The organism is Pseudonocardia sp. DxW (assembly GCF_058448985.1).
Genome location: NZ_JBZFLK010000009.1, coordinates 1 through 228,352 on the forward strand (window position 1 = coordinate 1; position 228,352 = coordinate 228,352).

The following is a 228,352-nucleotide window of genomic DNA, read 5'->3' on the forward strand; positions in this document are numbered from 1 at the left end:
GGGCGGGGAGCTGACGAAGCTGTCCAAGGACCAGGCCGAGTACATCGGCGTCGACGTCGAGGGCCCGTACAAGCCCGAGCACTACCGCTACTGAGCAGGTCCGCTCTCCCGACCGGCGGCGCGGTGGCCTCGACGGCCATCGCGCCGCCGGCGCGTGTACAGGATCGGTGACGATGATCGAGATCGGTTCCGGGGACGGCTGGGTGCACTGCGCCGCGGGCCACCGGCACTGGGGCCTGTTCGGCGCGGCGGGCCTGCTCGTCCGGCACCGCGACGACACCGACCCGCCCGGCGTGGACCGGGTGCTGCTGCAGCACCGCGCGTCCTGGAGCCACCACGGCGACACCTGGGGGATCCCCGGCGGCGCCCGGGACCGCGGCGAGCCCGCCCGGGCGGCCGCGCTGCGCGAGGCCGCCGAGGAGAGCTCGCTGGACACCGCGGCGGTGCGGCTGCTCGACGAGTTCGTCGACGACCACGGCGGCTGGAGCTACACGACCGTCGTGGTCCGGGCGCCGTCCGCGCCGCCGGTGGCGGTGCGCGGGCGGGAGAGCACCGAGCTGCGCTGGGTGCGCACCGACCGGTTCGACGAGCTGGCCCTGCACCCCGGCTTCGCGACGAGCTGGCCGCGGGTCCGGCTGCTCGGCACCGGTTAGGCTCTGCGCCCGTGGGACGGCTGGTGGTCATCGAGGGACTCGACGGTGCCGGCAAGCGCACCCTCGCCGCGCGGCTGACCGCCGAGCTGGTCGCGGCCGGTGCGTCCGTGCACACCACCGCCTTCCCCCGCTACGACGACGACGTGCACGCCGAGCTGGCCCGCGACGCGCTCTACGGCCGGATGGGCGACCTGGCGTCGTCGGTGCACGCGATGGCGGTGCTCTTCGCGCTCGACCGGCGCGCCGCCGCCCCCGGGCTGCGCGCCGACCTCGACGCGCACGACGTGCTGCTGGTCGACCGGTACGTCGCCTCGAACGCCGCCTACAACGCCGCCCGGCTGGGGCAGGACGCCGCCGGCGAGATCGTCGGCTGGGTGCGCGAGCTGGAGGTGCAGCGGTTCGGCATCCCGGTGCCCGACCACCAGCTGCTGCTCGCCCCGCCGCGCGAGGTGGCCGCCGGGCGGGCCCGCGCCCGGGAGCTCGCCGAGCCGGGCCGGGCGCGGGACGCCTACGAGAGCGACGACGGGCTGCAGGCCCGCACCGACGTGGTCTACCGGCAGCTCGCCGCCGCGAGCTGGCTGAGCCCGTGGACGGTCGTGGGAGCCGACGGCGCTGCCGGAGCCGACAACGCTGCCGGAGCCGACAACGCTGCCGGAGCCGACGGCGCTGCCGGGGTCGCCGCGCTGGCCCGGCAGGTGCTCGCCGGCCGCGGGTAGGGCCCTCCCCGGTCGCCCTCCGGAGCCGGGGTGGGATATTGGGACGCATGAAGTCGCGCGTGCTGGTGGTCGACGACGACCCGGCCCTGGCCGAGATGCTCACCATCGTGCTGCGGGGCGAGGGGTTCGAGACCGCGGTCGTCTCCGACGGCACCCGGGCGCTGCCCGCCGTCCGGGACTCGCAACCGGACGTGATCCTGCTCGACCTGATGCTGCCGGGCATGAACGGCATCGACGTCTGCCGGGCCATCCGGGCGGAGTTCGGCATCCCGATCGTGATGCTCACCGCCAAGAGTGACACGGTCGACGTCGTGCTGGGGCTGGAGTCGGGTGCCGACGACTACGTCATCAAGCCGTTCAAGCCCAAGGAGCTCGTCGCCCGGATCCGGGCCCGGGTGCGGCGCAACGAGTCCGAGCCCGCCGAGCAGCTGTCCATCGGCGAGATCGACATCGACGTGCCCGCGCACCAGGTGACCCGGGCCGGCCGGCCGATCGCGCTCACCCCGCTGGAGTTCGACCTGCTGGTCGCGCTCGCCCGCAAGCCGCGCCAGGTGTTCACCCGCGAGGTCCTGCTCGAGCAGGTCTGGGGCTACCGGCACGCCGCCGACACCCGGCTGGTGAACGTGCACGTGCAGCGGCTGCGGTCCAAGGTGGAGCGCGACCCGGAGCGCCCCGAGGTGGTCCTGACCGTCCGTGGGGTGGGGTACAAGGCCGGGCCGCCGTGATGGCGGAGCCGGTGCGCCCGCGATGAGCCGGCTCGGGATCCGGCGCCGGCTCGGCCGGCTGCCGGGCGTCGGGCGCCTGGTCCGGGGGCTCGCCCCGCTGCGGGCCCAGGCGCACGAGCTCGGCGCGCTGGTCGCCGCGTCCTGGCGGCGGTCGCTGCAGCTGCGGGTCGTGGTGTCGACGCTCGCGCTGTCCTCGGCGGTGGTGCTGGTGCTGGGCCTGGTGCTGCAGAGCGAGATCGCCGAGCGGCTGCTGCAGAGCAAGGTCAACGGTGCGCTCATCCAGGCCGAGACCGGCCGGGTGGTGCTCGAGGGCGAGCTCTCCGGTGTCGACCCGGACCGGGAGGGCGCGCAGGAGATCCTCAACGCGGCGCTGCAGCGGCTGACCAACACCGAGGACGCCTCGCCCGGCACGTCCACCGCCGGTGAGTTCCGGGCGGCCCTGACCAGCGGGATCGGCAACGGTCCCGAGGTCTCCTCCGGCCCGGTGGACGAGGTCACCCCGGAGCAGCGGGCCACCGTCGCCGAGGGCGGCGTGAGCCGCCAGTACACGACCGTCGACGGCGTGCCGACCCTGGTGATCGGGCAGCCGGTCTCCACCGCGGGCCGTGACCTCCAGTTCTATCTGCTCTTCCCGCTGGAGGGGGAGCGGCTGACGCTCAACCTGGTGCAGAGCACGCTGATCGTGGGCGGGCTGGTGCTGCTGGTGCTGCTCGCGGCGATCGCCAGCCTCGTGACGAGGCAGGTGGTGCGGCCGATCCGGGAGGCCGCCGACGTGGCGGAGCGGTTCGCGGGCGGCCATCTCGACGAGCGGATGGCCGCGCGGGGCGAGGACGAGGTGGCGCGGCTCGCCGAGTCCTACAACGAGATGGCGGGCAGCCTCGCCGCCCAGATCGCGCAGCTGGAGGAGTTCGGTGCGCTGCAGCGCCGGTTCACCTCGGACGTGAGCCACGAGCTGCGCACCCCGCTGACCACGGTCCGGATGGCCGCCGACGTGCTCTACGCCTCCCGCGACGAGCTGCTCCCGGCCCTGCGCCGCAGCTCCGAGCTGCTGGTGACCGAGCTGGACCGGTTCGAGGAGCTGCTCGCCGACCTGCTGGAGATCTCCCGGCTGGACGCCGGCGTCGCCGAGCTGGGCGCCGAGCAGATCGACCTGTCCGCGGTGGTGCGGCGCGCCGTCGGCGCCGTCCGTGGCCTGGCCGCCGACGCCGGCACCGAGCTGGTGCTCGACCTGCCGTCCGGCGAGTACGTCGAGGCCGATCCGCGGCGGGTCGAGCGCATCGTGCGGAACCTGGTGGCGAACGCGATCGACCACGGCGAGGGCATGCCGGTGGAGGTGACGATGGCGGGCGACCCCGCGTCGGTGGCGGTGCTGGTGCGCGACCACGGCGTCGGCCTGCGGCCCGGCGAGGCGGACCTGGTGTTCAACCGGTTCTGGCGGGCCGAGGAGTCCCGGGCGCGGCGCAGCGGCGGCACCGGCCTGGGCCTGTCGATCAGCATCGAGGACGCCCGGCTGCACGGCGGCTGGCTGCAGGCGTGGGGCGAGCCCGGCAACGGATCGGCCTTCCGGCTGACCCTGCCCCGCCTCGTGGGCGGTCACATCTCCGCCTCTCCGCTGCCGCTCGGCCCGCCGTCGGGTGACGACGACACCCAGCACCGCCGGGACGGCCGCCCCGGCACCTCGGTGCCGACCCCGCCCCGCGGCGTCGTCAGCCGCCGCGAGGAGACCCGGCCGGCGCGCGAGGACGAGGTCCGCGCGCTGCGCGCCGACGAGCCCGCCCCGGTGCTGCCCGCGGAACGGGCGATCACCGACCCGGGGGTGCAGCGGTGAGCGGGGTGCTGCACCGGTTCGCCGGCGGGCTGGGGATGCTCATCTGCCTGGTCGTGCTCGCGGGATGTGCGAGCGTGCCCGACCACTCCTCGGTGCAGGTGCTGCGGCAGACCGGGGACAACGGGGCGGCCGTGCCGGACGGCCCGATCGAGGACGCCGACCCGCTCGGCCTGGTCCGCGAGTTCGTCTACGCCTCCGGGCGGCCGGACGACCGGCACGCCTCCGCCCGCCGCTACCTCGCCGCCTCGGCCGCCGACTGGGACGACGGCGCCTCGCTGACCGTGCTCACCGAGCGCTTCGACACCGTGTTCGCACCGGACAGCGCCGAGCACGGCGGGGACCGGGCGGTGGTGCGGCTGCGCGGTACCCGGCTCGGCACGGTCAGCCCCTCGGGTGCGTTCGAGACGGCCACCGGACCCGTCGAGATCGACATCGGGGTCGTCCGGCAGGAGGACCACTGGCGGATCGACCGGCCCCCGCCGGGGGTCATGGTCCGGCTGTCGGACTTCCGGACGAACTACCGCTCGCTGCGCGCGTGGTTCGCCGATCCGCAGCGCGGCACGCTGATGTCCGATACCCATTACATCCCCAGTACCCGGCCGATCCAGCTGGCCTCCCGCGCGACAGAGGTGCTGCTCGGCGGGCCCTCGGCGGGGCTGGCCGGTGCGGCCGTGACGATGTTCCCGGCGACCGCCCGGCTGCGCTCGGCCGTCGCCGAGTCGCCGGACGGGGTGAGCGTCGTCGATCTGACCGGTGTGTCCGGGCTGTCGGTGGCCGACCGCCGGCTGCTCGCCGCCCAGGTCGCCCTCACCCTGGCCGAGGTCAGCGTGCCGCGGGTGCGGGTGCTCTCCGACGGCGAGCCGCTGCTGCCCGAGCAGCCCGAGATCACCCGGGACGACGTCGCCGGCCTGGTGGCCGCGCCCGACCGGCTCCCGGCGTTCCCGCTGGTGGTCGACGGCGGGCGGGTCCGGCAGCTGGCCGACGGCGGCCAGGACACCCCGGTACCGGGACAGGCGGGCAACGGCTCGTTCGACGTGGTCGAGGCGGCCGCCTCGGCGCGCGGTGACGGGATCGCCGTCGTCTCCCGGGAGGAGACCGGGACGCACCGGCTGCTGACCGGCCCGATGGCGGGTGAGCTGACCGCGACCCCGGTCTCCGGTGCCGAGGTGACCTCGCTCAGCTGGAACGGCGCCGGCGACGAGATCTGGGCGGTCGCCGACGGCCGGCTGCACCGGGTCCTGGTCCCGGCGACCGGGCCGCCCGCCGAGGCGCCGCTGGACACCCGGCGGCTGGACGGGCTCGGCGAGATCGCCGACGTGGCGCACTCCCGGGAGGGCGGCCGGATCGCGGTCGTCGCGGGCGGCACGGCCCTGGTCGGCCCGGTGGTGCCCGGCGAGGGCGGCGAGGCCGCGATCGGGCCGCTGCGCGAGCTGCGCCCGAACGAGCTGCAGGACGTCGTCGCCGTGGACTGGCGGTCGAGCGAGCAGCTCGCCGTGGCAGCCGATTCCGACCGCCCGGTCGCACTCGTGACGATCGACGGCCTGACGCTGGACCCAGTACCGGGCACCAACCTCACCTCCCCGTTGCGTGCGGTGGCCGCCGCTCCCGGGCGGCCGATCTACGTCACCGACCGGACCGGCCTGTGGAGCTACACCGGCGGTGACCTCGACGCGTGGCGGCAGACGGTGGGTGCCTCCACCGCTGCCCGGCCCTTCTACCCGGGCTGAACCGGCGCCGGGGACAAGCCTGCACCGGGGGGTGGCCGGTGACCGGGCCGGTTCGCCGCCTGTGGACAGATCCGGCACTTGTGGACAACTCCGGGCTCCGGGGCCCGGTCCGGGGCTCCCGGCGGCCGGCGTCGGGCAGCATCCCCGGCATGACCGCTCCGGCCCTCTCACCCCTGGCGTCGCTGCTCGACCTGCTGTTCCCGCGGACCTGCGGTGGCTGCGGTGCCGGGCCGCCCGGCAGCGGCGGCTGGTGCCCGTGGTGCGCGGAGAGCACCGCGGGCCCGTGGTCGGTCGGCGTGCCCGGCGCCGGCCGGGTCGCCGTGGCCGGGCGCTACCACGGGCCGCTGCGCCGCGCGGTGCTGGCCTACAAGGAGCGCGGCCGCCGCGATCTCGCGGCGGACCTGGCCGGGTTGCTGGTGGCCCCGCTCGCGGTCGTGCTGCCGGTGGCGGCAGGGCGGGCGCCACCCCGCATCCGGCTGGTGCCCGTCCCGTCCCGCCCGGCGGCGGCCCGGGCCCGCGGCGGCGACCACGTGCTGCGGCTGTGCCGGGCGCTGGAGCCACGGCTCACGGCCGCCGGCCTGCCGGCGAGCACCGTCCCGCTGCTCGCGCTCGACCGCCGGGCCCGGGACTCGGTCGGCCTGGACGGGGCGGCCCGGGCGGCGAACCTGGCCGCCGCGCTGTACCCGGCCGGCCGCGGGCGGCGGCCGCCGCCGGACCCCGGTGCACCGGTGGTGCTGGTCGACGACGTGGTGACAACCGGGGCGACCCTGCGGGCGTGCCGGCGGGCCCTGCGCGGGCTGGGCTGCGAACCGGTCGGCTCGGTGCTGCTGGCCGACGCCACGACGCCCGGCCGAAGTTAGTGACCGCCGTCACATCCGTCCGGCGGGTCGGGGGCGCGTCCGGACGGCCGCCTCCGATGGCCGGGGAGTGCCGCATCCGACGACCCGCCGGTGAGTGCAGGAAGTGACGGTCGGGTATCACCCGGTTGCCGCGTGCCGGTCGCAGAACGGGATCGGCAGCGGGCCGAACGTCCCGCTTCCGGGTCGACGAGCGGCCTGTCCCGTCGGCGGATTTCCCGATAACGTCCGATGAACTCCGACCCGATAGCACACCAGGAGGAACGACCGATAGCCCACCCCCCGGGGCCGTCGTCGAGTCCCGGGTTCAGCACGAGGCGAAGCGAGGGATGTCCGAGTGGAAATCGTCGTCACCGGCCGGAACGTGCAGGTACCGGACCACTTCCGCGGTCTGGTCGAGGAGAAGCTGACCCGCCTGGAGCGGCACGATCACAAGATCGTCGGAATGGAGGTGGAGCTCTTCCACGAGCCGAACCGCCGACAGCAGAAGTCCTGCCAGCGTGTCGAGATCACCGGCCGCGGCGGCTGCGGTGCCGTGGCCCGCGCCGAGGCGTCGGCGCCCGACTTCTACGCAGCCCTCGACATGGCCGTCGGCAAGCTCGCCGAGCGACTCCGCCGTTCGCACGACCGTCGCAAGCCCAGCCGGCGCGACCGCGTGCACGCCTCGCGGGTCGCCGCGAACGCCTCCGCCGTCGCGCTGATGGAGGCGGCACCGCCCGCCACCGACACCATCCCCGCGCCCCGCTCGCACGACGAGTCCCTTCCCGGTGCCGAGCTCGAGCAGCTCGAGGAGCAGTGGGCGGCGGAGTACATGCCCGGCCGCATCGTGCGCGAGAAGACCCACCAGGCCGACCCGATGACGGTCGACGAGGCACTGTCCCGGATGGAGCTCGTCGGACACGACTTCTACCTGTTCGCCGACACCGACTCCGGGCACGCCTCGGTGGTCTACCGGCGTCGCGGCTACGACTACGGAGTGATCAGGCTCGGCGGCTGACCGCTCGGCGCGGGTGCCCGGCCGTCCGCGGCGGCACCCGCGCCCGGCGGTGCCGTCCCGTGCCCCGTTCGCCGCCGCCGGTCGCGGCGCGCGGGGCCTCGCCGAAGCGGCGCGGGACCCGCGACGGCGGGCCCGTACCATGGGTTTCGGGGCGGTGTGACCTCGTCCGGTGAGTGACACCCGTCCCGTGTCCTGACCGCGAACGTGAATGAGGTCGGCAGTGCCCTTCCTGAGTCGACTCCTGCGGGCCGGCGAGACCAAGCTGGTGAAGCGGCTCGGCAAGATCGCCGCGCACATCGACGGCCTGGAGCCCGAGTTCGAGGGCCTCACCGACGCGCAGCTGCGCGCGAAGACCGACGAGTTCCGGCAGCGGCTCGCCGGCGACGAGACCCTCGACGACCTGCTGCCCGAGGCGTTCGCGACGGTCCGCGAGGCGGCGCAGCGGACCCTGGGCCAGCGGCCGTTCACGGTGCAGCTGATGGGTGCCGGCGCACTGCACCTGGGCAACGTGGCCGAGATGGGCACCGGTGAGGGCAAGACCCTGACCTCGACCCTGGCCGTCTACCTCAATGCCCTCGAGGGCAAGGGCGTGCACGTCGTCACCACGAACGACTACCTCGCCAAGCGCGACTCCGAGACCATGGGCCGGATCCACCGCTGGCTCGGCCTGACCGTCGGCGTGATCCTCTCCGAGATGACCCCGGTCCAGCGCCGCGAGCAGTACGCGCAGGACATCACCTACGGCACGAACAACGAGTTCGGCTTCGACTACCTGCGCGACAACATGGCGTGGAACGTCGCCGACATGGTGCAGCGCGGCCACAACTTCGCGATCGTCGACGAGGCGGACTCGATCCTGATCGACGAGGCGCGGACCCCGCTGATCATCTCCGGCCCGGCCGAGCAGAGCGCCCGCTGGTACCAGGAGTTCGCCCGGCTGGCGCCGATGCTGTCCAAGGACATCCACTACGAGGTCGACGAGCGCAAGCGCACCGTCGGCATCACCGAGGAGGGTGTCGCGCTGATCGAGGACCAGCTCGGCATCGACAACCTCTACGAGTCCGCGAACACCCCGCTGGTCGGCTACCTGAACAACGCCGTCAAGGTGAAGGAGCTGTTCAAGAAGGACAAGGACTACATCGTCGCGAACGGTGAGGTCCTGATCGTCGACGAGTTCACCGGCCGGGTGCTCGCCGGGCGCCGCTACAACGAGGGCATGCACCAGGCGATCGAGGCCAAGGAAGGCGTCGAGATCAAGCCGGAGAACCAGACCCTGGCGACGATCACGCTGCAGAACTTCTTCCGGCTCTACGACAAGATCTCCGGCATGACCGGTACGGCCCAGACCGAGGCCGCCGAGCTGCACGAGATCTACAAGATGTCGGTGGTGTCCATCCCGCCGAACAAGCCGCGGGTGCGCGCCGACCAGCCGGACCTGATCTACAAGACGGAGGCCGCGAAGTTCGAGGCCGTCGCCGACGACATCGCGGAGAAGCACGCGAACGGCCAGCCGGTCCTGATCGGTACCACCAGCGTCGAGAAGTCCGAGTACCTCGCCAAGCTGCTCCTGCGGCGCTCCGTGCCGCACGAGGTGCTGAACGCGAAGAACCACGCGCGGGAGGCGGCGATCATCGCCCAGGCCGGGCACGCCGGCGCCGTCACCGTCGCGACGAACATGGCCGGTCGAGGCACCGACATCATGCTCGGCGGCAACCCGGAGTTCCTGGCGGACCTGGAGCTGCGCGGGCAGGGGCTCGACCCGGTCGAGACCCGCGAGGAGTACGAGGCCGCCTGGGACGCCGTCCTGGACCGGATGCGCAAGCAGGTCCGGGCGGAGGCCGACGAGGTCCGCGCGGCGGGCGGGCTCTACGTGCTGGGCACCGAGCGGCACGAGTCGCGCCGGATCGACAACCAGCTGCGCGGCCGCTCCGGCCGGCAGGGCGACCCGGGCGAGTCGCGGTTCTACCTCTCGCTCGGCGACGAGCTGATGCGCCGGTTCAACGGGCACGTGGTCGAGTCGATCATGAACCGGTTCAACCTGCCGGACGACGTGCCGATCGAGGCCAAGATGGTCACCCGCGCCATCCGGAGCGCGCAGACGCAGGTCGAGCAGCAGAACTTCGAGATCCGGAAGAACGTCCTCAAGTACGACGAGGTCCTCAACAAGCAGCGCAAGGTCATCTACGACGAGCGCCGGCGGGTGCTCGACGGCGAGGACGTGCAGCGCCAGACCCGGAACATGCTCGAGGACGTGATCCACGGCTACGTCGCCGGGGCGACCGCCGAGGGCTACGCCGAGGACTGGGACCTGGAGAAGCTCTGGACCGCGCTGCGCGGCCTCTACCCGGTGTCGATCGACCCGAGCTCGCTCGCCGACGACCTCGACGATCTCACCGCGGAGGACCTGGAGAAGCAGATCCTCGCCGACGCAGAGCAGGCCTACGCCCGGCGCGAGGCCGAGATCGACGCACTGATCGGCGCGCAGGGCGGGATGCGCGAGCTCGAGCGCCAGGTGCTGATGCAGGTCATCGACCGCAAGTGGCGCGAGCACCTCTACGAGATGGACTACCTCAAGGAGGGCATCGGGCTGCGCGCGATGGCCCAGCGCGACCCGGTGATCGAGTACCAGCGCGAGGGCTACGACATGTTCACCGCGATGCTCGAGGGCATCAAGGAGGAGACGATCGGGCACCTGTTCAACGTCGTCGTCCAGGTGCAGCAGCCTGCGGCGCCGGTCCAGGAGGCCGAGCCCGAGACGACCGAGATCCCGGTGATCCGCCGCGCCCCCGCGGAGGACCCGAGCGAGAGCACCGTCGTCCTGCCAAACCTGTTCCGCACCACCCCGCCGCAGAACCTGCAGTACAGCGGTCCCGGCGAGGACGGCGGGGTCGCCCGGCGGGGAGAGGGCGCGGCGCCCGCGCCCGGTGGCCGGACCGGCCGCTACCGCGCGGCCGCACCCCGGAACCCGGTGCCCCGCAACGCTCCCGCGCAGAACGCCGCGCCGCAGAACGCGCCGACCGGCAACGGTGCGGGCGACGGCGGCGTCAACCGTGCCGAACGCCGTCGCGCGGAGAAGGCGAACCGCAGGCGCCGCTGACCGCGGTCACAGCAGCCGGGCGGCGGTGACGACCCACGGGTCGTCGCCGCCCGCCCGGTCGATCCGCAGGATCAGCGCCCGGTTCCGGCCGGCGAGCGGGAGGGTCGTGCAGATCTCCGCGGCGTCCGGGTGCGGCTGGTCCACGTGCACCGGGTGGACGCGGCGCTGCGCGCCCGGGGCCGCGCCGCAGCCCGGCGCCCGCGCCCACCCGCCCGGGCGGCCGCGGTGCGGTGCCGGACGGGCCGCCCGGATGTAGCGCAGCACCGGCGGCGCGGTGAGACCGGCGAGCTGGCCGGCCGGCCGGCGTCCGGTGAGCACCTCGCGGACCAGCCGCACCAGCTCGGCCGCCCGGGCCCGGGTCCGATCGGCGTCCGGGACGGTGATCTCGGGCGGCCGGACCTCCGCGCGCGGCGGTTCGGCGCGGTCCGGGGGCGGCGTCGCCCCCGAGTACATCCGGATTCCGCCCGGGAGGACGACGACCAGGCCGGGTGGGAGCTCCGGCGGCACCTCCTCCGGCGTCCGGGCGACCAGCACGCGGTACCGGTCCCCGGGCTGCCGGCCCGCCGGGGTGGCGGGCAGCGGGCCGGCCGCGGGGCTGGACGTGGTCACCGGACGAGCGTGCGCCGTGCACGGCGCGGCCCGGTCCGATCGGCCCGGATTCGTCCCGACACCGTCCGGTGGCGACACCGTCGGGGTCCGTACCGTCCGGGTCCGCACGGCGTACGGTCCGCGCCCGCCGGCGGATCGTTCGCAGGCGCAGGCAGGCGATCGCGATCGGGCCCGCGGCCGCCGGCCGCGGCCTACCCTGCCGCGATGCCCGAGCAGCCGCGTCCCCGCCCGTCCCGGCCCGCCGAGCCGAGCGACCCGGCCACCGGCCCGCGCCCGGGTCCCGGCGGGCCGGACACGGTCGCCGATCTGCTGGTCCGCGCCGGCGCCGGGGTGTCGGAGCACCGGCGCCGCCGGGCCGCGGAGCACGGCCTGTCGCGGACCGGGCTCGCGGTGCTGCAGGTGCTCGACGGGACGGACGGGCTCGTCCAGCGCGAGCTGGCGGCCCGCGTCCGGGTCGGCCCGACCACGCTCACCCCGGTGCTCGACGCGCTGGAGGAGGACGGTCTCGCGGCCCGCGCGGCGGTCGGCGGGGACCGGCGGGTCCGCCGCGTCGTCATCACCGACGCCGGTCGCGGCCGGCTGGTCGCCGCCCGGTCCGCGGACCGCCGGCGGCGCGTCCCGGATCCCCCGCGCGCACACGCCGGGGCCATCCGCGAGTATCTGCTCGCGGTGATCGTGGCGCTGGAGCAGGATCACCGCGGGCAGACGCGCTGAGGGAGACGTGATGGGACGGGCCGCGGTCGAGGTCGTCGACCTGGTGAAACGCTATCCGAAGTCGGACCGCAACGCGGTCGACGGCCTGTCCTTCGAGGTCGCCGAGGGTGAGATCTTCGGGCTGCTCGGCCCGAACGGGGCCGGCAAGACCACCACCGTGGGCGTCCTCACGACCCGGGTGGTGCCGACGTCGGGGACCGCACGGGTGGCCGGGCTGGACGTGCTGCGCGACTCGGTCGCCGTCTGCGCGAAGCTCGCGGTGGTGCCGCAGCGGCAGAACCTGGACCGCTCGCTCGGCGTCCGCGACAACCTGGTCTTCCACGCCGCGTACCACGGCGTCGGCCGCGCCGAGCGCAACCGGCGGGCCGACGAGCTGCTGGAACGGATGGGGCTGGCCGACCGGGCGAAGGCGGTCGCCGACGATCTCTCCGGCGGCCAGGCGCAGCGGATCATGATCGCCAGGGCGCTCATGCACAAGCCCGAGGTGCTCTTCCTCGACGAGCCCTCGACCGGCCTGGACCCGCAGGCCCGGCTGTTCGTGCACGACTATGTGCTCGGCCTGCGGGACGAGGGCATCACCGTGGTGCTGACCACCCACGACATGGACGAGGCGCAGAAGCTCTCGCACCGGATCGGGATCGTCGACCACGGCAGGCTGCTGGCCCTCGACACCCCGGACGCGCTGGTCCGCTCGCTGCCCGGCAGCGGGAGCATCGAGATCGTCGCGGAGCCGGGCCCGGCGGGGACCGAGCAGCTGCGGGCCGCGCTGTCCGGGCTGGCCGACGTGGCCCGGGTGGAGAGCCCGCCCGGGCGGGCCGACGACGTCGAGGGCACCGTCGCGCTGCGCCTGTCGGTGGTCGGCGACCCGGCGACGCTGCTCGCGCCGGTCGTCGACCTGCTCGGCAGGCACGGCGCGGCGGCGCGGGACGTGCGGCTGGGCTCCGCCACCCTGGAGGACGTCTTCATCGACCTGACCGGACGGGACCTGCGGTGAGCCGGCGCGCCTTCCTCGCGGTGCTGCGCCGCGACATCTTCGTCACCGGGAAGGAACTGCCCTCCTTCCTCGCCCAGGTGCTGGTGCAGCCGTTCTTCTTCCTGCTGGTCTTCGTGGTCGTGCTGGGCCGCGGCGGGTTCGTCGCCGAGGGCTACGGCGAGATCATGCTGCCCGGGCTGATCGCGCTGAACGCGCTGTTCGGGGCGCTGCAGAGCGTCACGCTGCCACTGGTGTTCGAGCTGTCGTGGACCCGGGAGATCGACGACCGGCTGCTGGCGCCGATGCCGGTGTGGGCGGTGGCCGTCGAGAAGATCGTCTTCGCCGGCCTGCGCGGGTTGCTGGCCAGCCTGCTGATGGTGCCGATCGGGCTGCTGATGGTGGACGTGTCCTGGCCGGCCGCCGGGCTCCCGATGGCGCTGCTGATGGTGGTGCTGGGATCGCTGCTCGGCGCCGCCATGGGCCTCACCATCGGGACCGCGGTGCCGCCGCGGCGGATCAACATCCTGTTCGCGGTGATCTTCACGCCGCTGCTGTTCACCGGCTCCGTGCAGTACCCGTGGCTGACCCTGGCCGACCTGCGCTGGTTCCAGGTGCTCTCGGCGCTGAACCCGCTGACCTACGTCAGCGAGGGGCTCCGGGCGGCGCTGGTGCCGCACGTCCCGCACATCCCGATGTGGATCTGCGTGCTGGTGCCGGTGCTCGCGATCGTGCTGTTCACGCTGCTCGGGATCCGCGGGTTCCTCCGCCGCGCCCTCGACTGACGGGTACCGTCGGCGGCGTGCCGGAACCACGCACGCTGCGCGGCCTGATCGTCGACTACGGCGGTGTCCTCGACGATCCGGAGGGCGGCCCGCGGCTGCTCGCCTACGCCCGCCGGGCCGCCGACGGCGGGATCCGGACGGCCCTGTTCTCCGGGGCGCACGCGGTGCCCGACGGCTGCGCCGACGCCTTCGGCACGGTGCTGCTCGGGGCGGTCCGCGGGGCCCGCAAGCCCAGCCCGGACGCCTTCGCCGCGGCGGCCGCCGCGATCGGCCTGGACCCGGCGGACTGCGTGGTCGTCGATGACATGGGCGTCTGCGTGCGCGGCGCGGCGGCGGCCGGGGCGGTCGGGGTGCAGCACGTGAGCGCCGACGCGACGCTCGCCGAGCTGGAGATCCTGCTGGGCGTCGACGCCGGGTCGTGACGTGCGGAGGCGCCGCCCGCTGCTCGCGGACGGCGCCTCGATGGTCGGCCCGGCTGCTGCCGGGCCGGTCCCGCTACGGGCCGATGTGACCGGCCCGGATCACTGCTGCGGGGGCGGCGGCTGCTGGCCGCCCTGCGGCGGCGGCGCCTGGCCGGGCTGCTGCTGGCCCTGCGGCGGCGGGGCCTGGCCCGGCTGCTGCTGACCCTGCTGCGCGGTCGTGTCGCCGCTACCGGTCCGCTCGCGGGCGAACTTCGTCGCGGTGTCGATGTGCTGCTCGTTGCCGGCGAACTTCTTCTTGGCCGCGTCCCCGGCCTTGTTCAGCGCCTGGTCGACCTTGTCGTCGTGCTTGCCGAGCAGGTCCTTGGCCTTGTCCAGGAAACCCATGCCGGCCATGGTCGCGCGCTCAGGCTCCCGGCGCACCCTCGGCACGTACCCCGTTCGGGTGAGCAGCGTCCACGATCGACGAACGGAGCCGCGCGTGCTCCGGCCGGAGGTCCGCCACCCGGGTCACCCCGAGCAGCTGCATCGTGCGCTCGACCTCGCCGCGCAGGATCTCCACCGCCCGGGCCACCCCGGCCTCGCCGCCGGCCATCAGCCCGTACAGGTAGGCCCGGCCGACCAGCGCCGCCCGCGCCCCGAGCGCGACGGCGGCGACCGCGTCACCGCCGTGCATGATCCCGGTGTCGACCAGCACCTCGGCGTCGTCCCCGAGCTCCTGGACGACCGGCTCGATCAGCTCGGCCGGGACCGGCGCCCGGTCCAGCTGCCGGCCGCCGTGGTTGGACAGCAGCACGCCGTCCGCGCCCGCGTCGGCCACCCGGCGCGCGTCGGCCACCGACTGGACGCCCTTGACCACCAGCTTGCCCGGCCAGGTCTCGCGCAGCCAGGCCACGTCGTCCATCGTCAGGGCCGGGTCGAACACCCGGTTGATCACCTCGAACGGGGATCCGCCGCCCGAGGCGAGGCTCTCGAAGGCCAGCGGCTCGGTGGTGAGCAGGTCGAACCACCACCGCGGGTGCCGGGCGCCGTCGAGGAAGGTCCGCAGCGACAGGGCGGGCGGGATGGACAGGCCGTTGCGGACGTCGCGGCGCCGGTTGCCTCCGACCGGGGTGTCGACGGTCAGCATCAGCGTGTCGTAGCCGGCCGCCGCCGCCCGGGCGACCAGGTCGTGCGCGAACGACCGGTCCCGCCACAGGTAGAGCTGGAACCAGTTGCGGCCGCCGGCGCCGGCCCGGGCGACGTCCTCGATCGTCGTCGAACCCATGGTGGACAGCGTGTACGGGATCCCGGACCGGGCCGCGACGGCGGCGACCGCCCGCTCGCCCGCGGTGTGCATCATCCGGGTGAAGCCGGTCGGGGCCAGCGCGAACGGCAGCGCCGAGCGGCCGCCTAGGACGTCGGTCCCGGTGTCGACCCGCGACACGTCGCGCAGCACGCTCGGCCTGAACTCGACCGAAGCCCACGCGTCGCGGGCGCGGCGCAGGCCGATCTCGTCCTCGGCGGCGCCGTCGGTGTAGTCGAACACCGCCCGCGGCGCCCGTCTGCGGGCGAGCAGCCGCAGGTCACCGATGCTCGCCGCGCGGGCCAGCCGGGCCGCGGTGCGGTCCAGGGTGACGGGCGCGGGGCGCAGCAGCGGCGCGAGCTCGGACGGGCGCGGGATGCGACGGCGGACCATGGACGCCAGGGTAGGTACCCGGGCCGGGAACCGGGCGGGACGCCCTGGCCCGGGCGCTGCCGGGCTGCGGCCTGATCGCCTGGTCGACGACCGGTCCCGGTCAGCGGCGGCGCAGCAGCTCGTAGGCCGCGACCGCCCCGGCCGAGGCCACGTTCAGCGACTCCACACCGCCGAACATGGGCAGCGACAGGATGCCGTCGCAGCGCTCCCGGACGGCGTCGGTGAGGCCGTCGGTCTCGTTGCCGAGCACGAGCGCCACCCGGGGCGGCAGGTCGGCGTCGAGCAGCGACCCGCCGCCCGCGTCCAGCCCGAACACCGAGAACCCGGCGCCGTGCATCAGGTCGACGCCCTCGGCGGCGGTGGCGCAGCGCAGCACCGGCGCGGAGAACGCCACCCCGGCCGACGCCTTGATCACCAGCGGGTCGATCGCGGGCACCCCGCGCCGGGGGAGCAGCACGCCGTCCAGCCCGGCGGCGGTCGCGCTGCGCAGCAGCATGCCGACGTTCGACGGGTTCGTGACGGCGTCGAGCACCAGCACCGACGCCGGCCGCCTGGTGCCGAGATCGGACAGGAACACGCCGAGCGGTGCCATCCGCGGGGCGACGACGTCGGCGAGCACGCCCTGGTCGTGCCGGCCGTTGCCGGCGAGCACCTTCACCCGCTGTGCCGACGCCCGCTGCACCGGCACCCCGCGCCGGCGCGCGGCGGCGGTGATCTCGCGCTCCCCGCCGCCGCGGACCGAGTCGGCGAGGATCACCTTGTCCACCGCCAGACCGTCGTCGGCGAGCGCCTCGAGGACCGGTTTGCGGCCGTAGACGGTGATGAACCGGTCCTTCGGCGACACGGCCGGCGCGGCGGACTCGGACGGGGTGGACGGGACGGGGTCGGTCACGACGGCCAGAGTCCCACGCGCACGTAGGATCTCGACCATGCCGTCCCGGCTCTCCGCACTCGACGCCTCCTTCCTCTACATCGAGGAGGCGACCACGCCGATGCACGTCGGCGGCGTCTCGGTGTTCGACCGCCCGCGTGACGGCCTGGACTACGACCGGCTGGTCGAGCTGATCGAGCAGCGGCTGGCGCTGGTGCCCCGGTTCCGGCAGAAGGTCCGGCACGTGCCCGGCAACCTCGCCCGGCCGGTCTGGGTGGACGATCCCGAGTTCGACATCGCCTACCACGTGCGGCGCTCCGCGCTGCCCCGGCCGGGCAGCGAGGACCAGCTCACCGACCTGGTCGGGCGGCTGATGTCCCGGCCGCTGGACCACTCGCGGCCACTGTGGGAGATGTACCTGATCGAGGGCCTCGCGCCGGCCTCGACCGGCCGCGGCAGCGGGAAGGACGGCCGGGTCGCGATCCTCACCAAGACCCACCAGGCGATGGTCGACGGGATCTCCGCGATCGACATCGGACAGGTGATCCTGGACGTCTCCGCCGAGCCCCGCGAGACGCCGGACGAGCTGTGGATGCCGCGGCCGGAGCCGAGCGACGGCCAGCTGGTGCTGGACGCGATCGGCGAGGCCGTCACCCGGCCGACCGAGATCGTGGACAACGTCCGGGCGGCCACCGGGGACGCGCTGGCCACCGTCGGCAAGCTCGGCCGGGCCGCCGGCAAGGTGCTGACGATGGCGCGCACGGCGGGCCGCCGCGCGCCGGGGCTCCCGCTGAACGCCGAGATCTCCACCCAGCGGCGGTTCGCGCTGGCCCGCACCGACCTGGAGGACTACCGCAAGGTGCGGGCCGCCTACGGCTGCGACGTGAACGACGTCGTGCTGGCCGTGATCTCGGGCGCGCTGCGCACCTGGCTGATGTCGCGCGGCGAGCCGGTCGGCGGGTCGTCGTCGGTGCGGGCGCTGGTCCCGCTGTCGGTGCGCGGGGAGGGCGACGTGCCCAGCTCGGCGACCGGCGGCTCGCTGGGCAACCGGGTGGCGTCGTTCCTGGTGGACCTCCCGGTGGGCGAGCCGAGCCCGCTGGTGCGGCTGCACCAGGTGACCCACCAGATGCGCGAGCACACCGACACCGGCGACGCCGTCGGCGCGGACACGCTCGTCCGGATCGGCGGGTTCGCCCCGCCGACCCTGCACGCGGTCGGGGCGCGCGCCGCCAGCGGCATGTCCCGGCACTTCTTCAACCTGGTCGTCACGAACGTCCCCGGCCCGCAGTTCCCGCTGTACGCGGCCGGTGCCCGGATGCTGGAGATGTTCCCGGTGGTGCCGCTGGCCAAGGGCCAGGCCGTCTCCATCGGGCTCACCAGCTACGACGGCGGCGTCTACTACGGACTCAACGGCGACCGGGACGCGATGGGGGACATCGACGTGCTCGCCGGGATGGTGAACGAGTCGCTCGAGGAGCTCCTCGACACCCTGCGGCAGTAGCGAGAAAGGACCCACCCGTGCGGATCTACCTCCCCGCGACCTGGCCGATGCTGGCCCGGACCGTGTCCACCGGCACCTTCGAGCCGCTCGGCGGGACCGGGTTCGCGCTGACCCCGAAGCTGCGCGAGTCCTACGTGACCGGCGACGACGAGGAGCTGGAGTACGCCGCGCTCAGCGAGGCCGCGCGGGCGTCGCTGCGGCTGCTCGCCGTCGAGTTCGGGCTCGGCGAGGACGGCACCCCGCCGCGCCGGGTGGTCGTCGCCGCCGACACCGACGACGTCACCTTGCGGCCCGATCTCGACGACGGCGCGGTCCGGGTGACCGGCCCGGTCCCGGTGGCGAAGATCGCCGCCGTGCACGTCGACCTTCCGGAGGCCGAGCACGCCGTCCGCGAGGCCGCGGGTGCGGTCGACAAGGCCGATCTCGGCGACCTGGACGCCGAGTTCCTGGTCGGTGAGGCGGAGGACTTCGAGCTCGCCTGGTACGACGGGTCCGAGCTGCCGTTCCTGGTCGAGCTGGGCTGATCCGCGCCGGCGACCGGCGCTCAGCCCCGCACCGGTGGCTCGATCGTGATCGGGCTGCCCCAGTCGCGGTAGCGCAGCAGCAGGTCCAGGGTGCCGGCGTCGGGCAGCTGCTGGCGCAGCCGCGCCCGCAGCGGGCGCCGGTCGGCGTCCAGCCAGATCTCGGTGCTGATCCGGGTCACCCCGGCCTGCTGCTGCGCGGTGAGCGCCGCGAGGAGGTCCGGCTCGGTCTCCACCGCGATCGCCCGGACCAGGTCGACGACCAGGGTGTAGTGCACGACGGGGACACCGTCGACGTCGGTGTCCCGGGCGTCGGCGACCAGCACCGCCTCCGGGTAGCGGGCGATCGCGGCCAGCGGATCGGCGCCGGCGGCGACGTTCGCGGCGAGGGTGGCGTCCGCGACCTGCTCCGGCGCGATCGGCCCGATCCCGGGCTCCACCCAGTCCGCGGCGCCCTGCGGGTGCAGCCAGGTGCGCTCGCCGATCCGGACGACGCCGGTGGTGCCGGGCGGGGCGCCCTCCGGCCCGGACCGCAGGTCCAGGCGCACCGCGGGCGCACCGCCCTCCGGGGCGAAGCGGACCGCGCCCTCGCCGGTGACCGGGACCGGCCCGGCCCGGTCGGTCAGGGTCCCGGCGACGGCCAGCGCGGCGCCGCCGTCGGACCGGGTGCGGGCACCGACGTCGGCGATCAGCGGCGCCGGGTCGTAGTACTTCGGCAGTGTGCTGCCGGTGGCCGGCGGCGGGGTGGAGCCCGTCGAGCCGGGCCAGGCGCACCCGGTCAGCCCTCCGGTGAGCAGCGCGACGCCGAGCATGACGGCGCCGAGCAACAGTGCCGCTCGCCGTTCCGGCACGTCGCCTCCGCCCCCTGATCATCAGCCCTGGTCGAGCAGCGCCACGAGGATGCGGCGCAACGCGTCGAGTCTGCCTCCGCCGAGCGATCCGGCGGCGACCAGGTCGTCCAGTGCGCACTCCGGATCGGCGGGCGGCCCGAGGTGCCCGCAGCCGCGCGGGCAGTCGTCGATCGCCGCGGCGAGGTCGCCGAACGCGGCGACCACGTCGTCCGGCCCGACGTGCGCCAGCCCGAACGAGCGGATCCCCGGCGTGTCGACGACCCAGCCGTCGGCGTGCGGGAAGGCCAGCGCCGCGGTGGTGGTGTGCCGCCCCTTGCCGACCCCGGACACCCGGCCGATGGCCTGGTCGGCGGCCGGGACCATCGCGTTCACCAGGGTGGACTTGCCGACGCCGGAGTGCCCGACCAGCGCGCACAACCGACCGGTCAGCGCGGACCGCAGGTCCTCCAGGCCGGCCGGCGGGCCGTCCGCGGACCGTCCGGTGACGACCAGCGGCACCCCGAGCTCGCGGTACTGCGCGGCGAACGGCTCCGGATCGGTCAGATCGGACTTGGTCAGGCACAGCACCGGCTCCAGCCCGCCGGCGTAGGCGGCGACCAGGCAGCGGTCGACGAACCCGGTGCGCGGCGGCGGATCGGCCACCGCGGTGACGACGATCAACCGCTGCGCGTTCGCGACGACGACCCGCTCGTAGGGGTCGTTGTCGTCGGCGGTGCGGCGCAGCACCGTGTCCCGGTCGGCGACCCGCACGATCCGGGCGAGCGTGTCCGGCTCCCCGGACAGGTCCCCGACCAGGTCCACCCGGTCCCCGACGACGACCGGCGTGCGGCCCAGCTCGCGGGCCCGCATCGCGACCACCGGCGGCCGCTCCGGATCGGAGTCCGGGGCACACGTCCAGCGGCCGCGGTCGACCGCGGTGACCATCGCCCGGGACGCGTCGGCGTGCGCGGGGCGCCGCTTGCTGCGCGGGCGGGACCCGCGCCGGCCCGGGCGGACCCGGACGTCGGACTCGTCGAGCCGGTCGTGGCTGGGCACCCTCAGCGCCCCTCGGCGATCCCGAGCAGCGCCGACCAGCGGCCGGGGAAGTCCGGGATCGTCTTGTCGGTGCAGCCGATGTCGTCCACCGCGACGCCCGGCACCACCAGCCCGATGATCGCGCCCGCGGTCGCCATCCGGTGGTCGGCGTAGGCGCCCCACGGCCGGTCCGGCCGCCCGGCCAGCGGCTTCGGGTCGATCACCAGGCCGTCGTCGGTCTCGGTGACCGAGCCGCCGAGCGCGGTGATCTCGGTGGCGAGCGCGGCGAGCCGGTCGGTCTCGTGGCCGCGCAGGTGCCCGATGCCGCGCAGCCGGGACACCCCGCCGGCCAGCGCGGCGACCGCGGCGACGGTGGGGGCCAGCTCGCCGGCGTCGCGCAGGTCGACGTCGATCCCGGACAGCCGGTCCGGGCCGGTGACGGTGAGCCCGTCCGGTCCGGTCGCGATCCGGGCGCCGAACCGTTCCAGCACCGGCAGTACGTGCGCGCCGGGCTGGGTGCTCCCGGCCGGCCAGCCGCGCACCGTCACCCGGCCGCCGGTCACGGCGGCCGCCGCCAGGAACACCGCGGCGTTCGACAGGTCCGGCTCGATCGCCCAGTCCCGCACCGCGATCGGGCCGGGTTCCACCCGCCAGCTGTCCGGCTCGTCGTCGTGCACGGTGACGCCGGCCGTCCGCAGCATGTCGACGGTCATCGCGATGTGCGGCAGCGACGGCACCGGCGGGCCGGCGTGCCGGACCGTCACCCCGCGCTCGAACAGGGCGCCGGAGAGCAGCAGCCCGGACACGAACTGGGACGACGCCGACGCGTCGATCGTGACCTCGCCGCCGTGGGCCGGCCGGTCGCCGTCGAGCCGGAACGGCAGCGCGTCCCCCTCGATCCGGGCGCCGAGGGTGCGCAGCGCGTCGAGCACGGTGCCCATCGGGCGTTCCCGGGCGCGCGGGTCGCCGTCGAACCGCACCGCGCCGCGCGCGGTCGCGGCGGCCGGCGGGACGAACCGCATGACCGTCCCGGCCAGCCCGCAGTCGACCTCCGCCGGGAACTCGGGCGTGCCGCCGCGCAGCCCGCCGTGCGCGCCGGTCCGCACCGTGTCGCCCTCGGTGGTGACGGGCACGCCGAGCGCGGTCAGCGCGCCGGTCATCAGGGTGGTGTCGCGGGTCGGCGGGGCGCCGTCGACCCGGCAGACGCCGCCGGAGAGCCCGGCGAGCAGCAGCGCCCGGTTGGTGACCGACTTCGAACCGGGCACCGAGACGGTGCCGGTCACCGGGGCGGCGGGCGTGGGTGCGGACCAAGAGCTCACGGTCCCATCTTTCCCCACGTGGAAGGATGGGACGCATGTGCGGCCGTTACGCCTCCACGAAGGCCCCCGCCGACCTGGCCGACGAGTTCCACGCCGTGGACGCCACGGCGGAGTCGTCGCAGCGGCCGGACTACAACATCGCGCCGACCAAGGACATCATCGTCGTCGTGCAGCGGCACCCGCGCGACGACGACGGCGAGCCCGATCCGGCCGTCACCGAGCGGTCGCTGCGCACCGTCCGGTGGGGCCTGGTGCCGTTCTGGGCGAAGGACCCCTCGGCGGGCGCCCGGATGGTGAACGCCCGCTCCGAGACGGTCGCCGAGAAGCCTGCGTTCCGCCGCGCCGTCGCCTCCCGGCGCTGCCTGTTCCCGGCCGACGGCTGGTACGAGTGGCAGCGCCGGGACGCCGTGCCGAAGGCGGAGGGCGGTTCGGGCAAGCCGACCAAGCAGCCCTACTTCACCGGCTACGCCGACGGCGCGACCCTGGCGATGGCCGGGATCTGGGAGTTCTGGCGCCCGAAGCCGGACGCCGGCGGCGAGCTCCTCGAGAAGTACCCGGACGGCCTGGTGACCGCCTGCGTGCTCACCACCGAGGCAGTCGGCCCGCTCGCCCAGGTGCACGACCGGATGCCGCTGGTGCTCGCCCCCGGCGACTGGGACGCCTGGCTGGACCCGGACGCCGCGGCGGCCGACGGGCGGGTCGCCGCGCTGCTCACCCCGCCCACCCCGGAGCTGGTCGCGACGCTGGCGATCCGGCCGGTGTCGTCGCAGGTCAACAGCGTCCGCAACAACGGCCCCGAGCTGCTGGCGGAGCTGCCCGCCGACCAGGTGCGGGAGCCGATCCAGCTCGACCTGCTCTCGTGAGCGGGACCATCGAGGAGATCGACACCCCGCGCGGCGCGGCCCGGGTGACCCGGCATCCGGCGGCGTCCGGCGCGCCGCGCGGGCTGCTGCTGCTCGGGCACGGTGCCGGCGGCGGCGTCGACGCACCCGACCTGGTGGCCGCGACCGGCGCGGCCACCGGCGCCGGGTTCGACGTCGGGCTGGTCGAGCAGCCCTACCGGGTGGCGGGCCGGCGCGCCCCGGCCCCGGCCGGGCACCTCGACGAGGCGTGGCTGGCGGTCGCCGCCGCGGTCCGCGGCGACCTGCCGCTGGTCCAGGGCGGGCGCAGCTCCGGCGCCCGGGTGGCCTGCCGCACCGCCGCGGCCACCGGCGCGGCCGCCGTGCTGTGCCTGGCTTTCCCGCTGCACCCGCCGGGCAGGCCCGAGCGGACCCGGCTGCCCGAGCTGGCCGGTGCCGGGGTGCCGGTGCTCGTCGTGCAGGGCCGCAGCGACCGGTTCGGGATCCCGGACAAGGGGCCCGGCCGCCGGGTGGTGCTGCTCGACGGAGACCACCGCCTGAACAAGGACCCGGCCGGGTTGGCCGCGGCGGTCCGCGACTGGCTGGTCGGCACCCTCGGCTGACCGGTCTCCCGGCTCAGGACACGAGCAGCCACAATCCGCTCACCATCAGCATCCCGGTCCAGCTGAGGGCGGTCATCATCACCGTCCAGGTGCGCAGGCCGTCGGCGACCGACAGGCCGAGCAGGCGGGTGACGATCCAGAACCCGGAGTCGTTGACGTGGGACAACGACGACGCGCCACAGCCGATCGCCAGCACGATGAGCACGACCTGCAGGCTCGTGAAGTCCCCGGCGGCCACGGTCGACTGCACCAGGCCGGCGGCGGCCAGCGTGGCGACGGTCGCCGAGCCCTGGGCCACCCGGAAGATCGTGGCGAGCAGGAACGCGAGCAGCAGGACCGGCACGCCGGACTCGACGAGCACGCCGGAGACGCTGTCGCCGATCTCGCTCTCGGAGAGCACCTCGGCGAACACCCCACCGGCGCCCGTGACGAAGACGACGATGGCGGCGGGGGCCAGTGCGGCGTTCATCAGCGAGCCGAGCCGGTCCATCGACCAGCCGTGCCGCACGCCCAGCACGAGACTGCTGAGGACGACGGCGAGCAGCAGCGCGAATGCCGGGGAACCGACCAGTGAGGTGACACCGTGCAGCGTCGATCCGTCCTCCAGCGCCAGCTCGCTGATCGTGCCGATCGCGATCAGGACGACCGGGACCAGGATCATCGCGGCGACCGTGAACGGTGCCGGTCCGCCGTCGGACCCGGGTGCGGTGTCCGCGTCGTCGGTGTCGCCACCCGGGTCGCCGTCCGACCGGGCGGATCCGGCCCCGGCCGACTCGTCGAACCGTCGCTGGACATCGGCGTCCACCCGGAACTCGCGGCCGGCGAACATCAGCCGTCCGACGTAGTAGGCCTGCACACCGAGTGGCACGGCGATCAGGAGACCGACGAGCACGACCAGGCCGATGTCGGCGCCGACCAGGGTCGCGCCCCCGGTGATCCCGGGATGCGGCGGGACGAGGCCGTGGATCAGGGCCATGATCCCGCCGACCGGGACGCCGACGACGACCGGAGTAACGTGTCCGGCCGCCTTGGCGAAGCTGAACAGGATGGGCAGCAGGATGATGTAGGCGACGTCGAAGAAGATCGGGATGACGACGATCGAGGAGACGACGATCAGCGCCGGCCCCACCCGCTCCGGACCGAGCCGCCGGGTGAAGCGCTCGGCGAGGACCCGGGCGCCCCCGGTCTTCTCCACGACGGCGCCGAGCATCGCTCCCAACCCGACCAGGAGCGCGACGTTGCCGAGCGTGCTGCCCATGCCCTCGATGACGGTGGGCATGATGTCGGCCGGGGACATCCCGCCGGCGAGCGCGGTCGCGACGGCGACGATCAGCAGCGCCAGGAAGGCCGGGACCTTCAGCCAGATGATCAGTGCGAGGAGCAGCGCGACCGCCGCGATCGCGATACCGATGAGGGCGACGACGCTCATGATGGTGGCGTGTCCTTCCGTTCGTCGTCGAGCGGAGTGGTCGCCGTGCAGCGAACCGGTCGGACGCTGACCGATGGTGACGGCATGCGCCACCATCGTGCGTCCCCGTCACCGAGGCTCGTCGATATCAACGACCCTGTCAATCAATCGGATGATCCCGCTGGTCCGTTCGGCGTCTCGAAGGCTGGCCGTGGATGACGGGGCTGCGCCGGTCCAGTGCCGGGGGGACGTCCGCCGGGTGCAGCGGCGCCGACAGGTACCAGCCCTGGCCGGTGTCACAGCCCAGCGACCGCAGCCGGGCCGCCTGCTCGGCGGTCTCCACCGACTCGGCGACCACCTCCAGCCCGAGGCCGTGCGCGAGCTCGATCATCGCCGACAGCACGACCGGGCTGTCCAGGTCGCGGCCGGGATGCCGGTCCGCCCGGGCCGGCATCGGGCCCTTCGCCGAGACGAACGACCCGGCGAGCTTCAGCACGTCGACCGGAAGCCGGTGCAGGTAGGCCAGGTTCGAGTAGCCGGTGCCGAAGTCGTCGATCGCGATCCGCACGCCGAGCCGGGACAGCTCCTCCAGGGCCGCGATCGGCCGCCCGCCCGCGGACATCAGGTCGCTCTCGGTCAGCTCCAGCTGCAGCGCCCTGGCCGGCCACCCGGTCTCGCCGAGGATCTCCACGATCCGCCGCACGGCGTCGTCCTGGCGGAGCTGGCGGCCTGCCACGTTGACGCTGAGCACGAACCGGCGCGCCGGATCGGCGTCGGCCCAGGCGCGGGCCTCGGAGCAGGCCCGGCGCAGTAGGTACAGGCCGAGCGGGACGATCAGGCCGGTCTGCTCGGCCAGCGGGATGAACAGGTCCGGCCCCAGCTTCTCGCCGTCGGCCGCCCGCCACCGGGCCAGCGCCTCGACCCCGGTCACCCGGCCGTCGGCGAACGACACCAGCGGCTGGTACTCCAGGTCGAACTCGCCGCGCTCCAGCGCGCCGGGCATCCGGCCGGCCAGCTCGAACAGGTGCACGTCGTGCCGGTGCCGCTGCGGGTCGAAGGCGGCGATCCGGTCCCGCCCGTCGCGCTTGGCCCAGTACATGGTGGTGTCCGCGGCCTGCATCAGCGCGGCGGCGCCGTCGTCGCGCGGGGCGGGATCGCCGTCGCAGGCCGGCACCGGCCAGGACACGACGCCGATGCTGGCGGACACCACGATCTCGCGGCCGCGCAGCGACACCGGCCGCCGGACGGTCTCCAGCGCCTGCTGGGCGACCGCGGTCAGCTGCTCCGGGCCGGTGCACTGCTCGATGAGCACGACGAACTCGTCGCCGCCCATCCGGGCGACGGTGTGCCCGAGGCTCCCGAGCTCGGCCTGCATGCGGTGCGCGACGGCGGTGAGCAGCTGGTCGCCCGCGTCGTGCCCGAGGGTGTCGTTGACCGCCTTGAAGCCGTCCAGGTCCAGGTAGCAGACGCCGACGGTGGCGCCGCCGGGGTCCAGCGCCTCCAGCGCGGTGGTGAGCCTGCTGAAGAACAGCGCCCGGTTCGGCAGCCCGGTAGCGGATCGTGCTCGGCCTGGTGTAGCAGCCGGGACTGCAGCAGGTGCCGCTCGGTGACGTCGGCGACCATCGCGACCAGGTAGCGCGGGGCGCCGTCCCGGTCCCGGATCAGCGAGACGACCAGCTCGGTCCAGACCTGCCGCCCGTCCTTGCCGAAGTACGCCTTCTCCATCCGGACGTGGCCGACCCGGCCGGCCAGCATGGCCTGGATCTTCGGCCACATCTCGGGGGTGTCCTCGGGATGGATGAACTCGAAGACCGAGCGCCCGACGATCTCGTCCGGCGGGTACCCGAGCATCTCGGCGAGCGCCCGGTTCGCCTCCAGGATCTGCCCGCCCGCGTCGGACACGCTGATCCCGAGCACCGCGTGCTCGAACACCGCGCCGTAGCGGGCCTCCGAGCGCCACCGGGCGTCCTCCGCGGCGCCGCGGGCGGCGAACGCGGCTGCGCTGATCCGCTCCTGCTCGGTGCGGGTCCGCTGCTGCAGGGTGCGCGCGTAGCCCGCGGACAGCGCGCCGACCGCGGCGGTGAAGCGGCGCAGTCGGACCGGATCGGCGATCCGGTCGGCGAAGTGGGTGGCCAGCACGTCCAGCGAGCAGCGCAGCGCCGCCGTGTCGGTCAGGTGCGCGGCGATCAGCTCGGCGCCGATCTCCCGGGCGGTCTCGATCTCGGCCCGCCCGTCGACGACGGCGGCGATCCAGTAGGCGGCACCGGCCAGCACGGAGCGCAGCTCGGCCCGCCCGGCCGAGACGAACCCACGGGCGTGGATCGCGGCGACCCAGGCGTCGGTCAGCCGCTCCACGCCCGGGTCGGGCCGGACCTCGCCCGTGCCCGCCGGTGCGGCATCGCCCACGTCCGCCTCCTGTCCTGCATGTCGTGTCGCCGGTCGGGCGACCTCAGCGGCGTGCCACGCCGGCCAGCCCCGGATAGCGCTGGACCTCCGGCCCGACCGGGGACTCCGGCCGCCACAACGGGATCCGGACGACGCCGGGGTCCAGCAGCTCCAGGTCGCCGAACAGCGCGGTGAGCTCCTCGGTGGAGCGCATCCGCATCGCATTGGGCGAGCGGTCCCGGTTGTAGATGCTCTGCGCCTCGTCCGCGCCCGCGTGCCCGCCCTCCGCGGTCGCGTGGCTGATCACCAGGTAGCTGCCCGGGGGTGCCGCGCCCAGGTAGGTGCGCACGAGCTCGGCCGGGCGGGCCTCGTCGGGCACGAAGTGCAGCACCGACACCAGCAGCACCGCGATCGGCCGGGAGAAGTCGAGGTGCGAGCGGGTCAGCGGGTTGTCCAGCACCTTGGCCGGGTCGGTCAGGTCGGCGGCGAGCACCTCGGTGCGGTCGTCGTCGCCGAGCAGGGCCCGGCTGTGCACCACCGCGATCGGGTCGTTGTCGACGTAGAGCACCCGGGCGTCCGGGATCTCGGCGGCCGCGATCTCGTGCACGTTGCCCGCGGTCGGGATGCCCGAGCCGAGATCGAGGAACTGGGTCACCCCCTGCGCGCACAGGTGGCGCACGGCCCGGCGCAGGAACGCCCGGTTCGCCTGGGCGACCGACGCCATCTCCGGCAGCACGCCGAGGATCTGCTCGGCGAACCGCCGGTCGGCCTCGAAGTTGTGCGAGCCACCGAGGTAGTAGTCGTAGACCCGGGCGACGCTGGGACGGTTCATGTCCACCTCGTCGGGTGCCCACGCCGGCCGGTCCATTCTGTGCTCCCCGCAACGGATTCGACGTCTTTCGACCAAGGGGAACCCTACTGGCCGGACGGCGCCCTGAGGGGGTACGCGCCGCTCAGTACAGCGCGATCGTGGCGACAGTGGCCCCGGTGAGTGACACCAGGTCGTCCGGGGCGAGCTCGATCTCCAGCCCGCGCCGGCCGCCGGAGCAGTAGATCGTGCCGAACCCGGCCGCCGACGCGTCGAGCACGGTGGGCAGGCGCCTGCGCTGGCCGAGCGGCGAGATCCCGCCCGCCACGTAGCCGGTGGTCCGCTCGGCGTCGGCGATCTCTGCCATCGCCGCCCGCTTGCCGCCCACCGCCGCGGCCAGCGCCTTCAGGTCGAGCTGCGCCGACACCGGCACGATCCCGACCGTCATGGCGCCGTCGACGACCGCGACGAGCGTCTTGAACACCCGGTCCGGGTCCTGGCCCATCGCCCGGGCCGCCCCCGGGCCGTACCCGGTCTCCCGGTCGTCGTGGGTGTAGCTGTGCACCCGGTGCGTGATCCCGCGTCGCACCAGCAACGCCGTCGCCGGGGTGCCCCTGCCCGCCATGTCCGCCCGACCTCCCGCACTCGCCGACGGCCCCGCCCGCCGCGGCCGTCGCGGGCAACCTACGGGAATGCCGTTCCGGCGCGTGACGTTCCCGGTGGTGTGACGACAGCAGTGATGGAGGCCCCCCGGGCGTCCGAGGCCGGACGGAACCGGTGGGGACGCGTACCCTCCGACACGACCGCCGCGCCGGTGACCCGCACCGGCGCGCGGTCCGTGTCACTGGAGAGGGGACCCTTGTCAGAACAGCCGGATCGGTCCGGGAACGAGCCGGTCGAGGAGGTCGGCACCGCCGATGCCGAGGGCAACCGGGCGCCGGAGGACGAGACGGTCGAGGAGCGCACCGCCCGCTTCGAGCGGGACGCGATGCCGCTGCTGGACCAGCTCTACGGTGCCGCGCTGCGGATGACCCGGAACCCGGCCGACGCCGAGGACCTGGTGCAGGAGACGTTCCTGAAGGCGTACTCGGCCTTCGGCTCGTTCCGCCGCGGGACGAACCTGAAGGCCTGGCTGTACCGGATCCTGACCAACACCTACATCAACGGGTACCGCAAGCGTCAGCGCCAGCCGCTGCAGGCGCCGACCGACGAGATCACGGACTACCAGCTGGCCCAGGCGGGCGAGCACACGTCCACCGGCCTGCGCTCGGCCGAGGTCGAGGCGATGGACGCGCTGCCCGATGACGACGTGAAGGAGGCCCTCTCGGCGCTGCCGGAGGACTTCCGGATGGCCGTGTACCTCGCCGACGTCGAGGGGTTCGCCTACAAGGAGATCGCCGAGATCATGGGCACCCCGATCGGCACCGTGATGTCCCGGCTGCACCGGGGCAGGCGCCAGCTGCGGGACATGCTGACCGATGTCGCCCGCGACCGCGGTTTCGTGCGCGGGGCGGGCAGCCAGGAGGTGACGGCGTCGTGAGCGCCGAGGAGGTTCCCGCCGAGCGCAACCCGCTGGCCGGTGACACCGCAGGCTGCAGCGAGGTGCTCGCGGAGGTGTGGCTGTTCCTGGACCGCGAGTGCGACCAGGAGCGCAGGCGGCTGCTGCAGCACCATCTCGACGAGTGCGCGCCCTGCCTGGCCGAGTACGGCATCGACGAGAAGCTGAAGGCCCTGCTGGCCCGCAAGTGCGGCGGGGAGTCGGCGCCGGAGGCCCTGAAGGACCGGCTCCGCACCCAGATCCGCTCGGCGGTGCTGGAGCAGGCGCAGGTGCGGGTCGAGTCCGGCCAGGAGGGCACCAGCGTCTCGGTGTCCCGGCGGCGCACGGAGTACCGGCGCGAGGGCTGAGCGCGGCGTGAGCACAGCACGCACGACAGCACGCACGAAGGGCGGGTACCGGGACCGGTACCCGCCCTTCGCACGTTCGGACGGCGACTCAGGTGTTCGGCTTCTTGCCGTGGTTCGCCTTCTTCTTGCCGCGGTCGCGGCGCTTGCGGGCACGCTTCGACATGATCGGCCCTCCTCTCCTCAGGGGTCACGGTTCCGCGGCGGTGCCGCGGGAGCTCGTGGCCGTGATTCTCGCATGTGGTGGGATGGGCGACCGTGACCACGCTCAGCCAGCTGCTCGCCGAGCACACGACGATGGACGGCGAGACCGCCGACCACCTCCAGCGGGTGGTGGGGGAGTGGCAGCTGCTCGCCGACATGTCGTTCGCCGACTTCCTGCTGTGGGTGCCGCTGGACGACCTGCACGCGGCCACCGACTTCACCGCCGAGGGATCGTCGCGGACGTCCACCGCCCAGTTCCTGTGCGTGGCCCAGGCCCGGCCGACCACCGCGCCCACCGCGCACCCGGACGACGTCGTCGGCCGCCGGGCCGCCCCGGTGGAGGTCGGCCAGCTGCGCCGGGCGGTGCTGGAGGGCCGCATCTGCCGGGACGACGACCCGCGCTGGCACCTGGAGGTGCCGGTGCGCCGGGAGACCATCCCGGTCCGCTACCACGGCCGCACCGTCGCGGTGTTGTCCCGGGACACGAACCTGTCGACCCCCCGGGTGCCCTCCCCGCTGGAGATCGCCTACCTGGGCAGCGCGTCGGACCTGTGCCAGATGATCGTGGACGGCACCTTCCCGCCGCAGTCCGGGCCGCCCGGCAGCGCGGAGGGCAGCCCGCGCGCCGGTGACGGCCTGGTCCGGCTGGACGCGCACGGCAACGTCGCCTACGCCAGCCCCAACGCGCTGTCGGCGTACCACCGGATGGGCCACGCCAGCGACGTCGCCGGGGCCGACCTGACCGCGGTGACCAGGGCGCTGGTGCTCGACCCGTTCGACGCCAAGGACGTCGCCGCCCGGATCGCCGACGCGCTGGCCGGCATCCCGTCGAGCCGGATGGAGATCAAGGGCAGGCGGGCGACGATGCTGGTCCGCGCGCTGCCGCTGCGCCCGCGCGGTGACGCCGCCGGTGCGCTGGTGCTGGTCCGCGACGTCACCGACCTGCGTCGCCGGGACGCGGCGCTGATGTCCAAGGACGCCACCATCCGGGAGATCCACCACCGGGTGAAGAACAACCTGCAGACCGTCGCGGCGCTGCTCCGGCTGCAGGCCCGGCGCAGCGAGCACCCGGAGGCCAGCCGGGCGCTCGAGGAGTCGGTCCGCCGGGTCACCTCGATCGCGCTGGTGCACGAGGCGCTGGCCTACTCGGTGGCCGAGGTCGTCGAGCTCGACGAACTGCTGCCGAAGGTGCTGCCCGCCATCCGGGACGGCGCGACCACCGAGTCGCGAGCCCGGGTCCGGGTGGACGCCGGGTTCGGCGCGCTGCCCGCGGGCAAGGCCACCCCGCTGGTGCTGGTGCTGGCCGAGCTGGTGCACAACGCGCTGGCGCACGCCTACGACCCGGGCGTCGCCGGTGAGGTGGTGGTCAGTCCGCGACGGTCGGCGAGCCGGCTCGAGGTGTCGGTGGCCGACGACGGGCACGGGATGCCCGCCGACTTCGACTTCGAGCAGTCGAAGGGCCTGGGCCTGCAGATCGTGCGCACGCTGCTGAGTTCGGAGCTGGAGGCGACGATCACCGTCTCCGCGCGGAACGGCGGCGGGACGGTGGCGCTGATCCGGCTGCCGCTGGGTGGCGGCTGAGCGGCGGCACGTCCGGGCCCGGTGGTCGCAACGGTCGCGGGCCGGATCGTCCCCGGGCGGTCGGTCCGGTGCGCCGGGTGACCGCATCGGTCACTGCGGGTGACCCGGGGCGTGAGCGGGCCCGCTGGCGGCACCGGATACCCTCGACCCGTGGCCGTTGATCCCGGTGCCGTGGTCGCGCCGGCACCGTGGTGGACAGGTCACGCGGGGTGGCAGATCACCCCGAACGCACCTCGGGCCCGTGGCCGGTGGCGTCCGGCTACGGGCCCGAGGTCGGGGAGCTACTTCTCTACTTCTTCGACCCGTGCGATCAGGCGGTGCGGGCGCGCGGGCGGGTGCTGCGCCGCTTCAGGGCGCGCCGCTCGTCCTCGCTCATGCCGCCCCAGACACCCGCGTCCTGCCCGGACTCGAGAGCCCACTGCAGGCACGACTCGGTGACCGGGCAACGCCGGCACACGCTCTTCGCTTCGGCGATCTGCATCAGGGCGGGGCCGCTGGTGCCGACGGGGAAGAAGAGCTCCGGGTCCTCGTCGCGGCAGATCGCGTCGTGACGCCAGTCCATGATTGCTTTCTCCTCTGGTGCGCGATCGGGGTCGCGCCGATCGTCATCTGTTACGTCCGTGTTCGGAGCTTGTGAATACTTTCACGAGCTCCGGCGGTCCTCAACGGGAAACTGCTCATCGGATACGTGAGTGGCCTCATAGCCGCTCGCGCACGACAGACCTGTGCCCCGAACTTTTCAGCCGCGGGCCGGTTCCTGAGAACCAGTGTCCCTGTCCGACACGGAAACGGCCACCCGAATCCCGTGTAGTACCCGACACCCCCCTGGCGGCGTTGCCCGGGGCCTCCCGCTTGCGTAGGGACCACCTTGGATCACCGGTTTGGGCTGGTGTAAGCCCCAACGGGACCGACGGTCCGCTCACATCGGTGAATGGCGGGGTTGCTCACTCCGGCGTGTGAGAGCGCCCGCACGGGGCGCGACGAACTGCCCGTCTCACACGACGACGCGTAACGCTCCCGGCACGCTCAGGAATTCCACGTCGGTCCGCTCGCCCAGGTGGTCGCCGTCCAGCTGCAGCGCCAGCGGCCGATCGGAGGTGATCCTGACCTGGGGGACGGCGTCGTGGCGCACGACGTGCCTGCCGTGCGGGTCACCGTCGGCAGCCAGCATCTGACGCAGCGTCGTCGCGATCGTCCTGGGCCCCAGGCCGGTCAGCGCGAACAGCCCGAGCCCGCTGCCGAACGACGAGCGGGGGTTCGTCCGGACCGCGCGGCCCGACAGGTAGGTCCACGGGTCGGTGTTCGAGACGAACGCCAGCCGCACCCCGCCCAGCGGCGCGGCCCCCGGGATCTGCACCGTCATCGACGGCGGCCGGTGCAGCTGGGCCAGGTACTGCCCGATCGCGGTGATCGCGTACCGGCCGGGGCTGGCCTCGTACCCCTGCGCCCTGGCCCGCTCGACGGCGGCGACCACCTCGGCGTCCCAGCCCATGCCCGCGTTGAAGGTGAACCACCGGTCGTCGGCGTGGCCGAGGCCGACCAGCCTGCGCCGCCGGGCGGCGAGCGCGGTCAGCACGTGGCCGGTCGCCTCGACCGGGTCGCGCGGCATCTCCAGGGCGCGGGCGAACACGTTCGCCGAGCCGCCGGGCACCACGGCCAGCATCGCGGTGGCGTCCGGGTCCGGCCGGGGCGGGCCGCTCCCGGTGCCGGTCTGCGCGGCGAGCAGCCCGTTGACGACCTCGTTGACCGTGCCGTCGCCGCCGAGCGCCACCACCAGCTCGACCCCGTCGGCGACGGCCGCCGCGGTGGCCTCCGCGGCGTGCCCCCGGTAGCGGGTCTGCAGCACGTCCAGCTTGAGTTCGCTGGCCAGCGCCTTGGTCAGCACGTCCCGGCCGGCCGCCGTCGTCGACGTGGCCTGCGGGTTGACCACGAGCAGCGCGCGCACGGGCCGACTGTAACGACCACCGCCGCCCGGCGGGTCCGGGCGGGTGCGTGCTGCCTATCCTCGGAGCCGTGGCCGAGGAGCAGCGCAACGACGTCCCCGCCGCGCCGCGCGTGCCGGAGAACGTGAAGGTGTCCGGCCTGCTGGTGGCCGTGCAGGGCGTGGTCGGCGTGGTGGTGGCCGTCGTGCTGGGCCTGCGGGCGTTCGAGGCGGGTGGCCCCCGGCTGTACTATGGCCTCGCCGAGTCCGGGATCTTCCTGCTGATGGGCGGCGCCGTCGTCGGCATCGGCTACGGCCTGGTCCGCGGCCTGCACGGCTGCCGCACCCCGGCGATCGTGGTGCAGCTGCTGCTGCTGCCGGTCGTCTACAGCCTGCTCGGGCCGTCCCGGCAGCTGTTATGGGGCATCGTCTGCGGGCTGTACGTGGTGCTCACCTTCATGCTGCTGATCAGCGAGCAGTCCAAGCGCTGGGCGCTCGGCGAGGACGAGCCCGGTTCCTAGCCGGCCCGGCCGGCGAGCGCCGCGAGCGGGCCGCCGGTGAGCCGGTAGGTCGTCCAGCCGTCGTTCGGCCCGGCGCCGATCGCGTGGTAGAAGCCGATCGCCGGTTCGTTCCAGTCCAGGACGTTCCACTCCAGCCTGGCCCAGCCGCGCCGGGTGCACTCCGCAGCCAGCGCGGCGAGCAGCCGCAGGCCGTGCCCCTCGCCGCGGTGCGCCGGGCGGACGTAGAGGTCCTCCAGGTGCATCCCGGCGACCCCCTCCCAGGTGGAGAAGGTGCGGAACCAGATCGCGGTGCCGACCACCGCGCCGTCGGCGGTGGTGGCGACCAGCGCGGCGGCCGACGGGTCCGGGCCGAACAGCGCGGCGTGCAGCCGGTCGTCGGTGAGCCGGCACTCGTCGGCGGCCTTCTCGTACTCGGCGAGCTCGTGCACCAGCGCCACGACGGCCGCGACGTCGCCGGGCCCGGCCGCCCGGACCCCGCTCACCGCGGACCCCGGGTCGGGCGCTGGTTGACGTGGTCCAGCCGCGGGACGCCGCGCTCGAAGCCGAGGACCGTCACCCCGGCCGGGTCCATCGCCACGTGCACCCCGCCGGTGGCGGGGAGGCCGATCCAGCGCGCGGTCAGCACCCGCGAGAAGTGGCCGTGCCCGACCAGGACGACGTCGCCACCGTCGAGCAGGGTGCGCGCCTCGGCCAGCACGGCGTCGGCCCGCCGGCACACGTCGTCCGGCGTCTCGCCGCCCGGCCACGGGCCGTCCCAGATGGTCCAGCCGGGCAGCGTCTCGCGGATCTGCGGGGTGGTGCGGCCCTCGGCGTCGCCGTAGTCCCACTCGGCGAGCCGGTCGTCGATCGCGTCCACGGTGAGCCCGGCGAGCGCGGCCGTGTCCCGCGCGCGCGTGCGCGGGGAACAGAGGACCCGGGCCGGCGGCGCGGCGTGCCGGACCAGGGCCAGCGCGTCGCGCACCGCGCAGGCGGCGTCCCGGCCGTCGTCGGTGAGCCCGATGTCGGTCCGCCCGGTGTGCCGCCCGGTCCGGGACCACTCGGTCTCGCCGTGCCGGAGCAGCAGGATCCGGCCGCGGGGGTCGTCGTCGCTCACGATCGCCGACGCTACCCGGACGGCGGGTGCCCGCGGTCCTCCGCGAGTGGCCCCGGGTGGCGCCGGGTCACCCGGACGGGTCGGTGTCCCACCCGACCGGGTCGTCGGTCGTGGCGCCGGCCCGGCGCGGCCGGTCGGTCCGGTGAGATGGGGCCGGTCCCGTCCGTTCCCGAGGAGTGACATGTCGCAGCACCCCCGCCGGGCCGCCCGGCGGATCGCCGGGCTCGGCACCGCCGCCGGCCTGGTCCTCGCCGCCGCGTTCGGCGCGGCCGCCGCCGATCCGGGCGGCGCCGGTGCGGCTGCCGCGGTGCCGGCCGCTGCCGGTGTGGCTGCCGCGGTCCCGCTCGCCGCGGGCCCGGCGGTCGTTCTCCCGGCCGCGCAGTCCGCGCCGGCGGTTCCGGCGGTTCCGGCGGCGCAGCCGGCCGGCGCCGGGATCGGCCCGGGCGTGCAGATCGCCACCCCGGTGGCCGGCGGGGCTGAGCTGTGCACCGCCAACTTCCTCTACACCGCGGCCGGGGCGGCCGACGGGCAGCGCGACGACGACGGGCCGGTGCACCGACGCGTCCCGGCCGGGGCGCTCTACCTCGGCACGGCCGCGCACTGCATGGTGGCGGAGAGCGCGCGGTCCTCGGTCGACGGCTGCGTGGAGCCGGTGCAGCCGCACGGCACCGAGGTCGGGATCGTCGGCCGGGACGGCACCGTGCACAGCGGCCGGGTCGCCTACAACTCCTGGGCGGTGATGCAGGAGCGCGGGGAGCGCGACCCGCAGCTCTGCCTCTACAACGACTTCGCGCTGATCGAGCTCGGCCCGTCCGCCGCGGCGGTCGCCGACCCGACGGTGCCCGGCTTCGGCGGCCCGTCCGGGCTGAACGCGGCGGGCACCGCGGGCGGTGACCGGGTCTACAGCTACCAGCCGAACCAGGCCGCGCCGACGCCGTTCAAGCAGGGCGTGTCGTTCGGCAGGCCGGAGGGCCCGCGCACGCACGTCGTCGCCACGCTCCCGCCGGGCGTGCCGGGGGACTCCGGCGCCGGCTACCTCGACGCGCAGGGACGCGCGTTCGGGGTGCTGTCCAGCCTGATGCTGCCGACCGCGACGAACGGGGTCACCGACATCGCCCAGGCGCTCGGCTACGCCGCCGCGTTCGGCACGCTGGGGCCGGTCGAGCTGGTCCCGGGCACCGCCGGGTTCACCCCGCGCGGGATGCCGCTGACCGAGCTGCCCGCCGTCCCGGAGCGGCCGCTGCCCGAGGTGCGGCCGGTGCCGCTGCGCTGAACCGCCGGCGCCGTACGCGCGTCCTGTGCCCATGCCCACTCCGGCGGCGCGGGACGCGCGGAACCCGCCGGTGTCCCGGTTAGACTCCGGCCCAGACCCGACAGCCGTGTCCCGGCGCGGGGCCGCATCCGGCCCCGGCCGCCGGGATGGCCGTCCGGCACCGAGAGCAGGTCGACGACCCCGCGACCCCCGGTGCAACGGCAGGCGCCGCCCGCTCCGGCGCCGCTCACGTACCTCACGTATGGAGTCTTCGATGACGCTCGCCCAGGACCGGCCCGGAACCACCGCCCCCGCGCGGGACGAGGTGTTCGGCGCGCACGAGGGCGGCAAGCTGGCGACCGGTCTGACCGCACCGCTGGCCGACGCCCGCGATCTGTCCATCGCCTACACGCCCGGGGTCGCGGACGTGTGCCGGGCGATCGCCGACGACGCGGCCCTGGCCGCCCGCTACACCTGGGCGCACCGGCTGGTCGCCGTGGTCAGCGACGGCACCGCGGTGCTCGGGCTCGGCGACATCGGCCCGCGCGCGTCGCTGCCGGTGATGGAGGGCAAGTCGGCGCTGTTCAAGTCGTTCGCCGGGCTGGACTCGATCCCGCTGGTGCTCGACACCACCGACGTCGACGAGATCGTCGAGACGCTGGTCCGGCTGCGGCCCACCTTCGGCGCGGTCAACCTGGAGGACGTCGCGGCGCCGCGCTGCTTCGAGCTGGAGCGCCGGCTGATCGAGGCGCTGGACTGCCCGGTGATGCACGACGACCAGCACGGCACCGCCGTGGTCCTGCTGGCGGCGCTGAACGGTGCCTGCCGGGTGCAGGACCGTGCGCTGCGCGACCTGCGGATCGTCATCTCCGGTGCGGGGGCCGCCGGGATCGCCTGCGCCCGGATCCTGCTCGCCGCCGGCGCGTCGGACGTGGTGCTGCTCGACTCCCGCGGGATCGTCGACGCCGCCCGCGGCGGGGTGAAGGCGGAGCTGGCCGCGGTGACGAACCCGCGCGCGGTGACCGGCGGGATCGCCGAGGCGCTCGCCGGTGCGGACGTCTTCGTCGGCCTGTCCAGCGCCACCCTGCCGGAGGAGCTGCTGGCCACGATGGCTCCGGAGGCGATGGTGTTCGCGCTGTCCAACCCCGATCCCGAGGTGCACCCGGACGTCGCCGCGCGGCACGCGGCGATCGTCGCGACCGGGCGCAGCGACTTCCCGAACCAGATCAACAACGTGCTGGCGTTCCCGGGGATCTTCCGCGGGGCGCTGGACGCGAACGCCCGGCGGATCACCGACCGCATGAAGGTGGCCGCGGCGACGGCGATCGCCGACGTGGTCGCCGACGAGCTGTCGCCGACCAGCATCGTCCCCGGGCCGTTCGATCCGCGGGTGGCGCCCGCGGTGGCGGCGGCCGTCGCCCGGGCCGCCGTCACCGGCGACGGGGCCCGCTGAACCGGCCGTCGGCACCGGGCAATCGGGTCACGCAGCGTGCACGTACGGTCGCTGCGCCGAACGGCACGCCCCGCTGTGAGCGGTTGTTCACTGTAGGTCAAGTTCATTGCCACCGCTCGCCGAACGGACGGATCCCTTCGGCGTGACCAAACACCCGGTCACCAACGCTGCGCCGGTGACGGGCCGGTCGGATTGGTCCGATTGGCGGCATTACCCGCTGTGCAGGGTCGCTCGATCGGGCTACCGGGGCGGATCGCCCGGCCCGGCATCTCGTTGAGCGGGTGGAGCTGCCGAACGGAACGGAGGCCGGCGTGGCCGAGGTGGAACCGCGGGCGGGACATCGTCCGGGTGGTGCGTCCCAGGATGTCGCCGGCGAACCGGGTGTCGACCCGGTCGAGCCGACATCCCGGACGACCCGCGACGCGGACCGGCCCGCCGGGCTGGCCGGTGACCTCGCACGGGCCTTCGCCGGCCCGGGCGGCGGCCGGGCCGGCCGGGTGCGCCCCGCGCCGGACCGCGGCCCGTACGCCGATCCCGCCGACGTGCCGGTCGCCGACGTGCCGGCCGCCGATCCCGGCCCGGGCCCGGATCCGGCCGCCCCGTTCGACGGGCCGGCCGGCACGGACGCCCCGGACGTCGCCGGCGCCGGGTTCGGTGAGCCGCCGTTCGGCAGGCCCCGCCCGACCCCGCGGCCCTCGCCCACCGCCCGCCGCCCGCAGCCGCCCGCCGCGGCCCCGGACGGCAGGCCCGACCCGGCCGACCACTCGGCGGTGCAGCTCCCGCCGTCGCCCGCGCTGCTCTGCGACGCCGCCGGGATCGTGCTGCACACCAACGCCGCGCTGCGCCGCCTCGCCGGGTCGGCCGACCCGACCGGGATGAAGCTGCCGCAGCTGCTGGTCGGCCCCGACTCCGACGCCCGCCTGGTCCGTGCCGACCGCAGGCTGGCCCGGGTGAAGGTGGTCCGCTGGCCGCAGCCGGGCAACCGGACCGTCGTGCTGCTCACCGCGTTCCCGGACGCGACGGCGGCCCCGTCCGACGAGGCGCCCGCGCTGGACCTGGAGCGCGCCACCCGGTCCGGCACCTGGACCTTCGACCTGCAGGCCGGCACGCTCACCCGCAGCGAGGGCCTGGTCGAGCTGTACCGCTCGCTGGGCGTGCGCCCCGACGGCGCCGACGGGCCGATCGAGGGCGAGCAGGTCGAGCGGGTCTGCCGGCTGCTGCGCCGCGGCCCGGAGGAGCTGTCGACCGCGAGCCGTCCCGCTCACTCGTCGGAGATCCGGCCCGAGGGCGGCGCGGTGCTGTCCTGCCGGACCCGGATCGACCGGACCCCCGGTGGCGCGCCGCTGCGGCTGATCGGCACCGTGCAGGACGTCACCGACCGGCGGCGCGCCGAGTCCCGCGCCCAGCGCTCCGGCCAGCGGTTCGCCGAGCTGGTCGCCACCATCACCACCGGCGTCGCGATGCTCGACGGCCGCGGCCGGATCGTCGACGCCAATCCGGCGCTGTGCCGGCTGCTCGACGCCGACCTGGAGACGCTGCGCGGCGTCCCGGCCCGCAGCCTGTCCGCGGAGCCGCAGTCCGGCGACCGCAACGGCCTGCCGGACTGGCTGCGCGCGCCGTCCGACCCGGAGTCGACCTACCGGATCGACTCGCTGCCGCTGCTGCGCGCCGACGGCACCCGGGTGGACTGCGAGGTCGTCGTCAACGCGGCCCCGTCCGACGACGGCAGGCCGTTCTGGCTGCTCGTGGTCACCGACGTGGGCGAGCGCCGGCGCGCCGCCGACGTGCTGCGCGAGGCGAACACCGTCGACCCGCTGACCCGGCTGCCGAACCGGGCGGGCCTGCTCGAGGTGGCCGACCGGGCGCTGGCCGGGCCGGACGCCGGACGGGTCGCGGTGGTCGTCGGCGACGTCGACGACTTCGCCCGGGTCAACACCGGCCTCGGGCACTCCGACGGCGACGCCCTGCTGGTCGAGCTCGCCGGCCGGCTGCAGCGCGATCTCCCGCCGCTGTGCACGGCGGGCCGGCTGTCCGCCGACGAGTTCGCCGTCGTCTGCTCCGACGTCGACGCCGCGGGTGGCCCGCAGGCGCTCGGCGCGACCGTCGCGGAGCTGCTGCGCGGCACCGTCACCGTCGGCGGGCGGCCGGTCACGCTGACCGCCTCGGTCGGGGTCGCCACCCCGGACGCGGTGCCCGCCGGGCCGCACCCGCCGCGCGGCGACGACCTGCTGCGCTCCGCCGAGGTCACCGTGCAGCAGGCCAAGCAGCGCGGCCGCGGCACCGTCGCGATCGCCGATCGCGGCACCGTCGGCCCGGCCTGCCGGCAGCTGGAGCTGGAGGCGGAGCTGCGCGCCGCCATCGAGTCCGACGCGCTGCGCCTGGAGTACCAGCCGGTCGTCGCGCCGGACGGCACCGTGCTGTCCGCCGAGGCGCTGCTGCGCTGGTCGCACCCGGTGCACGGGGAGGTCTCGCCGGGCGAGTTCCTGCCGGTCGCGCAGCGCAGCGGCCTGCAGCGCGATCTCGACCTGTGGGTGCTGCGCACCGCCGCCGCCGAGGCCGCCACCTGGCCGCGGCACGGCCAGCGGATCGCCGTCGCGGTGAACCTGGCCGGCCTGCTGCCCGCCGATCCGGCCTTCCTCGACGAGGTGACCGCCGTCGTCGAGTCCTCCGGGCTGGGCTGGGACCAGCTGGTCCTGGAGCTGGTCGAGACCAGCCTGGTCGCGCTGCCGCGCCCGGCGCTGGACGCGATGAGCGAGTTGGTGCGCCGCGGCGTCCGCTTCGCCGTCGACGACTTCGGCACCGGCTACTCCTCGCTGGCCCGGCTCAAGGAGCTGCCGGCGCAGACTGTCAAGGTGGACCGCGCCTTCGTCACCGGCGTCGGCACCGACCCGGCCGACTTCGCGCTGGCCCGCGCCGTCGTCGAGGTGGCCAGGGCGATGGGCCGCGCCACCGTCGCCGAGGGCGTCGAGACCGCCGAGCAGTTCCACGTGCTGCGCGGGCTCGGGGTGAACGCGTTCCAGGGCTGGCTGTTCGCCCGCTCGCTGCGCCCGGAGGACCTGCACCGGGTGCTGCGCGGTGGCGGGCTCCCGACCCCCGCCACCACCGGAACCCCGCCCGGCGGCACCCCGGGCGCCTGGTAGGCCGCCGGGAGCGGTCGCCGCTGTCGGTGGTCCGGGTTACCGTGCCCGCAACAGGCGGCTGCCGGCCGGGCGGCCGCCGGGGGCAGGGGGAGCCCGCGATGATCGAGTTCCGGGGCGTCACGAAGCGCTTTCCGGACGGGACGGTCGCCGTCGACGAGCTGGACCTGGTGGCCGAGCAGGGGCGGATCACGGTGTTCGTCGGGCCGTCCGGCTGCGGCAAGACCACCTCGCTACGGATGATCAACCGGATGGTCGAGCCGACCTCCGGCGAGCTCCGGGTCGACGGGCAGGACGTTCTGGCCGCCGATCCGGCCGAGCTGCGCCGCGGCATCGGCTACGTCATCCAGCAGGCCGGGCTGTTCCCGCACCGGACCGTGGTGGACAACATCGCGACCGTGCCGATGCTGCTGGGCACCGGCCGGCGGGCCGCCCGGGACCGGGCGATGGAGCTGATGGAGACGGTCGGCCTGGATACCGCGATGGCCGGCCGCTACCCGAGCCAGCTCTCCGGCGGCCAGCAGCAGCGGGTCGGTGTGGCCCGCGCGCTCGCCGCCGATCCGCCGGTGCTGCTGATGGACGAGCCGTTCTCCGCGGTCGACCCGGTGGTCCGGGAGAGTCTGCAGGAGGAGCTGCTGCGGTTGCAGTCCGAACTCGGAAAGACGATCGTGTTCGTCACCCACGACATCGACGAGGCGATCAAGCTGGGCGACCGGGTGGCGGTGTTCCGGGTCGGCGGCCGGCTCGCCCAGTACGACGAGCCGGGCGTGCTGCTGTCCCGCCCGGTCGACGACTTCGTCGACACCTTCGTCGGCCGCGACCGCGGCTACCGGGGCCTGGGCTTCCTCACCTCCGAGGCGATCCCGCTCGGCAGCCTCGACATGGTCTCGGTCGGCGACCCGCGGCCCGGCTCGGGCTGGGCGGTCGTGCTGGACGACACCGGCCGGCCGCTGGGCTGGGTCGAGGCGGGCGACGGCGTCGTCACCGAGGACGGGATCGTCCCCGGCGGCTCGCTGTACGCGGTCGGCTCCGGCTCGCTGCGCGGCGCGCTGGACGCGGCGCTGTCCTCGCCGTCCGGGCAGGGCGTCGCGGTCGACGCCGACGGCCGGGTCGCCGGGTCGGTGACCGCCGACGCGGTGCTGGCCGCGCTGCCCGCCGCCCGCGACGACTCCGCCGCGTAGGGACCGGGCATGGACTGGGTCTTCCGCAACTCCGCGCTGGTCCTGGAGCTGACCCGCGAGCACCTGGTGCTGTCGCTGGTCCCGGTGCTGATCGGGCTGCTGCTGGCGATCCCGCTCGGCTGGCTCGCCAATCGGCGGCCGTGGAGCCGGACGCTCACGCTGAACGCGGCGGGCTTCCTCTACACGCTGCCGTCGCTGGCGCTGTTCGTGTTCCTCCCGCCGATCATCGGCACCCGCATCCTCGACCCGGTCAACGTGATCGTCGCGCTGACCGTCTACGTGCTGGCGCTGCTGGTCCGCACGGTCGCCGACGGGCTCTCCGCGGTGCCGCACCGGATCGTCGACTCCGCGACGGCGATGGGCTACCGCCCGGTCCGCCGGTTCCTGGCCGTCGAGCTGCCGATGGCGGTCCCGGTGATCACGGCCGGCCTGCGGGTCGCCGCGGTCAGCGCGATCAGCCTGGTCACCGTCGGCTCGGTGATCGGCTTCGGTGGGCTGGGCAAGATGTTCACCGAGGGCTTCCAGCGGGAGATCCCGCAGCAGACGATCGCCGGGATCGTGCTGGTCCTGCTGCTGGCGCTGTTGGTCGACGGGCTGCTTGTGCTGCTCGGGCGGCTGCTCACCCCGTGGGAGCGAGCTCAGCAGCGGGTCCGGCAGGGGGCGGGACGATGAACTACCTCGGCTGGCTGTTCACCGGCGAGAACTGGACCGGGCCGGACGGCATCCTGGTCCGGCTCGCCGAGCACCTCGGCTACACCGCACTCACGATGCTGATCGCGATGGCGATCGCGCTGCCGTTGGGCGCCTGGATCGGGCACACCGGGCGGGGCGGCGTGATCGTCGTCGGGCTGGCGAACGCGCTGCGCGCGCTGCCCACCCTCGGCCTGCTTGTGCTGCTGTTCCTGCTGGTCGGACTGGGCCTGCTCGGCCCGCTGATCGCCCTGGTGATCATCGCGGTGCCACCGCTGCTCGCCGGGACCTACGCCGGCGTGCGCAACGTCGATCCGGCCGTGGTCGACGCCGCCCGCGGGATGGGCATGCGCGGCCCGGAGGTGCTGTGGAAGGTCGAGCTGCCGAACGCGCTGCCGCTGATCGTCGGCGGCGTCCGCAGCGCGACCCTGCAGGTGATCTCGACGGCCACCGTCGCCGCCTACGTGGGCATCGGCGGCCTCGGCCGGTTCATCATCGACGGCCTCGGCCAGCGCGACTTCGGCGCCATGATCGGCGGCTCGATTCTGGTGGCGGCGCTCGCGGTCGTCGCCGACCTGGTGCTCGGCGGGCTGCAGCGGCTGATCGTGTCGCCGGGCCTGCAGCAGCGGGCGGGGCCGAAGCGCGCACCACTGCGTCTGGTCCGGGGCGGGGAGGCGAGCGCGGCATGAGGAAGCAGCTACTGGCCGGCCTGCTGGTGGTGGCGTTCGCGCTGGCCGGCTGCGGCGGCGACCCGCTCGCCGGGGGCGCCGACACCGATCCGGACGTGATCGCCATCGGCTCCGGCAACTTCACCGAGTCCCAGCTGCTCGCCGAGGTCTACGCGCTCGCGCTGCGCGACGCCGGGGTGCAGGTCGAGAACCCGGTCGCGATCGGCTCCCGGGAGGCGTACTTCCCGGCCCTGCAGGACGGCTCGGTCGACCTGATCCCGGACTACTCCGGGGCGCTGCTGACCTACCTCGACCAGGAGGCGACCGCCGTCGAACCGGACGACGTGTACACCGCGCTGCAGGGGGCGCTGCCGGCCGGGCTGGTGCTCGGCGAGCGGTCCGAGGCGGAGAACAAGGACGCCGTCGTCGTCACCCGGGAGACCGCCGATCGGCTCGGCCTGCGCACCATCGCCGATCTCGCCCCGCACTGCCCGGAGCTGACCTTCGGCGGCGGCCCGGAGTTCCAGACCCGGCCCGACGGCATCCCCGGCCTGGCCCGCAACTACGGCTGCGCGTTCGCCGACTACCGCTCGCTGGACTCCGGCGGGGTGCTCACCGTCGCCGCGCTGGGCAGCGACGCGGTGCAGGCCGCCAACCTGTTCACCACCGATCCGGCCCTCGAGCAGAACGACTTCGTGCCGCTCGCCGATCCGGCCGAGAACTTCTCGGCACAGAACGTGGTGCCGGTGCTCGCCGAGCGGAAGGCTGCACCGCAGGTCCGCGCCGTGCTGGACCGGATCTCCGCCGCGCTGTCCACCGAGGAGCTGCTCGCGATGAACGTCGAGGCCGCCGGCCCGGACAAGCCCGCCCTGCGCACCGTCGCCGCCGACTGGCTGGAGCGCAAGCAGATCACCGGAGGTGGGGCGTGAACGTCCTGGCCCTGTACCGCTACCCGGTGAAGTCCATGCTCGGTGAGGAGCTGGACGCGTTCGAGCTGGACGGCGCCGGCGTCGTCGGTGACCGGGAGTTCGCCCTGCTCGACGCCGGCGACGGCCGGGTCGCGACGGCGAAGCAGCCGCGGCACTGGCGGGCGCTGCTGCAGTGCCGCTCCACCGGCAGCGGCCCCGCGGCGCAGGTGACCCTGCCCGACGGCCGCACGCTGCCCGCCGCGTCGGCGGCCGGACCGCTGTCCGAGCTGCTGGGCAGGCAGGTCGTGGTCAGCGGGGCGCGCCCGGACGGCGCCGTCGTCGAACGGCCGGACGCCGAGGCCGTGCTCGCCACCGGCCTGGACGCCGAGATCGACGCGCCGCTGCTGGAGATCGCCCAGGGCACCGAGGGCGGCCGCTTCGTCGACCACTCGCCGGTGCACCTGATCAGCACGGCCACGCTCCACGCGCTCGGCGTGGACGCGCTGCGCTACCGGCCCAACATCGTCGTCGCCACCCCGGCGGGCACCCCGGCGTTCGTCGAGAACGACTGGCTCGGCCGGACCGTCACGATCGGCGGCGTCACCCTGGTGCCGACGCTGCCCACCCCGCGCTGCGTGGTGCCGACCCTGGAGCACGGCGACACCCCGCGCGCACCGGAGGCGCTGCGCGGCCCGGCGCAGCGCAACCGGGTCGAGGTCGAGGGCTTCGGCGTGCTGCCGTGCGCCGGGTGCTACGCCCGGGTCGAGGTGCCCGGCACCGTCCGCCGCGGGGACGCGGTGCAGGTCACCGCCTCCTGAGGGCCGGCCGGCCGTACCGTTGGCGGCAGCGCCGGCATCGCCCGACGAGCGGTGGCGTGTCGCGGACGGCCGCCTCACCATGGTGGAGACCGACCGGCGATAGATTCGGCGCACACCCGCGGCCGGTTCCCCGGCCGCCGGACGACGCACGCGCGGGAGAGGGCGGAATGGCGAACATCGACGAGATCCGGGCCGGTATCGGGGCGGCGAACCAGCGGGCCACCGAGAGCCTGGGCGCGTTGCGCCACGTCCGGAACGCGATCGAGGAGGCGGGCGCGGCGTTGTCCCAGCAGACCTACGGCACCGCCCAGCAGGACGCGGAGCAGGCCCGCGCGCTGTTCGCGGCCGCCGCCGCGAAGGTCGACGAGGTCGAGCAGGCCGTGCACGTCGCGATGAACGCCGCCGACGACATCACCGCCCGGCTGTGAGGGACGCGGTTCCCGTCCGCGTCGTCCGGGCCTGAGCGCGATGGTGGGACGACGGGGGCGGCGTGACCGCGTCCGCGCCGCGTTCGACCGGTTCCACATGGCGGCCTCGGTCGCGCTGGGCGCCGCCGAGGTGCGCCGGGACCGGGCGGTCCGCGCGCACGCCGAGACGATGGCCGAGCTGTGGCTGCGCGAGACCGGGTACGACGCCGCGCAGCGCGATCCCGCCCTGCGCGCGGTACTGGACAACCCGACGCTGGCCGGCGCCGTCGCCCGGGTCGCCGAGGACCGCGCGCACGCCTTCGACGGCTGGCAGGGCGGTTCGCCGGAGCTGCTGTCCCGGATCGTCGCCGACGCCGCACCCGGCGCGGCGGGGGAGGACCCGCGGAGCTGGCCGCCAGGGGCGGGCGAGACCGAGGGCACCGGACCGGTGCCCGCGATGTGGCAGCTCGGCACCGGATCGGTCGAGGGCGGCGCGCCGTTCCGGGTCGGCGTGCCGCTGCTCGACGGCGCCCACCTGCAGATCAGCTCGACCCCGGGCACCCGGGAGCACGCGGAGTCGATGGTCGAGACGCTGCTGCTGCGGGTGCTGCGCTACTTCCGGCCCGGCGTCGTCGGCGTGCACGTGTGGGACGTCGGCCAGCTCGCCGGCGCGCTTCCCGGCCTCTACCCGCTGACCCGCACCGGTCTGCTCACGGTGCACGACCCGACCCGGCTGGAGCCGCTGCTCGACCAGCTCGCCGACCGGATCCGCCGGGTGCAGACCCGGGTGCTCGCCGCCGGCTACTCCTCGCTGCGCGAGCTGGCCGAGCGCGGCGACGAGCGGCCCGAGCCGTGGCTGGTCGCGGTGCTCGCCGGGAACGGCACCCCGCTGCCCGAGGACCAGCACCGGCAGCTGCAGCGGGTGGCCCGCGGCGGGATCGCCGCCGGGGTGGTGCTGGTGCTGCTCGACGTCCCGGTGGCGCTGCGCAACCCGGTCGAGTCCGTCGAGTTCAGCGGGACCGGCGGGAACGGGAGGGGCGACGACCCGGTGGTCGCACGCACCTCGCTGACCGGGCCGCACGTCGTCGTCGAACCGGATCCGGCGCTGCCCGCCGATCTGGTGACCGACACCTGTCACAGGCTCGCCGACGCGCACGAGGCGTGGCGCGGGCGGCTCGGCGCGTTCGCCGACCTGCTCCCGCCGGTGGACCGGCGCGGCCGCGCCAACTCCCGGGACGGGCTGTACGCGCCGGTCGGGTACGAGGACGGCATCCCGGCCGGGCTGTCCCTCGACGACCACTCGCCGCACGCGCTGGTCGGCGGCCCGAGCGGCTCCGGGAAGACGAACCTGCTGCTCGCCTGGATCTCCGCGCTCGCCGCCCGCTACCCGCCGGACGAGCTGGAGCTCTACCTGCTCGACTTCAAGGAGGGCGTGTCGTTCGCCCAGTTCGCCCCCGATCCGGAGGGCAACCGAGCGGGCTGGCTCCCGCAGGCCCGGCTGATCGGCGTCAACATCAACACCGACCGCGAGTTCGGGCTCGCCCTGCTCCGGCACCTGGCCGAGACCATGCGGGTGCGGGCCGAGCAGGCCCGCCGGCACGGCGCCACCAAGCTCGCCGAGCTGCGCGACGAGCTCGCCGAACGCGGCGTCACCGGCGCCGCGGCCCGGCTCCCGCGGATCGTCGCGGTGATCGACGAGTTCCAGTTCCTGTTCAGCGGCCGCGACGCGGTCACCGCCGAGGCGACCGCGCTGCTCGAGGACGTCGCCCGGCGCGGCCGCTCGCAGGGCGTGCACCTGGTGCTGGCCAGCCAGGACGTCTCCGGGATCGAGGCGTTCTGGGGCCGTCCGGCGATCTTCGAGCAGTTCGTGCTGCGGCTCGCGCTGCCGCGCGCCCGGCGGGTGCTGGCGCTGGAGAACGAGCTGCCGATGACGATCCCGCGCTGGCACGCCGTGGTGAACCACGACTCCGGCGTCGTGCACGGCAACCAGGTCGTGCGGGTCCCGGAGGCCGGCGGGCCGCTGGTCCGCGAGGTGCAGGACGCCGCGTTCGCCGCGCACCCGCCGGACCGCGAACCGGTGGTGTTCGACGGCGCCCGCGCCCCCTCGCACAAGGCGCTGGTCGCGACGCTGCCCCTCGACGGGCCGCCGCGTGCGCTGCTCGGTCAGTACGTCGACATCGACGGGACGCCGGCCGCCGTCGAGCTGGGGGACTCGCCGGGCCGCAACATCGGCGTGATCGGGCCGGACGCGACGGTCGCCGGCCCGCTGCTGTGCTCGGCCGCCGACGCGCTCGCCGGCCAGCTCGTCCGGCGTGACGACCGCACCCGGTTCGTGCTGTTCCCGCTGGTCTCCGAGGCCGTCGGGTACGCCGCTGAGCTCGCCGGGCGGATGCCGGCGCCGTCCGAGACGGTCCCGGCCGCCGACGTCGCGACCCGGATCGCCGCGCTCGCCGCCGAGGTCAGGGCCCGTTCCGGCGACGGCACCGGCGACCATCCGCCGCTGGTGCCGGTGCTGTTCGGCGCGGACGCCGCCGAGTCGCTGCTCAGCCTGGGCGGCACCGAGGAGCTGCGCACCGTGCTGCGGCACGGCCCGGCGGCCGGGGTGCACCTGCTCGGCTGGTGGCGCGGGGCGCAACGGCTCAAGGCACTGCTGTCCCCGCCCGGCGCGACCGTCGACGACCTGGGCGTGTGGATCGCGACCGGGGTGCAGGGCGCCGATCTCGGCCCGCTGGTGGGCGGGCCGCCGCCGGAGTGGCAGCCGTCCCGGGGGCGCGGCCTGCTGCTGGACCGGGCCCGGCGGTCGCGCCCGGAGCTGGTGATCCTCGCCGAGTGGGGGGACGACGGATGAGCGACGCCGTCGAGCGCTACCGGGAGGTCGTCGCGGGTCTCGCCGACGCGGTGGGGGAGCTGCGCGCCCGGGACGCCGCGCGCGCCGAGGAGCTCCGCCGCGAGCTGCGCGAACGCGACCGCGAGCTGGTCCGGGCCACCGAGCGGGTCACCCTCGGGCGCGGCATGTTCGAGCTGCGCTGGGAGGCCGCACTGCAGGTGCTGTGGTCGGTGGAGGAGCCCGGCAAGCCGCGGCCGCGGCCGGACCGGCGGGCCGATCCGGCCCGGCACGACGAGCTGGAGCGGGCCGCCGACGACGCCCTGGAGGAGCTGCGTGCCTCCGGCGACCGCCGGCTGTTCCGGCTCCGCCGCAACGACTGACCCCGCCTCGCGCACCGCCCCGACGCGCAGACATCGCACCGCGCCACTCACCGAGATGCAGCTGATCGGGCCGTGGAGATCGACATTTCCCGCTGAGCCGCATCTCGGCGCGTGGCGCGGTGCGAGGTGGCATGCCACGCGCTGCCCGCGGGTCACTCGTCGTCGGCGTCGTCCCGGGCGAGGAAGCTGGACAGCCGCTCGACGGCCGTCTCGAACTGGGGGTTCAGGTCCACGAAGGCCCGCAGCCGGTCGGCGAGCCACTCGACGCTGACCTGCTCGTCGCCCCGCCGGTCGACGAGCTCCTCGATGCCGCGGTCGGTGAAGTACACGCCGGTCAGGGTAGACGCCTGCGGCCGGGCACGGAGCACCGTGCCCGGCCGCCGGGGAGTGGATCAGGCCTTCGCGAAGGCCTTGTCGATCAGCTCGGCCTGCTCGACCTCGTGCACCTTCGACGAGCCGGCGGCCGGGGCCGCCATCCGCCGCCGGGACACCCGGGTGAACCGGCCCTGCAGCTGCGGGAGCTTCTGGGGCAGCTCCAGGCCGTAGTACGGCCAGGAACCCTGGTTGGCAGGCTCCTCCTGGACCCAGCGGATGTCGCCGGCCTCGGGGTAGCGCTCCAGCGTCTCGGCGATCTGGTCGGTCGGCATCGGGTAGAGCTGCTCGACCCGCACCAGCGCGACGCCGTCGACCGAGGAGTCGCCGTTCTTGCGCCGCTTGTCGCGGGCGGCGGCCAGCTCCCAGTAGATCTTGCCGCTGCAGAACAGGACGCGATCGACGTCGGTGACCGGCCCGCTCTTCGTGCGGTGCTCCGGGTCGTCGATGACCGGCCGGAACCGGCCGTCGGTGAAGTCGGACAGCGGGCTGACGACCTGCTTGGCGCGCAGCATCCACTTCGGCGTGAAGACCACCAGCGGCCGGCGCACCCCGTCGAGGGTGTGCTGGCGGAGCAGGTGGAAGTAGTTCGCCGGCTCGGACGGCAGCGCGACCGTCATCGAGCCCTCGGCGCACAGCTGCAGGAACCGCTCGATGCGGCCGGAGCTGTGGTCGGGGCCCTGGCCCTCGAGGCCGTGCGGGAGCAGCAGCGCGACGTCGGACAGCTGGCCCCACTTCGCCTCACCGGACGAGATGAACTCGTCGATGATCGACTGGGCGCCGTTGACGAAGTCGCCGAACTGGCCCTCCCACATGACGAGCGCCTCGGGGTTGGCGACCGAGTAGCCGTACTCGAAGCCGACGGCCGCGAACTCCGACAGCGCCGAGTCGTAGGGCAGGAAGCGGCCCTGCTCCTCGGCCAGGTTGCGCAGCGGGAAGTACTCGGCACCGGTCTTGCGGTCGATCAGCACCGAGTGCCGCTGCACGAAGGTGCCGCGCCGCGAGTCCTGGCCGGAGAGCCGGATCAGCCGGCCGTCGACGGCGAGCGAGCCCATCGCCAGCAGCTCGGCGAAGGCCCAGTCGACGTCGCCCTCGCGGGACATCTTCTCGCGCTTCTTGAGCACCGGCTCGACCCGTTTGTGCACCGAGAACCCCTCCGGGAGGTTCGTGTGCACGTCGCCGATCCGGTGGATGATCTCCAGCGGGATCGAGGTGTCCAGGTCGGACGGGACCTGCTGCACGTCCTCGATCGACGGCGAGATGACCGGCGGCGTCTTCTCCAGCTCGCGCACCTCGTTGAAGACGTGCTCGAGCTGGTTGGAGAAGTCCTTGAGGGCCTGCTCCGCCTCGTCCATGGTGATGTCGCCGCGGCCGATCAGCGACTCGGTGTAGATCTTCCGGACGCTGCGCTTGGCGTCGATGATGTCGTACATCGACGGCTGGGTCATCGAGGGGTCGTCGCCCTCGTTGTGGCCCCGGCGCCGGTAGCAGATCATGTCGATCACGACGTCGTTGTTCCAGCGCTGCCGGTACTCGACGGCCAGCTTGGCGACCCAGACGCAGGCCTCCGGGTCGTCGCCGTTCACGTGGAAGACCGGGGCGCCGATCATCTTCGCGACGTCGGTGCAGTACTGCGAGGAGCGCGAGTGCTCCGGCGCGGTGGTGAAGCCGACCTGGTTGTTGACCACGACGTGCACGGTGCCGCCGGTGCGGTAGCCGCGCAGCAGCGCCAGGTTCAGGGTCTCGGCGACCACGCCCTGGCCGGCGAACGCGGCGTCGCCGTGCATCAGCACGGGCAGCACGGTGAAGCCGCCGTCGCCCTTGTCGAGCAGGTCCTGCTTGGCCCGGACGATGCCCTCGAGCACCGGGTCGACGGCCTCCAGGTGGGACGGGTTCGCGGTCAGCGACACGGTCGTCTCGCCGTCGCCGAACATCCGGAAGTACTTGCCCTCGGCGCCGAGGTGGTACTTCACGTCGCCGGAGCCGTGCGCCTGGCCCGGGTCGAGGTTGCCCTCGAACTCGCGGAAGATCTGGCTGATCGGCTTGCCGACGATGTTGGCGAGCACGTTGAGCCGGCCGCGGTGCGGCATGCCGATGACGACCTCGTCGAGCTCGTTCTCGGCGGACTTGTCGAGCACCGCGTCCAGCAGCGGGATGACGGTCTCGCCGCCCTCCAGCGAGAACCGCTTCTGCCCGACGTACTTGGTCTGCAGGAAGGTCTCGAACGCCTCGGCGGCGTTGAGCCGGGAGAGGATGTACTTCTGCTCGCTCGCCTCCGGCTTGACGTGCGGGACCTCGATCCGCTCCTCGAGCCACTTGCGCTGCTCGGGATCGGCGATGTGCATGTACTCGGTGCCGATGGTGCGGCAGTACGAGGCGCGCAGCAGGCCGAGCACGTCGCGCAGCTTCATGTGGCTCTGCCCGCCGAACCCGCCGACCGCGAAGTCGCGGTCGAGGTCCCACAGGGTCAGGCCGTGGCTGAGCACGTCCAGGTCGGGGTGCCGGCGCTGCCGGTAGTTGAGCGGGTCGGTGTCGGCCATCAGGTGGCCGCGGGTGCGGTAGGACTCGATCAGCTCGAGCACCCGGGCGGTCTTGTCGACCTCGCCCTCGGGGAAGTCCTGGACCCAGCGGATCGGCTCGTAGGGCACCCGCAGCGAGGCGAAGACCTCGTCGTAGAAGTCGCTCTCGCCGAGCAGGAGCTGGTGCACCCGGCGCAGGAAGTCGCCGGACTCGGCGCCCTGGATGATCCGGTGGTCGTAGGTCGACGTCAGCGTGATGATCTTGCTGACGCCGAACTCGGCGAGCCGCTCCTCGGAGGCGCCCTGGAAGGCGGCCGGGTACTCCATCGCACCGACGCCGATGATCGCGCCCTGGCCGACGGTCAGCCGCGGCACCGAGTGGTTGGTGCCCAGCGTGCCCGGGTTGGTCAGGCTGATCGTGGTGCCGGAGAAGTCCTCGGCGGTCAGCTTGCCCTCGCGTGCCTTGCGGACCATGCCCTCGTAGGCCGCCCAGAACTGGGCGAACGACATGTTCTCGCAGCCCTTGATCGAGACGACGATCAGCGAGCGGCTGCCGTCCTTGGCCGGCATGTCCATCGCCAGGCCGAGGTTGACGTGCTCGGGGCTGACCACGGTCGGCTTGCCGTCGGTCTCGGCGAAGTGCCGGTTCATGTTCGGGAAGTCGGCGAGCGCCTTGACCAGCGCGTAGCCGATCAGGTGGGTGAACGACAGCTTCCCGCCGCGGGTCCGCTTCAGGTGGTTGTTGATGACGATGCGGTTGTCCGCCAGCAGCTTGGCCGGGACCGCTCGGACACTCGTCGCGGTCGGCAGCTGCAGCGACGCGGTCATGTTCTTGGCGATGGCGTTCGCGGCACCGCGCAGCGGGGTGGTGGTCGCGCCACCCCCGTCCTGTGCGGGCTTCGCGGCCTTCGAGCCGCTGCTGCCCGCGGCCGGCTTCGCCGCCCCGTTGGACGAGGGCGAGCTCGCCGTGCGCAGCCGCTCCTCGGCGGGCGGCGGCTCGGCCTTCGGCGTGACCGGTGGGGGCACGTCGCGCGAGCGGGAGGCCCGCCCGGTCTCGGTGGCCCCGTTGCGGACGGCCTTCTGGGCGGGTGCCGACGCGGTGTCGTCGCCCTCGTCGTCCTCGGTGGCGGAGCCGCGGGTCACCCCGCCGGGGTTCGCCTTCGGTGCGGCACCGTTGGACGCGGTGTCGGTCGCGCCGGAGCCGTCGGCGGACTCACCGGGGCCCTGGCGCTGCTCACCGTCCTTGCCGTAGTCGGCGAAGAACTCGTGCCAGGCCGGGTCCACGGCCGACGGGTCCTCCTGGAAGCGCTGGTACATCTCCTCGACGAGCCACTCGTTGGGACCGAAATCGCCCGCCGGATGGGAGGTACTGCTCGATGACACTCTGCGTCAACCGCCTTGTTAGCTGCTCGATTTGTCGCGACCGGGTACCAGGTTAGTCCCCTTCGCGCGAGCCGTGGCAGTGCGCCGGGTCGCACTTCGTGATCGTTTCGTGATCGTTCCCTGCGGAACCGGTTCAGGAGCCGATTCAGAAGCCGGGCGGGGACCCCAGGACGTCGACCACCGAGGTCTGCACGGCGGCCTCGGCGACGACCGTGCCGACCGGCGGCCCGACCCGCGCGACCCGGCGGACGGTGTCGCGCTCACCTGCGTACTGACCGTCCACCGGGGAGATCAGCAGCTCGGTGCGGACCGGGCCGTCGTCGTGCACGAGCGCGGGATGCCGCTCGCCGTCGAGGTTCACGGCCTCGCCGACCTCGACCGCGGGCAGCGTGCGCAGTGCGGCGTAGATCACCGATCGCAGCGGCGCGGGCACCCGGCAGGTGCGCAGCGCGTCGACCGCGCTGGGGAACGGGCCGGTGTAGCCGCGGCCGGGCGGGCTGTCCTCGATCAGCCGCCGGAGCATCGCGGCCGGGTCCTGCGGCAGGGTGGCCAGGAACTCCGGGGTCGGGTTCGACCAGGAGCCGGGTCGGGCGGTCGGCCGGTTGCCGTGCAGCTCGGCGTAGAAGTCGCCGTGCGGGGCGCGGAACCGCCCGGTGGGCCAGGCGTCGGCGATCCGGAAGCCGCTCTCGACCGCGGCCGCGCCGTCGCCGGACAGCCACCGCACCTGGCCGGTGAGCTCGCGGTCGAGCAGCCAGTCGGCGTGCGGGTCCACCGGCGTCCACTGCTGGAGGAGGTGCTCGGAGTAGTGCACGCACAGCTCGTCGCCGGCGAACCAGGTGCCCATCCACCAGGCGTGCGTCGCGGTGTGGCGGTACTGCCCGGGGGAGATCGGCTCGTCGGAGGTCCGGATGGCCAGCTCCAGCAAGTCGCTCCTCCTCGATGTCACTGAGGTCGATGTCGCCGCGGTCGACGTCGCCGGGGCCGGTGACCGTGGACGACGTCACACATTCTCTACGGCCCGGATACGGGCCGTGACGCGACCCCCGTCATTGGGCCGAACGGAGCAGGACGTTCCGCGGTGTGCGCGGGGGGCGGCCGCGCCGCCGCCCCCGGCGCGCGCCGGTCAGCCGATCCAGGACTTGAGCTTCTCGAAGGTGCCGTTCACGTCGCTGGTCATCGGGTTCACGTGCAGGTGGGTGATCCCGTTCTCGCGCAGCGCCGCGATCCGCTCGCGGACGTGGCCCTCCGGGCCGATCAGCGAGACCTTGTCGATGAAGTCGTCGGGGAGGGCGGCCATCGCCTCCTCCTTCTTCCCGTCCAGGTAGAGGTCCTGGACGATCTTCGCCTCGTCCGCGTAGCCCTGCCGCGCGAAGACGGTGTTGTAGAAGTTCCGGCCGCGGGCGCCCATCCCGCCGATGTAGAGGGCGTACATGCCGCGGGCGGCCTGGCGGGCCGGCTCGAACATCTCCTCCTCGAGCGCGCAGATCCCGCCGCCGGTGATCTGCAGCGGGCCCAGCTCGGGGGCGCGCCTGGCGGAGCCGGCGTCGAGCGCGGGGCCGAACACCTCCCGGATCTTCTCCGGCAGGACGACGTGCGGCAGCCAGCCCTGGGCGAGCTCGGCCGTCATCTCCAGGTTCTTGTCGCCGAGTGCGGCGACCCAGATCGGGATGTCGGCGCGCTTCGGGTAGTTGATCAGCTTCAGCGGCTTGCCGAGGCCGGTGCCCTGCCCCTCCGGCAGCGGGATCGGGTACAGGCCCTCGTTGGTGATCCGCTCCCGCCGCCAGGTCCGGCGGCAGATGTCGATGATCTCCCGGGTGCGGGCGACCGGCTTGTCGTAGGGGACGCCGTGGAACCCCTCGATCACCTGCGGGCCCGACGCGCCGAGGCCGAGATTGAACCGGCCGCCGGACAGCGCGTCCAGCCCGGCCGCGGACATCGCCGTCAGGGTCGGGGTGCGGGAGTAAATCGGCAGGATCGCCGAGCCGATCTCGACCCGCTCGGTCCGGGCCGCGAGGTAGCCGAGCAACGAGACGGCGTCGAAGCTGTACGCCTCGGCGGCCCAGACGATGTCCAGGCCCGCCCGTTCCATGTCCGTGACCGCGTCCGCGTTGCGGATCGGGTCGTCGCCGTAGGGCAGCATCGTGGAGAGCTTCACAGCACGTGGGTAGTCCTAAGTTACTCGCGGGTCAAGTACCTGCGCCGTGAAACCCGAAGCGCGATAGGGGGGTTAGCCGCACTGCCCGGGACCCGGCGGCACGGGTGTCATGGAGCCATGACGCTCGAGGCCGCACCCCCGGACACCAGCACCCGCAGCAGCGGACCCGCTCCCATCACCGACGGCCGGCGCCCCCCGGGTGCCGCGTTCCTGGTGGGCGTGTTCGTGATCGTCCCGACCCTGGCGCTGTTCGCCGCGGTCCCGCTCGCCTGGGGCTGGGGGCTCGGCTGGGTCGACGTCGCGCTGTTCGTCGTCTTCTACGCGATCAGCGGTCTCGGTGTGACCGTCGGCTACCACCGCTACTTCACGCACGGCTCGTTCAAGGCCAAGCGCCCGCTGCGGATCGCGCTCGCGATCGCCGGCAGCCTGTCGCTGCAGGGCAGCGTGCTGGACTGGGTCGGCGACCACCGCCGGCACCACGCGTTCTCCGACAAGGAGGGCGACCCGCACTCGCCGTGGCTCTACGGCACCGGCGCCAAGGCGCTGGTCAAGGGCTTCTGGCACTCGCACCTGGGCTGGGTCTTCAATCGGGACCTGACCAACATGAAGCGGTTCGCGCCGGACCTGCTCGAGGACCGCGACATCATGCGCGTCGAGAAGGCCTTCCCGCTGATCGTCGTGGTCAGCCTGCTCGGCCCGGCGCTGATCGGCGGCCTGGTGACCATGTCCCTGTGGGGCGCGTTCACCGCGTTCATCTGGGCCGGCCTGATCCGGGTCGCGGTGCTGCACCACGTCACCTGGTCGATCAACTCGATCTGCCACATCTGGGGCGAGCGCCCCTTCGCCTCCCGCGACAAGTCCGCGAACGTCTGGTGGCTGGCGGTGCTGTCGTTCGGCGAGTCCTGGCACAACCTGCACCACGCCGACCCGACCTGCGCCCGGCACGGCGTGAAGAAGGGTCAGGTCGACATCTCGGCGGTCGTCATCCGCGGCTTCGAGAAGGCCGGCTGGGCGACCAACGTCCGCTGGCCCACCACGCGGCGCCTCGAGCGGCTGGCCGCGAAGAAGGAAGCCGCCGTGGCGGCCTGAGCCACCCCGCGTCATCCCGGCAGGGCCCCCGCAGCATCCGCTGCGGGGGCCCTGCCGTTCGTCCGGGGCTAGCGGCGGGGCCGGTTGCGGCGGGCCGGGCGCCGCCGGTCCGGGGTCCTCGCGGGTGCCGCCGGGCGCCGGTCGGTGCTGCGCGGCGGGGTGCGGGAGCTGTTCACGGTGCGCCCGCGGACGATCCCGATGAACTGCTCCATCAGCTCGGTCGTCGCGTCCTCGGGCCAGGTGAGCACCACGCCCGACGCCGGCCCGCCGGTCAGCGGCCGGTAGGTGAGGTCGCGGCGGTGGTGCAGCCGCGCCAGCGACTGCGGGACGACCAGCACGCCGACGCCCGCGGCGACCAGCTCGACCGCCTCGGCCGTCGTCGCCGGGGCGCTCACCGGCGCGCTGCCCGGCGCGGGATCGTCCCAGGTCAGCGCGGCGTCCGGTGGCCGGAGGACGATCTCGCCGGCCAGGTCGTCGACGGTGAGCTCGTCGACCGCGGTGGCGACGTGGTCCTTCCCGACGACGACCACGGTCGCCTCGGTGTAGAGCGGGATCGCGTGCAGCCCGGCCCGGTCGATCGGCAGCCGGACGACGCCGGCGTCCACCGCGCCGGACCGGACGGCGTCCTCGGCGTCGGCGACGGTCAGCCCGACCAGGTCCAGTGCGACGTCGGGCAGGCGCTCGGCCCAGATCCGTGCCCACTTGCCCGGGGTCACCCCCGGTACGTAGCCCAGGCGGAAGGAGGCGGGGGTCACCTGCCCAGGCTATCCGCCGTCCGGGCCCCGATATCCTGGGGACATGACGCGTCAGCGGTCCACCCAGACGATGAAGCCCGCCACGGCGGCGAAGAAGCTCGGGGTGTTTCTCGACGCGACCCCCGCCGAGTTCCGGGACGGGGTGATCTCGCGCGACGAGCTCGACGCCCTGCAGGCCGATCCGCCGGCCTGGCTGCGCGATCTGCGCCGGGACGGCCCGCACCCGCGGCCGGTCGTCGCGGACCGGCTCGGCGTCTCCATCTCCGGGCTGGCCCGGGCCGGGATCACCGAGCCGCTGACCACCGAGCAGATCACCGCGCTGAAGCAGGAGCAGCCGGAGTGGCTCGGCCGCGAGCGCGCCACCCGGGCGGAGTCGCAGCGCGAGGCCGCCCGGATCGCGGCCGCGCGGCCGCCGGAGCGACCCGGCAGCTGAGCCGCCGCGAATGAGGACCGGAACTGTCCTCATCGGGTGACATGGTCCGGGGGCATGACGACCTACCTGCTCGTTCCCGGTTTCTGGCTCGGCGCATCGGCGTGGGACGCGGTGGCCGCGGACCTGCGCGCCCGCGGCCACGAGGCGACCGCGGTCGAGCTCGGCCACGCGCCGGGCGACACGGCGGAGTCGCACGTGTCCGACGTGCTGGCTGCGCTGGCCGGGGCGCCCGGGCCGGTGGTGCTCGTCGGGCACAGCGGCGCGGGCCCGGTCTGCGTCGCGGCCGCCGAGCGCGCCCGGGACCCGATCGCGCGGCTGGTCCTCGTCGACACCGGGCCGCTGCCCGACGGCGTCGCCCAGATCGACTTCACCCCGCCGGAGGCGCAGGCGGCGACCCGCGCGACGCTCGCCGCGCACGGTGCTCTCCCGATGCCCCCGCGGGCCGAGCTCGACGCGGCGGGCAGCAGCACCGCCGGCATCCCGGATCCGCTGTTCGACGAGGTCCGCGCCCGTTCGCTCGCCGAGCCGGCCGGGGTGGTGCTCACCGGCGTGCGCCGGGGCGAGACCGACGAGACCCTGCCGAAGACGGTCGTGGCGTGCAGCTTCACCCCCGAGGACATCCGCCCGCTGATCGACGCCGGGGTGCCCGGCTTCGCCGAGCTGGGCGGGCCGGACTGGTCGTTCGTGTCGCTGCCGACCGGGCACTGGCCGATGCTCTCCGAGCCGGGGCGTCTCGCGGAGCTGCTCGCCGCCGGCACCTGATCCCGGCACATCCCGGCGTGCGACGCGCCGATGCCCGGGCCGGCGGACCGGCCCGGGCATCGGGGTGTCAGACGATGATCAGATGTCGTAGCGGTCGGCCGTCATGACCTTGTCCCAGGCGGCGACGAAGTCGTCGACGAACTTCTGCTTCGCGTCGTCGGAGGCGTAGACCTCGGCGACGGCGCGCAGCTCGGAGTTCGACCCGAAGACCAGGTCGGCCCGGGTGCCGGTCCACTTCACCGTACCGGAGTCGTCGACGGCCTCGAAGGCGTCGTCGTCGCCGGCCACCGAACGCCAGGTGATGCCCGGCCCCAGCAGCGTGGTGAAGAAGTCGTTCGACAGCGTGCCGACGCGCTCGGTGAGCACCCCGGCCGTCGAGCCACCGGTGTTGGCGCCCAGCACCCGCAGGCCGCCGACCAGCACGGTCATCTCCGGCGCCGTCAGGCCGAGCAGGTTCGCCCGGTCCACCAGCAGGAACTCGCCGGGCAGCGTGTGGCCCTTGCCGCGGTAGTTGCGGAAGCCGTCGGCGGTCGGCTCCAGGTAGGAGAACGACTCGACGTCGGTCTTCTCCTGGGTGGCGTCGGTCCGGCCCGGGACGAACGGCACGGTGATGTCGTACCCGCCGTCCGCGGCGGCCTTCTCGACGGCCGCGGCGCCGGCCAGCACGACCAGGTCGGCGAAGGAGATCTTCTTCCCGCCGCCGAGCGAGCCGTTGATCTCGGACTGGAGGGACTCCAGCTTCGAGATGACGGTGCGCAGCGTGTCCGGGTCGTTGACCTCCCACTGGAGCTGCGGCTCGAGGCGGATGCGCCCGCCATTGGCCCCACCGCGCTTGTCGGACTGGCGGAACGACGAGGCCGCGGCCCAGGCGGTCTTGACCAGGTCGGTCACCGGCAGGCCGGACTCCAGCACCTTCGCCTTGATCGAGGCGACGTCGTCGGCGTCCACCAGCGGGTGGTCGACGGCGGGCACCGGGTCCTGCCAGAGCAGCTCCTCGGTCGGGACCCAGGCGCCGATGTAGCGCTCCTTCGGGCCCATGTCGCGGTGCGTCAGCTTGTACCAGGCGCGGCGGTAGGTGTCCTCGAACTCGGACGGGTTGTCCAGCCAGCGGCGGGTGATCTCGCCGTAGACCGGGTCGACCCGCAGCGCGACGTCGGTGACCAGCATCCGCGGCTTGCGGTTCGGGTAGCCGGGCTCCGGGTCGGGGATGATCTCCGGGGCGTCCTTGGCGACGAACTGCTTGGCGCCGGCCGGCGACTGCTCCAGCTCCCACTCGTAGGCGTAGAGGTGCTTGAGGTAGTCGTGGCTCCACCGGTTCGGGGTGCGGGTCCAGATGACCTCGAGCCCGGAGGTGATGGCGTCGCGGCCCTTGCCGCTGCCGTAGTTCTGCTTCCAGCCCAGGCCCTGCTCGGTGATGTCGGCGGCCTCCGGCTCCGGGCCGACGTTGCCGTTCTCGTCCGGGTTCGCGGCGCCGTGCGTCTTGCCGAGGGTGTGCCCGCCGACGATGAGCGCGGCGGTCTCCGCGTCGTTCATCGCCATCCGGCCGAAGGTCTCGCGGATGTCGCGGGCCGCGGCGATCGGGTCACCGCTGGCGTCCGGGCCCTCCGGGTTGACGTAGATCAGGCCCATGTGCGACGCGCCGAGCGGCTTCTCCAGCTCGCGGTGCGCGATGTCGGTGTTGCCGCCGTAGCGCGCGTCGTTGCCCAGCCACTCCTTCTCGGAGCCCCAGTAGACGTCCTCCTCCGGCTCCCAGACGTCGGCGCGGCCACCGGCGAAGCCGAACATCGGGAAACCGGAGATCTCGTGGGCGCGGTTGCCCGCGAAGACCATCAGGTCGGCCCAGGAGACCTTGCGGCCCCACTTCTGCTTGACCGGCCACAGCAGCCGGCGCGCCTTGTCCAGGTTGCCGTTGTCCGGCCAGCTGTTCAGCGGCGCGAACCGCTGCATGCCGGCGCCGGCGCCGCCGCGGCCGTCGAAGGTCCGGTAGGTGCCCGCGGAGTGCCAGGCCATCCGGATGAAGAACCCGGCGTAGCTGCCGTGGTCGGCCGGCCACCAGTCCTGCGAGGTGGTGATGACGGCGTCGACGTCGCGCGCCAGCTCGTCGAGGTCGACGGTCGCGAACTCCTTCGCGTAGTCGAAGTCCGGCTCCATCGGGTCGGACGCCGGGCTGTGCTTGCGGAGGATCTTCAGGTTGAGCTGGTTCGGCCACCAGTCCTGGTTGCTCCCGCCCTCGGTGGGGTGGGCGATGCGGCCGTGAGCGACGGGGCAGCCCCCGTCCTCCTCACGGTTCATCTCGGCCTCGACGGTGACGTGCTCGTCAGACACGGGCACTCCTTCCAGGATCTGTGGTGGTGGTGGAGCAGGCGGGGCAACGGCCCCAGTAGACGACCTCGGCCTCGTCGATCACGAAGCCGCTGTCGTCGGACGCGGTGAGGCAGGGCGTGTGGCCGACGGCGCAGTCGACGTCGGCGATGGCCCCGCAGGATCGGCAGACCACGTGGTGGTGGTTGTCGCCGACCCGGGCCTCGTACCTCGCGACGGAGCCCGACGGCTGGATGCGCCGCACGAGACCGGCCCCGGTGAGGGCCCGCAGGACGTCGTAGACGGCCTGGTGGGACACCTCGCCGAGGTCCGACCGCACGACCCGGATGATCGTGTCCGTGTCCGCGTGCGGATGGGTGTGCACGGCGTGCAGCACGGCCAGCCGGGGGCGCGTCACGCGCAGCGCGGCTCCGCGCAACATGCCCTCGTGGTCCGAAGCGATCGACACGGGTCGAGCCTGCCCACTTTTCTGGAACAGGTCAAGTTTCGGCGTGTCTCATTTTCAGACGGTGCTGCGTTCCCGGCCGGCCCAGTGCGGCGCCCGCAGGTCCTTCTTGAGGATCTTGCCGGTCGCGTTGCGCGGCAGCTCGTCCAGCACGTCGACCGTCTTCGGGCACTTGAACGAGGCCAGGTGCTCGTGGGCGTAGGCGATCAGCGCCTCCGGGTCGACGGTCGCCCCCGGCGCGGCCACCACGCACGCCTTCGGGACCTCGCCCCAGCGCTCGTCCGGCACGCCGATCACCGCGACGTCGCCGACCGAGGGATGCTCGGCCAGCACCCGCTCGATCTCGGCCGGGTACACGTTCTCCCCGCCGGAGACGATCATGTCCTTGATCCGGTCGGTGATGAAGACGTACCCGTCGGCGTCGACGTGCCCGCCGTCGCCGGACCGGAGCCAGCCGTCCGGGGTGATCGCCGACGCGGTCGCCTCCGGCTTCTGCCAGTACCCGCTCATCAGCTGGTCGGTCCGCACCCAGATCTCGCCGGGCTGGTCGGTGCCGAGCCGGTCGCCGGTCGCCGGGTCCCGGACCTCGATCGTGACGCCGCTGATCGGCGTGCCCGCCGAGACCAGCCGGTGCGCCAGGGCCGGATCGGCGTGGTCCCCGGGGCCCAGCGAGGTGACCACGCCGCACGCCTCGGTCATCCCGTACACCTGGTGCAGCCGCGGGCCGAACAGCTCCAGCGACGCCCGGAGCACCGGCAGCGGCATCGGCGAGGCGCCGTAGGAGATCGCGCGCAGCGACGAGTAGTCGCGGTCCGCCGCGCCGGGCACCTGGGTCATCGCGCCCATCAGCGCGGGCACCCAGAACGTGTGCGTGATCCGCTGCTCGGCCACCATGTCCAGCAGGGCCGCCGGATCGGGCATCCGGGCCATCACGATCCGCGCGCCCTGGGCGAGCGCGACGAAGGCGTAGCTCGTGCCGCCCACGTGGAACAGCGGCATCGCCACCTGCACCACGTCGGCCGGGCCCAGCTCGAAGTCGGCGGCCACGTGCGCGGCGTGCGCCAGCATCCCGGCGTGGGTGAGCATCGCGCCCTTCGGGAAGCCGGTCGTCCCCGAGGTGTAGAGCTGCACGAAGCAGTCGTCCGGCGCGGCGTCGTAGGGCTCGGTGTCCGGCTCGTGGGCGGCCAGGAACGCCTCGTACTCGTCGGTGTCGCCGCCCACCGGGAGCACCCGCTGCACGGTGTCCAGCTTGTCCCGCAGCCCGGCCGCCGCCGCGGCGAACTCGGGGCCGACGACCAGCAGCCGCGCCTGCGCGTCGTTGATCACGTAGAGGATCTCCGGCGGGGCGAGCCGGAAGTTGACCACCGCGTTGGCCGCGCCGATCCGGGCGCAGGCCAGCGAGAGCTCCAGGCACGACGGGTGGTTGAGATCGAGCACCGCGATCCGGTCGCCGGGGCCGATCCCCTCGGCCCGCAGCGCCGCGGCGAGCCGGCGGACCCGCTCGTCGAGCTCGGCCCAGGTGCGCACGACCCCGCCGAACCGCAGGGCCTCGTCGTCCGGCCGTTCGGAGGCGTGCCGCTGCAGCAGGGACGAGACGGTGCTGTTCGGGTCGATCACGAGGTAGCTCCCTTGCGACTCGGTCGTGCGTGTGACGCACGCCATCCTGTCCGTTCCGTCCGCCCCGCACCAGGGGGTCGGCCGGCCTGTGGACAACTCCGGTGCGCCCCGCCTCGGCCGGGTCGCCGGCGCTGGGTCAGGATGGCCCGGCACGCGGTGTCCGGGCGCGAGCCCGGGACCGGCTGAGAGCGGCGGAAGGGCCTGGAGTGCAGGAGACGGCACCGGCCGGACCCGGCCGGATCACCGTGGAAGGTCTGGGCAAGCGGTTCGGGCCGGTGGAGGCGGTGCACGACCTGAGCTTCACCGTCGAGCCCGGATCGGTGACCGGGTTTCTCGGGCCGAACGGCTCCGGCAAGACGACGACGCTACGGATGATCCTCGGCCTGGTCCGGCCGAGCGCGGGCCGGGCGCTGGTCGACGGCGTCCCGTACGGCGCGCTGGACTCGCCCGGCCGGGTGGTCGGCGCCGTGCTGGAGGTCCAGGGGGTGCACCCGAAGCGGACCGCGCGGGCGCACCTGCGGGCCGCCGCGGCCGCGATCGGCGTCCCCGACACCCGGGTCGACGAGGTGCTCGCCCTGGTCGGCCTGGCGGCGGCCGGCGACCGCCCGGCCGGCGGGTTCTCGCTGGGGATGAACCAGCGGCTGGCGCTGGCCGCCGCGCTGCTGGGCGATCCGCGGATCCTGGTGCTCGACGAGCCGGGCAACGGCCTCGACCCGGACGGCATCGCCTGGCTGCGGTCGTTCCTCAACGCCTTCGCGGCGTCCGGGCGCAGCGTGCTCGTGTCGTCGCACCAGCTCGCCGAGATGGAGCTGACCGCCCAGCGGCTGGTCGTCATCGACCGCGGCCGGTGCCGGTTCGACGGCGAGGTCGCCGAGCTGCGTGCCGGGCACGACGCCCGGGTGCTGGTCCGCGCCGCCGACCCGGTCCGGCTGGCCGAGGCGCTCGCCGCCGCCGGGATCACCGAGATCGACCGGATCGACGACGGGCGGCTGGCCGTGGCCGGCGCCGACGGCGTGCGGGTCGGCGACCTCGCGCTCGCGGCGGGCGTCGCGGTGCACGGGCTGACCGAGGAACGGGTCGGCCTGGAGCAGATGTTCCTGCGGCTGCTCGCCGGGGAGGAGATCGGATGACCGTCGGTGCCCCGCACCGCTGGATGGCGGTGCTGCACGCGGAGATCCGCCGGACCCTGTCGGTGCGGCTGTGGTGGCTGATGCTGATCCCGGTGCTGCTGCTCGCGCTGGCGATGAGCCTGTTCGGCAGCCTGATCACGCTGCTCGTCCCGGCGGCGACCGAGACGTCGTCGATCCTGCTGCTCACCGGGATGGCCTCGACGCTGAGCATGACCACCGTCGTCGGCGCCGCGTTCGGTGCGCTGCTCGCCGCCGGCGAGTTCCGGCACCGGACGGTCACCCTCGCCTACCTGACCGGCGCGCGGACCCAGGTGCTGGGCGCGAAGGTGGTGGTCGGCGCCGTCGTCGCCGGGATCTACGGGCTGGTCGTCGCGCTGCTCGGACCGCTGCTCGGCGGCGCCGTGCTCGGCGGCCAGCAGCTCCCGGGCTGGGGCCAGCTGGCCGGGCTCGGCGCGGTCGGGGTGCTGGTCTGCGCACTGTGGGGCGGGCTCGGGGTGGCGATCGGGACGCTCGTGCCGAACCAGGCCGGCGCGGTCGCGCTCACCGTCGGCTACCTGCTGCTCGGCGAGAACATGATCGCCGGGGCGCTGCGCGCCGGCGAGTCGTCGTTCGGCGACCCGTCGGTGTTCGCCCGGCTCACCCCGTTCCTGCCCGGCAACGCCGGCGACGTGGCGCTCTACGAGGCACCGGTCCGGACCGCCGGCGCCGGCACCGACGGCCGGATGGTGCTGGAGTTCCTCGCCGGGGTCAGCGCGCCGCCGCCCGGCTGGGTGGCGCTGCTGGTGCTGCTCGCCTGGACCGCCGCCGGGGTCGCGCTCGCGGTCGTCGTCGGCGGGCGGCGGGACATCACGTGACCAGCACCTGACCAGCAGCCCGGCCGGACCGGCAGGCTTTCTGTCGGGGGTCGGGCATAGCCTGATCCACGTGTCCCGTCCCCCGCACGACGATCCGGCCCGGCCGGGCTGGATCCGCCGCCTCGCGCAGGCCTGCCTGCGGCACCGCCGCGTCACCCTCGGCGCGCTCGCCGCCTCGATGGCCGGCGTCGGGCTGGAGGCAGTCGGCCCGCTGGTGATCCGCGAGGGCGTCAACGGTGTCGTTGCCGGCGACACCGGGGTCCTGCTGCCGGCGGTGCTCGCGCTGCTGGTGCTGGGCGTCGTGAAGTTCGCCGGCGCCTTCGTGCGCCGCTACCTCGGCGGCAAGATGGCGCTGAACGTCCAGCACGACCTGCGCCGCGCGGTGTTCGCCGCGGTGCAGCGGATGGACGGGGTGCGGCAGGACCGGTTGCGCACCGGGCAGGTCGCCTCCCGGTCGATCTCGGACCTGCAGCTCGTGCAGGGCTTCCTGTCGATGGTGCCGCTGTCGGCGGGCACCGTGGTGCTGGTCGTCGTCGCGATCGCGGCGATGCTGTGGCTGTCCCCGCTGCTCACGGTGATCGCGCTGGTCATGCTGCCGGTGGCGTTCCTGGCGACCAACCGGATCCGGCGCGCGCTGTTCCCGGCGACCTGGTCGGCCCAGCAGCGGGCCGCCGAGATCGCCCAGCAGGTCGAGGAGACCGTCACCGGCGTCCGGGTGGTGAAGGGCTTCGGCCAGGAGGCGCGCGAGACCGCCGAGCTGGAGCGCCGGGCGCACCGGCTCTACGGCGAGCGGCTGCGCGCCGCCGGGCTGACCGCCCGGCTCAATCCGGCGCTGCTGGCGCTGCCGGGCCTCGGTCAGGTCGCGGTGATCGGGGTCGGCGGGCTCATGGCCGCCCGCGGCTCGATCGATCTCGGCACCTTCCTGGCCTTCACCGCCTACGTCGGGATGCTGGTCGGGCCGGCCCGGCTGATCGGCGCGCTGGTGGTCACCGGCCAGCTCACCCGGGCCGCCGCGGAGCGGGTCTACGAGATCGTCGACGCCGAGTCCGAGATCGTGGACCCGGCCGAGCCCCGCGAGCTGCCGGCCGGGCCGCTGGCCGTCGAGCTCGACGCGGTGCGGTTCGGCTACGAACCGGCGGGTTCCGGGCCGGACGGGCACGCCGCACCCGATCCGGTGCTCGACGAGCTGTCGCTGCGGGTCGAGCCGGGGGAGACGCTCGCGCTGGTCGGGCCTGCCGGCTCCGGCAAGTCGACGGTCGCGCTGCTGCTCCCGCGCTTCTACGACCCGCAGGCCGGGGCGCTCCGGATCGGCGGCGTCGACCTGCGGGAGCTGCGGCTGCACGACCTGCGGGCCGAGCTGGGGGTGGTGTTCGAGGAGGCGTTCCTGTTCTCCGACACGATCCGCAACAACATCGCCTACGGCAGGCCGGACGCGGGGGAGGACGAGATCCGGGCCGCCGCCGAGGCGGCGCAGGTCGCCGCGTTCGTCGAGGACCTGCCCGACGGCTACGACACCGAGGTCGGCGAGCGCGGGCTGACCCTGTCCGGCGGCCAGCGGCAGCGGATCGCGCTGGCCCGCGCGATGCTGTCGAAGCCGCGGGTGCTGGTGCTCGACGACGCGACGTCCGCGGTGGACACGGCGACCGAGGCGGCGATCCACGAGACGCTGCACGAGCTGACCGCACAGCGCACCACCCTGCTGGTGGCGCACCGCCGCTCGACGCTCGCGCTGGCCGACCGGATCGCGGTGCTCGACCGCGGCCGGGTGGTCGACATCGGCACCGAGGACGAGCTGCGCGGCCGATGTCCGCTCTTCCGGGAGCTGCTGGCCACCGGATCGGTCGACGAGCTGGGCGGCGCCGCCCGGCGCGAGCCCGGCGGCCCGGGCGACGGCCGGGGGCCCGGTGACCCGGCGGCCGCGCTCGGTCCGGCGGCCACCGCGGGCACCGCGACCACCGCGGGCACCCCTGATGCCGGGGCCGCCGTGACCGCGGGCACCCCGGAGCTGTGGCCGGCGACCGCGGAGGCGGCGGCCGACCCGGACCGGGCGCTCGGCCGGGAGGCGGGCGGCGGCGCCGCCGGCTGGGCCGGCTCGGTGAGCGCCACCCCGGAGCTGCTGGAGGCGGTCGCGAAGCTGCCCCCGCCCACCGAGTCGCCGCGGCTGCGCGGCGGCGGCGACCCGACCGCGCCGGACCCGGACTTCCGGCTGGCGTCGCTGCTGCGGCCGGTGCGTCCGCTGCTCGTGCTGGGCATCGCGCTGATGGCCGCCGACGCGCTGGCCACGCTCGCCCTGCCCACCCTGGCGCGGGTCGCCGTCGACTCCGGCATCGTCGACGGGGCGACCCGGGTGCTGGTCGTCGCGGCGCTGGTCGGGCTGCTGATCGTGCTGATCGACGCCGTCGTCGTCGGGTTCCAGACACTGGTCACCGCCCGGGCCGGTGAGAGCCTGCTCTACCTGCTGCGGATCCGCAGCTACGCGCACCTGCAGCGGCTCGGCCTCGACTACTACGAGCGCGAGCTCTCCGGCCGGATCATGACCCGGATGACCACCGACGTCGACGCGCTGTCGACGTTCCTGCAGACCGGTCTCGCGCAGGCCGTGGTCAGCCTGCTGACCATCGCCGGCGTCGCGGTGGCGCTGGTGCTGACCGACGCCGAGCTGGCGCTCTACGCCCTGGGCTGGCTGCTGCCGCTGCTGCTGGCCGGCACCGTGGTGTTCCGCCGCTACTCCTCGCGGGCCTACGCCGAGGCCCGGGAACGGGTCAGCGTGGTCAACGCCGACCTGCAGGAGAACGTCACCGGCGTCCGGATCGCGCAGGCCTACGTGCGCGAGGAGCTCAGCTACGACCGGTTCGGCGAGCGCTCGGACGCCTACCGCCGGTCCCGGCTGCGGGCCCAGCGCTACATCGCCACCTACTTCCCGTTCGTCGCGCTGCTCTCCGACGTCGCGACCGCGGTGGTGCTCGGCATCGGCGGCGCCCGGATCGCCGCCGGCGAGATGACGCCCGGCGTGCTGTTCGCGTTCCTGCTGTACCTGACCCTGTTCTTCGGCCCCGTCCAGCAGCTGTCCCAGGTGTTCGACGGCTACCAGCAGGCCCGGGTCGGGCTGAACCGGATCTCCGAGCTGCTGCGCACCCCCACCTCGGTGCCCGACCGGGCCGGTCGCGGCGGCGACCTGGAGCCGGTCGAGGTGCCGGAACGGCTGCGCGGCGAGGTGGAGCTGGACCACGTCACCTTCCGCTACGCCGGGGTGGACCGTCCGGCGCTGGACGACGTCTCGCTGCGGGTCGCGCCCGGCGAGACGGTGGCGCTGGTCGGGGCGACCGGCGCCGGGAAGTCCACGCTGATCAAGCTGCTGGCCCGGTTCTACGACACCGGCGAGGGGCAGGTACGGGTCGACGGGGTCGACGTCCGCCGCTACCCGCTCGCCGGGTACCGCTCCCGGCTCGGCGTCGTCCCGCAGGAGGCGCACCTGTTCACCGGCGACGTCGCGTCCAACATCGCGTACGGGCGGCCGGACGCCTCGCCCGCCGCGATCGAGGCGGCGGCCCGTGCGGTCGGCGCGCTCGACCTGGTGCGGTCGCTGCCCGCGGGGTTCCGCACCCCGGTCGGGGAGCGCGGGCAGGGGCTGTCGGCCGGGCAGCGCCAGCTGGTCGCGCTGGCCAGGGCCGAGCTGGTCGACCCGGACGTGCTGATCTTCGACGAGGCCACGGCCGCGCTGGACCCGGCGACCGAGGCCACCGTGCTGGCCGCCGGGGAGCGGGTGTCCTCGCGGCGCACCGCGTTCGTGGTGGCGCACCGGTTGCAGACCGCCCGCCGGTCGGACCGGATCGTCGTGCTGGCCGACGGGCGGGTCGCCGAGCAGGGCACGCACGACGAGCTGGTCTGGGCCGGGGGCCGCTACGCCGCGCTGTGGCGGGCCGGCGAGCTGGAACCGGAGCCGGACAGCCCGCTGGCCACCCGGCCCTGAGCAGGGCCGGGCAGCCGGGTGCCGGCTCAGCCGAGCAGGCGCTCCGCGCGGGCCGCGACGGCGGGGCGGCGCGGGTCGTCGCGGTCGAGCAGCTCCAGCAGGCGCTCGTGCACCTGCAGGTCGTCGCCGCCCAGCGGATGCCCGGTGTAGCGGTGCAGCAGCCCGGCGTCGTCGGTCGCGAGGATCGCGTGCCGCAGGCCGGCGACCAGCTCGTCGCGCAGCTCGCGCACCGCCGGGGCGTCCGAGCGGGGCAGCAGCTCGCCGTGGCAGGCGTCCAGCGCGTCGGCGACCCGGCCCTCGCGCAGCGCGGCCCGCATCCGCAGGAAGTCGGCGTCCGGCTCGGTCGCCAGCCGGTACGGCCGGGTCAGCAGCAGATCGGCGCCCAGCGAGCTGCGCAGCCGGTGGATCTCGCCGCGCACGGTCGTCGGGTTGCCGTCCTCCCCGTAGAGCATCAGGGTCAGCTGCTCGCCGGACAGCCCGTCCGGGTGCAGGGCCAGCGCGGTGAGGATCTCGGCCGGGCGCAGGGTGGCTGCGGTGTCCGTCCCGTCCAGGGTGATCCGCGGCCCGGCGCCGCCGGTGAACCGCAGCGCCAGCGACGAGCCGGTGGACCGGGTCACCCGGCCGCGCCGCCGCGACGGCGGCACCAGCAGGTAGCCCTCGGTCAGTGGTTCGACGGCCATCTCGCGGCCGTCCCCGAGCCGGACCCGCTCCGCGCCCTCCTCGACCCGGATCCGCTCCGGGAACCGGCCGTAGGGCTCGCTCGCGATCACCCGCCCGCTCGGCGAGAGCAGCGCGCCCTCGGCGCCGCGCAGCGCGGACAGGTGCGGCATGTTCTTCACCCGCAGCCGCTCGTCGGCGATCGCGAGCCGCACCCGCAGCTGGTTCTCGGCGAGGTGCGCGGTGGCGGTGACCAGCTGGACCAGCGCCGGGTGCACGGTGTGCAGCGGGCCGGAGATGTCGATCGCGCCGATGGTGTCGCCGGTGTCCGGGTCGTGAACGGGGGCGGCCACGCACGTCCAGTCGTGGTAGGTGCGCACCAGGTGCTCCGCGGAGTGGATGCGGACCGGCTCGTCGAGGGCGAGCGCGGTGCCCATCGCGTTGGTCCCGATCGCATCCTCGGTCCAGCGGGTGCCCTCGCAGAGCCCGACGTCGTCGGCGGAGTGCAGCAGGCCGTGCGCGCCGTCCCGCCAGAGCACGTGGCCGTCGGCGTCGGTCACCAGCATGACGTGCATCGCTTCGTCGGCGATGCTCACCAGGGTGGTGCGCAGCAGCGGCATCACCGCGTGCAGCGGATGGTTCTCGCGGACCTCGCGCAGCTCGTCGGCGCGGTACACCAGCGGGGGCAGCCGGCTGTCCGGGTCGACCCGGGCGGCGAGGCTGCGCTGCCAGGAGTCGGACACCACCGGCCGCGGGGCACCGGTCGATCCGCCGGTGCCGAGCCCGTCGTCGTAGATGCGGCGCAGCCGGTTCGCGTCCGCGACGAGCTCGTCGGCGGCCGATCCACCGTCTGCATCGAGCATGTCGCCTCCCCGTTCCAGCCGCGGGCGCCACGCGGGCGCCACGTCGTGCGGTTCCGCTGCGTCGCGGGATCGCCACCGTGGGTTCGCCAGTCCTGGAAACGGGAGCATACCCGCAGATACGGCCCGGCAGACCTGCCTGCTCAGACGGTTGCACCCACCGTGTCCGTGCGAGCGCAACGTGCGGGCAACGTAACCCGCCCTACGGTGGCGGCCGGGTCGTCACGGAGGCGGCCCGGCGAGGACGTACCGGAGGACAGCGATGACGCTCGAAGCCGTTCGTGGAGCCACCGACGTGCAGGTCCGTGGTGGCGACTCCGCCGAGGTGATCCGGCGGGCGGCCCGGGTACTGGTCATCGACTCCGAGCCGATCGTCCGGCACGGTCTGCGCGCGTTGCTGACCGCGGAGCCCGATCTCGCCCCGGCGGGCGAGGCGTCCTCCCCGCGGGACGCGCTGATGGCCGCCGAGCGCTCCCGCCCGGACGCGATCATCGTCGACATCGAGTTCGGCCGCGACGAGCGCCCGGGGCTGGACCTGGTCCGGGCCCTGCTGGAGCGCTGCCGCGGCGCGAAGATCCTGGTGCTGACCGGCTGCCGGGACCGCGACGCGATGATGCGCACCGTCCGCCTCGGCGTGCACGGCTACCTGCGCAAGGGCGCCGACACCGCGGAGATCGTGCGGTCGGTGCGGGCGGTGCTGCGCGGCGAGGGCGTCTTCGATCCCGGCACCGGCAGCGCCGGGCCGCTGCAGGTGCTGCGCGAGAACACCCAGGACACCGGCCCCGACCTGTGCCGGACCTCGCTGCTCACCGACCGGGAGAACCAGGTCCTGCGGCTGCTCGCGGTCGGCATGAGCAACCGGGAGATCGGGGCCCGGCTGCGGATCTCCGAGGCGACGGTGAAATTCCACGTGCGGAACCTGCGCGACAAGCTGGAGGTCCGGCGGCGCACCGAGATCGTCTACACCGCGGCCCGCCAGGGCATCGTCTGAGGACCCTCGGGCGGCACGGACCGCCGGGCCGGGGTGCACGGAGATCCCGCCCCGGCCCGGTTTCTCCACGATCCCTGTTCGGGGAGCGCAGGTGACCGCAGGCGTGCGCTGCACTCCCGGGACGCGGATCATGGTCGCGGCCGAGACCACGTCGCCGGCTGAGGTCGTTCACCCGGCGGCCACTCCTGGATCACCCGGTAGGTGGATTCGCCTGTTGTGATGCGGGCACCGAACGGTTGCGACCCGACGCCGTTCGTCCCCACCACGTTCCAGGAGGACGACCGTGGCCCAGTGCTGCCCGGATCCCCACGACGCAGGCGACCGCCCGGCGCTGCGCCTGCTCCCGCTCGGCCGGCAGGGCCTGACCTGCCGCTACCGCTGCGGTGACGCCTGCTCCCGGCCGGAGCCGAACACGTCGTCGAACGGGTACTTCGGTGATGTCCTGCGCACCGTGCTGGACCGCCGAGGGGTGCTCCGGGCCGGTGCGGTGCTCGGGCTGACCGCGGGCGCCGGGCTCGCCACCGCCGGCGCGGGAACCGCGGCCGGCACAGCGCACGGCACAGCGCACCCGGGGTCCCCGCCCCGCGGGCTGCGCTACGAGACCGTCGCCCCGAACCTCGACGACGCCGTGCGGGTCCCGTCCGGCTACGCGAGCAACGTCGTCGTCCGCTGGGGCGACCCGATCTTCCCGGACGCCCCCGAGTTCGACTTCGAGAACCAGACCGCTGCCGCGCAGGCCCGCCAGTTCGGCTACAACAACGACTTCTGCGGGATCCTGCCGCTGGACGCCGCCGGGAAGCGGCACGTCATGTACTCCAACCACGAGTACACCCTCGAACCGCTGATGTTCCGCGGCTTCGACGAGGAGAACCCGACCGAGGAGCAGATCCGGATCGGGATCGCCGCGCACGGTGGCGCGGTCGTCGAGGTGGTCCGCGACCGGCGGACCGGCGAGCTGCGCCACGACCGGGCCGGCCGGCTCAACCGGCGGATCACCGCGGACACCCCGATGGTGTTCGACGGCCCGGCGGCCGGTGCCGAGGTGCTGCGCACCGCCGCCGACCCGAGCGGCCGCGCGGTGCTGGGCATGATCGGCAACTGCGCGGGCGGCACCACCCCGTGGGGCACCTTCCTGACCGGGGAGGAGAACTTCGACGGCTACTTCGCGTCCGGCCCGGTGACCGATCCGCGGGCCGAGCGGTACGGCATCGCCGAGGGCCCGTCCGAGCGCCGCTGGGAGCGGGTCGATCCGCGCTGGGACCTCGCCCGGGAGCCGAACGAGGCGAACCGGTTCGGCTGGATCGTCGAGATCGACCCGCACGATCAGGAGGCGAAGCCGGTCAAGCACACCGCGCTCGGCCGGTTCAAGCACGAGGGGGCCACCGTCGCGCTCACCCGGGACGGACGCCCGGTCGTCTACATGGGCGACGACGAGCGCTTCGACTACGTCTACAAGTTCGTGTCCGACAAGCGGATGCGCAGGGGGAACAGCCGGGCCGCCCGTGAGCACAACGCCGGCCTACTCGCCTCCGGCACCCTCTACGTCGCGACCTTCACCGGGAACAGCCCGGCCGCCGAGATCACCGGCGACGGTGCGCTCCCGGCCGACGGCGCCTTCGACGGCGGCGGGACGTGGACGCCGCTGGCCTCCACCACGACGTCCTACGTGGACGGGATGAGCGTGGCCGACGTGTTCGTGTTCACCCGGCTCGCCGCCGACCGGGCCGGCGCGACCAAGATGGACCGGCCCGAGGACATCGAGCCGAACCCGCGGACCGGCAAGGTGTACATCGCCTGCACCAACAACTCCGACCGCGGCAAGGCGGGCGAGGCGGGCGCCGACGAGGCGAACCCGCGGCACGCCAACCAGCACGGGCACGTGATCGAGCTGACCGAGCGGGGCGACGACCCGGCGGCCACCACGTTCGGCTGGACCATCCTGCTGGTGTGCGGCGATCCGGCGGACCCGTCGACGTACTTCGGCGGCTTCGACAGGTCCCAGGTCAGCCCGATCACCTCGCCGGACAACCTGGCCTTCGACCGGCACGGCAACCTGTGGATCTCCACCGACTCCAGCCAGGCACTGGAGATCAACGACGGGCTGTACGGCGTCGTGCTGGAGGGACCGCAGCGCGGGTCGACCCGGCTGTTCGCCAGCGTGCCGGTCGGCTCGGAGTGCTGCGGGCCGGTCGTCACCGAGGACTTCGTGCTGGTCTCGGTGCAGCACCCGGGCGATCTCGACGACGCCTCACCGGAGCAGCCGGCGTCGCACTGGCCGGACGGCGGCGCCACCCAGCCGCGGCCGGCGGTGGTGTCGATCCGGAACCGGCGCGGGGCGATCGGGGTCTAGGCGCACTTCCCCAGGTCGGGATCGCCGGAGCCGGCGCTCTTCTCGAACGAGATGTGCACGTGGTCGACGTGGTTCGCGGTGTCGTCGCCGCGGTCCTCCATCTCGGTCCAGCCCGAACCGTGGTTCATCTGCTGCTCCCAGATCACGTACTTGACGCCCAGCTCGTCGGCGTTGGCGAGCGCGCACTCGGCGATCCGGTCGCCGGTCTCGCCCCGGACCATCAGGTCCAGGGCGTGGCCGGACGGGTGGTCGGAGGCGTTGCCGCGCTGCGCGACGCCGATCAGCTCGGGCTGGCCGTAGGCGCAGCCGAGGAACTCGGCGGCGTCGGCGACCCAGCTCTGCACCGGGCCGAGGCCGCTGGTGTCGATGTCGCAGGCCGCGCTGCTCGGGCCGCCGCGGCCGGCGCCCTCGCCGGGCTGCGGGCGGTCGCGGCCCGCAGCCGAGCGGGCCTGCTCGGCGGCCTCCCGGGCGATGCGCTCGGCCTCCTCGCCGGCGGCGCGGCCGGCGTCGGCGGTGGCGTCGAGCAGGCCCGCCGAGCGGACCAGGTCGGCGCCGAGCACCGGCTCGTCGCGCGGCACGCCGGCGGCGGCCGCGGCGTCGGCGAAGGCGGCGTCGAGATCGGGCTCGTCGGTGGACTCGGACGCCAGGCGCAGGTCCGCCTGGACCGGGCCGAACTCCAGACCGGCGACGGGGGTGACGACGGCGAGGGCTCCGCTGGCGACGGCAGCCGCGGTGGCGACGTGACGAAGACCGGACAGGGTCTCGTCCGCCCGCCGGTGGCGGTGTCGGGGCACGACAGTTCTCCTCCGGCACGCGGGCCGGGCGGGCTGCGGGGGAGCGTGGGATCGGGGGAATCCCTGCCCGTCGGGGAACCGGACCGCGTGTTCCGTCCCGGACGGTAGCGAAGAGCACCGGTCCGGCCCGGCATCCGGCGGCGAGGGGAGACGACCGCGCCGTCCGCTGCGGCGAGTGGTCGCAACCTTTCCGCCCACCCGGGCGTCCGGACATGTCCGGAAACCGGCCCCGACCGGACGTTCGGTGCAGGGCCGGGGCGAGCGGTCAGGGGGAGCGGTGCCGGCCGTTGGTCAGCGCCGGCCGGGCGGGCGCGGAGCCGAGCTCGCGCGCCCGGCGGCGCCCGGCGACGGTCCCGGCGGGCGGGGTGTCGGCCGGCGGGGCGCCGTTCATCGAGCGGGCCTGCTCGGCGAGCTCGCGGGTCACGCACGGCCAGGTCGCACTGACCCCGGTGGCGTCCCGGCACTCCCGGCAGAAGCCCTGGGCGTCGGGGGTGTGCTCCCTCAGGGTCCGCTCGAGCAGATCGGGCATCTCGGACAGGATGTTCGCGAGCGCCAAGACTCACCTCCAGGTCGATTGCGGGGGACAGTAGTAGTGCGGATCACCCGGGTGGCGCAGGGGCGGGACGGCATCCGGGGGCCCGGGCGCCGCCCCGGACGCTCCACTGCGGACGGTCCGTTTCCGCTGCTCGGCCCGCGGGGCAGGCGCCGTTGCGCAGCGGACCGGTGACCGGCCGTGACCGGCGCCGCAGGGCCGCGGGAGGCACCCCGGACCGGGGACCGCTCGTCGAACCGGCAGGTCGATCGGCGGCCGGTCCGGCAGGTACGACGACACGCACCGTGGCTGCGCCCGGCGCGGAAAGTGGATCACCCGATCAGTATGCCGGGATCTCCCGGGCGATCTCGTCCAGCCAGAGCGCCGCCGACATGTCCGACGGCGCCCGCCAGTCCCCGCGCGGCGAGAGCGCCCCGCCCGCGGAGACCTTCGGGCCGTTCGGCAGCGCGGACCGCTTGAACTGGGAGAAGGCGAAGAAGCGCTGCGCGAAGACCTGCAGCCAGTGCCGGATCTCGGCCGGCGGATAGGCCGGGCGCTCGTCGTCGGGGAAACCGGGCGGCCACTGCCCGGCGGCCGCGTCGGACCAGGCGTGCTCGGCCAGGAACGCGATCCGGGACGGCCGGAACCCGTGCCGCAGCGTGTACCAGAGGGTGAAGTCCTGCAGTGCGTACGGACCGACCGTCGCCTGGCTGGACTGCACCTCGCGGCCGTCGCCCGCGGGCACCAGCTCCGGGGTGATCTCGGTGTCGAGCACCGAGCGGAGCACCGTGGAGACCGGCTCGTCGAACTGCCCGGACGAGACCACCCAGCGGATCAGGTGCTGCATGAGCGTCTTCGGCACCCCGCCGTTGACGTTGTAGTGCGACATCTGGTCGCCGACACCGTAGGTGGACCAGCCCAGCGCCAGCTCGGACAGGTCGCCGGTGCCGAGCACGATCCCGCCGCGCTGGTTGGCGAGCCGGAACAGGTAGTCGGTGCGCAGCCCGGCCTGGACGTTCTCGAACGTCACGTCGTACGCCGGCTCGCCGCGGCCGAACGGGTGCCCGATCTCGGTCAGCATGGTCCGCGCGGTCGGCGTGATGTCGATCGTGGCGAAGGTGACGCCGAGCGCCTCGGACAGCGCGACGGCGTTGTTCCGGGTGTGCTCGGAGGTGGCGAAGCCGGGCATCGTGAACGCCAGGATGTCGGTGCGCGGGCGGTCCATCCGGTCCATCGCCCGGGCCGCGACGATCAGCGCGTGCGTGGAGTCCAGCCCGCCGGACACCCCGATCACCACCTTCGGCTGCCCGATGGCGCGCAGCCGCTGCTCCAGCCCGGCGACCTGGATCGAGTACGCCTCGTAGCAGTCCTGCTCCAGCCGCTGCGGGTCGGCGGGCACGAACGGGAACCGCTCCACGGTGCGCCGCAGCCCGATGTCGTGGCCCGGCGGGTCGAGCCGGAAGCCCACCGTGCGGAACCCGCCGGTGCGCGCGGCGTGCGTCCGCCGGTTGTCGTCGAAGGTGCCCTGCCTGCGCCGCTCGGCGGCGATCAGGTCCAGGTCGACGTCGGCCACCGAGTACCGCGCGCCCTGCGGGAACCGGCCGGACTCGGCGAGCAGCACGCCGTTCTCGTAGATCATGGTCTGGCCGTCCCAGGCGACGTCGGTGGTCGACTCGCCCTCGCCGGCGGCGGCGTAGACGTACCCGGCGGTGCAGCGGGCGGACGCCGAGCGGCACAGCAGCCGGCGCTCGTCGGCGCGGCCGACGGTGATCGGCGAGCCGGACAGGTTCGCCAGCACCGTCGCCCCGGCCAGCGCGGCCTCGGCCGACGGCGGGATCGGCACCCAGAAGTCCTCGCAGATCTCGACGTGCAGCACGAAGCCGGGCAGGTCCTGCGCGGCGAACAGCAGGTCGGTGCCGAACGGGTGCTCGACGCCGCCGAGCCGGATGGTGGCGCCGCGCACGTCGTCGCCGGCGGCGGTCTGGCGGCGCTCGTAGAACTCGCGGTAGGTGGGCAGGTACGACTTGGGGGCGACGCCGAGGATCCGGCCGCGGTGGATCACCACCGCGGTGTTGTAGATCCGGTGCCGGTACCGCAGCGGTGCCCCGACGACGAGCACCGGCAGCAGCTCGGCGGTCGCGTCGGCGAGCGCGACCAGCTCGCGCTCGACGGCCTCCAGCAGGGTGTCCTGCAGCAGGACGTCCTCGATCGAGTAGCCGGACAGCGTCAGCTCGGGGTACACGACCAGCCCGACGCCGTCGTCGTGGCAGGCGCGGGCGGTCTCCAGCACGGCGGCGGCGTTCGCGGCCGGCTGCGCCATCGTGGTGTGCAGGGTGGCCGCGGCGGAACGCAGGAAGTGCTGGCGGTACACGGAGCGGAAGTCCACATCGGCATTCTCCCCCGCGCGGCCGCCGCGCCGCCCGGGACCCGGTCAGCGGCGCAGCAGCCGCAGCACCGCAGGGGGCCGCCCGCCGAAGCCCTCCGCCTCCAGCACGACGAACAGGATCCGCGGCAGGTCCCGGACGGCCGGGAACAGCACGTAGCGCGGGTACCAGTCGGGCCGGAACTTGGCGTTGAAGCGGTACAGCGAGTCGATCTGCCACCAGCGCGAGGCCAGCCGCAGCAGCCGGGCCCAGCCGCGGGCGACCGGCCCGGCGCCGATCCGCTCGCCGCGTTCCAGCGCGGACCGGAACACCGCGAAGTTCAGCGACACCCGCCGCACGCCCAGCTGCGGGGCGGCCGCCATCAGCTCGGCGATCATCAGTTCGTTGATCCCGTTGTCGGCGGCGGCGTCGCGGACCATCAGGTCCAGCGACAGCCCGTCCGGGCCCCAGGGGACGAGCTGCAGCATCCCGCTCGGTTCGCCGTCGCGGAACACGGTGACGACCACCGCGTCCGGATCGGCCGGATCGGCCACCCGCGACGAGGCCATCGAGAAGCCGCGCTCGTGCTCGTCGCCGCGCCAGCGCTGGGCGCGCTGCGCGATCCGGGTGCGCTCGTCGTCGTCGTAGTCGTGCAGCCGGCGCACGACCGCGGTGTGCCCGAGCCGCTGCATCCGCTTCACGGTCTGCCGCACGCCGCGCATCGGCCGCCCGTCCAGGGTGAACGTGGCCGTGTCGAGCACCGCCTCGTCGCCGAGCTCCAGCGCGTCCAGCCCGGCCTTCGCCCAGGCGGTCGCGCCGCGCTCGGAGCAGCCGAGCACCGCGGGCGACCAGCCGTAGCGGGTGCACTCGTGCAGGAACGCCTCGATCGCGCCGGGCCAGGCGCCGACGTCCCCGACCGGATCGCCGGAGGCCAGCGCGACCCCGGCCAGCACCCGGTAGGACACGGCGGACTTGCCGCCGTGCGCGACCACCGCGGCCTTGTCCCGGCGCAGCGCGAAGTAGCCGAGCGAGTCGCCGTCGCGCTGCCGCAGCAGCGCGCGCAGCCCCTCCTCGTCCTCCGGCAGCAGCGACGGGCGCGGCTCCGGCGAGCGCAGCAGGTGGTACCCGGCGGTGAGCACGGCGACGACGCCGAAGGTCAGCCCGGCCGCGGCGGTCAGGTCGTCGAGCCAGAGCGCGTGCGGGGCGAACGTCACCGGCCCGGTGACGCCGATCAGCGACAGCCCGGCGTGCGCCGCCTGCGCGGCGATCGACGGGTCGTCGGCCAGCCGCCGCGGGTTCAGGGCGAGCAGCACCCAGACGATCAGGAAGCCGGCCAGCCCGAACTGGACGAGCGTGCGGACCGCCCGGCCGAGCCCGCCCGGGTCCTGGCGGGCCACGAAGTACCGGCGGGTCGCCAGCAGCGCCACCAGCAGCGCGCCGACCAGCACCGCCGGGGTGAGCCCGTGCCGCTGGTCGACGACGTGCAGCACGTTGACCACCAGCAGCACGGCGGTCGTCCCGGTCGCCACCCACCAGGCCCGCTGCTTGCGCCTGCGCAACCCGGTGGCGAGCAGCAGCAGCCCGACCCCGGCGACCGCGGTCACCACCAGACCGGCGAGCCCGACGCCCGGCGGGAGGCCCAGCGAGCTGCGCAGCTCGCTGCCCAGCAGCCGGCGCGGCGCGGGCAGCACCGCGGTGGCGACGGTCAGCAGCCCGACGATCCGGGCCGCCCACACGACCGCCCGGACGACGGCCGCCTCGGACAGCCGTCGCCGCCGCGCCTCCGGATCCGGGCGCGGGTTCCCGGCGCGGACCGGGCCGCGCCGTTGTCCACCGGCGGTGTCGGCCGCCACGCGATCCTCCTGTCGATCCGCCCCGCCCGGGCCCGGTGCGGCCCGGCGGCGGACGGTAGCCGCTCCGGACGCTAGCGCCGCGGGCCCGTCCGGCGCGCGCGGCCCGGCCCGCGTCGCCGGTCGGGGCGGTGAGGTGCGGCAGATCGGGCGAACCGGACGTGCCGGGCGGACCGGCCGGTCGGGCGTCCGGGGTGATGGTGTCCCAAACATCTCGTACGAAGTCGCCCGCAGCGGTCACCGGATGGACCCTGCGTTGTCCCGCAACGCTTCCCGCTGGTCCGACGGCGTGACGGTGCACACCCGTCCGACGGGTGCCGGGCCGGTCGGTGCATGGAGCGGGCCCGGGCCGTCGATCCCTGGGGTGTCCGAATGTGCACCGCATCGATCGACTCACGGAGGCGAACAGGATGATCACGAAGGACATGACCCGGGACCTGATCGGGCGCCAGGCGGTCGACTCGCACGGCGAGAAGGTCGGCAAGATCGGCCAGGTCTACCTGGACGAGAACGACGGCACGCCGACCTGGGCCACGGTGAACACCGGCCTGTTCGGCACCAAGGAGAGCTTCGTCCCGCTGCGCAACGCCGACCTGCGGGACTCCGGGGTCGAGCTGCCGGTGGAGAAGCAGCAGGTGAAGGACTGCCCGCACGTGGGCCGGTCCGACGAGCGGCTCACCGGGTCCGAGGAGGACGAGCTGTACCGCCACTACGGCACCGCCGCGACCGGCACCGCCGGCACCGCGGGCACCGCCGGTGACGGCAGGCACGCGGCCGGCACCGCCGAGGCCGGCCGCGCGGGCGCCGGCGACGGGCGGTCCGCCGGGATGTCCGGTGACTCCGCCGGGATGTCCGGGGACGATGCGATGGTCCGGCACGAGGAGCGGCTGCGGGTCGGCACCGAGTCCGAGGAGACCGGACGGGTGGCGCTGCGCAAGTACGTCGTCACCGAGGACGAGACGGTCACCGTGCCGGTCAGCCGCGAGGAGGTCCGGCTCGAGCGGGAGCCGATCACCGACGGCGCCGCAGCCGGATCGTCCGGCGCGATCGGCGAGGAGGAGCACGAGGTCACCCTGCACCGCGAGCGCCCGGTGGTGGACAAGACCACCGAGGCCGTGGAGAAGGTCCGGCTGGGGACCCGCACGGTGACCGAGGACGAGACGGTCTCCGACACGGTGCGCAAGGAGCGCATCGACGTCGACGACCCGTCGGACACCCTGGAGCGCTGACGAGGGCCGCGTCAGCGTGTCAGGGCGCGGTCCCGGACGGCGGCGGCCTCCCGGCGGGCGGCCTCGGCGGCCCCGGGCAGGCCGCCGGCGCCGGTGGTGGCCAGCGCCCCCTCGTGCAGCAACAGCAGTACCAGCGCTCCGCCGTCGGGATCCGCGGCGCCCGCGGCGGCCAGCTCGTCGCGCAGCAGATCGCGCAGCCAGCGCTTCTCGTCGGCGATGACGGCACGGCCGGGGTGCCCGGGATCGGGCAGCTCGGCGAAGGCGTTCACGAAGGCGCAGCCGCGCTCGTTCGCCGCGGTCCACGGCACCAGCACGTCGAACGGGGCGAGCACCCGCTCCGCCGGGGTGTCCAGCGCGGCCAGCCGGGCGCGCACCGCGTCGCGCCAGCGCTCGTCGCGTTCCTGCAGGTAACGGGCGACGAGTGCGTCCTTGGAGCCGAACCGGTCGTAGAGCGTGCGCTTGGTGACGCCGGACTCGGCGGCGATCAGGTCGACCCCGACGGCGTTGATGCCGCGCTCGTAGAACAGCGCCGCCGCGACGTCCAGGATCCGCCGGGCGCCCGGCGTGAGCGTCGGTGACACGCGTCCCCCTCAGTTATTCACAGATCTGTGTATTGTTGCGCCAGCAGTCTACTTCACAGATCGGTGAACTTGGAGGGCGGTATGGCGGCCACGATGCGGGCGTGGGAGCTGACCGGGCACGGCGGGCCGGAGATGCTGCGGTGGCGGGAGCGGACGGTGCCGGCCCCGGGCCCCGGGCAGGTGCTGGTGCGGGTCACCGCCGCGGCCCTGAACAACACCGACGTGTGGACCCGGACCGGCGCCTACGGCCTACCCGGCGATCCCGCGGCCCGGGCCGGCTGGCGCGGACCGCTGCGGTTCCCGCGGATCCAGGGCGGCGACGCGGCGGGCGTGGTGGCGGCGGCCGGCCCGGGGATGCACGGGGTCCCGGCCGGCCGGCGGGTGCTCGTCGATCCGGCCCGGTACGAGCGGGACGACCCGGACGCCGGGCCGGTCGGGCTGCTCGGCAGCGAGGCGGACGGCGCCTTCGCCGGCTTCCTGCTCGCCGACGCCGGCCGGGTGCACGACGTCGGCGACTCCCCGCTGACCGACGCGGAGCTGGCCGCGCTGCCGGTCGCGTACGGCACCGCCGCCGGGATGCTGGAGCGCGGCCGGATCGGCCCCGGCGAGAACGTTCTGGTCACCGGGGCCTCCGGCGGCGTCGGGCTGGCACTGGTGCAGCTCGCCGCGGCCCGCGGCGCGCACGTGGTGGCGGTGACCTCGGCGGCGAAGGCGGCCGCCGTCCGCGCCGCCGGGGCCGGTGCGACGGTCGACCGGTCGGGTGGCGCCGCCGCGGTCGCGGCCGCCGCGCCGCACCGGCTCGACGCGGTGCTCGACGTCGCCGGCGGCGACCTGCTACCCGCGCTGCTGCCCGCGGTGCGCGACGGCGGCCGGTGGGTGATCGCGGGCGCGGTCGCCGGGCCGGTCGTCGAGCTCGACCTGCGCCGCCTCTACCTGCACAACGTCTCGCTCGTCGGGTCGTCGATGCACACCCGTGCGCACTTCGCCGGGCTGGTCGCGCAGGCGCGGGCGGGCACCGTGCGGCCTCGGATCGCCGCCCGGTACCCGCTCGCCGAGCTCCCAGCGGCGCAGGCGGAGTTCCTCCGCGGGCAGCACGTGGGGAAGATCGTGCTGGCGCCGTGAGTCGCTCAGAGTCGGCTGATGAACCCGTGCGTGGCGAGCCAGGCCCTGGCGACGTCGCGCGGTGACTCGTACCCGGCGGACACCTGGCTGTTCAGCTCCAGGATCGTCGGGTAGTCCAGCGCCGCGGAGAGCGGGTCGAGCACCCGGGCCACCTCCGGGGCGCGGTCGTAGGCGTCCCGCCGCAGGGTCGGCACCGGGGTGTAGGTGACGTGGTAGTTGCGGTCGTCCTCGAGCACCTTCAGGCCGAACTGCAGGATCCGCCCGTCGGTGCTGTACACCTCGCCGAACAGACAGACCTGGTCGGCGGTGGACTGGTAGATCAGGTTCTCGTCGATGACCTGCACCCGGTCCGGCGGGATCTCCGCCTCGTAGAGCTGCTGCAGGCCGCGCAGGCCGTCCTCGCGGGAGTGGTACTCGGGCTCGACGCAGATCGTCCCGGGCTGGTCGGACCGCAGGTAGGCGAGCATGTCGCTGATCGTGTTCAGCTGCAGCGCTGCGGCCGGCCCGCCGGCAACGGCGAAGGCGTAGGTGTTGTTGAACCCGCCCGGCCGGAGCCAGACGATGTCGTTGTCGGCCAGATCACGCTGGCGCACCTGGGCGAGCACGTCGGCGTCCGGGATCCGCTCCGGCTCGCGCATGAACGACGCCCATGCGGTGCCGGTGTACTCCCAGTACATCGAGATGTCGCCGTCGAGCAGCGCCTGCCGAGTCTCGTCGGTGCTGCCGAGGTCGCACCGATCGGTGACCGACGCGCCGGCCTCCTCCAGCGCGGCGACGGTGATCTGGCAGAGGACGAGCTGCTCGTCGAAGTCCTTCGAGCCGACGACGTAGGTCTGGCCGGAGAGGTCGGCGGCGGCGGCGAGCGAGCCGGGATTGGCGGGGGGCCCGCAGGCTGCCGTGACGATCAGGGCGGCGAGCACCAGTGCGAGGCGGGAGGAACGTCGGAGAACGGTCGTGCGAGCGAACACGAATGACTTCCCGGGGAGCGAAGGTCGATCACGGAGCGTATAGACGACCATGAACGTCGCTTGCGCGCAACGGGGAGTCTCGAAGTCAGCGACGTATGAAGATGGCTGATAATCGGGGGAAACTACTGATCGTGATTGAAAGCAACCGGACTCGCCGGACGGTTCACGGTTACCCGGAGTGATCGTCGGGCCGGCCGCGGAGCAGGCGCGGACGGGCTCGGGCCGGTAGCGCGGACGTCCGCTGCTGTCGTCCCGGTCACGGAGAGTCGGTTGACCGGGCAGGGGAGTCATGGGACACCCTCGGTCTGGGCGGCCGCTGGATGAAGTAAGCCTCACTTCAGGATTGGCGAGACTGAAGCCACAACGAACCTGAGGGTTCGACGTTGTCCCGCCGCCGCTAACAACTTAGGTTAGACACGCCTAAAGAATGGAGCGGGTGTGCGCCGCACGATGCTGAACGGCAAGATCCACCGGGCCACGGTGACCCAGGCCGACCTGCACTACGTCGGGTCGATCACGATAGACGCGGACCTGATGGCCGCGGCCGACCTGCGCGAGGGCGAGCTCGTGCAGGTCGTGGACATCACCAACGGGGCCCGCCTGGAGACCTACGCGATCACCGGCGAGGCCGGCAGCGGGGTGATCGGCATCAACGGTGCGGCGGCGCACCTGGTGCACCCCGGCGACCTGGTCATCCTGATGAGCTTCGTCGCGCTGGCGGCCGACGAGCTGGCGGCGCACCGGCCGTCGGTGGTGCATGTGGACGAGCGGAACCGGCAGGTCCATCTCGGATCGGACCCGGCGGCTCCGGTGCCCGGCGCACCCGGTCAGCAGTCCGGCCGCTCGCTGGCGCAGGCCTGAGCCGCGGTGCCGACCGCTGAGCTGCCCGGCGCCGCGCTGCCCTACGAGGTCACCGGCCCACCGGACGGCGAACCGCTCGTCATGGTCATGGGCACCGGCGCCTCCGGCCGGGCCTGGCACCTGCACCAGGTCCCCGCGCTGGTCGCGGCCCGGTTCCGGACGATCACGTTCGACGCCCGCGGGGTGGCCGCCACGGCACCCTGCCCCGGCGGGATCACGATCGAGGACATGGTCGGCGACGTCGCCGGCCTGATCGGGCTGCTCGGCGCCGGATCGGCACACGTGGTCGGGACCTCGCTCGGCGCCCGGGTCACCCAGGAGCTGGCCCTGACCCGTCCCGAGCTGGTCCGCTCCGCGGTCGCACTGGCCGCGCACGCCCGGCTCGATCCGGTCCAGCGCGCCTACACCGAGGGCGAGATCGCGCTGATCGACGCCGGCGTCGAGCTGCCCGCCCGGTACCGGGCCGCGGTGGAGGCGGTGCTGAACCTGGCACCGGCCACGCTGGCCGCCGAGCGGACCGCGAACGACTGGCTCGACGTTCTGGAGTTCGCCGCCGGGCGCTCCGGGCCGGGGCTGCGCGCCCAGCTCGCGGTCTCCGGGGCGCTCGGCGACCGGCGCGACGCCTATCGGGACATCCGGGTGCCGCTGCTGGTGGTCGGGTTCGCGCAGGACCGGGTGATCCCGCCCGCGCTCAGCCGGGAGGTCGCCGACGCCGTCCCGGGCGCGGTGTACGCCGAGATCGCCGACGCGGGGCACTACGGCTACCTGGAACGGCCCGAGCAGGTGAACCGGCTGATCGTGGACTTCCTGCTGTCCAACCGGAGGAGAGTGCAGTGCGCGTCGTCGCGTTCGGATACATGACCTGGGGCTGCTGCCCGCCTGAGCCGGTTTCGCGCCGCTCAACTGGACGCTGATCAACGACGAGGCCGAAGTGGGCGTCACCGCGCACACGATGGACGCCGACTTCGACGCCGGCGACGTCCTGCTCAGCGGGTCCACCCCGATCACCGACGACGACACCGTCGTCGACCTGTTCGACCGGCCCCCTGGCGATGTTCGGCCCGATCACCGTCGAGGCGCTGGAGCAGCTGCGGACCGGGACCGCGCGCCCGGTGCCGCAGGACCGGTCCGCGGCGTCGTACTTCCACCGGCGCACCGACCGGGAGAACCGGCTGGACTGGACCTGGCCGGCGCGCGACCTGTTCAACCTGGTGCGCGCCCATGTCGATCCGTACCCGAACGCCTGGTTCGAGCACGAGGGCAGCCGGATCCGGGTGCTGCGGGCCCGGGTCACCGACACCGCCTACGGCGGGACCCCGGCCGGCTCACCCTGCACGAGGGGACCGGCGTGGTCGTGGTGACCGGCCCGGACGCCCGCCGCGGCCGCAATCCCGGACTCTGCCTGGAGCTGCTGCGCATCGCGGACGGCCGGGAGCTGACCGGCCGCGACCTGTTCCCGGTCGCCACCGGCTACCTGGACTGATCCCGCACCAGCAGCACCGCGTCCTTGTGCGGCAGCGCGATCTGCTCCACCGGCCGGAACCCGGCCCGGCGGAAGGCCCGCTGCGCGGCGGTGTTGCGGGCGTCCGGCTCGGCCAGCAGGGCCGAGCCGACACCGCGGCCGTGCTCGCCGGGGGCGATCGCCAGGTGCACGCCGACGTCGTCCGGGGTGGCCGGGAACGCGCGCGCGAGCGGATGCCGCGCCGGGCAGTAGAGCTCGAGGTAGCCGACCGGCCCGGCGCCCGGGTCGCCGGTGCGCTCGGCGAGCAGCGCCGCGGTCCCGCTGCCGGGGCCGTGCCCGGCCAGCTCGCGGGCCCACCGCTCGTCCGGCCACGGCTGGCCGAAGAACCGGGACACCGACGGCGTGCGCATCCATCCGGCGACCAGCCGGACGTCGTCGGGCCGGGCAGCGCCGGGCGCAGCGTGAACCCTCCACAGCGGACCGGCACCGGCGGATCGGCGAGCGCTGCGCCGACGGCGGGTGCCAGCGGGTTCGGGATCCGGTGCCAGGGCGTCGGGTGCAGCTCCGGGCGGCGCCACAGGTGCGGCTCGGTGAGCCAGCGGCCCAGCAGGTCGAGGGCCGGGCCGCCGGACTCGCGGTCCCGCGCGGCGGTGAGCCCGCGGACCAGTCCGGCGAGGCCGTCCGGCCCGGTCCCGGCGTGCTGCCCCGGCCCGGCACCGGTGTGCGGCCCCGGCCCGTTCCCGGTGTGCGGCCCCGGCTCCGGCCGGGCGCCGGTGTCCAGCAGCAGCGCGCTTGACCAGCCGGTGCCGCTCCCGGTCGACCGGATCGCTCATGTCCGGGCCGGTCCACCGGAGATCCTGCACGCCACCAGGTGAGGTTAGCCCACACTATGTCCGGATCCGATCGTCGCGGCCGCAGGATTCGGATCCCGTCTGGCGGGTAGGGCATCTCCGACCGCCACGACGAACCGCCCGGCCGTACCCCCGGCCCGGGCCCGGAGGTGCACCGATGACGAAGCGGACCGACGAGTTCACCGAGGACGATCTCGACCGCCGGCCCGCCAAGGACACGGCGGGCGGACCGACCGCGGTAGCCGTGTCCATGCGGCGCTCGCTGGAGCACATGGGCCCGGTCCGGACCGCCCGGACCCTGCTCGACCTGAACCAGGCCGACGGGTTCGACTGCATGAGCTGCGCCTGGCCCGATCCGGACCCGGGGGAGCGGGCGACCGCCGAGTTCTGCGAGAACGGCGCCAAGGCCGTCGCCGAGGAGGCCACCAAGGCCCGCGCGACCCCGGAGTTCTTCGCCCGGCACAGCGTCGCCGAGCTCGACGCGCACTCCGAGTGGTGGCTCGGCCAGCAGGGCCGGATCACCCACCCGATGGTCCGCCGCCCGGACGCCACCCACTACGAGCCGATCGAGTGGGACGAGGCGTTCCGGCTGATCGCGAGCGAGCTCGACGGCCTGGAGTCGCCGGACGACGCGACGTTCTACACCTCCGGCCGCGCCTCGAACGAGGCCGCGTTCGCCTACCAGCTCTTCGTCCGGGCGTTCGGCACGAACAACCTCCCGGACTGCTCGAACATGTGCCACGAGTCGACGTCGATCGCGTTGCAGGAGTCCATCGGCATCGGCAAGGCCAGCGTCACGCTGCCCGACCTGGTCGGCGCCGACCTCATCGTGATCGCCGGCCAGAACCCGGGCACGAACCACCCGCGGATGCTCACCCAGCTCGAGCACGCGAAGCAGAACGGCGCGACGATCCTCACGATCAACCCGCTGCGCGAGGCGGGCCTGAACCGCTTCAAGAACCCGCAGACGCCGCGCGGGGTCGTCGGCAACGGCACCCAGCTCTCCGACATGCACCTGCCGATCCGGGTGAACGGCGACATCGCGCTGTTCCAGGCGATCGGCTCGCTGCTCGTCGAGTGGGACGCGCTGGACCATCCCTTCCTGGAGCGGTACACGCACGGCTTCGAGCAGTGGCGCGAGCACGTCGCCGACATCGACTGGGACGTCGTCACCGACGCGACCGGGCTGACCCGCGCGCAGATCACCGACGCCGCCGCGCTGCTGCGGGACTCCCGCAAGACGGTCTTCTGCTGGGCGATGGGCCTGACCCAGCACCGCAACGGCGTCGCCACGATCAAGGAGCTCGTCAACCTGGCGCTGGCCCAGGGCAACATCGGCAAGCCTGGCGCCGGCCTGTTCCCGGTGCGCGGCCACTCCAACGTGCAGGGCGACCGCACGATGGGCATCTGGGAGCGCGTCCCGCAGAGCTTCCTCGACTCGTTGGAGCGCGAGTTCGGCTTCGACCCGCCCCGCGAGCACGGCTTCGACACCGTCGACAGCATCCGCGCGATGCGCGACGGCAAGGTGCAGGTCTTCGTCGGCCTCGGCGGGAACTTCCTGCAGGCCGCGCCGGACACCGACGTCACCGCCGCCGCCCTGCGAAACACCCTGCTCAGCGTGCAGATCTCGACCAAGCTCAACCGCTCGCACCTGGTCGGCGGGCGCACCGCGCTGATCCTGCCCACCCTCGGGCGCACCGAGAAGGACGTGCAGGAGTCCGGGCCGCAGTTCGTCACCGTCGAGGACTCGACCTGCTCGGTGCACAGCTCCCGCGGACCGCTGAAGCCGGCGAGCCCGCACCTGCGCTCCGAGGTCTCGATCATCACCGGGATCGCCGAGGCCACCCTCGGCGACCGCTACGGCATCGACTGGGCCGGCATGCGCGCCGACTACCGGCGCATCCGGGACCACATCTCCCGGGTCGTCCCCGGCTGCGAGAGCTACGAGGTCAACGCCCGGCGCCCGGGCGGCTTCATCCTGCCGCACCCGCCGCGCGACTCCCGTACCTTCGACACCGAGTCGGGCCGCGGCGAGTTCGAGGTGTCGCCGATCGACGTCGTGCAGGTCCCCGACGGGCACCTGCTGCTGCAGACGCTGCGCAGCCACGACCAGTTCAACACCACCATCTACGGCTACTCGGACCGTTACCGCGGCATCGAGGGCGGCCGGCACGTGGTGTTCGCCCACCGCGAGGACATCGCCGCCCTCGGTTTCGCCGAGGGCGACCGGGTCGACCTGGTCACCCGCTGGGAGGGCGACGAGCACGTCCGCTGCGCGCGGGGCTTCCGCCTGGTCTCCTACGACGTGCCGCGGGGCACCGCCGCCGCCTACTACCCGGAGACGAACCCGCTGGTCCCGCTGGACGCGACCGCGCTGAAGAGCAACCAGCCGGCGTCGAAGTCGGTGGTGGTCCGGCTGACCGTCGCCGGTGAGGTCGACTGCGACCCGTCGGGCGCGCAGGGCGCCGTCGGCGGGGACTGGCTGCACAAGTCCGATCCCGAGCCGGCGCACCTGTCCTGATCGGGCGGGTGTGAACTGCGCGCGCCTCCCTCCCGGCGGTGAGCCGACCTCGGTCACAGACCGGGCGGCCGCCGCGGAGCACGCTGGGCGCAGCGCAACGCAGGAGGGCATCGACGTGGATGCAGTGCACAGAGTGGAGACGGTCGACACACCGGCCGCCGGGTCCGATGCCGAGTAGCGGCCTGATCCGGAGGGACGCCGTGCCCGCCGGGTCCACCTAAGAGACCGCCGCCCGGGCACTCAGGAGGCTCAGCGACACCGGGGCGGTCCGCCGCCCCCGGCGGCACGTCCGGATCGAGGACCCGGGCCTGCTGCGGTCGCTCGCCGCGATCCCGGGCGAACGACCACTGGCTGAGGAGATCGCCGTGCGCACACCTGCCGTGCGGTCCTCGGAAGGAGCACGATCGGATGCCTGACGGGACGAGCTTCCTGAGCGGGGTCCGGGTCCTGGACGTCACCGGGGCGCTGGCCGGCCCCTACTGCACCACGATCCTGTCCGACCTCGGCGCGGAAGTGATCAAGGTCGAGCCGGTGCAGGGTGACTCGCTGCGCCGCAGGCTGGTGGGCGACGAACAGGCTCCGCTGCCGTTCGACCTCATCCATCGCGACAAGCGCAGCCTGGCCGTCGACATCAAGTCCAAGCGCGGCCGGGACCTGGTCAAGGCGCTCGCCGCCCGGTCCGACGTGCTGGTGGAGAACTTCCGCGTCGGCGCGCTGGCGAAGCAGGGCCTGTCCTACGACGACCTCAAGGGTGACTGCCCGGACCTGGTCTACTGCTCGATCTCCGGATTCGGTCAGTTCGGCCCGATGCGGGACGCGAAGGGGATCGACCTGGTCGCGCAGGCCTACGGTGGCCTGCTCAGCGTGACCGGGAGCCCGGGCGGCGGGCTCGCCAAGGCCGGCTACCCGATCGGCGACCTGGGCACCGGGATGTGGGGCGCGATCGGCGTCCTGGCCGCGCTGCACCGGGCCCGCGCCGGGCACGGCGGCGCGCACGTCGACGTCTCGCTCGCCGACACCATCGCGGGCTGGTCGCTGTGGGAGGTCGCCGACTTCGTCGGGACGGGCGAGGCACCCGGTCCACTGGGCACCGCGCACCGGCTGACGGCACCCTACGAGTCCTTCACCTGCGGCGACGACGGCGTCCTGGTCATCGGGGCGACCGAGCGGTCCTGGCGGGACCTGTGCGACGTCCTCGCGATCGACCTCCACGACGACCCCCGGTTCCAGGGCGAGTACGCCCGCTTCGTCCACCGCGGCGAGCTCGCCGCGCTGCTCCAGGAACGGTTCGTCACCGCCGACCGGGACACCTGGATCGAGCGGCTCCGCGCGGCCGGCGTGCCCTGCGGCCCGGTCAACGACATCCCCCGGATGCTCGACGACCCCCAGTACGACGTCCGCGGGATGTTCCCGTCCGACGTCGCCGCGTTCGGGCACCGGCGGATGGTGAACACACCGTTGATCGCCGACGGTGCGCCCCGGGCCAGGGGCCGGGCGCCCTCGGTCGGCGCGGACACCGCGGACCTGCTGCGCGAGATCGGGTACGACGACGCCGGGATCGCGGCGCTCGCGACCGATCACGTGGTCGGCGGGGCATGATCCGGCTGGCCGTCGCGGACCGGGTCACCCGGCTGACGATCGACCGGCCCGCCAAGCGCAACGCCCTGACCGGCGCGATGTGGGCGAGCCTGCACGCACACCTGGCCACCCTCGACGCCCGCGACGATCTCGCCGCGGTCGTGGTGTCCGGGACCGGGGGCAGCTTCTCGGCGGGCGCGGACCTCGGTGAGCTGCGTGGGGCCGACCCCGGCGAGGCCGCGGAGCTGCGCGAGCTCGCCGAAGCCACGGTCGCGATGCTGTGCGACCTCACCCCGCCGACCCTCGCCGCGATCGACGGTCCCTGCCTGGGCGCGGGCGTCAGCCTGGCGCTGGCCTGCGACGTCCGGGTGTGCTCGCCGCGCTCGGCGTTCGGGATCCCCGCCCTGCGCCACGGCCTGGTCTACGAGGAGGCCCACCTGCGGCGCCTGGTGCACGTCGTCGGCGCCGGGGCCGCGGCTCTGCTGCTCTACGGCGACCAGCGGTGGACCGCTGACGAGGCCCTCCGCCACGGGCTCGTGCAGCGCTGCGGCACCGACGTCGACGCGGAGATCGACCGGATCGTGGGCGTGCTGGGTGCCGCGCCCGCCGAGGCCGTCGTCTCGACGGCGGCGGCCATCAGAGGGGTGGGGCGGTGGACCTGAAACCGAGCGGGGCACGATCGGCCGTGGCCGGCGGGATCGGTCTCGCCGTGGGCCGGATCCTCCGCTCCCCGGCGGAAACCGGGGCAGCGCCCAGCACCTGCGCGCCGGTACCGGTGCGCGCCGACGACTCGACGAGGAGCTGACGGATGGACGTCACAGGAACGACCATCCCGGCGGAAGGGCCGGTCGCGCTGGTCACCGGCGGCGGATCCGGGATCGGCGAGGCCGTCTGCCGGCTGCTCGCCGCCCGCGGGCACCGGGTGGCGGTGGCCGACCTGGACGCCACCCGCGCGAAGGACGTGGCCTCCTCCCTGGACGGGGCGACCGGGTACGCGATCGACGTCACCGACTCCACGGCCGTGGGGGAACTCGTCGCGACGGGTCCTGCGGCACACCGGTCGCCTCGACGTGGTGGTGGCCGCCGCGGGCGTCGACGACCCGGAGACCAAGGTCGTGCTCGCGGAGCAGATGGAACGCGGCGAGGGGATCCTGCGCACCCCGGACATCACCGACGAGGCCTGGCGGGCGATGTTCGCGGTCAACCTCGACGGCGTCTTCCACACCGTGCGGGCGGCGGCCCGGGCGATGCTGCCCGCCGGTCGCGGCGCGATCGTCACCATCGCGTCCGGCGCGGCCCACGAGGCCACCCCATCGACGAGGAACTCCGCGCCGAGCGCGGCTGGACCGCCGAGCAGATCGACTCCTACTGGCTTGCGGGCGAGCGCCCGGCCACCCCCATGTGGATCGACGAACGCTCCTACCCCACCCCCTGAACCCCGCACTGCCCCGACCGCCACACACCGGCTCGCCCCGCCGCACACCCGCTGCAGCAGGTGTGCGGGGGGCCACCGGGTGTGCACCGGGGTCAGGGCGGTGGCGACGTTCGTGCCGCCGGCGCACCTGTCCCGACCGTGCGAACCGCGCGAGCCCCTCCGCCGCTAGCGTTGCGCGGTGGATGTCGAGGCGTGGGTGCGGCACTTCGAGCGGAACGCGACGCGGGCCGACGACATCGACGCCGACCGGGTGGACCCGTGCCTGCTCGACGAGCGGCGCCGGGCGGCGTTCGTCCGCTCCTTCCAGCGCTTCGAGCTGGCCGAACGCAGCGACGGCAGGCACGTGCTCGCCGCGGCCCGGCGGGTCGGTGACGAGCGCTACACCCACGCGCTGGGCCTGCTGGTCGCCGAGGAGTGCCGGCACTCGGCGATGTTCGGCGCGGGCCTGCGCCGGCTGGGCGGGGAACCCCTGGCGCGGCACTGGTCGGACCGGGTGTTCACGATGCTGCGGCGGGCCTGCGGTCTGCGCACCGAGCTCTGCCTGTTCCTGGTCGCCGAGTCCGTCTCACTCGACTACTTCGACGCGCTGGCCGCCGCGGCACCCGATCCGGTGCTGCGGGCCGTCGGAGCGCGGGTCGCCGCCGACGAGCGCAACCACCTGCGCTTCCAACTCGCCCGGATCACCCACGACCGGCCCGCTGCCGCGCCGCTGCGGTGGGCGGCACGGACGGCGCTGCTCGCCGTCGGGATCGGTGCGGCGGTCGTCGTGGCGGTCGACCACCGGGCCGCGCTGCGCGCCTGCGGCCGCCATCCGGGCCGGTACGCCGCCCGGGCGATCCGCACCCTGCGACACCAGCTCCGGGCGGCGTTCCCCGGCGTGCCGGACCCGCTCGGTCCGCTGCCGCTGCCGCAGGTGCCGGGCGACGGTGACCGTGCCGTCGGCTGAACACGACGCCGGGCCCGCCGGAGGTGGACCCGACGACAATCGGCCCCTCACCCGGTCTGACCAGGTGAAGGGCCGATTGTCGTCAGGCACGGAGTGTGCCCCCGGCAGGATTCGAACCTGCGCTCCCGCCTCCGGAGGGCGGTGCTCTATCCCCTGAGCTACGGGGGCCGTGCAACGTGCAGAACACTACCCCACCCCGCGGACGCCCGGCCGCGGGGGTGCCCGCCGGGCCGGGCCCGCGGACCGGCTGCCCACCGGAGGCCACGCGCGGTCACCTCCTAGAATCGTGCCGGTGAATCCCGACGTGCTCGCCGACCTGGTCCGTGACGTCGCGCGGGACGTGCTGACCCGACGCGGCCTGGACGTCTCGGCGCTGCCCGCCGACGGGGGTGTCGAGCGGCCCCGCAATCCCGAGCACGGCGACTACGCCACCAACATCGCGCTGCGCACCGCGAAGAAGGCCGGCGTGAACCCGCGCGAGCTCGCCGGCTGGCTGGCCGAGGAGCTGACCACCCGGGACGGCATCGCGAGCGCCGAGATCGCCGGGCCCGGGTTCATCAACCTGCGGCTCGCCGCCGACGCGCAGGGCGCGATCGTCGGCGAGGTGCTCGCGGCCGGTCCGGCGTACGGCACCGGCGACGAGCTCGCCGGCCGCAACGTGAACCTGGAGTTCGTGTCCGCCAACCCGACCGGTCCGCTGCACCTGGGCGGCGCCCGGTGGGCGGCGGTCGGCGACGCGCTCGGCCGGGTGCTGTCCGCGCGCGGCGCGAAGGTCACCCGGGAGTACTACTTCAACGACGCCGGCGCGCAGATCGACCGGTTCGTCGCCTCCCTGGTCGCCGCGGCGCAGGGCGAGCCGGCCCCGGAGAACGGCTACGGCGGCGCCTACGTCGGGGAGATCGCGCAGCGGGTCCTCGCCGCCGAGCCGGGCGTGCTGGAGCTGGAGCCGCAGCGCCGGGACGAGGCGTTCCGCCGGGTCGGCGTCGGCTTCATGTTCACCGAGATCAAGGAACGGCTGGCCGACTTCGGCACCGAGTTCGACGTCTGGTTCCACGAGCAGTCGCTGCACGAGTCCGGGGCCGTCGAGGCCGCGGTGGCCGCGCTCAAGGAGAACGGCTCGCTCTACGAGGCCGACGGTGCCTGGTGGCTGCGTTCCACCGACCAGGGCGACGACAAGGACCGGGTGGTCATCAAGTCCGACGGCCGCCCCGCCTACATCGCGGGCGACATCGCCTACCTGCGGGACAAGCGGGCCCGCGGCTTCGACCTGTGCATCTACATGCTCGGCGCGGACCACCACGGCTACGTGGCCCGGCTCAAGGCGGCCGCGGCCGCCTTCGGCGACGACCCGGCCGTGGTCGAGGTGCTGATCGGGCAGCTGGTGAACCTGGTCAAGGACGGCAAGCCGGTCCGGATGAGCAAGCGCGCCGGCACCGTCGTCACGATGGACGACCTGGTCGACGCGGTCGGTGTCGACGCGGCCCGGTACTCGCTGATCCGCTCGTCGGTGGACTCGGCGCTGGACATCGATCTCGACCTGCTGGCCAGTCGCACCAACGAGAACCCCGTCTTCTACGTGCAGTACGCGCACGCCCGCCTGGTGTCGCTGGCCCGCGGCGCCGCCGATCTCGGCATCGACCAGGGCGACGGCTTCGGCCTGCTCGACCACCCCCGCGAGGGCGACCTGATCCGCACCCTCGGCGAGTTCGGCGATGTCGTCCGCTCCGCCGCGGAGCTGCGCGAGCCGCACCGGGTCGCCCGCTACCTCGAGCAGCTGGCCGGGGCGTACCACAAGTTCTACGACTCCTGCCGCGTCCTGCCCCAGGGCGACGAGGACGTCACCGACCTGCACCGGGCCCGGCTGGCGCTGTGCGCCGCCACCCGCCAGGTGCTCGCCGCCGGCCTCGGCCTGCTCGGCGTGAGCGCGCCGGAACGGATGTAGTGCGATGAGAGCCCACCCCGCAGGCCCGATGCACGCCGGCCTGACCCCCGCGCCCGAGTCCGCCGGGCCGCGTCCCGGGTCGGCCGCGGAGCTGGACCACCTGGCCCCCGCCGTGTGGCCGCGCAACGCCGAGCGCGGCGCGGACGGCGCGCTGACCGTCGCCGGTGCCGACGTCCGCGATCTCGCCCGGGAGCACGGCACCCCGCTGTTCGTGCTCGACGAGGACGACTTCCGGTCCCGCTGCGCCGAGTTCGCCGCCGCGTTCGGGGCCGGCTCGGTGCACTACGCCGCCAAGGCTTTCCTGTGCACCGAGGTCGCCCGCTGGGTCGCGCAGGAGGGCCTGTCGCTGGACGTCTGCTCCGGCGGCGAGCTCGCCGTGGCCCTGCGCGCGCAGTTCCCGCCGGAGCGGATCGCGTTGCACGGCAACAACAAGTCCACCGACGAGCTGATCGCGGCCGTCGACGCCGGGGTCGGCGGGATCGTGCTGGACAGCTTCGACGAGATCGCCCGGCTGGACGCCGTCGCCGCCGAGCGGGGCCGCACCGCGCGGGTGCTGATCCGGCTCACCGTCGGCGTCGAGGCGCACACCCACGAGTACATCGCGACCGCACACGAGGACCAGAAGTTCGGCTTCTCCATCGCAGGTGGCGCCGGTTCCGACGGGAAGGACTCCGCGGCGCTGGAGGCCGCCCGCCGGGTGATCGGCTCCCGGCACCTGGAGCTGGTCGGGCTGCACTCGCACATCGGCAGCCAGATCTTCGAGACCGAGGGCTTCGAGGCGGCCGCCCGCCGGGTCGTGAAGGTGCTCGCTGACCTGCACACCGAGCACGGCACGGACAACCTCGCCGCGCTGCGCACGCTGGACCTGGGTGGCGGCATCGGCATCGCCTACCGCCCGGCCGACACCCCGCTGTCGATGCCCGCGCTGGCCGAGGAGCTGCGCTCGATCGTCAAGCGGGAGTGCGCCGCCGCCGGGCTGGACGTCCCGGGCATCGCCGTCGAGCCCGGCCGGGCGATCGCCGGGCCCGGCACCGTCACCCTCTACGAGGTCGGGACGATCAAGGACGTGCCGCTCGGCGGCTACACCCGCCGCTACGTCAGCGTCGACGGCGGGATGAGCGACAACATCCGCACCGCGCTCTACGACGCCGAGTACGACGTCCGGCTGGTGTCCCGCTCGTCGGAGCGCGACAGCATCCCCGACGGCGACGAGCCGGTGCTGTCGCGGGTGGTGGGCAAGCACTGCGAGTCCGGCGACATCGTCGTCCGCGACTGCTGGCTGCCCGCCGACCTCGCGCCGGGCGATCTGCTGGCCGTCGCCGCGACCGGCGCGTACTGCTACACCATGGCGTCCGGGTACAACCGGCTGCCGCGGCCCGCCGTCGTCGCGGTGCGCGAGGGCGCCGACCGGACACTGCTGCGCCGCGAGACACTGGAGGACCAGTTCCGGTTCGAGGTGTGAGCACCCGGGCGTGAGAACGGCCACCCGGCGTGTCCGGGACCGGCCTGACCAGGAATGATCGGCGCCCGCTGGAGCGGGTGCGGTACGCGAGGAGGGCTTGTGGCGAGGGGTGAGAGCGGGGCCGTCCGGGTCGCGTTGCTGGGCTGCGGCACCGTCGGCACCGAGGTGGTCCGGCTGATCACCGACCAGGCCGCGGACCTGACCGCGCGGGTCGGGACCCCGGTCGAGCTGGTCGGCGTCGCCGTCCGCAGGCCGCACCGGCACCCGTGGCTGACCGAGAACTTCGGTCACCTGGTCACGACCGACGCGGGCGCCCTCGTCGCGCGCGACGACGTCGACGTCGTCGTCGAGGTGATCGGTGGCATCGAGCCGGTCCGCGGCTGGCTGCTGGAGGCGCTGAAGGCGGGCAAGTCGGTGGTCACCGCGAACAAGGCGCTGCTCGCCGAGGACGGCCCGACGCTGGCCGAGGCGGCCGACGCGTCCGGCGCCGATCTGTACTTCGAGGCCGCCGTCGCCGGGGCGATCCCGCTGCTGCGCCCGCTGCGCGAGTCGCTGGCCGGGGACCGGATCACCCGGGTCGCCGGGATCGTCAACGGCACCTCGAACTTCATCCTGTCCGCGATGGCCTCCGGCGGCACCTCCTACGGCGACGCGCTGGAGGAGGCCACCCGGCTCGGCTACGCCGAGGCCGACCCGAGCGCCGACGTCGACGGCTACGACGCCGCGTCCAAGGCCGCGATCCTGGCGACGCTCGCCTTCCACACCCGGATCACCGCCTCCGACGTGCACCGCGAGGGGATGCGCGGGGTCAGCTCCGCCGACGTCGCCGCGGCGCGCCGGCTCGGCTGCACGATCAAGCTGCTGGCCATCTGCGAGCGGGTCGTCGACGAGGCCGGGACGGAGTCCGTCTCCGCCCGCGTCTACCCGGCGATGGTGCCCGACTCGCACCCGCTGGCCCGGGTCGACGGCGCGTTCAACGCGGTGTTCGTCGAGGCCGAGGCGGCCGGCCAGCTGATGTTCTACGGCCAGGGCGCCGGCGGCGCGCCGACCGCGTCGGCGGTGCTCGGCGACCTGGTCGCGGTCGCCCGCAACCGGGTCGGCGGCGGCCGCGGGCCGCGCGAGTCCGCGTACGCCAGCCTGCCGGTGCGCGCGATCGGCGAGGTCCCGACCCGCTACCACGTCGATCTCGAGGTCGCCGACCGCGAGGGCGTGCTGGCCGCGATCGCCGGCGAGTTCGCCCGCCAGGGCGTCTCGATCGCCGCGGTGCGCCAGACCGGCGGGATCAACGGCTCGATCGACAGCACCGCGCGCGCCGACGACGCCGGGCCCGGCCCGGCCCGGCTGACCGTCGTCACGCACTCGGCGCGCGAGGCGGCACTGTCCGCGACGGTCGCCGCGCTCGCCGATCTCGACCACGTGATCGGCGTGGTCGGGGTGCTCCGGGTGGAGGGTCTGGGCCGCGCGGTCAGTGCGCTGGGCATGGGCGAGTGACGGTGCGGACCCAGAACACGGTGCGATCCGGCTGTTGCCGGCCGAACAGGGGAGGCGACCGGCGATGACCGGCAGCGTGCACAACGTCCGGGGCCCGGCCGCCGGCGGCCCGACCCCGGCGGTCCAGGCGACCGGCGCAGTGGCGCCCCCGCCGCCCGGGCACTGGCCCGGCGTCGTCGAGGCGTACCGGGACCGGATGCCGGTGCAGCCGGACTGGACCGTCGTCACCCTCGGCGAGGGCGGGACGCCGCTGCTGCCCGCCCCGCGGCTGTCCGAGCGGACCGGTTGCCAGGTGTTCCTCAAGGTCGACGGCGCCAACCCGACCGGGTCGTTCAAGGACCGCGGGATGACGATGGCGGTCACCGCCGCGCTCGCCGACGGCAAGCAGAGCGTGCTCTGCGCCTCCACCGGCAACACCTCGGCGTCGGCCGCGGCGTACGCGACCCGGGCCGGGATGACCTGCGCGGTGCTGGTCCCGCGCGGCAAGATCGCGCTCGGCAAGCTGGCCCAGGCGGTCGCGCACGGCGCCCGGATCCTGCAGATCGACGGCAACTTCGACGACTGCCTGGAGCTGGCCCGCAAGACGACCGCCGACTATCCGGCGATCGCGCTGGTCAACTCGGTGAACCCGACCCGGATCGCCGGGCAGGCGTCCGCCGCCTACGAGATCTGCGACCAGCTCGGGCAGGCACCGGACATCCACTGCCTGCCGGTCGGCAACGCCGGCAACATCACCGCGTACTGGAAGGGCTACCGCGGCTACCACTCCGACGGGCTGATCTCGGAGCTGCCGCGGATGTTCGGCTACCAGGCGGCCGGCGCCGCGCCGCTGGTGCACGGCGCCCCGGTGAAGGAGCCGGAGACGGTGGCGACCGCGATCCGGATCGGCGCGCCGGCGTCCTGGCGCGGCGCGACCACCGCCCGCGACGAGTCGAACGGCCGGTTCGCCGCCGTCACCGACGACGAGATCCTGGCCGCCTACCGGCTGCTGTCCGCCGAGGAGGCGGTGTTCGTCGAGCCGGCGTCCGCGGCGAGCGTCGCCGGCCTGCTGCAGTCCAGCGCGGACGGCACGCTGCCGAAGGGGTCGCTGGTGGTCTGCACGGTGACCGGGCACGGCCTGAAGGACCCGGACTCGGCGCTGCTCACCGCGCCCGATCCGGAGATCGTGCCGATCGATCCCGGCGCCGTCGCGGCGGCCCTCGAGCTGGCCTGATGGGTCGTCCGACACGGGTCCGCGTCCGGGTTCCGGGGTCCACGGCCAATCTCGGGCCCGGCTTCGACTCGCTCGGGATGGCGCTCGGGCTCTACGACGAGATCGAGGTCGAGACGTTCGACAGGCCCGGCCTGTTCGTCGACGTCGCGGGGGAGGGCTCCCGGCACGTCCCGCGGGACGAGCGGCATCTGGTCCTGCGCGCGATGCGCCAGGCGTTCGACCTGTTCGGCGGGTCCGACCCGGCGGCGGCGCCGGCCGGCCTGCGGCTGCGCTGCACGAACGCGATCCCGCACTCGCGCGGACTGGGCAGCTCGGCGGCCGCCGCGGTCGCCGGTGTCACCGCCGCGGCCGTGCTCTGCGGGCGGGACGCGGCGCTGGAGCGCGACGCGCTGCTGCAGCTCTCGGCCGGGATGGAGGGCCACGCGGACAACGCGGCGGCCAGCCTGATGGGTGGTTTCGTCGTCGCCTGGGAGTCCTCCGGGGCGGCCCGCCGGTTCCACGCCGAGAAGCTGGACGTGCACCCGGACGTGCACCCGGTCGCGTTCGTCGCGGGCACCGAGTCGTCCACGAAGACCACCCGCGGCCTGCTGCCGGAGGCCGTCCCGCTGGCCGACGCGGCGTTCACCGGCAGCCGGTGCGCGCTCGCGGTGCTGGCGATGACCCGGCGCCCCGATCTGCTGCTGGACGCGACCGAGGACCGGCTGCACCAGCCCTACCGGCGGGCCGCGTACCCGGCGTCGTTGCAGCTGGTCGAGGACCTGCGCCGGCACGGCGTGCCGGCGGCGATCTCCGGGGCCGGGCCGACGGTGCTGGCGCTGACCTCGGACGGATCGGTGCCCGACGCCGTCGACACCGGCGGTTTCGCGGTGCTGCCGCTGCCGGTGGACACCGTCGGGGTCCGGGTCGACGTCTCCTGAGCAGCGGGAATGCGCCGGCCGCCCGGCTCGTTGACACCAGTGGCGTGACGTACACGACCGCGATCGGCGGACTCGCCGGGTGGGGGTTGTTGCCGCCCGCGAGCGATACGTCTAGTCTCGGCGCTGTACGGCGATCCACGCGACATCCGCGTAGTCTGCAGCCGGGCCCGCTCGCCCGATCTCCTTTCTGACTGGACTCGGAATCCCGAACGGGCGGCCTGACACCCGCGACGTCGTCGTGGTGCTCCATTTTGTGAATGCTGCCGGTGCGGCTCACCCGCGCCGGTCAAGCGCGTGACATCCCCTGACCTGGACAGGACAACCGGGTCGGTCAGGAAGGAACTCTGTGAGCGAGACCGATCTCGCCGGAACCGGGACCGCATCGAACGAGGCGGCGCCCCGCCGTCGCGGCGGCCTGTCCGGCATGGTGCTGGCGGAACTGCGTCAGCTGGCCACCGAGCTGAACGTCCCGGACATCTCCGGCATGCGTAAGGGCGACCTGATCGCGGCCATCAAGGAGCGTCAGGGCGGTGCCGCGACCCCGGCCCGGAAGTCGAAGGCCAAGCCTGCGGCGACCGGGTCCGACGGTGCCGACACCCCCCAGCTCCCCCTGGGCGACACCGCTGCGGCCCCCGAGCCGGCCGCGAAGCCCGCCGCCGAGGCCACCGCCGCGCCTGCGGCCGAGCCCGCTGCGGGGTCCGCCTCGAACGGTGCCGCCGAGCAGGCCGAGGCGCCCGCGCCGCGTACCCGCCGCCGTCGTGCGGCGACCCGGGCGGCCGGTGCCCCGGAGTCGGCCGCCGAGCCGGCCGCCGCGGAGCAGGCCGGCACCCCGGCCGCGGCCGCGGAGTCGCCCGCCGCGGCGGCGGTCGCGGAGCTGACCCCGGCCGCCCCGGCCGAGGCCCCCGCGAAGCCGGAGCCGTCCGGTGAGGACCGCAAGGCCGACCGCAACGACGACGGGCAGGAGGGCGGCGGCCGCCGGTCCCGCACCCGTCGTCGCGGTGGCCAGGGCGACGACGCACCCGCCCAGCGCGACGCAGGTCAGAAGGACGCCCAGCCGGACTCCGGCGACGACTCCCGCGACGGCGGCCGGGGCGGCCGCAACCGGGACAACGACGGCGGCGGCCGCGGCGGGCGCAACAACCGCAACGCCGACAACCGCGGTGACGGCCGGAACGAGGACGGGGGCCGCGGCGGCCGGAACAACCCGGGCCGCAACGGCGGCGGCAACTCCCAGAACCCGGGCAACGCCGCCAATGCCGGGAACACCGGGAACGCGGCGAACGCCGGCGGCTACGACGACGACGATGACGACGGTGACGGCCGCGGCCGCCGCGGCCGCCGGTTCCGGGACCGCAGGCGCGGCCGGGACCGCGAGCGTGGGGGCGGCGGCGGCAACGTCGACACCGAGATCCGCGACGACGACGTGCTGCTGCCGGTCGCCGGGATCGTCGACATCCTCGACAACTACGCGTTCGTCCGGACCACCGGCTACCTGTCCGGCCCGACCGACGTGTACGTGTCGATGTCGATGGTGCGCAAGAACGGCCTGCGCCGCGGCGACGCGATCACCGGCGCCGTCCGCCAGCCCCGCGAGGGCGAGCAGCAGCGGCAGAAGTTCAACCCGCTGGTGCGGGTGGACACGATCAACGGCCGGGACCCGGAGTCCGCCCGCAACCGGCCCGAGTTCACCAAGCTGACCCCGCTCTACCCGAACGAGCGGCTCCGCCTGGAGACCGACCCGACCCAGCTGACCACCCGGGTCATCGACCTGGTCATGCCGGTCGGCAAGGGGCAGCGCGCGCTGATCGTCTCCCCGCCGAAGGCCGGCAAGACCACGGTCATGCAGGCCATCGCGAACGCGATCACCACGAACAACCCCGAGTGCCACCTCATGGTCGTCCTGGTCGACGAGCGGCCGGAGGAGGTCACCGACATGCAGCGGTCGGTGAAGGGCGAGGTCATCGCCTCCACCTTCGACCGCCCGCCGTCGGACCACACCACGGTCGCGGAGCTCTCGATCGAGCGCGCCAAGCGCCTCGTCGAGATGGGCCACGACGTGGTCGTCCTGCTGGACAACATCACCCGCCTCGGCCGGGCCTACAACCTGGCCGCGCCGGCGTCCGGCCGGATCCTCTCCGGCGGTGTCGACTCGACCGCGCTGTACCCGCCGAAGCGGTTCCTCGGCGCGGCCCGCAACATCGAGGACGGCGGCTCGTTGACGATCTTCGCCACGGCGCTGGTGGAGACTGGGTCCACGATGGACACGGTGATCTTCGAGGAGTTCAAGGGCACCGGCAACGCCGAGCTCAAGCTCGACCGCAAGATCGCCGACAAGCGCGTCTTCCCGGCGATCGACGTGGGCGACAGCAGCACCCGCAAGGAAGAGCTGCTGATGTCGCCGGACGAGCACGCCGTCATGGTGAAGCTCCGCCGCGTCCTCGCCGCGCTGGACGACCAGCAGGCGATCGACCTGGTGCTCGACCGGCTGAAGAAGACCAAGACCAACATCGAGTTCCTGATGCAGGTCGCCAAGAACACCCCCGGCAAGGACGACGACTGACGACCCCCGGGCCCCGGTGGGAATTCCGTCGGGGCCCGGGTGGTTGAATGGCACGTCAGCTTCCCGGCTCCGGTTCACCCTGCGGAAGCAGGGACCCGGCGGCCACCGAGAGGAGATCCCATGCGCGAGGGCGTTCACCCTCAGTACGTCGACACCCAGGTCACCTGTGGTTGCGGCAACCAGTTCACCACCCGCAGCACGAAGTCGAACGGTGCGATCACCGTCGAGGTCTGCTCGGCCTGCCACCCGTTCTACACGGGCAAGCAGAAGATCCTGGACTCCGGCGGCCGCGTGGCCCGCTTCGAGGCCCGTTACGGGAAGCGTCAGCGCGCCAACCAGTAGCCACCGTCACGGCGCCCGTCCCCTCGCCCCGCGCGAGGAGGCGGGCGCCGTTTCGCGTTCCCAGCCCGCTCCCGCGACGGAGGACCTCATGACCAGCCAGTCGGTCGACGCGCTGCTCGACGAGCACGCCGAGCTGGAGCAGCGTCTCGCCGACCCCGGCGTACTCGCCGACCAGGCCCAGGCCCGCAAGCTCGGCCGCCGCTACGCCCAGCTCGGCCCGATCGTGACCACCGCGAACGAGCTGGCGCGGGTCCGGGCCGACCGGGATGCCGCCCGCGAGCTCGCCGCCGAGGACCGGACGTTCGCCGCCGAGGCGGACACCCTCGACACCCGCGTCGTCGAGCTGGAGACGGCGCTGACCGAGCTGCTCGTGCCGCGCGACCCGCACGACTCCGACGACGTCCTGATGGAGGTCAAGTCCGGCGAGGGCGGCGAGGAGTCCGCGCTGTTCGCCGGGGACCTGGTCCGGATGTACACCCGGTACGCCGAGTCCCGCGGCTGGAAGGTCGAGCTGCTCGGCGCCACGCCGTCGGACCTGGGCGGGTTCAAGGACGTGACGCTGTCGGTGCGCGGCCGGGACCCGGCCGACGGGGTCTGGGCGTCGCTGAAGTTCGAGGGCGGCGTGCACCGCGTGCAGCGGGTCCCGGTCACCGAGTCGCAGGGCCGCATCCACACCTCCGCGGCCGGAGTCCTGGTGTTCCCCGACACCGACGAGACGCCGGACGTCGAGATCGACGATAAGGACATCCGGGTCGACGTGTACCGCGCCTCCGGGCACGGCGGGCAGAGCGTCAACACCACCGACTCCGCCGTCCGGATCACCCACCTGCCCACCGGCATCGTCGTGACCTGCCAGAACGAGCGTTCCCAGCTGCAGAACAAGGCGCGCGCGATGGACGTGCTGCGGGTCCGGCTGCAGGCGAAGGCGGAGGCGGAGGCGGCGGCCGCCGCCTCGGAGTCGAGGCGCTCGCAGGTCCGCACCGTCGACCGGTCGGAGCGGATCCGCACCTACAACTTCCCGGAGAACCGGATCTCCGACCACCGGGTCGGGTTCAAGGCGCACAACCTGTCCTCGGTCCTCGACGGCAACCTGACCGACGTCGTCGCCGCCCTGGTGGCCGCGGAGCGCGCCGAGGCGATGGCCGGCACCGCCGCCGGCGCCGGCCAGGGGGGAGACGGCGCGGCGTGATCGGTCCGGTCGTCCCCCGCCCGTGTGATCCCGCCGTCGCGTTGCGCCCCGGGCACGGCCACGACCCGGAGAATGGCGCCGTGACCAGGGGACTCGGGTGAGCAGGCAGCCGCTGCGGGTGGCGATCGCGGAGGCCGAGCGGACGCTGGCCGCCGCCGGGGTCGCGTCCCCGCGGGTTGACGCCGAGCTGCTCGCCGCGCACGTCCTCGGCGCGCAGCGCTCGACGCTGCCGATGATCCCGCTGGTGGACCCGGACGTGGTGGCACACCTGCAGGCCCTCGCGACCCGCCGCGCCACCCGGGAACCGTTGCAGCACATCCTCGGCACTGCCGTGCTCGGACCGGTCGAGGTGGCCGTGGGGCCGGGGGTGTTCACCCCGCGCCCGGAGACCGAGTTGCTCCTCGAGTGGGGCCTTGGGGCGCTGCGGGACGTGCGGCGCCCGGTGGTGCTCGACCTGTGCACGGGCTCCGGCGCGCTCGCGCTGGCCTTCGCGGCGTCCCGCCCGGACGCCGTGGTGCACGCGCTGGAGGCCGATCCGGCCGCGCTGTCCTGGACCCGGCGCAACCTCGACGCGCACGTCCGCGCCGGTGGGCGCCCGGTGACCCTGCACGTCGCCGACGTCCGCTGGCCGGACCTGCTGATCGAGCTCGAGGCCGGGGTCGACCTGGTCGTCTGCAACCCGCCCTACGTCCCCGACGGCACGCCGGTGCCGCCCGAGGTCGAGCGCTGGGACCCGCCCGGCGCGGTGTTCGGCGGGCCGGACGGCACCGAGATCATCCAGGCCGTGGTGCGCGGGGCCACCGGCTGGCTGCGGCACGGCGGGGCGCTGGCGATCGAGCACGACGACACCCACGGGGAGTCGGTGCCCGCGCTGCTGCGCCGGCGGCGGACCCTCGCCGACGTCACCGAGCACCACGACCTGAACGGCCGGCCGCGCTTCGTGACCGCCCGGCGCGTCCCGAACCACTGAGCTGCGCCCGCCGCGCCTGCTCTGCCCCGCCCCGCGCCGCGCCCGTCCTGCCCCACCGCGCCACGTCCTGCTGCGCCCCGCCCTGCCCCGCTGCGCCGGGCTCTGCCGCGCCGCGCCGCCTCACTCCGCCCCGCCGGTTGAGGGCCCCGCTCCGAGTCGGAGCCTGTCACTCGTCGAGATGCAGATCAGCGCGATTTGTTGATCTTTCCGGTGCGCTGAGCTGCATCTCGACGCACCGCGAGCGAGCCCGGCCCCGCCCCGCAACGGGGACGGTCGTATTGTCGCGAACCGTGAGCGCACCCCAGACCCAGCCGCTGTTCGACTGCAGCGACCCGAGCGAGCGTCGCCGTGGATTGGCCGCTGCCGCCCGGGCCGTCCGTGCCGGGGAGCTGGTCGTGATGCCGACCGACACGGTGTACGGCATCGGGTGTGACGCGTTCAACGGCACCGGTGTGCGGAGCCTGCTGGCCGCGAAGCGGCGCGGCCCGGACATGCCGGTCGGCGTGCTCGTCGGGTCCTGGACGACGATCGACGGCCTGGTCACCAGCGTTCCGCAGGCCGCACGGGCGCTGATCGAGGCGTTCTGGCCGGGCGAGGTGTCGCTGGTGCTGGAGCACGCGCCGTCGTTGGCCTGGGATCTCGGCAGTACCCGCGGCACCGTGATGCTGCGGATGCCGCTGCACCCGGTCGCGCTGGAGCTGCTGCGCGAGGTCGGCCCGATGGCGGTGTCGAGCGCGAACACCTCGGGCAACCCGCCGGCGTCGAACGTGACGGAGGCGATCACCCAGCTCGCCGGGAACGTCCAGGTGTACCTGGACGGCGGTCCGTCCGGTGATCCGGTCGCCTCGACGATCGTCGACCTGACCGGCGCCCGCCCGCGGATGCTGCGCGAGGGCGGGGTCTCGGCCGACCAGGTCGAGGAGGTCGTCGGCCAGGAGATCGACCGGACCTGAGCCGCGCAGGTGTGATCGCCCCGTCAGGGGCGCAGCCAGGGACGACGGGTACCGGTAGCGTGCCCGGGGTGAGTGAGCAGACCTTCTGGGGCCCGGACTTCACCGCACTGCAGCAGCAGGATCCCGAGATCGCCGGGGTCGTGCTGGACGAGCTGGACCGCCTACGCGGCGGAGTCCAGCTCATCGCGAGCGAGAACCTGACCAGCCCTGCGGTGCTGGCCGCACTCGGGTCGACGTTGTCCAACAAGTACGCCGAGGGTTACCCCGGCCGCCGGTACTACGGCGGCTGCGGTGTGGTGGACCAGGCGGAGAACATCGGCAACGCGCGCGCCAAGGAGCTGTTCGGCGCCGAGCACGCCAATCTCCAGCCGCACTCCGGCGCGAGCGCGAACCTCGCCGCCTACGCCGCGTTCGCCAAGCCCGGCGACACCGTGCTGGCGATGGACCTCAAGCAGGGCGGCCACCTGACGCACGGCAGCAAGGTCAACTTCTCCGGCCTCTGGTTCAACGCGGTGTCCTACCTGGTCCGTGAGGACACCGAGATCATCGACTACGACCAGGTCCGCGACCTGGCGAAGCAGCACCAGCCGAAGATCATCATCGCCGGCGCCACGGCGTACCCGCGGCTGATCGACTTCAAGATCTTCCGGGAGATCGCCGACGAGGTCGGCGCCAAGCTCATGGTCGACGCCGCGCACTTCATCGGCCTCGTCGCCGGGCAGGCGATCCCGTCCCCGGTGCCCTACGCCGACGTCGTCACCGCCACCACGCACAAGGTGCTGCGCGGCCCGCGCGGCGGCATGGTGCTCTGCCGCGAGGAGCACGCCAAGGCGATCGACAAGGCGGTGTTCCCGTTCTCGCAGGGCGGGCCGCTGATGCACGCCGTCGCCGCGAAGGCCGTCGCGATGAAGGAGGCCGCGCAGCCGGAGTACCAGGCGTACGCGCGGCAGGTCATCGCCAACGCCCAGGCGCTCGCCAAGAGCCTGGAGGCCGAGGGCATGCGGGCCGTCTCCGGCGGCACCGACAACCACCTCGCGCTGCTCGACCTGCGGCCGATCGGCGTCACCGGTGGGGAGGCCGAGACCCGCTGCGACCGGGCCGGGATCACCCTGAACAAGAACGCGATTCCGTACGACCCGGCGCCGCCGATGAAGCCCTCGGGCATCCGGGTGGGCTCGCCGAGCGTCACCACCCAGGGCATGACCGAGGCCGACATGGCCGAGGTCGGCAGCCTGCTGGCGCGCGCGGTGAAGGCCGAGCACGACACCCCGGCCGGCGACGCCGAGCTGCGCGACGTCGCCGAGGCGGTCACCGCGCTCGTCTCCCGGGCACCGGCCTACCCTCGGGGGTGACCCGAGCCCCGAGGCGGACCGGAGAGGCGTACCCGACGTGCCGGTGGACCAGCTGAGCTACGGACTCCCGATCCGCGAGTTCCTGCTCGTCGGTCTGGTCTCCGCCGTCGTCACGCTGCTGCTGACCGGCCCGGTCCGGATGCTGGCCCTCAAGGCCGGCGCGGTCGCCTGGCCGCGGGGACGGGACGTGCACGTCACCCCGACCCCGCGGTGGGGCGGCCTCGCGATGTTCGGCGGGGTGCTCGCCGGGCTGCTGCTGGCGCTCTCCCTGCCCGCGTTGCGGCTCGCCTACTTCGAGGGCAGCTCCGAGGTGATGGGCGTCGTCGTCGCGACCGGGCTGCTGGTCGGGGTCGGCCTGCTGGACGACCGCTTCGATCTCGACGCGATCACCAAGTTCGCCGCCCAGGTGACCGCGGGCGGGCTGCTGGTGCTCTACGGCGTGCAGTGGACGACGCTGTGGATCCCGCTCGGCGGCGGCGGCACCGGGATCTCCGGCTCGACGCTGATCCTCGGCCAGGGGCAGTCGGTGCTGCTGACGGTGCTGCTCACCGTCGCGCTGGTGAACGCGATGAACTTCGTCGACGGCCTGGACGGGCTCGCCGGCGGGATCGGGCTGATCACCACGCTGGCCACCGCGGTGTTCTGCGTCGGGCTGATCAGCGAGAACGGCAACGCGCCTGCGGCGTTCGGGCCGGCGCTGATCGCCGTCGTACTGGCCGGGGCCTGCCTGGGCTTCCTGCCGCACAACTTCCATCCGGCCCGGATCTTCATGGGCGACACCGGCTCGATGATGGTCGGGGTGATGCTGTCCGCGGCGATCACCGCCGCCTCCGGCCGGGTCATCCCGGACGAGGAGACCTCGGCGAGCGACTTCCTCGCGCTGGTCGCCCCGCTGATCGTGCTCGTCGGGATCGTCTTCATCCCGGTGCTCGACCTGCTGATGGCGGTGATCCGCCGGACCCGTGCCGGGACCAGCCCGTTCAGCCCGGACAAGATGCACCTGCACCACCGGCTGCTGCAGCTCGGGCACAGCCACCGACGCGCGGTGCTGCTGGTGTACCTGTGGGCGGCGGTGCTCGCCTTCGGTGCGGTCGCGCTCGCCCTGGTCGACGAGACCGGCGTGGTGCTGGCGGCGATCGGGATCGCGCTGGTCGTCGCGTTCCTCGCGTCCGCGGTGCCGCACCTGGCCCGCACCCGCAGCGCGGCGACCGCCGGGCCGGCCGCATCGGCTTCTGCCGGGCCGGCCGCGACCTCCGCCGGGGCGCCGGCGTCGGCCGACGACGTCGCCGACCGGCGGGATCCGCCGGCCGTCGGCGACGATGCCCGGCCGCGGACGTCCGAGGGGCCGGGCCCGGTGCCGTCGCCGGCCCCCGGGCAGCCGGGCGGCAGGCAGCCGGGTGACGGCGCGCCGCCGGGCCGGACGGCTGCGCGGCCCGTCGGCCCCGGGACGGGCACCCACCGGCCGGGCGGGCCACCGGCGCCGGTGCACCGGAGCGGCGAGACCCCCGCGCACCGACCCGGCGAGGCCCCTGCGCACCGGTCGGACGAGACTCCGATGCGCCGGACCGGTGAGACCCCGGTGTACCGGCCGGGCGGCGGCCCGGCGCGGCACCGGACCGGCGAGCCCCCTGCGCGGTGGCCCGGTGCGCGTTCCGTCCCCCCGGTACCGGGCACACCGGCGCCGCCGTCGGCACGGCGTGGCCCGCCCACCCGTACCGGGCAGCGGCCGGCCGAGCCCCTGCACCGGCCGGACGCGGTCCCGCCGCGGCGCACCGGGGAGCAGCAGCGGAACGGCCACCCACGGCAACCCGCCCCCGACGACGGTGTCCCGGCCCCCGACGGCGGACAGCCCTGGCGAGCGCCCGGCCCGTCCCGCACCGACCAGCCGACCGTGCCCAACCCGGTCCGGCGGGACCCACCGGGTGAGGCCGACCAGCGCTAGTCGGCCGGGGCGGCGGCGACCGGCCGTCACCCCGCACCCCGCCGGCGACCGCCGCACAGCACCCCGCCCTCGACCAGCGGCCAGGTCGGTCCGGGGTGTCGGTGGTCACCCCGACAGCCCCCGCCCGCCGGTGGTGCGGCCGTCGTTACCGTGGTGGGGCGCCCGGCGGGCGGCGCACCCACCCACGAGGAGATGACGGGCCATGTGGCGATCGAGACCGGAGCTCGTGGTCGGCCACGAGCAGGCGATGCGCCGGATGTCCGCGTCCATGGCGCGCAACGCGACCCTGCTCGCCGTCCTGGTGGGGGTCGGCTGCGTGATCGCCTTCACGCTGCTGGCCGGGCGGCCCGGCCTCAACGGTGCCGCGATCGGCGCCCTCACGTGCACAGTGTTCGGGCTCGTCACCTCGTTCCTGGTCAGGGGTACCGCCGAGATCCCGCCCCGGTTTGTGATGCTGGCCTCAGTCACCGGCTGGCTCACCAAGTCGCTGATCCTCTTCGGGGTGCTGTTCACCTTCGGTGGGGTGCCCTGGCTGGACCGGAACGCACTCGTCGTGACCGTGCTGCTCGGCATGATCGCGACGGCGGCGGGGGAGGCCTGGGCGGTGTACCGGCTGCGGATCCTGGTGGGCGAGGTTCCGGCAGGTCCAGCCGCCTGACCTGGGGCTATTCGTCCGGTTTGTCGGCCTGTCCCAGGTGCTCGACGGGTGGACGGCCGGTGCGCCGGAGATGTCGAGTCGGTGGTGTTAACCGTTGATTACACGACGACCCGGCGGCTCGCGGACCAAGATCGTTTCTCCATGCGAAGGCCCTGGTGAGGTGCATGTCGGCCCCCGACGCTGTGTAGAAGTACGGCTGATAACATCCCGCGTCGTAGGCGATGTGGGTGATTTTCGGTGATGTGTTCCGAGCGCCCTGGTGCATCGCCCCAGAGGCACCTTGCAGGCGATCCCCGTCCGTGTGAGTCGTGGGACGGGAGCACCGGAAGGACCCCCATTGGGCGAGCTCGTACTGGCGGCTGAGGAGTTCACCCCGCCCGGTCCCAGTGTCTTCAACTACCCGCCGATCTTCGCGGGCGTCACCAAGCCGATGGTGTTGATCGTGATGTCCGCGGTCATCATCGCGGTGTACTTCGCGGTGGCGACCCGGCGGATGGCGATCGTGCCGGGGAAGGGGCAGTTCGCGCTCGAGTCGTTCTACAACGTCGCGCGCAACGGCATGGCCCGTGACCAGATCGGCAAGGACGACTTCAAGCCGTTCATCCCGCTGATCCTGGGTCTGTTCAGCTTCGTGCTGGTCAACAACTACTTCGGGATCATCCCGTTCTTCCAGATCCCGACCATGTCGAAGATCAGCTTCCCGATCGCGCTGGCGCTGGTGGTCTACGTGGCCTACCACTACGCGGGATTCCGGAAGCACGGCTTCGTCGGGTACTTCAAGCACGCCACCCTCCCCAAGGGTGTGCCGATGGCGATCGCACCACTGATCATCGTCATCGAGCTGCTGCAGAAGTTCCTGGTCCAGCCCGCCTCGCTGGCGCTGCGTCTGTTCGCGGCGATGTTCGCCGGCCACCTGATGCTGGTCCTGGTGGCCGTCGGCGCCGAGTTCATGCTGTTCGCCGGTGGTTTCCTGGTGATCCCGGCCGGGCTGGTGGTCATCGCCGGTATCGCCTTCACCTTCCTGGAGGCGCTGGTGATGACGATCCAGGCCTACATCTTCGCGCTGCTGGCGTCGGTGTTCATCGGCGCGGCGGTGGCCGAGGAGCACTAGGAGTACCCACCCCGGCGCCCCGGCGCCGACCTGAACCCGCCGGTTCGTCCGGCCCATCCCCGAACGACCCCCGCCCGAGGGCGGACCCGACGGAAGGAACCCCGAAGTGAGCGCAACGCAGCAGATCCTCGCCCAGGCCGCCGACAACAACGCCGGCTACGCGGCCATCGGCTACGGCCTGAGCGCCATCGGCGCCGGCATCGGCGTCGGCCTGATCTGGTCGGCCGTCGTCAACGGCACCGCCCGCCAGCCGGAGGCCCGCGGCCAGCTGATGGGTATCGGCTGGGCGACCTTCGTGCTCGCCGAGCTGGTGGCGCTGATCGGTCTGGTCGTCTTCTTCATCGCCTCGGCCTGATCGTCGTCCCTGATCCCGGCCCGCTGCCGGCGGCGTGGGACACGTCACGGAAGGACATATGGTGGAACGACTGATCCTCGCCGCCGAGGAACCCTCACCGATCGCCGTCTACCCGGCAGAGCTCGTGCTCGGCCTGGTCTCCTTCGCCATCCTGTTTTTCGTCCTCTGGAAGTTCGCGGTGCCGCGCTTCGAGAAGCTCTACGAGGAGCGGACCGACGCCATCGAGGGCGGCCTGAAGCGCGCCCAGGAGGCGCAGGAGCAGGCGGACCGGCTGAAGAAGGAGTACGAGGACCAGCTGGCCGGCCTGCGGGCCGAGGCCGCGCGCATCCGCGACGACGCGCGCGCCGAGGGCCAGCAGATCAAGGCCGAGCTGCGGGAGGAGGCCGAGCAGGAGGCCGCGCGCATCAAGGCCCGTGGCGACGAGCAGATCGCCGCCGCCCGCGCCGCCGCCGAGCGGTCGCTGCGCGGAGAGGTCGGCGGGCTGTCGGTGCAGCTGGCCGAGCGCCTGCTGCGCGAGCAGCTGGCCGACGACTCGCGGCGCTCCGCGACCATCGACTCGTTCCTCGCCGACCTCGGTGAGACCGGCCAGCGGAGCGGGGCGAGCTGATGGCCCAGGTCCTGCAGGCCGCCACCCGGGAGGCGCTGGCCGGTCTCATCGAGCGGCTGGACGCCTACACCGACGGCGCCCCCGCCCGCGAGCTGACCACGACCGCCGACGAGCTGTTCTCGGTGGCCCGCTTCCTCGACGGCGAGCGGCAGGTGCGCAGGCTGCTGGCCGACGCGAGCTCGCCCGAGCAGGCGCGGGTCGACCTGGTGCAGCGACTGCTCGGCGGGAAGCTCTCGCAGCCGGTCCTGGACCTGGTCGCCGAACTGGTCCGCAAGCGCTGGTCGAAGCCGCGCGACATCGTCCTCGCGGCCGAGACGCTGGCCCGCCGGGCCACCCTGTCGACGGCCGCCCGCAACGGCTCCCTCGACGAGGTCGAGGACCAGCTGTTCCGGTTCGGCCGCATCCTCGCCCGCGAGCCGGAGCTGAACGCGCTGCTCGCCGACACCACCAAGCCCGTCGACGGGCGGCTCCAGCTGCTCGACGGCGTACTCGGTGACCGGGCCTACCCGACCACCGCCACCCTGCTCCGCCAGACCGTGCGGCTGCCGCGCGGCAGGCACCTCGACGTCCTCGCCGAGGAGCTCGCCGATCTCGCCGCCGCGCTGCGGGAGCGCTCGGTGGCGAAGGTGCGGACCTCCGTCGCGCTGACCCCGGAGCAGGAGTCGGCGCTCGCCGACACCCTCGGCCGCATCTACGGCCGCACGATCTCCCTGCAGGTTGAGCTCGACCGGGACCTCCTCGGAGGTCTGGTCGTGCAGGTCGGCGGCGAGGTCATCGACGGTAGCGTGGCGGGCAGACTCGCCGCCGCACGCCGTTCCCTGCCCAGCTGACCTGCCCGAGGGCGCACCGCCGGCCCCCGGCGGCACGATCTCAGGTCCCGTTCGAGAGAAGGAACGACGCAGCCATGACAGAGCTGACGATCTCCTCCGAGGAGATCCGGAGTGCGATCTCCAGCTACGTCTCGTCGCTGGAGAACGACACCGACCGCCGTGAGGTCGGGGCCGTGTCCGACACCGGCGACGGCATCGCCCACATCGAGGGCCTGCCCTCGGCCATGACGAACGAGCTGCTCGAGTTCGACGGCGGCGTCCGCGGCGTCGCGCTGAACCTGGAGCCGAACGAGATCGGCGCGGTCGTCCTCGGCGACTACACCGGCATCGAGGAGGGCCAGCAGGTCACCCGCACCGGCGAGGTGCTGTCGGTGCCGGTCGGCGAGGGCTACCTGGGCCGGGTCGTCGACCCGCTGGGCAACCCCATCGACGGCCTCGGCGACATCGAGACCGACTCCCGCCGCGTGCTGGAGCTGCAGGCCGCGTCGGTGATGGAGCGCCAGTCGGTGCACGAGCCGCTACAGACCGGCATCAAGGCGATCGACGCGATGACGCCGATCGGCCGCGGCCAGCGGCAGCTGGTGATCGGCGACCGCAAGACCGGCAAGACCGCGGTCTGCGTCGACACGATCATCAACCAGAAGGAGAACTGGGCGTCCGGCGACCCGAAGAAGCAGGTCCGCTGCATCTACGTCGCCATCGGCCAGAAGGGCTCCACGATCGCCGGTGTCCGGCAGTCCCTGGAGGACGCCGGCGCGCTGGAGTACACGACGATCGTCGCGTCCCCGGCGTCCGACCCGGCCGGCTACAAGTGGCTCGCCCCCTACACCGGCTCGGCCATCGGCCAGCACTGGATGTACCAGGGCAAGCACGTCCTGATCGTGTTCGACGACCTGTCCAAGCAGGCCGAGGCCTACCGCGCGATCTCGCTGCTGCTGCGCCGCCCGCCGGGCCGCGAGGCGTACCCGGGTGACGTCTTCTACCTGCACTCGCGGCTGCTCGAGCGCTGCGCGAAGCTCTCCGACGAGCTCGGCGCCGGCTCGATGACCGGTCTGCCGATCATCGAGACCAAGGCGAACGACGTGTCGGCCTACATCCCGACCAACGTCATCTCGATCACCGACGGCCAGGTCTTCCTGGAGTCCGACCTGTTCAACCAGGGCGTCCGGCCGGCGATCAACGTCGGTATCTCGGTCTCTCGGGTCGGCGGGGACGCCCAGGTCAAGGCGATGAAGACGGTGTCCGGCTCGCTGCGTCTGGACCTGTCGCAGTACCGCGAGCTGGAGGCGTTCGCCGCCTTCGGCTCCGACCTCGACGCCGCCTCGGCCGCCGCGCTGGGCCGCGGTGAGCGGCTGGTGGAGCTGCTCAAGCAGGCGCAGTACGCGCCGGTCGCGGTGCAGGACCAGGTCGTCTCGATCTGGCTGGGCACCAGCGGCAAGCTGGACTCGGTGCCGGTCGCCGACGTGCAGCGCTTCGAGGCGGAGTTCCGCGAGTACAGCCGCCGGCACGCCTCGGGTCCGCTGAACGAGATCGTCGACACCGGGAAGCTCTCGGACGACGCGATCGAGACCCTGACCAAGGCCGTGGACGAGTTCAAGCGCAACGAGTTCACCGCCTCCGACGGCTCGTCCGTCGTCCCGAACGAGAAGCCCGCCGAGGCCCTCGACGAGGACGACGTCGACCAGGAGACCGTCACGGTCAAGAAGAACTGAGGCTGATACCAGATGGCGGCACAGATCCGGGTGCTGCGCCGGCGTATCCGGTCGACGCAGTCCATCAAGAAGATCACCCGATCCCAGGAGCTGATCGCGACCTCACGGATCGCGAAGGCCAGGGCGCGGGTGAACGAGGCGCGCCCCTACGCGGAGCTGATGACGAGCACGCTGTCGGAGCTGGCGTCGAACTCGGCGCTGGACCACCCGCTGCTGGTCGAGCGGGAGACCCCGAAGCGGGCCGCGGTGCTGGTCGTGACCAGCGACCGCGGCCAGTGCGGCGGCTACAACGCCAACGTGCTCAAGGAGGCCGAGCAGCTGCAGTCCCTGCTCCGTGAGCAGGGCAAGGAGCCGGTGCTCTACGTGATCGGCCGCAAGGGCGTCTCGTACTACCGGTTCCGCAACCGGCCGATCGAGCAGTCCTGGACCGGCTTCTCCGAGCAGCCCGGCTACGAGCACGCGGCCGAGGCGGCGAAGACGCTGGTGGACGCGTTCATGGCGGGGGTCGACGACCCCGAGGGCGAGGCGGCCGAGGACGGCGTGCACGGCGTGGACGAACTCCACCTCGTGTACACCAGCTTCAAGAACATGATCACCCAGGTGCCGCAGGCCCGGCGGATGGCACCGCTCGAGGTCCAGTACTCCGGCGGGGTCTCCGCGGAGGCGGGCCCGGCCGACGAGGACGCGCAGGACGAGTTCCCGACCGGCGGCCCGGACTCGGGCCCCCAGTCGCTGTACGAGTTCGAGCCGGACGCGGACACGCTGTTCGACGCGCTGCTGCCGAAGTACATCGGGGCCCGCCTCTACGCGGCCCTGCTGGAGTCGGCGGCGTCGGAGTCGGCGAACCGCCAGCGGGCCATGAAGGCCGCCACGGACAACGCGAACGAATTGATCCGTAGTCTGACACTGGAGGCCAACCAGGCACGTCAGGCTCAGATCACCCAGGAGATCAGCGAGATCGTCGGTGGTGTCGACGCTCTCGCCAGCGCAGGAAGTGAGAGCTGATGACCACGACCACTGCCGAAACGTCGGCCGGTCCGATCACCGGGCGCGTCGTCCAGGTGACCGGTCCGGTCGTCGACGTCGAGTTCCCGCGCAACCAGGTCCCGGACCTGTACAACGCGCTGACGCTCGACGTCGACCTCTCCGGTGACAAGCGCAAGCTGACCCTGGAGATCGCCCAGCACCTGGGCGACAACCTCGTCCGGGCCATCTCCATGCAGCCGACCGACGGCGTCGTGCGCGGCCAGGAGGTCACCGACCTCGGCCGGCCGATCTCGGTGCCGGTGGGCGACCAGGTCAAGGGGCACGTGTTCAACGCGCTCGGCGACTGCCTGGACGACCCGAACATCCAGTTCACCGGCGACCTGCGGTCGATCCACCAGAAGGCGCCGCGGTTCGACCAGCTCGAGGGCAAGACCGAGATGCTGGAGACCGGCATCAAGGTCCTCGACCTGATGACGCCGTACGTGGTCGGCGGGAAGATCGGCCTGTTCGGCGGCGCGGGCGTCGGCAAGACCGTGCTGATCCAGGAGATGATCCAGCGTGTCGCGCTGAACTTCGGTGGCACCTCGGTGTTCGCCGGCGTCGGCGAGCGCACCCGTGAGGGCAACGACCTCATCACGGAGATGACCGAGTCGGGCGTCATGAAGAACACCGCCCTGGTGTTCGGCCAGATGGACGAGCCGCCGGGCACCCGTATGCGGGTCGCGCTGTCCGCGCTGACCATGGCGGAGTACTTCCGGGACGCGCAGGACCAGGACGTCCTGCTGTTCATCGACAACATCTTCCGGTTCACCCAGGCCGGCCAGGAGGTGTCCACCCTGCTGGGCCGGATGCCGTCCGCGGTGGGCTACCAGCCCACCCTGGCCGACGAGATGGGCGAGCTGCAGGAGCGGATCACCTCGACCCGGGGCCGGTCGATCACCTCGATGCAGGCGATCTACGTCCCCGCGGACGACTACACCGACCCGGCGCCGGCGACCACGTTCGCCCACCTGGACGCCACCACCGAGCTCTCCCGGCCGATCTCCCAGAAGGGGATCTACCCGGCGGTGGACCCGCTGACCTCGACGTCGCGGATCCTGGACCCGCAGTACGTCGGCGACGAGCACTTCCGGGTCGCCAACGAGGTGAAGCGGATCCTGCAGAAGTACAACGACCTGCAGGACATCATCGCCATCCTCGGCATCGACGAGCTGTCCGAGGAGGACAAGCAGCTGGTCGGCCGGGCCCGCCGGATCGAGCGGTTCCTGTCCCAGAACCTGCTGGTCGCCGAGCAGTTCACCGGCCAGCCGGGTTCGACGGTCCCGCTGAAGGAGACCATCGAGGCGTTCGACAAGATCGCCAAGGGCGAGTTCGACGACGTGCCCGAGCAGGCGTTCTTCCTCTGCGGTGGTCTCGAGGACCTGGAGAAGAACCGCAAGAAGCTGGAAGGGTGACATGCCGGCTGAGATGACCGTGGAGCTGGTCTCGGTCGAGCGCAGGCTGTGGTCGGGCGACGCGCGCTTCGTGCTCGCCCGGACCACCGTCGGCGAGGTCGGCATCCTGCCCGGCCACCAGCCGATGCTGGCCCAGCTGGAGGAGGCCGGCGTCGTCCGGATCGACGCGACCGACGGCACGAAGCGCACCATCGCGGTGCACGGCGGGTTCCTGTCGGTCTCCGCGGAGCGGGTGTCGATCCTGGCCGAGTTCGCCGAGCAGTCCGACGAGATCGACGTCGACCGCGCCCGGCGGGCGCTGGAGCGGGCCGACGACTCCGACGAGGGTGCGGCCGCCAAGGCCCGCGCGGAGGCCCGCCTCCGCGCGGCCGAGGCCAACTAGGGGCGGGGGAGACACACGGCGGTGGAGCTGATCGCGGCGATAGTCGGAGTTCTGCTGCTGTGTCTGGTCGTCCCACTGGTCTGGCTCGCCGTACGGCGGGTGCGACTGATGCGTAACGGCGGCGTGGACCTGTGTCTGCGCCGCCGTTTCGCTGTCACGGACTGGCACTTCGGGGTGGGCCGCTACGAGGGCGAGCGGTTCGCCTGGTACCGGCTCACCAGCTTCCGGATCGGCCCGACGGTCGTCGTCGAGCGGGGTGAGCTGGAGATCGTCGACCGGCGCCCGCCGCACCGCTCCGAGGAGTTCGCGATCCCGATGGCGGTCGAGGTGCTGCGCTGCCGCGGCCGGGACGCGGGCGGCCGCGAGATCGACGTCGAGCTCGCGATGTCGTCCGACGTGCGGACCGGCTTCATGGCGTGGCTGGAGTCGACGCCGCCGGGCCCCAACCACTACCGCGAGGCGTCGTAGCGGCGGACCCGGCCCGCGTCAGGACCGGGGAGCGCCGTGCGGTCCGCCCGGCTGCCACAGCACGTCGCCGTCCGGGTTCGCGACCCGGCCCAGGATGAACAGCAGGTCCGACAGCCGGTTCAGGTACTGCGCGGTCAGCGGGTTGGTGCGCTCCGCGTCGTCCTCCAGCAGCGCCCACACCGACCGCTCGGCACGCCGGGTGACGGTCCGGGCGACGTGCAGGTACGCCGCGCCGGGGGTGCCGCCGGGCAGGATGAACGAGCTGAGCTTCGGCAGCTCCGGGTTGAACTCGTCGCACCAGCCCTCGAGCCGGGTCACGTAGCCCTCGGTGACCCGCAGCGGCGGGTACTCGGGGTTCTCGACGATCGGCGCGCACAGGTCCGCGCCGACGTCGAACAGGTCGTTCTGGATCTGCCGCAGCGGATCGGCGACCCGCTCGGCGAGCCCGCCGAGGGTGACCGCGACCCCGATCGCGGCATTCGCCTCATCGGTGTCGGCGTAGGCGGCCAGCCGCGGGTCCGTCTTGCGGACCCGGCTGAAGTCGCCGAGGGCCGTCGTGCCGTCGTCGCCGGTCTTCGTGTAGATCCGAGTCAGGTGTACCGCCACATCGACAGGCTATGCGGCGCGGCGACATGCCGACCAGACCGGACCGGCCGTCCCGCCCACGACAACCGTTGGGTGTGTTGCGCCGGACGGTGCAACCTCACTCCGACACGTCGGGGTGTGCCCGGGGGCCGGTGGCCGTCCCGTTACCGTTCGAGGCGTGGTGGAGCATTTCGCGGTCCGTGGCGGGGCCCGGCTGAGCGGGTCCGTCGACGTCGTCGGGGCGAAGAACAGCGTGCTCAAGCTGATGGCGGCGGCGCTGCTCGCCGAGGGCCGGACGACGCTGGAGAACTGCCCGGAGATCCTGGACGTGCCGCTGATGGCCGACGTCCTGCGCAGCCTGGGCTGCACGGTGACGATCGAGGGCCCGACGGTGCACCTCGACGTCCCGGCCGATCCCGGCGCCGAGGCCGACTACCGGTCGGTGTCGAAGCTGCGGGCGTCGGTCTGCGTGCTCGGGCCGCTGGTGGCGCGCTGCCGGCGGGCGGTCGTCCCGCTGCCCGGTGGCGACGCGATCGGCTCCCGCCCGCTGGACATGCACCAGAACGGGCTGCGCAAGCTCGGAGCGACGACCGACATCGTGCACGGCAGCGTCACCGCCTCCGCCGGGGACCTGCACGGCGCGCAGATCTGGCTGGACTTCCCCAGCGTCGGCGCCACCGAGAACATCCTGATGGCCGCCGTGCTCGCCGAGGGCACCACGGTCATCGACAACGCCGCCCGCGAGCCGGAGATCGTCGATCTCTGCGTGATGCTGCAGCAGATGGGCGCGAAGCTGGAGGGCGTCGGCTCGTCCACCCTGATCGTGCACGGCGTGACCGGGCTGCAGCCGACCACGCACCGGGTGATCGGGGACCGGATCGTCGGTGCGACCTGGGCATTCGCCGCCGCGATGACGCGCGGCGAGGTGACCGTGCGCGGCGTCGACCCGCACCACATCGACCTGGTGCTGGACAAGCTGCGCAGCGCGGGCGCCGAGATCACCGTCGGCGACCACCAGTTCACCGTCGCCCAGGCGGAGCGCTCGCAGGCGGTGGACTTCGTGACGCTGCCCTACCCGGGCTTCGCGACCGACCTGCAGCCGATGGCGATCGCCCTGTCCGCGGTCGCCGACGGCACCTCGATGATCACCGAGAACGTGTTCGAGGCCCGGTTCCGGTTCGTCGACGAGATGGTGCGGCTCGGCGCCGACGCCCGCACCGACGGCCATCACGCCGTCGTCCGCGGGCGGCCGGAGCTGTCCAGCGCGCCGGTGTGGGCCAGCGACATCCGGGCCGGCGCCGGGCTGGTGCTGGCCGGGCTCTGCGCGCGCGGCTCCACCGAGGTGTGGGACGTCGCGCACATCGACCGCGGCTACCCCCGGTTCGTGGAGAACCTCAGCGCGCTCGGCGCGGACATCGCCCGGGTCGCCGGCGAGCCGGAGCGCTAGGAGCTAACCGGCGGGCGTCCGGAGGGCGGGCTCGTAGGGGGCGCCGAACCGGGACCCGTCGAACACCCGGCGGACGACCGGATCGCCGCCGTCGCAGCCGATGTCGACGGCCGCGATCCGGGTGGCTCCCCGCTGCGTGGCGTCCGGCGGGGTGAACGACAGGTAGGCGCGCAGCCGGTGCACCGAGCCCGGCAGGTAGACCGCCGAGCGCAGTGACGGGCTGCGCTCCAGGGCGGTCCCGGTCCCGGCCACGACGTGATCGCGCACGGCCCGGTCGAGCACCGGCTCCAGCGTGGCCAGCCGGTCGTCGGTCAGCGCCGGCCCGAAGTCCCGGCCGGCGGGCTGCTCGATCCCGTCGCCGCCCGCGAGCACCCGGGTGGCGTGCCGGACCTCGGCGTCCAGGGCCAGGCCCTGCTCGGCGGACCGGAGCACCGCCGGGAGCCCGGGATCGACGGCACCGGCCGGCCGGGCCCGCTCCGGGGCGACCGAGACCCGCAGGTCGACGCCGTGCCGGTCGGTCGCCAGCGCGGCCGCGCAGCGGTCCAGCAGCGGGAGCAGCCCGGCACCGGCGTCGCGGTCGACGTCGGCGAGCACGGTCAGCACGATCCGCAGGTGTGACGCGGCGTCCGGTGCGGCCGGCCGACCGCGGTCCGACCAGGAGATCTCGGTGACGCCGCCGATCCGGGCCCCGCACGGTCCCGCTGTCAGCGCGCGCAGCGTCGCGGCGGCGGACCGCGCCTCGTCGGCCCGCTCGGCGACCCGGCGCAGGCAGTCCGGGCCGCAGTCCGGATCGATCCCGAAGCGCAGGACGGCGTCCGGGTCGTCGACCAGGCCGGCCAGCACGATCGGCGGGCCGTCCCCGTCCGGCTCGTCGACCTGCAGGATCCGCAGTCCGCCCGGCACGGCGTCGTCGGCGATCCGCTGGGCCACCCGCTCGGGACGGTCGGTGACCCCGACGACCACCGCGGCGACGGCGAGGATCCCGACGAGCCCGACGATCACGAGTACTCCCCGGCGCATGCCCGGACGGTAGCCGGGTGGGCCCGGACGGGTCCTCCGTAGCACCACCGTGGCCCGTGGAGCGTTGTGCCGGGCTACCGGTCACGGAACGACGTCGCGTTCCGCTCCTCGACGAGGCCGTACTCCTGGGCGGCCAGGTCCAGGCGCTCGCACGCCTCGCGGAGTTCCTCCACCCACGCCTTGTGCGTGTCGAGGATGTGGTTGATCTGGGCCTGGAACATCCGCTGCGCGTCGATCGAGACGGGGTCGTCGCCGCACCGGGGGATGGCCCGGAGATCGCTCGCTTCCCGCAGGGCCTGTTGGACGGAGTCGATCTCGCGCAGCAACACGGCCCCGTCGCGAACGGACTCAGCCCGCCGGCCGGAGGTTGCGCAGCGCCTGCGAGGTCAGGAGCGTCGTCTTCCCACAGACCTCGTCGAAGTCCTTGATCGAGCCGTCCCCGTTCGACGCGGTCGCCATCACCTGGACACGGATCCCGTGCGGGTCGGAGGCGTCGATGTAGTGCGAGCACAGAGGGAACGAGTCGCCGAAGGCGGTGCTCTGCACGACGCCGTTGCCGTCCACGACGTGCACGGTGGAGTCCGGGGTGCCGACGACGACCGCCGCGGGCAGCGGGAGGCTCTGGACGGAGTAGTTGTAGCCGTCGTCGAAGTTGCTCCAGCCGCAGATCCGGGTCGGGCCGTCGCCCAGGTCGCCGGTGCCGGGCTCCCCGGGGCCGACTCCGCCGGTCGGGCCACGGACGTTCTCCGGACGGGTGAGGGGGCGCTCAGGCTAGCGGTCGGTGCCCGCCGCCCGTGGCGGAACCGACGACCCCACGGAGGGCTCGGCCGTGCCGGTGGGGTGGCCGGCCCCGCGCGCTGCGGCCGTGACCCGATCGTGGCAGTCTTCCCGTCACACTGACGAGGAGGTCGCCATGGTGCGCACGCCCGACACCGCCGACGTGGCCAGGGCCGGCCGCGGAGCGCGGGACGTGGCCCACTCCGCCCCGGTCCGGATCGCGGCCCGGGTCGGGATCGCCGCCAACGGCGTCCTGCACCTGCTGATCGGCTGGCTGGCCGTGCAGGTCGCGCTCGGCTCCGGAGGGCAGGCCGACCAGAATGGCGCGCTCGGCGCCATCGCCGCGGAGCCGCTCGGCCGGGCGTTCCTGTGGGTGCTCGTCGTCGGGTTCGCGGCCGTCGTGCTGTGGCGCTCGGTGTCGGCGGTGTGGGGGTTCGGCTACCTCGGTGACCGGAAGAAGCAGCTCGCGAAGCGGCTGGTCTCCGCCGGGCTGGCGGTGGTCTACCTGGTCCTGGCGATCGCGGCGGCGACCACCGCGATCCGCGGCCGGGCGTCGTCGGGCAGCGGCGGCCAGGCCACCGCCGGGCTGCTCGGGCTGCCGGGCGGGCAGATCATCACCGCGCTCGTCGGCCTCGGCGTCGTCATCGGCGGTGGCGTCATGATCTGGAACGGCTGGACGAAGCGGTTCATGGAGGACCAGGACCTCGCCGGCGCAGACACCCGGGCCCGGCGGCTCAACGCGCGCACCGGCCAGGTCGGGTTCATCGCCAAGGGCATCGCGTTCGGGGTGCTCGGGATCCTGCTCGGCGTCGCCGCGCTGACCTTCGACCCGCAGCGGGCGAACGGCCTGGACTCGGCGCTGAAGACGCTGCGCGAGCAGCCCTACGGGGTGTTCCTGCTGATCGCGGTGGGACTGGGGATCGCCTGCTACGGGGTCTTCTGCTTCCTCGACGCCCGGTACCACCGGGTCACCTGAACGACCCGGCGGTCTCGTCCTCGACGAGGTCGTACTGGACGGCGGCCTCGTGCAGTTCGGCCAGGTGCACGTCCTGTGCGTGAAGAATCCTGTTGATCTTGTCCTGGAACGCGTGTTGGGCATCCCGTGAGACCGGGTCGTCGCCGCAGCGCGGGATTCTTCGCAGGTCGGACGCCTTGTGCAGGGCATCCTGTATGGCATTCGCCTGACGTTCGAGAATCGCATGTGTCTGCAGGACGTTGCCGATATGGATCTGGGTCGTCAGCGAGTCGGACGCCGTTCCCCGGGGCAGCTGCGCGTCGATGTCCATGTGCCGGAAGGTAGGGGCCGGTCGCGTGGAAGACGGCGCTCCCGGCGATGGACTTCGCGGGAGCGAACCGTCACGACACGGGGCGCAGGTTCCGCAGGGCCTGTGCGGTGAGCAGAGCGGTTCTGTCGCACACCTCGTCGATCCTGCTGTTCGAACCGTCCCGCGCCGATCCGGTCAGGGTCACCTGGATGCGGAGGCCGTTGGTGTCGGAGGCGTCGACGTAGCGCGCGCACAACGGCACCGGATACTCGGGCTCGGCGACCTGGACGACCCCGTATCCCTCGACGACGTCGAGAGTGCTGCCCGGGCTGCCGACCACTGCGGCGGCGGGATCGGGCAGCGTCTGGACGGTGTAGTTGTAGCCGTCGTCGTAGTTGCGCCACCCGCAGGTCCGGGTCGGCCCGTCGGTGAGCTGGGCGGTACCGGGTTCACCGGGCCCGACCCCGAGCGCGCCCAGCTGGTCGGGGGTCAGCGCGGAACAGAGATCGACGGTGGCGGTGTCGATGTCGGCCGGCCGGGGCGGGAACGGACCGGTGGGCTCCCCGGGCCCGCACCCGGCGAGAAGCACCACCAGCGCCGTGAGGAGGGCTCGGCCGACGGTCCGACATGCCATGGCGCCTCCAGGGAGAACGGGGGATCCCAGGTTAGCGCCGGTGATCACTGTCCGGTGTGGATCCGGACAGCAACATCACCGACCCGTCGCCGAGGGCCCCGCCCGTTGCGTTCTTAACGATTGATCAGTAGGTTGCCGACACCGCCTCGACGTGGAGGGAGCCGCGCATGACCGTGGTCGACGAGACCCAGGGCACGACGTCGGAGTTCCGCAGGGCGGTGCGCGCCTGGCTCGCCGCCAACGCCCCCGGCTCACTCGCCCACCTGCCGCCCGACGAGCAGCTGCGGCGCTCCCGGGAGTTCCAGGCCGCCCTCTACGACGCCGGGTACGCGGGCATCACCTGGCCGGAGAGCCTCGGCGGGCAGGGCCTCGGACAGGCCGAGCAGCAGGCGTTCTCCGACGAGGCCGCCGAGCACGAGCTGCCGCTGTACCCGTTCATGATCGGGATGGGGATGTGCGGGCCGACGGTCGTCGACCTGGGCACCGACGCCCAGCGGGACCGCTACCTGCGCCCGCTGCTGCGCGGCGAGGAGATCTGGTGCCAGCTGTTCTCCGAGCCGGGCGCCGGATCCGACGTCGCGAGCCTGCAGTCGCGGGCCGTGCCCGACGGCGACCGCTGGATCCTCAACGGCCAGAAGGTGTGGACGACGAACGCCCAGTTCGCCGACTTCGGCGCGGTCCTCGCGCGCACCGATCCGGACCGGCCGAAGCACGCCGGGCTGACGATGTTCGTCGTCGACATGCACGCGCCGGGCGTCACCGTCCGGCCGCTGAAGGACATGACCGGCCGGACGCCGTTCAACGAGGTCTGCTTCGACGACGTCGGGATCCCGGCGGAGAACGTGCTCGGCGAGATCGGCGGCGGCTGGCACGCCGCGGTGACGCTGCTCGGCCACGAGCGGGTGTCGATTGGCTCCGCCCGCCGCCCGCGCCGGAGCCCGCTGGAGTTCGCCTCGCTCGCCGAACGGGCCCGGGCGGCCGGCGTCGCCGACGATCCGGTGGTGCGCGACCGGCTCGCCGAGCTCTACGCGCACGAGCGCGCGCTCGTGCTGCTCAACTCCCGGATCCGGCAGGAGACCGCGGCCGGCCGCCCGCCGGGCGCTCGCGGCTCGGTGCTGAAGCTCGCCGGGGCGCTCCAGCTGCGGCGAGCGATCGAGGTCGCCGGTCTGGTGTCCGGCGCCGACGCCGTCGCCTGGGACTCGGCCGACCCGGCCGGCGACGAGCTGGCGCTGGCGATCAACGCCGCGCCGTCGTCGAGCATCGCGGGCGGCACGAACGAGGTGCAGCGCAACATCATCGGCGAGCGGATCCTCGGGCTGCCGAAGGAGCCGCAGGTCGATCGGGACGTCCCGTTCCGCGAGCTCGCGGTCGGGACCCAGCGGCGGGAGGGGACCCGGTGACGCTCGTCCTGGACAGCGAGGCCGAGGAGCTGCGCGCCGCGGTGCGCCGATTCCTCGCCGACAAGGCGCCCTCGGAGCGGGTGCGCGCGGTGATGGACGGCGATCGCGGGCACGATCCGGCGGTCTGGTCCGGGCTCGCCGCCCAGGGGGTGCTCGGGCTCGTCGTGCCCGAGGAGCTGGGCGGCAGCGGGGCCGGGCACGTGGAGCGCGCCGTCGTCGCGGAGGAGCTGGGCCGCGCGCTCACGCCGGTGCCGTTCCTGGCGTCGGCAGTGCTCGCCGTCGACACCCTGCTGGCGCTCGACGACGATGCCGCACGCGCCGAGTACCTGCCGCGGCTGGCCGCCGGGGAGCTGATCGGCACCGTGGCGGTCGCCGAGCGGGGCGGGGAGTGGGACCGCACCGGCGGGCGGACCACCGCCACCGAGCGGGACGGCCGGTGGGAGCTGACCGGGGCCAGGACCCCGGTGCTCGCCGGGGACACCGCCGATCTGGTGCTGGTCCTGGCCCGGACCGCGGAAGGGCCGGGCTGGTTCGCGGTGGACGGCGACGCCCCCGGCCTGACCCGCGACCGGCTGGGCGCGCTGGACCCGACACGGCGGCTCGCCAGGCTGACGTTCGACGCGACCCCGGCCCGGCCGCTCGCCTCCGCCGACCCGGCGGCGGCGCTCGGCACGGTCGCCGATCTCGCCGCGGTGGCGCTCGCCGCCGAGCAGACCGGGCTGATGCAGCGGGCGCTGGAGCTGACCGCCGAGTACGCGACGCTGCGCGTGCAGTTCGGCCGCCCGGTCGGCTCGTACCAGGCGGTGAAGCACGGCTGCGCCGACGTGTACAGCGCCTGGGAGCACGCGGTCTCGGTGGTGCGGCACGCCGCCTGGGCCGCCGACCACGACCGAGCCGAGCTGCCGGTGGCGGCGGCGCTCGCGCAGACCTACACCGGGCCCGCGGCGTTCACCGCGGCGACCGCGATGGTGCAGTACCACGGTGGTGTCGGCTACACCTGGGAGCACGACGCGCACCTGTTCTACAAGCGTGCCAAGAGCGCCGAGCAGCTCCTGGGGTCCCCGGCGGGGCACCGGGCCCGGCTCGCCGAGCGGCTCGGGCTGTAGCGCCGGAGCCGGACCGAGCACCGTGACCGAAGTGAGGACACCGATGTCCGCTACCGCGATCCCCGGCCGGGGGATGACGATGAGCGATCTCGTCGCCCGGCACGCCCGCATCTCCCCGGACGTCGTGGCGCTCGCCGACCCGGCGGGCCGGCGGACCTACCGCGAGCTCGACGCCAGGGTCGACCGGCTCGCCGGCGTACTCGCCGGCCGCGGGATCGGGGCCGGCGACCGGGTCGCCGTGCTCGGGCTGAACAGCATCGAGGTCGTCGAGTCCTGGCTCGCGGTCCTGCGGCTCGGGGCGATCGCGGTGCCGGTGAACTTCCGGCTCGCGCCCGACGAGATCCGCTATGTCCTCGACGACAGCGGATCGAGCCTGGTCGTCGCCGATCCGGCGCTGGCCCCGGCCGTCGAGAAGGCCCGCGCGGGAGCCCCGGCCGTCGGGTCGGTCATCACCTTCGGCGAGGAGTACGAGGCGCTGCTCGCGGACGGCCCCGACCTGCCCGAGGTGCCGGCGGTGTCCGACGAGGCACCGGCGTTCATCATGTACACCTCCGGGACGACCGGCTTCCCGAAGGGCGCGGTGCTCACCCATCGCAACCTGTACCTGCACGCCTTCTGCTCGATGGCGACCCTGGGCATCACCGGCGACGACCGGGTGTGGATGTCGGCGGCGCCGCTGTTCCACATCGCCGGGCTGTCCGGGATGCTGCCGGTGCTGATCACCGGCGGGAAGGTCGTGATCCCGCCGTCGGGCGGCTTCGACCCGGTGCAGACCGTGCGCACCCTCGCCGACGAGGGCGTCACCTCGTGCTTCATGGTCCCGGCCCAGTGGCAGGCCGTCTGCGCCGTCGATCTCGCCGCCCACGACCTGTCCCGGCTGCGCCGGATCTCCTGGGGCGCGGCGCCGGCGTCGACCACCCTGCTCCGGACCATGATCGACGCCTTCCCGCAGGCCGAGGTGTGCACCGCGTTCGGGCAGACCGAGTGCAGCCCGGTCACCACGAACCTGCGCGGCGAGGACTCGATCCGCAAGATCGGGTCGATCGGCACGCCGATGGTCGGCGTCGAGGCCCGGATCGTCGACGACGACATGAAGGACGTCCCGCCCGGGGACGTCGGCGAGATCGTCTACCGCAGCCCGATGGTGATGACCGGCTACTGGAACAAGCCGGAGGAGACCGCCGAGGCGTTCCGCGGCGGCTGGTTCCACTCCGGCGACCTGGTCCGCGCGGACCCGGACGGCTACCTCTACGTCGTCGACCGCAAGAAGGACATGATCATCTCCGGTGGCGAGAACATCTACTGCGCCGAGGTGGAGAACGTCCTCGCCGGGCATCCGAAGATCGCCGAGGTGGCGCTGATCGGCGTCCCGGACCCGAAGTGGGGGGAGACGCCGCTGGCCGTCGTCGCACCCCGGGATCCGGCCGATCCGCCGACCGAGGCCGAGATCGAGGCGTACGCCAGGGAGCGGCTGGCCGCCTACAAGCGCCCCCGGCACCTGCAGCTGGTGGACTCGCTACCCCGCAACCCGAGCGGCAAGGTGCTCAAGACCGTGCTGCGGGACCGGCACACCTGATCCCGCGCGCTACTCGAACGAGCCGCGGGACAGCACGACCTTCGCGTCCTTGACGTCGCGTGGGAAGACCAGCAGCGCGTAACCGGCTCCGGTCTCGTCGCGGGATACGGTCGCCCGGATGCCGGCCGCACGCAACCGGTCGCGCAGCACCCGGGCGGCGTCCGGGCCGGGGACCCGGGACACCTCGGTGAGCAGGCCGGTCGCCACCGGGTCGTCCGGGTCGTCGGTGGGCAGTTTCACGTTCCGCTGGTGGCCGAACGTCCAGCGCAGCAGCAACCCGATCAGGACCAGTGTCGTGACCAGGCCGATCACCGTGCCCAGCCTGGGGACGAGGTCCAGGTTCATCGGTCGATGGTCGCACCCGTGGGCGCCGGGCGCCTCGCCGAGCGGACGGGGTGAACCGATCCAGCGCTCGGTTTCCCGCGCGGATCGCGTAGTTTGCCGCGCACAGGGGTGTGACGAGTGCCGACTCGGCGACGCCCAGCGGCTACTCGCCAGTAGTATCCGTGCAGGCTGTGCCGACTGTGCCGATGACGACGCGGAGGTGTCCGGTGCCCTACCCGACCGATCGTGAGCGCGACCGCCCGTGGGTGATCCGCACGTACGCCGGGCACTCGTCGGCGGCGAAGACCAACGAGCTGTACCGGCGGAACCTGGCGAAGGGGCAGACCGGGCTCTCGGTCGCCTTCGACCTGCCCACCCAGACCGGATACGACCCGGACGACGAGCTCGCCAAGGGCGAGGTCGGCAAGGTCGGCGTCCCGGTCAGCCACATCGGCGACATGCGCGCGCTGTTCGAGGGCATCCCGGTGGCCGAGGCGAACACCTCGATGACGATCAACGCCCCGGCGATGTGGCTGCTGGCGCTCTACGTCGCGGTCGCCGAGGAGCAGGCCGAGGAGCAGGGCCTCGACTACTCTGAGGTCCGCGGGAAGCTGGCCGGGACCACCCAGAACGACATCGTCAAGGAGTACCTGTCCCGCGGGACCTACGTGTTCCCGCCCGGGCCGAGCCTGCGCCTGATCACCGACATGGTCGCCTGGTCGGTCACCGAGATCCCCAGGTGGAACCCGATCAACATCTGCAGCTACCACCTGCAGGAGGCCGGCGCGACGCCGCAGCAGGAGCTGGCCTACGCGCTGTCCACCGCGATCGCGGTGCTCGACTCGGTGCGCGACTCGGGCCAGGTGCCGCCGGAGAAGTTCGGCGACGTCGTCGGCCGCATCTCGTTCTTCGTCAACGCCGGCATCCGGTTCGTCGAGGAGATGTGCAAGCTGCGCGCCCTCGGCCGGCTCTGGGACGAGATCACGAAGGAGCGCTACGGCGTCGAGAACCCCAAGCAGCGCCGGCTGCGCTACGGCGTCCAGGTCAACTCGCTGGGCCTGACCGAGGCGCAGCCGGAGAACAACGTCCAGCGGATCGTGCTGGAGATGCTCGCCGTCACGCTGTCCAAGGACGCCCGGGCCCGGGCCGTCCAGCTGCCGGCCTGGAACGAGGCGCTCGGCCTGCCCCGCCCGTGGGACCAGCAGTGGGCGCTGCGGATGCAGCAGGTGCTGGCCTACGAGACCGATCTGCTCGAGTACGAGGACATCTTCGACGGCTCGCGGGTCGTCGAGGCCAAGGTCGCCGAGCTCGTCCAGGGCGCCCGGGCGGAGATCGACCGGGTGCAGGAGATGGGCGGCGCGGTCGAGGCCGTCGAGAGCGGCTACATGAAGGGCGAGCTGGTCAGCTCGCTCGCCGAGCGGCGGCGCCGGCTCGAGTCCGGCGAGGAGGTCGTGGTCGGCGTCAACAAGTTCGAGACGACCGAGCCGAGCCCGCTGCAGGCCGAAGGCGCGGGGGCGATCTTCACCGTCGACCCGGCGACCGAGCAGGCCGCGGTCGAGGCGATCCAGGCCTGGCGTGCCGATCGTGACCAGGCCGCCGTCGAGGAGACGCTGCGCGCGCTGCGGGACGCGGCCAAGACCGACCAGAACCTGATGCAGGTCTCGATCGACTGCGCCAAGGCCGGCGTGACCACCGGCGAGTGGGCGGGTGCGCTGCGCGAGGTGTTCGGCGAGTTCCGGGCGCCGACCGGGGTGTCCGGGGCGAGCGCGTCCGGCGAGGCCGCGACCGAGATCGCCGAGGTGCGTGAGCGGGTCCGGGCGACCGGCGACGAGCTGGGCCAGCGGCTGCGGATGCTGGTCGGCAAGCCCGGCCTGGACGGGCACTCCAACGGCGCCGAGCAGGTCGCCGTGCGCGCCCGCGACGTCGGCTTCGAGGTCGTCTACCAGGGCATCCGGCTGACCCCGTCGCAGATCGTGGCGGCCGCCGTGCAGGAGGGCGTGCACGCGGTCGGGCTGTCCGTGCTGTCCGGGTCGCACCTGGAGGTCGTCCCGTCGGTGGTGCGCGGGCTGCGCGAGGCCGGCGCCGGGGACATCCCGGTCGTGGTCGGCGGGATCATCCCGCCGGACGACGAGAAGCGGCTGCGCGAGGGCGGGATCGCCGCCGTCTTCACGCCGAAGAACTACCGGATGACCGAGATGATGGACGAGATCGTGACCCTGATCAGGCAGGCGCAGGGGCTCGACCTGGGGTGAGGGGCGGTCCGGTCAGTCCCCGGTCTTCTCGCTGCCCCGGCGGCTGAGCAGCCGGAAGCCGGGGATCCCGACGATCGCCTGCCGGACCTCCTTCAGCACGTCCAGCAGCTCGTGCACGTCCGGGCCGACGCGGTCCAGGGTCGCCAGGATCGGCATGATGTCGTTCTCCATGTGCTCGGTGAACACCGGGAGCTGATCGACCAGCTTGATCGCGGCGTGGATCTCGTCCTCGGACAGCTCGTCGACGAACTTGCGGGCCAGCGGCGCCGCCTGCCGGGCCAGCGGGCCGTAGAGGTCGAGCAGCTCGCCGGCCTGCCGGCTGGCCCCGCTAGCCTCGGTGACCACCTCGTTCGCCCGGTCGGCGACCTGGCGGGCCGATCCGATGACGCCGGTCGCGTCCGTGGTGACCTGCTCGACCTGGGAGATGAGGTTGCCCGCCCGGTCGCAGACGGTGGTGGTGGTGCGGACGATCCCGTCCGCCTCGCCGGCGACGGCGTCCACCCGGGCGACCAGGCCCTCGGCGTTCCCGGCGACGACCGAGACCTGCTCGACGAGTCCCTCGGCCTTCTCCGAGACGGTGGTGACCCGGCGGACCAGCCCGCCCGCCTCCTCGGACACCGTGGTGACCTGCTCGACGAGGCCGTCGGCCCGCTCGGCGACCGTGGTGACCCGGGTGACCAGCGACTCGGCGTTCCCGGCGACGGTGGTGACGCGGGTGACGAGCTCGCCTGCGTCGTCGGCGACGCCGGTGACCCGGGAGACCAGCGACTCGGCGTCCACCGCGACGCCGGAGACGCGCTCGACGAGCTGCTCCGCGCGCTCGGCCACCGGCCGGATCCGCTCGACCACGCCGGTCGCGTCACCGGCGACCGAGTCGACCCGGACGAGCAGCCCCTCGGCCCGGTCGACGACGCCGTCCACCCGGTCCAGCAGCGCCTCCGCCCGGCCCGCGATGGTGCCGATCCGGCCGACCAGCGACCCGATGTCGTCGATCAGCTCACCGGCACGGGCCGGGAGCGCGACCACCGTGCCGGCCAGCTCACCGGTCCGGTCGACGACGGCCGCCGCCCCGGAGAGCAGGTCGGACGGGCCGGGGACCGGGATCCCGGCGATGCGCAGCGCCATGTGCGGGATCCTCGCATCCCGGCGGCGTCCGGGGGGTCACGACTCGGGTGTGCGCGCGCAGAGGTCGTCGACGGTGAGATCGGGCGGTGGGAGGTTCTCCTCGGTGAACCCGAACGGACGCGCCAGCTCCAGCCAGCGGCCGGACTCCTGCAGCGCGGTCAGCCCGCGGTCGAACTCGGCGCGGAACGCGGAGTCGGCGGGCCGGAACGCGAACGCCCCGGCACCGACGACCGGGCGGCCGTTCACCTCGGGCGCGAAGCCGGGCGTGACCTGCAGCCCGATGCCGGCGTTGCGGCGCACCTCGTCCAGCAGCGAGATCCGGGTGAGTGCGCCGACCTGCGCCTCCCCGGCGGCGACGCCGCGGACCAGTGCGCCCTGCGAGTCGAACGGGACGATCCGCTCGCTCCCGATGCCGGCGGCGAGCGCGTACTCGAACTCGGCGGAGCCGCGCAGCACCCCGAGCGTGGCGCCGGACCGCCGGACGCCGCCGAGCGTCGCGACGCCCAGCGGGTTGCCGGTCGGGACCAGCAGCGCGGTCCGGGCGATGTAGTCGGGCCGGGAGAACGCGACCTGCTGGCAGCGCAGCGGGGTGACGGTGAGGCCGACCGCGATCAGGTCGAACCGCTCGTCCAGCAGGTCCTCGACCAGCCGCTCGAACGGGACCTGCATCGCGACCAGCCCGCCGCCGCCGAGACCGGCGACGACCGCCCGGGCCACCTCCGGGCTCTGCCCGGTCGGCCGTCCGACGCCGTCGGTGAAGCCGAACGGGCGCTCGCCGGAGAGCCCGACCACGACGTCGCCGCCGGCCCGCAACCGGGTCAGTGCGTCGGCCGACTCGCGGCCGCAGCCGGTCAGCCCGATCGCGGCCCCGCCGAGCACCGCCGCGGTGCCCAGCAGGCGGCGCCGGCTCAGACGGATGAGGTCGTTCATGGTCCGGACGAGCCTAGGTGATCGGTGCGGCCGGGGCCGCCGGGCCGCGGCGCGTCGCTAGTCCGACCACTCCGGCGGGCGCTTCTCCAGGAACGACGCCATCCCCTCCCGGGCCCCGCCGGACTGCGACATCGAGGCCATGACCTCGGACGCGATCCGGTAGGCGTCCGCCTCCGGACGGTCGAGCTGGGCGTAGAGGGTCTGCTTGCCGACGGCCTTGGACAGCCGGCTGCCGCGGGTGGCCCTGGCGAGCAGCTCGTCGACCCTGGCGTCCAGCTCGTCGTCGGGCACCGCGTAGTTGATCAGGCCCCATCCGGCGGCGGTCGCGGCGTCGATCGGGTCCCCGGTCAGGGCCAGCTCCATCAGCCGCTTGCGGCCGATGTTGCGGGCGACCGGGACCGCCGGGGTGTGGCAGAACCAGCCGCCCTTGCCGCCCGGCAGCGCGAACGTCGCCGACTCGGCGGCGACCGCGAGATCGCAGGACGCGACGAGCTGGCAGCCGGCCGCCCACGCCGTCGCGTGCACCCGCGCGACGACGACCTGCGGGACCTCCTGCACGGTGCGCATCACCGTCGTGCACAGCCGGAGGAGGTCGCGCACCCCGGCCAGGTCGCGGTCCGCGACATCACCGAAGTCGTGTCCGGAGGAGAACGCCTTGCCCCCGCCGGCGAGCACGATCCCGGTCGCGTCGCTGTTGCCGGCGCTCTCGAAGGCGTCCAGCAGTTCCCGAAGGTGATCGGCGGTCAGCGAGTTCCGGCGCTGTGGCCGGTTCATCGTGATCCGGACCGTGTCGCCGTCCTGCTTGACCAGCAGGTGCTCGTAGTCGGCCATGGCCCGACGGTATCTCGACAGGGCGGTGCGGCGAAGCTATCGTGAACTTTGACCGGACTGACGATTCTGGTCATGAAGTCAATGAGCGGAGGTGTCGTGTCGGTGGCGGAGCAGGTCCCGGGAGATGCCGAGCGGATGGAGCGGGTGCTCGACGCGGCCGCCGAGCTGCTCGTGCGCTGGGGGTACCGGCGAGTGACCGTCGAGGACGTCGCCCGCCGGGCCGGGGTCGGGAAGGGCACCGTCTACCTGCACGTCCGCACCAAGGAGGCGCTGTTCCTGACCGTGCTGCTGCGGGCGCAGCGGCGGCTGTTCGCCGATCTCGCCGACCGGATGGCCGCCGAGCCGGCGAACGCGCTGCCGTGGCGGATGTCCCGGCTGCTCTACGAGCGGATGCGCGGCGACGCCGTGGCCCGGGCGATCTACCTGGGCGACGCCGAGGTGCTCGGGCGGCTCGCGCACGAGGCGGCGGGGGCGCTCGGCGAGCTCGCGGCCATGCGCGAGGACGTCGTCCGGCGGTACTTCCGGCTGCTCCGCGGCGCCGGGCTGGTCGCCACCGACCTGCCCGCGGAGCAGCAGATGCACAACTGGGGATCGGTGATCTACGGCTTCTTCCTCACCGACAGCCTGCCGCAGGTCACGGCGCTGGTCGGCGAGGGCGGGCGCGGCGAGCTGCTCGAGTACGCGGTCCGCTGCCTGCTCGTCGCACCCGGCCTCGATCCCGAGCAGGAGGCGGCCGCCGCGGCGTCCGTCGCGACCGGGGCGGCCGCGCTCTACCGGCCGCTGATCGAGCACATCGACACCGAATGGCGCCGCCGGACCCGGTGATCCCGGGCCCGTCGGACCACCACCGAGGGGAGCACGACATGACCGCACCGACCGGAGCGCCGGACCTGCTGGCACCCGACTTCACCGACGACCCGTACGCCGGATACGCCCGGCTGCGCGAGCAGGCGGCCGCGGCGACCGTCTCCCTGATGGGTGGCCCGCCGATGATGCTGGTGACCCGCTACGACGAGGTCCGGACGGTGCTCACCGATCCGCGGTTCGTCACCGATCCCGAGCTCGCCGGTGGGGTGAACGCCCGGGACGCGCTGCTGCGCCGGGCCGGCGTGCCCGATGACCTGGTCGGCTACCTGGTCCGCACGATCCTCACCGCCGACGGCGACGACCACACCCGGCTGCGCAAGCTGGTCTCCCGCGCCTTCACGGTGCGACGGGTGCAGGCGCTGCGGCCCCGGGTCGAGGAGATCGTCGCCGGCCTGCTCGACGACATCGCCGCGGCCGGTGCGGACGGCACCCCGGTCGATCTGGTCGAGGCGTTCGGCTATCCGCTGCCGATCACGGTGATCTGCGAGCTGGTCGGGGTCCCCGAGGCGGATCGCGCGCAGTGGCACCGGTGGGGCCGGGTGCTGACGTCGATGGATCCGGAGCGGATCCCCGGCGTGCTGCGCGCCGCCGTCGAACACGTGCACGAGCTGATCGCGGCGCGCCGCGCGGAACCGGCCGACGACCTGGTCAGCGCGCTGATCGCGGCCCAGGAGGACGACGGCGACCGGCTCTCCGACCAGGAGATGGTCACGATGATCTTCGCGATCGTGATGGCCGGGCACGAGACCACCGCGCACCTGCTGTCGAACGGGGCGCTGGCCCTGCTGACCCGGCCCGACCAGCTCGCGCTGCTGCGGGCGGAGCCCGACCGGTGGCCGGCCGCGGTGAACGAGCTGATGCGGGCCCGCGGGCCGGTGCAGTTCACCCAGTTCCGGTATCCGGTCACCGACGTCGAGCTGGGCGGTGTGCCGATCCCGGCCGGAACCCCGGTGATCGCCGGTCTGCTGCCGGCGAACCACGATCCGCGGGCGTTCGACCGGCCGGACGAGATCGACCTGCGGCGGGACACCGGGCGCGGCGAGGGCCATCTCGGGTTCGGTCAGGGTGCGCACTACTGCCTGGGCGCCGCGCTCGTCCGGCAGGAGGGTGACGCCGGGCTGCGGATGCTGTTCGACCGCTTCCCGCGCCTGCGGCTCGCGGTCCCCGCGCAGGAGATCACCTGGGTGCCGCAGCCCGGAATGAGCCGGGTCGCGCAGCTGCCCGTGCTGGTGTCCTGAGGCCCGGTTTCCCCCGCCGGGTCCACCCGGCGGGGGAGGGCGGTGTGCCGCCGCGGACCTAGCGTCGGGCCGTGCCCGGCAGTACCCGCCGGACACCACTCACGGGAGGTGCACGGATGACGGACCGAGCGGGAGCGCCGCAGGCGGGCGGCCTGCGGGCCACCGCGCGCCGGCTGGTCGCGGGCGGACGCGGGATCCTGGCCGCCGACGAGAGCGTCGCGACGATGTCGAAACGGCTCGACGACGCCGGGGTGCCGGCGTCCGCGCAGCGGCGCCGCACCTACCGGGAGCTGCTGGTCACCGCCGACGGGCTGGCCGACGGCGTGAACGGGGTGATCCTCTGCGAGGAGACCCTGCGCCAGCGGTTCGCCGACGGCCGCACCTTCCCCGAGGGGATCGCCGGGCTCGGCATGCTGCCCGGGATCAAGGTCGACACCGGCACCGCGCCGCTGGCCGGGGCGCCGGGCGAGACGGTCACCACCGGGCTGGACGGCCTGCCGGAGCGGGCTGCGGAGTTCGCCGCGCTCGGGGCCCGGTTCGCCAAGTGGCGCGCGGTCTTCCGGATCACCGGTGACCTGCCGTCGAACTGGGCGATCCGGGCGAACGCGCACGCGCTGGCCCGCTACGCCGCCGACTGCCTGCAGGCCGGGCTGGTGCCGATCGTCGAGCCGGAGGTGCTGGCGGCCGGCGACCATCCGCTGGACCGCACCGCGACCGTCACCGCGCGGGTGCTGGCGACGGTCACCGCCGCGCTCGCCGACGCGGGGGTCGATCCCGCCGCGACCGTCCTCAAGCCGAACATGGTCACCGCGGGCGCCGACGCCGTGGTGGCGGATCCGGCCTCGGTCGGCCGGGCCACACTGGACGTGCTCCGCGCGACCGTCCCGGACGATCTCGCCGGGGTCGCGTTCCTGTCGGGAGGCTGGGCCCCGGCCACGGCCGCGGCGAACCTCGCCGCGATCCGGGAGCTGACGGCACCGTGGCCGGTGACCTTCTCGTTCGGGAGGGCGCTGGTGAGCCCGGCGCTGCACGCCTGGCGCGGCGACCCGGACGCGGTGCCCGCCGCGCAGGAGGCGCTGCTCGCCGAGGTGCGGCGCAACACCGCCCCCGCGCCGGTGCCTGCCTGAGCCGGGGTCAGCGGCCCGCCGCGCCGCCTCGCGCCGCCTCGCGCCGCCTCGCGCCGCCTCGCACCGGCGAGCGGCGGCGCGTTCCGCGGAACGCACCGGTCACGGCGCCCGCCACGGCGCGGTCCCGAGCACGTGCGCGAGCAGCAGCCCGGTGCTCGCCGTCGCGTCCGGATGGGTGACGACGTGCCACGGCCGGTCCAGCGGGGTCCCCGGCACGTCGAGCTCGATCAGCTCCCCGTCGGCGAGCAGCCTGCGCACCGCCTCCCGGGACACCAGGGTCACGCCGAGCCCGGCCCGGGCGGCGGCGACGGTCGCCCCGTGCGAGCCGAGGACCAGCCGCGGCGGGTCCACGCCGAGCGCGTCGAGCAGCGCGGACAGCGTCGTCCGGATCCCGGAACCGGCCTCGCGGAGCAGCCAGGTCGCCGTCGCCGGGGCGTGGTCGGCTCCGGGCGCACCCACGACGACCAGCACGTTGTCCCGGACCGCGCGCACCGCGGGCGGGCCGGACGCGCCCGGGTCCCGTGCCGTCGACGGCGGCCGCCCGGCGACGACCACGTCCACCTCGTGATGGGCGAGCATCGGCCAGATCCGGTCGCTGGGCGCCACGTCCACCTCCAGCGCCACGCCCGGGTGCCGGGCACGGAACCCGGCCAGCAGCCCGGGCAGCAGGTGCTCGCCCGCGGTCGTGACGGCGGCCAGCCGGACCCGGCCGTCCTCCGGATCGGCCTCGCCGCGGGCCGCGGCGGCGCCCTCCTCGAGGAGGCCGAGCACCCGCCGCGCGTAGCCGGCGTAGCGGCGCCCGGCGGCGGTCAGCCGGACCCCGCGGCCGTCCCGCTCGATCAGCGGGACGCCGACGTCCTCGGCCAGCGCCCGGACCGCCGCCGACACCGTCGACTCGGTGACGAACAGGCTCGCCGCGGCCCCGCGGACCGAGCCGTGCTCCGCCAGCGCGACGAACGCGCGCATCCGGGCCGTGGTCGTCACCCGCTGAGCGTACGAGCCGGCTCGGCTGCCGCACATGCTCTGTGGGTACCGCACACGTCTCGGCTCGTGCGGTGGTGCTGAGCCGTATGCGGTCGCCGTCGGCAGGTGTGCGATCGCGATCGGCCGGCCGTGGCCGCGATGACGGAGGTGTTCGCTGGACGGTGTGGACGAAGCGGGGCGGATCATCCGGCTGCGACGTGAGTTGCGCGCGGCGGGATGGAGCGACGACGAGCTGCGCCGGGCGAGGCGAAGCGGCGTGTTGCGGCAACTCCGCCGCGGCGCCTATCTCGACGGAGCGCTCCCCGCCGATGCGGTCGAGCGGCACCACGCCACGACACGTGCCGTGCTGGCGCAGCTCGGTGAGGCCGCAGTGGCCAGCCACGTGTCTGCGGCGGTGCTGCACGGGCTCGCGGTGTGGAACCTGCCGCTGGACCGGGTGCACGTCACCAGGGACCGCTAGTACGGCGGTCGCCGGACCCGGGACCTGCACCTGCACCCGTCCCCGCTGGGTGCCTCCGACCGCACCGTCGTCGGAGGGCTGGCGGTGACCACGTGCGCCCGGACGGTCGTCGACATCGCCCGGACGGCCGGCTTCGAGACCGCGGTCGCGCTCGCCGATTCCGCGCTGGCACGACGGGAGCGGGGAGTGCCGCCGCCGCTGCTGCGGCATGAGCTCGACATGGCGGTCGCGGCCGCGGCGGGGCGCCGCGGTGCCGGAGCGGTTCGCCGGGTGGCGGCGTTCGCGGACGGGCGCTCCGGAAGCGTGGGGGAGTCGCGGGCACGGGTCGCGCTCGCGGTGGCCGGGCTCCCGGAGCCTGAGCTGCAGTTCCCGATCGTCGTCGCCGGCCACCGTTATTTCGCCGACTTCGCGTGGCCGCGGCAGCGCGTCATCGGGGAGTTCGACGGGCGGGTCAAGTACGGCCGTCGCGGAAAACCGGACACCGACGCGCTCTACTCCGAGAAGCTGCGCGAGGACCGGATCCGCTCCGCCGGATTCGCCGTGCACCGCTGGACCTGGCAGGACCTGGCCGACTTCCGCGGCCCCGCCGCCCGCCTGCGCGCCGCGCTGGTGCCCTGACCGCACAGGTTCCGCGACGACCGCACCAGACGGAACCAGTGCGGTCGTCGCGGAACCTGTGCGGCGGCGTCAGCGAGCGTGGCCGCCGTCGAAGACGCGGCTGGCGCGCAGGTCGGCGGCGGTCAGGGTGCGGAGGTCGTCGCGGGTGACGATCGCGCTGGGGGCGTTCGCCAGGCGCAGCGCCTGGCGCATCCGGGCCCGGTCGAGGGCGTTGCGGACGCTGCGCGCACCGGCGAAGAAGGGTTGCTCCGAGCGCAGCTCCAGGTAGTCGTGGAGGGCGGTCAGGGCGTCGTCGGAGAGCGCGAGGCCGAGCTCGTCGGTCATCCGGCGGCCGATCTCAGCCAGCTCGTCGACCGAGAAGTCCGGGAAGTCGACGTGATGGGCGACCCGGGACTGCATCCCCGGGTTGGCGGTGAAGAAGGTGCCCATCCGGTCGGCGTAGCCGGCCAGGATCACGGCCAGGTCGCCCCGGTGGTCCTCCATCGCCTGCAGCAGGATCTCGATGGCCTCCCCGCCGTAGTCCCGTTCGTTGCCGGGGCGGTGCAGGTAGTAGGCCTCGTCGATGAACAGCACCCCGCCGAGCGCCCGCCGGACGGTCTCCTTGGTCTTCGGTGCGGTGTGTCCGACGTACTCGCCGACGAGGTCGTCCCGGGTGGCGGACACCAGGTGCCCGGTGCGCAGGTAGCCCAGGCCGTGCAGCAGGCCGGCCATCCGGCGGGCCAGGGTCGTCTTGCCGGTGCCGGGATTGCCGGTGAAGCACATGTGCAGGGTCGGGGTCAGCGTGGTCAGCCCGAAGCGGGCCCGCACCCGGTCGACGACGAGCAGCGCGGCCAGCTCGCGCAGCCGCTGCTTCACCGGTGCCAGCCCGACGAGCTCGCGGTCCAGGGCGTCGAGCTCCCGGTCGACGCCGGCCTCGCGGCGGACCTCGTCCAGGTCGACGGTGTCCCCGGGGCCGAGCTCGGGCTCCGGCTCGGGCCCTGACCCGGCGGGGCCGGCGGGGTCCGGCGCCGACCGGTCGGCCGGGGGCGTCGAACCGGTGGCCCCGGCCGGGCGCGTCGAACCGGTGGTTCCGGCTGGGCGCGCCGACGTGGTGGGCCCGGCTGGGCGCTCCCGCTCGGCGGACCCGGGCGGGGCCGCCGAGCCGAACGCGATCCGGGTCGGCGCCGCGGCGGCGGCGCCAGAGGTCCGCGACGGGCCGGCGGTGGGCCCGGCGTCAGCGGCCCCCGGCCCGCCGTTCTCAGTGCGGCGCACGGCCGTTCCCGGACGCCCCGTAGCGCGAGCCCGCCGGACGCTCGGTGGCGTAGGGGTGCACGGTGTACCCGATCCGCCGGTCCGCGCCCTCGGTCCGGTCCAGCCGGAATCCCGGCTCCGCCGAGGGCCGCTGCACCAGGAACGACAGGGCCACGGTCTGCCGGCCCAGCGAGGCGTCGTAGGCGTTGACCCGGACGTAGTGCTCCGGATGGGCCTGCCGGCAGGCGTTGATCTCGGCCAGCACCCCGGCCGGGTCGGCCAGGTCGAACATCGGCATGCCCCACATGTCCCAGTAGGTGTTGCGGGGGTGCGGGTCGTCGGTGAACTCGACGGCGCACGGCCAGTCGTGGTCGAGCGCCCAGCGGATCTGGGCGGTGATCTCGTCGTCGGTGAGATCGGGCAGGAAGGAGAAGGTGCCCTGGGTGACGCGCATCGGTGCCTCCGTCTCAGGCCGGGGTGGGGGTGGTCGTGACGTCCGGGGTGTCGGTGGAGGCGTAGTCGAACGTGATGTCGCCCCAGGTCGACAGCGCCGTCTCCAGCGGCCGGTTGCGCTTCGCGGCGGCGCGCAGGATCTCCGGGCCCTGGGCCAGGTAGTCGGCGCCCTCGTTCCGGGCCTTGATCATCGCCTCGACCGCGACCCGGTTCGCCTCGGCGCCGGCGGCGATGCCCATCGGGTGCCCGATCGTCCCGCCGCCGAACTGCAGCACGACGTCCTCGCCGAGATGGTGCAGCAGCTGGTGCATCTGCCCGGCGTGGATCCCGCCGGAGGCGACCGGCATGGTCGCCGGCATCGACACCCAGTCCTGGTCGAAGTAGAGGCCCTTCACCGGATCGGCCTCGCTGCGCCCGGAGCGCAGCACGTCGTAGAAGCCGGCGACCGCGTTCGGGTCGCCCTCCAGCTTCCCGACGACGGTGCCCGCGTGGATGTGGTCGACCCCGGCCAGGCGCATCCACTTGGCGATCACCCGGAAGCTGACGCCGTGGTTCTTCTGCCGGGTGTAGGTGCCGTGCCCGGCCCGGTGCAGGTGCAGGATGACGCCGTTGCGCCGGGCCCACGTCGACAGGCTCTGGATGGCGGTGTAGCCGACGGTCAGGTCGACCATCACGATCACGCTGCCCAGCTCGCGGGCGAACTCGGCGCGCTCGTAGATGTCCTCCATCGTGGCCGCGGTGACATTGAGGTAGTGGCCCTTCACCTCGCCGGTCTCGGCCTGCGCCCGGTTCACCGCCTCCATGCAGGACAGGTAGCGGTCCCGCCAGCGCATGAACGGCTGGGAGTTGATGTTCTCGTCGTCCTTGGTGAAGTCCAGCCCGCCGCGCAACGCCTCGTAGACGACCCGGCCGTAGTTCCGCGCGGACAGCCCGAGCTTGGGCTTGGTGGTCGCGCCCAGCAGCGGGCGGCCGAACTTGTTCAGGTACTCGCGCTCGGTGACGATCCCGTGCGGCGGCCCGGCGAAGGTCTTGACGTAGTGCGGCGGGATCCGCATGTCCTCCAGCCGCAGCGCGGCGAGCGGCTTGAACCCGAAGACGTTGCCGATGATCGAGCTGGTCAGGTTCGCGATCGAGCCCTCCTCGAACAGGTCGAGGTCGTAGGCGATGTAGGCGATCCACTGGCCGGGCGTGTTCGGCACCGGCTCCACCCGGTAGCACTTGGCCTGGTAGTGCTCGTAGGCGGTCAGCCGGTCGGTCCAGACGACCGTCCAGGTCGCGGTGCTGGACTCACCGGCGACGGCGGCCCCGGCCTCCTCGGGCGGCACCCCGTCCTGCGGGGTGACCCGGAAGGCGCACAGCAGGTCGGTGTCCTTCGGCTGGTAGTCGGGCTGCCAGTACCCCATCTCGGCGTAGGGGATGACGCCTGCGCTCCATCGATCGCTCATGGGCTCCAGCGTGCGGCCGGACCGTCAGTCGGACAATCGAGTGTTCCGGTCGGACTCTTCGCCAGATGGCTCAGAGTGGGGTGCTGTGACATGAGGAGCGGTGACGACGACGGTCGTACCGGCACCGGGACGCGACCGCAGCCGGGCGATCCCACCGATCAGCTCGGCGCGCTCGCGCATCGAGGCCGTCCCGTAGCCCTCGCGGACGCCGGCCAGGCCGGTCCCGTCGTCGGCGACCTCCAGCCGGACGCCGTCGTCGTCGACCGCCAGCCGCAGCACGACGCGGGACGCCCCGGCGTGCTTGAGCACGTTCTGCAGGGCCTCCTGCGCGATCCGGTACAGCGCGACCTCCACGTGGTCGGGCAGCCGTCGCTCGTCGAGCTCGAGCCGGACCTCCGGCACCGGCAGGTCGCGGGCCAGCGCGGCGAGCGCCCCGGCCAGGCCGAGATCGTCGAGCACCGGCGGGCGCAGCGCCCCGATCGCCGAACGGGCCTCGTCCAGCGTCGTCCCGACCAGGTCGGACGCCCTGGCCAGCTCGGCCCGGGCGTCGGCGGTCTCGCCGCGGGAGAGCAGCGTCCCGGCGGCGTCCAGGTGGAACGACAGGGTGACCAGCCGCTGCGAGATGCCGTCGTGGATGTCGCGGGCGAGCCGGCGGCGCTCGGTCTCCTGGGCGGCGACGGTCTGCTCGGCGAACCGTTCGTGCGCCCGCTCCCGGGCCCGCAGCCTGCGGTGCATCCGGGCCTGGTGCAGCGCCGCGGCGAGCAGCCTGCCGATCGCCAGCAGCAGCCGGACGTCGCGGTCGCCGAACTCGCGACGGTCGACGGTGTGCACGTTGAGCACGCCGGCCAGCCCGTAGGGCTCGGACAGCATCGGCACCGACACCATCGAGGTGTAGTCCTGGCCGCGCAGCTCCGGGATCGGCAGGTAGCGCGGATCAGCGCCCTTGTCGTCGGTGATCACGGCGGGGGTGCGGTGCGCGGCGACCCAGCCGCTCACCCCGCGCCCGAGCGGCAGGTGCACGGTCCCCACCCGGGCGTCGAACGGCGGGGTGGCACCGGCCAGCGTCAGCGCGCGGTCGGAGTCGTCGAGCACGTGCACGAAGCAGACGTCGGTCGCGGTCGCCTCGGTGATCACCCGGGCGACGGCGGCCGCGAGCGGCTCCACCCCGGGGCCGCTCGCGGTGGCCTCGATGATGCCGAGCAGGACGGCGTTCTCCCGCTCCGGGTCGCCGAGGCCCAGCCCGCGCGGGCTCACCGGAACACCCCCTCCCGCAGCGCGGCGGCGACCGCGGCCGTCCGGTCCGGCACGTCGAGCTTGCGCAGCACCGCCCGCACGTGCGACTTCACCGTCTCCTCGCCGATCACCAGCTCGGCCGCGATCGACCGGTTCGAGTGCCCGGCGACCAGCAGCGCCAGCACCTCGCTCTCCCGGTGGGTGAGCCCGAGCCGGGCGCCGGGCCAGAACTCGTTGCGCTCCAGGCGGGCCGCCGACGCCGCGGCCCGGCCGGCCATCGTCGCGTCCACCACGGTCGTCCCGGTCGCGGCCAGCTCCAGCTGGCGGACCAGCTCCTCGCCGCCGATCCGCTTCAGCAGGTACCCGGCTGCCCCGGCGCGCAGCGCCTGGAACAGGTACTGCTCGTCGTCGTAGACGCTCAGCAGCACGACCTTCTGGTCGGGCAGCCGCTCGCGCAGCCTGCGGCACAGGTCCAGCCCGGACTCGCCGGCCATCCGGACGTCGCACAGCACGATGTCGGGCTCCAGCGAGACCGCGGCCGCCAGCGCCGCCGCCGCGTCGTGCGCGGTGCCGACCACCCGGACCCGGCCGCGGAACGGCCCCAGCATGGCCTTGAGACCCTGGACGACCATCTCGTGGTCGTCGACCACGACCAGCCGCAGCGGTGTGGCGCCCGTCATCCGCCCACCATAGGGCGGGTTCTCCCCCCGCGGCTCCCCCGAGCCGGGGGAGCCCGCGGCCCCGTCCGCTCCCTAGCGTCGGCCACCCGACGGGGAGAGGAGGACCGCCGTGCCGGACAAGTCACTGCGGATCCGGCGGGCCGGGCCCGACGAGGCGCGCCGCCGACCGATCATGCTGGCGATCGCGGGGGACAGCGCCGCGGGCAAGACCACGCTGACCCGCGGGCTGGTGGAGGCACTCGGCCCGGAGCGCTGCGTGTCGCTGTGCACCGACGACTACCACCGCTACGACCGGACCGAACGCCGCGGGCTGCCGTTCACGGCGCTGCACCCGGACTGCAACCACATCGGGATCATGGAGCAGCACCTGCAGCTGCTCGCGACCGGCGAGCCGGTGCTCAAACCGGTCTACGACCACTCGACCGGCGAGCTGGTCCGGCCCGAACTGGTCGAACCGGCGCCGGTGGTGATCGTCGAGGGCCTGCTGCCGCTGTACTCGAAGCTGGCCAGGGCGTGCTTCGACGTCACGGTGTACCTGGACCCGCCGGAGGAGATCCGCCGGGACTGGAAGGTGCAGCGGGACTGCGCGAAGCGCGGCTACGACCCGGAGCAGGTGATCGCCGAGCTGGAGCGGCGCGAGCCCGAGTCGGCCGAGCACATCCGCCCGCAGCGCAGGCACGCCGACCTGGTGGTCCGGTTCGCGCCGATCGAGAGCCGCAACGACCCGGCGGGCACGCCGCTGTCGGCGACGGTGATGCTGCGCCCGACGATCCCGCACCCGGACCTGACCGGGGTGCTGCAGCCGGGGCTGAGCCGGGCGATGCACCTCAAGCTGGAGCGCGACCCGGACGGACGCCCGGTGGAGTCGCTGCACGTGCACGGCTACGTGCCCCGGGAGGAGTCGGTCGCGGTGGAGAAGGCGATCTGGACGGAGCTGGACGCGCCCGGCCGGGACGCCCCGGCGGGCCTGGGCCGGATCGGCGACGACCGCAGCGAACCGCTGGCGATCGCCCAGCTGCTGATCCTGTTCCACCTGATGGAGCTGGACCGGTGAGCGCCGGGGACGTGCCGTCGGCGGTGCTGTTCGACGTGGACGGGACGCTGGCCGAGACCGAGCGGGACGGGCACCGCCCGGCGTTCAACCGGGCGTTCGCCGAGCACGGCGTCGGTGTGCACTGGGACGCCGACCACTACGCCCGGCTGCTCGCCGTCACCGGGGGCAGGCAGCGGATCGCCGCCGACCTGCGGGCCCGCGGCCACGCCGCCGACGCCGCCGAGCGGATCGCGGAACGGGTGCACCGCACCAAGACGACGCTGTTCGCCGAGCACGCCCGGTCCGGGTCGATCCCGGCCCGGCCGGGCGTCCGGACCCTGGTCGCCGACCTGCGCCGGCACGGCGTCCGGATCGGGGTGGTGACGACCGGTCGCCGGGAGTGGGCGGAACCGCTGGTCGGGCACCTGATCGGCGACGTCGCGCAGGAGATCGACGTGGCGGTCTACGGCGACGACGTGACCGCGCTGAAACCGGATCCGCGCTGCTACCGGCTGGCGCTGCGCAGGCTGGGGATGCCGGCGTCGTGCGTGGTGGCGGTGGAGGACTCGGCGGCCGGCCTGCGGGCCGCGCTCGGGGCGGGCCTGGTGACGGTGGTGGTGCGGTCCGGGCCCACCGCCGGGCACGACGTCGGCGGTGCGGCGCTGGTCCGCGAGTCGTTCGACGGGGATCCGGCGCTGGACGCCGAGCTGCTCGGCGGCCTGCTCGCGGACGGTCAGCGGGTCCGGCGGGAGTCGTGCAGGCGCAGCAGCGCGTAGGCGGCGAGGGTCTGCGCGTCGGTGATCCCGCCGCGCAGGGTGAGCTCCTCGAAGGCGTCCGGGGTGAACCAGGCGGAGCGCATGTCCTGCTCCTGGTGCTCGCGCTGCGGCGGGCCCGCGGTGAGACCGGTGGCGAGATAGACGTGGCCGCGCTGGCTGGACATGCCGGGCGCGACGTCGAGCATCCCGAGGAAGGTCATCGCCGTCGCGGCGAGGCCGGTCTCCTCGACCAGCTCGCGGACGGCCAGCTCGGCCGGATCGGCCTCGGCCCGGTCCGGCGCGGTGCCCGCCGGGAACTCCCAGCGGCGCTCGCCGACCGGGTAGCGGAACTGCTCGACCAGGTGCAGCCGGCCGTCGTCGTCGCGGGGGATCACCAGGGCGTAGGTGGGCTTGTCGACGACGCCGTAGATCCCCTCGGTGCCGTCGGCGCGCCGGATGCCGTCCTCGCGGACGGTCATCCAGCTGTTCGCGTACACCCGGCGGGTCGAGATCTGCTCGATCACCCGCCCAGCTTCGCCGATCACGGTCGGCTTACAGTGAGCCGGGTGCGCCTCGTCATCGCCCGCTGCCAGGTGGACTACGCAGGACGGCTGACCGCCCACCTGCCGATGGCCCCGCGGTTGTTGCTCGTGAAGCAGGACGGCTCGGTGAGCATCCACGCCGACGACCGCGCCTACAAGCCGCTGAACTGGATGTCCCCGCCCTGCTGGCTCACCGAGGAGCCCGGCGTGTGGACGGTGCGGAACAAGGCCGACGAGTCGCTGGTGATCACCATCGACGAGGTGCTGCACGACTCGACGCACGAGCTCGGCGTCGATCCCGGCCTGGTCAAGGACGGTGTGGAGGCGCACCTGCAGGAGCTGCTGGCGGCGCACCCGGAGACCCTCGGCGAGGGCTGGACGCTGGTCCGCCGCGAGTACATGACCGCCGTCGGGCCGGTCGACCTGCTGTGCCGCGACGCCGACGGCGGGCACGTCGCGGTGGAGATCAAGCGGCGCGGCGAGATCGACGGCGTCGAGCAGCTGACCCGGTACCTGGAGCTGATGAACCGGGACCCGCTGCTCGCCCCGGTGCAGGGGGTGTTCGCGGCCCAGCAGATCAAGCCGCAGGCGCGGACCCTGGCGACCGACCGCGGGATCCGCTGCGCGACCGTCGACTACGACGAGCTGCGCGGGATGACGTCGAAGGAGATGCGGCTGTTCTGAGCGGTCGCGTCCGCCGGGTTCAGCGGATGGAGCCGATGAGATCGCGGGCCGCGTCGCCGTGCAGCGCGGCGGCGTCGAGCCGGTCCCACGCCGCCCGGTAGGCGTCGAGATCGGCGCGTTCGTCCAGGAAGTTCGTTCCGGCGATGGTCTCGGAGACGGCCATCCGGTCGGCATAGAGGTGGAACCCGGGCGGGGGCGGCGGCAGGGGTGGACCGAACGGGAGGACGCCGAGGCGGATGTTGGGGCGCCGGGACAGGGCGATCAGATGCTCCCGCTGGGCACGCATGATCGCGTCGGACCCGATGACGTAGCGCAGCACGCTCTCCGCGACGAGCTGGAGGAACCGGCGGTCGGCGTCGTCGAGCAGGGCCAGCCGGGCGCGGCGTTCACGCTCCCACTTGGGGGCGGTCGGCCGCTCGATCACGGCGAGGGTGTAGTCCCAGGACTGCATGAGCCCGGGCACGATCTCGGGCTGCCAGGACCGGATCACGTCGGACTGCGACTCCAGCAGCCGGATCCGGCGCTGGATCTCGGGCCCCCGGCGCACGATGCGGTTCTGGCTGGTGATGAGCTCGGCCTGGGCCGCCCGGCACAGTTCGACCAGCTCCCTGCGGAGCGCCGCGGGGGCGCCCAGCGCGCGTGCGTAGGACTCGGCGGCCGCGGGTTGCGGGGTGGACCGGCCGGTCTCGGCCTTCGAGATCGAGGGCTGGCTCAGCCCGCTCCGTGCGGCGGCCTCGGTCTGGCGCAGGTCACCGCGGACGAGCACCATCAGCTGGGCGATGCGGTCCCGGTCGGTGACGGGCTGGACTGGTGGCACCGGAGCGCTGAGCCTTCTCGTCGGTGGAACTCGGAATGACGCGCCCACCATTCGGGCCGCCCCTGGGCGTCGTGGCCGACCTGTCCGGCCAACGCGGCGTGCTCGTCGTCGGTCAGGTCGTCCCGGCTGATCACGAAATGGCGATCCGGGATCCCGGGAACTCGTGCACCGCCGGGCAGCCCCAGCGATCGGCGCTGTCCCCGGTGCCCGACGCGCTGGCCAGGATGGTGGATTCGGTCCAGGTCATGGCGGCCCCCGCTGTGCTCGGACCGCCAGAGTGGCCGCCCATCCCACAGTAGTCAATGCGTGAGATGCATATCCTCAGCGCCGACGCTGCGGTAGATCCCGCTCACGTGGCGAATATTCAGTCCGCTGCTCAGGACCGGAGCGGGGCATGATCAGGTGGGGCCGGGTCGTCCGGCGGCGGCAGCGGCAGCTGATCGTGATCACCGCGCTGGGGCCGGACAGCCGGATCCTGCGGTCGTGGGAGCTGGAGCTGAGCCGCGAGCGGCGGTTGACCGTCCCGCACGGGACCCGGACCGTTCACGTCGGCGCCGCGGGCACCGTGCACCGGGTTCGGGTGGAGCTGGGTCGGCGGCGTCGCCGAGGCTGACCTTCCGGGGCCAGTACGGGCCCGGCTGGACCTTCCGCGGGCGTTTACGCTGATCACGTGAGTGCCACCGCCGCTGACTCCGCCGTGACCGCCGCCACCGATCCCGCCGGTAGTACCGACTTCGCGTCGCTGTCCCCGCGCACCGGCGCCGAGCTCGCCCGCTACCCGGTGCACGACGCCGAGCACGTGCGCGCCGCCGTCCGCGCTGCGGGCGAGGCCGCCGCCTGGTGGGACGGCCTCGGCTTCGCCGGCCGCCGCACCCGGCTGGCCGCCTGGAAGAAGGTGCTGGTCCGCCAGCTCGACCGGGTCGCCCGGGTGGTGGCCGACGAGACCGGCAAGCCGTTCGACGACGCCCGGCTCGAGGTCGTCCTGACGATCGACCACCTGGACTGGGCGTCGGCGAACGCGGCGAAGGTGCTCGGGCGGAAGTCGGTGTCGCCGGGCCTGCTGATGGCGAACCAGGCCGCATCGGTGGCGTACCGGCCGCTCGGCGTGGTCGGCGTCATCGGGCCGTGGAACTACCCGATCTTCACGCCGATGGGGTCGATCGCCTACGCGCTCGCCGCGGGCAACACGGTGGTGTTCAAGCCGTCCGAACTCACCCCGGGCGTCGCGCACGAGCTGGCGCGCACCCTCGCCGAGGCGGTGCCCGAGGTCGGCCGCTACCCGCTGCTGAGCGTCGTCACCGGGTTCGGGGCGACCGGCGCCGAGCTGTGCCGGGCGCCGGGCGTCGGCAAGATCGCGTTCACCGGGTCGGCCGCGACCGGCCGCCGGGTGATGGCCGCCTGCGCCGAGAACCTGGTCCCGGTGCTGATGGAGTGCGGCGGCAAGGACCCGCTGATCATCGACGCCGACGCCGACCTGGACGCCGCCGCGGACGCCGCCGTCTGGGGCGGGATGTCCAACGCCGGGCAGACCTGCGTCGGCGTGGAACGGGTCTACGTCGTGGAGACCGTCGCCGGGCGCTTCCTGGAGAAGGTCCGCGCGGCCGCGTCGAAGCTGCGGGTCGGCACCGCGGCCAACGAGGGCGACCTGGGCCCGATGACGATGCCGTCGCAGACCGAGATCGTGCGCAGGCACGTCACCGAGGCGCTGTCGGCGGGCGGCCGGGCGATCGTCGGCGGCGCGGAGTCCGTGCACGACGACGGCACCATCTCCCCGGTGGTGATCGCCGACGTCCCGGAGGACTCGGTCGCCGTCACCGAGGAGACGTTCGGGCCGCTGGTGGTGGTGAACCGGGTGCCGGACGTCGACGAGGCGGTCCGCCGCGCCAACGCCACCGGCTACGGCCTCGGCGCCACCGTGTTCTCCGCGAAGCGCGGCGACGAGATCGCCGCCCGGCTGCGCTGCGGGATGGTCTCGATCAACGGCGTCATCTCGTTCGCCGGCATCCCGTCGCTGCCCTTCGGCGGGGTGGGGGAGTCCGGGTTCGGCCGGATCCACGGCGCCGACGGCCTGCGCGAGTTCACCCGGGCGCAGTCGGTGGCCCGGCAGCGGTTCGCGCTGCCGGTCGCGGTGACCTCGTTCCGGCGGACCGCGAAGACCATGCAGGCGCTGGTCGGGGTGGTGAAGGCCCGGCACGGTCGGTGACGGCCGCCGCGCCCGGCGGTACTGCCCGTCCGGTCAGCGCGGGCGGGTGGCCCTGGTCGCACCATACCCACCGGTAGCGACCCGGATGGCAGGATCGCGCGCGACGACAGAGACGTCCAACTGGGAGGTTGCAGCGTGGCACGCGAGATCCGGACGGTCGGAGTGGTCGGCCTCGGCACCATGGGCGCGGGGATCGTCGAGGTCTTCGCCCGCAACGGCCTCGAGGTGATCGCCGTCGAGGTCGACGCCGACGCCGGGGAGCGGGGCAAGACCCACCTGGCGGCGTCCACCGGACGGGCGGTGCAGCGCGGCAAGCTGACCCAGGAGCAGGCCGACGAGCTGCTCGGGCGGATCACGGTCACCACGTCGATGGCCGATCTCGCCCCGGCCCAGCTGGTCGTCGAGGCCATCCCGGAGAACCTGGAGGCGAAGGCCGAGATCTTCGCGACGGTGGACGGCGTCGTCGCCGAGGACACCATCCTCTGCTCCAACACCTCGTCGCTGTCGGTGACCGAGCTGGCGGTGCGGACCAAGCGCCCCGGCAAGGTCGTCGGGATGCACTTCTTCAACCCGGCGCCGGTGCAGAAGCTGGTCGAGGTGGTGCGCACGGTGGTCACCGAGCCGGAGGTGATCGACGACGTCAAGGCGTTCGCCGACTCGCTGGGCAAGGTCCCGGTCGTCATCGGCGACCGCGCCGGGTTCATCGCGAACGCGCTGCTGTTCGGCTACCTCAACCACGCGGCGAAGATGTACGCCGAGCGCTACGCCAGCCGCGAGGACCTCGACGCCGGCATGCGCTACGGCTGCGGCTACCCGATGGGTCCGCTGGCGCTGCTCGACCTGATCGGGCTCGACACCGCCTACGAGATCCTCGAGACGATGTACCGGGAGTCGCGCAACCTGCTGCACGCGCCGAACCCGGTGTTCAAGCAGATGATCACCGCCGGGCTGCTCGGCCGGAAGACCGGGCGCGGCTTCTACACCTACGAGGCACCGCACAGCTCGACCGTGGTGCCGGACGACGAGACCCCGTCGTCGACGGTGCCCGAGGACGTGACCCTGCGCGACGTCAGCCGGGTCGGTGTGGTCGGGACCGGCACGATGGCGTCGGGCATCGTCGAGGTCTTCGCCAAGGCCGGGTACGACGTCGTCGTGCGCGGCCGCAGCGAGTCCAAGGTCGACGGCTCGCTCGCGCACGTGCGCAAGTCGCTGGACAAGGCGGTCGCCCGCGGGAAGCTGGAGGAGTCCGACCGGGACGCGATCATCGGTCGGATCACCGGCACCACCTCGCTGGAGGACATGGCCGACGTCGATCTGGTCGTCGAGGCCGTCGCCGAGGAGCTCGACGTCAAGCGGGCCATGTTCGGTGCGCTCGACGACATCTGCAAGCCGGGCGCGATCATGGCGACGACGACGTCGTCGCTGCCGGTCGTGGAGTGCGCCGCGGCCACCCGCCGGCCCGGTGACGTGATCGGGATGCACTTCTTCAACCCGGCGCCGGTGATGAAGCTGGTCGAGGTCGTCTCGACGATCGGGACCTCCCGCGAGGTCGCCGCCACCGTGCTCGCGGTCACCCAGAAGCTGAAGAAGGTGCCGGTCAGCTGCGGCGACCGGGCCGGGTTCATCGTCAACGCACTGCTGTTCCCGTACCTGAACGACGCGGTGAAGATGCTGGAGGCGCACTACGCCACCGCCGACGACATCGACGCCGCGATGAAGACCGGCTGTGCCCTCCCGATGGGCCCGTTCGAGCTGCTCGACGTGGTCGGCCTGGACGTGTCGCTGGCGATCGAGCGCTCGCTGTACTCGGAGTTCCGGCAGTCCGGGTTCGCGCCGGCGCCGCTGCTGGAGCACCTGGTCACCGCGGGCCGGCTGGGCCGCAAGACCGGGCACGGGTTCCGGGACTACACGCAGCGCTGAGGCATGGCGGGCCGGCGTGCGCGGCGGCCCCGCCCCTCGGAACGGGGGCGGGGCCGCCCCGTCGCGCCGCCGCTGGGCAGCGGCATGGTCACCTCCCGGGAGAGCGCCCGGGACGGCGAGTGGAACGTCCGTCGGGTGCCCGGCGGCAACGACGTGAAGACCTACCGCTGCCCGGGCTGCGACCAGCTACTCCCCTCCGGGACGCCGCACGTGGTGGCCTGGCCGGCCGACGGCACCGGCGGGGTCGAGGACCGCAGGCACTGGCACCTGCCCTGCTGGAACGCCCGGGACCGGCGACGGCCGGGTCGTCGCCCGGCGTCCCGGACTGCTCCGGCGAGGCGCCTGCGGCGTCCGCCGGGTCGAGCCCCGGCCCCGCGTCCAGGTCCCCGGCCGCGTCGTCGATCAGCCCGCGGGCGGCCCGCAGCTGGTCGGCGACCCGGTCCCGCAGCTCGGTGAGCTGCCCGACCCGCCGGCGGGCCCGCGCGGTGATCTCCTCGGCGTCCCGCTGCGCCTCGGCCCGGATCCGCTCGCCCTCGGCCCGGGCCTCGTCCAGCGACCGGCGGATCTGCTCGTCGGCCTCGCGGTTGCGCCGGCCGATCTCCTCGGTCAGCGCGTCCCGCTCGGCGAACAGCGTGGTCAGCGCCTCGCTGCGGCGCTGGTCCATCGCGATCCGGAAGTCGTGCTCCACCTGCTCCCGGTTCTCCCGGGCCTCCGCGTCCGCGCGGGTGATCCGCTCGGTGACCGTGCGCTCCTGCTCGGCCAGGTCCTGCTCGGTGCGCGACCGCAGCTCGGCCAGCTCGGCCTCGGTACTGCTGCGGGCCTGCTCCAGCTCGGCCCGGGTGCGCTCCCGCAGGTCCGCCAGCTCCCGCTCGACGCGCGCCTGCTCCTCGGTGACGGCCCGCTCGCGCTCGTCGGACCGCCGGTCCAGCTCGGCCCGGCGCGCCTCGGCGTCGGCGACGATCTGCTCGGCGTGCGCACGCGCCTCGGCCACCACCACCCGGGCGTGCTCGTCGGCCTGCCGGCGCTGCTCGGCGACCTCCCGCTCGGCGCGGGCGTGCATCTCGGCGACCTCGTCCTCGGCGAGACGCAGCATCGAACGCAGCCGCTCGCTCATGCCCTGCACGCTCTGCGGCGGCCCGGCCAGCCGGCTGACCTGCTGCTGCAGCGCCTCGGCCCGGGTGCGGGCGTCGTCGAGCTCGCGGCTCAGCCGGGTGTTCTGGGCGACCGCGGCGTCCCGGTCTGCGGCGAGCATCCGCACCTCGGCGTCGAGCCGCCGCAGGTGGCTGTCGACCTGCGCCTGGTCGTAACCGCGGCGCGCGACCGAGAAACCGGTTCGTGGTACGGGTACATCGTGGTCACCGGCCATGGACTCACCGTACCGTCGGGCCGTGGCCTCGGCTGTGCCGAAAGGCACAGCCGAGACACACTCACACCCCGCGGAAGCGGTTGATGCCCTCGATGTGCTTCTCCCGGGTCTCCGGGTCCGTCACGCCCAGCCCCTCCTCGGGCGCCAGCGCGAGCACGCCGACCTTGCCCTGGTGGGTGTTGCGGTGCACGTCGTAGGCGGCCTGGCCGGTCTCGGCCAGCGGGTACACCCGGGACAGCGTCGGGTGGATCATGCCCTTGGCCACCAGCCGGTTCGCCTCGTACGCCTCGCGGTAGTTCGCGAAGTGCGAGCCGACGATCCGCTTGAGGTTCATCCACAGGTAGCGGTTGTCGAACTCGTGCATGTACCCCGACGTCGACGCGCAGGTGACGATCTGGCCGCCCTTGCGGGTCACGTAGACGCTGGCGCCGAAGGTCTCCCGGCCGGGGTGCTCGAACACGATGTCCGGGTCCTCGCCGCCGGTGAGCTCACGGATCTTCGCGCCGAACCGCTTCCACTCGCGCGGGTCCTGGGTCTGCGGGTCCTTCCAGAACTTGTAGCCCTCGGCGTTGCGGTCGATGACCAGCTCGGCGCCCATGTCCCGGCAGATCTGCGCCTTCTCCTCGGAGGAGACGACACAGACCGGCGTCGCGCCGCCGTTCAGCGCGAACTGGGTGGCGTAGGAGCCGAGGCCGCCGGAGGCGCCCCAGATCAGCACCACGTCGCCCTGCTTCATGTCGGCGCCGTTGCGGGACACCAGCTGCCGGTAGGCGGTGGAGTTCACCAGCCCGGGGGACGCGGCCTCCTCCCAGGTGAGGTGCGCGGGCTTGGGCATCAGCTGGTTGGACTTCACCAGGGCCAGCTCGGCGAGCCCGCCGAAGTTCGTCTCGAAGCCCCAGATCCGCTGCTCCGGGTCCATCATCGTGTCGGAGTGCCCGTCCGGGCTCTCCAGCTCGACCGACAGGCAGTGCGCGACGACCTGGTCGCCGGCCTTCCAGGCGTTGACCCCGGGCCCGGTCTGCACGACGACGCCGGCCAGGTCGGAGCCGACCACGTGGTATGGCAGGTCGTGCCGCTTGGTGAGCGGCGAGAGCTTGCCGTAGCGCTTGAGGAAGCTGAACGTCGAGACCGGCTCGAAGATCGACGTCCACACGGTGTTGTAGTTGATGGCGCTGGCCATGACGGCCACCAGCGCCTCACCGGGACCGAGCTCCGGGACCGGGACCTCCTCGAGCCGCAGGCTCTTGCGGGGGTCCTTGTCCTTGGTGGTCAGACCCTCGAACATGTCGGCGTCCTCGGCCCGGACGGTGACGCCCTGGTAGCTCTCGGGCACCTCCAGGCCGCCGACGTCGGCGAACTGCCCGGCGAGGATGGCGTCGCGGATGTCCTTCACTGCTGGCCTCCGATGGCGACGTTGCTAGGGGAGTGATCAGGTGCATTCACCCGTACTTGCTTGGGATACCGCAAGTTACCGCGTAGTATGTTAACCGTTGTGCGACGCCCGGTGTGAGCCCCGGCGCGAGTTCGTGACCCAGACCACCGGACGTCCGTACTGACCTTCCGGGTGGGGGCCGTCCCGGACCGGTTCTCAAACAGGTACTGGATCAGTGCTGATCAGAGCCCGGCTCGACGAGCTCGACCAGCACCCCGCCCGCGTCCTTCGGGTGCACGAAGTTGACCTTCGAGTTCGACGTGCCCCGGCGCGGCTCGTCGTAGAGCAGCCGCAGTCCCTTCGCGCGCAGCGCGTCCGCGGCGGCCGCCACGTCGGTGACCCGGTAGGCGACCTGCTGCAGCCCGGGGCCGTTGCGGTCGATGAACTTGGCGATCGTCGAGTTCTCGTCCAGCGGGGCGAGCAGCTGCACCTTCGTGGCCCCGGCCGGCTCGCCCGGCGCACCGAGCATCGCCTCCCGCACGCCCTGCTCGGCGTTGGTCTCCTCGTGCACGGCGACCAGGCCCAGATTGTCGGCGTACCAGCGGATCGCCTCGTCCAGGTCGGGCACCGCGATCCCGACGTGGTCGACGGCCACGACCAGCGGCGACAGGACATCATCGGTTGTCGTCATGAGGGCAGAAGCTACCGTGACTACCGGCGAGTAGGCCCGTGTGCCACTGGTCACCCCCTCCCTCCGACGTGTCCCGCGACCGCGGAGCGCGTGGGTATGGTGACCGCCCGCCCACCTGTCAACGAAGCTTGCTGGAGGACCCCGTGTCCGGAACCGTGATCGTCGCCGGCGCCCGCACGCCGATGGGCCGTCTGCTCGGCTCGCTGAAGGGATTCACCGGCGCGCAGCTGGGTGGGATCGCCATCAAGGCGGCGCTGGAACGGGCCGGCGTCGCACCGGAGCAGGTCGAGTACACGATCATGGGCCAGGTGCTGACCGCGGGCGCCGGGCAGATCCCGGCCCGCCAGGCGGCGGTCGCCGCCGGCATCCCGATGGACGTCCCGGCACTGACCATCAACAAGGTGTGCCTCTCCGGCGTCGACGCGATCGCGCTCGCCGACCAGCTCATCCGGGCCGGCGAGTTCGACGTCGTGGTGGCCGGCGGCCAGGAGTCGATGACCCAGGCGCCGCACCTGCTCACCAAGTCCCGCGAGGGCACCAAGTTCGGCGACGCCACGCTCACCGACCACATGTCCTACGACGGCCTGTTCTGCGCCTTCGACCAGGTCGCGATGGGTGCCTCGACGGAGAAGTACAACGAGCGCTACGGCCTGACCCGCGAGGAGCAGGACGCCTTCTCCGCCCGCTCGCACCAGCTGGCCGCCCGGGCCGCCGGGGACGGCACGTTCGAGCAGGAGATCACCCCGGTCGAGATCCCGCAGCGCAAGGGCGACCCGGTCATCTTCGCCACCGACGAGGGCGTCCGCGGCGACACCACCGCCGAGAGCCTGGGCAGGCTGCGCCCCGCGTTCGCCTCCGACGGCACGATCACCGCGGGCTCGGCGTCGCAGATCTCCGACGGCGCGGCCGCCGTCGTGGTGATGAGCAAGGCCAAGGCGCAGGAGCTCGGGCTGGACTGGATCGCCGAGATCGGCGCGCACGGCGTCGTCGCCGGGCCGGACGCCAGCCTGCACGAGCAGCCCGCGAACGCGATCGCGAAGGCCTGCGAGAAGGAGGGCATCCAGCCCGCCGATCTCGACCTGGTCGAGATCAACGAGGCGTTCGCGGCGGTCGGCATCGTGTCCACCCGCAAGCTGGGCATCGACGAGGACAAGGTCAACGTCGACGGCGGCGCCATCGCGCTCGGTCACCCGATCGGGATGTCCGGGGCCCGGATCGCGCTGCACCTGGCGCTCGCGCTCAGGTCCCGCGGCGGCGGTGTCGGCGCGGCCGCGCTGTGCGGCGGCGGCGGCCAGGGTGACGCCCTGATCATCCGCGTGCCGAAGCCCTGATCCCTGTGTGACGATCGTCGGCCCCCGCCGTGGCGGGGGCCGACGCATGTCCCCGCTGGAGGAACCGATCGTGCCCGGACCGCCGGACCCCCACGAGCTCGTCGAGCGGGCGCGCGCCGGTCAGCAGCTCGCCGTCGCCCGGCTGATCTCGATGGTGGAGAACGCCGGGCCGCAGCTGCGTGCGGTGTCCGCCGCCCTGACCCCGCACACCGGCGGGGCCCACGTCGTCGGGCTGACCGGATCGCCCGGCGTCGGGAAGTCGACCAGCACCTCGGCGCTGGTCAGCGAGCTCCGGGCCCGGGACCGCCGGGTCGGCGTGCTCGCGGTGGACCCGTCGTCGCCGTTCAGCGGGGGCGCACTGCTCGGCGACCGGGTGCGGATGGGGGAGCACGCCGACGACGACGGCGTCTTCATCCGGTCGATGGCCACCCGCGGGCACCTCGGCGGGCTGTCCTGGGCGACGCCGCAGGCCCTGCGGGTGCTCGACGCCGCGGGCTGCGACGTGATCCTGATCGAGACCGTCGGGGTCGGGCAGTCCGAGGTGGAGATCGTCGGACTGGCCGACAGCACCGTGGTGCTGATGGCGCCGGGGATGGGTGACGGCATCCAGGCGGCGAAGGCCGGGATCCTGGAGATCGGTGACGTCTTCGTGGTCAACAAGGCCGACCGGGAGGGCGCCCGGCGGACCGTGCGCGAGCTCCGCAACATGCTGCACCTGCGCGACCACGGCGGCACCGACGCCTGGGAGGCGCCGGTGCTGATGACCGTCGCCTCCCGCTCAGAGGGGATCGGCGCGCTCGCCGACGCCCTCGACGACCACCTGGCCTGGGCGGGCAAGTCCGGCGAGCGGGACCGGCGCCGGCACGAGCGGGTCCGGCGCGAGATCGAGGCGATCGGGATGGAGCAGGTGCGCGCGCGGATGGAACGGGTGCGCGGCGGGGACGCGCTGGAGGCACTGACCGGGCGGGTGCTGGCCGGTGAGCTGGACCCGTGGGCGGCTGCGGACGAGCTGCTCGGCCAGTCGGGCTGAGCCGGGCCGGGCCGGGCTGCCCGCTCGGTCCGCCGGCACGGGTTGTGCCCGGCCCGCTCACCGGCCGAGCCGGGCGAGCACCGCGAGCGCGCGGGCCGATCCGGCACGCAGCGCGAGCCGGCGAGCCCGTGCGGCCGCGCCGGTGGCCTCCCCGGCGCGCCCGGCCCGGTGCGCGACGACCGCCTCCTGCAGGGCCTCCTCCAGCCGGTCGCGCAGCGGGACCCCGGCGGCCGCGCCTGCCGGGTGACCGTCGAGCTCCACGGTGACCGGGAGGGGCGCCGGGTACCGCTCCACCTCCGGCCCGTCCGCCGGATCCCCGCGATCCCCGCCGTCCTCGCTGTCGAGCTCGGTGCGCAGGCGCTCGCGGCGCCGCGCCGCCCGCTCGGCGGTGCCGCGGTCGCCCGCCCGGTGCGCGGCCCCGGCGGCGACGCCGTAGGCGATCCAGGCACGGTCCGGTGCATCGCGGTCGCGTTCCTGCTCGCCCGTCAGCAGCGCGGCGCCCGCGAGCAGCTCGGCCAGCACGCGCTCGCGATCCGGGTGCACGCAGTGCTCCAGCAGGTCGCGCAGCTGCTCGACGAGCGCGGCGAGCGGGCCGTGCGCCGCCGCGGTGCCGAGCCGGGCGTCGAGCGCGACGATCGTGCGCAGCTGCTCGCGCAGCAGCCCGAGCTCGGTGTCGCCGAGCGCCGCGGCCCGGTCCAGTGCGGCGCGCAGCCGGTCGCCCGGCCCGGTCGCGCCACCCGTCCGAGCGGCCCCGGCCGTCCCGCCGTGGCCGGCCGGGGCGGCGGGCTCAAGGCCGAGCCCGGCGGGGGTGCTCCCGTAGAGCTCGGCCAGCAGCGCCCGCTGGCCGGGGGCCGGGGTCGCGTGCCCGTTCTCCCAGCGGGACAGCTGGGTCTTGAGGCTCCCCGGCCGGGCCGATCCGCCCCCGGCACGCTCGGCGAGCCGGGCCAGCTCCCGGGCCGCGTGGGCCTGCGACCAGCCGCGGTCCAGGCGAGCAGCGCGCAGGAAGGGGGGCCCGCCGCGCTCCCGATCGCCGCCCATCCCGTCCCCGACGTCCACCGGCCCGATTCTGTCGGGGTGCCGCGCTAGCGTCAACGCCGTTGCCGCAACAGGGCGTCAACGGCGGCGCGCGGCGCAGGTGGTGCTCCGGCACCTGCGGCAGGTGCGTCGGCACGGGGATCGGGAGTGTGCGGCATGGACCTGGTCGACTACGTCTCCTGCGTGGTGCTCGCCGGTGCGTCCGGTGCGGTCGCGGGATGGGCGACGGTGCGGCGGATGCTCCGGTCGCCGTCGCTCTGGCGCAGGCGGGGCATGCGGAGCTGGCCCGGGTACGGGCACGGGCTGCCCCCGCCGTCCCGGCGGCGGCGCCGCGGGGGCCGGGGATGAGCGGCCGGCGGCCGGGATCAGTCGAAGTCGCCTGCCGCGCGGCGGACGGTGCGCAGCAGTGCGGTGAGCCGGTCCTGGTCGGCGTCGTCGAGGCCGCCGAGGCCGAACTCGATGGCGGTCACCGCGGCGGTGGCCTTCGCCAGCCGGGCCCGGCCCTCGGTGGTCAGCTCGACCAGCGTCGCCCGGCGGTCGGTCGGGTGCGGGAGCCTGCGGACCAGGCCGTCGCCCTGCAGCCGGTCGACGATGTTGGTGACGCTGGTCGGGTGCAGCTGCAGCCGCTCGCCCATCACCCGCATCGGCAGGCTGCCGCGCCGGGCGAAGTCGAGCAGCACCAGTGCCTCGTAGCGGGCGAAGGTGAGCCCGAGCGGCCGGAGCGCACCGTCCACCTCGGAGAGCAGGATCTGCTGCACCCGCATGACGCTGGTGACCGCGGCCATGGTCCGGGACGGGCCGATCCGCTCCTCCCACAGGTCGGCGGCGCGCTGGATCGGGTCGAAGGGGAGCGACCCGCGAGATGCCATGGCGAGACGCTAGCAAGTGGACCCGGGCCACCCGGCGATCATGCGCGGTGGCATCCCGTGTCGGCGTGGCACTGTGGCGGCATGCTCTTCGCGTTCAGCATCGCACCGTCCGGTTCCGAGTCCGGGGACGGCGGGGTCAGCGCCGCGGTCGCCGAGGCGGTGCGGGTGGTCCGGGAGTCCGGGCTGCCCAACGAGACCACGTCGATGTTCACCACGATCGAGTCGGAGACCTGGGACGAGGGGATGGCCGTGGTCAAGCGGGCCGTCGAGGCGGTCTCCGCCGTGTCGCCGCGGGTCAGCCTGGTGCTCAAGGCCGACATCCGGCCCGGGCACACCGGCCAGCTGCGGGCGAAGGTGGAGCGGGTCGAACAGCACCTGCGCGGGGAAGAGGCGTGAGCGGCGGGCCCGACGCCCCGGGCCGGGGCGTGAGCGGCGGGCCCGGCGGCCCGGATCCGGCCGGGGCGCCCCCGCCGGGGACGGCGCGGGTGGTGCTCGTGCACGGGGCATGGCACCGCGGCTCCTCGTGGGCGCCGGTCACCGCCGCGCTGGAGCGGAGCGGGGTGCCGGTGTCCGCGCCGGACCTGCCGGCCGACAGCGGCGGGTACGACGACCAGGTCGCCGCGGTGCTCGCGGCGGCGGGCGCCGGCGCGGCCGCGCGGCCCGGCCCGGGCGGCGGGCCGGATGCGGCGGCGGGCTCCGATCCCGCCGGGGAGCCGGTGGTGCTCGTCGGTCACTCGCTGGGCGGGCTGGCGGCGACCGTGGCCGCGGCCCGGCTGGGCGCCGCCCGGGTCCGGGCGCTGGTGCTGGTCGCCGCGCTCGTCCCCGAGCCGGGCCGCCCGCAGCTGGAGCGGTTGAGATCGGAGGGCGACCTGATGGTGCCCGGCTACGACGACGGGATCCGCCGCGGCGACGGTCCGGTCACCTTCTGGCCGGACGCGTCGACGGTCGCGGCAGGTCTCTACCGGGGTGTCGCCGACGAGCTCGCCGCACGGACCGGGGCGGCGGGCGAGCAGCTGGTCGCCGAGGCGGCGGACCGGCTGCGGCCGCAGGACTGGAGCCTGCTGCGGGAGCCGTGCCCGATCGAGGAGTGGCCCGCGGTCCGCACGGTGTCGGTGGTCTGTGCGGACGACCGCGTGGTCGATCCGGCGGGCGGCCGCCGGGAGGCGGCGCGGGTCGGTGCGGAGCTCGTCGAGCTCCCCGGCGGCCACTTCCCGATGCTCACCCGGCCGGCCGCGCTCGCCGGGCTGCTCGCCGATCTCGCGGTGGGGACCGCGCTCCCGGCCCGGAGCTGATCCCCGGCCGCCGTGCCCGCCCCGGACACGACGACGGCCGGTGACGGGGACCCGTCACCGGCCGTTCGTACCGGCCGCGACCGCTGCCGGTCGCGGTGGTGCTGCCGTGTTCGTCAGGCGATGAGGCTGGTGAAGTGGTACACGCCGATCAGGATCGCCACGAAGCTGACCACCATGCCGATCTGGCCCAGCTTGGCGGTGGCCGGCTGGCGGAACGCCAGGAAGCCGACGACCAGACCGGCGGCCCCCAGGATCCAGGCGAACAGCGGCACCAGGAACCCGGCGATCACGGCGAGGGCGCCCAGCGCCAGCGACACGTAGGCGAGGGTCGGCTTGGCAGCGGTCTGAACGTTGCTCATCTTCTGGGATTCCTCCGTCGCGGCCGGCATCGGTCCGGCGTTCTCGCTCGTCTTCTCGGGGGGCGCACCGGATCGGCGCCGCGGATCTCGCCGCCGATCCCGATGACGCAGGCCCTCGGTGACGCAGGGTCACCGTCGAGGCCCTGCACGGGGTTCAACGAGCGAGCGGAGCCGGTGATGCTCCGCCGGTCCGGTGATCGTGAACCGTCCGTGCGCGGCCGCTGCCGCTGCGTGGTCCGGCGGCCACCGGGGCGGCGGGCCGCCGACAGCGACCGGGTGGGCCGCCGACAGCGACCGGGGCGGGACGCCGGCGGCGCCCGGGGCGGGATGCCGGCGGCTGCCGGGGCGGACCGCCGGCCGGGACCGCACCGGTACGCCGCGGGGACCGGCGGGGTGTGTCACGGCCGACACGCGTCCGTGCCAGGATGGACGGCGTGTCTCGTCCAGATCCTCGTCAGACGGCCCAGCGTGCGGCGATGTCCTCCGCGATGGCCGGAGCGGTCGACCTCTCGGGCCTGAAGGCGCGCGCCGACGCGGCCAACAAGCCGACACCGTCCGGAGCAGGTCCCGGCGGGCCCGGCGCGGCCGGTGGCGGCTGGGTGGTCGAGGCCACCGAGCAGGGCTTCCAGAACGAGGTCCTGGAGCCGTCGCTGCAGGTCCCGGTCGTCGTCGAGCTGTGGGCCAGCCGCTACCCGCGCGAGGAGCAGCTGTCCGCCGAGCTCGAGCGGCTGGCGTCCACCGGTGGCGGCGCCTGGCTCCTGGCCCGGGTGGACATCGACACGCAGCCCCGGGTCGCGCAGGCGTTCGGCGTCCAGCAGGTCCCGATGCTGGTGGTCCTGGTCGGCGGTCAGCCGGTGGACGCCGTCAACGGCGCGATCCCGGACGACCGGGCCGCCGAGTGGGTCCGCTCGCTGCTCGACGCGCTGCGCGAGCGGATGCCCGCGATCGCCGAGGGCGAGCGCCGGGCGGCGGAGGCCACCGGCGAGCCCGCGGAGCAGGAGGAGGCGGAGGACCCCCGGTTCACCGCCGCCGAGGACGCGCTCGAGCAGGGCGACTACGCCGCCGCCGAGGCGGCCTACCAGGCCATCCTGGATGCCGAGCCGGCCAACGAGCAGGCCGCGGCCGCGCTCGCCCAGGTGAAGTTCCTGGCCCGCGCCGAGCAGGCCGACCCGAGTGCGATCGAGCGCGCCGACGCGAACCCGGATGACGTCGACGCGCAGCTCGCGGCGGCCGACGCCGAGATGGCCGCGGACCGCGTCGAGGCCGCGTTCGGCCGGCTGGTGAACACGGTGTCCCGCACCGGTGGCGAGGACCGTGACCGGGCCCGCGCGCACCTGGTCGGCCTGTTCGAGCTCTTCCCGGCCGACGACCCGCGGGTCAGCACCGCACGCCGCGCGCTGGGCAGGGCCCTGTTCTGAGTCCGTCCCGGACCTGACACGGGGCCCGCTGTGACCCGACTGCACCGGCTGGTCCGCCGGGCCGCCCCGGCCGTCACCGCCGTCGCGCTGCTGACCGCGGCGCTGCTGCTCGCGTTCGGACCGCCGCCGCTGCTGCGGTGGATCCCGCATCCGGACGTCGCGGGTATGCACGTCGACTTCGACACCTTCTGGCACTCGGCGCGTGCGCTGGTCGAGTACGGGCCGGGCAGCTCGGTCATCTACGACACCGGCGCCCGGCTGCACAACCTCAATCCGCCGCTGCTCAGCGTCCTGCTGGCGCCGCTGGGGGCGCTCGACGCGCTGACCGGCTACCGGATCCTGACGGTCTGCTCGGTGCTGCTCGTGGCCGGTTCGGTCGTCGCGGCCGGCCGGGAGCTGCGCCTCGGCCCCGGCTGGACGCTGCTGGGGCTGGGCGCGGTGCTGGCGTCGTCGCCGCTGCACGGGACGCTGCTGCTCGGCCAGATCTATCCGCTGCTGCTGGCCGGGATCACCGCGGGCTGGATCGCCGAGCGCCGCGGGCATCCGGTCGCCGCGGCGGTGCTGTACGGGATCACGGTGGCGCTCAAGCCGTCCCTGGCGCCGTTGCTGCTGCTCGCGGCGGCCCAGCGGCGGTGGCGGCCGTTCGCCGCGGGCGTCGGGGCGGCCGCGGTCGCGACCCTGGTGGGCGTGGCGGTCGCCGGCTGGTCGACGGCGTGGCAGTGGCTGACGATGGCGCTGGCCGAGCCGGTCGGCCCGACCCTGGACAACGCCTCGCTGCCCGGCCTGGCGCTGCGCTGGGGGCTCCCGGCCGCCGTCGGGACGGTGCTGGGGGCGGCGCTGCTGCTCGGGACCCTCGCGCACTACGCGCGGCGCACCGCCCGGTACGGGTCCGGGCTCGTCGCGGGCACCGATCCCGGCGGGACGGCGCCGTTCGCGGTGCTGGCCACCGGCCTGCTCGCGGCGCCCATCTCCTGGCACAACTACCTGCTGCTGCTCTGGCCCGGTCTGCTCGCGCTGGCCGCGTCCGGACGGCCGGGGGACACCCGGCGACGGGTGGTGGCGGCCCTGTTCGCGCTGGCCGTGATCCCGGTCGCCTGGGGCGACCTGTGGGCCGACGGCTTCCCGCTCAGCCCGCTGGGCCGCGCGCTCTACACCGCGGTGCTGCTGGCGGCCTGGTGGGCGTTGCTGCGGCCGGCGACCGGCCCGGTGCCGCCCGGGAGCGCGCCGGTGTCGCGGCCGGACCGTCGCCCCGGGGCCGCGGGGGAGCCGGTGCGACCGGGCGCCTGAGCCCGGACCGTTGGTGGACCGTTCACCGATCCGATCCGCCGTGAAACGGCGTTGTGTTCCGTTCTGCGGAAGAGGCGACCCCTCCTTACGGTGAGGTCTTGTAAAGCTCCTTGCTACCAAGCGCGAGGACGCGCGGCCGGACGTCGGCATCCGGCGGATCGAACGATCCGCCGGATGCGCGGACGGACGGCACCGGAAGGAGGAACGTGGCCCGAGTGTGGGTGGACGTCGATCGGCTCCCCGAGCCGACGGCCTGGGTCCCCTGGCGGCCCGACGACGACGCGGCCGGAGCGCCGGCGCCCGCGGGTGCGCCCCGTGCCCCGCAGCACGCAGGTACCGAGGACCACCGCGCACCGGACGCCGCGGTCCCGGCCGAGCGGGCCGCGGGCGGCGCGCCGTGCCGGTGCCCGGCCTGCCGCTAGAACCGTGCCGGTGCGCGGGGGTTACCGGTAGGGACCGGGCCGGTGTGCGGGGCCGCCGGTGGGGACTGCGCTGGTGCGCGAGGGCTGCCGGTGGGGACCGTGCCGGTGCCCGGGGCCGGCGGTGAGGATCGTGCCGGTGCCCGGGCCGCCGGTGGAGGGGATCAGTCGGCTGACGACGTGCCGGTGTCCGACCGGCCGGTCCCGGAGCTCCCGGTCACGAAGGACCCGTTGCGCACCGCGCGCGCCCCGATCGTCCCGGGCGCCGGGGCCACGCTCTCCGACACCGAGCCGGAGCTGTCGGAGCCCTCGGCACGGCGCGAGTCGTCGGAGCTGAAAGTGCCTTCGGTGCCGGGCGGATCGTCGGAGCCGCCGAGGGGGCCGTCGCCGCGCGCACCCGTGGAGAGGTCCGGGCTGTCGGCAGCGAGCGGGCTGTCGGCAGCGGGAGAGCCCTCGGTGCCGGGCGTGCCGAGCGAGCCGGCGGCGCTGTGGGCGCCGTTGGTCGCCCCGGCCCCGGTGGCTCCGGCTCCGGTCGCTCCGGCTCCGGTCGCCCCGGCCCCGGTGGCCCCGTTCCACGGCCCCGACCGCACCGGATCCGGCGCAGCGGCCCGGTAGCCGTCGTCCGGGGTCGCGGGGGCGTCGACGTCGGTGGTCTCCGGCTCGTCGGGCAGCTCACCCGCCGGCAGCGGCGGCGGCACCGATCCGGACACCGCGGCCGGGGCCGAGGTCACCGGCCCGCCGGTCTGCTCCGGCACCACCCACAGCACGCCCGACGGCGGCAGCTGCAGCACCGCCGACGCCGGCTGGCCGTGCCACATCTGCTGCTCGGCCCGCACCCGGCCCAGGTTGCCCACCCCGGACCCGCCGTAGCTGGACGCGTCGGTGTTCACCAGCTCGGTCCAGTTCCCGGCGAACGGCAGCCCGACCCGGTAGTCCTGCCGCGGGGCGCCGGCGAAGTTCGCGATGCAGGCCAGCACGGTGGGCCGGCCGTCGGCGTCGACGCCGTGCCGCAGGAACGAGAAGACGTTGCCGGTCGCGTCGTTGGCGTCGATCCAGGAGAAGCCCTCCGGCGTGGTGTCGTGCGACCACAGCGCGGAGTGCCCCCGGTAGGCCCGGTTCAGGTCGCCGACCAGTGCGGTGATGCCGCCGTGCAGCGGATCGGTCTCCTGCAGGTGCCAGTCCAGCGAGCGCTGCTCGGACCACTCCCGGGGCTGGCCGAACTCGCCGCCCATGAACAGCAGCTGCTTGCCCGGGTGCGCCCACATGTAGGCGAGCAGGGCGCGGACGCCGGCCGCCTTCTTCCAGTCGTCCCCGGGCATCCGGGTCCACAGCGAGCCCTTGCCGTGCACGACCTCGTCGTGGCTGATCGGCAGCACGTAGTTCTCGCTGAACGCGTACATCAGCGAGAACGTCATCTGGTTGTGGTGGTAGCTGCGGTGGATCGGGTCACGCCCGGTGTAGTCGAGCGTGTCGTGCATCCAGCCCATGTTCCACTTCAGGCCGAAGCCCAGGCCGCCCATGTAGGTGGGGCGGGTGACGCCGGGCCAGGCGGTGGACTCCTCGGCGATCGTGACGACGCCGGGGTGCTCCCGGTAGACGGTGGCGTTCATCTCCTGCAGGAAGGCCACCGCGTCCAGGTTCTCCCGGCCGCCGTGCACGTTCGGCAGCCACTGGCCGTCGGCCCGGGAGTAGTCCAGGTAGAGCATCGAGGCGACCGCGTCCACCCGCAGGCCGTCGATGTGGAACGACTCCAGCCAGTACAGCGCGTTCGCGACGAGGAAGTTGCGCACCTCGTTGCGGCCGAAGTCGAACACCAGGGTGCCCCAGTCCGGCTGCTCGCCGCGGCGCGGATCGGCGTGCTCGTAGCAGGCGGTGCCGTCGAACTTGGCGAGCGCCCATTCGTCGCGCGGGAAGTGCGCGGGCACCCAGTCGACGATGACGCCGTACCCGGCCCGGTGCAGCCGGTCGACGAACCAGCGGAAGTCGTCCGGGGTGCCGAACCGCGAGGTCGGCGCGTAGTACGAGGTGACCTGGTAGCCCCAGGACCCGCCGAACGGGTGCTCGGCCACCGGCAGCAGCTCGACGTGGGTGAACCCGGTGGTGTCCAGGTAGGCGACCAGCCGCTCGGCGATCTCCCGGTAGTCCAGGCCCGGGATCCACGAGCCGAGGTGCAGCTCGTAGACGCTCATCGGCTCCTGGTGCGGCCTGCGGTCCGCGCGCGCCGCCATCCACTCCTGGTCGCCCCACTCGTGCACCGGCGTGGTGACGACGGAGGCGGTCTGCGGCGGGATCTCGGTCGCGTACGCCATCGGGTCGGCCTTGTCCCGCCAGCGCCCGTCCGGGCCGAGCACCCGGAACTTGTAGCGGGCACCGACCCCGACGCCGGGCAGGAAGATCTCCCAGATGCCCGAGCCGCCCAGCGACCGCATCGGCAGCGTCCAGCCGGCCCAGCCGTCGAAGTCGCCGGTCACCCGCACGCCGCCGGCGTTCGGTGCCCAGACGGCGAAGCTGGTGCCGGCCACCGGGCCGGACGCGGTGTCGTACTCGCGCACGTGCGCGCCGAGCACGTCCCACAGCCGCTCGTGGCGTCCCTCGCCGATCAGGTGCAGGTCCATCTCGCCGAGCGTGGGCAGCCAGCGGTACGGGTCGTCGACGATCCGCTCGGCGGCCGGGTCGTCGCCGTGCCGCACGAGCAGCCGGTAGTCGCCGCCGGAACCGGGGACGACCCCGGAGAACAGCCCGGCGTCGTGCACCCGCTCCAGCTCGTGGGCCAGCTCGCGCTCACCGTTCGGCAGCACGGCCACCGAGGTGGCGTGCGGCTGCAGCACCCGGATCACCGTGCCGTCGGCGTGCGGGTGTGCGCCCAGCACCGAGTGCGGGTCGTGGTGGGCCCCGCCCAGCAACCGGTCGATCGTCGCCCGGTCCGGCACGTGCGTCTCCTCCGTCGCCCGCGCCGCCGGGGTCGCTCGCGTCGCTCGCATCTCTTCGGAGGTCACCTGCGGAACCGTACTGGCCTTCGGCAGGAGCCGCCGACCGCGGGGACCCACCGTTGCCCGATCGCAGTGCGGCCGCCTGCGCACGGCGTCAGCGGGGCCCTCCGGCCGGGTGACGCCGACGGGTGACGGTGTCCGTCAGCAGACCCAGCAAGGCGGCCGCGGCGGCGTCCCAGGTCTGCGTCCGGGCGCGCTCCCGCACCGCGTCCGAGCGCTCCGGCCAGCACCCGGCCAGCGAGCGGACGGCGGCGGCGAAACCGGCCGGATCGTCCGGATCGGCGAACAGCCCGGCGTCGCCCGCGACCTCCCGGAAGGCCGCGATGTCGGAGACGACGACCGGGCAGCCGCGGGCCATCGCCTCCAGCACGGGCAGCCCGAAGCCCTCGTCCCGGGAGGCGGACACCAGCGCCGTCGCACCGTCCAGCAGCGCCCGGTAGCCGGCGTCGTCGACACCGTCGTGGAACACCGGGCGGTTCGGGGCGGCCAGCCGGACCAGCTCCTCGCGCACCCCGGGCGGGACCGGCGAGACCAGGTGCAGCTCGTGGTCGTCGAGCAGGGCCGCGGCCCGGGCCAGCGTCGCCACGTTCTTGTACGGCATGAACGACCCGGCGTAGACGATCCGGTTGCCCGCCGGCCGGGTGCGCCGCGGCGTGCCGTCGGGGAGATGGAAGTCGGTGGCGTCCGGGACGACGGCGACCGGCCGCCGGGTGAGCCGGTGCGCGCCGACCAGATCGCCGGTCGCCCGGGACACCACGGCGACCGCGTCGGCCCCGGCCAGCAGCAGCCGCTGCGGCCACCAGGACAGGTGGTAGCCGCGCCACAGCGCGCGGACCGGCGCGGCCAGCCACGGCGGCGGCGTCCGGTGCCGGTAGTAGATGAGGTCGTGCACGGTCAGCACGACGGCGTAGCGCCGCCCGAGCGTGCCCATCGTCTGCATCGGGGAGAACACCACGGTGTCCGGATCGGCGGGTGCACCGCCCGCGCCGCCGAGCAGCCGGTTCACCCGCCGGGCGACGAACGGCTCGCCGGGCCCGGTGGGTGCGGGCAGGGTGTGCGCCGGCCGGTCCGGCAGTCCGTCGCGCTGCAGCGGGTCGGACACCAGCAGCTCGACCGGGTGCAGCCGGTCCAGCGCCCGGACCAGGCCGGTGGTGTAGCGGCCGATCCCGTCCGGCGTGCCGGGCCGGATGTAGCGGCAGTCGACGAGGATCCTCACCGGGGCGATCCGGGGAGCCCGCCGAGGAACCCGGTGATCTCCCGGGCCGCCCACGCCGGGGCCTCGTAGTGCACCAGGTGCCCGGTGCGCGGCAGCAGGACCAGCCGGGCGTCCGGGAACGCGGCGGCGAGCGCGTGCTGCCCGGCGACCGGCGCGACCCGGTCCCGGGCGCCGGCGAGCAGCAGCACCGGGGAGGTCACCCGCGGCGCCCAGGACCGCGCCGAGCCGGAGCCGGCCGCCCGGAACGCCTCCAGCAGCGACCGGACGTCGGCGAAGGTGCCGAACCGGGCCCGGTGCTCGTCGGCGATCCAGTGCCGCAGCAGCGGATCGGTGGTGGTGGCCATGGTGGCCGTCGCGGCGTCGGCGAGCAGCCGGTGCCGCAGGACCCCGTCGAGCCGCAGCCGGGCGGCGCCCTCGTGCAGCAGCGCGGTCAGCCGGGTCCCGGCGCCGGTCACCCCGCCCGCCGCGGAGGCGGGCTCGGCGATCGGGTTGAGGAGCACCAGCGCGCGCGGTGCCGCGGTGGCGGCGGTGGCGGTCGCCACGACCGAGCCGAACGAGTGGCCGAGCAGCGCCGCGCCCGGCCCGAGATCGCGCAGCAGCGCGGCCGCCCAGCGGGCGTACCCGGCGACGTCGTGCGCGCGGTCGGTGAACGGCGGCGACGCGCCGAATCCGGGCAGGTCCGGTACGACGACCCGGAGGCCGGGCAGCCGCGCCGCCAGCGGTGCCAGCCCGTGATGGCTGCCGCGCAGCCCGTGCAGCGCCAGCAGCGGCGGCGCCGCCGGGTCGCCGACGGTGTGCACGACGGTCCGGGCGCCGTCGACGGTGCGCTCGGCGCGCCCGGTGCGCGGCGCCCCCACCCGGAGGGCGGCGGTCACCGCCGGGATCCGGTGCGCCGGTCGGCGGTGTGGCGGACCGGCCGCGGGCCGACGATCGGGGCGGCCCGGGAGCGGTACAGCACCTCGAACGCGTCGAGGGTGGCGTCCATCCCGTGCTCGCCGGCGATCCGCAGGCTGGCCTCGCCCATCGACGCGGCGCCGGCCGGGTCGCCGAGCACCCGGACCAGCCGCTCGGCCAGCGCGGGCACGTCGCCGTGCGGGTAGCGGAAGCCGTTCTCGCCCTGCCGCGCCAGGTGCGGCAGCGCGCCGGCGTCGACCGCGACGACCGGCTTCCCGGTCGCCATCGCCTCCAGCGTGACCAGGCTCTGCAGCTCCGCGGTGCCCGCGTTGACGAACACGTCCAGCGCGGCGTAGACGTCCGGGATCTCCTCGTCGGTGATCCGCCCGGTGAAGACGACGGCGTGCCCGACCCCGGCGGCGCGCGCCGCGGCGTGCAGCCGCATCCGCTCCTCCCCGTCACCGACGACGACCAGGCGCGCCTCCGGCAGCGTCTCCCGGACCAGCGGCAGCGCCCGGACCAGCTCGTCGACGTGCTTCTCCCGGTCCAGCCGCCCGACGAACCCGGCGACCGGGGCGGACCCCGGGATGCCGTGGCGGATCCGGAACGCCGTCCCGCGGCCCTCGGTGTCCGGCCGGAACCGGGACAGGTCCAGGCCGTTCGACACCGGCATCACCGGCCCCGGCACCCCGTTGCGCTCGGCGAGCGCCGCGGCCAGCGGGGTGGGGGCGGTGACCAGGCCGGCCCGGGCGAGCACCCGCGCCGCGTCCCGCCAGAACAGCTTCTTCAGCTGCGCCGGTGGCAGGTGCAGGAAGCTGATCGCGGGCAGGATGTTCTCCGGGATCATGTGCGTCGTCGCCACCGTGGGGATGCCCAGCTCCTGCGCCGCGGCCAGCAGGGCCCGGCCGAGGATCATGTGGCTCTGCACGTGCACCACGTCCGGCCGGACCCGGGTCAGCAGCCTGCGGGCGGTGTGCCGCAGGGCGAGCGGGACGCAGAGCCGGAAGTCGGGCGGTTTCGGCACCGGGAACGAGCGGATCCGGTGCTCGGTCAGCGGCCCCACCTTCCGGGCGGGCCGGCTGCGCAGGCCGCGGGCGGGTGCCACGACGTGCACGTCGTGCCCGCGCCCGGCCAGCCCGGCGGCCAGCCGGCGGGCGGCGTAGGAGGCCCCGTTGACGTCCGGGACCCAGGTGTCGGCCCCGATCAGGACGCGCACACGTTCTCCTTCCGCGAGGTCGTGGCGCGCACCCACAGTGCGCGCCCGGCCACCAGCCCGAGGCCGACGCCGAGCCCGGCCACCACCAGGATCCACGGCCGGTCCGCCAGCTCGGCGGCGAGCCGGCCGCCGACCGCCCAGCCGATCCCGACCAGCAGCGCTGCCCGGACCACGGTGGCGGGGACGACCCAGGCCAGGAACCGGCGGTAGGACACCCCCGCCAGGCCGGTGGCCAGGAACGCGGGGATGGCTCCGACGTCGACCAGTTTCGCCCCCAGCACCACGTGCCCGAGATTGTCCCCCACCCGTTCCCGCAGCATCTCCCAGCGTCCGCCGGTCAGTCCCAGCTTCACCAGGACGGGTGCCACCCGGGGCCGTCGGCCGGCCCGGCCGAGCAGGTGGAGCGCGGTGTCGGCGACGACGTCGGCGACGACGGCGACCAGCAGCACGGTCCACCAGTCGAGGATCCCGGCACCGGCGAGCGAGCCGGCCACCACGGTGACGACCGGCCCCTCCAGGAACACGCCGAGAGCGAGCACCGCGAGGGTCAGGGCGAGCGTGCCCGGCCCGGGTGCGAGCATCAGCCCCAGCACGTCGTCCACGCCCGGGATCATCGGGTCGCCCGGCGTCGTCGTCTCATCGCAGTGTTCCTCCTCTTCGGAGGATTCCACGATCCCGCGACCGTCCGCCCGGGACGTCGGGCGTTGCCCGGGAGACGGGTTCGGGAAGGTCCGGTGGCTACCGGGTTACACCCCCGGCCCGGACGTGGTACGTGCGATCGCGGTCAGCGGGATCGGCAGCCAGGTCGGGCGGCTGCGCGTCTCGTAGAGCACCTGGTAGACGGCCTTGTCCAGTTCGAACGCGCGCAGCAGCGCGGTCTGCGCGCGCGGGTCGGTGCCCGTGCGCGCGGCGTAACCGGCGCAGAAGGCGTCCCGGTTGGCGGTCGACCAGGTGTGTGCCGCACGGGACTCCGGAGTGTCCGAACCGAGACCTGCGCCGGGCGTGTCGGAGCTGGAGAGCAGGTGGTGGAAGGCCGCGTACTCGAAGGAGAACAGCATCCCGACGACGTCGCGCACCGCGGCGTCCGGTGCCCGCCGCTCGGCCGGGGTGGCAGCCGGCTCGCCCTCGAAGTCGATGATCAGCCAGCCGCCGCCGGGGGTGCGCAGGGTCTGGCCGAGGTGCAGGTCGCCGTGCACCCGCTGGACGGCGACCGGCTCGCCGAGCGCGGCCACCTCGTCGTAGACGGCCCGGATCGCGGGCACCTGCGGGGCGAGGACCGGGACCTGGGCGGCGACCGTCTCCAGCCGGGACGTCCAGTAGCCGGCCATCGCGACCGGATCGGCCTCGCCGGCGCCGAGCTCGTCGCGCAGCGCCAGGTGCACGTCGGCGAGCGCGCCGCCGAGCGCGCGGGCGTCGTCGGTGAAGTCCCGCCCGTCCCGGACGGCGTGCACGGCGCGCTCCCAGCCGTCCTGCGATCCGGCGGCGAACTCCTGCAGCAGGCCGTAGGTGGCGGGCAGGCCGTCGAGGGTGCCCTCGATCGCGCCCTGCAGCGCGGCGACCGCGCCGACCCCGGCCGAGCGCAGCGCGCGGTGCAGCTCCAGATCGGGGTTCAGGCCGGGGGAGAGCCGCCGGTAGAACTTGAGGATGGACCGCTCGCCCCAGCGGACCGAGGTGTTGGACTGCTCGGCGTCGACGACGGTGCCGGTCTCGGCGGTGGGCAGCGCGGCGCCGGGCTCGGGCACGAACGCGAGCCCGTCCACGGTGCGGCCGGCGGCGATCGCGTCGAGCAGCCAGCCGGTGACGGCCGGATCGTGCAGCCCGTCGTAGAGCAGCACGCCGTCCAGCTCGCCGATCACCGCCGCGGCGGGGCCGCCGCCGGCGCGCCGGGCGAGGTGCAGCTGGTAGTGCCGGTCCGGCCCGTCGGCGAAGGAGACCGCGAGCACCAGCACGTCGAGCCCGAGCAGCCCGGCCGGTGCCGGCAGCGCGGTCCGGGCGGCGATCCGGACCGCCTGCAGCGGCCTGCCCTTCTCGGCGAACCAGCGCCGCCCCGGCAGCCAGCCCCGGAGCAGCTCGGGGAGCGCCGTGAGGTGGTCGGATGCTCCGGTCGGGCCCACGCGTCGTCCCCCTCCCGCCGGAGCGCACGCCCGGCTGTGGTCTCGCTGCGGCACCGTGCGTACCGGCACGTTCCGCGTCCGCCGAACCCTAACCGTGGGCGGCGGTCCGGGCCGGGTGTGCACCCGACCCACTGGTACTGTCCGTTGCGGATGGACCACCCGTCGTCACGGGCGGTCACCGAGCCCCTCTCCCGGGCAGCCCCGTGCCCGGAAACCCATACTGATCCCGGTGCCCCGTGGGCCCGTGGCGGACCGGCACGTTCCGGCACCGTCCGGTCCGTGGTCGCCGTGCCCGGCCGTGCGAGGCCGGGTGCGCGCGGGCACCGACGAGCCCCGACAGCGACCCGGAGGACCGGCGGCGTGAGCGAGCGAGAGCCGATGGCCGAGGACACTGCGACCTCCGGGGTCTCCGGCGAGGAACCCGCCCCGCAGCCGCCGGACGTCAACTTCGCCGAGTACTTCCACGAGGCCCGCCCGCGGACGCTGCGCCACCGCGCCCGGGTCCGGTCGACGGTGCGCCGCCGCTCGGTCGCCCAGGACGGCCCCGCGTCGGGCGAGAACCCGGTGTACGTGTCCTGGCTGCTCGCGCAGTCGATGCTCGGGCACGCCGACGAGCTGGCCCGGCAGTTCTCCGGGCAGGGCTCGATGTGGCAGAACCCGTTCGCCAGCCCCGGCCCGCGGCACGCCGTGGAGACCGCGTCGGTCTGGTTCACCGCCTACCCGATCTCGCTGATCACCCGGCCCGGCGTGTCCTTCCTCGGCGCGCTCGGCGACGAGGAGCTGTGGCAGGCGTTCGAGACGATCGGCATCGAGGGCGTGCACACCGGGCCGGTGAAGCGGGCGGGCGGACTGTCCGGCTGGCAGCCCACCCCGAGCGTCGACGGGCACTTCGACCGGATCTCCAACGAGATCGATCCGGTGTTCGGCACCGAGGACGAGTTCCGCGGCATGTGCGCCACCGCCACCTGGCACGGCGGCACGATCATCGACGACGTCGTGCCCGGGCACACCGGCAAGGGCCCCGACTTCCGGCTCGCCGAGCTCGCCTACGGCGACTACCCGGGGATCTACCACATGGTGGAGATCGAGCCCGCGGACTGGGGCACGCTGCCCGACGTGCCGCCCGGCCGGGACTCGGTCAATCTCGACGCCGCCACCGAGGAGGCACTGGAGAAGGCCGGCTACATCGTCGGGCGGCTGCAACGGGTGATCTTCTTCCGGGAGGGCGTGAAGGAGACCAACTGGTCGGTGACCGGCGAGGTCACCGGGGTCGACGGCGTCGTCCGGCGGTGGGTGTACCTGCACTACTTCAAGGACGGCCAGCCGTCGGTGAACTGGCTGGACCCGACCTTCGCCGGGATGCGGATGGTGATGGGCGACGCCCTGCACTCGCTGGCCGATCTCGGCTCCGGTGCGCTGCGCCTGGACGCCAACGGCTTCCTCGGCGTCGAGAAGTCGGCCGGCGGGATGCCCGGCTGGTCCGAGGGGCATCCGCTGTCCGAGGCGGCGAACCACCTGATCGCGAGCATGGTGCGCAAGGTCGGCGGGTTCACCTTCCAGGAGCTGAACCTGACCGTCGACGACATCAAGGTCACCTCCGAGGCCGGCGCCGACCTGTCCTACGACTTCATCAACCGGCCCGCCTACCACCACGCGCTGGCGACCTCGGACACCGAGTTCCTGCGGCTCACCCTGCGCACCGCGCTCGACCTGGGCGTCGATCCGGCGTCGCTGGTGCACGCCCTGCAGAACCACGACGAGCTGACCTACGAGCTGGTGCACTGGACGGCCGGGCACGCCACCGAGCTGTTCGCCTTCCGCGGCGAGGAGATCACCGGCGGCGAGCTCGCCGACACCATCCGGCGCGACCTGTGCGACCACCTGGCCGGCCCGGACGTCCCGTACAACCTGATCTTCACGACGAACGGGATCGCCTGCACCACCGCGACCGTGATCGCCGCGTCGCTCGGGATCACCGCGCTCGACGACATCACCCCGGACGACGTCGACCGGATCCGCCGGGTGCACCTGCTGCTGGTCATGTTCAACGCGTTCCAGCCCGGCGTGTTCGCGCTGTCCGGCTGGGACCTGCTCGGCATGCTGACACTGCCCCCCGAGCAGGTGTCGGACCTGCTGGCCTCCGGCGACACCCGGTGGATCTCCCGCCCGGCGCACGACCTGATGGGCCACTCGCCGGGCGCCGACCGGTCCTCGGCCGGGATGCCCCGCGGGCGCAGCCTCTACGGCCCGCTGCCCGACCAGCTCACCGACGAGACCAGCTTCGCCCGGCAGATGCAGGCGATCCTGGCCGTCCGCAAGCACAGCGGGGTGGCGACGGCGCGGCAGATCGACGTGCCCGATGTCGCGCACCGCGGGCTGCTGGTGATGGTGCACGCGCTCGACGACGGCCGCACCCAGGCGACCGTGCTGAACTTCGCCGACGAGCACGTCGACGCCGCGGTGCGGTCCGACCACTTCGAGCCGGGATCGCAGGTGGTCGACCTGTTCTCCGGGGAGACCGTCGGGACGGTGGACGACCTGAACGGGTTCCGGGTGGACATGACGCCGTTCCGGGCGACCGCGGTGGTGCTGGAGGCGCCGCCGGTCGAGGACGGGGCCTGACCGCCCGGATCCGTACGCCGAGCATCGACGCATCTGATGCGCGGCGGCTACGCTTGTGATGTGCGGACGACGGTGGACATCGACGGATCGGTGCTGATGCAGCTCAAGAAGCTGCAGCAGCGGCGACGGACCACCCTCGGTGCGCTCATGTCCGAGCTCCTCGCCAAGGCGCTGGAGGACGAGATGCGCGCCGAGGGGCCGGCGGCCAGGCCGCTCGACTGGACGTCGGCCCCGATGGGGGCCCGCGTCGATCTCGACGACCGCGACGCCGTCCTCGACCTGCTCGACGGTGACGGGTGAGCGTCACCGTCGACGCGAACGTCCTCCTCTATGCCTCGGACGCGGACAGTCCCCGGCACGAGGCCAACCGGTACCTGCTCGACCGGCTGGCGGTGGGGCCCGGACTGGTGCACGTCTTCTGGCCGGTCGCCATGGCCTACCTGCGGATCGCGACGCACCCGCGGATCTTCACCCGGCCGCTCGACCCGGCCACCGCCCTGGCGAACCTGGAGGACCTGGTGTCGCGGCCGCACATCCGGACACCGGGCGAGGGGGACGGCTTCTGGAGCGCCTTCCGGGACACGGTCGCCGGAGACGTCGTCCGGGGGAACCTGGTGCCCGACGCGCACATCGCGGCCCTGATGCGGGAGCACGGCGTCGCGACCATATGGACGTCCGACCGGGACTTCCGCCGGTTCCGCGACATCACCGTCCTGGATCCGTCCGACGTGTGATCACCGATCCGGAACCGGAACGCCCGCCCGGCGGACGCCCCGGTTCCCGATCCGTGATCAGCGCGGGTCAGACCAGCGGGGTGCGCGCCGGCAGGCGCAGGATGTGCGCGACGTGCTCGGTCGGCACCAGGCGGACGAAGTTGTACTCGCCCCAGCGGAAGGTCTGGCCGGACACCTCGTCGTGCACGTCGACGACGTCGGCGTAGTCCAGGCCCAGCGCCGGCATGTCGAGCTTGAGGGTGCCCTCCCGGGGGGTGAACGAGTCCAGCGTGACGACCACGAGCACCTGGTCGCCGGTCGCCGGGTCCAGCCGGGAGTAGGCGATCAGCTGCTCGTTGTCCACCTCGTGGAAGTGGATCTCGCGCAGCTGCTGCAGCGACGGGTGCTCGCGGCGGATCTCGTTCAGCCGGGTGAGGTAGGGCTCCAGCGACCGGCCCTGGTTGAGCGCGGTCTCGAAGTCGCGCGGCCGCAGCTCGTACTTCTCCGAGTCCAGGTACTCCTCGCTGCCCGGCTTCACCGGGGTGCCCTCGTACAGCTCGAAGCCGGAGTAGACGCCCCAGGTCGGCGACATCGTCGCGGCCAGCGTCGCCCGGATCGCGAACATCGCCGGGCCGCCGGTCTGCAGCGACTCGTGCAGGATGTCCGGGGTGTTGGTGAACAGGTTCGGCCGGCACTCGTCGGCGTGCTCGGCGTGCATCGTCGCGAAGTCGGCCAGTCCCTCGGCGTCGGTCCGCCAGGTGAAGTACGTGTAGGACTGGGTGAAGCCGAGCCGGGCCAGGCCGAACAGCCGGGCCGGGCGGGTGAACGCCTCGGCCAGGAACAGCACGTCCGGGTCCCGGCGCTTGACCTCCCAGATCAGCCAGTGCCAGAAGTTCGGCGGCTTGGTGTGCGGGTTGTCGACCCGGAAGATCTTGACGCCGTGCTCGACCCACTTCATGACCACGCGCAGGCACTCGGCGTAGATGCCGGCCGGGTCGCGGTCGAAGTTGAGCGGGTAGATGTCCTGGTAGCGCTTCGGCGGGTTCTCCGCGTAGGCGATCGTGCCGTCCGGCCGGACGGTGAACCACTCCGGGTGCTCGGTGACCCACGGGTGGTCCGGCGCGCACTGCAGCGCCAGGTCCAGCGCGACCTCCAGACCGAGCTCGCCCGCCTTCGCGACGAACGCGTCGAAGTCGTCGAAGTCGCCCAGCTCCGGATCGATGGCGTCGTGCCCGCCCGCGGCGGAGCCGATCGCCCACGGCGAACCGACGTCGCCCGGCTCGGCGTGCACGGAGTTGTTGCGGCCCTTGCGGTGCACCGTGCCGACCGGATGGATCGGCGGGAGGTAGACGACGTCGAAGCCCATCCGGGCGACCCGGTCGAGCTCCTTCGACGACGTCGCGAACGTGCCGTGCACCGGCCGGCCGGTCTCGTCCCGGCCACCGGTGGAGCGCGGGAAGAACTCGTACCAGGAGCTGAACAGGGCGCGCCTGCGGTCGACGTGGATCTGGCGCTCCGGGCCGCGGGTGATCAGCTCCCGGACCGGCCGCTCGGTCATGATCGTGACGACGGCGTCGAACAGGGCCGGGGCGACCCGTGCCCGCAGCGGCAGCGCGGTGTCGCGCAGGGCGTTCGCCGCGCCGAGCAGCAGATCGCGGTTGTCCTTCTCGGACGGACGCCGGCCCACCCGGGACAGCAGCCGGGCGCCGATCTCCAGGTCGTTGGCCAGCTCGTCGGCCGACTGCCCGGCGGCGATCTTCTTCTCGACGGCCGAGCGCCAGGTCGCCCACGGGTCGCTCCAGGCGTCCACCCGGAACGTCCAGCGCCCCTCGGCGTCGGGCACCACCCAGGCGCCGAACCGGTCGGTGCCCGATCCCTCGGGCAGCATCCGGACGTAGCGCGGCTCGCCGGGGGTACCGTCGGCGCCGAGCGGGGTGAGGACCACGTTCGCGGCGACCGCGTCGTGCCCCTCGCGCCACACCGTGGCCCGGACCGGGACGACCTCGCCGACGACGGCCTTGGACGGATCACCGGTCTCCACGAACGGCGTCACGTCATCGATTCCGAGCCGACCGGTCATCGGCTGCACCCCCAGGCTCCGCGTCACCGCGGTTCGTCGTCACCGTCGGTAGAAGTCTCGTGCCGCGGTCCGGCGCTCGCCACACCGGCGCCGCCATCCCGCCGACGGCCGGCGTTCGCGGCGGTACGGAACCGATCCGACGTGCACGGACCCGGTCTCCCCCGCGGTCAGCCAACCCTACCGGTGCACGGGCCCCCCGGCCGGGCGGGCCGCGTACGCGTGTCGGTGGTCCCGGCTACCCTCGCCGCCGTGAGAGCCCTCCGCCGTTTCACCGTCCGTGCCCAGCTCCCCGGTCCGCTCGCGCCGCTGCAGACGCTGGCCACGAACCTGCGGTGGACGTGGCACGCGCCCACCCGGGACTTGTTCGCCTCGCTGGATCCGCGCGCCTGGGACGGCTGCGGCCAGGACCCGGTCCGGCTGCTCGGCGAGATCCCGACCGCCCGGCTCACCGAGCTCGCCGCGGACACCGCGGTCACCGAGCGGGTCGCCGAGCTCGACGCCGACCTGCAGCGCTACCTCGACGAGCCGCGCTGGTACCAGGAGGAGGACGCGGCGGGCCTGCCCGGCGCGATCGCCTACTTCTCGATGGAGTTCGGCGTCTCCGAGGTGCTGCCGAACTACTCCGGCGGCCTCGGCGTGCTGGCCGGCGACCACCTCAAGGCGGCGTCCGACCTGGGCGTCCCGCTGATCGCGGTCGGGCTGCTGTACCGCTCGGGCTACTTCCGGCAGTCGCTGTCGCTGGACGGCTGGCAGCTCGAGCACTACCCGGCGATCGACCCGCAGGGCCTGCCGCTGCAGCTGCTCACCGCCGCCGACGGCTCGCCGGTGCTGGTCGAGGTCGCCGTGCCCGGCGACCGCGTGCTCAGCGCCCGGATCTGGCTGGCGAAGGTCGGCCGGGTCCCGCTGCTGCTGCTGGACACCGACATCGAGGGGAACGAGCCGGACCTGCGCGGGGTCACCGACCGGCTCTACGGCGGCGACCAGAACCACCGCATCCAGCAGGAGATCCTGATCGGCGTCGGCGGGGTCCGCGCGGTGCGCGCGTTCTGCCGGACGACCGGGCACCCGGCCCCCGAGGTGTTCCACACCAACGAGGGGCACGCCGGGTTCCTCGGGCTGGAGCGGATCCGGGAGCTGTGCACCGGCTCGGCGGTCGCGTCGAACGGCGCCGGGCCCGCCGCCAGCTCGCCGGCCACGGTCTCCGGCGCCGGGCTGGACTTCGACGAGGCGCTGGCCGCGGTCCGCGCCGGGACGGTGTTCACCACGCACACCCCGGTCCCCGCCGGGATCGACCGGTTCGGCCTGGACCTGGTGCGGCACTACCTGACCGACCGGCTGCTGCCCGGCCTGCCGGTCGAGCGGGTGCTCGCGCTCGGCGCCGAGGAGGACGCCGCGGGCGCCGACCACGGGATGTTCAACATGGCGCACATGGGCCTGCGGCTGGCCCAGCGCGCCAACGGCGTCTCGAAGCTGCACGGGATCGTCTCCCGGGAGATGTTCGGCGGGCTGTGGGCCGGCTTCGACCGCGACGAGGTGCCGATCGGCTCGGTCACCAACGGCGTGCATGGCAACACCTGGGAGGCCGGTCAGGTCGCCGAGGTGCTCGGCGGGCCCGAGTCCGCCCCGGCCGAGGTCTCCGACGCCGACCTGTGGGCGCTGCGCAACACGCTGCGCTCCCGGCTGGTCGACGAGGTCCGCAGGCGGGTGCGCGCCGCCTGGCTGGAGCGCGGCGCGTCCGAGCCGGAGCTGGGCTGGACCGATCACGTCTTCGACCGCGACGTGCTCACCGTCGGCTTCGCCCGCCGGGTGCCCACCTACAAGCGGCTCACCCTGATGCTGCGCGACCCGGAGCGGCTGCGCGGCCTGCTGCTCGACCCGCACCGGCCGGTGCAGCTGATCGTCGCCGGCAAGTCACACCCGGCCGACGACGGCGGCAAGGCGCTGATCCAGCAGATCGTCCGGTTCGCCGACGACGCCGGCGTCCGGCACCGGATCGTGTTCCTGCCCGACTACGACATGTCGATGGCCCGGTACCTGTACTGGGGCTGCGACGTCTGGCTGAACAACCCGCTGCGCCCGCTGGAGGCGTGCGGCACGTCCGGCATGAAGTCGGCGCTCAACGGCGGGCTCAACCTGTCCATCCGGGACGGCTGGTGGGACGAGTTCTACGACGGCCGCAACGGCTGGGCGATCCCCACCGCGGACGGCGTCGAGGACCCGACCCGGCGCGACGACCTGGAGGCGAACGCGCTCTACGAGCTGATCGCCACCCAGGTCGGGCCCGCCTTCTACGACCGGGTCGACGGCGTCCCGCCGCGCTGGGTGGAGATGGTGCGGCACACGCTGACCACCCTGCGGCCCAAGGTGCAGGCGACCCGGATGGTGCGGGAGTACGTGCAGGACTGGTACGCCCCGGCCGGCCGGGCCGCGGCGGCCGCCGCGGCCGACGACTACGCCGCGGCCCGCGACATCGCCCAGTACCGGGCCCGGCTGAACAAGGCGTGGAACCACGTCCGGGTCACCGGGGTGGACGCGTCCGGGCTGCCGGACACCCCGGTCGTCGGGTCGCCGATGACGGTGCGCGCCGGGGTGGACCTGGCCGGGCTGGAGCCGTCGGACGTGACGGTCGAGGCCGTCGTCGGCCGGGTCGACGACGCCGACGAGCTGGCCGATCCGGTCACCGTCGCGATGGAGCACCGCGGCGACGGCAGCTGGGAGGTCGCGGTGCCGCTGCCGCACGCCGGGCTGACCGGCTACACGGTGCGGGTGCTGCCGCAGCACCCGCAGCTGGCGTCGTCGGTGGAGCTGGGCCGGATCGTGCTGGCCGGGTGAGTGCCGGTCAGCGGCCGCAGACGTCCAGCGGCGGGCGGGCGCCGGGTACCTCGCCGTACTGCGGGAAGTACCAGGTGAGCACCCGGTAGGCGGTCCGCCCGCCGCAGTCGCCCAGGTCGGAGGCGACCAGCATGGTCGGCTGCGGCGTCGCCGCGGACAGCGGCGCGCCCGGGGCGGCGTAGCTGGCCGTCCCGGTGCCGGTGGCGTGCGGGCCGCCCCAGTCCTGCCAGGACACGTCCCGGACGACGCCGGTCGCGCCGGTCCCGCCGAGGTCGATCAGCGCGGGCCGGGGCTCGCCGAGGCCGCGTGTTCGGCCGGCCCGGGACGCCGAGCAGCGGCCCGCCGGTCTCCCCGGCCGACCCGGCGGACCCGCCCGACCCGCCCGCCCCGGCCGACCGGCCCGCCCCGGCGGTGTCGGTCGCGGCCGGTGTCGCGGCGGTGCCCGCTCCCGCGGTGCCGGTGGTGCCCGGTCCGGTCGCCGCGGGTGTGCCGCCGGCACCCGTGAGCACGGGCGCCCCCGGACCGGCGGCGGTGGCCGTGCGGGTCTCCGGGCTGCGTTCGGTGAGCCCGGAGCAGGCGGTGAGCAGCAGGGCGCCCAGCAGCAGCGCGACCGCCCGGGCCGGTAGCGGCCGCGGGCCGGAGCGCGGGGCGGCCGGGCCGGTCCGCAGGACCGCCGGGTCGGTTCGCGGGGCGGCCGGGCCGGGGTGCGGGGCCGGCGGGCCGGGGTGCGGCAGGACCGTGACGGTCTGCGGCGGCGGGATCAGCCGCCGCAGCACCCTCCGCCGCAGCAGCCCCCGCCGCCGGCCGGGGCCATCGCCGGTGGCGGCGCGGCCCGGCCGCCGGCCGAACGCCCACCGAGCGAGACGGTGGAGAGCAGCTTCACGGTGTCCGCGTGCCCGGCCGGGCAGGCCGCCGGATCGGAGGCGGCGGCCATCGGCCGGTCCACCTCGAAGGTCGAGCTGCACTCGCGGCAGCGGAACTCGTAGCGCGGCATGCGCGCAGCGTACGCCGCGGACGCCGGTGCGGCGACGCCCCGGAACCGGCCGGTGCCCGGTGCTCCCCATCGCCGCCCCCGCATCGTCGTCGGTCCTGTGACGATCTCGTCGCGTCGGGACGGTCCGGCGTAACACGACCGGCCGGGGCGGTCAGGTGACGGTCGCGGAGGTGCGCGCGACGTGCTGCTCGCCGCGCGGGGAGACGGTGGTGAGCACCAGCCCGTGGGTGCCGGGCGCGAGCCCGTCGAGGGTGGTGCTCCAGCCGGTGGCGCCGCCGCAGGTGCCGCTCCAGGCGGGCGCGCCGTCGACCGTCAGCTCGCACGGCCCGGCGACGTAGGGATCGACCGGCTGCTCCCGGGCCGCGTCGACCCGCACCGCCCCCGGGCCGGTCTGCTCGGCGGAGAGCGACATGTGGATCGGGCAGGGATCGGCCCTGCCGAACTCGGCGAGCACGGTGGGGCCGGTGAGCGGGGCGCCGCCGTGCGGGTCCTGGGTGACCGCGCGCACCGAGAAGGTCAGCGGGCCGAGGCAGCGGTCGCCGCGGACCGGGTCCGCGGTGGTGGCGCCGGTGGCGGCGGAGTGCAGCCGGGCGCCGGTCGCGTCGTGCGCCTCGACGACGTAGTGGGTGCGGATCCCGCCGCCGGTCCCGGCCGGCTCGGTCCAGCTCGCCTCGAAGCCGGTGCCGCGGGCGCCGCCGCCCTCGACCGGGGAGAGCACCAGGTCCCGGACCGGGCCGGGCGGCTCCGGCGCGTCGATCCGCGGCGCGGCGGACACGGCCGCCCCGCCCGCGAGCAGTGCCGCGACGGCGGCGAGCCCGACACCGACCGTCCGGAACGACCGGCTGCATACCCCGCTCATCGTGGATCCCCCGCTTCGACACGCGTCGCGCTCGTCACACGGACGAGTGAACCACGGCCGTTCGGCGGAGCCGCAGGCGGGATCCGGCTCAGTGGCTGCGCAGCAACCGGACCGACCGGGGCGGCAGCACGATCGTCGCGCCGGCGCCGACCGGGGCCGGATCGGCGGGCTCGCCGTCGTCAGTGGTGGAGTCCAGCACCGGATCGAAGCCGTGCCCGGTGGGGAGCAGGCAGTCGACCGGCTCGTCGCCGGCGTGCAGGCACAGCAGCCAGTAGTCGGCGAGCAGCACGACGAGGGTCAGCCGGCCGCCGTCGTGCCAGTCGTGCGGTTCCATCGGCCGCCCCGACGGGTCCCACCAGAGCACCTCGCCGTCGACGTAGAACTGGTCGCGGTGCAGCACCGGCGACTCCCGGCGCAGCGCGGTGACCTTCGCGGTGAACGCCTCCATCGCGGCCGTCTCGTCGGTCGCCGTCCAGTCCACCCAGGACGTCTCGTCGTCGCGGCAGTAGGCGTTGTTGTTGCCGCCCTGGGTGCGCCAGCGCTCGTCCCCGCCGGTGATCATCGGGGTGCCGATGGACAGCAGCAGGGTCGCCATCAGGGCCCGCGCGGTGGACCGCCGGGCGGCCCGGATCCCGGCGTCGTCGGTCTCGCCCTCGACGCCGAAGTTCTGCGAGCGGTTGTCGTCGGTGCCGTCCCGGTTCTGCTCGCCGTTGCCCTCGTTGTGCTTGCGCTCGTAGGAGACGAGATCGCGCAGCGTGAAGCCGTCGTGCGCGGTCACGAAGTTGACCGAGGCCCACGGCCGGCGCCCGGACAGCCGGTAGATGTCGGAGCTGCCGGTCAGCCGGGACGCGAGCTCGGCGACCCCGCCGCCGTGCCCGCGCCAGAAGTCCCGGACGGCGTCGCGGTAGCGGCCGTTCCACTCCGACCAGGCGACGCCGAACCCGCCGACCCGGTAGCCCTCGCCGGTGGCGTCCCACGGCTCGGCGATCAGCTTGCAGCCCGACAGCGTCGGGTCCTGGGCGATCGCGGTGAGCAGGGCGGAGTCCGGGGAGAACGGGCCGGACCGCGGGCGGCCCAGCACCGACGCCAGGTCGATCCGGAAGCCGTCGACGCCGTAGGCGTGCACCCAGTGCCGCATCGCGTCGCAGACCAGCCGGATCACGGTGGGGGAGCCGGCGTCGAGGGTGTTGCCGGTGCCGGTGATGTCGGCGTCGTGCCCGGACCCGCCCAGCGAGTAGTACGCCGGCGCGTCCAGCCCGCGGTAGGACAGCGTCGTCCCGCCGACCCCGCCCTCGCAGGTGTGGTTGGGCACGATGTCGAGGATCACCTCGATCCCGGCGGCGTGCAGGGTGTCGACCAGGTAGGCGAACTCGGCGCACTCGTTGCCAGGGTCGGCGGCGTAGCCGGGGTGCGGGGCGAGGAAGCCGAGCGTGGCGTAACCCCAGTAGTTGCTCGCGCCGCGCTCCAGCAGCGGCGGCTCGGGGGCGTTGGCCTGCACCGGCAGCAGCTCGACGGCGGTGATCCCGGTGCGCTGCAGGTGCGCGATCACGGCCGGATGGGCGAGCCCGAGATAGGTGCCGCGGTGCGCCTCCGGGACCTCCGGGTGCAGCCGCGTCCAGCCCTTGACGTGGATCTCCGAGATCACGGTGTCCGACCAGGGGACGTCCGGCCGGGGCGGGCGCCTGCCGGGCACGGTGGACTCGACCACCGAGAGCGGGACGCTGCCCAGCGAGTCGAGGGTGCTCGGGCCGCCGGTCATCGGGTCGCCGTGCCAGCCGCGGGCGGCGACGACGTCGGTGACCGCGCCGGTGATCCGCCGGGCGTAGGGATCGACGAGGATCTTGTGCGGGTTGCTGCGCAGCCCGGCGAACGGCCGGTACGGCCCGTGCGCCCGGAACCCGTACCGCTGGCCCGGCCGCACCCCGGGCACGTGCCCGTGCCAGACGCCGAAGGTGTGCTCGCGCAGCTCGACCCGCCGCTCGGTGAGCCCGCCCTCGTCCCCGGCGGGGCCGTCGATCAGGCAGACCTCCACCATTTCCGCGCTGGTCGAGGCGACCGCGAAGCGGGTTCCGTGGTCGTCGGGGTGGGCACCGAGCGGGAAGACAGGCACGGTCGGCCAGGATAGGCGGGTGAGCATTCCCGGCACGACGCCCATCGATTCCGAGAGCAGCGGCAGCGGAACGAGTATCGACTCCGAGGACCTGGTGATCGGGATGGACGGCGCCACCGTCCGTCGCGGCGCCGCCACCCTGCTCGACGCCGTGGACTGGCGGGTCGAGCTCGACGAACGATGGGTGGTGCTGGGCCCGAACGGCGCCGGCAAGACCACCCTGCTCCGGCTCGCGGCGGCCGAGCTGCACCCGACGTCCGGCCGGGTGCAGGTGCTCGGGGAGCGGATGGGCCGGGTCAACGTGTTCGAGCTGCGCCCGCGGATCGGGCTGACCTCGGCGAACCTCGGCATCCGGATCCCCGGCGACGAGCGGGTGGCCGATGTCGTCGTGTCGGCCGGGTACGGCGTGCTGGGCCGCTGGAACGAGGACTACGAGAGCGAGGACACCGGCCGCGCGACCCAGCTGCTCGAGCAGCTCGGAATGGGCGCCCTCGCCGACCGGCTGTACGGGACGCTGTCCGAGGGCGAGCGCAAGCGCACCCTGATCGCCCGCGCGCTGATGACCGATCCGGAGCTGCTGCTGCTCGACGAGCCCGCCGCCGGCCTGGACCTGGGCGGGCGCGAGGACCTGGTCGGCCGGCTCGCCGGTCTCGCCGAGGACCCGTACGCGCCGGCGTCGGTGCTGGTCACCCACCACGTCGAGGAGATCCCGCCGGGGTACACGCACGGGATGCTGCTGCGCGAGGGCCGGGTGGTGGCGGCCGGGCTGCTCGACGACGTGATGGCCGACGCGCCGCTCAGCGAGACCTTCGGCCTGGACCTGACCGTCGAACGCCGCCCGGGCGGCCGGTTCACCGCCTACCGCCGGACCTGAGCCGCGCCCGCACCGCCGAGATGCGCAGCAGTGTCCAGCGGAGATCGACTTCTCGCGCTGTGGCGCATCTCGGCGGACGGGGCGCGGGCGCGGCGCGGGGATTAGGGTCCGGGCTGTGACCGAATTCGTGAGCCTGTCCGTGGACGACGGCGTCGGGACGATCCGGATCGACCGCCCGCCGATGAACGCCCTGAACCGCCAGATCCAGGGTGAGCTGCTGGAGGTGGCCGACGAGGCCTCGACCCGCGCCGACGTGCGGGCCGTCGTCGTCTACGGCGGGGAGAAGACCTTCGCCGCCGGCGCCGACGTCAAGGAGATGGCGTCGATGTCCTATGCGGACATGGCGCCGCAGGCCCGCCGGCTCTCCGCCGGGCTGGGCGCGATCTCGACGATCCCGAAGCCGACCGTGGCCGCGGTGACCGGCTACGCGCTCGGCGGCGGCCTGGAGGTCGTGCTCGGCGCGGACCGCCGGATCGCCGGCGAGAACGCCAAGCTCGGCTTCCCGGAGATCCTGCTCGGCATCTTCCCGGGCGGCGGCGGCACCCAGCGGGCGGCCCGGCTGATCGGCGCCCCGCGCACCAAGGACCTGATCTACACCGGCCGGATGGTCGGCGCCGAGGAGGCGCTGGCGATCGGCCTGGTCGACGATGTCGTGCCGGCCGACGAGGTCTACGCGAAGGCCCTCGCCTGGGCGGCGCAGTTCAAGGACGGCCCGGCGCTGGCCTACGCGGCCGCGAAGAAGGCCATCGACAACGGCCTGGACACCGACCTGCGGACCGGCCTGGACATCGAGTCGGAGCTGTTCGCCGGGGTGTTCGCCTCCGAGGACGCGAAGGCCGGCATGGCCAGCTTCGTGGAGAACGGCCCGGGCAAGGCGACCTTCACCGGACGCTAGGCCGCTGCCTCAGCGGGCCCAGCCGGGCAGCAGGTCGCGCAGCGCGACGTCGAGCGGGACCGGCTCGCCGGCTCGTCGACGACGAGCAGGTCCCGCCGACCGTCGTGCGCCGGCTCCGGGGTCGATCGCGTAGCGGTGGGCTCGCTCACCTGGTCCGGCAGGGCTCTCATGGTCGCGCCATGACCGAGCCCACCGACAGTTTCGGCCGGTCGGCTCTGCAAGACTCCTACTCATGAGTTCGGACCCGGCGCCCACCCCGCACGCCACCGCCGAGCAGGTCGAGGCGGCCTGGCACGACCCGAAACTCGCCAACGTGCTTTACCACGACTGGGAGGCGGGCACCTACGACGAGAAGTGGTCGATCAGCTACGACGAACGCTGCATCGACTACGCCGTCGGCCGGTTCCGGGCCGCCGCACCGTGGGACGGCCGCCCCTACCTGCGGGCCCTGGAGCTGGGCAGCGGCACCGGGTTCTTCCTGCTGAACCTGATGCAGGCCGGGGTCGCCGAGCGGGGCGTCGTCACCGACCTGTCGCCGGGCATGGTCGGCGCAGCCACCCGCAACGCCGAGCACCTCGGGCTCGACGTCGAGGGCCGGGTCGTCGACGGCGAGCACATCCCGTTCCCGGACGACAGCTTCGACCTGGTCGTCGGGCACGCCGTGCTGCACCACATCCCGGACGTCGAGGCCGCGCTGCGCGAGGTGCTGCGGGTGCTGGAGCCGGGCGGCCGGTTCGTCTTCGCCGGGGAGCCGACCACCGTCGGCGACGCCTACGCCCGCACCCTCGGCCAGTGGACCTGGAAGGCCACCACCACCATCACGAAGCTGCCGCCGCTGCAGGGCTGGCGCCGCCCGCAGGCCGAGCTGGACGAGTCGTCCCGGGCGGCCGCACTCGAGTCGGTCGTCGACATCCACACCTTCGACCCGGACGACCTGGAGCGCACCGCCCGGCGGGCCGGCGCCGAGGGCGTCCGGGCGAGCGCCGAGGAGTTCAGCGCGGCGATGCTCGGCTGGCCGGTGCGCACCTTCGAGGCCGCCGTCCCGCCCGGGAAGCTGGGCTGGAACTGGGCGATGTTCGCCTACCACGGCTGGCAGCGGCTGTCCTGGGTGGACGAGCACCTGCTGTCCCGGGTGGTGCCGCGCCGCTGGTTCTACAACGCGCTGATCACCGGCACCGCACCGCGATGAGCAGCCTGCCGGAACGGGCCCGCTCGCGCGCCCAGGGCGCGACCCTGGTCGACGTGGAGCATCCGCTCGAACCGTTCTGGCGCGGCATCATCGCCTACCGGCTGCTGACCCTGGTCACCGTGATCGGGGTGACCGCCTACCACCTGCGCACCGGCTACGAGCGGCCGTCGGCGGCCGTCGGCGTGCTGGTCGCGATGACCCTGTGGACGGCCGTCACCTCCTGGGGCTACCTCGGCGGGCTGCCCGGCGCGCCGGACCACCGCGGCCGGCTCGCGCTCGCCGATCTCGCCGTCTGCGTGGCGGTGATGGCGACCACGCCGTGGGTCGTCAGCGAGTCGCTGCTCGACTCCGGCGGCCCCGGGATGGGCTCGATCTGGACCTCCGGCGCGGTGCTGGCCTGCGCCGTCGCGTTCCGGATCCGCGGCGGGATTGGCGCCGCCGCGGTGATCTCGGTGGCGCTGGTGCTGTCCAAGGAGCGGTTCGGCTCGCTGGAGCTGGGCGACATCCAGCTGCTGGTGCTGGCCGGGCTGACCGTCGGGTTCGCGACGCACGTGCTGGAGCGCACCGCGGCCCGGCTGCGCCGGCTCACCGCCGAGCAGGCCGCCGCCGCCGAACGCGAGCGGCTGACCCGGTCCATCCACGACGGCGTCCTGCAGGTGCTGGCGCACGTGCAGCGGCGCGGCGCCGAGCTGGGTGGCGGCGCGACCGAGCTGGGCGTGCTCGCCGGGGAGCAGGAGACCGCGCTGCGGGCGCTGCTGACCGGGCCCGGCACCACCGACGCGCGCGGCCGCCGCGATCTCGCCGCGGCGCTGCGGATACTCGCCTCGGACCGGGTCACCGTGTCGGCGCCCGGCCGCCCGGTGGAGCTGGACGCGCCGGTCGTCGACGAGCTGGAGGGTGCGGTGCGCGCCGCGCTGGCCAACGTCGCGGTGCACGCCGGCCCGGCCGCGCGCGCCTGGGTGCTGCTGGAGGAGCTGCCCGGCGCGCTGGAGATCAGCGTCCGCGACGACGGCCCCGGCATCCCGGACGGCCGGCTCGCGCAGGCGCAGGCGCAGGGCAGGCTCGGCGTCGCCCGTTCGATCCGCGGCCGGGTGGAGGACCTCGGCGGCACGCTGACCCTGGACACCGGGCCGGAACTCGGTACTGAATGGGTCATCCGGCTGGACAGGGGGGACGCATGAGCGAGGAGACACCGATCCGGGTGATGGTCGTCGACGACCATCCGATCTGGCGGGAGGGGGTCGCCCGCGATCTCGCCGAACGCGGGCTGGACGTGGTCGCCACCGCTCCGGACGCGCCCGCCGCGGTCCGGATCGCCACCGCCGTCCGGCCGGACGTGGTGCTGATGGACCTGAACCTGGGCTCCACCTCCGGGGTCGACGCGATCGCCGAGATCGCGCAGAAGAGCCCGGACAGCCGGGTGCTGGTGCTCTCGGCGTCCGGCGAGCACGCCGACGTCCTGGAGGCGGTGAAGGCGGGCGCGCTGGGCTACCTGGTGAAATCCGCCGGGGTGGACGAGCTGCTGGAGGCGATCCGGCGGACCGCGCGCGGTGTCGCCGTGTTCACGCCCGGCCTGGCCGGTCTGGTGCTCGGCGAGTACCGGCGGCTCGCGGAGTCCCCGCGGCCGGCCGACGGTTCGCCCGCGGTGCCCGCGCTGACCGAGCGGGAGACCGAGGTGCTGCGGCTGGTCGCGAAGGGGCTGACGGCCAAGCAGATCGCGGCGAAGCTGGTCGTGTCGCACCGCACGGTGGAGAGCCACGTGCAGAACACGCTGCGGAAGCTGCAGCTGCACAACCGCAGCCAGCTGGTCCGCTACGCGATCGAGCAGGGGCTGGCCGACTGACCGGGCACCCGGGTCACGATCGGGTCACGGCGACCGGCAGACTCGGCCCGGTCCGCCCGTCGCCCCCGGCAGGAGATCCTCCGTGACCGACCCGACCACGCTGATCGGGTACCTGCTGGACAGCCCGTGGCTGCTCCCGCTGCTCGCGCTGGCCGTCGTCTGCGACGGGCCGCTGCCGCTGGTGCCCAGCGAGCCGGTGCTGTTCAGCGCGGCGGCGTCGGCGCTCGCCGACGGCGACCGCTGGCGGATCGTCGCGCTGTTCGGTGCGGCACTGGTCGGGTCGCTGGTCGGCGACGCGCTGCTCTACGGCGCGGGCCGGTCGTCGAACCGGGTGGTGGCCGGCGTCCGGCGGGACGCCGGCATCGGCGCCTGGGTGCGCAGGCACCTGCACCGCCGCCCGATCGTCGCGCTGGTCGCGACCCGGCTGCTGCCCGGCGGCCGGCTGGCGAGCGTGACGGCGGCCGGCCGGGTCCGGCTGCCGCTGCGCGCCTTCGTCCCGGCGACGGTGGCCAGCTCGCTGGTCTGGTGCAGCTGGATGACCGGCATCGGGGTGCTGGTCGGCCCGTTCACACACGGCGATCCGCTGCTGTCGATGCTCGCCGGGCTGCTGCTCGCGCTGCTCGTCGGCGGCACCGCGGGCGCCGCCCGGCGCGTGCTGCGCTACCGCAGGCGCGCCCTCGCTCCCGCCTGACGGGAGCGGCCGTCCGGATGCCGGGAGGCCCGTCGTCACTCGAACGGATCATGGCAAGCTGAGCCGTCCGGCCGAATCGGGTGGAACGGGGAACGACGGGTGCTGCACGACACCGACGCGTGGCCGGCCGGTTCCGTGCTGGTGGGCGACCCGCCGGTGCCCCGCGGATGGCCGGTGCTGGGCCGCACCGCGGCCGGCCCCGCGGAGGCGGTAGCGGCCGCCGTCGTCCGGCTCCGGCCGGCCCTGGTGATCGTCGACCTGGCCGGCGCCCGTGATCCGGGACTGGCCGCGGTCGAGGCGGTCGCCGCGCGCGTCCCGGCCGTCCCGGTGCTGGCCGTCGCGGCGCCGGGGGCGGACCACGAGCTGGTCCTCGACGCGGTCCGGGCGGGCGCCACCGGCGTCGCGACCACCGACGACCCGGCCGAGCTGGCCCCGCTCGCCCGGGCCGCGTTGGCCGGGCGGCCGGCGTTCTCGCCGGGTCTGGCTGCGGTCGTGCTGGAGTCGGTGGTGGTGACGCCGGTCCGGCCGGTGCCCGAGCTGAGCCCGCGCGAGTCCGAGGTGCTGCGGCTGGTGGTCGAGGGCCTCACCGCGCGGCAGATCGCCGCGCGGTTGGTGCTCTCCCCGCGGACCGTGGAGAACCACGTGCAGCGGCTGCTGCGCAAGCTCGACGTGCCCGGCCGCGGGGCGCTGGTCCGGTACGCGATCGAGCACGGACTGGCGTAGCGCCGGCCGGTGTCACTCCGCCAGCGCGGCGATCATTGCGTCGGCCATCGGCCAGCCCGACGCCGGGTTCTGCCCGGTGAACAGGTTCCCGTCGCGGACGGTGCACGCCTGGTACGCGGCCCCGCCGGAGTGCGTCGCGCTCCTCCCCCGCAGGGTGGAGGACAGTAGCCACGGAGCCCCCTCGGCGGTGCCGAACAGCTGCTCCTCCTCGTCCGTGAAGGCGGTCAGCTCGCGCCCGGCGAAGCGCCACCGGCCCTCGTCGTCCACCGCGGACAGCAGCGCGGCGGCCCCGTGGCAGACCCCGCCGATCAGCCGGCCTGCACGAACTGCTCGTGCGGGTCGGCGAGCTCCTCGGCACGGTAGCCCGCTGGACGTTCCCGGCCCCCGACGCCCGGTCGCTGTTCGTCGACTGGCCCGACCAAGGCCCGGGCCGCGATGGAGAGCCTGCGCTTCGAGGCCGGGCGGGCCCCGGAGGACCGGGCACCGCGGAGCTCGTCGCCGAGCTCCGCGAGCGGGTCGCCGGGTTCGCGCAGTAATGGGCGCAGCACCAGAGGGTAGGGCACGCTCCCGATCGTTGCGGTGGTGTCGGTCGCGATGATGGCCGCGCCCTCCTGGGTAGCCGGACCGCGTGACTGCGGCCCTGCCCGCGGGTCGCTCCGGTGATGAAGGCGACCTTGCCCTCGACCCGTCCCATGGCTGCTCCAGTTCTCCTCTGGCGACGACGCCGGGCGACCGTAGGCCGGTGCGCCGGCGGGTGCGGTGTCGTGCGTTCCGCTCAGCCGACCGGTGCGGCCGGGACGTGCCGGTCCAGCCGCCGGACCAGGTACTGCCACAGCTGGTCCAGCGTCGCCGCGATCGTGGCGACCGACGGACCGGCCGAGCTCGGCGGTGACGATCAGATCCGCGGTGTCGGTGAACCGGGGCACCGAGGGCGGGGTGAGGAACGTCGAGAACGACGCGGGTGACCGCCAGGTGAGGCACTCCAGCGCAACCGGATCCAGGTGGATGCGTTCGCCGAGCTTGAGCGAGTAGACCTCGAGCCTGATCCCGGTCGGTGTGTCCACCAGCGCCAGCCGCACCGAGGGGAACTCGTTGGCGATCTCCACGCCGTCCGGCCAGTCGACCCCGGTCACGATCGGTTCGTCGGTACGTTGCCCGGTCAGCACGGTCGGGGTCGGTCGGGTCCCGCGGTAGCAGTACACGGCGATGTCGGTGCGGACCCGGACTCCGAGCCGTCACCTCCGGGCACGCCCCGCCGGAGATTGGGCACCAGCCGCGACGCCGGGGTGGCGCCCGCCTCGGCCGCCGCGATCGCCGGTGTCGTCGGCGTCTCGGTCGTCGTCGGCGGATCGTGGTCGACATCCTGATCGACCACTTCTTCGCGTCGCGGGTCGCGGTGTTCGTGCTGGCCCTGGCGGCCGCCGGATACGTGCTGCTGCTGGTCGGCGGCGCACCGCCGGTGTCCGCCACGGCGATCGGGGTGGGCGCGCGCCCGCGCCCGCGCCAACTCCGGCCACTGAGGCCGCCGGTTCCTGACCGGCCGGCTCACCCGCGCAGCCGGTCCAGCACGGCGTCCAGCACCGCCGGGACGTCCGGTGCGAACAACACGTCCACCGCGGCCGCCGGCCCGGGCCCACGGTCCGGGACGGTGGCCCCGCGGGCCGGGCCGAACCCGGTGTCGACGGCCAGCCCGACCGGATCCGCGGCGAGCGAGCCGGGGGCCACGCAGTCCAGCAGCGCGATCGCGTCGTGCAGCGCGACGGCGTCGCTGCCGGTCCGGTCGAGGTAGCCGCCGAGCATCGCGGCCAGCTCGGCGCAGGCCGGGTCCGCCGCGGCCAGCGCGGCCACCCAGTCCGGGCCCGCAGCGCAGGCCAGCGTCGTCCCCAGCGGGACCAGCGCCACCGGCACCTCGGCCTGGGTGAACACCCGGTGCGCCGCCTCCGGATCGGCGTGCACGTTGAACTCGGCGGCGCCGGTGACGTTGCCGCCGCCGATCGCCCCGCCCATGACGACGATCCGGCCGATCCGCTGCACCAGCTCCGGATGGGTGGCCAGTAGCAGCGCGGTGTCGGTCAGCGGCCCGATCGCGGCGATCGTCACCGGCTCGGTGGCCTCCTGCAGCACCCGGGCCATCAGCGCGATCCCGGAGCCGGGCACCGGTCCGACCGGGTCCGGCAGGTGCGCGGCCCGGCCCCCCAGCCCGTCGACGCCGTGCACGTGTGTGGCCCGCTGCTCCAGCCGGTGCACCAGCGGCCGGTCGGCGCCGGCGCCGAGCGGCACGTCCGGCCGCCCGGCCAGCGCGAGCAACCGGCCCGCGTTCGGCAGTGTCCGGTCCAGACCGACGTTGCCGTAGGAGGCGACGACGGCGCGGACGTCCACCTCCGGGCTGCGCAGGGCGAGGACGACCGCGACGGCGTCGTCCACGCCGGGGTCGGTGTCGATGATCAGCGGGCGAGGCACCCTGGCAGCCTACGACTCACTCGCTGCGGGTCGGCTCGTCCTCGTTCTCCTCGGCCAGCTCGCGGGCCGCGGCCTCGGTGGCGCCCGCGTCGTGGGTGCCCGCCCCGGAACGCGGGTTGCCCGCATGGTCGCGGTCCCGCGCCGTGCCGGCGCCCGCGGCGCCCGCCCCGTTGCCGGAGGTCAGCTCGCCGGTGCCGACGTCGGTGCCGTCGTCCGGTTCTCGCCTGTCGCCCACGTGTCTCGCTCCGATCGTCGGGGTACCGGTGGAGGTACCCGCCGCGACCGCCCGGCACACCCCTAGGGTCGGACCTGTGCGACCGCAGGACGATCCGGAGCAGGCCCGGCTGTTCACGCTCACCTCACTGCGCTGGATCCTGCGCCACCGGGCTTTCACCCCGTGGTACCTGGTGCGCTACTGGCGGCTGCTGGTGCTGCGCATCCGGCAGCCGCACGTCGTGCTGCGCGGCATGGTGTTCCTCGGCAAGGGGGTGATGATCGAGGCCCGGCCCGGCTTCGGGCGCCTGGAGATCGGCCGCTGGGTGCACATCGGCGACGGCACCGCGCTGCGCTGCCACGAGGGCTCGATGCGGATCGGCGACAAGGTCGTCTTCGGCCGGAACAATACCCTCAACTGCTATCTCGACGTCGAGGTCGGGGCAGCCACCCTGGTCGCGGACTGGGTGTACGTGACCGACTTCGACCACCGCACCGAGGACGTGCACCGGCCCATCAAGGACCAGGGCATCGTCAAGGCGCCGGTCCGGATCGGCGAGGGCTGCTGGCTCGGCGTGAAGACGTCGGTGCTGCGCGGCACCCGGATCGGCTCCGGCGTGGTGCTGGGCGCGCACGCCGTCGCACGCGGGGAGATCCCGGCCGACACGATCGCGGTCGGTACGCCGGCCCAGGTGGTGCGCGACCGGCGAGCCGACTACGACGCCGCCGCCGCCGAACGTGCCGCGGTCGCCGACATGGCCCGCAAGGCCGACCGGGCCCTGCGGACCCGGCTCGACCGGGCCTGACCCGCCCCGCCCCGCCCCGCCTAGCCGTGCCGCACCCTGCCCCGCCCCGCGCCGCCCCGCCCCGCGCCGGGCCGCCCCGCCCCGAGCCTCGCCGCACCCCCCGCGCCGCCGAGATGCAGCTCAGCGGGCCGGAAAGATCCACAATTCCCGCTGAGCTGCATCTCGGCGGGGGCCGGGGTGCGGCGTATGGGGGCGCGGCGGGTCAGGGGGTGCGGTCGAAGAGGTTCCCGGTGGGGATCTTCGGGCGGGGGAGGTTCTGCGGCGGGCCGGGGCGGGCCGCGGCGTAGATCTCCGCGGTGCGGGCGGCGATCGCCGGCCATGCGAAGTCGGTGCGCAGCCGGGCCCTGGCCGCCCGGGCCCGGCGTCGCGCGGCGCGCGGGTCGGACAGCGCGCGGTCGACGGCGTCGGCGATCCCCGGGACGTCGCCCGGTTCGAAGCCGAGCCCCGTCTCGCCGTCCCGGACGACCTCGCCGAGCCCGCCCGCGGTCGACGCGACCAGGGTGGCCCCGACCGCCGCGGCCTCCAGCGCGACGATCCCGAACGGCTCGTAGCGGCTCGGGAGCACCACGGCGTCGGCGGCCCGGAGCAGGGCGGTCAGCTCGGCGTCGGGCAGGTGGCCGAGGAACTCGACCGAGCGTCGCACCCGGTGCTCGGCGGCCCGGGCCTCCAGCATCGCCTGCTGGGTCCCGCTCCCGGCGACGAGCAGCCGGGTGCCGCGATGCCGGCGCCGGATCCGGGGAAGCGCCGCGATCAGGTCCTGGACCCCCTTCTCGTACTCCAGCCGTCCGAAGTAGACAAGTCGCGGATCGGTCGCGACGGGAGCCGGGGCGGCTACCCGGGAGCGCCAGCGACGCAGGTCGATCCCGTTGTGCACCACGTGGATCGTGTCGGCGTCGAGGTCGTGCAGGGCGGACACCTCGGCGCGCATCGCGGACGAGCAGGTGATCACCTCGTCGGCGCGCTGCGCCAGCCACCACTCGGTGGAGTGCACCTGCCGGTTCAGTGGCCCGGGGAGCCAGCCCGAGTGCCGGCCGGCCTCGGTGGCATGCAGCGTCGCGACCAGTGGCACGCCGAGCACGTCGGCGAGCGCGATCGCCGGGTGCGCCACCAGCCAGTCGTGGGCGTGCACGACGTCCGGACGCCAGCCCGGCAGCAACGAGGTCAGCGCGTTCCGGAGCAGGCCGTGCCCCATCGCGAGGGTCCAGGCCACCATGTCGGTGCCGAACTCGAGATGCGGCGGGTCCTCCGCGACGCGCAGCACCCGGACGCCGTCGACGATCCCGTCGCTGCTCGGATGGGTGTCCGCGTCGGTGCCCGCGGGTGCCCGGGACAGGACGACGACGTCGTGCCCGGCGGCGGCGAGCTCCCGGGAAAGCGCGTGCACGTGCCTGCCCAGTCCGCCGACCACGACTGGCGGGAACTCCCAGCTGACCATCAGCACCCGCATCAGGGAATCCTGGCAAACGCCGTACCGGTGGTTACCCCCGGGTACGGGCCGCGCGCCGGTCCGCGCACCCCGGCTCGGTCGAGGCACCGTCCGCAACGGGTGCGATGTGGCGGTACGGGTGCGATGCGTCGCGGGGGGTGCGGCGTGTGGCCGGGGTGGGGTGCGATGCGGGGCCGGGGGTGCGGCGTCTGGCCCGGGCGGGGAGCGTGCCCGGGCGAGGCACCCCCGGCGCCCGGGAACGGCTCAGGGACCGGCGAGATCCCGGGCGTCGACGTGCCCGAAGGTCGGCACCGGCACGTCGGTCCATCGCTCGGTCCGTCGCTCGGCGGCGCGCCGGCGCCCCTGCCGCAACAGCGCCGACAGCTCGGCGACCCGGCCGGCGTGCATCGCGGCGCGGGAGCGGGCGTAACCGGCGGCCGAGTCCTTGGTGACCATGAACGCCCAGTCGCTGGACAGCGCGTGCAGCGCCTGGTCGACGAGCAGATCGGCCAGCGGGTCCCGGACGTCGGGGCGCAGCATCGGCCCGGTCTCCGGCCACACGGTGTCCAGCCCGGCCAGCAGGTCGTGCTGGACGTCGTCGCCCAGCGCCACCAGGTCCGACACCTGCGGCCCGGCCCACACCCGCCAGTCCTTGCCGGAGCCCCACGAGCACTCGGGCAGGGTGACCGGGTCGCCGACCAGGCCGTCGTCGATCGCCCCGCCGAGGGTCCGGACGTCGACGCCCGCCTCGGGCAGCAGCCGCAGCACCGCCGCCAGCCAGTCCGGGCCCTCGTGCCACCAGTGCCCGAACAGTTCGGTGTCGAATGCGGCGACGGTCAGCGCCGGCCGGCCGGTCGAGGCGCGCAGCGACCGCAGCCGGGCGACCACGGTGTCGACGAAGTCCCGGGCGTCGCGCTGCACGGCCTGCGCGGCGAGTGCCGGCGAGTACGGCTTCTTGCGCTCCGGCGGCACCCGGCGGCCGGTCACCCGGGCCGGCTTCAGCCCGGACGGGTGGTCCCAGGTGTGGAAGTCGCGGTACTCGGGCGAGCCGGGGTAGCCGCGGCGCGGCGACCAGACCCGGTAGGTGATGTCCAGGTCCCGCCCGACGCACAGCACGTCGGAGCCGCCGACCGGCCGGGCGAGCGCGGTGTCGCCGCGGAGCGCGGGGCCGTCGACCAGGAAGCGTCGCACCCCGGCGGAGGCGTAGTCGTCCTCCATCCCGGGTGCGTAGCCGCACTCGGGTGCCCAGATCCCGGCCGGTCGTCCGCCGAGCCGCAGCGCGTGGTCGGCCAGCCCGGCGCGCAGCGAGAAGGCCCGCATCCGGGGGCGCAGCAGCGGCTGGAACGGGTGCGCGGCCGGCCCGCCCAGCAGCTCGACGGCGCCGGAGTCGCGCAGCGCCCGCAGTACCGGCGACCCGCCGTGCCGCCAGTGCGCCTCGAACTCCGCGGTGGCCGCGGTGGACACCCGGTGCTCGTGCGCGGCGAGATCGGGCAGCCGGCCGGCCGCCGAGTGCGCGCGCAGCGTCCAGCCGCCGAGCCAGTCGTGCACGCCGCGCAGGCAGTACGGGTCGTCGAGCTGCGCCGCCAGCACCGGCGTGATCCCGAGCGTGGCGAGCTGGCCGCGCCCCTCCGCGGCGAGCTCGCGCAGGGTCGCCACGATCGGCAGGTAGGACTGCGCCCACGACTGGTAGAGCCACTCCTCGCCGACCGGCCAGCGCCCGTGCCGGGCCAGCAGCGGCAGGTGCGAGTGCAGGACCAGGCAGAAGGTGCCGACCGGGGTCACCGGCGGACCGCCGCGACGAGCAGGTCCAGCGAGGCGTCGAGGTCGTCGGTGCGCAGCTCGAAGTCGGTGCTGCGCACGGCCGCGACGTCGGCGGCGAGAGCGGCGGGCCACGGCTCGCCGGACAGCGCCAGCCGGGTCTGCGCCTCGATCAGGCCGCCGTGCCGGGCGTCGGCCGCGCGCAGCCGGGGGCCGTGGTGCAGCCCGTGCACGACGACGTCGTCGAACCCGGCGTCGCCGACCAGCCCGGCCAGCTCCGCCGGGTCCAGCTCGCGGGTGTGGAACGGGTTGAGCGGGGTGTCCCGGCCGGGGGAGAAGGTGATCCGGTTCGGCGTCGACACCAGCAGCGTCCCGCCCGGCCGCAGCACCCGCCGGCACTCGCGCAGGAACCGCTCCTGCTCCCACAGGTGCTCGATGACCTGCAACGACACCACGACATCGATCGAGCCGTCCGGGACCGGCAGCGCCACCAGGTTGGCCCGGGACACCGCCACCCGGGGATAGCGGGCGCGGACGTGCGCGACGGTCGCGGCGTCGTAGTCCAGCGCGAGCACCCGGCGTGCCGTCCCGGCGAGCAGGTCCGCGCCGTAGCCCTCGCCGCAGCCCGCCTCCAGCACGACGGCGCCGGTGCAGCGGTCCGCGATCGCCGTGTAGACGATCTCGTGCCGCCGGAACCAGTAGTTCTCGACGGCGATCCCGGGGACGGTCCGCTCACCGGTGAGGGGCAGGCTGCTGGTCACCCACCGACTCCATCACGCCGCGGCGGGCGCCACCCACACCGGGGCACCGGCCCGGTCGGACGTCGAGCGTTGCGAGATGGTGGTGCCGGCAGCCATCTCGCAACGCTCGACGGGGGTCGGCTACAGCCAGGACGGGTCGAGATCGGTGGTGGTGCGGTCGACCGCGGCGAGCAGGTCGAACTGCGGCCCGGTGCGGGGCAGCTCGTAGCGGAAGAAGTAGCGGGCGGCGGCCCGCTTGCCGTTGCCCAGGTCGTCGGTCCGGTCGCCGGCGGCGAGCAGCTGCTCCAGCCAGATCCAGGCCAGGACGACGTGCCCGGTCGCCTCCAGGTGGATCGAGGCGTTCGCCAGCCGGGCGGTGACGTTCGGTTCGGCGTGCAGTGCCCGGGTCACCCCGACCAGCCGGGCCCGGGCGGCGTCGAGGCCCTCGGCGTACTCCTTCGCCTCGGCGCCGCCGGCGCGGGCCCGGGCGACCGTCCCGACGATCAGCGCGTCCAGCGCGTCGAGCCCGGCGCCGTCGCGGGCGGCGGTGCGCCTGCCGAGCAGGTCGATGCCCTGGATGCCGTGGGTGCCCTCGTGGATCGGGTTGAGCCGGTTGTCCCGGTAGTGCTGCTCGACGTCGTACTCGCGGGTGTAGCCGTAGCCGCCGAGCACCTGGATGGCGAGATCGTTGCCGGCCAGGCACCACTGCGACGGCCAGCTCTTCGCGACCGGGGTGAGGACGTCGAGCAGCAGCCCCGCCCGGTCCCGCCCGGCCGGGTCGGGATCGGTCTCCTGCTCGTCGAGCAGCAGCCCGCAGTAGAGGACGAGCGCGAGCGCGCCCTCAGCGTAGGACTTCTGCGCCAGCAGCATCCGGCGCACGTCGGCGTGCTCGACGATCGGCACCTGGGGCTGGCCCGGGTCCCGGCCGGCGACCGGGCGTCCCTGCGGGCGGCTGCGGGCGTAGTCCAGCGACTTGAGGTAGGCGGTGTAGCCGAGCGCCGCGGCGCCCGCGCCGACCCCGATCCGGGCCTCGTTCATCATGTGGAACATGTAGGACAGGCCCCGGTGCGGCTCGCCGACCAGGTAGCCGACGGCCCCCGGGGCGCCGCCGGGGGTGTGGCCGCCCTCGCCGAGGTTCAGCACCGCGTTGGTGGTGCCCCGGTAGCCCATCTTGTGGTTCAGCCCGGCCAGCACGACGTCGTTGCGCTCGCCGGGGGTGCCGTCGTCGCCGACCAGGAACTTGGGCACGACGAACAGCGAGATGCCCTTCACCCCTGCCGGTCCGCCGGGGATCTTCGCCAGCACCAGGTGGACGATGTTCTCGCCCAGCTCGTGGTCCCCGCCGGAGATCCACATCTTGGTGCCGGTGAGCCGGTAGCTGCCGTCGTCCTGCGGCTCGGCCCGGGTGGTGACGTCGGCCAGCGACGACCCGGCCTGGGTCTCGGACAGGCACATGGTGCCGTGGAAGCGGCCCTCGAGCATCGGCCGGACCCAGGTCTCGACCTGCTCCTTCGAGCCGTGCGCGAGCAGCAGGTTCGCGTTCGCCGCGGTGAGGAAGGCGTAGGCCCAGGTGGAGATGTTCGCCGCGGCGAACCAGGCCACGCACGCCGAGCGCACCACGTGCGGCAGCTGCAGCCCGCCGACCCCGGCGTCCGCGGTCGCGGCGAGCAGTCCGGTCCCGGCGAGCGCGTCGAGCGCCGGGCGGACCTCGTCGTGCAGTACCGCCCGGCCGCCGCCCGCCGGATCGAAGCGGGGTTCCTCGGTGTCGTTGCGCTTGTTGTGCGGGGCGAACCGCTCGGCGGCGATCTCGGCGCACACGTCGAGGACGGCGTCGAAGGTCTCCCGGGAGTGCTCGGCGAAGCGTTCCCGGGCGGTGAGCGATCCGGCGCCGAGCCAGTCGTGGAGCAGGAAGTCCAGGTCGGGACGCGAGAGCAGCTGCGATGATCCGGGCACCGGATCTCCTTCGGTTCGGTGGGGCCGCGGGCTCAGATGGACAGTCCGCCGTCGACCGGCAGCACGACGCCGGTGACGTAGGCGGCCTCGTCGGAGGCCAGGAAGGCGACCGCGTCCGCCATCTCGGAGGGCTCGGCGAACCGGCCCATCGGGATCTGCGCGGCCAGCTCGTCCAGCTTGGCCTGCGGGATCGACTCGACCATCCGGGTGCGTGCGTTCGGCGAGATCGCGTTGACGGTGACCCCGAACCGGGCCAGCTCCTTCGCCGCGGTGCGGGTGAAGCCGATGATCCCGGCCTTGGCCATCGCGTAGTTGGACTGGCCGACGTTGCCGTGCAGCCCGGTGTAGGAGGTCACGTTCACCACCCGGCCGGAGCCCTGCGCCCGGAACTGCGGCACCGCGGCCCGGGTGAACCGGAAGGTGCCGCCGGCGTGCACCGCCATGACGGTCTCGTAGTCGTCGTCGGTCAGCTTCCAGAGCACGCCGTCGCGCAGCACCCCGGCGTTGTTGACGAGCACGTCGAGCCGGCCGGTGTCGGTCACCACCCGGTCGACGACGGCGGTCACCGCCGCGGTGTCCGACACGTCCGCCGCGATGCCGGTCGCACCCAGCTCGGCGGCCGTGGCGGCCACCGCGTCGGCGTCGAAGTCGACCAGGAACACGCTCGCCCCGGCGCCGGTGAAGCGCTCGGCGATCGCCCGGCCGACGCCGCGCGCCGCCCCGGTGACGACGACCGAGCGGCCGGTGAAGTCGAAGGTCAGGTTCGCCATCAGGACAGCCTCTCCAGGATGATCGCCATGCCCTGCCCGCCGCCGACGCACATGGTCTCCAGGCCGATGCTCGCGTCCCGGGCGCGCAGGCCGTTCAGCAGGGTGGTGGTGATCCGGGCGCCGGTCATGCCGAACGGGTGGCCGAGGGCGATGGCGCCGCCGTGCACGTTGAGCGTGTCGCCGAACGGGTCGATCCCCAGGTGCCGGGCGGACGGGACGACCTGCGCGGCGAACGCCTCGTTGATCTCGACGAGATCGACGTCGTCGATCGCCATGCCGGCCCTGGCGAGTGCCTGCCGGGACGCCTCGACCGGGCCCAGCCCCATGATCTCCGGGGAGAGCCCGGAGACACCGGTGGCGACGACCCGGGCCAGCGGGGTGATGCCGAGGTCCCGGGCCCGGGTGTCGGACATGACGACGAGTGCGGCGGCGCCGTCGTTGAGCGGGCAGCAGTTGCCGGCGGTGACCCGCCCGTCCGGCCGGAACACCGGCTTGAGCCCGGCCACGGCGTCGTAGGTGACCCCGGCGCGCGGGCCGTCGTCGGTGTCGACGACCGTGCCGTCGTCGAGGGTGACCGGGGTGATCTCGCGGGCGTGGAAGCCGTCGCCGATCGCGGCCTCGGCGAGGTTCTGCGAGCGGACGGCGAACCGGTCCATCTCCTCGCGGGTGACGCCCTCGGCGAGCGCGAGGTTCTCCGCGGTCTGGCCCATCGCGATGTAGACGTCCGGCAGCTCCCCGGCGGCGCGCGGATCGGTCCACCCCGCGGCGCCGGTGGCGGCCACCTCGGCGGTGCGCTGCTCGGCGCCGGCGAACAGCGGGTTGTGCGTGCCGGGCCAGGAGTCGGAGGTGCCGCGGTCGTAGCGGGAGACGGTCTCCACCCCGGCCGAGACGAACACGTCGCCCTCGCCGGCCCGGATGGCGTGCATCGCCATCCGGGTGCTCTGCACCGACGACGCGCAGTACCGGGTCACCGTCGTGCCGGGGACGGTGTCCAGGCCGAGCAGCACGGGCACGATCCGCCCCATGTTGTCGCCCTGCTCGCCGCCGGGGAGCCCGCAGCCGAGGAGCACGTCGTCGATCTCGGCGGGATCGAGCTCAGGGACCCGGTCCAGTGCGGCCCGCACCATGCGGGCGGCCAGGTCGTCCGGCCGGACGCCGGCGAGCGAGCCCTTGCGGGCCCGCCCGATCGGCGAACGGGTGGCGGCGACGATCACGGCGTCGGGCATCGGCGCTCCTTCGCGAGTAACTAATTGCTTAGTAAGTACCAGTGCGGGGAGCGCCGGGGCAAGTGGGGATGATGGGTGTGCAGGGCGTCACCGGGACGCGGTGCGCAGGACGGGGACGTGCGGATGACCGAGTTGGACGGGCCGGTGACCGGGGACGCCGGGCGGGCGGCCGCGGCCGGCGCCGTGCTGCTCGACGGTGACGATCTCTGGTCCGATCTGCCGCCGACCGCCCGGGCGATCGTCGTCGCCGCGATCGACTCGTTCGCCGACCGCGGCTTCCACGCCACCACGTTGCGGCACATCGCCGCCGGCTCCGGGCTGAGCACCGCGGCGCTCTACGTGCACTTCCGGTCCAAGGACGACGTGCTGTTCGAGGTCAGCAGGCGCGGCCACGCGCGGGCGCTCGGGCTGGTGCGGGCCGCGGCCGCCGCTGAACCCGCCGGGCACGCCTTCCGGACGCTGGTCTACGCCTTCAGCCGCTGGCACGCCGAGCAGCGCACCGTCGCCCGGGTCGTGCAGTACGAGTTCGCCGCGCTCGGCCCGGAGCACCGCGAGCAGGTGACGGTGCTGCGCCGGGCCACCGAGCGGATCGTCCGGCAGGTCGTCGCCGAGGTGTTCGGCGGGGTGGACCCGGAGCGGCCGGACGTGCGGGGCGTCGCGACCGCGGTGCTCTCGCTGGGGGTCGACGTGGCCCGCTGGTTCACCCCGTCCGGCCCCTACACCCCGGACGGGATCGGCCGGCTCTACTGCGAGCTCGCCGAGCGGATGCTGGTGCCCGCCCGGGTCTGACCGCGGCGCGGGCCGGTCAGGCGGCCGGTTCGCCCGCGACGGCGACCACCCCGCCGACGTCCTGCCGCAGCCAGGCGAGCAGCGTCGCGTCCTCCAGGGTCAGCGGGACCTCCGGCCCGCCCCACCCCAACCGGGTGGTCGGCCGGTAGGCCAGCGCGTCCTCCAGCATCGCGGCGAGGCCCTCCGTGGCCCGCACGGTCATCCCGCCGTGCTGCACGACCCGGCTGCCCGGGACGTCCTCGTCGGCGTGCGCCCCGGTACTGAGGACGTAGCCGGTCCCCAACCGGTCGTCGAACCCGGTCACCTGCACGACGGCTCCTTCCTGCCGGTGTCCGAGGTGCCGACGGTAGCGAAACCCGTCCCTCCTCCAGGCGATGCACGGTGTGACGTCGCGCGTGCCGGGCGTGACGTGACGCGCGCGTGAGTACGGTCACCGCTCGCGGGCGTTTGCCACATGGCTACTCGTTGGTAACAATGAACGTCACAGTGGCACGGCGTGCCACTACGGCACGACGCTGGCAGAGTCACCGGGTACACGACGGGCGCGACGCCGCGGCCCACCTCCGCTCGGCAGAGCGCGCGGCACAGCACCGTCACGGTGACGCGAGACGGGACGGGACCGGACCACCGGTGCCGGACCGCGAATCAGGACGACGCGGTGTGCGCAGGCGCGCAGGCCGCCGCGGCAGGAGGTCGAAGAGGTCCTATGAAGATCGTGACCCTGGTGAAGCAGGTGGCCGACACCTACTCGGAGCGGAAGCTGTCCGACTCCGACCACACCCTGGACCGGGCGGGGACCGAGGCGGTCATCGACGAGATCAACGAGCGCGCGGTCGAGCAGGCGCTGCAGGTGAAGGAGGCCAACGAGGGCTCCGAGGTCGTCGTGGTGACGATCGGCCCGGACAGCGCCACCGACGCGATCCGCAAGGCGCTGTCGATGGGCGCGGACTCCGCGGTGCACCTGTCCGACGAGGCCATCCACGGCTCGTGCGCGGTGCAGACGGCGAAGGCGCTGACCAAGCTGATCGGCACGGTCGAGGGCTGGGACCTGGTGATCGCCGGCAACTCGGCGTCGGACGGCCAGATCGCGGCGGTGCCGGCGATGATCGCCGACCTGCTCGGGGTGCCCGCGCTGACCTGGGCCAACGAGATCTCGGTCGAGGGCACGACGGTGACCGCCAAGCGGGAGACCGACGACGGCGTCACCCGGCTGACCGCCGAGCTGCCCGCCGTCGTGTCGGTGGGGGAGAAGTCGGGCGAGCCGCGCTACCCCTCGTTCAAGGGGATCATGGCGGCGAAGAAGAAGCCGGTGACGTCGCTGGACCTGGCCGGTGCCGGGATCGACCCGTCCGAGGTGGGGCTGGCAAACGCGCTCACCACGGTCACGTCGTCCGCGCCGAAGCCGCCCAAGCAGGCGGGCGAGAAGGTGACCGACGAGGGCGACGGCGGCGCGAAGATCGCCGAGTACCTGGTCGGCCAGAAGCTGATCTGACCCGTCGGCGTAGTCGAAACCCCTTCTTCCTAGGAGACCGGAAACCATGGCTGAGGTACTGGTTCTCGTCGACCACGTCGACGGAGACGTCAAGAAGACCACCTACGAGCTGCTGACCGCCGCCCGCGCGCTGGGCGAGCCGTCCGCCGTCGTGGTGGGTGCCGCCGGGGTGGCGGACAAGCTGGCCGACGGGCTGGCGCAGAACGGCGCGGAGAAGATCTACGTCGCCGAGACCGACTCGACCGACTTCCTGGCCCCTGAGGTGGGGGTGCTGGAGGCGCTGGTCGGGTCCGCCTCGCCGGCCGCGGTGCTGATCTCGGCGTCGGCGAACGGCAAGGAGATCGCCGGGCGGCTCGCCGTCCGCACGAACTCCGGCCTGCTCGGCGACGTGGTCGGCGTCACCGCCGACGGCGTGGCGCACTCGGTGTTCGGCGGTGCCTACACCGCCGAGGCGAAGGCGAACACCGAGCACCCGGTGATCACCGTGCGCCCGGGCGCGATCGACATCGAGGCGAGCGCCGGTGCCGGTGCGCGGGAGACCGTCGAGGTCCCGGCGGCCGCAGGCCGGCAGGCCACGGTGACCGCCCGCGAGCCGATCGAGGGCGGATCGCGCCCGGAGCTGACCGAGGCGACCGTGATCGTCTCCGGTGGCCGCGGCGTCGGCTCGGCCGAGGACTTCACCGTCGTGGAGGGCCTGGCCGACTCGCTCGGCGCGGCCGTCGGCGCCTCGCGCGCCGCGGTCGACTCGGGCTACTACCCGCCGCAGTTCCAGGTCGGGCAGACCGGCAAGTCGGTGTCGCCGCAGCTCTACATCGCACTCGGCATCTCCGGGGCGATCCAGCACCGGGCCGGCATGCAGACGTCGAAGACGATCGTCGCGGTGAACAAGGACGAGGAGGCGCCGATCTTCGAGGTCGCCGACTTCGGCATCGTCGGTGACCTGTTCAAGGTCGCGCCGCAGCTGCAGGAGGAGATCACCAAGCGCAAGAGCTGACGCTCCGGCGTCCGCACCGGCGACGCCCGGCCACCGCCCCGCGCGGTGACCGGGCGTCGTCGCGTGCGGGGCCCGTTCACCTGTTGCCAACCGGCGCCTGCCTGCGCCGACACCCGGCCGACATCCCGCCCGGCCCCGTCGGGGGGCGTTCATCCCGGCGCCACCGCCGGACCGTCCGGGCGTCGGCTGCGGCCGGTACCAACACCGGTGTGAACCAGGTGATCGTCTCCACCCCGGAGACCGCCGCCCGGCGGTACTCCCTGCTGCTCACCACCGACGCCGACGACGTTGCCGCCGCGCAGGCACTACGGTACCGGGTGTTCGCCGGCGAGCTCGGGGCCCGGCTGCACTCCCCGGTGCCCGGCCGCGACGTCGACCGCTTCGATCCCTTCTGCGACCACCTCGTCGTCCGCGAGGACGCCACCGGCGAGATCGTCGGCACCTACCGGATGCTCCCGCCGCGCGGCGCGCACGAGGCCGGCGGGCTCTACGCCGACGGCGAGTTCGACCTGTCCGCGCTCGACCCGCTGCGCGGCTCGCTGGTGGAGACCGGCCGGTCCTGTGTGCACCCCGACCACCGGGCGGGCGCCGTCGTCGGGCTGGTGTGGGCCGGGCTGGCCCGTTACATGCTGCTCACCGGGCACCGCTGGCTGATCGGCTGCGCCAGCGTCGGGCTCGACGACGGCGGCAGCCGCGCGGCCGGCGTCTGGGAGACCGTCCGCGAGCGGCACCTCTCCCCGGCCGGGTACCGGACCGTCCCGCACCGGCCGTGGGACCCGGCCACCGCGCCGCGGCACCGCACGACGACGATGCCGCCGCTGCTGCGCGGCTACCTGCGGCTGGGAACCACGGTGTGCGGGCCGCCGGCGCACGATCCGGACTTCGGCGTCGCCGACTTCCCGGTGCTGCTCGGGATGGACCTGATGGACCCGCGCTACCGCCGGTTCTTCCTGGGTGACGCGCCCGCGGGGCCGCGGGGATGACGCTCGCGGCCGATCCGGCCGGCGGGACCGCGCCGCCCGCCGGGCCGCGACCTGCCCCGGGGGCGGACCCTGCACTGCCCACCGGGCCTGCCCCTGCACTGCCCACCGGGCCCGCCCTTGCTCTGCTTACCGGGCCTGCCCTTGCTCTGCTTACCGACCCGCGCCCGGCCGCCGCGCCCGCCCGATCCGCCCCGCCGGCCCTGCCCGCCCTGCCCGCGCGATCCGCCCCGCCCGCCCAGCCCGCCCTATCCGCACCGCCCGCCCTGCCGGCCCCGCCCGGTGCCGGTGTGCCGCCGCACGCCGGGGCCGGGCACAGGCACGGGCACCCGACCCATCCCACCGTGCCGCCGGCCGCGCAGCGGCCGGGCGGCCCCTGGGCCGCCTGGTCGCCGTGCACCGCCGACCAGTGCCTGCCCGCCCCGGCGACGACCGGCCGGTGGCGGCTGGTCCGCCGGGCCGCGGTGCTGCTCGCGGTGCTCGGCCTCGCTCTGCTCACCGTGCCGCCGGCCGCCGCGGCGGGCCCCCGGGCACTCGGCCCGGTGCTGCGTGCCCTGCACCGCGCGGTGCTCCGCGGGGCAGGGGTGCGGCTCGTCGTCCGGGGCGGTCCACTCGCCCCGCCGGACGGCCGCGGCGCGCTGGTCGTCGCCGACCACACGTCCTGGATCGACATCCCGGCGCTCGGCGCGCTCGGCCCGGTGACGATGCTCGCCAAGCGGGAGGTCCGGGACTGGCCGCTGATCGGGACGCTCGGCGCCGTGGTCGGCACGGTCTTCGTGCACCGCGAGGGCCTGTCCCGGCTGCCCGCGACCGTCGCGACGGTCACCGGCGCGCTGCGCTCCGGTGCGCTGGTCGGCGTGTTCCCGGAGGCGACGACCTGGTGCGGCGCGGTGGGCGGGGACTACCGGCGGGCCCCGTTCCAGGCCGCGATCGACGCTGCGGTGCCGGTCCGGCCGGTCACCATCGCGCTCACCACACCGGACGGACGCCCGACCGCCGCGGCCGCGTTCGTCGGTGGACAGTCCCTGGGGGACACGCTCGGGCGGGTCCTGCGGCTGCCCGGGCTGGTCTGCGAGGTGCGGGTGGGCGAGCTCGTCGAACCCGGGACCGACGACCGCCGCGGGCTGGCCCGGCGGGCCCGCGACCACGTCCGCCGCCCGGTGCCCGCGCCGGGGGTGCGCGCCGGACGCGGGTGAGGCGCCCGGTCCGCGCGCGCGGGGATTATCCTGGGTGCCGATGACGTACCTGGACCACGCGGCGACCACACCGATGCTGCCCGCAGCCGTCGCCGCCATGAGCGACGCGCTGGGCCGCACCGGCAACGCGTCGTCGCTGCACTCGTCGGGCCGCCGGGCCCGGCGCGAGGTCGAGGAGGGGCGGGAGCGGATCGCCGATGCGGTCGGCGCCCGGCCGTCCGAGGTCGTGTTCTGCGCCGGTGGGACCGAGAGCGACAACCTGGCCGTCAAGGGCCTGTTCTGGGCCCGCCGCACGGCCGACCCGCGCCGCACCCGGGTGCTGGTGTCCGCGGTCGAGCACCACGCGGTGATCGACGCGGCCGAGTGGCTGGTCGCGCACGAGGGCGCTCGGCTGCGGCTGCTCGAGGTCGATGCCACCGGCCGGGTCCGGCCGGAGACGCTGCGCGCGGCGCTCGCCGAGGACCCGGACGCGAACGCCCTGGTGTCGGTCATGTGGGCGAACAACGAGGTCGGCACGGTCAACCCGGTCAGCGAGCTGGCCGAGATCAGCCACGCGTTCGGCGTCCCGTTCCACACCGACGCCGTGCAGGCCGTCGGGATCCTCGACGTCGACTTCGCGGCGTCGGGCGCCGACGCGCTCACCCTGACCGGGCACAAGCTCGGCGGCCCGTACGGCGCCGGGGTGCTGCTGCTGGGTCGCGACGTCGAGTGCACCCCGCTGCTGCACGGCGGCGGCCAGGAGCGGGACGTGCGTTCCGGCACCCTCGACGTCCCGTCGCTGGCCGGGCTGGCGGCCGCGGTCACCGAGTCGGTCTCCACCGCCCCGTGGCGGCGCGCCGGGATCGCCGCGCTGCGCGACGAGCTGGTCGCCGCGGTGCTGGCCGAGGTCCCGGACGCGGTGCTCAACGGCGCCCCGCTCGGCGCCGACCGGCTGCCCGGCAACGCGCACCTGTCGTTCCCCGGCTGCGAGGGCGACAGCCTGCTGATGCTGCTCGACGCGCACGGCATCGACTGCTCGACCGGCTCCGCGTGCACCGCCGGCGTCGCGCAGCCCAGCCACGTGCTGCTGGCAATGGGCGCCGACGAGTGCACGGCCCGCGGCTCGCTGCGGTTCTCGCTCGGGCACACCAGCACCCGCGCCGACGTGATCGCGCTGGCCGGGGCGATCGGCTCGGTCATCGAGCGCGCCCGCCGCGCCGGGCGCACCCCCGCCACGGTGACGGGCTGATCCGGTGCGCGTCCTCGCCGCGATGAGCGGCGGCGTCGACTCCGCGGTCGCCGCCGCGCGGGCGGTGGCCGCCGGGCACGACGTCGTCGGTGTGCACCTGGCACTGTCCCGGACCCGCGACGCCATCCGCTCCGGATCCCGCGGGTGCTGCTCGAAGGAGGACTCGGCGGACGCCGCCCGCGCCGCCGACGTGCTCGGCATCCCGTACTACGTGTGGGACCTGTCCGAGGAGTTCACCCGGGACGTGGTGGACGACTTCGTCGCCGCCTACGCCGCCGGGGAGACCCCCAACCCCTGCCTGCGCTGCAACGAGAAGATCAAGTTCGCGGCGGTGCTGGACCGGGCGCTGGCGCTCGGCTTCGACGCGGTCTGCACCGGGCACTACGCGCGTCTCGACCCGGCGGTGCCGGAGCTGCGCCGCTCGGCCGATCCCGGCAAGGACCAGTCCTACGTGCTCGCCGTGCTGCGCGCCGGGCAGCTGCGGCACGCCATGTTCCCGGTGGGCGACACCCCGAAGCCGGAGATCCGGGCGGAGGCCCGGCGGCTCGGGCTGCGGGTGGCGGGCAAGCCGGACAGCCACGACATCTGCTTCATCCCGACCGGCGACACCCAGGGCTTCCTGCGCGACCGGCTGGGCAGCCGCCCCGGCACCGTCGTCGACGACGCGTCCGGCGAGGTGCTCGGTACCCACGACGGTGTGCACGGGTTCACCGTCGGGCAGCGCAAGGGCCTCGGCGTCGACCGGCCCGCCGCCGACGGGCGTCCGCGCTACGTGCTCGGGATCGAGCCGGTCGAGGGCACCGTGCGGGTCGGCCCGGACTCCGCGCTCGATGTGCGCTCGATCTCCGCGCACTCGCCGGTGTGGACCTCGGGGGTGGCCCCGGAGGCGCCCTTCGACTGCGTCGTGCAGGTGCGGGCGCACGGTGGGACGGCGGCCGCCGAGCTGACCCCGTCGGCCGGCGGGATGACGGTGGCGCTCGCCGAGCCGCTGCGCGGTGTCGCGCCGGGCCAGGCCGTCGCCTTCTACCGGCCCTCCGACGACGGCGACATCGTCCTCGGGTCCGCCACCATCGCCGGGACCGGCTGAGCCGGCCACCCCGCCCGGGATCGCACCCCGCCCGGGCGCTCGCTCCGCCACCCGGCCCGCCCGGTCGCCCTGCCCGCGCGGCCGCTCTGCCCGCGCGGCCGCTCTGCCCGCGCGGCCGCTCTGCCCGCGCGGCCGCTCTGCCCGCGCGGCCGCTCTGCCCGCGCGACCGCCCACCCGCGCGGCTGCTGCGTGGCCGCTCCGCCCGCCCGGCCGCGGTATGTCGCACCCCGGCGCCGTCGTCGCACCTGTTCCATCAGGTGCGGCGTCGCGCTGGGGGTGCGGCGACCCGTTCCCGGGGTGCGGTGTCGCGCTGGAGGTGCGGCGCCCACCTCCAGGGGCGCGCCGCACCCGGGGCGGTGACGCGGGGGTGGGGGTGGTCCTCGACTGCGTCCCGGGTCTGCTCGCACCCCGCCACTGTCTGCGCACCGGCTGGAGCGGGTGCGACGTCGCGCTGGGGGTGCGGCGACCCGTCCCCGGGGTGCGACGCCGCGCTGCGCCGATCCCCGGGGAAGCACGCGCCCACGAACGAGAGCACCGCTCTTGCGTTTCCCCACAGAAACGTGAACACTGCTCTCATGATGAACCAGCGCTCTCACTACAAGGCTCCCGGGCTCGTCACCCGCCGGCTGCTGAACCCCCTGGTCGCCGGTCTGACCCGGCTCGGCCTCCCGCTGGCCGGCTCGGCCGTGCTCGGCGTCCGCGGCCGCCGCTCCGGTGAGATCCGCACCGTCCCGGTCAATCCGCTGCCGTTCGACGGCCGCCGCTACCTCGTCTCCCCGCGCGGGGAGACGCAGTGGGTCCGCAACCTGCGGGTCGCGGGGGTGGCCGAGCTGAGGGTCGGGCGGCGGACCGAGCAGGTCCGGGCCGCCGAGCTGACCGGGCCGGCCGAGGCGGTCCCGGTGCTGCGGGAGTACCTGCGGCGCTGGGCGTGGGAGGTCGGGGCGTTCTTCGACGGCGTCGACGCCTCCTCGTCCGACGACGAGATGACCGCCGCGGCGGCCCGGCACCCGATCTTCGTGCTCTCCTGACCCTCGCCGCCGGACCGGTCGCCTGCCAGGCTGGCCCGATGGTCGACTCGAACTACCGCGCACCCGGGATCGTGCACCGGCGGCTGCTCAACCCGCTGCTCGGGGTGCTCGCGGGGCGTGGTGTCCTGCCCGGCGGGACCGTCCTGCTGGAGGTGCCGGGCCGGGTCAGCGGCCGGGTCCGCTCGGTGCCGCTGACCCCGTTCACCAGCGGGGACCGTCGCTACCTGATCTCGCCGCGGGGCGCGACCGACTGGGTGCGCAACCTCCGCGCCGCGGAGGGCCGCGCAGTGCTGCGGGCCGGCGCCGCGGAGCGGATCCGGGCGACCGAGCTCTCCGCGGACGACGCCGTGCCGGTGCTGCAGTCCTACCTGCGAGAGCTGGGCCGGATGGCGAAGGTCTTCTTCGACGATCTCACCCCGGACTCGTCCGCCGCCGAGATCGCCGCGGTCGCACACCGCTACCCGGTCTTCGTCCTCGCCGGCGACGGGTCGGCGCCGTAGCCGGCACCGCGGAGGGGGAGACTGGGCGGGTGAGTTCTGACGATCCGCTCGCCGCCGCGCTCGCCGCCGCCGGCCTGGGTGACGTGCGCCCCGGCGAGAGCCGCCCGCCCGAGCCCCGGATCGAGGTCGTCGACGCCGCGCCCGAGGAGCCCGCCGATCCGCGGGAGCTGTGGCCCACCGGCATCGCCACCGGGGTGGGGTCGCTGCCCGGGACCGACATCCGGGAGGCGGCGGCGCTCGTCGTCGGCGAGACGCCGGAGCTGCCCGCACTGCCGGAGCTGCCCGAGCGCGGCGTCGGCGCGGATATGATCGGCCGCACCGCCGGGCTGCTGGTGGACCTCGCGGTCGAGGTCGTCCCCACCGGCTGGCGGGTCACCGCGCGGCCGGGCCGCGACCTGCGCCGGGCCCGCGACCTGATGGCCGGCGACCTGGACGCGTTCGACGACGCCTGCGACCGCGCCCGCCCGGCCTGGGTCAAGGTCCAGGTTGCCGGGCCGTGGACGCTCGCCGCCGCGGTGGAGCTGGCGTCCGGGCACCGGGTGCTCACCGACCGCGGCGCCGTCCGCGAGTTCGCCGCCAGCCTCGCCGAGGGACTGCGCGGGCACGTCGCCGAGATCGCCGCGCGGACCGGGGCGTCGGTCGTCGTCCAGCTCGACGAGCCCGGCCTGCCCGCAGTGATCGCCGGCTCGCTGCCCACCGCGTCCGGCTACGGCACCGTCCGCGCGATCCGCGCCCCGGACGCGCAGGACGTGCTGCGCGACCTCATCTCCTCGGTGGACGCCCCGGTCGTCGTGCACTGCTGCGCCGACCGCCCGCCGATCCGGCTGCTCGCCGGGGCCGGCGCCGCCGCCGTCGGGATCGACGCGACCCGGCCCGCCTTCGCCGGCGCCTCCGCCGAGCCCGCCGCGCTGGACGCGATCGGCGAGACCTGGGACGCCGGGACGCCGCTGCTGCTCGGGCTGGTGCCGAGCACCGCGCCGCGCCGCGAGCCTGAGATCGGCGAGCTCGCCCGCGCCGGCTTCGAGCTCGCCGACCGGCTCGGGTTCGACCGGCACCGGCTGGCCCGGCTCGCCGTCCCGACCCCGGCCTGCGGGCTGGCCGGCGCCACCCCGGACTGGGCGCGCCGGGCACTGGAGCTCTCCCGCGACCTGGGCCGGGCCTTCGCCGACCCGGACGAGTAGCGGCTCACCGGCCGCCGCTCAGTTCAGCTTCCGGGTGCCCTCCGGCAGCCCGCCGCCGCGGTAGACGTCCTCGGCCAGCTCGGCCAGTGCGGTGAGCGCCACGTTCTGGCTCCACGGACCGTAGGAGACACGGGCGACGCCGAGCTCCTGCGCGGTCTTCAGCGGGATCGAGCCGGGGATGCCGATCAGGTTCACCTTCCGCTCGCCGAGGGCCTCGACCAGGCGTCCGACCTGGGTCTCGTCCAGCTTGCCGGGCACGAAGAAGTTGGACGCGCCGGCGTCGAGGTAGGCGCGGCCGCGCTCGATCGCGTCGTCCAGCACGGCAGCCGGGTCCTTGTCGCCCGCCTTGAGGAACGCGTCGGTGCGGGCGTTGAGCACGAAGTCGACGCCGGCCTTCTCGGCGGCGGCGACGGCCGCCTCGACCGCCTGCACCGCCTCGCGCAGCGGCTTGACCTGGTCCTCCAGGTTGGCGCCGACGATCCCGACGTCGATCGCGCGGGCGATCGTGCCGCCCGGGTCGCCGTAGCCCGCCTCCAGGTCGGCGGTCACCGGCAGGTCGCCCGCGGTCCGTGCGATCAGCCCGACGGCCGCGATCATGTCGTCGCGCGGGATGTTCTCGCCGTCGGCGTAGCCGTGCGCCGCGGCGATGCCGTGGCTGGCCGTGGCCAGTGCCGTCGTGCCGGGAGTCTCGGCGACGACCTTGGCGGTGATCGCGTCCCAGACGTTGACGACGAGCAGCAGATCCGGCGCGGCGTGCAGCTGCTGGAGCGCGGTGGCCTTGTCGGCGGTGGAGGTCATACGGCCACCGTAGGGCGGTCGCCGCCACACCGCCGGTCGGTCGCAGCCGGACACCTGCCGAGGGTGTACCCAGAACTGGGTATCTGCGGGCTCCCGGGGCGCGCTCGGGTGCCCGGAGTCGGCGATGCTGTGCCCGTGCTCCCCGACCCTGCCGCCGCCGCGCCGTCCGTCCCCGCGCCCGCAGTGGGTCTGGGCACCTCCGCGCTGGTGCTCGGTGTCCTCGGGACGCTGGCGGTCGCCGTCGCGGTGGCCCTGTCGATCGGCGCCCCGCCGGGCCTGGTGGGGCTCGCCCTCGCCTCGGGCGGGCTGGTGCTCGCGGCCGGCGGGCTGGTGCTGGGCACGGTGGCCGCGGTCCGCGGCGGGGTCCGCGGGAACCGGACGGCGATCTCGGCAGCGGGGCTGTCCGTCGTCGGCCTGTCCGGCGCGCTGATCTGGTTGGCCGCCTTCGTGATCACCATGCTGTCCGGGGCCCTGCCGGCCGCCCCGGGCGGCTCGGACGGTGCCGCGCCGCCGCCCTGCGCGCCGCCCTGACCGCCCTCCGGATGCGGTACCGGGTCCGGTCGCGGACGTCGCCGGGCCACCGGATTCCCGGCCGGGCCGCGCTCAGCGCGGGACGCCGAGCTGGTCGCGGATCGCGTCCATGTCGACCAGCGATCGGATCTCGGCGATCCGCCCGGCCTCGTACCGGTAGAAGGCGTGCTCGACGAACGAGATCGGCTCCCGGGCGGCGGGCAGGCCCCGGAACCCGGCCGGGGTGCAGTCGAAGCGGATCCGGCACGCGACCTGGTCGGCGTCGGTCACCAGCGTCTCGATCGCGTAGTGCAGGTCGGGGATCTCCGCGACGTCCCGGCGGAGCAGGTCCCCGAACGCGGCGACGGACAGCCGGCGTCCGTTGTGGACCACCGGATCGTGCACGAACCCGCCGAGGTCATCGAACCGTCGCTCGTTCAGGCAGGCGAGATAGGCCCGGTACTGGTCTCCTGGGCCGTCACCGGCGTCCATCGGAGCGCCGGCGCTACGAGATCGACGATCCGGCGGGCATGGCGTCGAGCCGCAGGTCCGGGAACTTGCGGGCGATGATGTCCATCCGCCACTTGTTGCTGAACAGGGCCAGGTACTCGCCGTCGGAGTCGCGGCGCAGCACCTCGCACTCGGACTGCGCGGACAGCAGCTCGACGGCGGCGGCCTCGGTGAGCCGGGCCACCTGGTAGGGCAGCCGGTCCAGCGAGACCGGCGCGTTGAACTCGGTCTCCAGCCGCCCGGTGACCACGTCGAACTGCAGCGGACCGACCGCGGCCAGCACCGGGGCCTGGTCGCCGCGCAGGTCCGAGCGCAGGATCTGGATGACGGCCTCGTTGCCGAGTTGCTCGATGCCCTTGCGGAACTGCTTGTACTTGCCGGCGTCCCGGGCGCGGATCACCGCGAAGTGCTCGGGCGCGAACGCCGGGATCGACGGGAAGTCGACCGGATCGGCGGCGTAGAGCGTGTCGCCGGGACGCAGTGCGGTCGCGTTGACCAGGCCGACGATGTCGCCCGGGTACGCCTCCTCGACGGTCCTGCGCTCGGCGCCGAACACCGACTGGGCGTACTTCGTCGCGAACGGCTTGCCGGTGGCGGCGTGCGTGAGCACCATCCCGCGCTCGAACCGGCCCGAGCAGATCCGCAGGAAGGCCATCCGGTCGCGGTGCGCCTTGTCCATCCCGGCCTGCACCTTGAACACCAGCCCGGACGTCGGCGCGTCCAGCGGGCGGTCCTGCCCCTCGACGTCGGGCCGCGCGGCCGGGGCCGGGGCGAGATCGACCAGCGAGTCGAGCAGCCGGGCGACGCCGATGTTGGACAGCGCCGAACCGAACAGCACCGGGGTGGCGCTGCCGGAGAGGAAGTCCTTCTCGTCCCAGGTCGCGCCGATCTCGTCGAGCAGGCCCAGCTCGTCCTGCGCGGTCTGCCAGTACTCCGGCTCCTGGGCGGCGATCGTGTCGGCGTCGACGACGGTCGCGGTCGCCTTCGTCGCACCGCCGGCGGCCCGGGTGAAAGCGGTGTACTCGCCGGTGGTCCGCTCGATCAGGCCCTTGAACTGGCCGGCGATCCCGAGCGGCCAGGTCAGCGGCATCGGGCGCAGGCCGATCGTCTGCTCGACCTCGTCGAGCAGCTCCAGCGCCTCCCGGCCTGGCCGGTCCCACTTGTTGACGAAGGTGACCACCGGGACGCCGCGGGACCGGCAGACGTCGAACAGCTTGAGGGTCTGCGGTTCGAGACCCTTGGCAGCGTCGAGCAGCATCACCGCGGCGTCGACGGCGGCGAGCACCCGGTAGGTGTCCTCGGAGAAGTCGCCGTGACCGGGGGTGTCGAGCAGGTTGATGACGCAGTCGCGGTAGGCGAACTGCAGCACCGCCGACGACACCGAGATGCCGCGGGCCCGCTCCATCTCCATCCAGTCGCTGGTGACGCCCTTGCGGCCGGACTTGCCGTGCACCGCGCCCGCCGAGTCGATGACCTCCGCGTGCAGCGCGAGGGCCTCGGTCAGGGTGGACTTGCCGGCGTCCGGATGGGAGATGACGGCGAACGTGCGCCGGCGCGCGGTCTCGTCGAGTACGTGCGCGTCCTGCGTGTCGGTCACGGATCCCAGAATAGGTGCGGCGGATCAGCCGGACGACGGTGCCCGGCTCAGGTCCACGACGCAGAACACGTTGCCGTCCGGGTCGGCGAGCACGACGAAGTCCGGATCGGCCGGGTAGCCGTCCCAGTCCGGCCGGGTGGCGCCCAGCCCGAGCAGCCGCGCGACCTCGCTGGCCTGCTCGGCGGTGGTGTCGACGAACAGGTCGAGATGCAGGCGCGGCCGGGGCTCCGGTGGCGAGACGCTGCGCATCAGGCCGAGCGTGCGGGCGCCGTCCGGTCCGGTCAGGGTGCGCCAGGCCGCGCTCGACCACTCGTCGGAGACGGTCAGGTGCAGGGCGGCCGACCAGAACGCGGCGGCGCGATCGAGATCGGTGACACCGACGACGGGGAAGCCGAGACGCAGCATGTCTGCCAGCATGACGCGAGGAACGGGAACGGCCCGGCCGCACCGAGGTGCGACCGGGCCGTCCGTCCCGAACTGACGCGCCGCTCCCACCACGAAGCGACATGACTTAACTTAGGTGAGCCTGACCTAACTGTCAACGGTGCGTTCGAGGATCTCCCGCATGTCGGGAAGATCGAAGTACTCGACCGTCGCCCAGGCGCTCGGGCTGCCGTGGTGCGGGTCCGCCCCGGCCGCCAGCAGGGCCGTCACCGACTGCGCCGAGCGGGCGAACAGTGCCGCCGCGATCGCCGTCTGGCCCCGGTCGTTGGTCCGGTCCGGGTCCGCGCCGCGGGCCAGCAGGTCCGCGACGATCGGCGGATGCCCGTGGTACGCGGCCAGGATCAGCAGCGTGTCGCCCTTCGGGTCGGTGATCTCCACCGGCACCCCGGCGTCGAGGTAGCCGGCCAGCTCCGCTGCCGCGCCCGCCCTGGCCAGGTCGAACAGCCGGTGCGCGAGCTCCACCGCGGCCGGGTCCGGGCCGCCGTCGGTGCCGTTCCTTCCGCCGTCCGTCATGGGGTCACCGTAGGTTCGCCCGGTCGGTCGCGCTCGCCCGCCGGTGACTGTCGGGGGTCGCCGCTAACCTGCCCGACGTGAGTTCTGAGAGCGACGGGCAGGCCCGCGACCGGCACGCGAAGCTGGCGGCCGAGGTGGCCGACCATCAGTTCCGCTACTACGTGCTGGACTCGCCCGTCGTGTCCGACGGCCAGTTCGACGAGCTCTGGCACGAGCTGCTCGCCCTGGAGGGGGCGCATCCGGAGCTGGCCACGCCGGACTCGCCGACCCAGCGGGTCGGCGGCAGCTTCTCCACCGAGTTCGTCGCGCACGACCATCTCGAGCGGATGCTCTCGCTGGACAACGCCTTCTCTCCGGAGGACCTGCGGACCTGGCAGGAGCGGGTCACCCGGGAGGTCGGCGAGAACCTGCATTACCTCTGCGAGCTCAAGATCGACGGGCTCGCGGTGAACCTGCTCTACGTGCGCGGCACGCTGACCCGCGCGCTCACCCGCGGGGACGGGCGCACCGGCGAGGACATCACCCTCAACATGCGCACCCTGGCCGAGGTCCCGGTCACGCTGACCGGCACCGACGAGTTCCCGGTGCCGGAGCTGGTCGAGGTGCGCGGCGAGGTGTACTTCCGGCTGGAGGACTTCGACCGGCTCAACGCCTCGCTGGTCGAGGCGGGCAAGGAACCGTTCGCGAACCCGCGCAACACCGCCGCCGGATCACTGCGGCAGAAGGACCCGCGGGTCACCGCGTCGCGCAACCTGCGGCTGATCTGCCACGGTCTCGGCCGCCGCGAGGGATTCACCCCGCGCACCCAGTCCGAGGCGTACGACGCACTGGTCGCCTGGGGGCTGCCGATCTCCCCGCGCACCAAGGTGCTCCGCGGGATCGAGGCGGTGATCGAGTTCGTCGAGTACTGGGGCGAGCACCGGCACGACGTCGAGCACGAGATCGACGGCGTCGTCGTCAAGGTCGACGAGGTCGCGCTGCAGCGCAGGCTCGGCGCCACCTCCCGCTTCCCGCGCTGGGCGATCGCCTACAAGTACCCGCCGGAGCAGGCGACCACCCGGCTGCTCGACATCCGGGTCAACGTCGGGCGCACCGGCCGGGTCACCCCGTTCGCCGTCATGGAACCGGTCAAGGTCGCCGGCTCCACGGTCGAGATGGCGACCCTGCACAACGCCGACGAGGTCCGCCGCAAGGGCGTGCTGATCGGCGACCGGGTGGTGATCCGCAAGGCGGGCGACGTGATCCCCGAGGTGCTCGGCCCGGTCACCGACCTCCGGGACGGCACCGAGCGCGAGTTCGTGATGCCGACCCACTGCCCGGAGTGCGGCACCGCGCTCGTGCAGCAGAAGGCCGGCGACGTCGACCGGCGCTGCCCGAACGCCCGCTCCTGCCCGGCGCAGCTGCGGGAGCGGCTGTTCCACGTCGCCGGGCGCGGCGCGTTCGACATCGAGGGGCTCGGCTACGAGGCGGCGGTGGCGCTGCTGACCTCCGGCGTGCTGACCGACGAGGGCGACGTCTTCTCGCTCACCGAGGACGACCTGCTGCGCACCGAGCTGTTCCGCAACCAGAAGGGCGAGCTCACGGTCAACGGCCGCAAGCTGCTCACGAACCTGGAGGCGGCCAAGGACCGGCCGCTGTGGCGGGTGCTGGTCGGGCTGTCGATCCGGCATGTCGGGCCGACCGCGGCCCAGGCGCTGGCCCGCGAGTTCGGCTCGATGGAGGCCCTCGAACGGGCCGCGGCGCAGGCGAAGGAGGGCACCGAGGCCGCCGGGGTCGCGATCGTCTCCGACGGGACGGCGGGGGAGGAGGACTCCGCTGCCGAGTCGGGGGGTGCCGAGTCCGGGGCCGCCGAGCCCGGAGTTGCCGAGCCCGGAGTTGCCGAGCCCGGAGTTGCCGAGCCCGGAGCCGCCGAGCCCGAGGCTGCGGATGCCGAGGCAGCGGTCGCCGAGGCCGCCGCTGCCGAGGCCGAGAAGCAGGAGCGCGCCGCCACGCGCGCCCGGGCGAAGGCGGTCGCCGAGGCACTCGCCCCGATCGCCGGTGTGGACGGCGTCGGCCCCACCATCGCCGCCGCGGTGCGCGACTGGTTCTCCGTCGACTGGCACCGCGATGTGGTGCAGAAGTGGCGGGCGGCCGGGGTCCGGATGGAGGACGAGATCGACGACTCGGTCCCGCGCTTCCTGGAGGGCCTGTCGATCGTGATCACCGGGTCGATGGAGCGCTGGTCCCGGGACGAGGCGAAGGAGTCGATCATGGCCCGTGGTGGCCGCGCCGCCGGGTCGGTGTCGAAGAAGACCGCGTTCGTGGTGGCCGGGGAGGCACCCGGCTCCAAGTACGAGAAGGCCGTCGAGCTCGGCGTCCCGGTCCTTGACGAGGCCGGGTTCGAGGTGCTGCTCGATCGCGGCCCGGACGCGGCCCGGGAGCACGCCTCGGCGGAGTGAGCCCGGCGGACCGGGCAGCACGGGCCGGCCCGACGCGCCCGAGGGTGGCCGCTCGATCACCGCGCGTGTCCGCCCGGCGCGGGGGTCCTGCCGGACGGCGACGTCACCCGGTGCGTGGCGCGTCCGGGCGCCGTCGTCCGCGGTCGACCACCTAGTCTCGGTCCGACGGTCCGATACGGACCGGTCGACGGATCGAAGCGGAGGAACACGGTGTTGCAGGCGGCGCTCAACGGGTCACGACCGGCGGATGCCCATCCGGCCCTCCCGGTGCTGCCGCGCCACCTGGCCCGCGACGCCCGCGCGGTCGCCCGGCTCGGCGTCACCTCGGTGCACGTCCACCCGCGCGACGACGACGGGCTGGAGACGATCGAGCCCGCCGTGGTCGGCGACGTCGTGGCGCTGATCCGCCAGGAGGCGCCCGGCATCGAGGTCGGCGTGCCGACCGGCCGCTGGATCCAGCCGGACCCGGCCGACCGGGTGGAGACCGTGCTGACCTGGGGCCGGCTCGGCTCCGGCAAGCCCGACGTGTGCGGCGTCAACGTGCACGAGCTGGGCTGGACCGACGTGTGCCGGGCCGCCTGGTCGGTCGGCATCGCCGTCGAGCTGGGCGTCTGGACCAGCGGCGACGCGGTGACCCTGCGCCAGAACGGCCTCCCGCCGGGCACCCGCCGGGTGATCGCGGAGTCCACCGTCGTCGATCCGGAGACCGCCGTCGCCGAGGGCATCCGGATCCTGCGCGCGCTCGGCCAGCCGCCCGTCCCCGTGCTGCTGCACGGCGAGGAGGAGGGCGCCTGGCCGGTGCTGGAGTACGCGACCCGGGTCAACATCGACACCCGGATCGGCTTCGAGGACGTCCTGGTCCGGCCGGACGGCTGGCTGGCCACCGGGAACGACGACCTGGTCCGCACCGCGCTGTCGATCCGGGTCTGAGCGCCGCCGGCACACACCCCGTGGCCCTGCCGCACACCCGTCGCAGCAGGTGTGCGGCAGGGCCACGGGGTGTGTGGCCTGGGCGTCAGACTTTGAGGACGGTGGCGACTATCCCGGCCAGGTGCGCCAGCCGGGCCAGCTCGGAGGGCCGGAACACCGGGCCGCCCGGCCGCCCCACCACCAGCGTCTTCGGCGGCACGCCCGATCCGAACGGCGCAGCCGCCAGCTCGGTGTCCATCGCCCGCCAGGGCTCCGGCACCCAGTGCCGCTCGTCGAGCGCGATCGCCCGGTCCAGCGGCAGCCACGGCAGGTCGCCGGTGCGGGTCTCGGGTGCGGCGGAGCTCTCCGCGATCCGGTAGGACCGGCCGTCCTCACTGACCGCGACCAGCGCCCAGCCGGCCCGGAACAGCCGGGGGACCTCCGCGGCGAGCAGGTCGAGCCCGTGCCCCGGGTCACCGGCGATCTCGTCCAGCAGCTCCAGCTCGCGGTGCGTGTCCAGCTGCCCGGTGTGCGGGCGCACCGACTCGACCACGACACCCGGCACCGACTCCGCCGCGGTGATCAGCACGTCCGGCGGGCGGTGCGCGGACAGCTCGACGGCGATGTCGTCGACCGCCTGCCCGTCGCTGCGCTCGACGACGTCCACGCTGAGGATGTCCGCTCCGGCCCCGCCGAGGGCGGAGGCGACGGCCCCGAGGTTTCCGGGCTTGTCCGGGAGGATGACCCGGAGCAGGAACGACACGAACGGATCCTCTCCCTCTGCTCGGACGCCCTGGTGGCATGCCGGTGCACCCGCACCGCGGCGGCGAGGCCGTGACCGTCCGCGACTGGGGGCGCGGAGGGTTCCGGGCGGGAACAGTGATCCTGCCACCCTGGCCCCCGCCCGGTCATCATCTCCCCGCCCCGCACCACCCGCGGGGCCGGTCACCGGGGGGCGGTCGGCCGCCGGACCGGCGGGAATAGACTTGGCCGCACACCGGCGCACGCGTCCGTCGCGGACGTGTCGGGTGGTGTTCCGGGCGGGCCGCCCCACCGCGGTCGCAACACCGTCGTCGCTGCGCCGGACGGGACCCGCGCATCCGGATCCGCCCCGGGCCCGCGAGCCAGAACCATCCCGAGGAGGGGCATGACCACCGATTCCCCCGCAGCAGGCGGGGCCATCACCCGGGACGAGGTCGCGCACCTCGCCCGGCTGGCCCGCCTGGCCGTCACTGAGCAGGAGCTGGACGTCTTCGCCGGCCAGCTCGACGTGATCATCGGCTCGGTGGCGCGGGTCGGGGAGGTCGCCGCCGACGACATCCCGCCGACCTCGCACGCCGTGCCGCTGGAGAACGTCTTCCGGCCCGACGAGGTCCGCCCCGGCCTCACCCAGGAGCAGGCGCTCGCCGGGGCGCCGGCCGCCGAGGACGGACGCTTCCGGGTGCCGCGGATCCTGGGGGAGGATGCATGAGCAGCGAGCTGATCCGGCTGACCGCGGCCGAGCTGGCCGGGAAGATCCACTCCCGGGAGGTGTCCGCGGTCGAGGCCGCGCAGGCGCACCTGGACCGGATCGCCGCCGTCGACGGCGGTGACACCGGGGTGCACGCCTTCCTGCACGTCGGGGCGGAGTCCGCACTGGCCGCCGCGCAGCGCACCGACGCCGCGCTCGCCGCCGGGGAGCCCGCCTCCCCGCTGGCCGGGGTGCCGCTGGCGCTCAAGGACGTCTTCACGACCTCCGACATGCCCACCACCTGCGGCTCGAAGATCCTCGAGGGCTGGCAGCCGCCGTACGACGCGACCGTCACCGAACGGCTGCGCGCCGCCGGGATCACCGTCCTCGGCAAGACGAACATGGACGAGTTCGCGATGGGCTCCTCCACCGAGCACTCGGCGTACGGGGTCACCCGCAACCCGTGGGACACCACCCGGGTGCCGGGCGGCTCCGGCGGCGGCTCCGCGGCGGCGCTCGCCGCGTACGAGGCGCCGCTGGCGATCGGCACCGACACCGGCGGCTCGATCCGCCAGCCGGCCGCCTTCACCGGCACCGTCGGGGTCAAGCCCACCTACGGCCAGGTGTCCCGCTACGGGCTGGTGGCCTGCGCGTCGTCGCTGGACCAGGGCGGGCCGTGCGCCCGCACCGTGCTCGACGCGGCGCTGCTGCACGAGGTCATCGGCGGGCACGACCCGCGCGACTCCACCTCGATCGACCGGCCGGTCCCGGCCGTCGTCGAGGCCGCGAAGCTGGGCGCCACCGGTGACCTGTCCGGGGTGCGCGTCGGCGTCGTCCGCGAGCTGGGCGGCGAGGGCTACCAGCCGGGCGTCCGCGCCGCCTACGACGCGTCGCTGCGCCGGCTGGAGAAGCTCGGCGCCGAGCTGGTCGAGGTGTCCTGCCCGCACTTCGAGTACGGCATGGCCGCCTACTACCTGATCCTGCCCAGCGAGGTGTCGTCGAACCTGGCCCGGTTCGACGCCATGCGCTACGGCCTGCGCGCCGCGGAAGGGAAGTCCGCGGAGGAGGTCATGGCCAACACCCGCGAGCAGGGCTTCGGACCCGAGGTGAAGCGCCGGATCATGCTCGGCACCTACGCGCTGTCGAGCGGCTACTACGACGCCTACTACGGCCAGGCGCAGAAGGTCCGCACGCTGATCAGCCGGGACTTCGACGCCGCGTACGCCCAGGCCGACGTGCTGGTCTCGCCGACCACACCGACCGTGCCGTTCCCGATCGGGGACAAGGTCGACGACCCGCTGGCCATGTACCTCAACGACCTGGCCACCATCCCGACCAACCTGGCCGGGGTGGCCGGGATGTCGGTGCCGGCGGGGCTCTCCGAGGGGCTGCCGACCGGGCTGCAGATCATGGCGCCCGCGCTCGGTGAGGCCGTGATGTACCGCGTCGGGGCGGCGTTCGAGGCCGCCCGCGACGCCGACGAGGGTGGCCCGCTGATCGCTCGGGTCCCGGAGGTTGCAGGGGTGACCGCATGACCGCGTCCATCGAGCTCGTGGACTTCGACGACGTCGTCGCCCGCTTCGATCCCGTGCTGGGCATCGAGGTGCACGTGGAGCTGTCGACGAACACCAAGATGTTCTGCGGCTGCCCGACCGAGTTCGGTGCCGAGCCGAACACCCAGGTCTGCCCGGTCTGCCTGGGCCTGCCCGGCGCGCTGCCGGTGGTCAACCGGACCGCGGTGGAGTCGGCGATCCGGATCGGCCTGGCGCTGAACTGCTCGATCGCCCCCTGGGGCCGGTTCGCCCGGAAGAACTACTTCTACCCGGACATGCCGAAGAACTTCCAGACCTCCCAGTACGACGAGCCGATCGCCGTCGACGGGTTCCTGGACCTCACCCTCGACGACGGCGAGGTCGTCCGGATCGGGATCGAGCGGGCGCACATGGAGGAGGACACCGGCAAATCGCTGCATGTGGGCGGCGCGGACGGCCGGATCCACGGCGCCGACCACTCGCTGCTCGACTACAACCGGGCCGGCGTCCCGCTGATCGAGATCGTCACGAAGATGATCCCGGACACCGGCGCCCGCGCGCCCGAGGTGGCCCGCGCCTACGTCACCGCGCTGCGCGACCTGATCTCCTCGCTCGGCGTCTCCGACGTCCGGATGGACCAGGGCTCGATGCGCGCCGACGTGAACCTGTCGCTGTCCCCGGCGGGCAGCGGCACGCTCGGCACCCGCACCGAGACCAAGAACGTCAACTCGCTGCGGTCGGTCGAGCGGGCGGTCCGGCACGAGATGGGCCGGCAGGCCGCCGTGCTCGACGCCGGGGCTGCGATCGTCCAGGAGACCCGGCACTTCGACGAGGCCACCGGGCACACCCGGGCCGGGCGGCGCAAGGAGACCTCGGAGGACTACCGGTACTTCCCGGAGCCCGATCTGGTCCCGATCGCGCCGAGCGCGGAGTGGATCGAGGAGCTGCGCGGCACCCTGCCCGAGCTGCCCTGGGAGCGGCGCCGCCGGATCCAGGACGAGTGGGGCATCTCCGACGAGGAGATCCGTGACCTGGTCAACGCGGGCGCGCTGGAGCTGGTCGAGGCCACCGTCGCGGCCGGGGCGCCGTCGCAGGAGGCCCGCTCGTGGTGGGTGTCCTACCTCGCCCAGCAGGCCAACACCCGCTCGGTCGAGCTCGCCGACCTCGCGATCACCCCGGAGCAGGTCGCCCGGGTGATCGAGCTGGTCGCGGCCGGGGAGCTGACCAACAAGCTCGCCCGCCAGGTCGTCGACGGCGTGCTCGACGGCGAGGGCGGCCCGGACGAGGTCGTCGCGGCCCGCGGGCTGAAGGTCGTCTCCGACGAGGGCGCGCTGATCGCCGCCGTCGACGCGGCCCTGGCCGAGCAGCCGGACGTCGCGGAGAAGATCCGCGGCGGCAAGGTGGCGGCGGCGGGTGCGATCGTCGGTGCGGTCATGAAGGCCACCAAGGGCCAGGCCGACGCCAAGCGCGTGCGCGAGCTGGTCGTCGAGCGCGTCGGCGCCTAGCCCGCACCCCGTCGCCCCGGTCCGCACCCGCCGCAGCAGGTGCGGACCGGGGCGGCCGGGTGCGAACCTCAGATCGCGGACTCGCCGCCCCCGGTGGGCGGCTGGATGCGCACCACCCGGTCGTCGGTGCGGCCCGGGGCGGGGCCGTCACGGTTGACGGTGCCGAGCCAGAGCAGGCCGTCGGGGGCGCGGGTCACCTCGCCGACCGCCCCATAGATCTCCTCCAGGACGGGCTTCGGGTCTCCGGTGAACGCGCCGTCGCGGCCCGGGGTGAGCAGGAACAGCGCCTCGGCGCCGGACTGGGCCACCACCAGCGTGCCGGGCAGCACGGTGCAGCCCGTGACACCGGGCCGCTCCGGCCATGTCCAGGCCGGAGCCCCGAGCGTTCCCCGGCCCACCCGGTAGAGGACGTCGCGGGCCGGGGCCCGGTCGGTCACCCAGGTGGTGTCCGCGGCCGGATCCACGCAGATCCCGCCCGGATCGGTGAGGCCGCGGGCCAGCACCGGTGACGCGGGATCGGGGTTCCCCGGAGCCGGCCGGCCGAGCGTGTCGATCCGCAGCACCGCGCCGGCCAGCGGGCCGTCGCCCGCTCCGGTGGCGACGACCAGATGGGCGTCGTCGGCCGCGAGCCCCCCGCCCGCCGTGTTCGGCAGCCCGGTCAGCACCGGCTTCGGCTCCTCGCCGGGCGCGATCCGCAGCACCTGCCCGCCATCGGGGGTCCCGGCCAGCACGTAGAGCAGCCGGTCCTCGGCGTAGCCGGGGGAGAGCACCAGGCCGTTGATCCCGGTGGCCGGATCGACCGGCACGGTCGCGATCTCCACCGGGTCCGCACCGCGGCGCACCTGCAGCACCCGCCCGGTCCGGCGCTCGGCGACCAGCGCCTGGTCGCCGGGGGGCAGCACGGCGATCGCACCGACCGGGCCCAGGCAGGCCGCGACCACCTGCGGATCCGGGTCTTCGCACGGCCCGGCCGGCGGCGGCGCCTGCTGCTGTTGCTGCGGGCCGGGCGCCGGCTCGGTCGGCGGCGGCTCGGTCGGCGCGATCTGCGGCGGACCGCCCAGCTCGCCCTCGCCCTCCGCCTGCGGCCGCCAGTCCCGGGCGCCCTCGTCCGGGAACGTCGCGCAACCGGTCACGAGCACGAGCAGCGCCGCGACGGTCAGCAGCAGGCGGACGTTCACGAGGGTCCACGGTAGGCGGGGCGAGGTGAGCGCCGGGTGAGTACGGTCCGGGGCATGAGCCCCGTGACCGTTCTGGTGCCCCAGGCCGAAGGAATCGAGATCCTGTCCGAGGTGGACGGCCTGCACCCGGTCCTCTACGACCCGCAGCAGCCGCTGCCCGCCCAGGCGGCCACCGCCACCGCCCTCGTGCCGCCCTTCCTCGCGACCTCGGATGCGATCGCGCTGACCGAGGGAATGCCGGAGCTGAAGATCGTCCAGCTCCTCACCGCGGGTGCCGAGGCCTGGATCGGGAGGCTGCCCGACGGCGTCGCGCTGTCCGACGGCCGTGGTGCGCACGGCGGCGCGACCGCCGAGTGGGTGGTGGCGGTGCTGCTGGCGGTCTACCGGCACCTCGACCGGTTCGTGCTCGCCCAGGAGCGTGGCGAGTGGGACTATCACCGCACCGAGGAGCTGGCCGGCAAGAGGATCCTGATCGTCGGCGCGGGTGACGTCGGCGCGAAGACCAGGGCCCGGCTCGAACCGTTCGAGGTCGAGATCACCATGGTCGGCCGCACCGCCCGGGACGGCGTGCACGGCTGGGACGAGCTGCCGCAGCTGCTGCCCGGGCACGACGCGACGGTGCTGATCGTCCCGCTCACCGACGAGACCCGCGGCATGGTCGACGCGGAGTTCCTGGCCGCGATGCCGGACGGCGCGCTGCTGGTCAACGGCGCCCGCGGCCCGGTGTGCGACACCGACGCACTGCTCGCCGAGCTGAACTCCGGCCGGCTGCGCGCGGCCGTCGACGTCACCGATCCGGAGCCGCTCCCGGAGGGGCACCCGCTGTTCTCCGCGCCGGGTCTGCTGCTCACCCCGCACGTCGGGGGCAGCGTCCCGCTGGCGATGCGCCGCGCGTACGGCGTCGCGGCCGAGCAGCTGGCCGCGTTCGCCGCCGGTGACGAGCCGCCGAACCTGGTCACCGGTGCCTATTAGTCGGGGGACGCGCCGGGGGAAACCCGCAGGTGGGCGGCCCACCCGCCGGTAGGGTCCGCGGTATGAGCGGGCCCACGCAGCAATACGACTGGGGCAGTGTCTCCGGTGACGAACCGCCGGAGCGGACACGGCCGGAACGGTTGCCGGTACCGGCGCACGTCTCGTCGGACATCGGGCTGTTGATCCTGCGCGTCGTGGTCGGCGGGAGCTTCGTCGCGCACGGCGTGCAGAAGGTGTTCGGCCTGCTCGGCGGGCTCGGCCCGGCCGGCACCGCCGAGGCGCTCGACGGGCTCGGGTTCACTGCGTTCGCGCTGCCGCTGGCCTGGGTGCTCGGCGTCGGGCAGCTCGTCCTCGGCGCGTTGCTGGTCCTGGGCCTGCTCACCCCGTTCGCGGCGGCCGGGCTGCTCGCCACCAAGATCGTCGCGATCGTGCTGTCGCTCGGGCCGGACGGCCCGGTGGTGCCGCTGTTCGCCGCGGACGGCCCGAACTCCCTGGAGCTGCACCTGTTGCTCGGCGGCGGTGTCGCCGCACTGCTGTTCACCGGTGCCGGCCGGATCGCGCTCGACGCGGGCCGCACCTACCAGCGCCGCCCGCTGCCCTGGTCGGTGCTCGCGCTCGTCATCGGGGTGGGGGTCGCCCTGCTGGCCCTGTTCGTGCTGCGTCGATGACGGCACCACCCGACGACGTCTGGCTCGGCCCGCTCGCGACGCGGCTGCGGCACGAGGTGCGGGTCGTCGGCCGGGAACCGCTGGCCGGCGGCTACGCCTCGGCGGCGGTCGAGCGGATCGACCTCGACGACGGCTCGTCGGTGGTGCTGAAGGCGGCCGGTGCCGAGGAGGTCGCGGCGCTGCGCGCGGTCGCCGTCGTCAACGGCCCGATGCGGGTGCCCCGGCTGCTGGTCACCGGCGACGGGTGGATCGTGCTCGCGCACGAGACCGGCGGTCCGCTGCCCCCCGGCACCCCGGTCCCCGACGACGCCTGGCGCACCCTGGCGCTGGTGCACGCGCACTGGCGGCGGAACCGGCCGCGCGGCATCCCGGTCGTCGATCCGACCTGGTGGGGGCGGCTGTGCGCACTCGCCTCGATGGGCCTGCAGGCGGCCGCCGTCCGGGACCCGGACGGCCGGCAGGCCCATCTCGACGCCGACGCCGTCGTCCGGACCTGGGCGACCGACGACCGGATCGGCACCGCGCTCGCCGCGCTGCCCCGCACGCTTTGCCACGGCGACGCGCACCGCGGGAACGTGCACACCGGACCGTCCGGGAGCGTGCTGTTGGACTGGGGGAACGCCCGCGTCGCACCCGGGTCGCTGGACGCCGTGGTGCTCGCCGCGCCGCCGCCCGACGGGCCCGCGGACGCCCCGGCCGAGCCGGTCCCGCAGCTGTACCGCGACACCATGCACGCCGCGCTCGGCGCGCCCGACCCGCCCGCGATGGTCGCCGTCGAGTCGGCCTGGGCGCGGATCGCGGCGCACCTGCAGTACCTGCCGTTCGCGGCCGACCACCAGGGCCCGGAGCGGGTCAGCTCGATGGTCCGGGCCGCGTCCGCGGCGCTCGCCGAGCTCGACGACGCACTGGGTGGGCGACGGCTCCGGTGAACGACCGGATCAGCGACCCACGTTGCGCTGCAGGTGCGCCGGGTAGCGCTCACCGGCCACCGCGTCGGCCGGCGCCGCGCGCTCGATCTCGGCGAGCTCGTCGGCGGTGAGCTCCAGCTCCGCGGCGGCGACGTTCTCCTCCAGGTAGCGGCGCCGCTTCGTCCCCGGGATCGGG

At 74.3% G+C, this 228,352-nt stretch carries 211 protein-coding genes, 1 tRNA gene and 7 pseudogenes (1 of these 219 cut by a window edge); 131 read left to right on the plus strand and 88 right to left on the minus strand.

The genetic code is table 11. The annotated features are described in order from the left end of the window. From ACVJO7_RS15430 to secA, 9 genes are all read left to right on the plus strand, one after another. Positions 1-94 (plus strand): adenosylhomocysteinase (locus tag ACVJO7_RS15430; protein WP_491671942.1); only part of this gene is annotated, 94 nt, incomplete at its 5' end. A gap of 79 nt (positions 95-173) precedes the next feature. Next, positions 174-653, plus strand: coding sequence for an NUDIX domain-containing protein (locus ACVJO7_RS15435; RefSeq protein ID WP_344029581.1), 480 nt, complete (start codon positions 174-176; stop codon positions 651-653). A gap of 11 nt (positions 654-664) precedes the next feature. Beyond that, positions 665-1,369 carry a dTMP kinase gene (locus ACVJO7_RS15440; RefSeq protein WP_491673455.1) on the plus strand — a complete coding sequence of 235 codons (705 nt, stop codon included), beginning with the start codon at positions 665-667 and terminating at the stop codon, positions 1,367-1,369. A gap of 47 nt (positions 1,370-1,416) precedes the next feature. Then, complete coding sequence (mtrA, locus tag ACVJO7_RS15445; RefSeq protein ID WP_344029587.1) at positions 1,417-2,094, plus strand: MtrAB system response regulator MtrA; 678 nt, start codon at positions 1,417-1,419, stop codon at positions 2,092-2,094. Positions 2,095-2,116: 22 nt separating this feature from the next. Continuing rightward, positions 2,117-3,922 (plus strand): MtrAB system histidine kinase MtrB, encoded by a 1,806-nt coding sequence (gene mtrB, locus ACVJO7_RS15450; RefSeq protein ID WP_491673456.1) that lies wholly within the window; start codon positions 2,117-2,119, stop codon positions 3,920-3,922. After that, positions 3,919-5,649, plus strand: coding sequence for an LpqB family beta-propeller domain-containing protein (locus ACVJO7_RS15455; RefSeq protein WP_491673457.1), 1,731 nt, complete (start codon positions 3,919-3,921; stop codon positions 5,647-5,649). The genes mtrB and ACVJO7_RS15455 overlap by 4 nt, the downstream gene beginning before the upstream one ends. Before the next feature lie 149 nt (positions 5,650-5,798). Further along, positions 5,799-6,509 (plus strand): ComF family protein, encoded by a 711-nt coding sequence (locus ACVJO7_RS15460; protein ID WP_491673458.1) that lies wholly within the window; start codon positions 5,799-5,801, stop codon positions 6,507-6,509. A 334-nt stretch (positions 6,510-6,843) separates the two neighbouring features. Next, the gene (hpf, locus tag ACVJO7_RS15465) at positions 6,844-7,503 is read left to right on the plus strand and encodes a ribosome hibernation-promoting factor, HPF/YfiA family (protein ID WP_491673459.1); all 660 of its coding nucleotides are present in this window, start codon (positions 6,844-6,846) and stop codon (positions 7,501-7,503) included. 208 nt (positions 7,504-7,711) lie between these two features. After that, the gene (gene secA / locus ACVJO7_RS15470; protein ID WP_344029601.1) at positions 7,712-10,600 is read left to right on the plus strand and encodes a preprotein translocase subunit SecA; all 2,889 of its coding nucleotides are present in this window, start codon (positions 7,712-7,714) and stop codon (positions 10,598-10,600) included. Between the two features lie 6 nt (positions 10,601-10,606). Here secA and ACVJO7_RS15475 read toward each other — a convergent pair whose 3' ends face one another. Then, positions 10,607-11,209, minus strand: coding sequence for an Rv3235 family protein (locus ACVJO7_RS15475; RefSeq protein WP_491673460.1), 603 nt, complete (start codon positions 11,207-11,209; stop codon positions 10,607-10,609). Positions 11,210-11,413: 204 nt separating this feature from the next. Here ACVJO7_RS15475 and ACVJO7_RS15480 point away from each other — a divergent pair, with 204 nt between their 5' ends. The 4 genes from ACVJO7_RS15480 to ACVJO7_RS15495 are packed head-to-tail and all read left to right on the plus strand — an operon-like array spanning position 11,414 to position 14,100. Next, a complete protein-coding gene (locus tag ACVJO7_RS15480; protein ID WP_344029607.1) occupies positions 11,414-11,923 on the plus strand; it encodes a MarR family winged helix-turn-helix transcriptional regulator in 510 nt (169 codons plus the stop codon). Positions 11,924-11,933: 10 nt separating this feature from the next. Next, a complete protein-coding gene (locus ACVJO7_RS15485; protein ID WP_344029610.1) occupies positions 11,934-12,917 on the plus strand; it encodes an ABC transporter ATP-binding protein in 984 nt (327 codons plus the stop codon). Beyond that, positions 12,914-13,678 (plus strand): ABC transporter permease, encoded by a 765-nt coding sequence (locus ACVJO7_RS15490; protein ID WP_344029613.1) that lies wholly within the window; start codon positions 12,914-12,916, stop codon positions 13,676-13,678. The genes ACVJO7_RS15485 and ACVJO7_RS15490 overlap by 4 nt, the downstream gene beginning before the upstream one ends. 17 nt (positions 13,679-13,695) lie before the next feature. Next, on the plus strand, positions 13,696-14,100 hold the full coding sequence (locus ACVJO7_RS15495; RefSeq protein ID WP_344029616.1) for an HAD-IA family hydrolase: 405 nt from the start codon (positions 13,696-13,698) through the stop codon (positions 14,098-14,100). Between the two features lie 99 nt (positions 14,101-14,199). Here ACVJO7_RS15495 and ACVJO7_RS15500 read toward each other — a convergent pair whose 3' ends face one another. The 3 genes from ACVJO7_RS15500 to ACVJO7_RS15510 form a co-directional block, all read right to left on the minus strand. After that, positions 14,200-14,484, minus strand: a complete 285-nt coding sequence (locus tag ACVJO7_RS15500) for an antitoxin (protein ID WP_344029619.1) — start codon at positions 14,482-14,484, stop codon at positions 14,200-14,202. A 19-nt stretch (positions 14,485-14,503) separates the two neighbouring features. After that, on the minus strand, positions 14,504-15,775 hold the full coding sequence (locus ACVJO7_RS15505) for an alpha-hydroxy acid oxidase (RefSeq protein ID WP_491673461.1): 1,272 nt from the start codon (positions 15,773-15,775) through the stop codon (positions 14,504-14,506). A 100-nt stretch (positions 15,776-15,875) separates the two neighbouring features. After that, complete coding sequence (locus ACVJO7_RS15510) at positions 15,876-16,706, minus strand: TrmH family RNA methyltransferase (RefSeq protein ID WP_491673462.1); 831 nt, start codon at positions 16,704-16,706, stop codon at positions 15,876-15,878. On the opposite strand from ACVJO7_RS15510, the gene ACVJO7_RS15515 reads away from it, so the two are divergent. Both ACVJO7_RS15515 and ACVJO7_RS15520 read left to right on the plus strand, forming a co-directional pair. Further along, entirely contained in the window at positions 16,705-18,147 is a 1,443-nt protein-coding gene (locus ACVJO7_RS15515; protein WP_491673463.1) for a WS/DGAT/MGAT family O-acyltransferase, read from the plus strand. The two genes, ACVJO7_RS15510 and ACVJO7_RS15515, sit on opposite strands and share 2 nt — an antisense overlap. A gap of 17 nt (positions 18,148-18,164) precedes the next feature. Beyond that, positions 18,165-18,671, plus strand: a complete 507-nt coding sequence (locus ACVJO7_RS15520; RefSeq protein WP_344029630.1) for a DUF6912 family protein — start codon at positions 18,165-18,167, stop codon at positions 18,669-18,671. A gap of 20 nt (positions 18,672-18,691) precedes the next feature. On the opposite strand, the gene ACVJO7_RS15525 is transcribed toward ACVJO7_RS15520, so the two are convergent. From ACVJO7_RS15525 to aroA, 3 genes are read right to left on the minus strand one after another with little or no spacing between them, the layout of a single operon-like run. After that, entirely contained in the window at positions 18,692-19,519 is an 828-nt protein-coding gene (locus ACVJO7_RS15525) for an SCO4651 family lipoprotein (protein WP_491673464.1), read from the minus strand. Between the two features lie 21 nt (positions 19,520-19,540). After that, positions 19,541-20,554, minus strand: a complete 1,014-nt coding sequence (rsgA, locus tag ACVJO7_RS15530) for a ribosome small subunit-dependent GTPase A (RefSeq protein WP_491673465.1) — start codon at positions 20,552-20,554, stop codon at positions 19,541-19,543. A 2-nt stretch (positions 20,555-20,556) separates the two neighbouring features. Then, positions 20,557-21,852 (minus strand): 3-phosphoshikimate 1-carboxyvinyltransferase, encoded by a 1,296-nt coding sequence (gene aroA, locus ACVJO7_RS15535; RefSeq protein WP_491673466.1) that lies wholly within the window; start codon positions 21,850-21,852, stop codon positions 20,557-20,559. Positions 21,853-21,887: 35 nt separating this feature from the next. Here aroA and ACVJO7_RS15540 point away from each other — a divergent pair, with 35 nt between their 5' ends. Both ACVJO7_RS15540 and ACVJO7_RS15545 read left to right on the plus strand, forming a co-directional pair. Continuing rightward, entirely contained in the window at positions 21,888-22,715 is an 828-nt protein-coding gene (locus ACVJO7_RS15540; RefSeq protein ID WP_491673467.1) for an SOS response-associated peptidase, read from the plus strand. Then, positions 22,712-23,314, plus strand: a complete 603-nt coding sequence (locus ACVJO7_RS15545; protein WP_491673468.1) for an alpha/beta hydrolase family protein — start codon at positions 22,712-22,714, stop codon at positions 23,312-23,314. Before ACVJO7_RS15540 ends, ACVJO7_RS15545 begins: the two co-directional genes overlap by 4 nt. A gap of 13 nt (positions 23,315-23,327) precedes the next feature. On the opposite strand, the gene ACVJO7_RS15550 is transcribed toward ACVJO7_RS15545, so the two are convergent. From ACVJO7_RS15550 to ybaK, 5 genes and pseudogenes are all read right to left on the minus strand, one after another. Next, the gene (locus tag ACVJO7_RS15550) at positions 23,328-24,743 is read right to left on the minus strand and encodes a GntT/GntP/DsdX family permease (RefSeq protein ID WP_491673469.1); all 1,416 of its coding nucleotides are present in this window, start codon (positions 24,741-24,743) and stop codon (positions 23,328-23,330) included. Positions 24,744-24,882: 139 nt separating this feature from the next. Continuing rightward, complete coding sequence (locus tag ACVJO7_RS15555) at positions 24,883-26,409, minus strand: putative bifunctional diguanylate cyclase/phosphodiesterase (RefSeq protein WP_491673625.1); 1,527 nt, start codon at positions 26,407-26,409, stop codon at positions 24,883-24,885. Continuing rightward, positions 26,313-27,128: pseudogene (locus ACVJO7_RS15560) on the minus strand (PAS domain S-box protein); the annotation flags it as partial. The pseudogene ACVJO7_RS15560 and the gene ACVJO7_RS15555, both read right to left, overlap by 97 nt. A 43-nt stretch (positions 27,129-27,171) precedes the next feature. Then, complete coding sequence (locus tag ACVJO7_RS15565; protein WP_491673470.1) at positions 27,172-27,975, minus strand: SAM-dependent methyltransferase; 804 nt, start codon at positions 27,973-27,975, stop codon at positions 27,172-27,174. A gap of 85 nt (positions 27,976-28,060) precedes the next feature. After that, a complete protein-coding gene (gene ybaK, locus ACVJO7_RS15570) occupies positions 28,061-28,540 on the minus strand; it encodes a Cys-tRNA(Pro) deacylase (RefSeq protein ID WP_491673471.1) in 480 nt (159 codons plus the stop codon). A 234-nt stretch (positions 28,541-28,774) separates the two neighbouring features. Here ybaK and ACVJO7_RS15575 point away from each other — a divergent pair, with 234 nt between their 5' ends. Together ACVJO7_RS15575 and rsrA are read left to right on the plus strand one after the other, a co-directional pair. Then, positions 28,775-29,455, plus strand: a complete 681-nt coding sequence (locus tag ACVJO7_RS15575) for a sigma-70 family RNA polymerase sigma factor (RefSeq protein ID WP_491673472.1) — start codon at positions 28,775-28,777, stop codon at positions 29,453-29,455. After that, entirely contained in the window at positions 29,452-29,820 is a 369-nt protein-coding gene (rsrA, locus tag ACVJO7_RS15580) for a mycothiol system anti-sigma-R factor (protein WP_491673473.1), read from the plus strand. Before ACVJO7_RS15575 ends, rsrA begins: the two co-directional genes overlap by 4 nt. A gap of 88 nt (positions 29,821-29,908) precedes the next feature. Here the strand turns inward: rsrA and ACVJO7_RS15585 are convergent, their stop codons facing one another. Beyond that, complete coding sequence (locus ACVJO7_RS15585) at positions 29,909-29,983, minus strand: 50S ribosomal protein bL37 (RefSeq protein WP_372447449.1); 75 nt, start codon at positions 29,981-29,983, stop codon at positions 29,909-29,911. 92 nt (positions 29,984-30,075) lie between these two features. On the opposite strand from ACVJO7_RS15585, the gene ACVJO7_RS15590 reads away from it, so the two are divergent. After that, positions 30,076-31,602 (plus strand): sensor histidine kinase, encoded by a 1,527-nt coding sequence (locus tag ACVJO7_RS15590; protein WP_491673474.1) that lies wholly within the window; start codon positions 30,076-30,078, stop codon positions 31,600-31,602. Positions 31,603-31,912: 310 nt separating this feature from the next. Here ACVJO7_RS15590 and ACVJO7_RS15595 read toward each other — a convergent pair whose 3' ends face one another. After that, entirely contained in the window at positions 31,913-32,164 is a 252-nt protein-coding gene (locus tag ACVJO7_RS15595) for a WhiB family transcriptional regulator (RefSeq protein WP_043277332.1), read from the minus strand. Between the two features lie 432 nt (positions 32,165-32,596). Continuing rightward, on the minus strand, positions 32,597-33,547 hold the full coding sequence (locus tag ACVJO7_RS15600; RefSeq protein WP_344029664.1) for a diacylglycerol/lipid kinase family protein: 951 nt from the start codon (positions 33,545-33,547) through the stop codon (positions 32,597-32,599). Positions 33,548-33,615: 68 nt separating this feature from the next. Here ACVJO7_RS15600 and ACVJO7_RS15605 point away from each other — a divergent pair, with 68 nt between their 5' ends. Next, on the plus strand, positions 33,616-34,044 hold the full coding sequence (locus ACVJO7_RS15605) for a hypothetical protein (RefSeq protein ID WP_344029666.1): 429 nt from the start codon (positions 33,616-33,618) through the stop codon (positions 34,042-34,044). Here the strand turns inward: ACVJO7_RS15605 and ACVJO7_RS15610 are convergent. Both ACVJO7_RS15610 and ACVJO7_RS15615 read right to left on the minus strand, forming a co-directional pair. Further along, entirely contained in the window at positions 34,041-34,526 is a 486-nt protein-coding gene (locus ACVJO7_RS15610) for a GNAT family N-acetyltransferase (protein ID WP_491673475.1), read from the minus strand. The two genes, ACVJO7_RS15605 and ACVJO7_RS15610, sit on opposite strands and share 4 nt — an antisense overlap. Continuing rightward, entirely contained in the window at positions 34,523-35,140 is a 618-nt protein-coding gene (locus ACVJO7_RS15615) for a histidine phosphatase family protein (RefSeq protein ID WP_491673626.1), read from the minus strand. The genes ACVJO7_RS15610 and ACVJO7_RS15615 overlap by 4 nt, the downstream gene beginning before the upstream one ends. Before the next feature lie 178 nt (positions 35,141-35,318). Here ACVJO7_RS15615 and ACVJO7_RS15620 point away from each other — a divergent pair, with 178 nt between their 5' ends. The 11 genes from ACVJO7_RS15620 (at position 35,319) to ACVJO7_RS15670 (ending at position 48,858) form a co-directional block, all read left to right on the plus strand. Then, positions 35,319-36,410: a serine protease gene (locus tag ACVJO7_RS15620; protein ID WP_491673476.1), complete on the plus strand. Its 1,092-nt coding sequence runs from the start codon at positions 35,319-35,321 to the stop codon at positions 36,408-36,410. 253 nt (positions 36,411-36,663) lie between these two features. After that, complete coding sequence (locus tag ACVJO7_RS15625) at positions 36,664-37,842, plus strand: NAD(P)-dependent malic enzyme (protein WP_491673477.1); 1,179 nt, start codon at positions 36,664-36,666, stop codon at positions 37,840-37,842. Positions 37,843-38,153: 311 nt separating this feature from the next. Further along, on the plus strand, positions 38,154-40,982 hold the full coding sequence (locus tag ACVJO7_RS15630) for a putative bifunctional diguanylate cyclase/phosphodiesterase (protein WP_344029678.1): 2,829 nt from the start codon (positions 38,154-38,156) through the stop codon (positions 40,980-40,982). Positions 40,983-41,080: 98 nt separating this feature from the next. After that, on the plus strand, positions 41,081-42,160 hold the full coding sequence (locus ACVJO7_RS15635; RefSeq protein WP_491673478.1) for an ABC transporter ATP-binding protein: 1,080 nt from the start codon (positions 41,081-41,083) through the stop codon (positions 42,158-42,160). Positions 42,161-42,169: 9 nt separating this feature from the next. Then, a complete protein-coding gene (locus ACVJO7_RS15640) occupies positions 42,170-42,832 on the plus strand; it encodes an ABC transporter permease (RefSeq protein WP_491673479.1) in 663 nt (220 codons plus the stop codon). Further along, a complete protein-coding gene (locus ACVJO7_RS15645) occupies positions 42,829-43,539 on the plus strand; it encodes an ABC transporter permease (RefSeq protein ID WP_491673480.1) in 711 nt (236 codons plus the stop codon). Before ACVJO7_RS15640 ends, ACVJO7_RS15645 begins: the two co-directional genes overlap by 4 nt. Then, positions 43,536-44,447 carry an ABC transporter substrate-binding protein gene (locus tag ACVJO7_RS15650; protein WP_491673481.1) on the plus strand — a complete coding sequence of 304 codons (912 nt, stop codon included), beginning with the start codon at positions 43,536-43,538 and terminating at the stop codon, positions 44,445-44,447. The genes ACVJO7_RS15645 and ACVJO7_RS15650 overlap by 4 nt, the downstream gene beginning before the upstream one ends. Next, complete coding sequence (locus ACVJO7_RS15655; RefSeq protein WP_491673482.1) at positions 44,444-45,244, plus strand: MOSC domain-containing protein; 801 nt, start codon at positions 44,444-44,446, stop codon at positions 45,242-45,244. Before ACVJO7_RS15650 ends, ACVJO7_RS15655 begins: the two co-directional genes overlap by 4 nt. Positions 45,245-45,411: 167 nt before the next feature. Next, complete coding sequence (locus ACVJO7_RS15660; protein WP_344029695.1) at positions 45,412-45,672, plus strand: hypothetical protein; 261 nt, start codon at positions 45,412-45,414, stop codon at positions 45,670-45,672. A gap of 40 nt (positions 45,673-45,712) precedes the next feature. Beyond that, a complete protein-coding gene (locus ACVJO7_RS15665) occupies positions 45,713-48,499 on the plus strand; it encodes an FtsK/SpoIIIE domain-containing protein (RefSeq protein WP_491673483.1) in 2,787 nt (928 codons plus the stop codon). Continuing rightward, complete coding sequence (locus ACVJO7_RS15670) at positions 48,496-48,858, plus strand: hypothetical protein (RefSeq protein ID WP_344029701.1); 363 nt, start codon at positions 48,496-48,498, stop codon at positions 48,856-48,858. The genes ACVJO7_RS15665 and ACVJO7_RS15670 overlap by 4 nt, the downstream gene beginning before the upstream one ends. A 152-nt stretch (positions 48,859-49,010) precedes the next feature. Here ACVJO7_RS15670 and ACVJO7_RS15675 read toward each other — a convergent pair whose 3' ends face one another. The 4 genes from ACVJO7_RS15675 to ACVJO7_RS15690 all read right to left on the minus strand — a co-directional run bounded on the left by ACVJO7_RS15675 (position 49,011) and on the right by ACVJO7_RS15690 (position 55,287). Further along, positions 49,011-49,187 (minus strand): DUF6104 family protein, encoded by a 177-nt coding sequence (locus ACVJO7_RS15675; RefSeq protein ID WP_093340837.1) that lies wholly within the window; start codon positions 49,185-49,187, stop codon positions 49,011-49,013. A gap of 63 nt (positions 49,188-49,250) precedes the next feature. Next, positions 49,251-53,066, minus strand: coding sequence for a multifunctional oxoglutarate decarboxylase/oxoglutarate dehydrogenase thiamine pyrophosphate-binding subunit/dihydrolipoyllysine-residue succinyltransferase subunit (locus ACVJO7_RS15680; RefSeq protein WP_425563693.1), 3,816 nt, complete (start codon positions 53,064-53,066; stop codon positions 49,251-49,253). A gap of 211 nt (positions 53,067-53,277) precedes the next feature. Further along, positions 53,278-54,057, minus strand: coding sequence for a hypothetical protein (locus ACVJO7_RS15685; RefSeq protein ID WP_344029707.1), 780 nt, complete (start codon positions 54,055-54,057; stop codon positions 53,278-53,280). A gap of 198 nt (positions 54,058-54,255) precedes the next feature. Next, on the minus strand, positions 54,256-55,287 hold the full coding sequence (locus ACVJO7_RS15690; RefSeq protein WP_491673484.1) for an LLM class F420-dependent oxidoreductase: 1,032 nt from the start codon (positions 55,285-55,287) through the stop codon (positions 54,256-54,258). Positions 55,288-55,404: 117 nt separating this feature from the next. Between ACVJO7_RS15690 and ACVJO7_RS15695 the strand changes: the two genes are divergently transcribed. Further along, positions 55,405-56,376, plus strand: a complete 972-nt coding sequence (locus tag ACVJO7_RS15695) for an acyl-CoA desaturase (RefSeq protein WP_344029709.1) — start codon at positions 55,405-55,407, stop codon at positions 56,374-56,376. Positions 56,377-56,444: 68 nt separating this feature from the next. On the opposite strand, the gene ACVJO7_RS15700 is transcribed toward ACVJO7_RS15695, so the two are convergent. Continuing rightward, complete coding sequence (locus ACVJO7_RS15700) at positions 56,445-57,131, minus strand: LysR substrate-binding domain-containing protein (protein WP_491673485.1); 687 nt, start codon at positions 57,129-57,131, stop codon at positions 56,445-56,447. 43 nt (positions 57,132-57,174) lie between these two features. On the opposite strand from ACVJO7_RS15700, the gene ACVJO7_RS15705 reads away from it, so the two are divergent. Further along, positions 57,175-57,564 carry a DUF5997 family protein gene (locus ACVJO7_RS15705; RefSeq protein ID WP_344029714.1) on the plus strand — a complete coding sequence of 130 codons (390 nt, stop codon included), beginning with the start codon at positions 57,175-57,177 and terminating at the stop codon, positions 57,562-57,564. 54 nt (positions 57,565-57,618) lie between these two features. Beyond that, positions 57,619-58,326 (plus strand): alpha/beta fold hydrolase, encoded by a 708-nt coding sequence (locus tag ACVJO7_RS15710; RefSeq protein ID WP_491673486.1) that lies wholly within the window; start codon positions 57,619-57,621, stop codon positions 58,324-58,326. A gap of 78 nt (positions 58,327-58,404) precedes the next feature. Here ACVJO7_RS15710 and katG read toward each other — a convergent pair whose 3' ends face one another. From katG to ACVJO7_RS15725, 3 genes are read right to left on the minus strand one after another with little or no spacing between them, the layout of a single operon-like run. Further along, positions 58,405-60,651: a catalase/peroxidase HPI gene (gene katG / locus ACVJO7_RS15715; protein WP_491673487.1), complete on the minus strand. Its 2,247-nt coding sequence runs from the start codon at positions 60,649-60,651 to the stop codon at positions 58,405-58,407. Further along, the gene (locus ACVJO7_RS15720) at positions 60,644-61,096 is read right to left on the minus strand and encodes a Fur family transcriptional regulator (protein WP_344029721.1); all 453 of its coding nucleotides are present in this window, start codon (positions 61,094-61,096) and stop codon (positions 60,644-60,646) included. Before ACVJO7_RS15720 ends, katG begins: the two co-directional genes overlap by 8 nt. A gap of 54 nt (positions 61,097-61,150) precedes the next feature. Next, the gene (locus ACVJO7_RS15725) at positions 61,151-62,710 is read right to left on the minus strand and encodes a long-chain-fatty-acid--CoA ligase (protein WP_491673488.1); all 1,560 of its coding nucleotides are present in this window, start codon (positions 62,708-62,710) and stop codon (positions 61,151-61,153) included. 206 nt (positions 62,711-62,916) lie between these two features. On the opposite strand from ACVJO7_RS15725, the gene ACVJO7_RS15730 reads away from it, so the two are divergent. The 3 genes from ACVJO7_RS15730 (at position 62,917) to ACVJO7_RS15740 (ending at position 68,664) form a co-directional block, all read left to right on the plus strand. Then, a complete protein-coding gene (locus ACVJO7_RS15730) occupies positions 62,917-63,840 on the plus strand; it encodes an ATP-binding cassette domain-containing protein (protein WP_344029727.1) in 924 nt (307 codons plus the stop codon). Beyond that, the gene (locus tag ACVJO7_RS15735; RefSeq protein ID WP_344029730.1) at positions 63,837-64,694 is read left to right on the plus strand and encodes a hypothetical protein; all 858 of its coding nucleotides are present in this window, start codon (positions 63,837-63,839) and stop codon (positions 64,692-64,694) included. Before ACVJO7_RS15730 ends, ACVJO7_RS15735 begins: the two co-directional genes overlap by 4 nt. A 61-nt stretch (positions 64,695-64,755) precedes the next feature. After that, complete coding sequence (locus ACVJO7_RS15740) at positions 64,756-68,664, plus strand: ABC transporter ATP-binding protein (protein WP_491673627.1); 3,909 nt, start codon at positions 64,756-64,758, stop codon at positions 68,662-68,664. Positions 68,665-68,690: 26 nt separating this feature from the next. Here ACVJO7_RS15740 and ACVJO7_RS15745 read toward each other — a convergent pair whose 3' ends face one another. Continuing rightward, a complete protein-coding gene (locus tag ACVJO7_RS15745; protein WP_491673489.1) occupies positions 68,691-70,184 on the minus strand; it encodes a GAF domain-containing protein in 1,494 nt (497 codons plus the stop codon). A 259-nt stretch (positions 70,185-70,443) separates the two neighbouring features. On the opposite strand from ACVJO7_RS15745, the gene ACVJO7_RS15750 reads away from it, so the two are divergent. Next, positions 70,444-71,172, plus strand: coding sequence for a LuxR C-terminal-related transcriptional regulator (locus ACVJO7_RS15750; RefSeq protein WP_344029737.1), 729 nt, complete (start codon positions 70,444-70,446; stop codon positions 71,170-71,172). Positions 71,173-71,455: 283 nt separating this feature from the next. Then, positions 71,456-73,522 (plus strand): PhoX family protein, encoded by a 2,067-nt coding sequence (locus tag ACVJO7_RS15755; RefSeq protein WP_491673490.1) that lies wholly within the window; start codon positions 71,456-71,458, stop codon positions 73,520-73,522. Here ACVJO7_RS15755 and ACVJO7_RS15760 read toward each other — a convergent pair. The 4 genes from ACVJO7_RS15760 to ACVJO7_RS15775 form a co-directional block, all read right to left on the minus strand. Next, the gene (locus ACVJO7_RS15760) at positions 73,519-74,316 is read right to left on the minus strand and encodes a VldE C-terminal domain-containing protein (RefSeq protein WP_491673491.1); all 798 of its coding nucleotides are present in this window, start codon (positions 74,314-74,316) and stop codon (positions 73,519-73,521) included. The genes ACVJO7_RS15755 and ACVJO7_RS15760 overlap by 4 nt on opposite strands. A gap of 265 nt (positions 74,317-74,581) precedes the next feature. Further along, positions 74,582-74,872 carry a hypothetical protein gene (locus ACVJO7_RS15765; RefSeq protein WP_491673492.1) on the minus strand — a complete coding sequence of 97 codons (291 nt, stop codon included), beginning with the start codon at positions 74,870-74,872 and terminating at the stop codon, positions 74,582-74,584. Between the two features lie 316 nt (positions 74,873-75,188). After that, the gene (locus tag ACVJO7_RS15770; protein WP_491673493.1) at positions 75,189-77,234 is read right to left on the minus strand and encodes an NAD(+) synthase; all 2,046 of its coding nucleotides are present in this window, start codon (positions 77,232-77,234) and stop codon (positions 75,189-75,191) included. A gap of 45 nt (positions 77,235-77,279) precedes the next feature. Then, positions 77,280-78,977 carry a phosphatidylglycerol lysyltransferase domain-containing protein gene (locus ACVJO7_RS15775; protein WP_491673628.1) on the minus strand — a complete coding sequence of 566 codons (1,698 nt, stop codon included), beginning with the start codon at positions 78,975-78,977 and terminating at the stop codon, positions 77,280-77,282. A 494-nt stretch (positions 78,978-79,471) separates the two neighbouring features. Here ACVJO7_RS15775 and ACVJO7_RS15780 point away from each other — a divergent pair, with 494 nt between their 5' ends. Continuing rightward, on the plus strand, positions 79,472-80,290 hold the full coding sequence (locus ACVJO7_RS15780; RefSeq protein WP_491673494.1) for a DUF2382 domain-containing protein: 819 nt from the start codon (positions 79,472-79,474) through the stop codon (positions 80,288-80,290). Between the two features lie 11 nt (positions 80,291-80,301). On the opposite strand, the gene ACVJO7_RS15785 is transcribed toward ACVJO7_RS15780, so the two are convergent. Next, positions 80,302-80,871: a TetR/AcrR family transcriptional regulator gene (locus tag ACVJO7_RS15785; RefSeq protein ID WP_491673495.1), complete on the minus strand. Its 570-nt coding sequence runs from the start codon at positions 80,869-80,871 to the stop codon at positions 80,302-80,304. A gap of 81 nt (positions 80,872-80,952) precedes the next feature. On the opposite strand from ACVJO7_RS15785, the gene ACVJO7_RS15790 reads away from it, so the two are divergent. Next, entirely contained in the window at positions 80,953-81,993 is a 1,041-nt protein-coding gene (locus ACVJO7_RS15790) for a zinc-binding dehydrogenase (RefSeq protein WP_491673496.1), read from the plus strand. Between the two features lie 5 nt (positions 81,994-81,998). Here ACVJO7_RS15790 and ACVJO7_RS15795 read toward each other — a convergent pair whose 3' ends face one another. Continuing rightward, positions 81,999-82,913 (minus strand): glycine betaine ABC transporter substrate-binding protein, encoded by a 915-nt coding sequence (locus ACVJO7_RS15795; protein WP_491673497.1) that lies wholly within the window; start codon positions 82,911-82,913, stop codon positions 81,999-82,001. Positions 82,914-83,399: 486 nt separating this feature from the next. Here ACVJO7_RS15795 and panD point away from each other — a divergent pair, with 486 nt between their 5' ends. From panD to ACVJO7_RS15820, 5 genes and pseudogenes are all read left to right on the plus strand, one after another. Then, positions 83,400-83,822, plus strand: a complete 423-nt coding sequence (gene panD / locus ACVJO7_RS15800; protein ID WP_491673498.1) for an aspartate 1-decarboxylase — start codon at positions 83,400-83,402, stop codon at positions 83,820-83,822. A 6-nt stretch (positions 83,823-83,828) separates the two neighbouring features. After that, positions 83,829-84,683 (plus strand): alpha/beta fold hydrolase, encoded by an 855-nt coding sequence (locus tag ACVJO7_RS15805; RefSeq protein WP_491673499.1) that lies wholly within the window; start codon positions 83,829-83,831, stop codon positions 84,681-84,683. A 37-nt stretch (positions 84,684-84,720) separates the two neighbouring features. Beyond that, a pseudogene (locus ACVJO7_RS15810) lies at positions 84,721-84,852 on the plus strand (formyltransferase family protein); the annotation flags it as partial. A gap of 22 nt (positions 84,853-84,874) precedes the next feature. Continuing rightward, positions 84,875-85,183 (plus strand): hypothetical protein, encoded by a 309-nt coding sequence (locus tag ACVJO7_RS15815; protein ID WP_491673500.1) that lies wholly within the window; start codon positions 84,875-84,877, stop codon positions 85,181-85,183. Then, entirely contained in the window at positions 85,171-85,305 is a 135-nt protein-coding gene (locus ACVJO7_RS15820; RefSeq protein WP_491673501.1) for a hypothetical protein, read from the plus strand. The genes ACVJO7_RS15815 and ACVJO7_RS15820 overlap by 13 nt, the downstream gene beginning before the upstream one ends. Here ACVJO7_RS15820 and ACVJO7_RS15825 read toward each other — a convergent pair. Continuing rightward, on the minus strand, positions 85,293-86,117 hold the full coding sequence (locus ACVJO7_RS15825; protein ID WP_491673502.1) for a GNAT family N-acetyltransferase: 825 nt from the start codon (positions 86,115-86,117) through the stop codon (positions 85,293-85,295). The genes ACVJO7_RS15820 and ACVJO7_RS15825 overlap by 13 nt on opposite strands. Before the next feature lie 175 nt (positions 86,118-86,292). On the opposite strand from ACVJO7_RS15825, the gene ACVJO7_RS15830 reads away from it, so the two are divergent. From ACVJO7_RS15830 to ACVJO7_RS15855, 6 genes and pseudogenes are all read left to right on the plus strand, one after another. Further along, positions 86,293-88,656 carry an FdhF/YdeP family oxidoreductase gene (locus ACVJO7_RS15830; RefSeq protein ID WP_491673503.1) on the plus strand — a complete coding sequence of 788 codons (2,364 nt, stop codon included), beginning with the start codon at positions 86,293-86,295 and terminating at the stop codon, positions 88,654-88,656. A 408-nt stretch (positions 88,657-89,064) separates the two neighbouring features. After that, a complete protein-coding gene (locus tag ACVJO7_RS15835) occupies positions 89,065-90,255 on the plus strand; it encodes a CaiB/BaiF CoA transferase family protein (RefSeq protein ID WP_491673504.1) in 1,191 nt (396 codons plus the stop codon). Beyond that, a complete protein-coding gene (locus ACVJO7_RS15840) occupies positions 90,252-90,896 on the plus strand; it encodes an enoyl-CoA hydratase/isomerase family protein (RefSeq protein ID WP_491673505.1) in 645 nt (214 codons plus the stop codon). Before ACVJO7_RS15835 ends, ACVJO7_RS15840 begins: the two co-directional genes overlap by 4 nt. A gap of 146 nt (positions 90,897-91,042) precedes the next feature. Beyond that, a pseudogene (locus ACVJO7_RS15845) lies at positions 91,043-91,264 on the plus strand (SDR family NAD(P)-dependent oxidoreductase); the annotation flags it as partial. A 16-nt stretch (positions 91,265-91,280) separates the two neighbouring features. Continuing rightward, positions 91,281-91,838, plus strand: a complete 558-nt coding sequence (locus ACVJO7_RS15850) for an SDR family NAD(P)-dependent oxidoreductase (RefSeq protein ID WP_491673629.1) — start codon at positions 91,281-91,283, stop codon at positions 91,836-91,838. Positions 91,839-91,847: 9 nt separating this feature from the next. Further along, complete coding sequence (locus ACVJO7_RS15855) at positions 91,848-92,615, plus strand: hypothetical protein (RefSeq protein WP_491673506.1); 768 nt, start codon at positions 91,848-91,850, stop codon at positions 92,613-92,615. 96 nt (positions 92,616-92,711) lie between these two features. Here the strand turns inward: ACVJO7_RS15855 and ACVJO7_RS15860 are convergent. Further along, positions 92,712-92,783, minus strand: a tRNA-Arg gene (locus ACVJO7_RS15860). A 124-nt stretch (positions 92,784-92,907) separates the two neighbouring features. Here ACVJO7_RS15860 and argS point away from each other — a divergent pair. The 22 genes and pseudogenes from argS to ACVJO7_RS15970 all read left to right on the plus strand — a co-directional run bounded on the left by argS (position 92,908) and on the right by ACVJO7_RS15970 (position 117,512). Continuing rightward, positions 92,908-94,557, plus strand: coding sequence for an arginine--tRNA ligase (argS, locus tag ACVJO7_RS15865; protein WP_491673507.1), 1,650 nt, complete (start codon positions 92,908-92,910; stop codon positions 94,555-94,557). Positions 94,558-94,561: 4 nt separating this feature from the next. Further along, positions 94,562-96,019: a diaminopimelate decarboxylase gene (gene lysA / locus ACVJO7_RS15870; protein ID WP_491673508.1), complete on the plus strand. Its 1,458-nt coding sequence runs from the start codon at positions 94,562-94,564 to the stop codon at positions 96,017-96,019. A 99-nt stretch (positions 96,020-96,118) separates the two neighbouring features. Beyond that, positions 96,119-97,510 carry a homoserine dehydrogenase gene (locus ACVJO7_RS15875; RefSeq protein WP_491673509.1) on the plus strand — a complete coding sequence of 464 codons (1,392 nt, stop codon included), beginning with the start codon at positions 96,119-96,121 and terminating at the stop codon, positions 97,508-97,510. A gap of 64 nt (positions 97,511-97,574) precedes the next feature. Next, a complete protein-coding gene (thrC, locus tag ACVJO7_RS15880; RefSeq protein ID WP_491673510.1) occupies positions 97,575-98,723 on the plus strand; it encodes a threonine synthase in 1,149 nt (382 codons plus the stop codon). Then, positions 98,723-99,640, plus strand: coding sequence for a homoserine kinase (gene thrB, locus ACVJO7_RS15885; RefSeq protein WP_491673511.1), 918 nt, complete (start codon positions 98,723-98,725; stop codon positions 99,638-99,640). Before thrC ends, thrB begins: the two co-directional genes overlap by 1 nt. A 346-nt stretch (positions 99,641-99,986) precedes the next feature. Continuing rightward, on the plus strand, positions 99,987-102,200 hold the full coding sequence (gene rho / locus ACVJO7_RS15890; RefSeq protein ID WP_491673512.1) for a transcription termination factor Rho: 2,214 nt from the start codon (positions 99,987-99,989) through the stop codon (positions 102,198-102,200). A gap of 120 nt (positions 102,201-102,320) precedes the next feature. Then, positions 102,321-102,542, plus strand: coding sequence for a 50S ribosomal protein L31 (rpmE, locus tag ACVJO7_RS15895; protein ID WP_344024406.1), 222 nt, complete (start codon positions 102,321-102,323; stop codon positions 102,540-102,542). Positions 102,543-102,630: 88 nt separating this feature from the next. Beyond that, positions 102,631-103,731, plus strand: a complete 1,101-nt coding sequence (prfA, locus tag ACVJO7_RS15900) for a peptide chain release factor 1 (RefSeq protein WP_491673513.1) — start codon at positions 102,631-102,633, stop codon at positions 103,729-103,731. 97 nt (positions 103,732-103,828) lie between these two features. Then, the gene (gene prmC, locus ACVJO7_RS15905; RefSeq protein WP_491673514.1) at positions 103,829-104,701 is read left to right on the plus strand and encodes a peptide chain release factor N(5)-glutamine methyltransferase; all 873 of its coding nucleotides are present in this window, start codon (positions 103,829-103,831) and stop codon (positions 104,699-104,701) included. Positions 104,702-104,991: 290 nt separating this feature from the next. Next, positions 104,992-105,654 (plus strand): L-threonylcarbamoyladenylate synthase, encoded by a 663-nt coding sequence (locus ACVJO7_RS15910; RefSeq protein ID WP_344024411.1) that lies wholly within the window; start codon positions 104,992-104,994, stop codon positions 105,652-105,654. Positions 105,655-105,722: 68 nt separating this feature from the next. Continuing rightward, positions 105,723-107,006: a serine hydroxymethyltransferase gene (gene glyA / locus ACVJO7_RS15915; protein ID WP_491673515.1), complete on the plus strand. Its 1,284-nt coding sequence runs from the start codon at positions 105,723-105,725 to the stop codon at positions 107,004-107,006. 37 nt (positions 107,007-107,043) lie between these two features. After that, a pseudogene (locus ACVJO7_RS15920) lies at positions 107,044-108,210 on the plus strand (glycosyltransferase family 4 protein); the annotation flags it as partial. 940 nt (positions 108,211-109,150) lie between these two features. After that, entirely contained in the window at positions 109,151-109,606 is a 456-nt protein-coding gene (locus ACVJO7_RS15925; protein ID WP_491673516.1) for a Cg1360 family ATP-synthase-associated protein, read from the plus strand. A 337-nt stretch (positions 109,607-109,943) separates the two neighbouring features. Continuing rightward, on the plus strand, positions 109,944-110,717 hold the full coding sequence (gene atpB, locus ACVJO7_RS15930) for a F0F1 ATP synthase subunit A (RefSeq protein ID WP_344024417.1): 774 nt from the start codon (positions 109,944-109,946) through the stop codon (positions 110,715-110,717). A gap of 106 nt (positions 110,718-110,823) precedes the next feature. After that, positions 110,824-111,072 carry an ATP synthase subunit c family protein gene (locus tag ACVJO7_RS15935; RefSeq protein ID WP_085910746.1) on the plus strand — a complete coding sequence of 83 codons (249 nt, stop codon included), beginning with the start codon at positions 110,824-110,826 and terminating at the stop codon, positions 111,070-111,072. A 58-nt stretch (positions 111,073-111,130) separates the two neighbouring features. Further along, positions 111,131-111,679, plus strand: coding sequence for a F0F1 ATP synthase subunit B (locus tag ACVJO7_RS15940; RefSeq protein WP_344024422.1), 549 nt, complete (start codon positions 111,131-111,133; stop codon positions 111,677-111,679). Beyond that, entirely contained in the window at positions 111,679-112,509 is an 831-nt protein-coding gene (locus ACVJO7_RS15945) for a F0F1 ATP synthase subunit delta (RefSeq protein WP_344024424.1), read from the plus strand. Before ACVJO7_RS15940 ends, ACVJO7_RS15945 begins: the two co-directional genes overlap by 1 nt. 74 nt (positions 112,510-112,583) lie before the next feature. After that, positions 112,584-114,221 carry a F0F1 ATP synthase subunit alpha gene (gene atpA, locus ACVJO7_RS15950; protein WP_491673517.1) on the plus strand — a complete coding sequence of 546 codons (1,638 nt, stop codon included), beginning with the start codon at positions 112,584-112,586 and terminating at the stop codon, positions 114,219-114,221. Between the two features lie 12 nt (positions 114,222-114,233). Next, positions 114,234-115,226, plus strand: a complete 993-nt coding sequence (locus ACVJO7_RS15955; RefSeq protein WP_344024428.1) for a F0F1 ATP synthase subunit gamma — start codon at positions 114,234-114,236, stop codon at positions 115,224-115,226. After that, on the plus strand, positions 115,226-116,662 hold the full coding sequence (gene atpD / locus ACVJO7_RS15960; RefSeq protein ID WP_344024430.1) for a F0F1 ATP synthase subunit beta: 1,437 nt from the start codon (positions 115,226-115,228) through the stop codon (positions 116,660-116,662). Before ACVJO7_RS15955 ends, atpD begins: the two co-directional genes overlap by 1 nt. A gap of 13 nt (positions 116,663-116,675) precedes the next feature. Beyond that, positions 116,676-117,044, plus strand: coding sequence for a F0F1 ATP synthase subunit epsilon (locus ACVJO7_RS15965; RefSeq protein ID WP_344024516.1), 369 nt, complete (start codon positions 116,676-116,678; stop codon positions 117,042-117,044). 21 nt (positions 117,045-117,065) lie between these two features. Beyond that, the gene (locus tag ACVJO7_RS15970) at positions 117,066-117,512 is read left to right on the plus strand and encodes a DUF2550 domain-containing protein (RefSeq protein WP_491673518.1); all 447 of its coding nucleotides are present in this window, start codon (positions 117,066-117,068) and stop codon (positions 117,510-117,512) included. Positions 117,513-117,530: 18 nt separating this feature from the next. On the opposite strand, the gene ACVJO7_RS15975 is transcribed toward ACVJO7_RS15970, so the two are convergent. After that, complete coding sequence (locus tag ACVJO7_RS15975; RefSeq protein ID WP_344024436.1) at positions 117,531-118,118, minus strand: cob(I)yrinic acid a,c-diamide adenosyltransferase; 588 nt, start codon at positions 118,116-118,118, stop codon at positions 117,531-117,533. Positions 118,119-118,275: 157 nt separating this feature from the next. On the opposite strand from ACVJO7_RS15975, the gene murA reads away from it, so the two are divergent. Then, the gene (murA, locus tag ACVJO7_RS15980; protein ID WP_491673519.1) at positions 118,276-119,544 is read left to right on the plus strand and encodes a UDP-N-acetylglucosamine 1-carboxyvinyltransferase; all 1,269 of its coding nucleotides are present in this window, start codon (positions 118,276-118,278) and stop codon (positions 119,542-119,544) included. Positions 119,545-119,547: 3 nt separating this feature from the next. Here murA and ACVJO7_RS15985 read toward each other — a convergent pair whose 3' ends face one another. The 3 genes from ACVJO7_RS15985 to ACVJO7_RS15995 form a co-directional block, all read right to left on the minus strand. Then, entirely contained in the window at positions 119,548-120,564 is a 1,017-nt protein-coding gene (locus ACVJO7_RS15985; RefSeq protein ID WP_491673520.1) for a hypothetical protein, read from the minus strand. A 74-nt stretch (positions 120,565-120,638) separates the two neighbouring features. Next, a complete protein-coding gene (locus ACVJO7_RS15990; RefSeq protein WP_491673521.1) occupies positions 120,639-120,893 on the minus strand; it encodes a hypothetical protein in 255 nt (84 codons plus the stop codon). A 19-nt stretch (positions 120,894-120,912) separates the two neighbouring features. Further along, on the minus strand, positions 120,913-121,128 hold the full coding sequence (locus tag ACVJO7_RS15995; RefSeq protein ID WP_491673522.1) for a hypothetical protein: 216 nt from the start codon (positions 121,126-121,128) through the stop codon (positions 120,913-120,915). A gap of 349 nt (positions 121,129-121,477) precedes the next feature. Between ACVJO7_RS15995 and ACVJO7_RS16000 the strand changes: the two genes are divergently transcribed. After that, positions 121,478-122,317 (plus strand): DUF1206 domain-containing protein, encoded by an 840-nt coding sequence (locus ACVJO7_RS16000; RefSeq protein WP_344024446.1) that lies wholly within the window; start codon positions 121,478-121,480, stop codon positions 122,315-122,317. Here ACVJO7_RS16000 and ACVJO7_RS16005 read toward each other — a convergent pair. Together ACVJO7_RS16005 and ACVJO7_RS16010 are read right to left on the minus strand one after the other, a co-directional pair. Further along, positions 122,310-122,627, minus strand: a complete 318-nt coding sequence (locus tag ACVJO7_RS16005; protein WP_491673523.1) for a PE domain-containing protein — start codon at positions 122,625-122,627, stop codon at positions 122,310-122,312. The genes ACVJO7_RS16000 and ACVJO7_RS16005 overlap by 8 nt on opposite strands. A 70-nt stretch (positions 122,628-122,697) precedes the next feature. Next, complete coding sequence (locus ACVJO7_RS16010) at positions 122,698-123,240, minus strand: DUF3558 family protein (RefSeq protein ID WP_491673524.1); 543 nt, start codon at positions 123,238-123,240, stop codon at positions 122,698-122,700. A 167-nt stretch (positions 123,241-123,407) separates the two neighbouring features. Here ACVJO7_RS16010 and ACVJO7_RS16015 point away from each other — a divergent pair, with 167 nt between their 5' ends. The 3 genes from ACVJO7_RS16015 to ACVJO7_RS16025 are packed head-to-tail and all read left to right on the plus strand — an operon-like array spanning position 123,408 to position 127,322. Continuing rightward, entirely contained in the window at positions 123,408-124,640 is a 1,233-nt protein-coding gene (locus ACVJO7_RS16015; protein WP_491673525.1) for an acyl-CoA dehydrogenase family protein, read from the plus strand. Next, positions 124,637-125,746, plus strand: coding sequence for an acyl-CoA dehydrogenase family protein (locus ACVJO7_RS16020; RefSeq protein WP_491673526.1), 1,110 nt, complete (start codon positions 124,637-124,639; stop codon positions 125,744-125,746). The genes ACVJO7_RS16015 and ACVJO7_RS16020 overlap by 4 nt, the downstream gene beginning before the upstream one ends. Positions 125,747-125,789: 43 nt before the next feature. Continuing rightward, positions 125,790-127,322, plus strand: coding sequence for a long-chain-fatty-acid--CoA ligase (locus ACVJO7_RS16025; protein ID WP_491673527.1), 1,533 nt, complete (start codon positions 125,790-125,792; stop codon positions 127,320-127,322). Positions 127,323-127,331: 9 nt separating this feature from the next. On the opposite strand, the gene ACVJO7_RS16030 is transcribed toward ACVJO7_RS16025, so the two are convergent. Continuing rightward, positions 127,332-127,667 (minus strand): hypothetical protein, encoded by a 336-nt coding sequence (locus ACVJO7_RS16030; protein ID WP_232021227.1) that lies wholly within the window; start codon positions 127,665-127,667, stop codon positions 127,332-127,334. Positions 127,668-127,873: 206 nt separating this feature from the next. On the opposite strand from ACVJO7_RS16030, the gene ACVJO7_RS16035 reads away from it, so the two are divergent. Then, on the plus strand, positions 127,874-129,898 hold the full coding sequence (locus tag ACVJO7_RS16035) for a protein meaA (RefSeq protein WP_491673528.1): 2,025 nt from the start codon (positions 127,874-127,876) through the stop codon (positions 129,896-129,898). Positions 129,899-129,910: 12 nt separating this feature from the next. Here ACVJO7_RS16035 and ACVJO7_RS16040 read toward each other — a convergent pair whose 3' ends face one another. Genes ACVJO7_RS16040 through ACVJO7_RS16050 form a run of 3 tightly spaced genes read right to left on the minus strand, consistent with a single transcriptional unit; the run spans position 129,911 to position 132,784 of the window. Then, on the minus strand, positions 129,911-131,023 hold the full coding sequence (locus ACVJO7_RS16040; RefSeq protein WP_491673529.1) for a methyl-accepting chemotaxis protein: 1,113 nt from the start codon (positions 131,021-131,023) through the stop codon (positions 129,911-129,913). Between the two features lie 36 nt (positions 131,024-131,059). Further along, positions 131,060-131,953 carry a transporter substrate-binding domain-containing protein gene (locus ACVJO7_RS16045; RefSeq protein ID WP_491673530.1) on the minus strand — a complete coding sequence of 298 codons (894 nt, stop codon included), beginning with the start codon at positions 131,951-131,953 and terminating at the stop codon, positions 131,060-131,062. 57 nt (positions 131,954-132,010) lie between these two features. Continuing rightward, the gene (locus ACVJO7_RS16050) at positions 132,011-132,784 is read right to left on the minus strand and encodes an enoyl-CoA hydratase-related protein (RefSeq protein WP_491673531.1); all 774 of its coding nucleotides are present in this window, start codon (positions 132,782-132,784) and stop codon (positions 132,011-132,013) included. Positions 132,785-132,856: 72 nt separating this feature from the next. On the opposite strand from ACVJO7_RS16050, the gene ACVJO7_RS16055 reads away from it, so the two are divergent. The 3 genes from ACVJO7_RS16055 to ACVJO7_RS16065 all read left to right on the plus strand — a co-directional run bounded on the left by ACVJO7_RS16055 (position 132,857) and on the right by ACVJO7_RS16065 (position 136,016). Then, complete coding sequence (locus tag ACVJO7_RS16055) at positions 132,857-133,609, plus strand: TetR/AcrR family transcriptional regulator (RefSeq protein ID WP_491673532.1); 753 nt, start codon at positions 132,857-132,859, stop codon at positions 133,607-133,609. Positions 133,610-133,647: 38 nt separating this feature from the next. Next, complete coding sequence (locus tag ACVJO7_RS16060; protein ID WP_491673533.1) at positions 133,648-134,889, plus strand: cytochrome P450 family protein; 1,242 nt, start codon at positions 133,648-133,650, stop codon at positions 134,887-134,889. Between the two features lie 116 nt (positions 134,890-135,005). Next, a complete protein-coding gene (locus ACVJO7_RS16065) occupies positions 135,006-136,016 on the plus strand; it encodes a class I fructose-bisphosphate aldolase (protein ID WP_491673534.1) in 1,011 nt (336 codons plus the stop codon). Between the two features lie 99 nt (positions 136,017-136,115). Here ACVJO7_RS16065 and ACVJO7_RS16070 read toward each other — a convergent pair whose 3' ends face one another. Beyond that, positions 136,116-137,000, minus strand: coding sequence for a LysR family transcriptional regulator (locus tag ACVJO7_RS16070; protein ID WP_491673535.1), 885 nt, complete (start codon positions 136,998-137,000; stop codon positions 136,116-136,118). 163 nt (positions 137,001-137,163) lie between these two features. Between ACVJO7_RS16070 and ACVJO7_RS16075 the strand changes: the two genes are divergently transcribed. Together ACVJO7_RS16075 and ACVJO7_RS16080 are read left to right on the plus strand one after the other, a co-directional pair. After that, complete coding sequence (locus tag ACVJO7_RS16075) at positions 137,164-137,460, plus strand: type IV toxin-antitoxin system AbiEi family antitoxin domain-containing protein (protein WP_491673536.1); 297 nt, start codon at positions 137,164-137,166, stop codon at positions 137,458-137,460. A gap of 84 nt (positions 137,461-137,544) precedes the next feature. Next, a complete protein-coding gene (locus tag ACVJO7_RS16080; RefSeq protein ID WP_491673537.1) occupies positions 137,545-138,078 on the plus strand; it encodes a hypothetical protein in 534 nt (177 codons plus the stop codon). Positions 138,079-138,147: 69 nt separating this feature from the next. On the opposite strand, the gene ACVJO7_RS16085 is transcribed toward ACVJO7_RS16080, so the two are convergent. The 5 genes from ACVJO7_RS16085 to ACVJO7_RS16105 are packed head-to-tail and all read right to left on the minus strand — an operon-like array spanning position 138,148 to position 143,119. Continuing rightward, positions 138,148-139,329: an AAA family ATPase gene (locus ACVJO7_RS16085; RefSeq protein ID WP_491673538.1), complete on the minus strand. Its 1,182-nt coding sequence runs from the start codon at positions 139,327-139,329 to the stop codon at positions 138,148-138,150. Next, complete coding sequence (locus ACVJO7_RS16090) at positions 139,316-139,762, minus strand: ribulose bisphosphate carboxylase small subunit (protein ID WP_358481320.1); 447 nt, start codon at positions 139,760-139,762, stop codon at positions 139,316-139,318. The genes ACVJO7_RS16085 and ACVJO7_RS16090 overlap by 14 nt, the downstream gene beginning before the upstream one ends. 13 nt (positions 139,763-139,775) lie before the next feature. Then, a complete protein-coding gene (locus tag ACVJO7_RS16095) occupies positions 139,776-141,206 on the minus strand; it encodes a form I ribulose bisphosphate carboxylase large subunit (RefSeq protein ID WP_344024486.1) in 1,431 nt (476 codons plus the stop codon). Between the two features lie 24 nt (positions 141,207-141,230). Beyond that, complete coding sequence (locus ACVJO7_RS16100) at positions 141,231-142,460, minus strand: GAF domain-containing sensor histidine kinase (protein ID WP_491673539.1); 1,230 nt, start codon at positions 142,458-142,460, stop codon at positions 141,231-141,233. After that, positions 142,457-143,119: a response regulator gene (locus ACVJO7_RS16105; protein ID WP_344024490.1), complete on the minus strand. Its 663-nt coding sequence runs from the start codon at positions 143,117-143,119 to the stop codon at positions 142,457-142,459. Before ACVJO7_RS16105 ends, ACVJO7_RS16100 begins: the two co-directional genes overlap by 4 nt. Positions 143,120-143,228: 109 nt before the next feature. Between ACVJO7_RS16105 and ACVJO7_RS16110 the strand changes: the two genes are divergently transcribed. Together ACVJO7_RS16110 and ACVJO7_RS16115 are read left to right on the plus strand one after the other, a co-directional pair. Then, positions 143,229-144,173 carry a phosphoribulokinase gene (locus tag ACVJO7_RS16110; protein ID WP_344024492.1) on the plus strand — a complete coding sequence of 315 codons (945 nt, stop codon included), beginning with the start codon at positions 143,229-143,231 and terminating at the stop codon, positions 144,171-144,173. Next, the gene (locus ACVJO7_RS16115) at positions 144,170-144,928 is read left to right on the plus strand and encodes an HAD-IA family hydrolase (protein ID WP_344024494.1); all 759 of its coding nucleotides are present in this window, start codon (positions 144,170-144,172) and stop codon (positions 144,926-144,928) included. The genes ACVJO7_RS16110 and ACVJO7_RS16115 overlap by 4 nt, the downstream gene beginning before the upstream one ends. Here ACVJO7_RS16115 and ACVJO7_RS16120 read toward each other — a convergent pair. Further along, a complete protein-coding gene (locus tag ACVJO7_RS16120) occupies positions 144,886-145,428 on the minus strand; it encodes an NUDIX domain-containing protein (protein ID WP_344024518.1) in 543 nt (180 codons plus the stop codon). The two genes, ACVJO7_RS16115 and ACVJO7_RS16120, sit on opposite strands and share 43 nt — an antisense overlap. 45 nt (positions 145,429-145,473) lie before the next feature. Here ACVJO7_RS16120 and nucS point away from each other — a divergent pair, with 45 nt between their 5' ends. Beyond that, on the plus strand, positions 145,474-146,133 hold the full coding sequence (gene nucS / locus ACVJO7_RS16125) for an endonuclease NucS (RefSeq protein ID WP_491673540.1): 660 nt from the start codon (positions 145,474-145,476) through the stop codon (positions 146,131-146,133). Between the two features lie 19 nt (positions 146,134-146,152). Here nucS and ACVJO7_RS16130 read toward each other — a convergent pair whose 3' ends face one another. Further along, complete coding sequence (locus tag ACVJO7_RS16130; RefSeq protein WP_491673541.1) at positions 146,153-146,950, minus strand: helix-turn-helix domain-containing protein; 798 nt, start codon at positions 146,948-146,950, stop codon at positions 146,153-146,155. A 394-nt stretch (positions 146,951-147,344) separates the two neighbouring features. Here ACVJO7_RS16130 and ACVJO7_RS16135 point away from each other — a divergent pair, with 394 nt between their 5' ends. The 4 genes and pseudogenes from ACVJO7_RS16135 to ACVJO7_RS16150 form a co-directional block, all read left to right on the plus strand. Further along, complete coding sequence (locus ACVJO7_RS16135; protein WP_491673542.1) at positions 147,345-147,563, plus strand: hypothetical protein; 219 nt, start codon at positions 147,345-147,347, stop codon at positions 147,561-147,563. 57 nt (positions 147,564-147,620) lie between these two features. Next, complete coding sequence (locus tag ACVJO7_RS16140) at positions 147,621-149,153, plus strand: aldehyde dehydrogenase family protein (RefSeq protein WP_491673543.1); 1,533 nt, start codon at positions 147,621-147,623, stop codon at positions 149,151-149,153. A 135-nt stretch (positions 149,154-149,288) separates the two neighbouring features. Then, a complete protein-coding gene (locus tag ACVJO7_RS16145) occupies positions 149,289-151,073 on the plus strand; it encodes a 3-hydroxyacyl-CoA dehydrogenase family protein (RefSeq protein ID WP_491673544.1) in 1,785 nt (594 codons plus the stop codon). A 3-nt stretch (positions 151,074-151,076) separates the two neighbouring features. Then, positions 151,077-151,382, plus strand: a pseudogene (locus ACVJO7_RS16150) (Rv1322 family protein); the annotation flags it as partial. Between the two features lie 1,118 nt (positions 151,383-152,500). Here the strand turns inward: ACVJO7_RS16150 and ccrA are convergent. Beyond that, a complete protein-coding gene (gene ccrA, locus ACVJO7_RS16155) occupies positions 152,501-153,832 on the minus strand; it encodes a crotonyl-CoA carboxylase/reductase (protein WP_491673545.1) in 1,332 nt (443 codons plus the stop codon). Between the two features lie 211 nt (positions 153,833-154,043). Further along, entirely contained in the window at positions 154,044-154,502 is a 459-nt protein-coding gene (gene mce / locus ACVJO7_RS16160; RefSeq protein ID WP_344024508.1) for a methylmalonyl-CoA epimerase, read from the minus strand. Between the two features lie 143 nt (positions 154,503-154,645). Here mce and ACVJO7_RS16165 point away from each other — a divergent pair, with 143 nt between their 5' ends. Then, positions 154,646-155,833 carry an acetyl-CoA C-acetyltransferase gene (locus ACVJO7_RS16165; RefSeq protein WP_344024509.1) on the plus strand — a complete coding sequence of 396 codons (1,188 nt, stop codon included), beginning with the start codon at positions 154,646-154,648 and terminating at the stop codon, positions 155,831-155,833. Positions 155,834-155,903: 70 nt separating this feature from the next. Next, positions 155,904-156,863, plus strand: coding sequence for a methylmalonyl Co-A mutase-associated GTPase MeaB (gene meaB, locus ACVJO7_RS16170; protein ID WP_491673546.1), 960 nt, complete (start codon positions 155,904-155,906; stop codon positions 156,861-156,863). 57 nt (positions 156,864-156,920) lie between these two features. On the opposite strand, the gene ACVJO7_RS16175 is transcribed toward meaB, so the two are convergent. Beyond that, positions 156,921-157,919: a helix-turn-helix domain-containing protein gene (locus ACVJO7_RS16175; RefSeq protein ID WP_491673547.1), complete on the minus strand. Its 999-nt coding sequence runs from the start codon at positions 157,917-157,919 to the stop codon at positions 156,921-156,923. 135 nt (positions 157,920-158,054) lie between these two features. Between ACVJO7_RS16175 and ACVJO7_RS16180 the strand changes: the two genes are divergently transcribed. Further along, positions 158,055-158,246: a hypothetical protein gene (locus tag ACVJO7_RS16180; protein WP_344030458.1), complete on the plus strand. Its 192-nt coding sequence runs from the start codon at positions 158,055-158,057 to the stop codon at positions 158,244-158,246. Between the two features lie 17 nt (positions 158,247-158,263). On the opposite strand, the gene ACVJO7_RS16185 is transcribed toward ACVJO7_RS16180, so the two are convergent. After that, positions 158,264-158,767 carry a MarR family winged helix-turn-helix transcriptional regulator gene (locus ACVJO7_RS16185; RefSeq protein ID WP_344030455.1) on the minus strand — a complete coding sequence of 168 codons (504 nt, stop codon included), beginning with the start codon at positions 158,765-158,767 and terminating at the stop codon, positions 158,264-158,266. Positions 158,768-158,848: 81 nt separating this feature from the next. Here ACVJO7_RS16185 and ACVJO7_RS16190 point away from each other — a divergent pair, with 81 nt between their 5' ends. Together ACVJO7_RS16190 and ACVJO7_RS16195 are read left to right on the plus strand one after the other, a co-directional pair. After that, positions 158,849-159,163: a thiamine-binding protein gene (locus ACVJO7_RS16190; protein ID WP_344030452.1), complete on the plus strand. Its 315-nt coding sequence runs from the start codon at positions 158,849-158,851 to the stop codon at positions 159,161-159,163. Beyond that, positions 159,160-160,059, plus strand: a complete 900-nt coding sequence (locus ACVJO7_RS16195; RefSeq protein WP_491673548.1) for a lipase family alpha/beta hydrolase — start codon at positions 159,160-159,162, stop codon at positions 160,057-160,059. Before ACVJO7_RS16190 ends, ACVJO7_RS16195 begins: the two co-directional genes overlap by 4 nt. Before the next feature lie 113 nt (positions 160,060-160,172). On the opposite strand, the gene ACVJO7_RS16200 is transcribed toward ACVJO7_RS16195, so the two are convergent. After that, positions 160,173-160,418: a hypothetical protein gene (locus ACVJO7_RS16200; protein WP_344030447.1), complete on the minus strand. Its 246-nt coding sequence runs from the start codon at positions 160,416-160,418 to the stop codon at positions 160,173-160,175. 476 nt (positions 160,419-160,894) lie between these two features. On the opposite strand from ACVJO7_RS16200, the gene ACVJO7_RS16205 reads away from it, so the two are divergent. Both ACVJO7_RS16205 and ACVJO7_RS16210 read left to right on the plus strand, forming a co-directional pair. Beyond that, positions 160,895-161,836, plus strand: coding sequence for a co-chaperone YbbN (locus tag ACVJO7_RS16205; protein WP_491673549.1), 942 nt, complete (start codon positions 160,895-160,897; stop codon positions 161,834-161,836). A gap of 30 nt (positions 161,837-161,866) precedes the next feature. After that, positions 161,867-163,123 (plus strand): glycosyltransferase family 87 protein, encoded by a 1,257-nt coding sequence (locus ACVJO7_RS16210; protein ID WP_491673550.1) that lies wholly within the window; start codon positions 161,867-161,869, stop codon positions 163,121-163,123. A gap of 1,162 nt (positions 163,124-164,285) precedes the next feature. Here ACVJO7_RS16210 and glgB read toward each other — a convergent pair. From glgB to ACVJO7_RS16240, 6 genes and pseudogenes are all read right to left on the minus strand, one after another. After that, positions 164,286-166,523 (minus strand): annotated as a pseudogene (gene glgB / locus ACVJO7_RS16215) (1,4-alpha-glucan branching protein GlgB); the annotation flags it as partial. A 103-nt stretch (positions 166,524-166,626) separates the two neighbouring features. Next, complete coding sequence (locus ACVJO7_RS16220) at positions 166,627-167,748, minus strand: glycosyltransferase family 4 protein (RefSeq protein WP_491673551.1); 1,122 nt, start codon at positions 167,746-167,748, stop codon at positions 166,627-166,629. Next, positions 167,745-168,623: an alpha/beta fold hydrolase gene (locus tag ACVJO7_RS16225; protein ID WP_491673552.1), complete on the minus strand. Its 879-nt coding sequence runs from the start codon at positions 168,621-168,623 to the stop codon at positions 167,745-167,747. Before ACVJO7_RS16225 ends, ACVJO7_RS16220 begins: the two co-directional genes overlap by 4 nt. Further along, positions 168,620-169,858 carry a glycosyltransferase gene (locus ACVJO7_RS16230; protein ID WP_491673553.1) on the minus strand — a complete coding sequence of 413 codons (1,239 nt, stop codon included), beginning with the start codon at positions 169,856-169,858 and terminating at the stop codon, positions 168,620-168,622. Before ACVJO7_RS16230 ends, ACVJO7_RS16225 begins: the two co-directional genes overlap by 4 nt. Then, entirely contained in the window at positions 169,846-170,529 is a 684-nt protein-coding gene (locus tag ACVJO7_RS16235) for a DedA family protein (protein ID WP_491673554.1), read from the minus strand. Before ACVJO7_RS16235 ends, ACVJO7_RS16230 begins: the two co-directional genes overlap by 13 nt. Positions 170,530-170,604: 75 nt before the next feature. Beyond that, on the minus strand, positions 170,605-171,972 hold the full coding sequence (locus ACVJO7_RS16240) for a maltokinase N-terminal cap-like domain-containing protein (protein WP_491673555.1): 1,368 nt from the start codon (positions 171,970-171,972) through the stop codon (positions 170,605-170,607). Between the two features lie 360 nt (positions 171,973-172,332). On the opposite strand from ACVJO7_RS16240, the gene treS reads away from it, so the two are divergent. From treS to ACVJO7_RS16255, 3 genes are read left to right on the plus strand one after another with little or no spacing between them, the layout of a single operon-like run. Continuing rightward, the gene (gene treS / locus ACVJO7_RS16245; RefSeq protein WP_344030423.1) at positions 172,333-174,594 is read left to right on the plus strand and encodes a maltose alpha-D-glucosyltransferase; all 2,262 of its coding nucleotides are present in this window, start codon (positions 172,333-172,335) and stop codon (positions 174,592-174,594) included. A gap of 60 nt (positions 174,595-174,654) precedes the next feature. After that, a complete protein-coding gene (locus ACVJO7_RS16250) occupies positions 174,655-174,894 on the plus strand; it encodes a hypothetical protein (protein ID WP_358481366.1) in 240 nt (79 codons plus the stop codon). After that, on the plus strand, positions 174,891-175,328 hold the full coding sequence (locus ACVJO7_RS16255) for a TA system VapC family ribonuclease toxin (RefSeq protein WP_358481367.1): 438 nt from the start codon (positions 174,891-174,893) through the stop codon (positions 175,326-175,328). The genes ACVJO7_RS16250 and ACVJO7_RS16255 overlap by 4 nt, the downstream gene beginning before the upstream one ends. Positions 175,329-175,395: 67 nt before the next feature. Here ACVJO7_RS16255 and ACVJO7_RS16260 read toward each other — a convergent pair whose 3' ends face one another. After that, complete coding sequence (locus ACVJO7_RS16260; RefSeq protein ID WP_358481369.1) at positions 175,396-177,387, minus strand: alpha-1,4-glucan--maltose-1-phosphate maltosyltransferase; 1,992 nt, start codon at positions 177,385-177,387, stop codon at positions 175,396-175,398. 249 nt (positions 177,388-177,636) lie between these two features. Between ACVJO7_RS16260 and glgP the strand changes: the two genes are divergently transcribed. Further along, on the plus strand, positions 177,637-180,219 hold the full coding sequence (gene glgP, locus ACVJO7_RS16265; RefSeq protein ID WP_344030419.1) for an alpha-glucan family phosphorylase: 2,583 nt from the start codon (positions 177,637-177,639) through the stop codon (positions 180,217-180,219). A 7-nt stretch (positions 180,220-180,226) separates the two neighbouring features. Here glgP and ACVJO7_RS16270 read toward each other — a convergent pair whose 3' ends face one another. The 4 genes from ACVJO7_RS16270 to glgX all read right to left on the minus strand — a co-directional run bounded on the left by ACVJO7_RS16270 (position 180,227) and on the right by glgX (position 184,209). Further along, positions 180,227-180,454, minus strand: a complete 228-nt coding sequence (locus ACVJO7_RS16270; protein ID WP_491673556.1) for a hypothetical protein — start codon at positions 180,452-180,454, stop codon at positions 180,227-180,229. Positions 180,455-180,979: 525 nt separating this feature from the next. Further along, a complete protein-coding gene (locus tag ACVJO7_RS16275; protein ID WP_491673557.1) occupies positions 180,980-181,213 on the minus strand; it encodes a zinc ribbon domain-containing protein in 234 nt (77 codons plus the stop codon). 151 nt (positions 181,214-181,364) lie between these two features. Continuing rightward, on the minus strand, positions 181,365-182,072 hold the full coding sequence (locus ACVJO7_RS16280; protein ID WP_491673558.1) for a hypothetical protein: 708 nt from the start codon (positions 182,070-182,072) through the stop codon (positions 181,365-181,367). 88 nt (positions 182,073-182,160) lie between these two features. Then, positions 182,161-184,209, minus strand: a complete 2,049-nt coding sequence (gene glgX, locus ACVJO7_RS16285; protein WP_491673559.1) for a glycogen debranching protein GlgX — start codon at positions 184,207-184,209, stop codon at positions 182,161-182,163. Between the two features lie 76 nt (positions 184,210-184,285). On the opposite strand from glgX, the gene ACVJO7_RS16290 reads away from it, so the two are divergent. From ACVJO7_RS16290 to ACVJO7_RS16320, 7 genes are all read left to right on the plus strand, one after another. Beyond that, positions 184,286-185,056, plus strand: a complete 771-nt coding sequence (locus tag ACVJO7_RS16290) for an ABC transporter ATP-binding protein (protein WP_344030465.1) — start codon at positions 184,286-184,288, stop codon at positions 185,054-185,056. 115 nt (positions 185,057-185,171) lie between these two features. Then, a complete protein-coding gene (locus ACVJO7_RS16295) occupies positions 185,172-185,951 on the plus strand; it encodes an enoyl-CoA hydratase/isomerase family protein (protein WP_491673560.1) in 780 nt (259 codons plus the stop codon). A gap of 232 nt (positions 185,952-186,183) precedes the next feature. Then, entirely contained in the window at positions 186,184-187,140 is a 957-nt protein-coding gene (locus tag ACVJO7_RS16300) for a class I SAM-dependent methyltransferase (protein ID WP_491673561.1), read from the plus strand. Then, positions 187,137-188,321: a MacS family sensor histidine kinase gene (macS, locus tag ACVJO7_RS16305; protein WP_358481382.1), complete on the plus strand. Its 1,185-nt coding sequence runs from the start codon at positions 187,137-187,139 to the stop codon at positions 188,319-188,321. Before ACVJO7_RS16300 ends, macS begins: the two co-directional genes overlap by 4 nt. Continuing rightward, positions 188,318-188,983 carry a response regulator gene (locus ACVJO7_RS16310; protein WP_344030396.1) on the plus strand — a complete coding sequence of 222 codons (666 nt, stop codon included), beginning with the start codon at positions 188,318-188,320 and terminating at the stop codon, positions 188,981-188,983. The genes macS and ACVJO7_RS16310 overlap by 4 nt, the downstream gene beginning before the upstream one ends. A gap of 82 nt (positions 188,984-189,065) precedes the next feature. Beyond that, positions 189,066-189,674 carry a DedA family protein gene (locus tag ACVJO7_RS16315; RefSeq protein ID WP_491673562.1) on the plus strand — a complete coding sequence of 203 codons (609 nt, stop codon included), beginning with the start codon at positions 189,066-189,068 and terminating at the stop codon, positions 189,672-189,674. A gap of 99 nt (positions 189,675-189,773) precedes the next feature. Further along, on the plus strand, positions 189,774-190,397 hold the full coding sequence (locus ACVJO7_RS16320; protein ID WP_491673563.1) for a helix-turn-helix transcriptional regulator: 624 nt from the start codon (positions 189,774-189,776) through the stop codon (positions 190,395-190,397). A gap of 12 nt (positions 190,398-190,409) precedes the next feature. Here the strand turns inward: ACVJO7_RS16320 and ACVJO7_RS16325 are convergent, their stop codons facing one another. The 5 genes and pseudogenes from ACVJO7_RS16325 to ACVJO7_RS16345 form a co-directional block, all read right to left on the minus strand. After that, positions 190,410-190,664 carry a type 1 glutamine amidotransferase family protein gene (locus ACVJO7_RS16325; RefSeq protein WP_491673564.1) on the minus strand — a complete coding sequence of 85 codons (255 nt, stop codon included), beginning with the start codon at positions 190,662-190,664 and terminating at the stop codon, positions 190,410-190,412. Positions 190,665-190,705: 41 nt separating this feature from the next. Next, entirely contained in the window at positions 190,706-190,960 is a 255-nt protein-coding gene (locus ACVJO7_RS16330; protein WP_491673633.1) for a hypothetical protein, read from the minus strand. A 20-nt stretch (positions 190,961-190,980) separates the two neighbouring features. Beyond that, positions 190,981-191,091: pseudogene (locus ACVJO7_RS16335) on the minus strand (SDR family mycofactocin-dependent oxidoreductase); the annotation flags it as partial. Between the two features lie 851 nt (positions 191,092-191,942). Then, positions 191,943-192,857, minus strand: coding sequence for a nucleoside hydrolase (locus tag ACVJO7_RS16340; protein WP_491673565.1), 915 nt, complete (start codon positions 192,855-192,857; stop codon positions 191,943-191,945). Between the two features lie 16 nt (positions 192,858-192,873). Further along, positions 192,874-193,092, minus strand: coding sequence for a hypothetical protein (locus ACVJO7_RS16345; RefSeq protein WP_491673566.1), 219 nt, complete (start codon positions 193,090-193,092; stop codon positions 192,874-192,876). A 76-nt stretch (positions 193,093-193,168) separates the two neighbouring features. On the opposite strand from ACVJO7_RS16345, the gene ACVJO7_RS16350 reads away from it, so the two are divergent. Continuing rightward, positions 193,169-193,876, plus strand: coding sequence for an acyltransferase (locus ACVJO7_RS16350; protein WP_491673567.1), 708 nt, complete (start codon positions 193,169-193,171; stop codon positions 193,874-193,876). A gap of 202 nt (positions 193,877-194,078) precedes the next feature. Here ACVJO7_RS16350 and ACVJO7_RS16355 read toward each other — a convergent pair whose 3' ends face one another. From ACVJO7_RS16355 to ACVJO7_RS16380, 6 genes are all read right to left on the minus strand, one after another. Then, a complete protein-coding gene (locus ACVJO7_RS16355) occupies positions 194,079-195,323 on the minus strand; it encodes a glycosyltransferase family 4 protein (RefSeq protein WP_491673568.1) in 1,245 nt (414 codons plus the stop codon). A gap of 243 nt (positions 195,324-195,566) precedes the next feature. Next, a complete protein-coding gene (locus tag ACVJO7_RS16360; RefSeq protein WP_491673569.1) occupies positions 195,567-197,084 on the minus strand; it encodes a 1,4-alpha-glucan branching protein domain-containing protein in 1,518 nt (505 codons plus the stop codon). Then, positions 197,081-197,821, minus strand: a complete 741-nt coding sequence (locus tag ACVJO7_RS16365) for a class I SAM-dependent methyltransferase (RefSeq protein WP_491673570.1) — start codon at positions 197,819-197,821, stop codon at positions 197,081-197,083. The genes ACVJO7_RS16360 and ACVJO7_RS16365 overlap by 4 nt, the downstream gene beginning before the upstream one ends. Positions 197,822-197,941: 120 nt before the next feature. Then, the gene (locus ACVJO7_RS16370; RefSeq protein ID WP_491673571.1) at positions 197,942-199,753 is read right to left on the minus strand and encodes an acyl-CoA dehydrogenase; all 1,812 of its coding nucleotides are present in this window, start codon (positions 199,751-199,753) and stop codon (positions 197,942-197,944) included. A 32-nt stretch (positions 199,754-199,785) separates the two neighbouring features. Next, complete coding sequence (locus tag ACVJO7_RS16375) at positions 199,786-200,523, minus strand: 3-oxoacyl-ACP reductase family protein (RefSeq protein WP_344018017.1); 738 nt, start codon at positions 200,521-200,523, stop codon at positions 199,786-199,788. After that, positions 200,523-201,749 (minus strand): acetyl-CoA C-acetyltransferase, encoded by a 1,227-nt coding sequence (locus tag ACVJO7_RS16380; RefSeq protein ID WP_491673572.1) that lies wholly within the window; start codon positions 201,747-201,749, stop codon positions 200,523-200,525. The genes ACVJO7_RS16375 and ACVJO7_RS16380 overlap by 1 nt, the downstream gene beginning before the upstream one ends. Before the next feature lie 123 nt (positions 201,750-201,872). On the opposite strand from ACVJO7_RS16380, the gene ACVJO7_RS16385 reads away from it, so the two are divergent. Next, a complete protein-coding gene (locus tag ACVJO7_RS16385; protein WP_491673573.1) occupies positions 201,873-202,538 on the plus strand; it encodes a TetR/AcrR family transcriptional regulator in 666 nt (221 codons plus the stop codon). A 16-nt stretch (positions 202,539-202,554) separates the two neighbouring features. On the opposite strand, the gene ACVJO7_RS16390 is transcribed toward ACVJO7_RS16385, so the two are convergent. Next, positions 202,555-202,848 carry a hypothetical protein gene (locus ACVJO7_RS16390; RefSeq protein WP_344018020.1) on the minus strand — a complete coding sequence of 98 codons (294 nt, stop codon included), beginning with the start codon at positions 202,846-202,848 and terminating at the stop codon, positions 202,555-202,557. Between the two features lie 396 nt (positions 202,849-203,244). Between ACVJO7_RS16390 and ACVJO7_RS16395 the strand changes: the two genes are divergently transcribed. From ACVJO7_RS16395 to ACVJO7_RS16435, 9 genes are all read left to right on the plus strand, one after another. Next, positions 203,245-204,030 carry an electron transfer flavoprotein subunit beta/FixA family protein gene (locus ACVJO7_RS16395; RefSeq protein ID WP_344018021.1) on the plus strand — a complete coding sequence of 262 codons (786 nt, stop codon included), beginning with the start codon at positions 203,245-203,247 and terminating at the stop codon, positions 204,028-204,030. A 46-nt stretch (positions 204,031-204,076) separates the two neighbouring features. After that, positions 204,077-205,024 (plus strand): electron transfer flavoprotein subunit alpha/FixB family protein, encoded by a 948-nt coding sequence (locus ACVJO7_RS16400; RefSeq protein ID WP_344018022.1) that lies wholly within the window; start codon positions 204,077-204,079, stop codon positions 205,022-205,024. Positions 205,025-205,233: 209 nt separating this feature from the next. Next, the gene (locus tag ACVJO7_RS16405; RefSeq protein ID WP_491673574.1) at positions 205,234-206,007 is read left to right on the plus strand and encodes a GNAT family N-acetyltransferase; all 774 of its coding nucleotides are present in this window, start codon (positions 205,234-205,236) and stop codon (positions 206,005-206,007) included. A gap of 287 nt (positions 206,008-206,294) precedes the next feature. Continuing rightward, a complete protein-coding gene (locus ACVJO7_RS16410) occupies positions 206,295-207,200 on the plus strand; it encodes a lysophospholipid acyltransferase family protein (RefSeq protein WP_491673575.1) in 906 nt (301 codons plus the stop codon). A 40-nt stretch (positions 207,201-207,240) separates the two neighbouring features. Continuing rightward, positions 207,241-208,428, plus strand: a complete 1,188-nt coding sequence (locus tag ACVJO7_RS16415; protein WP_344018025.1) for a cysteine desulfurase family protein — start codon at positions 207,241-207,243, stop codon at positions 208,426-208,428. Positions 208,429-208,432: 4 nt separating this feature from the next. Continuing rightward, entirely contained in the window at positions 208,433-209,515 is a 1,083-nt protein-coding gene (mnmA, locus tag ACVJO7_RS16420; protein ID WP_491673576.1) for a tRNA 2-thiouridine(34) synthase MnmA, read from the plus strand. A gap of 575 nt (positions 209,516-210,090) precedes the next feature. Continuing rightward, entirely contained in the window at positions 210,091-210,543 is a 453-nt protein-coding gene (locus ACVJO7_RS16425; RefSeq protein ID WP_491673577.1) for a nitroreductase/quinone reductase family protein, read from the plus strand. Between the two features lie 38 nt (positions 210,544-210,581). Next, positions 210,582-211,043 carry a nitroreductase/quinone reductase family protein gene (locus ACVJO7_RS16430; RefSeq protein WP_491673578.1) on the plus strand — a complete coding sequence of 154 codons (462 nt, stop codon included), beginning with the start codon at positions 210,582-210,584 and terminating at the stop codon, positions 211,041-211,043. A 119-nt stretch (positions 211,044-211,162) separates the two neighbouring features. Beyond that, entirely contained in the window at positions 211,163-212,224 is a 1,062-nt protein-coding gene (locus ACVJO7_RS16435) for a uroporphyrinogen decarboxylase/cobalamine-independent methonine synthase family protein (RefSeq protein ID WP_491673630.1), read from the plus strand. 18 nt (positions 212,225-212,242) lie between these two features. Here the strand turns inward: ACVJO7_RS16435 and ACVJO7_RS16440 are convergent, their stop codons facing one another. Then, positions 212,243-213,022 (minus strand): isocitrate lyase/PEP mutase family protein, encoded by a 780-nt coding sequence (locus ACVJO7_RS16440; protein WP_491673579.1) that lies wholly within the window; start codon positions 213,020-213,022, stop codon positions 212,243-212,245. A 135-nt stretch (positions 213,023-213,157) separates the two neighbouring features. Here ACVJO7_RS16440 and ACVJO7_RS16445 point away from each other — a divergent pair, with 135 nt between their 5' ends. After that, the gene (locus ACVJO7_RS16445; RefSeq protein WP_491673580.1) at positions 213,158-213,553 is read left to right on the plus strand and encodes a hypothetical protein; all 396 of its coding nucleotides are present in this window, start codon (positions 213,158-213,160) and stop codon (positions 213,551-213,553) included. A 72-nt stretch (positions 213,554-213,625) separates the two neighbouring features. Here ACVJO7_RS16445 and ACVJO7_RS16450 read toward each other — a convergent pair whose 3' ends face one another. From ACVJO7_RS16450 to ACVJO7_RS16465, 4 genes are all read right to left on the minus strand, one after another. Next, positions 213,626-214,024, minus strand: a complete 399-nt coding sequence (locus tag ACVJO7_RS16450) for an ester cyclase (RefSeq protein ID WP_491673581.1) — start codon at positions 214,022-214,024, stop codon at positions 213,626-213,628. 13 nt (positions 214,025-214,037) lie between these two features. Beyond that, on the minus strand, positions 214,038-215,639 hold the full coding sequence (locus ACVJO7_RS16455) for a peptide chain release factor 3 (protein ID WP_491673582.1): 1,602 nt from the start codon (positions 215,637-215,639) through the stop codon (positions 214,038-214,040). Between the two features lie 24 nt (positions 215,640-215,663). Then, the gene (locus tag ACVJO7_RS16460) at positions 215,664-216,044 is read right to left on the minus strand and encodes a VOC family protein (RefSeq protein WP_491673583.1); all 381 of its coding nucleotides are present in this window, start codon (positions 216,042-216,044) and stop codon (positions 215,664-215,666) included. Between the two features lie 126 nt (positions 216,045-216,170). Then, a complete protein-coding gene (locus tag ACVJO7_RS16465) occupies positions 216,171-216,596 on the minus strand; it encodes an ankyrin repeat domain-containing protein (protein ID WP_491673584.1) in 426 nt (141 codons plus the stop codon). 77 nt (positions 216,597-216,673) lie between these two features. On the opposite strand from ACVJO7_RS16465, the gene ligA reads away from it, so the two are divergent. Further along, entirely contained in the window at positions 216,674-219,034 is a 2,361-nt protein-coding gene (ligA, locus tag ACVJO7_RS16470) for an NAD-dependent DNA ligase LigA (protein WP_491673585.1), read from the plus strand. Positions 219,035-219,244: 210 nt separating this feature from the next. Further along, entirely contained in the window at positions 219,245-219,964 is a 720-nt protein-coding gene (locus ACVJO7_RS16475) for a 3-keto-5-aminohexanoate cleavage protein (protein ID WP_085910994.1), read from the plus strand. 85 nt (positions 219,965-220,049) lie between these two features. Here ACVJO7_RS16475 and ACVJO7_RS16480 read toward each other — a convergent pair whose 3' ends face one another. After that, positions 220,050-220,706 carry an ACT domain-containing protein gene (locus ACVJO7_RS16480; RefSeq protein ID WP_344027343.1) on the minus strand — a complete coding sequence of 219 codons (657 nt, stop codon included), beginning with the start codon at positions 220,704-220,706 and terminating at the stop codon, positions 220,050-220,052. Positions 220,707-221,090: 384 nt separating this feature from the next. Between ACVJO7_RS16480 and gatC the strand changes: the two genes are divergently transcribed. From gatC to gatB, 3 genes are read left to right on the plus strand one after another with little or no spacing between them, the layout of a single operon-like run. Further along, complete coding sequence (gene gatC, locus ACVJO7_RS16485; RefSeq protein ID WP_491673586.1) at positions 221,091-221,414, plus strand: Asp-tRNA(Asn)/Glu-tRNA(Gln) amidotransferase subunit GatC; 324 nt, start codon at positions 221,091-221,093, stop codon at positions 221,412-221,414. Next, on the plus strand, positions 221,411-222,928 hold the full coding sequence (gatA, locus tag ACVJO7_RS16490) for an Asp-tRNA(Asn)/Glu-tRNA(Gln) amidotransferase subunit GatA (RefSeq protein ID WP_491673587.1): 1,518 nt from the start codon (positions 221,411-221,413) through the stop codon (positions 222,926-222,928). Before gatC ends, gatA begins: the two co-directional genes overlap by 4 nt. After that, the gene (gene gatB, locus ACVJO7_RS16495; RefSeq protein WP_491673588.1) at positions 222,925-224,430 is read left to right on the plus strand and encodes an Asp-tRNA(Asn)/Glu-tRNA(Gln) amidotransferase subunit GatB; all 1,506 of its coding nucleotides are present in this window, start codon (positions 222,925-222,927) and stop codon (positions 224,428-224,430) included. Before gatA ends, gatB begins: the two co-directional genes overlap by 4 nt. 68 nt (positions 224,431-224,498) lie before the next feature. On the opposite strand, the gene ACVJO7_RS16500 is transcribed toward gatB, so the two are convergent. Continuing rightward, entirely contained in the window at positions 224,499-225,608 is a 1,110-nt protein-coding gene (locus ACVJO7_RS16500) for a PQQ-dependent sugar dehydrogenase (protein ID WP_491673589.1), read from the minus strand. A 54-nt stretch (positions 225,609-225,662) separates the two neighbouring features. On the opposite strand from ACVJO7_RS16500, the gene ACVJO7_RS16505 reads away from it, so the two are divergent. From ACVJO7_RS16505 to ACVJO7_RS16515, 3 genes are all read left to right on the plus strand, one after another. Next, the gene (locus ACVJO7_RS16505; RefSeq protein ID WP_491673590.1) at positions 225,663-226,580 is read left to right on the plus strand and encodes a 2-hydroxyacid dehydrogenase; all 918 of its coding nucleotides are present in this window, start codon (positions 225,663-225,665) and stop codon (positions 226,578-226,580) included. Positions 226,581-226,642: 62 nt separating this feature from the next. Continuing rightward, on the plus strand, positions 226,643-227,248 hold the full coding sequence (locus tag ACVJO7_RS16510; protein WP_491673591.1) for a DoxX family protein: 606 nt from the start codon (positions 226,643-226,645) through the stop codon (positions 227,246-227,248). After that, complete coding sequence (locus tag ACVJO7_RS16515; protein WP_491673592.1) at positions 227,245-228,177, plus strand: phosphotransferase; 933 nt, start codon at positions 227,245-227,247, stop codon at positions 228,175-228,177. Before ACVJO7_RS16510 ends, ACVJO7_RS16515 begins: the two co-directional genes overlap by 4 nt. Positions 228,178-228,186: 9 nt before the next feature. Here ACVJO7_RS16515 and ACVJO7_RS16520 read toward each other — a convergent pair whose 3' ends face one another. Further along, positions 228,187-228,352 carry the 3' end of an aldo/keto reductase gene (locus ACVJO7_RS16520; protein ID WP_491673593.1) on the minus strand. The gene runs 818 nt beyond the window's last position, so only the last 166 of its 984 coding nucleotides appear in the window; its start codon lies off the right edge, out of view; it ends in the stop codon at positions 228,187-228,189.

Excerpts from the sequence above, each read along its gene's own strand:
- ACVJO7_RS15825 (WP_491673502.1), bottom strand. The coding sequence starts at position 86,117 with ATGAGCGATCCGGTCGACCGGGAGCGGCACCGGCTGGTCAAGCGCGCT.
- ybaK (WP_491673471.1), bottom strand. The coding sequence starts at position 28,540 with ATGGCGGGCAGGGGCACCCCGGCGACGGCGTTGCTGGTGCGACGCGGG.
- ACVJO7_RS16010 (WP_491673524.1), bottom strand. The coding sequence starts at position 123,240 with ATGGCATGTCGGACCGTCGGCCGAGCCCTCCTCACGGCGCTGGTGGTG.
- ACVJO7_RS15595 (WP_043277332.1), bottom strand. The coding sequence starts at position 32,164 with ATGGACTGGCGTCACGACGCGATCTGCCGCGACGAGGACCCGGAGCTC.
- ACVJO7_RS16400 (WP_344018022.1), top strand. The coding sequence starts at position 204,077 with ATGGCTGAGGTACTGGTTCTCGTCGACCACGTCGACGGAGACGTCAAG.
- ACVJO7_RS16415 (WP_344018025.1), top strand. The coding sequence starts at position 207,241 with ATGACGTACCTGGACCACGCGGCGACCACACCGATGCTGCCCGCAGCC.
- ACVJO7_RS16200 (WP_344030447.1), bottom strand. The coding sequence starts at position 160,418 with ATGAGCAACGTTCAGACCGCTGCCAAGCCGACCCTCGCCTACGTGTCG.
- ACVJO7_RS16045 (WP_491673530.1), bottom strand. The coding sequence starts at position 131,953 with ATGAACGACCTCATCCGTCTGAGCCGGCGCCGCCTGCTGGGCACCGCG.
- ACVJO7_RS15505 (WP_491673461.1), bottom strand. The coding sequence starts at position 15,775 with ATGGTCCGCCGTCGCATCCCGCGCCCGTCCGAGCTCGCGCCGCTGCTG.
- ACVJO7_RS16260 (WP_358481369.1), bottom strand. The coding sequence starts at position 177,387 with ATGACCGGTCGGCTCGGAATCGATGACGTGACGCCGTTCGTGGAGACC.
- ACVJO7_RS15680 (WP_425563693.1), bottom strand. The coding sequence starts at position 53,066 with ATGTACCAGCGCTTCCAGGAGGACCCGTCGGCCGTGGACCCGGCCTGG.
- ACVJO7_RS16310 (WP_344030396.1), top strand. The coding sequence starts at position 188,318 with ATGAGCGAGGAGACACCGATCCGGGTGATGGTCGTCGACGACCATCCG.
- ACVJO7_RS16510 (WP_491673591.1), top strand. The coding sequence starts at position 226,643 with ATGAGCGGGCCCACGCAGCAATACGACTGGGGCAGTGTCTCCGGTGAC.
- ACVJO7_RS16465 (WP_491673584.1), bottom strand. The coding sequence starts at position 216,596 with ATGACGGACGGCGGAAGGAACGGCACCGACGGCGGCCCGGACCCGGCC.
- atpA (WP_491673517.1), top strand. The coding sequence starts at position 112,584 with ATGACAGAGCTGACGATCTCCTCCGAGGAGATCCGGAGTGCGATCTCC.
- ACVJO7_RS15645 (WP_491673480.1), top strand. The coding sequence starts at position 42,829 with ATGAACTACCTCGGCTGGCTGTTCACCGGCGAGAACTGGACCGGGCCG.
- ACVJO7_RS16185 (WP_344030455.1), bottom strand. The coding sequence starts at position 158,767 with ATGGCATCTCGCGGGTCGCTCCCCTTCGACCCGATCCAGCGCGCCGCC.
- ACVJO7_RS16430 (WP_491673578.1), top strand. The coding sequence starts at position 210,582 with ATGGTCGACTCGAACTACCGCGCACCCGGGATCGTGCACCGGCGGCTG.
- thrC (WP_491673510.1), top strand. The coding sequence starts at position 97,575 with ATGACCGGCAGCGTGCACAACGTCCGGGGCCCGGCCGCCGGCGGCCCG.
- ACVJO7_RS16380 (WP_491673572.1), bottom strand. The coding sequence starts at position 201,749 with ATGCCCGACGCCGTGATCGTCGCCGCCACCCGTTCGCCGATCGGGCGG.
- ACVJO7_RS16450 (WP_491673581.1), bottom strand. The coding sequence starts at position 214,024 with ATGGACGCCGGTGACGGCCCAGGAGACCAGTACCGGGCCTATCTCGCC.
- rpmE (WP_344024406.1), top strand. The coding sequence starts at position 102,321 with ATGCGCGAGGGCGTTCACCCTCAGTACGTCGACACCCAGGTCACCTGT.
- ACVJO7_RS16505 (WP_491673590.1), top strand. The coding sequence starts at position 225,663 with ATGAGCCCCGTGACCGTTCTGGTGCCCCAGGCCGAAGGAATCGAGATC.
- ACVJO7_RS15660 (WP_344029695.1), top strand. The coding sequence starts at position 45,412 with ATGGCGAACATCGACGAGATCCGGGCCGGTATCGGGGCGGCGAACCAG.
- ACVJO7_RS15650 (WP_491673481.1), top strand. The coding sequence starts at position 43,536 with ATGAGGAAGCAGCTACTGGCCGGCCTGCTGGTGGTGGCGTTCGCGCTG.
- ACVJO7_RS16065 (WP_491673534.1), top strand. The coding sequence starts at position 135,006 with ATGACGGACCGAGCGGGAGCGCCGCAGGCGGGCGGCCTGCGGGCCACC.
- ACVJO7_RS16060 (WP_491673533.1), top strand. The coding sequence starts at position 133,648 with ATGACCGCACCGACCGGAGCGCCGGACCTGCTGGCACCCGACTTCACC.
- prfA (WP_491673513.1), top strand. The coding sequence starts at position 102,631 with ATGACCAGCCAGTCGGTCGACGCGCTGCTCGACGAGCACGCCGAGCTG.
- ACVJO7_RS15665 (WP_491673483.1), top strand. The coding sequence starts at position 45,713 with ATGGTGGGACGACGGGGGCGGCGTGACCGCGTCCGCGCCGCGTTCGAC.
- ACVJO7_RS16440 (WP_491673579.1), bottom strand. The coding sequence starts at position 213,022 with ATGACCTCCACCGCCGACAAGGCCACCGCGCTCCAGCAGCTGCACGCC.
- ACVJO7_RS16005 (WP_491673523.1), bottom strand. The coding sequence starts at position 122,627 with ATGGACATCGACGCGCAGCTGCCCCGGGGAACGGCGTCCGACTCGCTG.
- ACVJO7_RS15695 (WP_344029709.1), top strand. The coding sequence starts at position 55,405 with ATGACGCTCGAGGCCGCACCCCCGGACACCAGCACCCGCAGCAGCGGA.
- ACVJO7_RS15635 (WP_491673478.1), top strand. The coding sequence starts at position 41,081 with ATGATCGAGTTCCGGGGCGTCACGAAGCGCTTTCCGGACGGGACGGTC.
- secA (WP_344029601.1), top strand. The coding sequence starts at position 7,712 with ATGAGGTCGGCAGTGCCCTTCCTGAGTCGACTCCTGCGGGCCGGCGAG.
- ACVJO7_RS15750 (WP_344029737.1), top strand. The coding sequence starts at position 70,444 with ATGACGCTCGAAGCCGTTCGTGGAGCCACCGACGTGCAGGTCCGTGGT.
- mtrB (WP_491673456.1), top strand. The coding sequence starts at position 2,117 with ATGAGCCGGCTCGGGATCCGGCGCCGGCTCGGCCGGCTGCCGGGCGTC.
- ACVJO7_RS16095 (WP_344024486.1), bottom strand. The coding sequence starts at position 141,206 with ATGAGCGATCGATGGAGCGCAGGCGTCATCCCCTACGCCGAGATGGGG.
- ACVJO7_RS15945 (WP_344024424.1), top strand. The coding sequence starts at position 111,679 with ATGGCCCAGGTCCTGCAGGCCGCCACCCGGGAGGCGCTGGCCGGTCTC.
- ACVJO7_RS15955 (WP_344024428.1), top strand. The coding sequence starts at position 114,234 with ATGGCGGCACAGATCCGGGTGCTGCGCCGGCGTATCCGGTCGACGCAG.
- ACVJO7_RS16460 (WP_491673583.1), bottom strand. The coding sequence starts at position 216,044 with ATGCTGCGTCTCGGCTTCCCCGTCGTCGGTGTCACCGATCTCGATCGC.
- ACVJO7_RS16090 (WP_358481320.1), bottom strand. The coding sequence starts at position 139,762 with ATGCGCGTCACCCAGGGCACCTTCTCCTTCCTGCCCGATCTCACCGAC.
- ACVJO7_RS16030 (WP_232021227.1), bottom strand. The coding sequence starts at position 127,667 with ATGAACCTGGACCTCGTCCCCAGGCTGGGCACGGTGATCGGCCTGGTC.
- ACVJO7_RS15830 (WP_491673503.1), top strand. The coding sequence starts at position 86,293 with ATGACGAAGCGGACCGACGAGTTCACCGAGGACGATCTCGACCGCCGG.
- ACVJO7_RS16300 (WP_491673561.1), top strand. The coding sequence starts at position 186,184 with ATGAGTTCGGACCCGGCGCCCACCCCGCACGCCACCGCCGAGCAGGTC.
- ACVJO7_RS15550 (WP_491673469.1), bottom strand. The coding sequence starts at position 24,743 with ATGAGCGTCGTCGCCCTCATCGGTATCGCGATCGCGGCGGTCGCGCTG.
- ACVJO7_RS16025 (WP_491673527.1), top strand. The coding sequence starts at position 125,790 with ATGTCCGCTACCGCGATCCCCGGCCGGGGGATGACGATGAGCGATCTC.
- ACVJO7_RS16105 (WP_344024490.1), bottom strand. The coding sequence starts at position 143,119 with ATGACGGGCGCCACACCGCTGCGGCTGGTCGTGGTCGACGACCACGAG.
- ACVJO7_RS15485 (WP_344029610.1), top strand. The coding sequence starts at position 11,934 with ATGGGACGGGCCGCGGTCGAGGTCGTCGACCTGGTGAAACGCTATCCG.
- ACVJO7_RS15540 (WP_491673467.1), top strand. The coding sequence starts at position 21,888 with ATGTGCGGCCGTTACGCCTCCACGAAGGCCCCCGCCGACCTGGCCGAC.
- ACVJO7_RS16385 (WP_491673573.1), top strand. The coding sequence starts at position 201,873 with ATGACCGAGTTGGACGGGCCGGTGACCGGGGACGCCGGGCGGGCGGCC.
- ACVJO7_RS15620 (WP_491673476.1), top strand. The coding sequence starts at position 35,319 with ATGTCGCAGCACCCCCGCCGGGCCGCCCGGCGGATCGCCGGGCTCGGC.
- ACVJO7_RS15480 (WP_344029607.1), top strand. The coding sequence starts at position 11,414 with ATGCCCGAGCAGCCGCGTCCCCGCCCGTCCCGGCCCGCCGAGCCGAGC.
- lysA (WP_491673508.1), top strand. The coding sequence starts at position 94,562 with ATGAGAGCCCACCCCGCAGGCCCGATGCACGCCGGCCTGACCCCCGCG.
- ACVJO7_RS15510 (WP_491673462.1), bottom strand. The coding sequence starts at position 16,706 with ATGGTCGAGATCCTACGTGCGCGTGGGACTCTGGCCGTCGTGACCGAC.
- macS (WP_358481382.1), top strand. The coding sequence starts at position 187,137 with ATGAGCAGCCTGCCGGAACGGGCCCGCTCGCGCGCCCAGGGCGCGACC.
- ACVJO7_RS16275 (WP_491673557.1), bottom strand. The coding sequence starts at position 181,213 with ATGCCGCGCTACGAGTTCCGCTGCCGCGAGTGCAGCTCGACCTTCGAG.
- gatC (WP_491673586.1), top strand. The coding sequence starts at position 221,091 with ATGACCACCGATTCCCCCGCAGCAGGCGGGGCCATCACCCGGGACGAG.
- glgX (WP_491673559.1), bottom strand. The coding sequence starts at position 184,209 with ATGCTCACCCGCCTATCCTGGCCGACCGTGCCTGTCTTCCCGCTCGGT.
- ACVJO7_RS15705 (WP_344029714.1), top strand. The coding sequence starts at position 57,175 with ATGACGCGTCAGCGGTCCACCCAGACGATGAAGCCCGCCACGGCGGCG.
- ACVJO7_RS16515 (WP_491673592.1), top strand. The coding sequence starts at position 227,245 with ATGACGGCACCACCCGACGACGTCTGGCTCGGCCCGCTCGCGACGCGG.
- ACVJO7_RS16280 (WP_491673558.1), bottom strand. The coding sequence starts at position 182,072 with ATGAGCGGGGTATGCAGCCGGTCGTTCCGGACGGTCGGTGTCGGGCTC.
- ACVJO7_RS16355 (WP_491673568.1), bottom strand. The coding sequence starts at position 195,323 with ATGCGGGTGCTGATGGTCAGCTGGGAGTTCCCGCCAGTCGTGGTCGGC.
- ACVJO7_RS16040 (WP_491673529.1), bottom strand. The coding sequence starts at position 131,023 with ATGGCGCTGCGCATCGCCGGGATCCCGGTCCCCGGCCCGTCCGACCTG.
- ACVJO7_RS15925 (WP_491673516.1), top strand. The coding sequence starts at position 109,151 with ATGTGGCGATCGAGACCGGAGCTCGTGGTCGGCCACGAGCAGGCGATG.
- ACVJO7_RS16055 (WP_491673532.1), top strand. The coding sequence starts at position 132,857 with ATGAAGTCAATGAGCGGAGGTGTCGTGTCGGTGGCGGAGCAGGTCCCG.
- ACVJO7_RS16000 (WP_344024446.1), top strand. The coding sequence starts at position 121,478 with ATGGTGCGCACGCCCGACACCGCCGACGTGGCCAGGGCCGGCCGCGGA.
- ACVJO7_RS16050 (WP_491673531.1), bottom strand. The coding sequence starts at position 132,784 with ATGGCCGACTACGAGCACCTGCTGGTCAAGCAGGACGGCGACACGGTC.
- ACVJO7_RS15745 (WP_491673489.1), bottom strand. The coding sequence starts at position 70,184 with ATGCTCGATGCAGACGGTGGATCGGCCGCCGACGAGCTCGTCGCGGAC.
- ACVJO7_RS16375 (WP_344018017.1), bottom strand. The coding sequence starts at position 200,523 with ATGGCGAACCTGACCTTCGACTTCACCGGCCGCTCGGTCGTCGTCACC.
- ACVJO7_RS15435 (WP_344029581.1), top strand. The coding sequence starts at position 174 with ATGATCGAGATCGGTTCCGGGGACGGCTGGGTGCACTGCGCCGCGGGC.
- ACVJO7_RS16015 (WP_491673525.1), top strand. The coding sequence starts at position 123,408 with ATGACCGTGGTCGACGAGACCCAGGGCACGACGTCGGAGTTCCGCAGG.
- ACVJO7_RS15500 (WP_344029619.1), bottom strand. The coding sequence starts at position 14,484 with ATGGGTTTCCTGGACAAGGCCAAGGACCTGCTCGGCAAGCACGACGAC.
- ACVJO7_RS15965 (WP_344024516.1), top strand. The coding sequence starts at position 116,676 with ATGACCGTGGAGCTGGTCTCGGTCGAGCGCAGGCTGTGGTCGGGCGAC.
- ACVJO7_RS15790 (WP_491673496.1), top strand. The coding sequence starts at position 80,953 with ATGGCGGCCACGATGCGGGCGTGGGAGCTGACCGGGCACGGCGGGCCG.
- mtrA (WP_344029587.1), top strand. The coding sequence starts at position 1,417 with ATGAAGTCGCGCGTGCTGGTGGTCGACGACGACCCGGCCCTGGCCGAG.
- ACVJO7_RS16425 (WP_491673577.1), top strand. The coding sequence starts at position 210,091 with ATGATGAACCAGCGCTCTCACTACAAGGCTCCCGGGCTCGTCACCCGC.
- ACVJO7_RS16395 (WP_344018021.1), top strand. The coding sequence starts at position 203,245 with ATGAAGATCGTGACCCTGGTGAAGCAGGTGGCCGACACCTACTCGGAG.
- gatB (WP_491673588.1), top strand. The coding sequence starts at position 222,925 with ATGACCGCGTCCATCGAGCTCGTGGACTTCGACGACGTCGTCGCCCGC.
- ACVJO7_RS15840 (WP_491673505.1), top strand. The coding sequence starts at position 90,252 with ATGATCCGGCTGGCCGTCGCGGACCGGGTCACCCGGCTGACGATCGAC.
- ACVJO7_RS15460 (WP_491673458.1), top strand. The coding sequence starts at position 5,799 with ATGACCGCTCCGGCCCTCTCACCCCTGGCGTCGCTGCTCGACCTGCTG.
- ACVJO7_RS15515 (WP_491673463.1), top strand. The coding sequence starts at position 16,705 with ATGCCGTCCCGGCTCTCCGCACTCGACGCCTCCTTCCTCTACATCGAG.
- ACVJO7_RS15985 (WP_491673520.1), bottom strand. The coding sequence starts at position 120,564 with ATGCGCCGGGGAGTACTCGTGATCGTCGGGCTCGTCGGGATCCTCGCC.
- mce (WP_344024508.1), bottom strand. The coding sequence starts at position 154,502 with ATGACGACAACCGATGATGTCCTGTCGCCGCTGGTCGTGGCCGTCGAC.
- ACVJO7_RS16205 (WP_491673549.1), top strand. The coding sequence starts at position 160,895 with ATGTCCTCCGCGATGGCCGGAGCGGTCGACCTCTCGGGCCTGAAGGCG.
- ACVJO7_RS15670 (WP_344029701.1), top strand. The coding sequence starts at position 48,496 with ATGAGCGACGCCGTCGAGCGCTACCGGGAGGTCGTCGCGGGTCTCGCC.
- ACVJO7_RS15780 (WP_491673494.1), top strand. The coding sequence starts at position 79,472 with ATGATCACGAAGGACATGACCCGGGACCTGATCGGGCGCCAGGCGGTC.
- ACVJO7_RS15565 (WP_491673470.1), bottom strand. The coding sequence starts at position 27,975 with ATGGACCGGCCGGCGTGGGCACCCGACGAGGTGGACATGAACCGTCCC.
- ACVJO7_RS16290 (WP_344030465.1), top strand. The coding sequence starts at position 184,286 with ATGGACGGCGCCACCGTCCGTCGCGGCGCCGCCACCCTGCTCGACGCC.
- ACVJO7_RS15835 (WP_491673504.1), top strand. The coding sequence starts at position 89,065 with ATGCCTGACGGGACGAGCTTCCTGAGCGGGGTCCGGGTCCTGGACGTC.
- thrB (WP_491673511.1), top strand. The coding sequence starts at position 98,723 with ATGGGTCGTCCGACACGGGTCCGCGTCCGGGTTCCGGGGTCCACGGCC.
- ACVJO7_RS16190 (WP_344030452.1), top strand. The coding sequence starts at position 158,849 with ATGCTCTTCGCGTTCAGCATCGCACCGTCCGGTTCCGAGTCCGGGGAC.
- ACVJO7_RS15640 (WP_491673479.1), top strand. The coding sequence starts at position 42,170 with ATGGACTGGGTCTTCCGCAACTCCGCGCTGGTCCTGGAGCTGACCCGC.
- ACVJO7_RS15625 (WP_491673477.1), top strand. The coding sequence starts at position 36,664 with ATGACGCTCGCCCAGGACCGGCCCGGAACCACCGCCCCCGCGCGGGAC.
- gatA (WP_491673587.1), top strand. The coding sequence starts at position 221,411 with ATGAGCAGCGAGCTGATCCGGCTGACCGCGGCCGAGCTGGCCGGGAAG.
- ACVJO7_RS15940 (WP_344024422.1), top strand. The coding sequence starts at position 111,131 with ATGGTGGAACGACTGATCCTCGCCGCCGAGGAACCCTCACCGATCGCC.
- ACVJO7_RS15735 (WP_344029730.1), top strand. The coding sequence starts at position 63,837 with ATGACCGTCGGTGCCCCGCACCGCTGGATGGCGGTGCTGCACGCGGAG.
- ACVJO7_RS16180 (WP_344030458.1), top strand. The coding sequence starts at position 158,055 with ATGGACCTGGTCGACTACGTCTCCTGCGTGGTGCTCGCCGGTGCGTCC.
- ACVJO7_RS15710 (WP_491673486.1), top strand. The coding sequence starts at position 57,619 with ATGACGACCTACCTGCTCGTTCCCGGTTTCTGGCTCGGCGCATCGGCG.
- ACVJO7_RS16135 (WP_491673542.1), top strand. The coding sequence starts at position 147,345 with ATGATCAGGTGGGGCCGGGTCGTCCGGCGGCGGCAGCGGCAGCTGATC.
- atpD (WP_344024430.1), top strand. The coding sequence starts at position 115,226 with ATGACCACGACCACTGCCGAAACGTCGGCCGGTCCGATCACCGGGCGC.
- ACVJO7_RS15815 (WP_491673500.1), top strand. The coding sequence starts at position 84,875 with ATGTTCGGCCCGATCACCGTCGAGGCGCTGGAGCAGCTGCGGACCGGG.